At 63.6% G+C, this 230686-nt stretch carries 192 protein-coding genes, 1 tRNA gene, 5 pseudogenes and 2 riboswitches (2 of these 200 only partly in view); of the genes and pseudogenes, 108 read left to right on the top strand and 90 right to left on the bottom strand.

Features of this window, described 5'->3' with window-relative positions:
- A protein-coding gene (locus WF331_RS07350) for a hypothetical protein (protein ID WP_041167779.1) crosses the window boundary here: on the top strand, positions 1–196 show its 3' portion. 179 nt of this gene lie to the left of the window's left edge; the window shows 196 of its 375 coding nt (coding positions 180–375); the start codon falls outside the window, past its left edge; it ends in the stop codon at positions 194–196.
- A 135-nt stretch (positions 197–331) separates the two neighbouring features.
- Here WF331_RS07350 and WF331_RS07345 read toward each other — a convergent pair whose 3' ends face one another.
- Positions 332–487, bottom strand: a complete 156-nt coding sequence (locus WF331_RS07345; protein WP_016500341.1) for a DUF2986 domain-containing protein — start codon at positions 485–487, stop codon at positions 332–334.
- A 203-nt stretch (positions 488–690) separates the two neighbouring features.
- Here WF331_RS07345 and WF331_RS07340 point away from each other — a divergent pair, with 203 nt between their 5' ends.
- From WF331_RS07340 to WF331_RS07330, 3 genes are all read left to right on the top strand, one after another.
- On the top strand, positions 691–2445 hold the full coding sequence (locus tag WF331_RS07340) for a phosphoethanolamine transferase CptA (protein WP_016500342.1): 1755 nt from the start codon (positions 691–693) through the stop codon (positions 2443–2445).
- Between the two features lie 208 nt (positions 2446–2653).
- Positions 2654–3322, top strand: coding sequence for a TetR/AcrR family transcriptional regulator (locus tag WF331_RS07335; protein WP_284362598.1), 669 nt, complete (start codon positions 2654–2656; stop codon positions 3320–3322).
- 10 nt (positions 3323–3332) lie between these two features.
- On the top strand, positions 3333–4847 hold the full coding sequence (locus tag WF331_RS07330; RefSeq protein WP_284398011.1) for an MDR family MFS transporter: 1515 nt from the start codon (positions 3333–3335) through the stop codon (positions 4845–4847).
- Positions 4848–4865: 18 nt separating this feature from the next.
- Here the strand turns inward: WF331_RS07330 and WF331_RS07325 are convergent, their stop codons facing one another.
- From WF331_RS07325 to WF331_RS07310, 4 genes are read right to left on the bottom strand one after another with little or no spacing between them, the layout of a single operon-like run.
- A complete protein-coding gene (locus WF331_RS07325) occupies positions 4866–5402 on the bottom strand; it encodes a PqiC family protein (protein ID WP_049275411.1) in 537 nt (178 codons plus the stop codon).
- A gap of 11 nt (positions 5403–5413) precedes the next feature.
- Positions 5414–7054 (bottom strand): PqiB family protein, encoded by a 1641-nt coding sequence (locus WF331_RS07320; RefSeq protein ID WP_284398016.1) that lies wholly within the window; start codon positions 7052–7054, stop codon positions 5414–5416.
- Positions 7054–7683 (bottom strand): paraquat-inducible protein A, encoded by a 630-nt coding sequence (locus tag WF331_RS07315; protein WP_059395050.1) that lies wholly within the window; start codon positions 7681–7683, stop codon positions 7054–7056. Before WF331_RS07315 ends, WF331_RS07320 begins: the two co-directional genes overlap by 1 nt.
- On the bottom strand, positions 7680–8276 hold the full coding sequence (locus WF331_RS07310; protein WP_049275408.1) for a paraquat-inducible protein A: 597 nt from the start codon (positions 8274–8276) through the stop codon (positions 7680–7682). The genes WF331_RS07315 and WF331_RS07310 overlap by 4 nt, the downstream gene beginning before the upstream one ends.
- A 145-nt stretch (positions 8277–8421) precedes the next feature.
- Here WF331_RS07310 and WF331_RS07305 point away from each other — a divergent pair, with 145 nt between their 5' ends.
- Complete coding sequence (locus WF331_RS07305; protein ID WP_016500345.1) at positions 8422–8895, top strand: YMGG-like glycine zipper-containing protein; 474 nt, start codon at positions 8422–8424, stop codon at positions 8893–8895.
- A gap of 48 nt (positions 8896–8943) precedes the next feature.
- On the opposite strand, the gene WF331_RS07300 is transcribed toward WF331_RS07305, so the two are convergent.
- Positions 8944–9849 (bottom strand): LysR family transcriptional regulator, encoded by a 906-nt coding sequence (locus WF331_RS07300; RefSeq protein ID WP_016500346.1) that lies wholly within the window; start codon positions 9847–9849, stop codon positions 8944–8946.
- A gap of 215 nt (positions 9850–10064) precedes the next feature.
- Here WF331_RS07300 and WF331_RS07295 point away from each other — a divergent pair, with 215 nt between their 5' ends.
- The gene (locus WF331_RS07295; RefSeq protein WP_284362606.1) at positions 10065–10472 is read left to right on the top strand and encodes a VOC family protein; all 408 of its coding nucleotides are present in this window, start codon (positions 10065–10067) and stop codon (positions 10470–10472) included.
- A 9-nt stretch (positions 10473–10481) separates the two neighbouring features.
- The gene (locus tag WF331_RS07290; RefSeq protein WP_016500348.1) at positions 10482–11051 is read left to right on the top strand and encodes a hypothetical protein; all 570 of its coding nucleotides are present in this window, start codon (positions 10482–10484) and stop codon (positions 11049–11051) included.
- Positions 11052–11181: 130 nt separating this feature from the next.
- Here WF331_RS07290 and WF331_RS07285 read toward each other — a convergent pair whose 3' ends face one another.
- The 4 genes and pseudogenes from WF331_RS07285 to WF331_RS07270 form a co-directional block, all read right to left on the bottom strand.
- The gene (locus WF331_RS07285; RefSeq protein WP_016500349.1) at positions 11182–12861 is read right to left on the bottom strand and encodes an MFS transporter; all 1680 of its coding nucleotides are present in this window, start codon (positions 12859–12861) and stop codon (positions 11182–11184) included.
- A gap of 365 nt (positions 12862–13226) precedes the next feature.
- Positions 13227–13463: pseudogene (locus tag WF331_RS07280) on the bottom strand (alpha/beta fold hydrolase); the annotation flags it as partial.
- Entirely contained in the window at positions 13460–13879 is a 420-nt protein-coding gene (locus WF331_RS07275) for a VOC family protein (RefSeq protein ID WP_059395052.1), read from the bottom strand. The gene WF331_RS07275 and the pseudogene WF331_RS07280, both read right to left, overlap by 4 nt.
- 75 nt (positions 13880–13954) lie before the next feature.
- Complete coding sequence (locus tag WF331_RS07270; RefSeq protein ID WP_016500352.1) at positions 13955–14881, bottom strand: alpha/beta fold hydrolase; 927 nt, start codon at positions 14879–14881, stop codon at positions 13955–13957.
- Positions 14882–15061: 180 nt separating this feature from the next.
- Between WF331_RS07270 and WF331_RS07265 the strand changes: the two genes are divergently transcribed.
- A complete protein-coding gene (locus tag WF331_RS07265) occupies positions 15062–19951 on the top strand; it encodes an NEL-type E3 ubiquitin ligase domain-containing protein (RefSeq protein WP_340622780.1) in 4890 nt (1629 codons plus the stop codon).
- Positions 19952–19958: 7 nt separating this feature from the next.
- Here the strand turns inward: WF331_RS07265 and WF331_RS07260 are convergent, their stop codons facing one another.
- Complete coding sequence (locus tag WF331_RS07260) at positions 19959–22475, bottom strand: UvrD-helicase domain-containing protein (RefSeq protein ID WP_340622779.1); 2517 nt, start codon at positions 22473–22475, stop codon at positions 19959–19961.
- A gap of 175 nt (positions 22476–22650) precedes the next feature.
- On the opposite strand from WF331_RS07260, the gene WF331_RS07255 reads away from it, so the two are divergent.
- From WF331_RS07255 to WF331_RS07235, 5 genes are all read left to right on the top strand, one after another.
- The gene (locus tag WF331_RS07255; protein ID WP_340622778.1) at positions 22651–23349 is read left to right on the top strand and encodes a pirin family protein; all 699 of its coding nucleotides are present in this window, start codon (positions 22651–22653) and stop codon (positions 23347–23349) included.
- A gap of 258 nt (positions 23350–23607) precedes the next feature.
- The gene (locus tag WF331_RS07250) at positions 23608–26379 is read left to right on the top strand and encodes an amino acid adenylation domain-containing protein (RefSeq protein WP_340622777.1); all 2772 of its coding nucleotides are present in this window, start codon (positions 23608–23610) and stop codon (positions 26377–26379) included.
- A gap of 97 nt (positions 26380–26476) precedes the next feature.
- Positions 26477–27007 (top strand): sigma-70 family RNA polymerase sigma factor, encoded by a 531-nt coding sequence (locus tag WF331_RS07245; RefSeq protein ID WP_016500357.1) that lies wholly within the window; start codon positions 26477–26479, stop codon positions 27005–27007.
- 2 nt (positions 27008–27009) lie between these two features.
- A complete protein-coding gene (locus WF331_RS07240) occupies positions 27010–27957 on the top strand; it encodes a FecR domain-containing protein (RefSeq protein ID WP_340622776.1) in 948 nt (315 codons plus the stop codon).
- An 85-nt stretch (positions 27958–28042) separates the two neighbouring features.
- Positions 28043–30493 (top strand): TonB-dependent siderophore receptor, encoded by a 2451-nt coding sequence (locus tag WF331_RS07235; protein WP_340622775.1) that lies wholly within the window; start codon positions 28043–28045, stop codon positions 30491–30493.
- A gap of 158 nt (positions 30494–30651) precedes the next feature.
- Here the strand turns inward: WF331_RS07235 and WF331_RS07230 are convergent, their stop codons facing one another.
- From WF331_RS07230 to WF331_RS07205, 6 genes are all read right to left on the bottom strand, one after another.
- A complete protein-coding gene (locus WF331_RS07230) occupies positions 30652–32502 on the bottom strand; it encodes a DUF3857 domain-containing transglutaminase family protein (RefSeq protein ID WP_284398028.1) in 1851 nt (616 codons plus the stop codon).
- 79 nt (positions 32503–32581) lie between these two features.
- The gene (locus tag WF331_RS07225) at positions 32582–33067 is read right to left on the bottom strand and encodes an isochorismatase family cysteine hydrolase (RefSeq protein WP_016500361.1); all 486 of its coding nucleotides are present in this window, start codon (positions 33065–33067) and stop codon (positions 32582–32584) included.
- A gap of 59 nt (positions 33068–33126) precedes the next feature.
- Positions 33127–35613 carry a TonB-dependent siderophore receptor gene (locus tag WF331_RS07220; protein ID WP_340622774.1) on the bottom strand — a complete coding sequence of 829 codons (2487 nt, stop codon included), beginning with the start codon at positions 35611–35613 and terminating at the stop codon, positions 33127–33129.
- A 288-nt stretch (positions 35614–35901) separates the two neighbouring features.
- A complete protein-coding gene (locus tag WF331_RS07215; protein ID WP_016500363.1) occupies positions 35902–36849 on the bottom strand; it encodes a FecR domain-containing protein in 948 nt (315 codons plus the stop codon).
- Between the two features lie 3 nt (positions 36850–36852).
- Positions 36853–37362, bottom strand: a complete 510-nt coding sequence (locus WF331_RS07210; protein ID WP_041167783.1) for a sigma-70 family RNA polymerase sigma factor — start codon at positions 37360–37362, stop codon at positions 36853–36855.
- 152 nt (positions 37363–37514) lie between these two features.
- Positions 37515–38426, bottom strand: coding sequence for a LysR substrate-binding domain-containing protein (locus WF331_RS07205; RefSeq protein ID WP_016500365.1), 912 nt, complete (start codon positions 38424–38426; stop codon positions 37515–37517).
- A 194-nt stretch (positions 38427–38620) separates the two neighbouring features.
- Between WF331_RS07205 and WF331_RS07200 the strand changes: the two genes are divergently transcribed.
- The 3 genes from WF331_RS07200 to ttdB are packed head-to-tail and all read left to right on the top strand — an operon-like array spanning position 38621 to position 41510.
- The gene (locus WF331_RS07200; RefSeq protein WP_016500366.1) at positions 38621–39952 is read left to right on the top strand and encodes a dicarboxylate/amino acid:cation symporter; all 1332 of its coding nucleotides are present in this window, start codon (positions 38621–38623) and stop codon (positions 39950–39952) included.
- A gap of 53 nt (positions 39953–40005) precedes the next feature.
- Positions 40006–40905, top strand: coding sequence for a L(+)-tartrate dehydratase subunit alpha (gene ttdA / locus WF331_RS07195; protein ID WP_016500367.1), 900 nt, complete (start codon positions 40006–40008; stop codon positions 40903–40905).
- Positions 40902–41510, top strand: a complete 609-nt coding sequence (gene ttdB, locus WF331_RS07190) for a L(+)-tartrate dehydratase subunit beta (RefSeq protein WP_003259286.1) — start codon at positions 40902–40904, stop codon at positions 41508–41510. Before ttdA ends, ttdB begins: the two co-directional genes overlap by 4 nt.
- A gap of 143 nt (positions 41511–41653) precedes the next feature.
- On the opposite strand, the gene WF331_RS07185 is transcribed toward ttdB, so the two are convergent.
- Positions 41654–42712 carry a sigma-54 interaction domain-containing protein gene (locus WF331_RS07185; RefSeq protein WP_016500368.1) on the bottom strand — a complete coding sequence of 353 codons (1059 nt, stop codon included), beginning with the start codon at positions 42710–42712 and terminating at the stop codon, positions 41654–41656.
- A gap of 293 nt (positions 42713–43005) precedes the next feature.
- On the opposite strand from WF331_RS07185, the gene WF331_RS07180 reads away from it, so the two are divergent.
- The 6 genes from WF331_RS07180 to WF331_RS07155 all read left to right on the top strand — a co-directional run bounded on the left by WF331_RS07180 (position 43006) and on the right by WF331_RS07155 (position 51987).
- Entirely contained in the window at positions 43006–44079 is a 1074-nt protein-coding gene (locus WF331_RS07180) for an ABC transporter substrate-binding protein (RefSeq protein ID WP_016500369.1), read from the top strand.
- Between the two features lie 12 nt (positions 44080–44091).
- On the top strand, positions 44092–45315 hold the full coding sequence (locus WF331_RS07175; RefSeq protein WP_284362624.1) for a lipase family protein: 1224 nt from the start codon (positions 44092–44094) through the stop codon (positions 45313–45315).
- 12 nt (positions 45316–45327) lie between these two features.
- On the top strand, positions 45328–46527 hold the full coding sequence (locus WF331_RS07170) for an LLM class flavin-dependent oxidoreductase (RefSeq protein ID WP_284362626.1): 1200 nt from the start codon (positions 45328–45330) through the stop codon (positions 46525–46527).
- Between the two features lie 4 nt (positions 46528–46531).
- Complete coding sequence (locus tag WF331_RS07165) at positions 46532–48085, top strand: ABC transporter substrate-binding protein (RefSeq protein ID WP_284362628.1); 1554 nt, start codon at positions 46532–46534, stop codon at positions 48083–48085.
- 209 nt (positions 48086–48294) lie between these two features.
- A complete protein-coding gene (locus WF331_RS07160; protein ID WP_340622773.1) occupies positions 48295–50871 on the top strand; it encodes a TonB-dependent receptor in 2577 nt (858 codons plus the stop codon).
- A 27-nt stretch (positions 50872–50898) separates the two neighbouring features.
- Complete coding sequence (locus tag WF331_RS07155) at positions 50899–51987, top strand: LLM class flavin-dependent oxidoreductase (protein ID WP_016500375.1); 1089 nt, start codon at positions 50899–50901, stop codon at positions 51985–51987.
- Between the two features lie 64 nt (positions 51988–52051).
- On the opposite strand, the gene WF331_RS07150 is transcribed toward WF331_RS07155, so the two are convergent.
- From WF331_RS07150 to WF331_RS07120, 7 genes are all read right to left on the bottom strand, one after another.
- A complete protein-coding gene (locus WF331_RS07150; RefSeq protein WP_340622772.1) occupies positions 52052–53836 on the bottom strand; it encodes an ABC transporter ATP-binding protein in 1785 nt (594 codons plus the stop codon).
- The gene (locus WF331_RS07145) at positions 53833–54660 is read right to left on the bottom strand and encodes an ABC transporter permease (protein WP_340622771.1); all 828 of its coding nucleotides are present in this window, start codon (positions 54658–54660) and stop codon (positions 53833–53835) included. The genes WF331_RS07150 and WF331_RS07145 overlap by 4 nt, the downstream gene beginning before the upstream one ends.
- Positions 54653–55729, bottom strand: coding sequence for an ABC transporter permease (locus tag WF331_RS07140; protein ID WP_340622770.1), 1077 nt, complete (start codon positions 55727–55729; stop codon positions 54653–54655). Before WF331_RS07140 ends, WF331_RS07145 begins: the two co-directional genes overlap by 8 nt.
- On the bottom strand, positions 55722–57296 hold the full coding sequence (locus WF331_RS07135) for an ABC transporter substrate-binding protein (RefSeq protein ID WP_340622769.1): 1575 nt from the start codon (positions 57294–57296) through the stop codon (positions 55722–55724). The genes WF331_RS07140 and WF331_RS07135 overlap by 8 nt, the downstream gene beginning before the upstream one ends.
- Before the next feature lie 10 nt (positions 57297–57306).
- Positions 57307–58494: an LLM class flavin-dependent oxidoreductase gene (locus WF331_RS07130; protein ID WP_059395071.1), complete on the bottom strand. Its 1188-nt coding sequence runs from the start codon at positions 58492–58494 to the stop codon at positions 57307–57309.
- Between the two features lie 163 nt (positions 58495–58657).
- A complete protein-coding gene (locus tag WF331_RS07125) occupies positions 58658–59389 on the bottom strand; it encodes a class II aldolase/adducin family protein (protein ID WP_016500381.1) in 732 nt (243 codons plus the stop codon).
- An 18-nt stretch (positions 59390–59407) separates the two neighbouring features.
- Complete coding sequence (locus WF331_RS07120) at positions 59408–60469, bottom strand: ABC transporter substrate-binding protein (protein WP_340622768.1); 1062 nt, start codon at positions 60467–60469, stop codon at positions 59408–59410.
- Between the two features lie 377 nt (positions 60470–60846).
- Here WF331_RS07120 and WF331_RS07115 point away from each other — a divergent pair, with 377 nt between their 5' ends.
- The 12 genes from WF331_RS07115 to WF331_RS07060 all read left to right on the top strand — a co-directional run bounded on the left by WF331_RS07115 (position 60847) and on the right by WF331_RS07060 (position 77438).
- Positions 60847–62079, top strand: coding sequence for an acyl-CoA dehydrogenase family protein (locus WF331_RS07115; protein ID WP_340622767.1), 1233 nt, complete (start codon positions 60847–60849; stop codon positions 62077–62079).
- Between the two features lie 91 nt (positions 62080–62170).
- Entirely contained in the window at positions 62171–63946 is a 1776-nt protein-coding gene (locus tag WF331_RS07110; RefSeq protein ID WP_340622766.1) for an ABC transporter ATP-binding protein, read from the top strand.
- Positions 63939–65789 carry an ABC transporter ATP-binding protein gene (locus tag WF331_RS07105; RefSeq protein ID WP_340622765.1) on the top strand — a complete coding sequence of 617 codons (1851 nt, stop codon included), beginning with the start codon at positions 63939–63941 and terminating at the stop codon, positions 65787–65789. The genes WF331_RS07110 and WF331_RS07105 overlap by 8 nt, the downstream gene beginning before the upstream one ends.
- A 272-nt stretch (positions 65790–66061) precedes the next feature.
- Positions 66062–67213: an LLM class flavin-dependent oxidoreductase gene (locus tag WF331_RS07100; RefSeq protein WP_016500386.1), complete on the top strand. Its 1152-nt coding sequence runs from the start codon at positions 66062–66064 to the stop codon at positions 67211–67213.
- Between the two features lie 18 nt (positions 67214–67231).
- A complete protein-coding gene (locus WF331_RS07095; RefSeq protein WP_340622764.1) occupies positions 67232–68296 on the top strand; it encodes an ABC transporter substrate-binding protein in 1065 nt (354 codons plus the stop codon).
- Complete coding sequence (locus WF331_RS07090; RefSeq protein WP_016486035.1) at positions 68293–69351, top strand: ABC transporter substrate-binding protein; 1059 nt, start codon at positions 68293–68295, stop codon at positions 69349–69351. The genes WF331_RS07095 and WF331_RS07090 overlap by 4 nt, the downstream gene beginning before the upstream one ends.
- 205 nt (positions 69352–69556) lie before the next feature.
- Positions 69557–71800 carry a TonB-dependent receptor gene (locus WF331_RS07085; RefSeq protein ID WP_340622763.1) on the top strand — a complete coding sequence of 748 codons (2244 nt, stop codon included), beginning with the start codon at positions 69557–69559 and terminating at the stop codon, positions 71798–71800.
- Between the two features lie 140 nt (positions 71801–71940).
- On the top strand, positions 71941–74388 hold the full coding sequence (locus tag WF331_RS07080) for a TonB-dependent receptor plug domain-containing protein (RefSeq protein ID WP_016500390.1): 2448 nt from the start codon (positions 71941–71943) through the stop codon (positions 74386–74388).
- Positions 74389–74646: 258 nt separating this feature from the next.
- On the top strand, positions 74647–75399 hold the full coding sequence (locus tag WF331_RS07075; RefSeq protein WP_340622762.1) for an ABC transporter permease: 753 nt from the start codon (positions 74647–74649) through the stop codon (positions 75397–75399).
- A 10-nt stretch (positions 75400–75409) separates the two neighbouring features.
- On the top strand, positions 75410–76165 hold the full coding sequence (locus WF331_RS07070) for an ABC transporter permease (RefSeq protein ID WP_049275491.1): 756 nt from the start codon (positions 75410–75412) through the stop codon (positions 76163–76165).
- 11 nt (positions 76166–76176) lie between these two features.
- A complete protein-coding gene (locus WF331_RS07065) occupies positions 76177–76962 on the top strand; it encodes an ABC transporter ATP-binding protein (RefSeq protein WP_340622761.1) in 786 nt (261 codons plus the stop codon).
- A gap of 179 nt (positions 76963–77141) precedes the next feature.
- The gene (locus WF331_RS07060) at positions 77142–77438 is read left to right on the top strand and encodes a chorismate mutase (RefSeq protein ID WP_016500394.1); all 297 of its coding nucleotides are present in this window, start codon (positions 77142–77144) and stop codon (positions 77436–77438) included.
- 57 nt (positions 77439–77495) lie between these two features.
- On the opposite strand, the pseudogene WF331_RS29270 reads toward WF331_RS07060, so the two are convergent.
- A pseudogene (locus tag WF331_RS29270) lies at positions 77496–78085 on the bottom strand (hypothetical protein); the annotation flags it as partial.
- Between the two features lie 147 nt (positions 78086–78232).
- On the opposite strand from WF331_RS29270, the gene WF331_RS07050 reads away from it, so the two are divergent.
- Both WF331_RS07050 and WF331_RS07045 read left to right on the top strand, forming a co-directional pair.
- Entirely contained in the window at positions 78233–79096 is an 864-nt protein-coding gene (locus tag WF331_RS07050; RefSeq protein ID WP_041168084.1) for a sensor domain-containing diguanylate cyclase, read from the top strand.
- A 35-nt stretch (positions 79097–79131) separates the two neighbouring features.
- Positions 79132–79794: pseudogene (locus WF331_RS07045) on the top strand (class I SAM-dependent methyltransferase); the annotation flags it as partial.
- A gap of 65 nt (positions 79795–79859) precedes the next feature.
- On the opposite strand, the gene quiC reads toward WF331_RS07045, so the two are convergent.
- Positions 79860–81767, bottom strand: a complete 1908-nt coding sequence (gene quiC / locus WF331_RS07040) for a 3-dehydroshikimate dehydratase QuiC (protein ID WP_340622760.1) — start codon at positions 81765–81767, stop codon at positions 79860–79862.
- 288 nt (positions 81768–82055) lie between these two features.
- Between quiC and WF331_RS07035 the strand changes: the two genes are divergently transcribed.
- Positions 82056–83429: an MFS transporter gene (locus tag WF331_RS07035; RefSeq protein WP_016500399.1), complete on the top strand. Its 1374-nt coding sequence runs from the start codon at positions 82056–82058 to the stop codon at positions 83427–83429.
- A gap of 140 nt (positions 83430–83569) precedes the next feature.
- On the opposite strand, the gene WF331_RS07030 is transcribed toward WF331_RS07035, so the two are convergent.
- The 5 genes from WF331_RS07030 to WF331_RS07010 all read right to left on the bottom strand — a co-directional run bounded on the left by WF331_RS07030 (position 83570) and on the right by WF331_RS07010 (position 89795).
- Positions 83570–84982, bottom strand: coding sequence for a DOPA decarboxylase (locus tag WF331_RS07030; RefSeq protein WP_340622759.1), 1413 nt, complete (start codon positions 84980–84982; stop codon positions 83570–83572).
- A 200-nt stretch (positions 84983–85182) separates the two neighbouring features.
- Positions 85183–86127: a LysR family transcriptional regulator gene (locus WF331_RS07025; RefSeq protein ID WP_049275499.1), complete on the bottom strand. Its 945-nt coding sequence runs from the start codon at positions 86125–86127 to the stop codon at positions 85183–85185.
- Positions 86128–86263: 136 nt separating this feature from the next.
- Positions 86264–86974, bottom strand: coding sequence for a YebC/PmpR family DNA-binding transcriptional regulator (locus WF331_RS07020; RefSeq protein ID WP_340622758.1), 711 nt, complete (start codon positions 86972–86974; stop codon positions 86264–86266).
- A 97-nt stretch (positions 86975–87071) separates the two neighbouring features.
- The gene (locus tag WF331_RS07015; protein ID WP_016500403.1) at positions 87072–88463 is read right to left on the bottom strand and encodes an FAD-dependent oxidoreductase; all 1392 of its coding nucleotides are present in this window, start codon (positions 88461–88463) and stop codon (positions 87072–87074) included.
- A gap of 15 nt (positions 88464–88478) precedes the next feature.
- Positions 88479–89795, bottom strand: a complete 1317-nt coding sequence (locus WF331_RS07010) for an MFS transporter (protein ID WP_284362665.1) — start codon at positions 89793–89795, stop codon at positions 88479–88481.
- 244 nt (positions 89796–90039) lie between these two features.
- Here WF331_RS07010 and WF331_RS07005 point away from each other — a divergent pair, with 244 nt between their 5' ends.
- Positions 90040–90909, top strand: a complete 870-nt coding sequence (locus tag WF331_RS07005; protein ID WP_016500405.1) for a LysR substrate-binding domain-containing protein — start codon at positions 90040–90042, stop codon at positions 90907–90909.
- An 86-nt stretch (positions 90910–90995) separates the two neighbouring features.
- Complete coding sequence (locus tag WF331_RS07000) at positions 90996–91367, top strand: DUF2784 domain-containing protein (RefSeq protein WP_016500406.1); 372 nt, start codon at positions 90996–90998, stop codon at positions 91365–91367.
- On the opposite strand, the gene tam is transcribed toward WF331_RS07000, so the two are convergent.
- On the bottom strand, positions 91357–92133 hold the full coding sequence (gene tam / locus WF331_RS06995; protein WP_016500407.1) for a trans-aconitate 2-methyltransferase: 777 nt from the start codon (positions 92131–92133) through the stop codon (positions 91357–91359). The two genes, WF331_RS07000 and tam, sit on opposite strands and share 11 nt — an antisense overlap.
- Before the next feature lie 186 nt (positions 92134–92319).
- Between tam and WF331_RS06990 the strand changes: the two genes are divergently transcribed.
- Positions 92320–92499, top strand: coding sequence for a hypothetical protein (locus WF331_RS06990; protein WP_340622757.1), 180 nt, complete (start codon positions 92320–92322; stop codon positions 92497–92499).
- A 3-nt stretch (positions 92500–92502) separates the two neighbouring features.
- Here WF331_RS06990 and WF331_RS06985 read toward each other — a convergent pair whose 3' ends face one another.
- Positions 92503–93918 carry an amino acid permease gene (locus WF331_RS06985; RefSeq protein ID WP_016486018.1) on the bottom strand — a complete coding sequence of 472 codons (1416 nt, stop codon included), beginning with the start codon at positions 93916–93918 and terminating at the stop codon, positions 92503–92505.
- Positions 93919–94243: 325 nt separating this feature from the next.
- Here WF331_RS06985 and WF331_RS06980 point away from each other — a divergent pair, with 325 nt between their 5' ends.
- Positions 94244–95668, top strand: a complete 1425-nt coding sequence (locus WF331_RS06980; protein WP_340622756.1) for an aminotransferase-like domain-containing protein — start codon at positions 94244–94246, stop codon at positions 95666–95668.
- 36 nt (positions 95669–95704) lie between these two features.
- On the opposite strand, the gene WF331_RS06975 is transcribed toward WF331_RS06980, so the two are convergent.
- Positions 95705–96127, bottom strand: a complete 423-nt coding sequence (locus WF331_RS06975; protein ID WP_340622755.1) for an IS5 family transposase — start codon at positions 96125–96127, stop codon at positions 95705–95707.
- On the opposite strand from WF331_RS06975, the gene WF331_RS29265 reads away from it, so the two are divergent.
- The gene (locus WF331_RS29265) at positions 96087–96662 is read left to right on the top strand and encodes an S-type pyocin domain-containing protein (protein WP_445324410.1); all 576 of its coding nucleotides are present in this window, start codon (positions 96087–96089) and stop codon (positions 96660–96662) included. The two genes, WF331_RS06975 and WF331_RS29265, sit on opposite strands and share 41 nt — an antisense overlap.
- A gap of 116 nt (positions 96663–96778) precedes the next feature.
- Complete coding sequence (locus WF331_RS29260; RefSeq protein WP_445324383.1) at positions 96779–96916, top strand: hypothetical protein; 138 nt, start codon at positions 96779–96781, stop codon at positions 96914–96916.
- 132 nt (positions 96917–97048) lie between these two features.
- Here the strand turns inward: WF331_RS29260 and WF331_RS06965 are convergent, their stop codons facing one another.
- Together WF331_RS06965 and WF331_RS06960 are read right to left on the bottom strand one after the other, a co-directional pair.
- Positions 97049–98290 (bottom strand): Zn-dependent hydrolase, encoded by a 1242-nt coding sequence (locus tag WF331_RS06965; protein WP_174370818.1) that lies wholly within the window; start codon positions 98288–98290, stop codon positions 97049–97051.
- Positions 98291–98321: 31 nt separating this feature from the next.
- Positions 98322–99626: an MFS transporter gene (locus WF331_RS06960; protein ID WP_049275511.1), complete on the bottom strand. Its 1305-nt coding sequence runs from the start codon at positions 99624–99626 to the stop codon at positions 98322–98324.
- 291 nt (positions 99627–99917) lie between these two features.
- Here WF331_RS06960 and WF331_RS06955 point away from each other — a divergent pair, with 291 nt between their 5' ends.
- The 3 genes from WF331_RS06955 (at position 99918) to WF331_RS06945 (ending at position 101991) form a co-directional block, all read left to right on the top strand.
- On the top strand, positions 99918–100826 hold the full coding sequence (locus WF331_RS06955) for a LysR family transcriptional regulator (RefSeq protein ID WP_016500416.1): 909 nt from the start codon (positions 99918–99920) through the stop codon (positions 100824–100826).
- Positions 100827–100946: 120 nt separating this feature from the next.
- Positions 100947–101342, top strand: a complete 396-nt coding sequence (locus WF331_RS06950) for a hypothetical protein (RefSeq protein ID WP_115283715.1) — start codon at positions 100947–100949, stop codon at positions 101340–101342.
- A 16-nt stretch (positions 101343–101358) separates the two neighbouring features.
- Positions 101359–101991, top strand: a complete 633-nt coding sequence (locus WF331_RS06945; protein WP_016500418.1) for a BRCT domain-containing protein — start codon at positions 101359–101361, stop codon at positions 101989–101991.
- Positions 101992–102010: 19 nt separating this feature from the next.
- Here the strand turns inward: WF331_RS06945 and WF331_RS06940 are convergent, their stop codons facing one another.
- Positions 102011–102292, bottom strand: coding sequence for a type II toxin-antitoxin system RelE family toxin (locus WF331_RS06940; protein ID WP_016500419.1), 282 nt, complete (start codon positions 102290–102292; stop codon positions 102011–102013).
- Positions 102282–102527 carry a type II toxin-antitoxin system Phd/YefM family antitoxin gene (locus WF331_RS06935; RefSeq protein WP_016500420.1) on the bottom strand — a complete coding sequence of 82 codons (246 nt, stop codon included), beginning with the start codon at positions 102525–102527 and terminating at the stop codon, positions 102282–102284. The genes WF331_RS06940 and WF331_RS06935 overlap by 11 nt, the downstream gene beginning before the upstream one ends.
- Positions 102528–102794: 267 nt before the next feature.
- Between WF331_RS06935 and WF331_RS06930 the strand changes: the two genes are divergently transcribed.
- The 3 genes from WF331_RS06930 (at position 102795) to WF331_RS06920 (ending at position 105284) form a co-directional block, all read left to right on the top strand.
- Positions 102795–103592 (top strand): SDR family NAD(P)-dependent oxidoreductase, encoded by a 798-nt coding sequence (locus tag WF331_RS06930; RefSeq protein ID WP_059395093.1) that lies wholly within the window; start codon positions 102795–102797, stop codon positions 103590–103592.
- Between the two features lie 117 nt (positions 103593–103709).
- On the top strand, positions 103710–104252 hold the full coding sequence (locus WF331_RS06925; RefSeq protein ID WP_284362685.1) for a WYL domain-containing protein: 543 nt from the start codon (positions 103710–103712) through the stop codon (positions 104250–104252).
- Positions 104253–104348: 96 nt separating this feature from the next.
- Entirely contained in the window at positions 104349–105284 is a 936-nt protein-coding gene (locus WF331_RS06920) for a cyclase family protein (protein ID WP_284362687.1), read from the top strand.
- A gap of 52 nt (positions 105285–105336) precedes the next feature.
- On the opposite strand, the gene WF331_RS06915 is transcribed toward WF331_RS06920, so the two are convergent.
- On the bottom strand, positions 105337–105990 hold the full coding sequence (locus WF331_RS06915; protein WP_016500424.1) for an oxygen-insensitive NAD(P)H-dependent nitroreductase NfsB: 654 nt from the start codon (positions 105988–105990) through the stop codon (positions 105337–105339).
- Positions 105991–106094: 104 nt separating this feature from the next.
- Here WF331_RS06915 and WF331_RS06910 point away from each other — a divergent pair.
- The 3 genes and pseudogenes from WF331_RS06910 to WF331_RS06900 all read left to right on the top strand — a co-directional run bounded on the left by WF331_RS06910 (position 106095) and on the right by WF331_RS06900 (position 108501).
- Positions 106095–106987, top strand: a pseudogene (locus tag WF331_RS06910) (LysR family transcriptional regulator).
- 48 nt (positions 106988–107035) lie between these two features.
- Positions 107036–107866 carry an AraC family transcriptional regulator gene (locus WF331_RS06905; RefSeq protein WP_016500425.1) on the top strand — a complete coding sequence of 277 codons (831 nt, stop codon included), beginning with the start codon at positions 107036–107038 and terminating at the stop codon, positions 107864–107866.
- A 50-nt stretch (positions 107867–107916) separates the two neighbouring features.
- Positions 107917–108501: a LysE family translocator gene (locus tag WF331_RS06900; RefSeq protein WP_258656400.1), complete on the top strand. Its 585-nt coding sequence runs from the start codon at positions 107917–107919 to the stop codon at positions 108499–108501.
- Between the two features lie 46 nt (positions 108502–108547).
- Here WF331_RS06900 and WF331_RS06895 read toward each other — a convergent pair whose 3' ends face one another.
- Positions 108548–109747 carry a sugar transporter gene (locus WF331_RS06895; protein WP_041167785.1) on the bottom strand — a complete coding sequence of 400 codons (1200 nt, stop codon included), beginning with the start codon at positions 109745–109747 and terminating at the stop codon, positions 108548–108550.
- A gap of 205 nt (positions 109748–109952) precedes the next feature.
- Here WF331_RS06895 and WF331_RS06890 point away from each other — a divergent pair, with 205 nt between their 5' ends.
- Positions 109953–111269, top strand: coding sequence for a hypothetical protein (locus WF331_RS06890; RefSeq protein WP_340622754.1), 1317 nt, complete (start codon positions 109953–109955; stop codon positions 111267–111269).
- Between the two features lie 137 nt (positions 111270–111406).
- Here the strand turns inward: WF331_RS06890 and calA are convergent, their stop codons facing one another.
- Entirely contained in the window at positions 111407–112462 is a 1056-nt protein-coding gene (gene calA, locus WF331_RS06885) for a vanillin reductase (protein ID WP_174370825.1), read from the bottom strand.
- 181 nt (positions 112463–112643) lie between these two features.
- Between calA and WF331_RS06880 the strand changes: the two genes are divergently transcribed.
- Positions 112644–113549 carry an AraC family transcriptional regulator gene (locus tag WF331_RS06880; RefSeq protein ID WP_284398107.1) on the top strand — a complete coding sequence of 302 codons (906 nt, stop codon included), beginning with the start codon at positions 112644–112646 and terminating at the stop codon, positions 113547–113549.
- Between the two features lie 119 nt (positions 113550–113668).
- Here the strand turns inward: WF331_RS06880 and WF331_RS06875 are convergent, their stop codons facing one another.
- Positions 113669–114268 (bottom strand): TetR/AcrR family transcriptional regulator, encoded by a 600-nt coding sequence (locus WF331_RS06875; protein WP_284398110.1) that lies wholly within the window; start codon positions 114266–114268, stop codon positions 113669–113671.
- Positions 114269–114359: 91 nt separating this feature from the next.
- Here WF331_RS06875 and WF331_RS06870 point away from each other — a divergent pair, with 91 nt between their 5' ends.
- From WF331_RS06870 to WF331_RS06855, 4 genes are all read left to right on the top strand, one after another.
- On the top strand, positions 114360–114956 hold the full coding sequence (locus tag WF331_RS06870) for an NAD(P)H-dependent oxidoreductase (protein WP_340622753.1): 597 nt from the start codon (positions 114360–114362) through the stop codon (positions 114954–114956).
- A gap of 122 nt (positions 114957–115078) precedes the next feature.
- Complete coding sequence (locus WF331_RS06865; RefSeq protein ID WP_016500433.1) at positions 115079–115585, top strand: sigma-70 family RNA polymerase sigma factor; 507 nt, start codon at positions 115079–115081, stop codon at positions 115583–115585.
- Positions 115582–116556: a FecR family protein gene (locus tag WF331_RS06860; RefSeq protein WP_016500434.1), complete on the top strand. Its 975-nt coding sequence runs from the start codon at positions 115582–115584 to the stop codon at positions 116554–116556. Before WF331_RS06865 ends, WF331_RS06860 begins: the two co-directional genes overlap by 4 nt.
- 93 nt (positions 116557–116649) lie before the next feature.
- Positions 116650–119082, top strand: coding sequence for a TonB-dependent siderophore receptor (locus WF331_RS06855; RefSeq protein ID WP_284398114.1), 2433 nt, complete (start codon positions 116650–116652; stop codon positions 119080–119082).
- Between the two features lie 7 nt (positions 119083–119089).
- Here WF331_RS06855 and thpR read toward each other — a convergent pair whose 3' ends face one another.
- Positions 119090–119635 (bottom strand): RNA 2',3'-cyclic phosphodiesterase, encoded by a 546-nt coding sequence (gene thpR / locus WF331_RS06850; RefSeq protein ID WP_049275534.1) that lies wholly within the window; start codon positions 119633–119635, stop codon positions 119090–119092.
- A 158-nt stretch (positions 119636–119793) separates the two neighbouring features.
- Here thpR and lpxO point away from each other — a divergent pair, with 158 nt between their 5' ends.
- The 3 genes from lpxO to WF331_RS06835 all read left to right on the top strand — a co-directional run bounded on the left by lpxO (position 119794) and on the right by WF331_RS06835 (position 121848).
- On the top strand, positions 119794–120693 hold the full coding sequence (lpxO, locus tag WF331_RS06845) for a lipid A hydroxylase LpxO (RefSeq protein WP_049275535.1): 900 nt from the start codon (positions 119794–119796) through the stop codon (positions 120691–120693).
- Between the two features lie 162 nt (positions 120694–120855).
- Positions 120856–121200 (top strand): carboxymuconolactone decarboxylase family protein, encoded by a 345-nt coding sequence (locus WF331_RS06840; protein ID WP_013973174.1) that lies wholly within the window; start codon positions 120856–120858, stop codon positions 121198–121200.
- A 78-nt stretch (positions 121201–121278) separates the two neighbouring features.
- A complete protein-coding gene (locus WF331_RS06835) occupies positions 121279–121848 on the top strand; it encodes a GNAT family N-acetyltransferase (protein ID WP_059395103.1) in 570 nt (189 codons plus the stop codon).
- A 132-nt stretch (positions 121849–121980) separates the two neighbouring features.
- Here the strand turns inward: WF331_RS06835 and WF331_RS06830 are convergent, their stop codons facing one another.
- Entirely contained in the window at positions 121981–122727 is a 747-nt protein-coding gene (locus tag WF331_RS06830; RefSeq protein ID WP_059395104.1) for an outer membrane beta-barrel protein, read from the bottom strand.
- Positions 122728–122888: 161 nt separating this feature from the next.
- A riboswitch (cobalamin riboswitch) is annotated at positions 122889–123095 on the top strand.
- 110 nt (positions 123096–123205) lie between these two features.
- Here WF331_RS06830 and WF331_RS06825 point away from each other — a divergent pair.
- The 7 genes from WF331_RS06825 to WF331_RS06795 all read left to right on the top strand — a co-directional run bounded on the left by WF331_RS06825 (position 123206) and on the right by WF331_RS06795 (position 131637).
- A complete protein-coding gene (locus tag WF331_RS06825; protein ID WP_340622752.1) occupies positions 123206–125332 on the top strand; it encodes a TonB-dependent receptor in 2127 nt (708 codons plus the stop codon).
- A gap of 204 nt (positions 125333–125536) precedes the next feature.
- On the top strand, positions 125537–126703 hold the full coding sequence (locus tag WF331_RS06820) for a DUF1624 domain-containing protein (RefSeq protein WP_016500441.1): 1167 nt from the start codon (positions 125537–125539) through the stop codon (positions 126701–126703).
- Between the two features lie 28 nt (positions 126704–126731).
- Positions 126732–126929: riboswitch (cobalamin riboswitch) on the top strand.
- Between the two features lie 110 nt (positions 126930–127039).
- Positions 127040–128050, top strand: coding sequence for an ABC transporter substrate-binding protein (locus WF331_RS06815; protein WP_284398119.1), 1011 nt, complete (start codon positions 127040–127042; stop codon positions 128048–128050).
- Positions 128050–129066, top strand: coding sequence for a FecCD family ABC transporter permease (locus WF331_RS06810; protein WP_016500443.1), 1017 nt, complete (start codon positions 128050–128052; stop codon positions 129064–129066). The genes WF331_RS06815 and WF331_RS06810 overlap by 1 nt, the downstream gene beginning before the upstream one ends.
- Entirely contained in the window at positions 129063–129851 is a 789-nt protein-coding gene (locus WF331_RS06805) for an ABC transporter ATP-binding protein (RefSeq protein WP_016500444.1), read from the top strand. Before WF331_RS06810 ends, WF331_RS06805 begins: the two co-directional genes overlap by 4 nt.
- 17 nt (positions 129852–129868) lie before the next feature.
- Positions 129869–130303 carry a pseudoazurin gene (locus WF331_RS06800; RefSeq protein WP_016485989.1) on the top strand — a complete coding sequence of 145 codons (435 nt, stop codon included), beginning with the start codon at positions 129869–129871 and terminating at the stop codon, positions 130301–130303.
- Positions 130300–131637, top strand: a complete 1338-nt coding sequence (locus tag WF331_RS06795; RefSeq protein WP_284398123.1) for an OprD family porin — start codon at positions 130300–130302, stop codon at positions 131635–131637. The genes WF331_RS06800 and WF331_RS06795 overlap by 4 nt, the downstream gene beginning before the upstream one ends.
- Before the next feature lie 122 nt (positions 131638–131759).
- Here the strand turns inward: WF331_RS06795 and WF331_RS06790 are convergent, their stop codons facing one another.
- Both WF331_RS06790 and WF331_RS06785 read right to left on the bottom strand, forming a co-directional pair.
- Positions 131760–132074: a hypothetical protein gene (locus WF331_RS06790; RefSeq protein WP_229609169.1), complete on the bottom strand. Its 315-nt coding sequence runs from the start codon at positions 132072–132074 to the stop codon at positions 131760–131762.
- 131 nt (positions 132075–132205) lie between these two features.
- Positions 132206–132703 (bottom strand): GNAT family N-acetyltransferase, encoded by a 498-nt coding sequence (locus tag WF331_RS06785; protein ID WP_016500448.1) that lies wholly within the window; start codon positions 132701–132703, stop codon positions 132206–132208.
- 130 nt (positions 132704–132833) lie between these two features.
- On the opposite strand from WF331_RS06785, the gene WF331_RS06780 reads away from it, so the two are divergent.
- The 7 genes from WF331_RS06780 (at position 132834) to WF331_RS06750 (ending at position 141022) form a co-directional block, all read left to right on the top strand.
- Positions 132834–133313: a hypothetical protein gene (locus WF331_RS06780; protein WP_016500449.1), complete on the top strand. Its 480-nt coding sequence runs from the start codon at positions 132834–132836 to the stop codon at positions 133311–133313.
- 64 nt (positions 133314–133377) lie between these two features.
- Positions 133378–134949 (top strand): sensor domain-containing diguanylate cyclase, encoded by a 1572-nt coding sequence (locus WF331_RS06775; RefSeq protein ID WP_016500450.1) that lies wholly within the window; start codon positions 133378–133380, stop codon positions 134947–134949.
- Positions 134950–135077: 128 nt separating this feature from the next.
- Positions 135078–135854, top strand: a complete 777-nt coding sequence (locus tag WF331_RS06770; protein WP_016500451.1) for a ParA family protein — start codon at positions 135078–135080, stop codon at positions 135852–135854.
- 137 nt (positions 135855–135991) lie between these two features.
- Positions 135992–136402: a DUF2946 family protein gene (locus tag WF331_RS06765; protein WP_049275285.1), complete on the top strand. Its 411-nt coding sequence runs from the start codon at positions 135992–135994 to the stop codon at positions 136400–136402.
- A 68-nt stretch (positions 136403–136470) separates the two neighbouring features.
- Complete coding sequence (locus WF331_RS06760; RefSeq protein WP_016500453.1) at positions 136471–138621, top strand: TonB-dependent receptor; 2151 nt, start codon at positions 136471–136473, stop codon at positions 138619–138621.
- 153 nt (positions 138622–138774) lie between these two features.
- The gene (locus WF331_RS06755; protein WP_016500454.1) at positions 138775–139533 is read left to right on the top strand and encodes a hypothetical protein; all 759 of its coding nucleotides are present in this window, start codon (positions 138775–138777) and stop codon (positions 139531–139533) included.
- Positions 139534–139684: 151 nt separating this feature from the next.
- Positions 139685–141022 (top strand): MFS transporter, encoded by a 1338-nt coding sequence (locus WF331_RS06750; RefSeq protein WP_284398128.1) that lies wholly within the window; start codon positions 139685–139687, stop codon positions 141020–141022.
- Between the two features lie 114 nt (positions 141023–141136).
- Here WF331_RS06750 and WF331_RS06745 read toward each other — a convergent pair whose 3' ends face one another.
- From WF331_RS06745 to WF331_RS06735, 3 genes are read right to left on the bottom strand one after another with little or no spacing between them, the layout of a single operon-like run.
- Positions 141137–144283 (bottom strand): efflux RND transporter permease subunit, encoded by a 3147-nt coding sequence (locus tag WF331_RS06745; protein ID WP_284398131.1) that lies wholly within the window; start codon positions 144281–144283, stop codon positions 141137–141139.
- Positions 144284–144299: 16 nt separating this feature from the next.
- Entirely contained in the window at positions 144300–145514 is a 1215-nt protein-coding gene (locus WF331_RS06740; RefSeq protein ID WP_284398134.1) for an efflux RND transporter periplasmic adaptor subunit, read from the bottom strand.
- Positions 145507–146760, bottom strand: a complete 1254-nt coding sequence (locus tag WF331_RS06735; RefSeq protein WP_284398137.1) for a TolC family protein — start codon at positions 146758–146760, stop codon at positions 145507–145509. Before WF331_RS06735 ends, WF331_RS06740 begins: the two co-directional genes overlap by 8 nt.
- 327 nt (positions 146761–147087) lie before the next feature.
- Here WF331_RS06735 and aroQ point away from each other — a divergent pair, with 327 nt between their 5' ends.
- Both aroQ and WF331_RS06725 read left to right on the top strand, forming a co-directional pair.
- Positions 147088–147537: a type II 3-dehydroquinate dehydratase gene (aroQ, locus tag WF331_RS06730; RefSeq protein WP_049275278.1), complete on the top strand. Its 450-nt coding sequence runs from the start codon at positions 147088–147090 to the stop codon at positions 147535–147537.
- Complete coding sequence (locus WF331_RS06725) at positions 147534–148382, top strand: shikimate dehydrogenase (protein ID WP_284398139.1); 849 nt, start codon at positions 147534–147536, stop codon at positions 148380–148382. The genes aroQ and WF331_RS06725 overlap by 4 nt, the downstream gene beginning before the upstream one ends.
- 60 nt (positions 148383–148442) lie before the next feature.
- Here the strand turns inward: WF331_RS06725 and WF331_RS06720 are convergent, their stop codons facing one another.
- The 3 genes from WF331_RS06720 to WF331_RS06710 all read right to left on the bottom strand — a co-directional run bounded on the left by WF331_RS06720 (position 148443) and on the right by WF331_RS06710 (position 149679).
- Complete coding sequence (locus WF331_RS06720; RefSeq protein WP_284398162.1) at positions 148443–148958, bottom strand: thioredoxin family protein; 516 nt, start codon at positions 148956–148958, stop codon at positions 148443–148445.
- 10 nt (positions 148959–148968) lie between these two features.
- A complete protein-coding gene (locus tag WF331_RS06715; protein ID WP_340622751.1) occupies positions 148969–149244 on the bottom strand; it encodes a DUF2790 domain-containing protein in 276 nt (91 codons plus the stop codon).
- Between the two features lie 261 nt (positions 149245–149505).
- Positions 149506–149679, bottom strand: a complete 174-nt coding sequence (locus WF331_RS06710) for a hypothetical protein (protein ID WP_162838442.1) — start codon at positions 149677–149679, stop codon at positions 149506–149508.
- A gap of 270 nt (positions 149680–149949) precedes the next feature.
- On the opposite strand from WF331_RS06710, the gene WF331_RS06705 reads away from it, so the two are divergent.
- From WF331_RS06705 to WF331_RS06695, 3 genes are all read left to right on the top strand, one after another.
- On the top strand, positions 149950–150690 hold the full coding sequence (locus tag WF331_RS06705) for a response regulator (RefSeq protein WP_016500464.1): 741 nt from the start codon (positions 149950–149952) through the stop codon (positions 150688–150690).
- Positions 150687–151973 (top strand): sensor histidine kinase, encoded by a 1287-nt coding sequence (locus WF331_RS06700; protein ID WP_016500465.1) that lies wholly within the window; start codon positions 150687–150689, stop codon positions 151971–151973. Before WF331_RS06705 ends, WF331_RS06700 begins: the two co-directional genes overlap by 4 nt.
- 169 nt (positions 151974–152142) lie before the next feature.
- Positions 152143–152664, top strand: a complete 522-nt coding sequence (locus WF331_RS06695; RefSeq protein ID WP_016500466.1) for an HvfX family Cu-binding RiPP maturation protein — start codon at positions 152143–152145, stop codon at positions 152662–152664.
- A gap of 33 nt (positions 152665–152697) precedes the next feature.
- Here WF331_RS06695 and WF331_RS06690 read toward each other — a convergent pair whose 3' ends face one another.
- From WF331_RS06690 to WF331_RS06655, 8 genes are all read right to left on the bottom strand, one after another.
- The gene (locus tag WF331_RS06690; RefSeq protein ID WP_041168093.1) at positions 152698–153393 is read right to left on the bottom strand and encodes an HvfC family RiPP maturation protein; all 696 of its coding nucleotides are present in this window, start codon (positions 153391–153393) and stop codon (positions 152698–152700) included.
- A complete protein-coding gene (locus tag WF331_RS06685; RefSeq protein WP_156858901.1) occupies positions 153386–154219 on the bottom strand; it encodes an HvfB family MNIO-type RiPP peptide maturase in 834 nt (277 codons plus the stop codon). The genes WF331_RS06690 and WF331_RS06685 overlap by 8 nt, the downstream gene beginning before the upstream one ends.
- 74 nt (positions 154220–154293) lie before the next feature.
- Positions 154294–154785 (bottom strand): HvfA family oxazolone/thioamide-modified RiPP metallophore, encoded by a 492-nt coding sequence (locus WF331_RS06680; RefSeq protein ID WP_041167788.1) that lies wholly within the window; start codon positions 154783–154785, stop codon positions 154294–154296.
- A gap of 174 nt (positions 154786–154959) precedes the next feature.
- Positions 154960–155520, bottom strand: coding sequence for a DUF4174 domain-containing protein (locus WF331_RS06675; RefSeq protein WP_016500470.1), 561 nt, complete (start codon positions 155518–155520; stop codon positions 154960–154962).
- A 227-nt stretch (positions 155521–155747) separates the two neighbouring features.
- The gene (locus WF331_RS06670) at positions 155748–160241 is read right to left on the bottom strand and encodes an NEL-type E3 ubiquitin ligase domain-containing protein (protein WP_284398146.1); all 4494 of its coding nucleotides are present in this window, start codon (positions 160239–160241) and stop codon (positions 155748–155750) included.
- Between the two features lie 98 nt (positions 160242–160339).
- Positions 160340–164761 carry an NEL-type E3 ubiquitin ligase domain-containing protein gene (locus WF331_RS06665; RefSeq protein ID WP_340622750.1) on the bottom strand — a complete coding sequence of 1474 codons (4422 nt, stop codon included), beginning with the start codon at positions 164759–164761 and terminating at the stop codon, positions 160340–160342.
- 78 nt (positions 164762–164839) lie between these two features.
- Positions 164840–167200 carry a DNA polymerase II gene (locus tag WF331_RS06660; protein ID WP_340622749.1) on the bottom strand — a complete coding sequence of 787 codons (2361 nt, stop codon included), beginning with the start codon at positions 167198–167200 and terminating at the stop codon, positions 164840–164842.
- A gap of 34 nt (positions 167201–167234) precedes the next feature.
- Positions 167235–168425, bottom strand: coding sequence for an MFS transporter (locus tag WF331_RS06655; RefSeq protein WP_340622748.1), 1191 nt, complete (start codon positions 168423–168425; stop codon positions 167235–167237).
- A 117-nt stretch (positions 168426–168542) separates the two neighbouring features.
- On the opposite strand from WF331_RS06655, the gene WF331_RS06650 reads away from it, so the two are divergent.
- On the top strand, positions 168543–169439 hold the full coding sequence (locus WF331_RS06650) for a LysR family transcriptional regulator (RefSeq protein WP_041168094.1): 897 nt from the start codon (positions 168543–168545) through the stop codon (positions 169437–169439).
- Here the strand turns inward: WF331_RS06650 and WF331_RS06645 are convergent.
- Positions 169420–170340, bottom strand: a complete 921-nt coding sequence (locus tag WF331_RS06645) for a LysR substrate-binding domain-containing protein (RefSeq protein WP_016500477.1) — start codon at positions 170338–170340, stop codon at positions 169420–169422. The genes WF331_RS06650 and WF331_RS06645 overlap by 20 nt on opposite strands.
- 159 nt (positions 170341–170499) lie before the next feature.
- Between WF331_RS06645 and WF331_RS06640 the strand changes: the two genes are divergently transcribed.
- The 7 genes from WF331_RS06640 (at position 170500) to WF331_RS06610 (ending at position 175981) form a co-directional block, all read left to right on the top strand.
- On the top strand, positions 170500–171288 hold the full coding sequence (locus tag WF331_RS06640; protein ID WP_016500478.1) for a YqcI/YcgG family protein: 789 nt from the start codon (positions 170500–170502) through the stop codon (positions 171286–171288).
- Positions 171289–171290: 2 nt separating this feature from the next.
- A complete protein-coding gene (locus WF331_RS06635) occupies positions 171291–171917 on the top strand; it encodes a LysE family translocator (RefSeq protein WP_016500479.1) in 627 nt (208 codons plus the stop codon).
- A gap of 39 nt (positions 171918–171956) precedes the next feature.
- A complete protein-coding gene (locus WF331_RS06630) occupies positions 171957–173039 on the top strand; it encodes a hypothetical protein (RefSeq protein WP_241801317.1) in 1083 nt (360 codons plus the stop codon).
- Between the two features lie 147 nt (positions 173040–173186).
- Positions 173187–173873 (top strand): sel1 repeat family protein, encoded by a 687-nt coding sequence (locus WF331_RS06625; RefSeq protein WP_065426116.1) that lies wholly within the window; start codon positions 173187–173189, stop codon positions 173871–173873.
- 262 nt (positions 173874–174135) lie between these two features.
- The gene (locus WF331_RS06620) at positions 174136–174828 is read left to right on the top strand and encodes an AzlC family ABC transporter permease (RefSeq protein ID WP_049275400.1); all 693 of its coding nucleotides are present in this window, start codon (positions 174136–174138) and stop codon (positions 174826–174828) included.
- The gene (locus WF331_RS06615; protein WP_010953340.1) at positions 174825–175139 is read left to right on the top strand and encodes an AzlD domain-containing protein; all 315 of its coding nucleotides are present in this window, start codon (positions 174825–174827) and stop codon (positions 175137–175139) included. Before WF331_RS06620 ends, WF331_RS06615 begins: the two co-directional genes overlap by 4 nt.
- Complete coding sequence (locus tag WF331_RS06610; RefSeq protein WP_241800942.1) at positions 175136–175981, top strand: AraC family transcriptional regulator; 846 nt, start codon at positions 175136–175138, stop codon at positions 175979–175981. The genes WF331_RS06615 and WF331_RS06610 overlap by 4 nt, the downstream gene beginning before the upstream one ends.
- 42 nt (positions 175982–176023) lie before the next feature.
- On the opposite strand, the gene WF331_RS06605 is transcribed toward WF331_RS06610, so the two are convergent.
- The gene (locus WF331_RS06605) at positions 176024–177241 is read right to left on the bottom strand and encodes an MFS transporter (protein WP_284364275.1); all 1218 of its coding nucleotides are present in this window, start codon (positions 177239–177241) and stop codon (positions 176024–176026) included.
- Between the two features lie 400 nt (positions 177242–177641).
- Between WF331_RS06605 and WF331_RS06600 the strand changes: the two genes are divergently transcribed.
- The gene (locus WF331_RS06600) at positions 177642–177869 is read left to right on the top strand and encodes a hypothetical protein (RefSeq protein ID WP_016500485.1); all 228 of its coding nucleotides are present in this window, start codon (positions 177642–177644) and stop codon (positions 177867–177869) included.
- A gap of 50 nt (positions 177870–177919) precedes the next feature.
- Here WF331_RS06600 and WF331_RS06595 read toward each other — a convergent pair whose 3' ends face one another.
- The 5 genes from WF331_RS06595 to WF331_RS06575 all read right to left on the bottom strand — a co-directional run bounded on the left by WF331_RS06595 (position 177920) and on the right by WF331_RS06575 (position 183381).
- Positions 177920–178402, bottom strand: a complete 483-nt coding sequence (locus WF331_RS06595) for a copper chaperone PCu(A)C (protein ID WP_340622747.1) — start codon at positions 178400–178402, stop codon at positions 177920–177922.
- Entirely contained in the window at positions 178403–179011 is a 609-nt protein-coding gene (locus WF331_RS06590; RefSeq protein WP_016500487.1) for an SCO family protein, read from the bottom strand. It abuts the gene before it with no gap.
- Positions 179012–179230: 219 nt separating this feature from the next.
- Positions 179231–179815, bottom strand: a complete 585-nt coding sequence (gene nfuA, locus WF331_RS06585) for a Fe-S biogenesis protein NfuA (RefSeq protein ID WP_016500488.1) — start codon at positions 179813–179815, stop codon at positions 179231–179233.
- A gap of 58 nt (positions 179816–179873) precedes the next feature.
- A complete protein-coding gene (locus tag WF331_RS06580; RefSeq protein ID WP_340622746.1) occupies positions 179874–180908 on the bottom strand; it encodes an acyltransferase family protein in 1035 nt (344 codons plus the stop codon).
- 172 nt (positions 180909–181080) lie between these two features.
- Positions 181081–183381 carry a fatty acid cis/trans isomerase gene (locus WF331_RS06575; RefSeq protein ID WP_016500490.1) on the bottom strand — a complete coding sequence of 767 codons (2301 nt, stop codon included), beginning with the start codon at positions 183379–183381 and terminating at the stop codon, positions 181081–181083.
- A 175-nt stretch (positions 183382–183556) separates the two neighbouring features.
- Between WF331_RS06575 and metH the strand changes: the two genes are divergently transcribed.
- A complete protein-coding gene (gene metH / locus WF331_RS06570; protein WP_016500491.1) occupies positions 183557–187264 on the top strand; it encodes a methionine synthase in 3708 nt (1235 codons plus the stop codon).
- A 110-nt stretch (positions 187265–187374) separates the two neighbouring features.
- A complete protein-coding gene (locus tag WF331_RS06565; RefSeq protein ID WP_016500492.1) occupies positions 187375–187590 on the top strand; it encodes a DUF2970 domain-containing protein in 216 nt (71 codons plus the stop codon).
- A 377-nt stretch (positions 187591–187967) separates the two neighbouring features.
- Here WF331_RS06565 and WF331_RS06560 read toward each other — a convergent pair whose 3' ends face one another.
- Positions 187968–189044 (bottom strand): ABC transporter substrate-binding protein, encoded by a 1077-nt coding sequence (locus WF331_RS06560; RefSeq protein ID WP_016500493.1) that lies wholly within the window; start codon positions 189042–189044, stop codon positions 187968–187970.
- Positions 189045–189257: 213 nt separating this feature from the next.
- On the opposite strand from WF331_RS06560, the gene WF331_RS06555 reads away from it, so the two are divergent.
- Together WF331_RS06555 and WF331_RS06550 are read left to right on the top strand one after the other, a co-directional pair.
- On the top strand, positions 189258–190910 hold the full coding sequence (locus tag WF331_RS06555; protein WP_016500494.1) for a nitrite/sulfite reductase: 1653 nt from the start codon (positions 189258–189260) through the stop codon (positions 190908–190910).
- Entirely contained in the window at positions 190894–191388 is a 495-nt protein-coding gene (locus tag WF331_RS06550) for a DUF934 domain-containing protein (RefSeq protein WP_016485947.1), read from the top strand. Before WF331_RS06555 ends, WF331_RS06550 begins: the two co-directional genes overlap by 17 nt.
- A gap of 46 nt (positions 191389–191434) precedes the next feature.
- Here WF331_RS06550 and WF331_RS06545 read toward each other — a convergent pair whose 3' ends face one another.
- Positions 191435–195469, bottom strand: coding sequence for an NEL-type E3 ubiquitin ligase domain-containing protein (locus WF331_RS06545; protein WP_340622745.1), 4035 nt, complete (start codon positions 195467–195469; stop codon positions 191435–191437).
- Between the two features lie 203 nt (positions 195470–195672).
- Here WF331_RS06545 and dkgB point away from each other — a divergent pair, with 203 nt between their 5' ends.
- Both dkgB and WF331_RS06535 read left to right on the top strand, forming a co-directional pair.
- Positions 195673–196476: a 2,5-didehydrogluconate reductase DkgB gene (gene dkgB, locus WF331_RS06540; RefSeq protein ID WP_340622744.1), complete on the top strand. Its 804-nt coding sequence runs from the start codon at positions 195673–195675 to the stop codon at positions 196474–196476.
- A 184-nt stretch (positions 196477–196660) separates the two neighbouring features.
- Entirely contained in the window at positions 196661–197125 is a 465-nt protein-coding gene (locus WF331_RS06535; RefSeq protein ID WP_049274937.1) for a nuclear transport factor 2 family protein, read from the top strand.
- Here WF331_RS06535 and WF331_RS06530 read toward each other — a convergent pair whose 3' ends face one another.
- Positions 197126–198481, bottom strand: coding sequence for an ATP-binding protein (locus WF331_RS06530; protein ID WP_061202490.1), 1356 nt, complete (start codon positions 198479–198481; stop codon positions 197126–197128).
- Entirely contained in the window at positions 198478–199188 is a 711-nt protein-coding gene (locus WF331_RS06525) for a response regulator (protein WP_041167791.1), read from the bottom strand. Before WF331_RS06525 ends, WF331_RS06530 begins: the two co-directional genes overlap by 4 nt.
- 167 nt (positions 199189–199355) lie before the next feature.
- Here WF331_RS06525 and WF331_RS06520 point away from each other — a divergent pair, with 167 nt between their 5' ends.
- Together WF331_RS06520 and WF331_RS06515 are read left to right on the top strand one after the other, a co-directional pair.
- Positions 199356–200138: an MlaA family lipoprotein gene (locus WF331_RS06520; RefSeq protein WP_284364291.1), complete on the top strand. Its 783-nt coding sequence runs from the start codon at positions 199356–199358 to the stop codon at positions 200136–200138.
- Positions 200131–200361, top strand: a complete 231-nt coding sequence (locus tag WF331_RS06515) for a hypothetical protein (RefSeq protein ID WP_016500501.1) — start codon at positions 200131–200133, stop codon at positions 200359–200361. Before WF331_RS06520 ends, WF331_RS06515 begins: the two co-directional genes overlap by 8 nt.
- 84 nt (positions 200362–200445) lie before the next feature.
- On the opposite strand, the pseudogene WF331_RS06510 reads toward WF331_RS06515, so the two are convergent.
- Both WF331_RS06510 and WF331_RS06505 read right to left on the bottom strand, forming a co-directional pair.
- Positions 200446–201412: pseudogene (locus WF331_RS06510) on the bottom strand (aliphatic sulfonate ABC transporter substrate-binding protein).
- Positions 201413–201426: 14 nt separating this feature from the next.
- Positions 201427–202389, bottom strand: coding sequence for an ABC transporter substrate-binding protein (locus tag WF331_RS06505; RefSeq protein WP_340622743.1), 963 nt, complete (start codon positions 202387–202389; stop codon positions 201427–201429).
- A 287-nt stretch (positions 202390–202676) separates the two neighbouring features.
- On the opposite strand from WF331_RS06505, the gene WF331_RS06500 reads away from it, so the two are divergent.
- Positions 202677–204590, top strand: a complete 1914-nt coding sequence (locus WF331_RS06500) for a tyrosine-protein phosphatase (RefSeq protein ID WP_340622742.1) — start codon at positions 202677–202679, stop codon at positions 204588–204590.
- A gap of 185 nt (positions 204591–204775) precedes the next feature.
- On the opposite strand, the gene WF331_RS06495 is transcribed toward WF331_RS06500, so the two are convergent.
- On the bottom strand, positions 204776–205735 hold the full coding sequence (locus WF331_RS06495; RefSeq protein ID WP_041167792.1) for an AraC family transcriptional regulator: 960 nt from the start codon (positions 205733–205735) through the stop codon (positions 204776–204778).
- A 142-nt stretch (positions 205736–205877) separates the two neighbouring features.
- Here WF331_RS06495 and WF331_RS06490 point away from each other — a divergent pair, with 142 nt between their 5' ends.
- On the top strand, positions 205878–207026 hold the full coding sequence (locus tag WF331_RS06490) for a M14 family metallopeptidase (RefSeq protein WP_340622741.1): 1149 nt from the start codon (positions 205878–205880) through the stop codon (positions 207024–207026).
- Between the two features lie 162 nt (positions 207027–207188).
- Here WF331_RS06490 and WF331_RS06485 read toward each other — a convergent pair whose 3' ends face one another.
- The 7 genes from WF331_RS06485 to WF331_RS06455 all read right to left on the bottom strand — a co-directional run bounded on the left by WF331_RS06485 (position 207189) and on the right by WF331_RS06455 (position 213529).
- On the bottom strand, positions 207189–208157 hold the full coding sequence (locus WF331_RS06485) for a Csu type fimbrial protein (protein WP_049274945.1): 969 nt from the start codon (positions 208155–208157) through the stop codon (positions 207189–207191).
- Positions 208154–210451 (bottom strand): fimbria/pilus outer membrane usher protein, encoded by a 2298-nt coding sequence (locus WF331_RS06480; RefSeq protein WP_284363521.1) that lies wholly within the window; start codon positions 210449–210451, stop codon positions 208154–208156. Before WF331_RS06480 ends, WF331_RS06485 begins: the two co-directional genes overlap by 4 nt.
- Before the next feature lie 108 nt (positions 210452–210559).
- On the bottom strand, positions 210560–211336 hold the full coding sequence (locus WF331_RS06475; protein WP_016500510.1) for a fimbrial biogenesis chaperone: 777 nt from the start codon (positions 211334–211336) through the stop codon (positions 210560–210562).
- Positions 211337–211375: 39 nt separating this feature from the next.
- The gene (locus WF331_RS06470) at positions 211376–211879 is read right to left on the bottom strand and encodes a Csu type fimbrial protein (RefSeq protein WP_016500511.1); all 504 of its coding nucleotides are present in this window, start codon (positions 211877–211879) and stop codon (positions 211376–211378) included.
- Between the two features lie 3 nt (positions 211880–211882).
- Positions 211883–212416 carry a Csu type fimbrial protein gene (locus WF331_RS06465; protein WP_016500512.1) on the bottom strand — a complete coding sequence of 178 codons (534 nt, stop codon included), beginning with the start codon at positions 212414–212416 and terminating at the stop codon, positions 211883–211885.
- A gap of 18 nt (positions 212417–212434) precedes the next feature.
- Positions 212435–212971, bottom strand: coding sequence for a Csu type fimbrial protein (locus tag WF331_RS06460; RefSeq protein WP_016500513.1), 537 nt, complete (start codon positions 212969–212971; stop codon positions 212435–212437).
- A gap of 30 nt (positions 212972–213001) precedes the next feature.
- Entirely contained in the window at positions 213002–213529 is a 528-nt protein-coding gene (locus tag WF331_RS06455; protein ID WP_041167793.1) for a Csu type fimbrial protein, read from the bottom strand.
- Positions 213530–213797: 268 nt separating this feature from the next.
- Here WF331_RS06455 and WF331_RS06450 point away from each other — a divergent pair, with 268 nt between their 5' ends.
- From WF331_RS06450 to WF331_RS06440, 3 genes are read left to right on the top strand one after another with little or no spacing between them, the layout of a single operon-like run.
- Positions 213798–216044 (top strand): ATP-binding protein, encoded by a 2247-nt coding sequence (locus WF331_RS06450; protein ID WP_284363517.1) that lies wholly within the window; start codon positions 213798–213800, stop codon positions 216042–216044.
- A 15-nt stretch (positions 216045–216059) separates the two neighbouring features.
- A complete protein-coding gene (locus tag WF331_RS06445) occupies positions 216060–216521 on the top strand; it encodes a response regulator (protein ID WP_016500516.1) in 462 nt (153 codons plus the stop codon).
- A gap of 13 nt (positions 216522–216534) precedes the next feature.
- A complete protein-coding gene (locus WF331_RS06440) occupies positions 216535–218922 on the top strand; it encodes a response regulator (RefSeq protein ID WP_016500517.1) in 2388 nt (795 codons plus the stop codon).
- 144 nt (positions 218923–219066) lie between these two features.
- On the opposite strand, the gene WF331_RS06435 is transcribed toward WF331_RS06440, so the two are convergent.
- A tRNA-Gln gene (locus WF331_RS06435) sits at positions 219067–219141 on the bottom strand.
- A gap of 260 nt (positions 219142–219401) precedes the next feature.
- Between WF331_RS06435 and WF331_RS06430 the strand changes: the two genes are divergently transcribed.
- Both WF331_RS06430 and zapE read left to right on the top strand, forming a co-directional pair.
- Entirely contained in the window at positions 219402–219644 is a 243-nt protein-coding gene (locus WF331_RS06430; protein WP_012271609.1) for a hypothetical protein, read from the top strand.
- Between the two features lie 126 nt (positions 219645–219770).
- A complete protein-coding gene (gene zapE, locus WF331_RS06425) occupies positions 219771–220841 on the top strand; it encodes a cell division protein ZapE (RefSeq protein WP_340622740.1) in 1071 nt (356 codons plus the stop codon).
- A gap of 127 nt (positions 220842–220968) precedes the next feature.
- On the opposite strand, the gene WF331_RS06420 is transcribed toward zapE, so the two are convergent.
- Positions 220969–222858, bottom strand: coding sequence for a propionyl-CoA synthetase (locus tag WF331_RS06420; protein WP_340622739.1), 1890 nt, complete (start codon positions 222856–222858; stop codon positions 220969–220971).
- A gap of 179 nt (positions 222859–223037) precedes the next feature.
- On the opposite strand from WF331_RS06420, the gene WF331_RS06415 reads away from it, so the two are divergent.
- Positions 223038–223904, top strand: coding sequence for a LysR family transcriptional regulator (locus WF331_RS06415; protein ID WP_016500520.1), 867 nt, complete (start codon positions 223038–223040; stop codon positions 223902–223904).
- On the opposite strand, the gene WF331_RS06410 is transcribed toward WF331_RS06415, so the two are convergent.
- The 5 genes from WF331_RS06410 to WF331_RS06390 all read right to left on the bottom strand — a co-directional run bounded on the left by WF331_RS06410 (position 223878) and on the right by WF331_RS06390 (position 227923).
- Positions 223878–225032: an HPP family protein gene (locus tag WF331_RS06410; RefSeq protein WP_340622738.1), complete on the bottom strand. Its 1155-nt coding sequence runs from the start codon at positions 225030–225032 to the stop codon at positions 223878–223880. The two genes, WF331_RS06415 and WF331_RS06410, sit on opposite strands and share 27 nt — an antisense overlap.
- Before the next feature lie 283 nt (positions 225033–225315).
- On the bottom strand, positions 225316–226635 hold the full coding sequence (locus WF331_RS06405; RefSeq protein ID WP_016500522.1) for an ATP-binding protein: 1320 nt from the start codon (positions 226633–226635) through the stop codon (positions 225316–225318).
- Positions 226632–227300 carry a response regulator transcription factor gene (locus WF331_RS06400; protein ID WP_016500523.1) on the bottom strand — a complete coding sequence of 223 codons (669 nt, stop codon included), beginning with the start codon at positions 227298–227300 and terminating at the stop codon, positions 226632–226634. Before WF331_RS06400 ends, WF331_RS06405 begins: the two co-directional genes overlap by 4 nt.
- Positions 227301–227615, bottom strand: a complete 315-nt coding sequence (locus tag WF331_RS06395) for a PepSY domain-containing protein (RefSeq protein WP_016500524.1) — start codon at positions 227613–227615, stop codon at positions 227301–227303.
- On the bottom strand, positions 227615–227923 hold the full coding sequence (locus WF331_RS06390; RefSeq protein WP_016500525.1) for a PepSY domain-containing protein: 309 nt from the start codon (positions 227921–227923) through the stop codon (positions 227615–227617). The genes WF331_RS06395 and WF331_RS06390 overlap by 1 nt, the downstream gene beginning before the upstream one ends.
- A 237-nt stretch (positions 227924–228160) precedes the next feature.
- On the opposite strand from WF331_RS06390, the gene WF331_RS06385 reads away from it, so the two are divergent.
- Together WF331_RS06385 and queD are read left to right on the top strand one after the other, a co-directional pair.
- On the top strand, positions 228161–229240 hold the full coding sequence (locus WF331_RS06385; protein ID WP_016500526.1) for a patatin-like phospholipase family protein: 1080 nt from the start codon (positions 228161–228163) through the stop codon (positions 229238–229240).
- A gap of 54 nt (positions 229241–229294) precedes the next feature.
- Positions 229295–229651 (top strand): 6-carboxytetrahydropterin synthase QueD, encoded by a 357-nt coding sequence (gene queD, locus WF331_RS06380; protein ID WP_012271598.1) that lies wholly within the window; start codon positions 229295–229297, stop codon positions 229649–229651.
- Between the two features lie 10 nt (positions 229652–229661).
- Here the strand turns inward: queD and WF331_RS06375 are convergent, their stop codons facing one another.
- Positions 229662–230144: a DUF1289 domain-containing protein gene (locus WF331_RS06375; protein WP_151326450.1), complete on the bottom strand. Its 483-nt coding sequence runs from the start codon at positions 230142–230144 to the stop codon at positions 229662–229664.
- A gap of 406 nt (positions 230145–230550) precedes the next feature.
- Between WF331_RS06375 and acnB the strand changes: the two genes are divergently transcribed.
- Positions 230551–230686: the start of a bifunctional aconitate hydratase 2/2-methylisocitrate dehydratase gene (gene acnB, locus WF331_RS06370; RefSeq protein ID WP_041167795.1), read on the top strand. The gene runs 2474 nt beyond the window's last position; the window shows 136 of its 2610 coding nt (coding positions 1–136); its start codon is at positions 230551–230553; the stop codon falls past the right edge of the window.

Here is a 230686-nt window from a genome sequence, read left to right as displayed (position 1 = left end):
CACGCTGCTGGCGCACGACGACGACCGCTGGCATGACCACAGAAGCGACTGGCGCCGTGAGCAGTGGCGGCGCGAGCAAGCCCGGCGGGACTGGGAGCGGCGGCGTGACTGGGAACGGCGCCGTGATTGGGAGCGCCGCCATGAGCGGGCCATGCACCAGCGCCACCATGACGAGCATCGTTACTACCGCCGTTGAAGCCTACACGATCCCTGTAGGAGCGGCCTTGTGTCGCGATCGGGCCGCAAAGCGGCCCCACAATTTCAATATTGATGCACAGATCGCAGGGGCCGCTCTGCGGCCCGATCGTGACACAAGGCCGCTCGGTCCGTTTCAATCGGCCAGCTGAGGAGTATCCCCCGACGCCTCTGCCTCCATCTTCAAGCGGTCAGCCTTGCAGATGTACTTGGGCTTGCGCGGCGCCAGTTTGGCATTGGCCTTTTTGGCATGCGCCTCCAATAGCTGCTTGATCTTCTTACGACGGTTCATAGTCCACAGGGCCTGTCAGTGCGGTTTTGCTGACCACATCATACCTGTGCGGCCTGCGCATTGCGCCAGTCACATGGCGCTGGGTTACCCGCCGGCCCCTGTTCCTCGCCACCTTGACGTTATTTTCACACGCCGCAGATTAGCGTCACGCCCTTTCCGGTCACGGGCACATCCGCTGGCCGCCAAGGTACGACGAGGCATACGTGTCACACACTACATCCCCCGCCGCGCATACGCGCGTGGACTGGGCCGGCTTGGGCTGGCTGCTGCTGTTCTTCTGGTACTTCTCCGGCGTTACCCAGGCGCTGCTGCTGTTCAGCGGGACTACCGGCTTTGCCGGTTTTCGCGATGCGTTCTTCCTCAGTAGCCTGTGGCTGGCCCCGGTGCTGCTGCTGCCCCGCTTCACCCGCGCCACGGCGGCCGTCATCGGCCTGGTGCTGTGGGCGGCATCGCTGGTGGGCTTGAGCTACTTCGGCATTTATCGCCAGGAGTTCTCGCAAAGCGTCATCTTCGTGATGTTCGAGTCCAACACCGCCGAAGCCGGTGAGTACTTCAGCCAGTACTTCAGCGTGTGGCTGGGCCTGGCGCTGCTGCTGTACACGCTGGTGGCGGTGCTGCTGTGGAAGCGCGTGCGTCCGGTCAGCCTGCCCCTGCGCAGCCGCCTGCCAGTGGTGGCCCTGTTGCTGGTCGCCAACCTGGTGTACCCGTTCTACAAGCAGATGGTGACGCAGGAGCGCAACTTCGCCGATGCCGCCGAAAAAGTGCAGCAGCGCATGGAGCCCGCAGTGCCCTGGCAACTGCTGGTCGGCTACCGTCAATACCTTCAGCAACTGGACAACATGCAGAAGTTACTGGCGCAAAACGCCGCGTTGCCGCCCCTGCAAAACCTGAGTGACAGCAGCGGTACGGCGCCACGCACGCTGGTGCTGGTGCTGGGCGAGTCCACCACCCGCGAGCACATGCACCTGTATGGCTACAACCGCGACACCACGCCCAACCTCGACGCGCTGGCCGCCAGCGACAAGGGCCTGACGGTGTTCCGCGACGTGGTATCGCCGCGCCCGTACACCATCGAAGTGATGCAGCAGATCCTCACCTTTGGCAACGAGCAGAACCCGGACCGCTTCCTCACCGACCCGTCACTGATCAACCTGATGAAACAGGCAGGCTACAAGACCTTCTGGATCACCAACCAGCAGACCATGACCAAGCGCAACACCATGTTGACCACGTTCTCGCAGCAGACCGACGCGCCGGTATACCTGAACAACCAGCGCAACCAGAACGCCAGCCAGTACGATGACGTGGTGCTGGCACCGTTCGAGAAGGCCCTGCAAGACCCTGCGCCGAACAAGTTCATCATCGTCCACCTGCTGGGCACGCACATGGACTATCGCTTCCGCTACCCGAACGACTACGCGCACTTCACCGACAGCCAGGGCGTACCGAAAGAGCTGACGCCAGACCAGGTAGAAACCTACAACTTCTACGACAACGCGGTGCGCTACAACGACTACGTGGTATCGAGCCTGATCAAGCGTTACTCGGCCGGCAGCCCCAATGGCTTCCTGCTGTACCTGTCCGACCATGGCGAAGACGTGTACAGCTCCGGCAACCACGACCGCCTGGGGCGCAACGAAGGCGCGCCGACCCGGCCGATGTACACCATCCCGTTCCTGCTGTGGACCTCGCCCAGCTGGCAGGCCGAGCACCCACGTGATTTGCAGGCCATGGCCAACCGCCCTTACAGCAGCTCGCACCTGATCCATACCCTGTCCGACCTGGCCGGGCTGAGCTATGACCGCTTCGAGCCGGTCAAGAGCCTGGTGAGCCCGCAATTTGTGGTGGCACCGCGCTGGATCGGCGACCCGTACCGCAAGGATGGCTTGCGCGAGTTCGACCACCTGCCGCTGGACAAGCCCGAACGGGTGCAGGAAACCGCCAGTAATCACCCGTAGATCGTCACGTGTAGGAGCAGCCTTGTGCTGCGAACAGGCCGGTATTGGAGGCATACGGATGTGTGGCCTGTACCGGCCGTTTCGCAGCACAAGGCTGCTCCTGCAAGAATCGCGATAGGCCGTTTGCCGTATAAATTAAATTTAAATTGATTTTAAATTAAGACTCGACCACGCTCTGCCCATATTCCTGGTTTGCAGAGTACCCAACATGTCCGCAGCCCCCCGCGAACCCCGCAAGGACGGCGCCGTCACCCGCACCCGCATCCTCGAAGCCGCCGGCGAACTGTTCGCCGCGCTCGGCTATGCCGAAACCAGCAACAAGGCCGTTGCGGCCAAGGCCGAAGTCGACCTGGCCTCGATCAACTACCACTTCGGCAGCCGCAACGGCCTGTACCTGGCCGTGCTTGACGAGGCCCGCAAACGCTTCCTCGACCTCAGCGACCTGCAGCGCATCACTCAAGGCAACCACGCGCCAGCCGAAAAGCTGCGCGTGCTGGTGGAACTGGTGGTGCACAAGGCCACCCAGGATCGGGACAACTGGCATTTGCGGGTTCTGGCCGCAGAAATCCTCGCGCCCAGCCCTCACGGCCAGGCGCATCTGCAGGCCGCCGCACCACTGCGCCTGTCATTGCTCAAGGGGCTGTTCAGCGAGGTCAGCACCATCCCCGTCGACGAACCGGCCCTGACCCGCTGCATCCTGTGCGTCACAGCGCCGTGGGCAATGCTGCTGATCGGCCCGCGCGGCGGCTCCGGGGCGCTGCACGAGATTCTGCAGATGCCCGGCGAGGCCGTTGCAGCGCAGCTTTACCGCTTTGCCCTTGCTGGCCTGCAAGACGCTGGCCAGCAGCATGCCCAGGCCAACCCCCCCCCCAGCTGAGGTAAGCACTGTGCAACCTGTATCCACTGATACCTCCCCCGCCGCAACGGATGCGCAAACCTCCATTCCACTGCTGCTGTCAGCGCTGATGTTGGTGATGTTCCTGGCCGCCCTCGACCAGACCATCGTCTCGACCGCACTGCCAACCATCGTCAGCGACCTCGGTGGGCTGCGCTGGCTGTCGTGGGTGGTCACCGCTTACCTGCTGGCCTCCACGGTAGTGGTACCGCTGTATGGCAAGTTCGGTGACCAGTTCGGCCGCAAGCGTGTGCTGCAGGTGGCCATCGTGCTGTTCCTGCTGGGCTCGGCCCTGTGTGGCGCAGCACAGGACATGGCCCAGCTGATTGCCTTCCGTACCCTGCAAGGGCTGGGTGGTGGCGGCTTGATGGTGGTGGCGATGGCCGCCATCGGTGATGTCATCCCGCCTGCCGAACGTGGCCGATACCAGGGCCTGTTCGGTGGCGTGTTCGGCCTGGCCACCGTTGTAGGGCCGCTGATCGGCGGTTTTCTGGTCGAGCAGCTGTCGTGGCACTGGATCTTCTACATCAACCTGCCCCTGGGCCTGCTGGCGCTGCTGGTGATCGGCAGCGTGTTCCGCCCGCACGTGGCGTTGGTACGGCATACGGTGGACTACATCGGCGCGTTCTTCCTTACCGTGGCATTGGCTGCCCTGGTGCTCATCACCAGCCTCGGCGGCAGCCTGCTGGCGTGGCAGTCGCTGGACGTGTTGTGCCTTGCGCTGTTCGCCTTGATCGGCCTGGTCGGCTTCGTCCTGGAACAACGCCGCGCCGTCGAGCCAATCATGCCGCTGCACCTGTTCCGTCACCGGACCTTCGTGCTTGCCGGGCTGATCGGTTTCATCGTCGGGGTGTCGCTGTTCGGCGCCGTCACCTTCCTGCCGTTGTACATGCAGGTGGTGAAGAACGCCACGCCCACCAGTGCCGGGCTGCAGATGCTGCCACTGATGGGTGGCCTGCTGGTGGTGTCGGCGGTTACCGGGCGGCTGATCAGCCGCTGGGGGCGTTACCGGGTGTTCCCGATCATCGGCACCCTGCTGCAAGTGATTGCCCTGGGCCTGCTCAGCCGGCTACAGCTCGACACGCCCATGGCGCTGATGAACCTGTACATGGGCTTGCTGGGGGCCGGCCTGGGTATGGTCATGCAGGTGCTGATCCTGGCCGTGCAGAACAGCGTCGAATTGCGCCACATGGGCGTGGCCACCTCCGGGGCCACCTTGTTCCGCTCGATTGGCGGCGCCATCGGTGTGTCGCTGTTCGGCGCCTTGTTCTCGCACAGCTTGCTGGGCGGCCTGGGCAGTGACTTCGCCGCCAGTGCCGGGGGTGCCGCGAGCCTATCGCCGGCCGCCGTGCATGCCCTGCCCACGGCCCTGCAGCACAGTTACCTGCAGGCGTTTTCCGGGGCAATGCATGGTGTATTCCTGCTGGCCGGGGTGATCACCAGCGTGGCTTTCGCACTGTCCTGGCTGCTGCGCGAGGTGCCGCTGCGCAAGGCCACGCAGGCGTGAACACAGGTCGACAGGCCTTCAGGCAGATGGCAAGCAGCTACCCCGAGCGGCACTGCCCCGCACTGCCTCGGCCAGTTTGCGCAGGTTGGCCTGGTGCGCATTTACCAGGCTGGTGATGCTGTTGTCAGCGGCAGTCTGCACCGAGGTGCGGCAGGTCAGCTCAGCCTGCCCCACCAGTTTCAGGCGCCACACGGTTTCCAGCGAGGCATAGCGCCCCGGCACCGTATCGAAGCGTTGTACGTCCACCCGCACTGCCGCCTTGGCGTCACCCGCCGGCCCACCCAGCTGGTCCTGCAAGGCGCTGCGAAACTCATCCACCAGGTTGGCACCCCACCATTCCGTCTCCAGAATGGCCAGGCCACTCTGCCCTTGCCGCACCACCAGTTGCGGGCGATCCACCTGGGGCGGCACGACCACCCGGGTCACCCGGATGTGCTGCCCGCTGTCACGCATCGGCTCGTTCGGCACCAGCGTGTGGTAGTTGTTCGGCGTACTGCTGCAGCCCCCGAGCCACACCAGCAGGCTGGCCACACACACATTGCGCAGTCGTTGCATCGGCTGTCTCCTCAGGGTTCAAGCTCTGCGGCCCCGGCCGCTTTCGGCCGCCCGCGTATCAGCGACTCGGGGTGCCGGCCCAGGTAGTCGGCAAGGTCGCGCAGCGACCGCGACATGCGCTCCAGTTCATCCAGTGTTTCGCCCATGCGCTCGCGCTGCGGGGAGTCCTCGGAAATGGCCGCATTGGCCGTGCGCAGGGTCTTGTGCACTTCGTCCAGCGCCACCTTCACATCCGGCAACGTCTGGCCATTGAACTGCTTGAGGCTGGCGCGCAGCTCACGCAGGCTACCATCGAGGTTGCTGGCAATGCTTTCCAGCGGCAGCTTGGCTATGCGCTCGACCACCCGCTGCAGCTGCTCCTGCAACTGTTCCAGGCTGCCCGGCAAGGTGGGGATGGTGATGGGGTTGGCGGCCATGTCGAAGGCCACCTTGGGAGCACCCGGGTAAAAGTCCAGGGATATGAACATCTGCCCGGTTATGAGGTTGCCGCTACGCGCCTGCGCCCGCAGCCCGTGCTCGACGAAGGTGCCGATCAGCTGCCGCGCCCCATCCATGTCGCCCTCGGTGTGCTTGAACACTGCCAGCATCTTGCGGTGCACCGGCCCGAGGCGCTGCGGGTAGATCACCGCATCGACCACCACCGGGAAGGACTGCCGCTCGGCGTCGTAGTCCAGCTTGATCGAGGTGACCCGGCCAAACTCCACGCCCTTGAACTCCACCGGCGCCCCCACCGACAGGCCACGCATGGCCTGGTCGAAGCGTAGCTGCAGGTATTGCGCCTGGCCATTGGGCGGGGCCAAGGCGGACTCTCGGTCGGCAAACAGCTGAAAGCGGGCCTGATCGGCAGCAGGCTCGGCCTGCGGGGCAAAATCGGGCGAACCAAAGGCCAACCCGCCCACCAGGATCGATGACAGTGATTCGGTATCAACCTTCAGGCCGTTGGCGCCAATCTGCATGTCGACGCCACTGGCATTCCAGAAGCGGCTATCAGCGGTGACGAAACTGTCGTAGGGGGCCTGCACGAACACGCCAATCTCCACCCCCTTGCCATCGTCTTGCAGGGCAAACGACACCACCTCACCGACCGGGATCTTGCGGTAGTAGATCGACGAGCCGACATCCAGCGAGCCAAGGTCGCTGGCGGTGAGGAAAAAGCGCTTGCCCTTTTCGTCGAAGGTAACAGGTGGCGGCAGTTCCAGGCCGACAAAGGACTTTTCCGGGGTTTTCGATTCGCCGGAATCGGCCCCGATGAAACTGCCTGACAGCAGCGTATCCACCCCGGAAACCCCACCCACACCGATGCGCGGGCGCACAACCCAGAAGCGCGCGCCCTGGGTGGCGAACGCGCGGGCATCGTCGGACAACTGCACCTTGGCGACCACGCTTTTATTGTCATCGGCCAGGTCCACCGTCGTGACTTCGCCAATCACCACGCTGCGGTACTTTACCTGGGTCTTGCCGGCCACCAGCCCCTCTCCCGAGTGGAAGGAAATGGCAATGACCGGGCCCTGCTGCATCCAGTTGCGCACCACCAGTGACGCGCCGATCAGCATTGCCAGTATCGGCACGATCCACACCAGCGACACACTCCAGCGTCGGGTACGTACCTCAACCTGGCCTGCGCCCTCGCGCTCGTCAGTCTGTTGCCCCATCAGTGCGGCCTCCCCTCGTTGGCATGGCTATCCCAGATCAGGCGTGGATCGAAGCTCATCGCAGACAACATGGTCAGCACCACCACCATGCCAAAAAACAGGATGCCTACCCGCGGCTCGATGGTGCCCAGCCCGCGCAGTTGCACCAGCGCCGCCACCAGCGCCACCACCATGACATCGAGCATCGACCAGTACCCGATCAGCTCGACAAAGCGGTACAGTTGCGAACGCTGACGACAGGCCCAGGTGGAACGGTGCTGGGCGGTGAACAGCAGCAGGCCGAGCGAGAAGAACTTGATGGCAGGCACCCCCACGCTGGCAATGAAGATGATCAGCGCGATGTCCCAGGCGCCGGCCTCCCAGAACTCCAGCACACCACCACCAATGGTGCTTTCGCTGCCACTGCCAAGCATTTCGGTGTGCATCACCGGCAGCAGGTTGGCCGGGATGTAGAACACCAGCGCCGCCAGCAGAAACGCCCAGCCACGAGCGATGGCATTGGCCTTGCGCCGGTGAATGGCGGCGCCGCAGCGGTTGCAGGCGTGTGCGCCGCTGCTCAGGTCGCAGGCCTGGCCGCAGCCATGGCACAGACAAAGGCCCAGCTCGTCGGCGTTGGCCGGGTAATTCATACCTGCACCCATAGGTCGCGAATGTCCTTGCCGGCGATGTGGATGATGAGCATGCTCAGCGCGGCCAGGGCCAGCAGGCCGATGCCGGGGATCACATCAAGCAGCCCGGCCAGCTTGATCACTGCCACCATGGCCCCGAGCAGGCACACTTCCAGCATGCTCCACGGCCGCAGGCTCTCCAGGCCGCGCATGCACAGGGCAAAACCTGGGGCTCGCTGGCCGGCCAGGGCAAAACTCAAAACCCAGCACAACAGGGCAATCTGCAGCAGCGGCGCAAAGATGATCGACAGCGCCATGACCAGGGCGATGAAGGTGATGCTGCCTTGGCTGAGGATCTGCACCGCATCCCACAACGTCGCCGAATGGGTAAGCCCCTGCATGCCGATGGTCATCACCGGGTAGGCGTTGGCGAACACCAGCAGGATGCCGCCGGTCACACTCAAGGCCAGCCGCTGCTCGATGGTCAGTGACGTGTGCCGGTACAGCACGCCGCCACAGCGCAGGCACAGGGCGCGTTGGTGCTTGAGCAAAGGTGCACGCTGGTACACCGTGTTGCAGTACTCACAGATGATCAGATCCTGGGGCTGGGTCATGGCGTGTCCACGGTTAGCCCGACGTGAGGGTCACATGCAATGGCAAACTCTGTTATCCGGTGTAGACCATGCAGACAAATCCGCCATCCCCAACCGATGACGGACTATCCTGTGAAACGGGCTTTCTGCCCGGTTGAGGTGTGCCATGCGTACGTTCACGTGGAGTTACCTGCTTGTGCTGTTGTGTGCCGCATCCGCAGCCCAGGCGCAGTCGGTAGTGCCGCTCAAGGGCCAGAGCAGCCAGCAGATGCAACTGGACATCAACGATTGCAATACCGTCGCTACCAACGCCGCGAACAGCACCGCGACGTCCAGCGAAGCCCATGTCGGTGGCCGGGTGCGTGGGGCAGCAGCAGGCGCCGCCGCAGGTGCCGTGGGCGCGCAAGTGCGCGGCAACCAGCACGAGGAGCTGTATGACCGGGCCAGTGACGATGCCAAACAGCAATACCGGCAGAACCGTGCCGGCGAAACGGCCGCCGCCGGTGCGGCGGTAGGCGGCATGCGCCAGCGTCAGGACCGGCGACAGGATCGGCGCAGCCAGGACCAGGCCAAAACCCAGGCCCATGCCAGTGCCTACAGCGGTTGCCTGCAAGGGCGCGGTTATCAGGTCAACCCTTGATCAGCGGGCACGCCATGCTCCTGGATCGCGCAGCATGGCGTGCCAGCCTCAGAACTTCGCCAGTTCTTCCCGGCAAAACTCCACAAACAACTGTGCAGGCTTGGTCAGTTGCACCCGCTTCAACCACGCCGCCGCCAGCCCCGACAGCGCCACCGGCTCGGCGATATCCAGCAGGGCCAGGCGCTGGCCGTCGTAGGTGTATTCCGAATGCGGTCGGGTCACCAGCAGCGAAAAACCGAAACCCTGCCCGACCATGCCCCGCACCATCTCGATCGACGGTGAGCTGAAGACGATGTTCGGCGTCAAACCCATCTCGTTGAACAGGCTGACGAAGTAGGTGCGGCTGGGAGCCACGTCCAGCAGGATCATCGGCTCCGGGCACAGGTCACGCAGCGATACCTGGGCCTGGCCGGCAAAGCGGTGGTTTTCTGGCAGCAGCACGTAAGGTTTTTGCGGCGGCATCAGCGGCTCGGCTTCGATGGTGCCGTCCAGGTCATGATCGTAGAGAAACGCCAGGTCGAACGTTCCGGCCGTCAGGCCCTGGATCAGCTCCTGCTGCTCGCCGTCGCGCAGGCGGATATCCACGCCTGGGTAACGCTGGCGGAAGGCGGCGATCAGGCGCGGCAGATACAACGGTGCCACGGTTTCGAAACAGCCGATGTCGATCTGCCCGGCGACGGTGTCGTTGTCAGCCAGGGCGTTCTGCTCGAACTCGTGGGCCATCTGCAGCAGGGATCGGGTCTTGGCGTAGAAACGCTTGCCGCTGGGCGTCAACGACACACCCTGGGCATGGTGGCGAATGAACAGCTGCACGCCGAAACTTTCTTCCAGGCTCTTGATGGCCGTGGAAATGGACGGCTGGGCGATGTACAGCTGGCGAGAGGCTTCGGCAACGCTACCGGCCTCCACGGTGGTGACGAAGTACTTGAGTTGTCGCAGGGTATAGGCAGCCACGGGCACCTCTTTGACGCCGGTTTGGGCGCGCAGGGATCATGCCTGACACTTTAACCCCGCTGGCTGGCGGACGGGGGCCGGGTGATGAAGGATTTACCTATGGCTTGAGCAGTTTTTTTGTAGAGCGATCGCCCGAGCCGGGGAACAGCTGCTGGCCAAATACTCCCGAACGTCTTTACTGATACCCAACGGCCTCAGCATTACGGTGTACGCCTATGAAGATCGTGGTCACCAGCATTCTTGTCGACGACCAGGCCAAGGCCCTGGCCTTCTACCACTACGTACTCGGTTTCGAGCCCAGGCACGACATCCCCATGGGCCGGCACCGCTGGCTGACGCTGACCTCCCCCAACGATCCCAACGGCGTCGAGCTGTTGCTGGAGCCCGACGCGCACCCGGCGTCCAAGGTGTACAAGGCGGCGCTCAAGCAGGATGGCATCCCCGCCACCTCGTTTGGCGTGCGCGATATACAGGCCGAATACACCCGCCTCTGCGCGGCGGGTGTGCAGTTCACCCAGCCGCCCACCGACCTAGGCCCCGTCACCGTGGCCGTGTTCGATGACACCTGTGGCAACCTGATCCAGATCGCCCAGAAACACAGACAGCCCCTCGCGCACCAATAAGGAAAACAGATGCGCCACGAATTCAGCGAAGTACTGAACGACCTGGTCGATTACTTTCTGCTTGGCGATATCCAGTTGCTCGAACGTTTCAAGCAGGAGCATGAGCTACCGGACGACCTCGCCTACGCGTTTACCCATGGTGACATCGGCGACAAGGCGGTACGCGAAGGCGTCGTGCTGCCGCTGGCGGGGGTCGACAACCTGCCCTACCGCATTCTGTTCACCCTCGATGGCCATACCCCGGCCCTGCGCGAAGCTGGCAGCCGCCTGAAGCACCGGCGTAATGGCTATGTTTTGCGGGTCGAGCACGGTGCGCTGATGCTGTACACCTGGCGCATCCTGCAGCACTTCACGCCCAAGACCCTGGGTGACCTGATTGCCCGCTACCAGGTGCCGGGGCGGCCGATCATCGAGCTGGACAATGGCTGGTATGACGTGGAGGTACTGGCGGGGGCGCTGGTGCGCGACGGGTTGTACGAGCCGGCGTTCGAGTTCGTGCTGAAGAAGCGCTGGAGCCGGGGTGAGGCCGCGCAGGTGGATACCGGGTATGCCTTTGGCCTGCGCGGCTACTTCGATTGATTAGTGGGCTGTACCGGCCTCTTCGCGGGCTCGCCCGCTCCCACAGGTACAACACAAGCCGTGAAATCTGTGTTGTATCTGTGGGAGCGGGCGAGCCCGCGAAGAGGCCAGCACAACTGCCCCATCAGTCTCAGGTGTGGTTGATATCCCGGTCCTTGGTCTCCGGCAGGAAGAAGATCCCCAGCACCGCCGTCATTACCGCGATCACAATCGGGTACCACAAGCCGTAATAGATATCCCCGGTCGCCGCCACCATGGCAAACGCCACCGTCGGCAGGAAGCCGCCGAACCAGCCATTACCGATGTGGTAAGGCAGCGACATCGAGGTGTAGCGGATACGCGCCGGGAATAGCTCGACCAGCCAGGCAGCAATCGGGCCGTAGACCATGGTCACGTAGATCACCAAAATGGTCAGCAGCAACAGCACCATCGGGTAGTGGATCTTCGCCGGGTCGGCCTTTTCCGGGTAGCCGGCTTCTTTCAACGCACCACTCAAGGTGGCAGTAAACGCTTCACTCTGCACCTTGAAGTCCGCTGCGGCCATGCTGCTGCCTTCAAAGCTCGGCAGCACCCGCTCACCAATGCGAATCTGCGCCACGCTGCCAGGTTCGGCCGCCTGGTTGGTGTAGGGAATGGCGCGCTTGGCCAGCAGGCTCTTGGCGATGTCGCAGGAGCTGGTGAATTTGGCCTTGCCCACCGGGTCGAACTGGAACGCGCACTGACCAGGGTCAGCCACTACCACGACCGGGTTCTGCTCCTGGGCGACGAACACGTCCGGGTTGCCGTACTCGGTCAGCGCCTTGAAGATCGGGAAATAGGTCAGCGCAGCGATGATGCAGCCGGCCATGATGATCTTCTTGCGGCCAATGCGGTCGGACAGGCTACCGAAGATGATGAAGAACGGCGTGCCGATCAGCAACGAGCCGGCAATCAGCAGGTTGGCCGTCTGCGGCTCGATCTTGAGCATCTGCAACAGGAAGAACAGCGCATAGAACTGCCCGGTGTACCACACCACGGCCTGGCCGGCGGTGCCGCCCAGCAGCGACATGATCACCACCTTGAGGTTGTCCCAACGGGCGAACGACTCGGTCAGCGGTGCCTTGGATGCCTTGCCCTCGGCCTTCATCTTCATGAACACCGGCGACTCGTTGAGCTGCATGCGGATGTACACCGAAATCGCCAGCAGCAGGATCGACAGCAGGAACGGCACCCGCCAGCCCCAGGCCTCGAACACCTCAGTACCCATGACCGTGCGGCAGCTCATGATCACCAGCAGCGACAGGAACAGCCCCAACGTGGCTGTGGTCTGGATCCAGGCGGTGAAAAAGCCGCGACGGCCCTTGGGCGCATGTTCGGCCACATAGGTGGCCGCGCCGCCGTACTCCCCCCCCAGGGCCAGGCCCTGCAGCAACCGCAAGGTAATCAGGATGACCGGCGCGGCCACGCCGATCGCGCTGTAGCTCGGGAGCAGGCCCACCAGCGCGGTAGACAGGCCCATGATCACAATCGTGATAAGGAACGTATGCTTGCGCCCGATCATGTCACCCAGGCGGCCGAACACGATTGCCCCGAACGGCCGTACGGCAAAACCGGCGGCAAAGGCAAGCAAGGCGAAGATGAACGAGGTGGTTTCATTGACACCGGCAAAGAAGTGCTTGGCGATGATCGCGGCGAGGGAGCCGTACAGGTAGAAGTCGTACCATTCGAACACCGTGCCCAGGGATGAGGCGAAGATGACCTTGCGCTCCTCCTTGGTGATACCGCGTTGGGGCGCGCTACTGCCCGTGGATGCGCTGTCGAGAACCGCCATGGGTTGCCTCCGTCATGTCGTCATACAGGCCGGAGCACCTCACAACCACTTCACCGTCGCACCCAGGCCCTGGGGCTTGCTTTGGTTGCGCGAAGCACGACGAGGCGGGCCGCCTCGGATCGCAGCAAGGTAAATGAAGCATAATCGGGATTGCCGGGATATCCACCCGCCTGGCCATACACAAGAGGGCGGCATGAACGAGACGGCATCACCGGGTGGGCTGCCAATGACAGTGCTGCGGCGATGAAACCAATGAAGAACAGTGGGGCGTAGAGGGTGGGCATGCAGAAGCTGTAGCGGCACATCACGGACTTTTGTGGGAGCGCCAGCCGTCAAGACCGACTATGTACGCAACGGCATCACCGCAAACTGCCCGGATGCGCGTCCGAACGGCCAAAGCCCAAGCGGTCGTAGGCGATTACCCGGTGCCCGGTGGCTTGCGCCAACTGCGCTGGGAAGTCGCGCCACAACGCCACACACCCCAGCGAATCATGCAGCAGGACAATGGGCGCCCCCTGTGCCTGCAACGGCGTCCAATCCTGGGCGAACAACTTGCCTTGCGCGGTGTCGACCCAGTGCTCGCGCATGTGCAGGTCGCTCATACCGCCTCCGCTACCGGCCCCTTCAACTCGACCTGGTTGCCATCCGGGTCGTAGCAGTAAAGCGACGGACCCTCGCCTTCAGCGCCATAACGCTTTTCTGCCGGCTCCACTTTTACCCCGGCGGCTTCCAGGTAGGCGATCAAGGCGGCCTCGTCGAACGGCTCGATACGCAGACAGAAATGGTGCAGGTTGCGCCCTTCCAGCCCCGGCGCCGCCCCGCCTGGCCGCCCCAGCGGGCCGTCCAGGGTCACCAGGTCGATCATCGCCGTGCCCGTGGCGAGGTGCACCATGCCCAGGTCTTCGCGCACACGGCTGACGTGGCAACCGAGCAGCTCGGTGTAGAAGGCAACACTGCGCGGCAGGTCGCTGACCCGCAGAACAAGATGATCTATGTGCTTGATAGCGAACGGTCGCATACCGGGCTCCTTGTGCCATGAGTGCGAATAGTTTCGCCACCATAGCCCAGCTTCGCCCGGAGTGAACAGAACCAGCTACTCGTTTACCAAGCGTTGCAGCACGCCCCCTTCATGGTGCGCCAGGATACGCAGCAGTTGGTCGACCAGCGCCCGGTCCGGGGCATCCAGGTGGAAGTGGTGCCCGCCGGGATGCCAGGAAACCTTGGCATGGCTGGGCAAGGCTGCCTGACGCCGGGTAAAAGCCTCGCCGGTGAATGCCCCTTGACGGCCGAACAGCAGGTACAGCGGGCAGCGGATCTGGTTGAGCAGGTCGCATGCGTCGCGCTCGGTCAGCGGCATGGGTTCGGGCAACACCAGCCGCGGGTCGTGGCGCCAGCAATAGCCATCGCCCAGTTGCAGCAGGTCGCGCAACGCCAGCAGCCGTGCGGCACCTTCCGACAGTTCGGTGTCAAGGCGCTCGCGCCGTTGCGCCAGGGCGGTGTCCAGGTCATCGAAGCGGCCGACGTCCGGCTCGGCAAAGCCCGGCAGCTGGCTGCGCTGGACCATACGTTTGAGCCGGTAGGCCCGCGCCAGGTGCTGCACGCGGTCATCCTCGGCCACCGTGAACGGGGCACCCATGCCGTCGAGGAAGGTCATGCTGGCAATGCCACTGGTCATGGCCGCCAGTAGCGACGCCACACCGGTGCCCATGCCATGGGCCAGCACATGGAATTGCGCCAGGCCCAGGCTGTCGGTCACCGCCAGCATGTCTTCGGCATGCTCCCACAGGTAATAGCCACTGTCGCGGCGGCGATGGTCCGAACGGCCATGGCCGACCAGGTCGGGGGCCACCACAAAGCAACCGTCCAGCATCGGTGCCAGGCGTTCGAACGAGGCAGCGTTATCCAGCCAGCCATGCAAGGCCAGGACGGGAATACCGTCTTCGGCGCCCCAGGTGCGGACCGCTATTTCAATACCATCGAGGTCGAGCAGGTGATCTTTCGGACTGCACAGCGAACGCATTGCAATTCTCCTTGGCTGCCTGCGTCTTGGCCTGCCTCACCCTCTCGCACATCCCCCCTCGCCGCTAGCCCCTCACCGACCCGCGCATGCGCAGCACCGACCCTTGACGACAACTATCTACCGCACCATGGCGCCTTGATGAGCGTGGACTATTGGCCCCCAACGCAAGAGACCGTTGCCATGACCAACCCCACGCCGTTACATGAAAGCCAGATAACCCGAACATTACCGAAATGGAGCAAGGTTCTTCAGCCCGCACATACGCACAAAGTGCTGCAAAGCCTGCGCAAGGAGTATCTGGATGAAGATGGCTCCCCTTACTCTTGGTACGCCACTGCCGATGAGCCAGCGCGTGAGCAGTTGCTCAGAGCTATCAAAACGCGGGACAAACGCCTGGTACAAGTCAGGCAGGCACTGGCGGGTTTCCAGGACATCGTCGGCTTCTGCACCCCACTGCTGACCAAGCGCTTGAAGGTGAGCGTGCCCGTAGACAGGGCGCAATATGTGTTCCAGCCCTTTGAATCAGACGCCAACATCTGGGTCGGCGTACCCGACGTAGAAACGCCCTTGGTCCCCGACCTTGAGGTGGATGTGCTGACCACCCGCCCTGTGGGCGAACCGCAAACACGCAGCTTGCTGGAGGCTGCCCTGCACAATTTCGAGGGCCTGGCCGAAGTAGGTGCTTACAGCAGGCTCACCAGCGCTGCTGGCAGCGATTCGCCTCTACCGGGCCTGGCGATGGCGGACTTCGTCAACCATTGTCGGGGGCTGGACCTGGGCGCACGCTATCAGGAACATCTGCTGGCAACCCATGAGGGTGCCAATCGCGCTGAAGTCCAGCGCCTGTCAATAGCAGCGAGTCGCGAGGCCCTGAGGGTTCAGGCACTGATTGCAAAGCTCAAAGGCCTGCTGAGCGAACATGGGCTCGATGCGCTTGTGCAACTGTGCGACGGCAAGCCTCAACCTACCTATGAAAAACAGGCACTGCATTGCTGGAACTTCAGCCTGTTCGGTATCCCCGTCCACGAAATGCTGTTCATCGGGCCAGACAATCCTGACCGGACAAACCCCTGCGTCCTGTATATGCCTGGCGACAGCGAGCACCCTATAAGGGAGTTTGCTTCTCGCCAGGAAGCCGGCAAACACCTGCGTAGCCGCCTGTTGCAAAGCGAGTTTCGCCAAAGCGTGGTGCATTTCGCCTACAAAGACAGGCAAAAGGAACTGGCCGACAAACTGGAAAATGCGCTGTTCGAACAGGATGAAGCAGGCAGACGCAAACCCAGAAAAATGCCCGCAATCCCCTTCACCCTCTCGCCAATCAGAACCGACCCTTGGGCGACCTTGTACAACGCCCACCTTGCGCGGATGAAGGCCGACGCAAGAACCATTGCGGTCCCCACCGCCGAGGTCGACGCCAAGGCCCGCGACAAGCGACTGAAGCACTGGCTCGAGGTGGGCATGAATGTGCTGAACGTCGCTGCGTTTTTCGTACCAGGGTTGAACACAGTCATGCTCGGCGTTTTCGCTTACGACCTGATGAGCTCGGTTTTCACCGGGTTCGAGGCGTGGGAAGAAGGCGATACCCGGCAAGCACTGGCGCAACTGGAATCGTTGGCAATCAATGCGGCAGTGATTGCCGGCTTTGCTACCGGCGCCAAGCTCGTCCAGGCGTCAGGCTTTGTCGATGCGCTGACGAGTGTGTGGCATGAAGACAAAGAAGTGCTCTGGCACCCCGACATGACGCCCTATGCGAGCAAAACGGCTATCCCTGATGGGGCCCAACCCGACCTGCTCGGCCATGTGCACATCGATGGGAAGACCTTTCTCCAGCTGGATGGGACGCTGTACGAAGTGTTTCAGGACGCAGACCAGCAATGGTACGTGCGCCACCCCGAGGATGCACAGGCCTATGCCCCACGCTTGCTCCACCACGGTAATGCCCGCTGGCAACTGGCTCATGAGCAGCCTCTGGAATGGGACCGCGAACAGCTCATGCGCCGCCTTGGCGACCATAGCGCAGGCCTGGACGACAGCGAACTGGACCATGCCATGCGCGGTACCGGTACCGATCCAGACGTGCTGCGCCGCGCTCAGGCAGGGGGCCTGCGCCCACCCGCTTTGTTGATCGACGCGCTGCAGCGGTTGCAACTGGACAATCAAACTCAACAGATCATCAACTGCGTACGCCATGGGTTGCCGCTGGCTGCGTACAAGAACTTCGCCTTGCCTGAGTTGCTGCGCCTGCCGGGGTGGCCCGAGGGGAACGTGCTCAAGGTTTACCAAGGGCCGGAACCCTGGGGCGAATCTGTGCGCTACGGCCCCCCGTACACGCTGGGCCAAGTGGAAATCGAAATTACCCGTACCGACCTGGACAATGGCCAGCTGAGCCAGACCGTGCTGGATCAGATGGATGAAGAAGCCATTGAGCAGTTGCTCGGTGACACACCCGCCGAGCACCGATCGCACGCGCTGAACAACAAGCTCGCGCAACACCTGGAACAGCATCGCGAGGCGCTGTTCGAGAGCCTGCAACAAAGACACCGTCCCACACGCCCAGCAACCGCACAAACCCTCGCCCGGCAGTTTCCCGGGCTACCGGACAGCGCGCTTGAAGAATTGCTTGCCAACATCAGCAACGCCGAACGGCAACGCCTGACAAACGGGCGGGTGCCGCTTCGCATTGCCGAGGAAGCGCGCCTTCTGCAAGCTCGAGTGCGGCTTGACCGCGCCCTCCTCGGCCTGTTCAGGCCCAGCCTGGCCAACGACGACAGCCTGCGCCTGCAACAGGCGCTGCAAGCCGAACACCCGCAGGCTGACCCTGCCCTGTTGCTGGAACTCGCCCTCGGCGATCGCCAGCACTGCGCCTCACTGCTCGGCCAGCAACCCATCAATCCCAGGTTCCGCTCCCCCTTGCGATTGGCCAACGGCCAGCTTGGCTATCCCCTGAGCGGCCGTGGCTTGCAAACGCGAGCCTTGCCAGCCGCGCGTCGACTTCGGGCACTCTACCCCGAACTCAGCAGCCAGGAGATCAGCGCGCTGCAAACCGAACTTGCCCAAGGAGGCGACCTGGGTAGTGCAATCAGCCAACTGGAAGCCGAGCAGCGCACGCTTAACCGTGATCTCAACCGCTGGGTCAGCACCTCACGCACCCTTGAAGAACGCTTTGATCGCCAGCAATTCACCGAGCGACTGATGAGTGCTTCGCGGCGTGAAGGCGGCGCGCAACGCGCAGTGCTGGTGCTGAGCCAGATGCAACTGGAAGCGCTGCCAGCGTTCACTGCCCGTATGCCGCATATCCGGCAACTCGTCCTTGAAGGGTTGCAGATGCGACGCCTGGAGGGTGGCTTCCTGGCAAACTTCCCTGACCTGGACACCCTGGAAATCATCGGTAACCCGGAGATGGACGCTGAAGCATTGTTCGAGGCGCTCAAGTCTGCACCACGGCTACGCGAACTGGGCCTGGCAGGCAATGGCCTTACTACCCTTTCAGCCACTGCCCAGCAGGCCATTGGGGCGATGCCTGGCCTGCGGGTGCTCGGCCTCAGCCGTAACCGGCTGCGGCTCGATAATGCCAGCTTGGCCTTCCTGACGCGTTTGCCCCTGGATGGACTTGGCCTGGGCAGCAACCAGATCACACTTGATGAGAGCCTGGCCGCCCAGTTTCAGGACATGATCCATCCCAAGGTACTACACCTGTCGGGCAACCCACTGCGGCTGGCGCCAGACCTGCGCTTCATGGCCCGCCTCAGCCACCTGGACCTTGACCGCTGCGAACTGCAGCAATGGCCCGACAGCCTGACAATCCTCATGAGCCAGCCCCAGTACGAGCTGCGCTATCTGAACCTCTCCTCCAACCGCATTCGTACCCTGCCAGACTTGCCAGGTGTACTGCGCACCCCGTTCGCCCGCGATGTCGCCGCTCGCTTGCCTGAGCGCCGCTGGCTGTTCAACTACAACACGCTGGAAGCCGAGGCACGTGCGCGCCTGGGCAGCAGTGGCGTCAATGTATTCGAGCACGCAGAAGACGTGCCGCCGTGGCAAGGTTTTTTCCGTGGCGGCGCGAGCAGTGCCGAAGAGCAGCTGTGGAGCGGCCTCTTTGACCAAGGTGAAAACGCAGCGTTGCTGGGGGTGCTTGAACGTGTTGCCCAGTCGGCAGAGGCGCGGCGTGATGCCGAGGCCCTGAGGGAGCGTGTATGGGAGCTGCTGGATGACGCTGCCCACGACACCGTGTTGCGCGAACGCCTCGCGACAGTGGCCGGGGACTTCCCCCCAACCTGCGGCGACGCAGGTGCCGACGCATTCAGTGCCTTGGAGATAGAAGTGCTGGCCCACGACGCTGCCGGCCATGCCGGTAGTCGGCCGGCCGATCTGCTGAACCTGTATCGAAAGTTGTATCGTCGCGATCAGGTCAATCAACTGGCGGACCGCATCAGCTGGAAACGGTCCTTGCGCAAGCAGGCGCTACTGAATGATGGTTTCGATGAAGATCTACCCTCATACGATGTGCTCGACGAACCCTCTGCCTTTCCGGACTCCGCCCTGGCAACCGGCCTGGTGGACGATATCGAGCTGCGCCTGGCCTTGCGCCAGTCCTTGGCTACCGTGCTGGACTACCCTGAGCCGAGCAGCGGCATGCTGTACCGCAGCACGGCCAGGATCAACCAGACAATCATCGACAAGGTGAAAGCTGCGGTCCTTGAGCTGGATACGGATGCCACCGCTCGAGAGCAATGGTTGACCCAGCAGCCGGGCTGGGTCGAGTACTTGAAACGAGAGCATGCGGCACAGTTCAGCCTGATAACCGACTTCTGGCGGCCAGGCCTTGACTACCTCTATTACTGCCTGGATGAAACCGCCGACCCAGTGACATCCCTGGACAGCTCTGTGCGACGAGCCTTGGCCAGGGTCATGCCTGAAAGCCCGGTGGATGCCGAGGGCAGGCTGCGTCGCGTCGCGCTCAACGAGCAGCAGTATCGCCAAGGCGTGGACGCGCTGACTGCCGAGCAGCAGCAGGTTGAAACCGGTCTGCTGATCAGCCTCACCCGCCAGACGCAAACAATCGGCCGCTGAACCCCACTCACTGCCCGCGCAGGTCTTCGAAGAAGGCCTGCTTGCCATCCACCCGGCCGGACGCCCGTGGGGCCGCTGCGGCGTCACCACTGGCGGCCTCCACGTGCCAGTAGCAGTGCTGCACCGCGCGGGTCACCGCCACGTAGGCCAGGCGCTGCACTTCTTCCTTCTGCGCCGTATCGAACGGTTGGGCATCCCCGGCCTTGCCCAGACCCGCCTGGCGGTACACCTGGTTCTTGTAGGGCGAGCTGGTCAGGTACTGGCAGTCGCCCAGCATGAACACCGCATCGGCCTGCAAGCCCTTGGCACTGTGGTAGGTCAACTGACGCAGCCGGCGCTGCTCGGCCGGCAACGCCGCCTCGGCGTGCAGCACGCTCTGCAGGTGGTCGCTCATCAAGGCCCTGTCGCTGCCCTTGCGGTACAGCATCATGACCGTCTCACCCCGTTGGTAGTGCTCGATCAGCGTTTCACCCAAGGCGGCCTCGTCACGGTCGAACACCTTGACCGCAGAGCCCGGCAATTCGGCTGCCGGGCCACTGGCGCGGGCTTTCTTGCCGGCAATCGCCGGGGTGCCTTTGACCAGGTGTTCGGCCGCGTCGATCACCTGCTGCTGGCAACGATAGTTGTCGACCAGCATCACCCGCGTGTTGGCCGGCGACGGGAAGGCTTTGGCGAATTCCATGAAGTACTTGGGCGAACTGCCCCGCCAGCCGTAGATGGACTGCCAGTCGTCACCCACGCACAGCAGCGACGAATGCTGGGCATGGCGCCCGGTGTGCATGGTCGGGCCACGCCGGCGGATTTCAGCCAGGCTGGCGCGCAGCCAGCTGACGATCTGCGGCGACACGTCCTGGAACTCGTCGATCATCAGGTGCGCCAGAGGCCGCAACAACGGGTCGGGCAGCAGTTGCAGGTTTTCCGGGTTGTTCTCGCTGAACAGGGCGAACATGCGGTTGTAGCTCATCACCGGCGGCGACTGGTCCAGCAGGTGTGCTTCCAGGGCCTTCCAGTACAGGGCCAGGGCCTCGAAAAACAAGGCATCGCTGTCGCCGGGCGGGAAGCTCATCGCCGCCACCGCGTTGTTCACGTCCAGGCCAAGGTTCTCGATGAAGTTGGCCGCGCCGACAAAGGCGTCCAGCAACGGCGCCGGTGCCAGTTCGCCCTTGACCTTGTACTCGAACCCCGGGCCGGCCACGGCATCGCCAGCCAACGAGGCCGCCAGGCGCCGGGCCATGGCATAGTTGTCGAGCCAGATCAGCGGCCGGTCGCAGAAGGCCTGCAACAGGGTTCGCTTGACCGCCCACTCGGCACGCACTGCCAACTTGGCGCCGGGGCGCTGGTACTGTGGGCTTTCAGCCGGGTCGAAGCCCAGCACCACCAATGGCCCCTGGCCAGCCAGGCGGCCATGCACATGGAAGCGGCTGCCACGGATGTCGACAGTTTCGCGGCAAGGCTCGATGCCCTTGATCGGCCAGGCGCCGGCGGCGAACCACAGGTCCTCGATTACGTCGCACAGTTCTTCGTCGCGCTGGGCGGCCAACTGGGTCACCTGTGCGCGCTTCTGCACGTCAGGGTTGTTCGGGTCCAGTGGTTTGAGTTGCAAGGCTTCGCTGCGCAACAGGCCGACCAGCTCGGCAAAACGCGGGCTCTCACCCAGCACGCTGCTATAGCACTGGTTCAGTTGCTGGCGCTGGGCATCGTTCAGGCGCAGGTCGAACGGGTTGCTGTCGGCCTCGGCCTCACGCCCGGCAGGCATCTCGTTGCCCAGTGTCTCGAAGGCGCGCACCTGGCCGAAGCCCGGCAGGCTGCGTACCAGCGGCAGGATGCGCGAATGGAAGGTACGCACCAGTTCGCGAGCCTGCACCGGTTGCAGGCTGATCTGCCACAGGGCGAATACCTGCACCAGGCGCTTGATGAAGTCCTTGCGCGACTCGCGGGTGAACGTGACCACGGTCATCGCGTCCAGCTCGTAACCCAGATAATGGCGCAGCAGCAGGATGCGCAACACCAGCGACGTGGACTTGCCTGCCCCGGCGCCGGCCACCACACAGGTGGACGGGGTGTCACTGAAGATCAGTTTCCACTGCGCGGCGCTGGGTTGCGCCTCGGCGGGCAGGCGTTGGGCGACGTCGGCTTTGAAGCGCTTTTTCAGCTCGGCTGTCAACGGCAGGCGCCAGTCGTCGAACAGGTTGTCGTCCTGACCGGGCACGGCAGCGATGTCAGGCCGGGTATCGCGGATCACCAGCACCTGGCGCCCGGCTTCGTAACCCTCCACCCGCCCGCGGTCGAACCCTTCACGAACGCCATCGGCGTGGCCACTTCGCTGGCCGGTGGCGTGGCCGAGGAACCAGGAGTCACGGTGCTGGGCTTGCAGACGGGTCAGGCCACGCCCCAGCAGGCGGGCGGCCAGGCGGCGAAACCAGGGCAATTGCGCGGGTGGGGTAAGGTCGGCGGGGGCCTGGGGTTGCTCGTGGGCCACGGTCACTCCGTTGAAAAACAAAAACAGCTGGCATGTTCGCCGCATCGACGGAAAATCGCCAGCGAATGCTTGCAGATCAGTGGATTAGGCGATGAAGCGAATAAAGCATGGCAGCAATTTACATCGAACAATATGATTGTTTTAAGCCGATATTTACGCTTATTTTCGATGTTTCATTAGCGCATCATGGCGTCATTCCACTGATTCAAGGAGCACGACCATGCTGCAACTGCGACCCTTTGAAGGCCTCGGCCACGCCAACCACGGCTGGCTCGATGCCCACCACCATTTCTCATTCGCCGAATACTACGACCCGGCGCGCATGCACTGGGGCAACCTGCGGGTATGGAACGACGACCTGATCGCGGCTGGCAACGGCTTCCCGCCGCACCCGCACCGCGACATGGAAATCATCACCTATGTGCGTGAAGGCGCGATCAGCCACCAGGACAGCCTGGGTAACAAAGGCCGTACCGAAGCCGGTGACGTGCAGGTGATGAGCGCCGGTACCGGTATCGTGCACAGCGAGTACAACCAGGAAGACGTAGATACACGTATTTTCCAGATCTGGATCGTGCCGGAGCGCACGGGTGAAGCACCGCAGTGGGGCAGCCGGCCGTTTCCCAAAGGCGAACGTGGCGAAGGCTTCGTGACCCTGGCCAGCGGCCGTGCCGGTGATGAAGACAGCCTGCAGATTCGCACCGATGCCCGCCTGGTGGCCGCCACCTTGCGTGCAGGTGAAACCGCCGAGTACCGCTTCGATGCCGCCCGCAGGGGTTACCTGGTGCCGGCCAAGGGGCTGGTGGACGTCAACGGGCTGCGGGCCAAGGCGCGGGACGGTGTAGCGATCGAGCAGGAAGACGTGCTGCGGGTGACCGCCATCGAGGACAGCGAGATCGTGCTGGTGGATGTGGCCTGATGGATCGGGCCGGTGCAGGCTGCCTTGCAATACCTGTACTGGCCTCATCGCCGGCAAGCCAGCTCCCACAGGGACTGCACAGGTTCCGGGCCCACGCCATATTTGTGGGAGCCGCCTTGTGTCACGAGAGCGGCGCGCTGCGCACCCGACTGTCGACAAGCACCTCCCAAACCCGCTGAACATTGGCGCCATCGGCCACCCTGCACTAGCGTTGTGCTACCAGCCAGCCCCAACGTTCATGCGGAGCCCTCACCCATCATGCCGGACCTGCGCCCGAACCCAACGCTGCGCCTGGAGTACCGTGCCGACCAGCCGATTCACCACGCCTTCCTCGAACAGGCCGGCCGCTGCCCGGATGCCACCGCCATCCTTGCCCGGCACAGCAGCTGCAGCTATGCCCAACTGGCGCAGATAAGCCAGGGCATTGCCGCGTATCTGGTAGAAAACGCTGCCAGTGGTACCGATCGTGTGGTCATCGTCGCCAGCCGCAGCGCCGCCCTGGTGTACGCCATGCTCGGCTGCCTGCGTGCCGGCCTGGCCTTTACCGTGGCCGACGCTGCATACCCTCCCGTGCGCATCAGGCAGATCATCCGTACACTGGCGCCTGCGGTCGTCCTGCGCTGTGGTGATGCATCCCTCGACGCCTCCGGCCCCATTGTGGTTACGGTGCCGGAATCCCCCGCCGAGGCACTGCAAGCTTTTCCCTGGCAACAGGTCGCGCTGCCCAGCGTCAACCCCGAGCAACCGGCGTACATCACCTTCACCTCGGGCAGCACAGGTGAACCCAAGGGTATCGTTACTCACCACGCGCCCCTGGTGCACTTCATCGACTGGCATGTGCGCCAGCATGGCTTTACCCAGGCTGATACTTTCTCCCTGCTTTCCGGTCTGGGCCACGACCCGGTGTACCGCGACGTGTTCACGCCCCTGTCGATTGGCGCGACCATCGCCTGCCCCGCCCAGCCGACCCTGACCGACCCGTCACAGCTGGCAGGCTGGATTCAACAGCACGGCGTGAGCGTAATCCACCTCACCCCCCCGCTGGGCAAGCTGATCGAGACCGGCGCACACATGAATGGCCAGGTACTCGATCAACTGCGCTACCTGTTCTGGGGCGGCGATGCGCTCAGCCCGGCGCTGTACCAGCAGATCCGCGCCATTGCGCCCTGCGCTGTCAGTGTCAACTTCTATGGCACCACGGAAACGCCACAAGCCATGGCCTTCCATACCCTCTCCCCTGACGGGGACAGTTCACGGGTGCCCTTGGGCAAAGGTATCGCCAATGCGCAGTTGCTGGTGGTCAACGCGGCCAACCAGCTGGTCAGCGTGGGCGAAACCGGTGAAATCCTCATCCGCAGCCCCTATCTGTCGCAGGGTTACTGGGGCGACCCGGCGCTGACCGAGGCCAAGTTCATCGTCAACCCGTTCACCGGGGACGCAGGCGACCGCTGTTACCGCACCGGTGACCTGGGCACCTACCTGGCCGATGGCAGCGCCAGTTTCCTGGGGCGCGGTGACAGCCAGGTGAAAATCCGTGGCCACCGCATCGAGCTGGCGGAAATCGAGAACGCCATCACCCGTCACCCCCACATCGGCCAATGCGTGGTCGTGGCCAACCACGACAGCGCGTCGATCCGGCTGGTGGCCTATTGCGTTGGTCAAAAGCCCACCAGCGCCGATGAACTGCGCCAGGCGCTCGCCGGCCAGCTGCCGGACTACATGGTGCCGGCGCTGTTCATGTTCCTCGAGGCCCTGCCGCTCACCCCTAACGGCAAAGTGGACAAACGCGCCTTGCCTGCGCCATTTGACGACAGCGCCAGCCTTCCCTTGTCCCCCTTGGCGGAAAAACTGAGCACGGCCTGGGCGCGCATCCTCCAGGTACCGCGCCTGGACGCCAGGTTGAGCTTTGTCGAACTGGGCGGCGACTCGCTGTCGTTCGTGCAAGCCTCGCGGGTGCTGGAGGAGCTGATCGGCCACCTGCCACAGCGCTGGGAAACGCTGCCGGTGTGCCAGCTGGCCGAGCTGAATGCGCCCCCGAAAAGCGCGTGGCGGGTGATGGAGATGCCGGTGTTCGTGCGGATGCTGGCCATCATCCTGATCGTGGTCGGCCACCTGAGCGAGTTCGACCATTGGTTGATCGTCGGCGAAACATCGGTGCTGTTCCTGGTCTCCGGCATCAGCCTGGCGCGGTTCCAGCTCAAAGCCATCGAAGAGCGTGGCGATGCGCGCACGCTGCTCAGGTCGCTGACGGCCATCGTGGTGCCCACACTGTTGTACACCGCGCTGATCCAGCTGGTGTTCGACCGGTTGCACTGGCAATCGCTGCTGCTGGTGTCCAACTGGTTCCCGGCCAGCGAGGTCAGCCTGTTCAATTACTGGTACATCGAAGTGCTGGTACAGATGATCCTGATCATTGGTGTGGTGCTGTCCATCAGGCGCGTGCGCCAAGCCGTCCTCGCCGACCCGTTCCGCTGCCTGATCATTGCGGCTTGTGCGCTGGTGGCGCTGGATGTGCTGCTCAGCCGCTTCGTGTTCGACGCCAGTGCGCTGCTCAACCGGGTACCGCAGCACTTTCTGGCGGTCATGGTGCTGGGCATGGCCGTGCACCATGCCGATACCACCGCGCGCAAGTGGGTGGCCAGCGCGGTGGCCGTGCTGGTGGTCGGCGAGCTGGACCTGATGGCGGTTGCCGGCGTTGGCAGGGAGGCTTTCTTGCGTTATATCGATATCGCCCTGCCGGCGATGCTGGCCCTTATCTGGTTCCGCTCGGTGCCAGTGCCCGCCCTGGTAGCACGGGGAGGTGCGGTCATTGCATCGTCAACCTTGTTCATCTACCTGACGCATTTCCAGTTCCAGTCGCTGGCGGACCATGTTTTCAGGCATCCGCTGTTCGAGGTCGCCCTGGCACTCGCCGGAGGGGTACTGGTGGGTTACTGCTGGAACACCCTGTTGCGTCTGCTGTTAACGCGATGGAACAAGCAAAACCAGGCGCGTGGAGCCGATGCGGCAGAGCGTGCTACCTCTGCTTGAGCTGACTTGCCGGCAATGGCGCTGTGATTGCAAACCCTGAAATACTCTGCCTAAAATGCGAACCATTAACATTTGTAAAAATTTTCAGGCGGCATGGATGAGCATCCCGGATATAGCTTTTACTTCTCAAGTCAGCCAGCTATACCGCGCCCAGAGCAAATGGTTGCATAACTGGCTGAAACCGCGGGTGAACTGCAGCCACCTGGCAGCAGACCTTGTCCAGGATGTGTTCGTGCGTGTCATGTCTGCAGCCGACGCCGCTGCAAAGCTTGACGCCGTGCGCGAACCCAAAGGCTACCTGGCAACCATCGCTCGCCGCCTGATGATCGATCACCTGCGCCGGCTGCACCTGGAAAGGGCCTGGCTACAGGTGCTCGCCGAGCAACCCGAAGCACTGGACATCTCACCTGAGCAACGCGTGGCGTTGCTGCAAACCTTGTTCGAGCTCGACGCCATGCTAGCCGCGCTCGGGCCCAAGGTACGTGAAGCGTTTTTGCTTTCGCAGATCGATGGCATGCCCTACAAACACATCGCCACCCAGCTGGGTATTTCCGAAGTCAGTGTGCGCCGCTACATTGCCAAGGCGGCCGAGCACTGCATGATCTACAGCCTTGGGCATGGTCACTGAGCATGAACCTGAATGCCGAGCAACTGGCTTCATTGCGCCAGGCCGCGCACTGGTTCAGCCAGCTCAACAGCGGTGAGGTGCAGGCCAGTGATTACTCGGCCTGGCAGCTGTGGCTGAATGCGACGCCGGTCAATGCCTGGGCTTGGCAGCAGGCAGAGCGCCTGCAAACGCGCATGGCAGCCAGCGAAAACCCGGCGTCTGCACGCGTACTGGCGCTGGCAGCCCACGGCCGCAACGCTAGCCGTCGGCGGGTGGTCAAGGCTGGCTTGATACTGCTGGGCGGCGGCGCGCTGGGCCTGGGGGGATACCGGGAGGTCAAGCAGTCTCCACTGCTGGCAGACGTGCGCACCGGCGTGGGCGAACAGCGTTCGCTGATGCTGAGCAATGGCACTGCGTTGATGCTCAATACCGCCTCTGCAGTCGATGTGGGTGACGGCCTCGGCCCTGCACGCTTGCTGCTGCGCCAAGGTGAAGTCATGGTCACAGTGCCAGCTCGCCAGCATTGCACGGTCAGCACCCGAAACGGCACGGTCGAGGCAGGCGAAAGCCGCTTCGCCCTGCGTTTGTTCGATGACGGCAGCAGCCTGGAGGTATTTGCCCGGCAGGCGCGTGTAACCCTGAGCTCGGGCCAGACCCTGCTGGTAAACAGCGGCGAGCGCTGTCGGTTCAACGACCAGGGCTTCGCCGCGCTGGAAACCGTCCCCTTGGCCGCAGATGCGTGGGGCCGGGGGTTGCTGATCGCCAATGACCAGCGCCTCGACGCGTTCATCAGCAACCTTTCACGCTACCGCCCGGGCTGGCTGCGCTGCACGCCAGCCGTGGCAGGCCTGCGCATTAGCGGCACCTACCGGCTCGACGATACCGACCAGATCCTGCGCGCGCTGACCACGTCACTGCCGGTGCAGGTCCAGGTGCGTACGCGTTTCTGGGTCACCATCACGGCGGCGTAAAAAAAATGCTGGGCGCCTGATCACTTTGCCAGGGGTTATCCGACTCATAGGTATCCCGACTTTTACCTATCAGAGAAACGCGACGATGACCTGCCGCTTCAACCCCAGGCCTTTCACTGCGCCAGGCCTGCGCACCTGCCTGTTACTGACTGCACTGCTAGCGGGGCCTGGCGCTGCCAGCGCCGCGCAAGCCCATGACTACCAACTGCCGCAGGGCGATCTTGGCGAAACGCTGACCCAGTTCGCTGCCGAGTCTGGCATCGTGCTGTCGTTCGACACCCACTGGACGCGCGGTAAACGTTCGCCTGCGCTTGAGGGGCGCTATGACGTCGACCAAGCCTTGCAGATTCTGCTCAGTGGCACCGGGTTGCAGGCTACCCGGGAAAGCGACGGGCGCTATTCGCTGCTGTCAAGCACCCAACAGGGCGATGCCTTGGAGTTAGCCCCCAGCCGCGTCGATGCCCTGGGGCTGGGTAACGTCACCGAGGGTACCGGCGCCTACACCACCGGCGGTTCTACCAGCGCAACCAAGCTGCCGCTGACCCTGCGCGAAACGCCGCAGTCGGTCAGCGTGATCACCCGCCAGGTGATCGACGACCATGGCTCGCAAGACATCGGCGACGTGCTGCGCAACACGCCCGGGGTTTCGGTTCAGGCTTACGACAGCGAACGCATGGAGTACTCCGCCCGCGGGTTTGCCATTACCAACTACCAGTACGATGGCATCAACACCATCTACGACGGCGTCTACGATGAGGGCGTGACCCACGTCGACATGGCCGCCTATGACCGCATCGAAGTCATCAAGGGTGCGACCGGCCTGATGACCGGCTCTGGCGACCCCTCGGCGACGGTCAACCTGGTGCGCAAGAAGCCCACTCAAGACTTCAAGGCGTCGATCACCGCCAGTGCAGGGTCCTGGGACAACTACCGTACCGAAGGTGATATTTCGGGTTCGCTCAACGACAGCGGTAGCGTGCGTGGCCGCCTGGTGGGTGCCTACCAGGACCGCAAGTCGTACCTGGACCACTACAAGCAGAAAAAGGATGTCTACTACGGCATTCTTGAAGCCGACCTGACGCCAGACACCCTGCTCACCTTCGGCATCGACAACCAGGCCACCACCCCGCGCGGGTCGTCCTGGACAGGTAACCCGACTTACTTTTCCGACGGCAGCCGCACCGATTTCTCGCGTTCGCACAACCCGGCGGCAGACTGGAGCCGCCGCGACTTCCAGTCCACCACCTACTTCACCTCACTGGAGCAGGCCCTGGCCAACGACTGGAAAGTCAAGCTCAGCCTCAGCCACATGATCAGCGATCATGACACGCGCCTGGCGTCCGCCAGCGGCGGCAACCCGGACCCGGCGACCGGCGAGGGCATGTTCCTGTACTGGGGGCGCTGGGAGGGTCACCGCGTGCAGAACACCGCAGACGTGAATGTCTCCGGCCCGTTCACCCTGTTCGGCCGCGAGAACGACCTGGTGGCAGGCTTCATGACCTCTCATTCGAAGCAGACCGGCGATACCTACGACGGCAGCGCGTTCGCCATGGTGCCCGGCTCCATCTTCGACTGGAATGGCAAACTGCCGGAACAGAACTTACCGAAAAACGGCGACTACACCACCACGCAAAGCCAGAACGGCGCCTACGTGGCCACCCGCCTGAGGCCGACCGACAAGCTTTCGCTCATCCTCGGCACCCGGGTCAGCACCTTCAAGTACAACGATGATCAGGACTATTACCCAACGTCTTCGTTGAGCGACACCCACGCAAGCTACAAGGAACACGGTGTGGTCACCCCTTATGCGGGCGTGGTCTATGACCTGGACGACACCTACTCGGTGTATGCCAGCTACACGTCGATCTATCAGCCGCAGGTTTACAAGGACATCAACGGCGCCACCCTCGCCCCCGTCGAAGGTGACGGCTATGAAGCCGGGCTGAAGGCTGCCTGGTTCGACGGCAGGCTGAACGGCACCCTGGCGTTCTTCCGCATCGAGCAAGACAACGTCGCCTCCAACATCGGCACCAACCCGGTGACCAACGAAGGTATCTACAAGGCCATCGACGGTGCCACCACCAAGGGCGTCGAACTGGAGCTGGCCGGCGAACTGGCCCCCGGCTGGAACGTCACCGCCGGCTACACCTACGCCCGTACCCGCGACGCCGACGACCAACGGATTTTCGGCTTCCCTCTGGCAACCACCAAGCCTGAGCACGTAGTGCGGCTGTTCAACACCTACCGCCTGCCTGGCGCATTCGACCAGGTGACCGTGGGCGGTGGGCTGCGCTGGCAGAGCGGCTTCTACGGCAACATCTACAGCCCGATCGCCAACGACTACACCCGCATCAAACAAGGCGGCTACACCCTGGTGGACCTGATGGCCCGCTATCAGTACAGCGAGCACCTGAGCTTCACGGTCAATGCCAACAACGTGTTCGACAAGGTCTACCTGACCGGGCTTGGCAACTTCGATACCACGTACCACGGCGAGCCACGCAACATGATGGTGACGACGCGCTGGGACTTCTAGAGCTACTGCCTTGTGCTGCCCGTCCTGGCCTCATCGCCGGCAAGCCAGCTCCCACAAGAACCGCGCAGGACTTGAGACCTGCGCTGGGCCTGTGGGAGCTGGCTTGCCGGCGATGGGCCGCAAAGCGGCCCTGATTGCTTGACCGGCCGGTGTCAGAGCTACCCTGCCTGCACGATGATCTGGCTTTGCAGGTCGCGGATCATTGCCTCCAGCGCCGGTTTCATGGCCGTAAAGTCCTCCGGCGAGCAGACTACATCCGGGTGGCTGAACTTGAAACGCCGCTCCACCAACACTGCGTTGCCCTCTTGGGAATAACGCGCACTGTAGTCGACATTGCCGTCATGCAGCTTCACAGGTTTCGGGATTGCCAGCACGTTGACCTGGGCGGGGAACTCGAAGCGCGAGGTCTCCACCGTGTCGTTGCCAATGCACACGAAGCTCTGGCTGCGTTCCTTCTCCAGGGTGAAGCTGTAGACGTTCTGCGAGATACCGCCCGCCAGGCTGGTAAGGGTCGCCACACCCACCGGCCCCGGCAGGTTGACCAGGTTTTCCGTGTGCCCATCCACATTGCTGACAAAGTCGCCGTTGGCGGTGGGCGGCTCGATCTTGATCGAACCACTGCCACGCTGCCCATAGGCGGCCAGCACCCTTTCGACCAGCATTTCCCGGTCTTCCGGTTTCATCAACTTCAAGCCGAAGCGGCTCATCTCGCTGGCCCAGCCCTTCACCGTCGAAACATTGGTGAAGTCGGCACCACCATCGGTCTTGACCTTGAACAGCAAGTCACTGGAAACCTGGTTCAGTTGCATGGCCGGGGTTTTGCCAAACTCACCAGTGGCAGTCAGCAGCACTCGCTTGTTCAGCACGGTCAACGGCAGGTAACCGGCAGCAACCGATGGGTCAGTCGAGTCCAGGTACAAGTCCAGGCCCGGCACATAGGTGATGACATGGTTCAGCACACCCAAGGTCGGCACTTTGGGGAACACATAGGCAGTGCCCTGGTTCACCAGCGCCGGGGTGCTCTTGATGCCTGCCGCGCCCAGCAGCGCCTCCAGCAGCGCAACATGGTCCTTGCAGTCCCCGTAGCGGTTGTCCAGTACGGTTTGCGCGGCATGCGGTACCACCCCGCCAGCGCTAACGTACACCGCCACATAGCGGATGTTCTCGCGTACCCAGTCACTGAGGGTCAGCGCCTTTTCCCGCGCGGTGGGCAAGCCGGCCGTCAGGCGCTTCGCCAGTTCACTGATCTGCGGAGTGACCTCGACCGTGGCCCTGGCCTGGTAGGCCTGGGCGAAGTCCTTGAAGCCGGAGAACGTCGAAACCGCCAGGTAGTGGCCGTAGTCCAGGTACGACACTGCACCTGTCTCGATCCGCGCCCGCGCCGCCGGTACATAGTCCCAGCGATACACCGTGCGCCCTTCCCCGCTGGCGGGTGACGACGCCTTGAAACCACGGGCATCGGCCTGCAGCGGCATGCCCTGGGGCAGGTCGTAGGTCAGCGAAAACTGCCCGACCGGGTAGAACTGCGGCACGGTGATGTCTTCGAACTGCCCAGGGAAAAGCGGCGTAGCGCGGTTACGTTGATAACGCAGCACCAGCCGGTCCCCCACCGCAACCTCGGGGAAGATGACCACCTTGTTGACCGAGTCCTGGAACATCGGCGCCTGCGCAGAAGCCTGCTCCTGCTGCTCCTTGATGTGCGCGGCATCCACCTGCACTTTGCGGCCGTCGGGCTTTTGCGTGTAGGCCTCGACCACCTCCAGCGTCTCCAGCGAACGGTTGTAGCTTACCGGGTGCTGGGCATTGGTCTTGATGGCGCGTTCTTCGTTGATCAGCATGACGCTGTCGACATCAAGACGGAAGCTGCCGTCCTTCTGCACGACGAACGTCTGCGCGACCTTTTCCAGGGTGATTGAACGGTCGATACCATCGGTAAAGGCGTGGGCAAGGCCCGCCCAGAGCATTGTGACAGGCAGCAGAACAGCTGCCAGGTATGGCTTTTTAAGCATGGAGATCCTTCTCGATCAGCGGAATGCAATCGACAATGATACGCATTGGCGCCGCATGATGGCAAAGTGACAATAGTCTTTAGCGTTGTCCCGCCAGTTCGGCCAGCACTTCAGCCGAGGTCGTGACCTGGCGGAAGTGATGCTGCCACAGTTCGATACCCAGCTTGGCGGACCGGTCCAGCGAAGACCCTACCGTCATGTCCGTCACCAGGGTGGGCGTCAGCCCCGCATCGAACAGGGCAAAGCCAGCGGCCAGCACACAGGTTTCGGTCTGCAGCCCACACACCAGCACCCGCTCCACACCCAGTTGCCTGATGTACTCGATGGCTTCGGCGCTCTGCCCGTAGCCATGCTTGATGAACACCTGGTCGGCCTCGACCAGGCTTTCGTCCTCGGCCGCCGGGTGCCAGCCGAGCTGCCGCTCGAACGGCGTGACCTGTTCGTCGTGCAACTCGACCGAGGCAATGGTAGGAATGTTCGCTGACAACCGCCGCAAGCCATCGACCAGCCACTCGGGCGGGCTGAAGGTGGACTGGACATCGACGATGAGCAAAACCTGGCGCATAGCGTTCTCCCGCCATTGGCAAAATGGCGCGGAGTATACCGCGTGGCGCGGGGGCTTGATCACCAGTCGTAGGTCATCTCTACCGACGCAACCCGCTCCTGTCCGTAATAGCAGCCGAACGCATAGTTGCAGTCGGATACGTACTCGCGATCGAAGATGTTTTGCACATTCACGCTGGCCTGCAGGCCGCGCAGGCTTGGGTCGAGCTTGGCAAGATCGTAGCTGACGGTGGCGTCATACACGGCATAAGCCGGTACTTCGAAGGTATTGGCCGAGTTACCCTGCTTGCGGCCGGTGTAACGTGCGCCGGCGCCAAACGTCAGGCCATTGAGAGTGGCCTGGGTGAAGTGGTAATCCACCCACAATGTGGCAGACACCGGGGCCTGCGCCTCATTGCGGTTGCCCTGGTCGCCATAGGTGCTTTTGGTATAGAACGAGTCGATGTAGGTGGCCGCGGCCAGTACATCGACATTCTCGATGCTGGATTTGAGCTCCAGCTCCACACCACGCGAGCGCACCTCGCCATTTTGCGTCTGGTACTGCGGGTACTCGGTATCGCCGGTCAGCATGTTCTTCTGTTTCACCTGGAACACCGAAGCCGTGAACAAGGTACCGTCGACAGGCTGGTACTTCAGCCCCACCTCGTATTGCTCGCCTTCGCTTGGCTCGAACGCCTTGCCACCGCGCTCGGGCGCTGCCGTGCCCACGGTTGGCAAGAACGACTGGGAATAGCTGACATACGGCGCCAGGCCAAACTCGGTGACATAGGTAAGGCCGATGCGCCCGGTGAACTTGGTGTCGCGTTGGGAGGCAATGCTGTGCGCCAGCAGATCCTTGTTGTCGACTTCCGCCCAGTCCTGGCGCCCGCCTACCGTCAGGATCCAGTTGTCCAGCTTGATCTGGTCCTGCACGTACAGCCCCGTCTGGCGCAGGGTGTTGTCCCAACGGGTATCCAGCACCGGCGTTACGTTGCTGGTGGGGTAGTTGTTCTTGCCATACAGGTCGACCGGCAACACGTTGTAGGCGTTGTAACCATCGTACTTGCGCGAGAAGTGACGGTAGTCCGCGCCGGCCAGCAAGGTGTGCCGCAGTGCGCCCGTGTCAAAGGTGTACTCCAGGTTGTTATCGATGGTGTAGGCGATGTTGTGCTGGCGCCAGTCAAGCTTGACCCGGTTGGCGCGGGTGTAGTCGACCACATCGCCATCCGTCACAAAGCTGCGCAGGTAGAAGCCTCTGTAGCGGTCGCGCACATCGGTGTATCGCGCCGTTGAGCGCCAGGCCAGGTCTTCGTTGAAACGGTGGCTGAAGTCATAGCCAAAAATATACTGGTTGCGCTTGTAATCGTTGTACCGCGAGTCCCCCGAAAAGAAGTCTCGGTCGATATGCTGGCCTGTCGGGCCACGCTTGAGCGAGCCGATCATCGGCAACGTCTGATAATCGGGCAGGCCATCATCACGCTGGATTTGGGCGAGCAGCGTCAGGGACGTGTCTTCATTTGGCGCCCAGGTCAGGCTCGGCGCCAGCAACAAGCGCTCGCTGTGCGAGTGAGCGACCATCTCGTTGCCTTTGTCGGCGACGCCGACCAGGCGATAGGTAAACGCCTTCTGCTCGTCCAGCGGGCCGCTGGTATCGAAGGCACCGTTGACCCGGTTGTAGCTGCCAGCGCCAAGCTTCACCTGGTTACGCTGCTCGCGGGTGGGTCGCTTGGAGACCATGTTGATCAGCCCGCCCGGCTGGTTTTGCCCGTACAGCACCGAAGAAGGGCCTTTGAGCACTTCGATACGCTCCAGCGTGTAGGGGTCGATCTGAGGTGCGCCCCCAAGGCTACCGGCATACGGCAGGTACGCGCCGTCCAGGTAGAGCGGGGTCGGGGCAAACCCGCGGCTGGTGATTTCGTCGGCAATGCTGTTGCGATCGGTAAAGCCACCGGTGGCCAGGCCCGGGGTGTAGCGCAGCGCCTGGGTCAGGTTGCGCGCGCCTTGGGCCTGCACCTGGTCGGCGGTGACCACGTTGATGGCCTGGGGGATCTCCAGGATGGGCGTGTCAGTCTTGGTGCCGGTGGCACTGCGGCTGGCAACGTAGCCATTCACCGGCCCATAGGCGGACTCCAAGGCCGCGCCGGTCACGCTGGTGGTATCAAGCTGCAGGGTCGAATCGTCACCGACCATGGGCAGCAGCGAGTAGCTGCCATTGGCCTGCTTCAACACCTGCAACCGGTTACCCGCCAGCAACTGACGCAGCCCGGCATCGGGGCTGTAGCGGCCATGCAGGCCGGGCGACTTCAGCGCCTGCACCGAAGACGGTTCAAAGGACACCGTTACCCCCGCTGCCGAAGCAAATTGGGTAAGCGCCGTGGCCAGCGGGCCGGCGGCGATGTCAAACGAAGCTTCAGCCTGGCTTTGCGCAACCGCAGGGCTGACGACCATCAACGTTGCCAATGGCGCGGCCAGCACCACACTGAACAATGCGCGATGCACTGCACGCGCCAGTCTGGTTTTGGTCGAGTTGATCAAGAAGATGCGGTTGCAATCGTTGACAGCGAGCATGCGGTTTCCTTTCGCCCTGCGGCAGTTTTTTCATTGCGCTTGGTGCGCGTCTACCTACAAGTCGAACGAGAACGACAATCGATAACCCCCCAGGCAAAAAAATCGCCGGCCTTCAGGCCATGACACTCAATCAAGCATTTTGGGGCCGCGTTGCGGCCCATCGCCGGCAAGCCGGGCTCCCACAGGTACGGAGCAGCCCTCAAGCATTGCACTGTACCTGTGGGAGCCCGGCTGGCCGGCGATGGGCTGCGCAGCAGCCCTAAAATGCTCAACTACCGGCATCAGGCTTCAGGCAGCCTCGACGCGCGTCCAGTAGCGGCTGAAGCGACGAATGCGCACAGGCAGCGTGGTGGTCAGGTTTTCCAGGACGATATCGATGTCGCCCAAGTGAAACGCCCCGGACAGTCGCAACCCGCCCACGGCCTCATCGCAGCCCAGGTACCCGGGCCGATACCGCTGCAGCTCGCTCACGACATCAGCGAGGCGCCAGTCATCCACGATCAACATCTCGCGGGACCAGGCGTCTGCCATCACCGCTAGCGGTGTCACGTTGCCCATCTTTTCGGTACTGAATTGCAACTGTTGCCCGGCCTCTACCCGCACAGCCGCCAAGCTCTGTGCACTGCGCACTTGCACCGCATGCTGCAGCACGCACACCCGAGTAACGTCGGCGTCGCAGCGCACGATAAAACGCGTACCCAGTGCGCGGACACTCCCCTGGCCGGTATGCACGATGAACGGGCGGGATAATGCATCCGATGCGGTCTGCACCAGGATCTCCCCTTTAAGCAACTCAAGTGCGCGCCACTGGCCGTCGTAGCGAATATCAACAGCAGTGTCGGTGTTCAATTGCAACTGGCTGCCATCGTCCAGCCGCAACGAACGCTGCTCGCCAACGCCTGTGCGCACGTCGGCCATCAACCGCGCAACTCCGCCATCACGCAGCACCACACCCCCTGTCGCGCCCGCGACCAGCAGCACCGACAGCACCTTGAGTACCTCACGCCGCTTGGCCCTGGCGCTGCTTAACGTTGGCCGTGCAATACCGGGTGTGACCTGCGCCAGCTTGCCCTGCAAACGTGCCAGGCGCTCCCAGGCCTGCAGGTGTCGCGGGTCACTCAACAACCAGCGCTGATGCGCCGCTCGCGTGCTGTCATCCGCTTGGCAGCGCAGCTCGACATACCAGCGTGCGGCAGCCTCCAGGGTATTGCGGTCCAACGGTTCAGCCCCCGCCATCGTTCACGCCTCGGCCAGCATCAGGCAATGGGTCAGCGCCCGCACTGCATGCTTTTTGACGGTAGTGAGCGAAACATCCAGGCGCCGCGCGATTTCCACATAGCTCAGGCCATCGAGCTGGGCCATGAGGAAGATCTCGCGGGTACGCGTGCCCAAGCCGTCGAGGAGCCGATCAATTTCCAGCAGGGTCTCGATGATCAGCAGGCGCGCCTCGGGCGAAACCTCTACCTGCTCGGGCCGTGCCGCGAGGGTTTCCAGGTAGGCCTGCTCCACGGCACGGCGCCGGAACATGTCGATCATCAGGCTGCGGGCCACGCTGCTCAGATAAGCCCGTGGCTGTTGCAGCTCCGCGGCCTTGCGCAGGGTCAGCACCCGTATGAACGTGTCCTGGGCCAGGTCGGCCGCATGCTCCATGCACCCGAGCTTGCTGCGCAGCCAGCCGCACAGCCAGGAATGATGGTCCTCGTAGAGCGTGTGCACGGCTTTTTGCAGGGAAGGGTCAGCATAGGACATGGTAGAACCGATCAGAGCGTCTTTAATAATGACTCTCATTTAACCCGAGTCTGACCGGATTTCGCAATTGCTTTGCGCAGCGGTCATGGGAAACCAAGGTTTTCGGCAAGCCTTAGTATGCTGAGCCGACCACACGCCATCGGCAAATCGGCTCACTGCCACGCAGCCAGAGTTTCTCCCTGTCGGAAGAACGTTCTCAAGTGCTCAACGAAGCACGACACCTTGGCCGACAGGTTCAGGCGCTCCAGGTACACCGCATAAATGTCCGCGGGCGGGGTGTGGTAGTCACCCAGCACTTCCACCAGCCGCCCACTGCGCAGGTGGTCAGCCAGGTTCCACTCGGCCCGCATCAGGATGCCTTGCCCATCGAGGGCCCAGTTCAGGGCGACCTCGCCATCGTTTGTGCTCAGGCTGCCGCGCACTTTCACCGACTCGCTCTGCTTGCCACGGCTGAGCCGCCAGATGCCGAACGCGGCATCGTTCTGGCGCAACACGATGCAGTTGTGGCTGGCCAGGTCTTTTGGCGCTTCTGGGGTGCCGTGGGCCTCCAGGTAACCGGGCGCCGCGCACAACCGGCGGCGGTTGGCAGCGATCTTGCGCGCGATCAGACGCGAATCAGGCAGCTCACCAAAGCGGATGGCCACATCGATAGCGTCGTTCGGCAGGGCGATTGGGCGGTCGGTGAGGTGCAACTGCACCTCCACCTCGGGGTAGCGCCTGGCAAACGACGACACTGCCGGCCCCACATGCGTACGACCAAAACCCAGCGGCGCATTGACCCGTAGCAGGCCCTTGGGCTCGGCACGGCTGCTGGACACCTGGCGCTCCATTTCCTCGATCTCACCCAGTATCCGCCGGGCATTCACCAGGTAGGTCTCGCCCTCGGCGGTAAGGCTGATGCTGCGTGTTGTGCGGTTAAGCAGGCGCACACCCAGGCGCTGTTCCAGCTGCGCCAGGCGCTTGGAGACTGCGGGCGGTGTCAGGTTCAGTTCGCGCGCAGTACCCGCCAGGCTGCCCACCCTGATCAGTTGGGTGAAGAACGCCAGCTCCGATACCGGATTCATAATTAACCTGAGGGAAACAATGAGTTGAATTTCATTGTATTACAGCATTTTTGAAAAACCATTACCTTTTGCCCTGCGTGATTAACCACAAAGAAGCTGGGCTTTTCGGCCGCCAAGGCCAGGTGTGACCTGCACCCCACGATCAGCCCGGCCGCCAGATAAATCCGACTCACAACAATAATTCGGAGACGGCAATGGCCAAGCGATTGTTCGGCAAGCTTTACGTACAGGTATTGATCGGCGTAACCCTCGGGGTGCTGATCGGGGTGTTCTGGCCCCAGGTGGGCGCAGACTTGAAGCCCATCGGCGACGCCTTCATCAAACTGATCAAGATGGTCTTCGCCCCCATCATCTTCGCCACAGTGGTGCTGGGCATCGCCAAGATGGAAAACATGAAGGAACTCGGCCGCGTGGGTGTGCGCGCGCTGATCTACTTCGAAGTGCTGTCCACCTTTGCCCTGGTACTGGGGTTGGTGGTGGTCAACATCGTACAGCCCGGCCAAGGCATGAACGTCGACCCTGCCACCCTCGACGCCAAGAGCATCTCGACCTACACCGCTGCCGCAGCCGGGAACAGCGGCGGCTTCATCGACTTCATGCTGCATGTGATACCCGGTAGCGTGACCGACGCCTTCGCCAAGAACGAAATCCTGCCGATCCTGCTGTTCAGCACCCTGTTCGGCATCGCCCTCTCGCACCTCGGTCCTCGTGGCAAGCCCATGGTGGATGTGCTGGAGGCGTTCTCGCACGGCATGTTCTTCATCGTCGGCATGATCATGCGTGTAGCCCCGCTGGCCGCCTGCGGCGCCATGGCCTTCACCGTCGGCAAATACGGCCTGGGCTCCATCGTGTCGTTGGGCAAGCTGATGGCAACCATGTACCTGACCTGCTTCCTGTTCGTGGTGATCGTGCTGGGCACCATTGCCAGGTTGTCCGGCTTCAACTTGTGGAAGTTCCTCAAGTACCTGAAGGAAGAGCTGTTCACGGTGCTGGGCACCAGCTCGTCCGAATCGGTGGTGCCACAACTGATGAACAAGCTGGAAAAGGTCGGCGTGTCCAAACCGGTGGTGGGCCTGGTGATCCCCTCGGGCCTTACCTTCAACCCGGATGGCCAGTGCATCTACTACACCATGGCCGCCATCTTCATCGCCCAGGCCACCAACACCCCGTTGACCCTGATGGACCAACTGCTCGTGCTCGGTGTGCTGCTGCTCACTTCCAAGGGCTCCGCAGGGGTGACCGGTTCGGGCTTCATCACCTTGGCCGCAACCCTGGCGACCATGGACAACATCCCGGTGGCCGGCATGGTGCTGCTGCTGGGCGTGGACCGCTTCATGTCCGAAGCCCGCGCCATCACCAACACCATCGGCAATGCCGTCGGCACCGTGGCTATCGCCAACTGGGTCGGTGCACTGGACAAGCAACGCATGGCCCAGGCCCTGGACGGCCAGCTACCGGCAGAACCACAACCCACCGATACCCGCCCTGCCCTTGCACAACTGGAGGCCGGCACGCCCACACCCTGACCTTTCGATAACAGCAAAAAGAACCCGCCTTGTGATGCAGTGAGGAAATAATCATGGACAAAGAAACCGCCGTGTCATCGCTTACCGACGTGATGGCCAAGTTCACCGCCTATATCGGCAAACGCCTGCCCAAAGACGTGAAGGAAAAGACCGCCAAGTTGCGCGCCGCCGAAACCAACCCGCTGGCCATCGCCGTGTACGACTCGATGGCCGACAACCAGGAGTACGCCGACAAGCTCAACCGGCCCAGTTGCCAGGATACCGGCGTGATCCAGTACTTCGTCTCGGCCGGGGCGCGCTTCCCGCTGCTGGGTGAGATGGAAAGCATCCTCGAAAACGCCACCAAGGAAGCCACCATCCAGGGACCGTTGCGCCACAACGCGGTGGAAACCTTCATCGAGAAGAACACCGGCACCAACACGGGCTCGAAAATCCCGTGGCTGGACTGGGAAATCATCCCCGATGCCGACTACGCCATCGTCGATGTGTACATGGCCGGTGGCGGCTGCACCTTGCCAGGTTCGGCCAAGGTGCTGATGCCGGGGCAAGGCTATGAAGGGGTGACCGAGTTCGTTTTCGATGTGATTACCTCTCGCGGGGTCAACGCCTGCCCGCCGTTGCTGGTGGGGGTAGGGGTTTCGACCTCGGTAGAGACAGCAGCACGCCTGTCGAAGAAGGCCATCCTGCGCGAGGTGGACTCCAGCCACCCCAACGAAAGCGCAGCAATGATGGAAAAGCTGCTGGAGGACGGGCTGAACGAAATCGGCATCGGCCCGCAGGGGCTCACCGGCAACAGCAGCGTAATGGGCGTGAACATCGAGTCCTCGGCCCGCCACCCCTCCACCATCGGCGTGGCAGTGTCCACCGGTTGCTGGGCGCACCGCCGCGGCAAGATCCGCATCAACGCCGACCTGACCTACGACATCCTCTCGCACGAAGGGGTAGTACTGTGAAAAAGATCCTGAGCACACCGATCAGCGACGAAGACCTGGCCAACCTCAACGTCGGTGACGTCGTCTACCTCACCGGCCAACTGGTGACCTGCCGTGACGTGGCACACCGGCGCCTCATCGAATTGGGCCGCGAACTGCCGGTTGACCTGCGTGGCGGTGCGATTTTCCATGCAGGCCCCATCGTCAGGAAGAAGGATGATGGCAGCTTCGAGATGGTTTCCATTGGCCCGACCACCAGCATGCGCATGGAAAAGTTCGAGAAGCAGTTCATCGAGCAGACCGGTGTGAAGCTGATTGTCGGCAAAGGTGGCATGGGGCCGGAAACCACCACCGGCTGCCTGGAAAACAAGGCGGTGCATGCGGTGTTCCCGGGCGGTTGCGCAGTGCTGGCTGCAACCCAGGTGGAAGAGATAGAGCGTGCGGAGTGGCAGGACCTGGGCATGCCGGAGACCCTTTGGGTGAACCGTGTTCGCGAGTTCGGGCCGCTGATCATCTCCATCGATACCAAGGGCAACAACCTGTTCGAGCAGAACAAGGCCCGCTTCAACGAACGTAAAGGGGCAGTGATCGAGAAGATCAACAGCCAGGTGCGCTTCATCAAATAACCAAGCCACTTTCGGGCCGCTGTGCGGCCCATCGCCGGCAAGCCAGCTCCCACCCCGATCGTATGAGCCTCAGGGCATATGCAGTCCCTGTGGGAGCCTGGCTTGCCGGCGATGGGCCGCGAAGCAGCCCCAAGACAAGCAAATCAAGCCTTCGACAGTTCGCCAATCTTCTCCAGCCGCGCCCGCACGATGTTGCGGCTGATGTTAAGCAACCGCCCTGTCTGCAACTGGTTGCCGTGGCAATACCGATACGCCGCCCTGAACACCGTCTCCTCGATGTGCTCATACAAATTCGGCACATTCTGCTCGAACAGCGCCAGCAACGCGCTTTCCAGGTCAGGCGGTGCTGCGCCCGCTGCAGGCAGATACGCATGCGCAACCGGCGCCGACACCTGTGGCCGCATATCGACCAGGTGCAGGTCCGCTGGCGCCACCACCTGATACCGGCACACCAGCAACGCATGGTGAATGGCATTCTCCAGCTCGCGGATGTTGCCCGGCCAACTATGCGCCAGCAATTTACGTTCGGCATCCGGGCTCAACGAAGCACGCTCGTAACCCAGGCGTCGGCAATGTTCCTCGATGAAGAATTCCGCCAGCGGCAGGATGTCCCCCGGCCGCTCGCGCAGCGGCGGCAAGCGAATCGTCGCCACATGCAAGCGGTAGAACAGGTCTTCACGAAAGTGCCCCGCCACCACCGCATCGGCCAGGTTGACGTTGGTCGCCGCCACCAGCCGCACGTTGATCGGGATCGGCGTGCGTGAGCCGAGGCGCACCACTTCACGCTCCTGCAGCACCCGCAGCAACTTCACCTGCATGTTCAGCGGCAGGTCGCCGATCTCATCAAGGAACAGTGTGCCGCCATTGGCCGCTTCGAACCAGCCGGCCTTGTTGCTGGTGGCGCCTGTAAACGCGCCTTTCTCGTGGCCGAACAGCTCGCTCTCCACCAGGGTTTCGGCAAAGGCACCGCAGTTCACGGCCACGAAGGGTTCACGCCCACGGCGGCTGAGGTGGTGAATATGCCGCGCAACCAGCTCCTTGCCGGTGCCGGTTTCGCCGATGATCAGGGTATTGGCCTCGCTGGGCGCCAGGCGCTCGATGCGGCTGAGCAGTTCCTGGGAGCGCGGGTCCTTGAACACGAGCACGGTGGCACGTACCGACTTGGTCAGCTCGCGGGCATTGGGGTGGGTGATCAGCGACATAGGGGCATTCCTGGCAGTTGACGCGCAGGCCAATAGTGCATGAAACAAATTAGATCAAAAAATTATTAATTAATATTTAGATATTCGAATTAAGAATATTGAAATTTTCAGCAACCCATTGCTGCCACAGCAGCAACCCGGCAGCACTCCCCTGCTCGCCGATCAGCAGACCTTTCCTCGCACGCCAACGTGTTCATGGCTGGAGGCCTTGTAAATAGGGGGCTTCAGCCAATTTAAGGCATGCTGGCATGCATTTCGCTCCTGGCCTGTAGAACCTTTGCCTGGAGCTTCACATGAACAATCCCTGGCGTCATGCCCTCGCCCTGCTGGGCGGCCTGTTCCTCAGCCTGGCTGCGCTGGCAGCCGAGCCACCGGCGGCGGTGCGCATCGCCATTGTCGCGTTCACCCAGGGTGGAGCGCCGGTGTTCGGCGGCATCCCCGGGCGGGTGATCGAAGAAGGCTGGCTGGAACAGCAACTGGCCGCCCGCGGCGTGAAACTGCAATGGACCGCCCTGCCCCATGCCGGCGCCGGGCCGCAAATCAACGAAGGCTTCAGCAACGACAGCCTGGACTTTGCCGTACGCGGCGACCTGCCTTCGGTCATCGCTGGTGCCGGCCAGGTGCCGGGCAAGCTGGTGGTACCGGGTGGCAGCGGCAACAACATCTACCTGGTAGTACCGAGCAACTCGACGGTGCGCAGCATCCAGGACCTCAAAGGCAAGCGCCTGGCCTTGCACCGCGGCCGCCCGTGGGAGTTCGCCTTCAGCAATTTCCTGCAAAGCCAGGGCCTGGCACTCGGTGATTTCAAGATCGCCAACCTCAACCCGCAAGTAGGCGCCGCTGCGGTGTCCGCCGGCAAGGTCGACGCCGCCGTGCTGCTCAACGAAGCCTATGCCCTGGAAGACAAAGGCGTGGCGCGCATCCTCTGGTCGACCAAGCAAGGCGCCAACGACTGGCGGCTGGTGTCGGACCTGTGGGGCACTGACCGCTTCGTGCAGCAGCACGCCGACCTGACGCAACTGGTGGCCACCGCCTGGGTGCGCGCGGCCTGGTGGATCTCCCAGGAGCAGAACCGCGACGCCTACTACGGGTTGTCTTCGCGTGCCGGTGTGAGCGAAAGCGTGCTGCGCCGGGACGACCAGGACGACCCGGTCGCGTGGAAGGCACGCTGGGCGCCGAAAAGCGATGCCCAGCTCAAGGCCCACTACGACGCCCTGGGCCAGTACGCCCTGGCCAACCGGCTGATCCGAACGCCCTACGACATCACCAGCGACCTGGCCACGGGCTTTACCCGCCAGGCGCTGATCGACCTGCAACTGACCCACTACTGGCCGTCCCTCGACGCCCAGATCAGCCAACAACCTTGAGAGCCTTAACCCATGAAACTGCCTGCTTCGCTCGTCTTCGGCCTCAGCGCCCTAGCCCTGTCCGTCGGTGCCATGGCCGCCGAAACCTACGCGCCCAAACCCGACCCGCAGCAGGGCGATGGCCGTGTGTCGGCCTTCTACACCTGGAGCAAGGCCATCCCCGCCACTCCCGGGAAACTGCTGCGCAGCGAGCCGTTGGACCAGGCGCTTAGCCTGCCCAATGCGGCCAGCGCGCAACGCATTCTGTACACCTCGCTGGATGGCATCGACGGCAAGACCCCGATCGTGGTTTCCGGCGCATTGTTCATACCCAAGGGCAAGGCACCTGCTGGCGGCTGGCCGGTCGCCAGCTGGGGCCACGGCACCGTCGGCGTGGCAGATATCTGCGCGCCGTCCTGGGCTGGCCGCAGCTACCGCGACGTGCAATACCTCAACCGCTGGCTCGATGAAGGCTACGCCATCGTCGCCACCGACTACCAAGGCCTCGGTGTACCGGGCGGCCACCCGCTGCTGAACAACCGCATGGCGGCCTACGGCATTCTCGATGCTGCCAAGGCTGTGGTAGCCGGTGTGCCAGGGCTGGCAGACAAAGTGCTGATCATAGGCCAGTCGCAAGGTGGCGCGGGGGCCTTTGCCGCGGGTGCCTATGCGGCGACCTATGCGCCCAAGCTGGGCGTCAAGGGCAGTATCGGCACGGGGGTGATCTACACCGTGGGCTCGAAGAATGTCGGTGAACAGGACCCGGACAAGGTCGACCCGGCCCTGGCCTATGGCTTCTACACCCTGCTGGCAGCGCAGCAGTACGACCCGAGCATCGACCCGCGCGACTTCTACACCGACAAAGCCTTGCCGCTGTTCGAACAGGCGCGCACCAGCTGCCTGTCAGCCTTGGTCAGCGACGTGGTCGGCACAGGCCTGACCCCGGCCAACGCCAAGAAAGACTACAAGGGCGACCAGCTCAAGCCATGGCTGGCGCAGGTGTCGTACCCGACCCTGAAACTGGCCCAGCCGATCTTCATCGGCACCGGCGCCGAGGACAAGACCCCCGCCGCCGCCACCCAGGTGGCGCTGATGCAGGACGCCTGCAAGGCCGGCTCGGTGGTGCAGGGCCACCTGTACAAGGGCCTGGGCCACAGCGAAACGGTGAATGCCTCGCTGAAGGACTCGATCCCCTTCGCCCGCCAGGTCATCAGTGGCCAGCCAGTTACCCCCAATTGCAGCCCAAGCGTCCAGTAAGGAGGCCAGCCCATGAGCATCGAATTCTTCACCCGCCTGCCCTTGCATGGCGAAACCCAGTTCCTCCCCGGCGACCCGCGCAACCGCGGTGACTGGCATGCGGGTGGGCCCAGTACCGGTGCGGTGTCGGGTTTCGCCGTGGGTGATCACTTCACCTATATCGACTACCTCGGCCAAATCGCCCGCGCCGCTGAAATAAACGGCTTTGGCGGCGCGCTGATGGTCAACGCCCCCACCGGCGAAGAGCCATGGACGGTGTGCTCGCTGCTGGCCCGGGAAACCCGCACGCTGAAATTCGTCACCGCGTTCCAGCCCTATCACTACACCCCGTGGGTGGCTGTGCAACAGGCCGCGACCTACCAGCGCGCCACCGGCAACCGCCTGGTGTGGAACATCATCAACGGCGGCTCCGATGCCATCCAGCGCCAGGTTGGCGACTTCGAAGACCATGACCAGCGCTACGCCCGTGCCACCGAATTCATGGACGTGGTGCGCGGCTATTGGCACAACGAGCAGTTTCACTACGAAGGTACCTACTACCGCGCCGAAGGCGGTGGCCTGCGCGGCCCGCTGAAAAAAGCCGAGCTGCCGCTGATCTGCACCGCTGGCTCGTCGGTGGCAGCGCGGGAGTTCGCCGCCAAGCACGCCGACTTCTACCTGATGCGCGCCGAGCACCCGGACGAAATTGCCGCGCTAATCGCCGACATCCGCGCCCGCGCGCTGAAGTGGGGCCGTACCGACATCCGCTTTGGCCTGTCCATCGACGTGATCGCACGTGACTCCGAAGCAGCCGCACTGGCGGAGGCCAAGCGTTTCTTCGACGAAGGCGTGGCCAAGGGCACGGTCAAGGCCCGCGCCGCCCACGCCGGCCTGCGCACCGCGCGCAAGCTGAGCTACGAGCACGGCTACAGCGACCAGGACGAGCAGCAGGCGTTCGACGACTTCTTCATCCACCCCAATGTGTGGACCGGCTTCGGCTACATCGGCGTCCCGCCGGGCTGTGCGCTGGTGGGCAGCTATGCCAACGTGGTGGCGCGTATCCGCGAGTACCACAGCATCGGTGTCGACCTGTTCTTCCTCGCCGGCTACCCGCATCTGGAGGAGGCCTATCGCATCGGCGAGCATATCCTGCCGCACTTCCGTGCGCAGCGTGCAGCCATTGCCCGCCCCGCAGGCCAACCCGTGCAACTGCACGCCAGCAACGGGGCCTGACGCCATGGCCTGGGACGGTTACCCACTGAGCCGGCGCGGCTTCCTCGGCCACGCCGGCGTGCTGGCGGGCGGGCTACTGGCCGGCTGCGGCCCCGCCGACAGCCCGACCCATGCCGCCACCGACCAGCCGCGCCATGGCGGGCGCCTGCGCCTCGGCATCATCGACGGCAACCAGAGCGGCAACCTCGACGCCCACAAGCCCATCGGCAGCGGCATCGTGCGTGGCTTTGCCCTGTACAGCAAGCTGTGGGAATGGGACGAGCAGATGCAGCCGCGCCTGGCCCTGGCCGAGTTCGCCGAGCCCAACGCCGATGCCAGCGGCTGGACCTTGCGGCTGAAACCCGGGCTGGAATTCCACCACGGCAAGACCATCGACGCCGATGACCTGATCTTCTCCATCCGCCGCCTCACCGACCCGCAGCTGGCCTCGCCCTATGCGGCGCTGCTGCACTGGGTGGACCGCGACAACCTGGTCAAGCTGGACGACCGCACCGTGCGCCTGGGCTTTCGCGAAGGGCGCAGCTACCTGCCGCTGCCGGAAACCTGGGTCAACTTCGGCGGCATCGTACCGGTGGACTACCACCCGGTCACCAACCCGGTCGGTGCCGGGCCGTACAAACTGAAAAGCTTCACCCCGGGCCAGCGCTCGTTGTTCACCCGCTTCGACAACTACTACAAGCCCGGCAAGCCCTACGCCGATGAACTGGAGATCATCGACTTCAAGGACCAGACCGGCCGCCTGGCGGCGTTGCGTGCCGGGCAGATCGACATGGCCAACGTCATGTCCACGGAGCACCTGCAGGTGCTGCAGGCCGACCCACGGCTGCGGCTGCTGAAGTCAGTGAGTGGCAACTGGCTGTCGTTCGACATGAACACCGCCAAGGCGCCGTTCGACGACCCGCGCGTGCGCGAGGCATTCCGCCTGCTGGCCGACCGCGAGGAACTGGTGCGCCGTGCGCTGAATGGCCAGGGCCGGGTGGCCAACGACCTGTATGCACCGTTCGATCCCACCTTCGATCACAGCATCGGCCCGCGCCCCTACGACCCGCAGCGGGCAGCGCAGTTGCTGCGCGAAGCCGGCCATGAACAGTTGCAGGTGGACCTGGTGACCACACCAGGGCCGGGGCTGGCTTCGGCCCTGGTCTTGGCCGAGCAGGCCCGACGTATCGGCGTCACCCTCAACGTGCGCCAGGTCGACCTGGCCACCTTCCAGGGCCCACAGCGCGACGACTGGACCTTGAGCACCGGCGGCAGCATCGGTGCGCCGTACCTGGCCAGTGCCATCCACACCGACGCGCCGTTCGCAGTAGCCAACAAGACCCACTTCCACGACCGCGAATTCAGCGAGGCCTTCCTCGCCGCCATGGCCCAGCCGGACCTAGAAAAACGCAAGGCGCTGGTGCACCGCGCGCAACGCATTCAGTACGAGCGCGGCGGCATGCTGATCTGGGGCTTTGCCGACCTGCTCGACAGTGTCAGCACACGCGTGGGTGGCGCGCAGGCCGAGCAGTCGCTGTTCAGTACCTGGCGGTTCGAGAGCCTGTGGCTCAGAAGTTGACCTGCAGGCCCTCTACCGCCTGTCCCGGCCCTATCGCCGGCAAGCCAGCTCCCACAGGGATGGCGCCAGCCTTCAAGCCCATGCAGTCCCTGTGGGAGCTGGCTTGCCGGCGATAGGGCCGGGACAGGCAACACAAAAAACAAACCAACCGCAGGCGCGGCTGCGCCCTCGTTTCTCCCACATTCCTGCTATTGAACGAGGCCCAGCCAATGCCCCGCGTTACCTTGCTGCACCCCAATTTCCAGCCCAGCGCACTGGCGCTGGCCATTCTGGCAGCCAGCGCGCCGCTGGCCCACGCCGAAGACACCCAGCTGCAAACCGTCACCGTGCAGGCCGAACAGCCCGATAACGACGCCCTGCCCAGCCGCACGCCAGCCTCGATCTACGGCGGCCTGGAAGCCAAGGTGCTGGACACCCCGCGCTCGGTCACCCAGATCAACGCCGGGCAACTGGCCAACGACCCGATCCGCAGCTCCGACGACCTGGTCAAGTACGCCCCCGGCATCACCCGCGGCGGTGGCCAGAACGCCGGCATCGCCCCGCAGATGCGCGGGCAGAACACCGAGGTGTTCCAGGATGGCCAGCGCGCCTACGGGGTTCGCCACCCGGCCAACTTCAACGCCTACGAAGGCGCCGACATCGTCGCCGGGCCGTCGTCAGTGACCTACGGTTCGGTCAGCGGCAGTGGCGGCTACGTCAACTACCTGAGCAAGAAGCCCGATTTCAACCGTTTCCGCACCAGGCTCAGCGGCGAAATCGGCAGCTGGATCCCCGATGGTGAATCACGCGATGCCACCAGGTTCAGCATCGACAACACCGGCCCGCTGACGGACAACCTGGCTTATCGGCTGAGCATCACCCGCCAGCGCCAGGAAGACTTCTACGACAACGTCGAGAACAACTTCGACGCCTTCTACGGTGCCCTCGCCTGGCGCAACGACAACCTTCGGGTCGACTGGAACGCCGCCTACGATGACTACTACGACTACAACATCACCCACGGCTGGAACCGCGCCACCCAGGACCTGGTCGACCACGGCAAGTACTACGCCGGCCGCGCCACCCCAATCATCCAGAACGGCAATACCCTGTGGTCGCCAGTGCTGTCCTCCGGCGCTGCCGATGCCCAGGTGCTCGGCTGGGTGCAGCGCCAGCGCAACGCCCAGGGCCAGTACCATGTGGTCAACGGCAGCTTCCAGGGCGCGTCGCCCAACACCCAGGCCAACCCCGGCAGCCTGCGTGGCTGGGTCTATGACCCGTCGCTGGCGGGCAACGGCCTGACCTCGCTATCGTCACAAACCGGCCAGCGCGCGCAGGACGAAAACCGTTCGCGGCGCTTTACCACGCAGCTGCGCGTCGAAGGCGACCTGACCCCGTCGATCACCTTGGCCAACAGCACCTTCTACCAGCACTCCACCGACACCACAGATGCCGTCGGGGCGTTCCAGGTGCAGGGCAAGGACGACATCTTCGACAACCGCTTCGAGTTCCGCGCCCGTGGCCAACTTCAGCTGGGCGACCTGACCCTGATCGACGACAGCAACACCGGGCTGGTCTATCGCCGCGAGCGCAACGAGTCGATCGCCGCCAACAACAGCTTCGGCAGCACCATCAACGCCTATGACCTGACCCTCGACCCTACCTTGAAGAACCCCGGCGACCTGCTCGGCCTGAGCGGCCGCAACCCCGCCGGTGGCAACGCTGCCTGGATCGGCCAACCCGGTGTGCCGCAGTTTTCCAGCTACTACGGCTGGCTCAACCTGCCCGCCATGTACCCGGCCGGGCATGGCCTGTATGCCGAGTCGGTAGCGCCCTACACCGCCGACAGCACCTGGACCACCAAGACCCTGTTCAGTCAGCACAACCTGCGCCTGGGCGAACGCGTGGGCTTGAACGTGGGCGCCAGCCGCAGCTGGATCGACGCAGGTATCGAAAACCCCTTTGTGCTGCCCGGCGGCAGCCCGCGCAAGGACTCGGACAACTACCGGCTGTTCTCGGTGCAGGTCAGTCCCTATTTCAAACCCACGGAAAACAGCACGCTGTACTACACGTTCGACCGTTCCCTCGCGGTTAATACCGGCTTCTTCACCAATGGCCTGGGCTGGGGCAGCGGCACGGGGGCCAACCAGCTCAACCCACTGGCCTTCGAGAGCCTGAGCGTGTTGCATGAGGTGGGTTTGAAAGTGGAGGCTCTGCCCGACCAGCTGTTCTTCACCCTGGCTGCCTACAAGCAGGCCCGCGACCAGTCACCGGACAGCAACAACAATATCGCCCGGCTGATCGTCAAAGGCTGGGAAGCGACCCTGCGCTACCAGGACCTGCACCTGCGCGGCGGCCTCAACCTCAGCCGCATCAGCGCCTACAACGAGTTCACCAGCCAGGCCGGGTTCGCCTCGGCCGGCTTCATCCCCGACAACGGCACCGTATTCGGCGACAACAACAGCCTCAACCAGCGCCCGTCCGGCAAGTTCGATGCGGTGCAGATCCCTGAATACAACGCCGGCGGGTATGTCGACTACCGCTTCGACTCAGGGTTTGGCGTCGAGCTTTCCGGCTGGTGGACCAGCAGCTGGTACTTGAACCTGAGCAAGACGGTGAAAGTGCCGGACGAATACAACCTCGACCTTGCCGTGTACTACCGCCAGCCGCAGTGGGGCGTGACGGTGCGCATGCTCAACGTCACCGACGAGCTGAATTTCGTCAGTGGCCTGGCTGGCTCCACCAACACCTTCCTGCAACCGATGCCGGGCCGTACGCTGCTGGCCCAGGTCGATTACCAGTTCTGATCATCCTCAACCTGAAAGGCCTCAGCCATGTCCATTGAATTTGTCGGCATGATCTTCCCCCGCCAGTGGTCCGAGACCCGTGGCGTTCGCACACCCGACTTCGACCTGCCATTCATCCGTCACCACGCCCGCGCCCATGAGCATGCCGGGTTCGACCGGGTGCTGATCGCCAGCGGCCCGGGCAGCGCCGACAGCCTGCAGATAGCCGCCTATGCTGCCGCGCACACCGAACGCCTGGGTTTCATGATTGCCCACCGCCCGGCCCTGACCGCGCCGACGGTGGCCGCACGGGCATTCGCCACCCTCGACCACACCACCGGCGGCGGGCGCATCCGCCTGCATGCGATCACCGGTATCACCGCCGAGCCGCAAGAGGGGGATACGCTGCTGGACAAGACCGAGCGCTACCGGCGTGCCGACGAATACCTGGAGATAGTCCGTCGCACCTGGACGGCCGAGGAGCCGTTCGACTTCGAGGGCCGCTACTTCAATATCAAGGGTGCCTTTTCACCGGTGAAGCCGCTGCAGCAGCCGCATATCCCGATTTCCTTCGGAGGCTCGTCCGACATCGCCTACCAGATCGCCGTCAAGCATGCGGATCTGTATGCCCTGTGGGGTGAGCCGCTGAGCGGCGTCGCCGAACAGATCGGCAAACTCAAGGCTGCCGCCAACGCCGCAGGCGTAGCGGCGCCGAGGGTCAGCTTGTCGGTACGGCTGATCCTGGGTGCCACCGAGGAGCAAGCCTGGCAGCGTGCCGAGCAGATCCTCGCGCAGATCAAGGCCAACCCACAGTTTGCGGCAGACAGCCCTTGGCAGAAGCGCATCAAGGGCACCGGCTCCGAACGCCTGCTCGCCGCTGCCGCCCGCGCCGACCGGCATGACCGGGCGTTGTGGATGCCGACGGCGACTGCGGTGGGCGCCTATGGCGATACTACCGCGCTGGTGGGCACGCCGGAGACCGTGGCCCAGGCGCTGCTCGATTATGTCGACCTTGGGGTGACCACCTTTCTCAACCGGGGCTACGACCCGCTGTATGACACGGTGGATTACGGGCGCTGGGTGATTCCAGCGGTGCGCGAGGAAGTTCGGCGCCGCCAGGCCCGGTTTGTGGGGTGAAGGTGGGGGGGTATGGCTTTGGGGTGCATCTGGGTTGCCGGGTGCATCCCCCCAAGGCAAGCACCTAGAGGCCAACCCGCAACCTCGGCGAATGCTCCACCAGCGTGCGGGTATAAGCATCAACCGGTCGCCCCAGAACCTGATCGGCAATACCCTGCTCCACCACCCGCCCCCGGCGCAACACCAGCACGCGGTCGGCAATCGCCCGCACCACCCCAAGGTCATGGGTGACGAACAACAAGGTCAGCCCCTCCCCCTGCAATCGCTGCAGCAAGGCCAGTATCGATGCCTGCACCGACACATCCAGCGCGGAAGTGATCTCGTCACACACCAGCAGCTTCGGCTCGCAGATCAACGCCCGGGCAATCGCCACGCGCTGGCGCTCGCCACCGGACAAGCTATGCGGATACAAGTCGGCCACACGCGCCGGTAGCGACACCCGCGCCAGCACGGCCTCGACCCGCTCGCGCGCTTCACCACCGCGTATCCCGAAAAAGTGCGCCAACGGCGCGCTGAGCGTTTGCCCGATGGTCTGCCTTGGGTTCAACGCACGATAGGGGTTCTGGAACACATACTGGATCTGGTGACGCAGCCGGGCATCGCGTTCGCGCGCGGCAAACGCCAAAGGCTCGCCGGCGTAGCTCATTTGCCCCTGAACGTTTTCGCCCAGCCCGGCAATGGCCCTGGCCAGGCTGGTCTTGCCCGAACCCGACTCGCCCACCAGCGCCAGGCACTCTCCTTGGCCCACCCGCAGGGAAACATCGAACAGCACCTGCCGATCGTAAGCGACATCCAGCCCGCAGACCTCCAGCAACACCGCTTTGCCCGGCGCAGCAGCGGCCTGGGCAGCCACCTCACCCATGGGCAGCGGCTCTCGGTGCGGCACCAGGCAGGCCACCCGATGCCCGCCGTCATGCGCCAGCAAAGACGGCTCGATCACTGAACACTCTGCACGACGCCTGCCGCAGCGCGGCGCAAACGCACAGCCGTCCGGGCGCTGCCCTGGTGCCGGCGCATGCCCGGCAATCGCCTGCAACGGCTGGCGCCGGGCAATGTCGGGAATGGCCGCGAGCAACGCGCGGGTGTAGGGATGCAGCGGTGCGCGGAACAACCCTTCGCGCCCGGCCATTTCCACCAGGCGCCCGGCGTACATCACCATCACCCGGTCGACCAGGTCGCGCACCACCGCCAGATCATGGGTGACGTACAGCGCCGCCACACCTTGGTCACGGCACAGGCGCTTGAGGGTCTGCAGCACATGGGCCTGGGTAGTCACGTCCAGCGCCGTGGTGGGCTCGTCGAGTACGATCAGCTTTGGCCGCAAGACGAACGCCAGCGCCAGCATCACCCGCTGCTGCTGCCCGCCAGACAGTTGATGCGGGAACCGCCGCAGGAAGGCGTCGTCATCGGGCAGCCCCACATCCAGCAGGGTTTGGCCGATGCGCTGGCGCACCGCTTCACGCGACAACGCAGGCTGGTGCGCCAACAAGGTTTCACGCAGCAAAGCCCGCAGGCGCAGCGCAGGGTTCAGCGCCGTGGCCGGGTCCTGGGCCACGTAGCCGACCAGCCCGCCACGGGCCAGGCGCAAGGCCTCGCCTTCGAGTTCGAGCAGCGATTGCCCGGCCACCACCACTTGCCCGCCCACAATGCGCGCACCCTGCCGGGCATGGCGCAGCAACGCCGTGGCCAAGGTGGTCTTGCCCGAGCCGGACTCGCCCACCAGGCCAACAATTTCGCCTGCCGCAACGCTGAACGACACCTCGGCCAGCACATCGACCTGCCCGGCCAGCTCTACCCGCAGGTCGCTGACTTGCAACACTTCACTTGCCACATTCAACAGCGCGCTCATGGCTGCTTCTCCCCAATCCTTGCACTGGCCCGGCCAATCCCTTCGGCCAGGATGTTGGTGCCATAGGCAAACATCCCGATCAGCAATGCAGGTGCCAGTACGGCCCAGGGCTGCACCAGCAGGCCGGCCTGGTTTTCGTTGATCATCAGGCCCCAGTCCGCCGCCGGCGGTGCCACCCCGTAGCCCAGAAAACTCAAGCCGGACAGCATGCCCACCGCCCAGGTCAGCATGTTGCCGAAGTGCACCAGCAGGGGCGTGAGGATGTTCGGCAGGATTTCATGAAAGAGGATGCGCCACCGCGGGTAACCCATCATCTGCGCCGCCTCGACGTACTCCTGCCCAGCCACCGCCACGGCACTGCCGCGGGCCAGACGGACCACCCCTGGGGTAAAGGCGATGGCCACGGTCAGCACGATCAGCCAAGGTGCACGGCCAAGCATGGACACGATCAGCAGCACCAGGATCAGGTCCGGAAACGCCAGCGATACGTCCGCCGCCCAGCTGATCGCCTGGTCCAGGCGCCTGCGCGAGAACCCGGCCAACAGGCCCAGGCTGCCGCCAGCCAGCAATGCGAGGGTGGCTGCTGCCACCGACATCCACAGCACCGACAGGCCGCCGCTGAGCAACCGAGAGAGCAGGTCGTGGCCCAGAAAGTCGTGCCCCAGCGGTGCCCCGGCAGCCGGGGGGCCGTACACCGGCCCGACCATCGCCATGGGCGCATGGGGTGCCAGCCAGGGGCCGAAAGCGGCCAGCAGCGCCACCAGCAAGGTGATCACGGCGCCACGGCGCACCTGTGGGTCGGCCAGCCAACGGGATTCAATCATGGGTCGCCTCCTGGGCAGGGGTGCTGCGCCCGCGTCGCCACCAGGGCCGAATGCCGCCCCGGATACGGCGGATCATCCGCACCCGGCGCGCCGTGCGCAGCTTGGGGGTGAGCAATACCGTCAACAGGTCGGCCAGCAGGTTGATCAACACCACCGCCAAGGTAATGACCAGCACCACGCCCTGGATCATCGGCAGGTCGCGCATCTGTATCGCCGCGTTCAATGCAGTGCCGATACCCGGGTAGCTGAAGATCACCTCGGCCAGCAGCGCACCGCCAACCAACGTTCGCAGGGTCAGCGCCACGCCCTGGATCGCCGGGGTCAGGGCATTGGGCAAGGTGTGCCGCCAGACGATGCGCCGCTCGGGCACACCCCGCAGGCGCGCGGCGATCACATACTCGGACTCCAGCGCCTCGATCATCGAGGCCCGCACCATGCGCGTGAGGTACGGCAGCGCCGTCAGGCTCAGGGCCAGCACCGGCAGCACCAGCGACGGCCACTGCCGCCACAACGGCAACTGCGGGTCGAGGATCGACACCGCCGGCAGCCAGCCCATGCCCGGCATGGAAAACAGCAGCACCAGGCCAATGGCCAGCAAAAAGCCCGGCGTGGCCTTGAGCAGAATCAGCGCCGACAGCCCCCAGCGGTCCAGCCGGCTGTCACGCCGCAGGGCCAGGCTCACCCCCAGCAGCAGGGCCACCGGCACCACCAGCGCCAACACCCCGATCAGCAGGGCCAAGGTATGGCCCAAGCGGCCGAACAGCAGCTGCGCCACCGGTACCTGTGAGTCCAGCGAAATGCCCAGGTCCCCGCGCAACGCTGCGCCCAGCCAGCGCAGGTACTGCACCAGGATCGGCTGGTCGAGGCCCAGTTGCCGTTGCAGGGTGAGGATGCTTTCCAGTGGCGCATCCGGGCCGAGGATCACCCGTGCCGGGTCCGAAGGCAGCGCCTGGGTGGCGATGAACACCACCAGGCTGATCACCCAGGCGGTCAGCAGCCCGTAACCGAGGCGGCCGATGAACCAGGCCAGCCAGGCCGGCGTGCGGGATGTGTGTCGAGGATCAGGCATTGGGGTTCAACCAGAGTTCGTCAAAGCGCCAAGAGGCGAAGGTGGTCTGTTCCGGGGCCAGCCCGCCAACCTTGGCCGACGCCGCATCGAGCACGTCGGAAAAGCCCCAGATCAGCAACCCGCCACGCTCATGCTGGATGGCCTGGGCTTCGTGGACCAAGGCCGTGCGCCGCACCAGGTCGGGTTGGGCCAGAGCCTGCTGGAACAGTTCGGTGAAGCGCGGGTCGTGGAAGTTGCTGCGGTTGTAGATGGCCTGCGGTGCATCGTTGTGCAGCGCCGAGGCAAGAAAGCCGCGCGCCGGGGTCGAGCCCGGCGACAGCTGCCATTGCTCGCGTTGCGGGCCGTTGAAGACGGCCCCGTCCACCTGGTTGACCTTCACCTGCACCCCGGCCTTGAGGGCCTGCTGGGCAAACACCAGCGCGGCGTTGACGCCAGGCCCTGGCGTGGTGGTCAGTTCCACACGCAAATCGTCCTGCCCCGCCTGGCGCAGCAGCGAGCGGGCCTGGTCCAGGTCGTACGGGCGCTGGGCAATGGCGTGGTTGTAGGTGGGGTCGTGGGGCGAATACAGGTCGTTGGCCACCCGGCCAAAGCCATTGAGCCCACGTGCCACCAGTTCCTGACGGTCGGCCAGCAGGCGAAATGCCTGGCGTACCCGTACGTCCTGGAACGGCGCCTTGGCCAGGTTCAGGTTGAAGCCGGTGAACGAGGTGCTGGGTGAGGCATACAGGCGCAGCCGTGGGTCGGCCTTGAGCAACGCGCTGTGCTCGGCCTGCACGCCACTGGCCACGTCGATCTGACCGGCGCGCAGCGCTGCGGCCCGTGACACCTGGTCCTTGAATTCGATGATTTCCAGCTCGTCCGCATAGGGGCGGTCAGGCTTGTAGTAGTTTTCAAAACGGGTATAGAGCGAGCGCTGGCCAGGTATGAAGCTTTTCAGCCGATACGGCCCGGCACCGACCGGGTTGGTCACCGGATGGTAGTCGGTGGGCACGATGCCGCCGAAGCTGATCAGCGTTTCATCCAGCGGGTAGAAGCTTTGCCCCTGCTTGAAACGTATTTCGACAGTGCGCTCGTCCAGCTTGCGCAGGGCCTGCCGATCGATAGCGCCGACCAGCCCGGCGAAGGGCGAGGCCAGTTGCGGGTCGGTCAGGCGCAGGATGGAAAACAGCATGTCGTCAGCGGTGATGCTTTTGCCGTGGTGAAACTCCAGCCCAGGCTTCAGGCGGATGGTCCAGGCGCTGGCGTCGGCATTCGGCTCGGCGAACTCGGCCAGTGCCAGGCGCGTGCTGACGTCGGCGTTCCATTCCCAGAACTTGGCGTAAAGCGCCCAGCCACGGATGATGCCGCCGCCCACCGGCTTGTGCGCATCAAGGTTGCCGGCCTGGTCGCCATCGATAATGCCCACCCGCAAGCGCCCACCGCGCACCGGCGTACCTGGCAGCGCCGCACTGGCGGCTGCCGGTGCGCCGCTGTCGCAGCCACTGAGCAGCCCGCCGCCGAGCAGCAGGCTGCCGCCAACGGCCAGGCTGTTGCCGAGAAACACCCGGCGCGAAAACAACTCGCTCATCACCCTCTCCTTACGCCGGTTGCGCCACGCCGGGCTTGCTGACTGCCCCCAGGCGCGGCACCTCGAAGCCATGGTCCAGGTCCAGCAGCGGGAACAGCAGGTCTGCCACCCGGTGCGCCTCATCGATCAGCGGGAAGCCCGACAGGATGAATGCCGACGTGCCCTGGGCCTCGTACTCACGGATCCGCTCGGCGACCTGTTCGGCGCTGCCGACCAGGTAAGTGCCGGCGGCAGGGCCGAGGATGTTGAAGCCGAACAGGCTGGGGCCCAGCCAGACGTTGGGGTAGATCTCCAGCTCACGGGCCGTGGGCAGGCGCCCGGCGCGGATGCTGTCGAGGTTGCGCTGGATGCGCGGGTCGTCGCTGACGTAGCTGTCGAAGGTTTGCCCGGCAGGCAACTGGCGTTCGATGGCCGCGCGCGCGGTGGCCAGCGAGGTGCGCTGCAACAGGCGCTCTGCATGGGCCCAGGCCTCTTCCTCGGTTTCGCGCACGATCACTTGCAGGCGGGTGCCGTAGGTCAGTTCGCGGCCGATCCTGGCCGCCTCGGCTGCCACCCGGCGGAACTTGTCGCCGAGCTTTTGCGGGGTGTCGGCGAAGCTCAGGTAGACATCGAGCAGTTGCACCGAATGGGCCACGCCCGGTGCCGACGTGCCGGCGCCCCACAGCGGGATGCCGGGCTTTTGCCTGGGTGGGTGCCAACCGCCCAGCGGGTGATGGGCTGCGGCGGGCGAACGGGGTGACAGCTTGACGTAGCGGCCGTCGTAACCCGCCGTTTCGCCCGCGTAGAAGCTTTGGAAGGCGCGCCAGTATTCCAGGCTGAAGTCGTAGCGTTCGTCGTGCGGGTAATGCACGCCCAATGTGGCCAGGCCGGCGTCGTTGCCGTTGACCACGTTGAACAGCAGGCGGCCGTTGGAGAACTGGTCGAAGGTGAGCGCCCATTTGGCCAACACCGCTGGCGACAACTCGCCCGGGTGCTGGGCGACCAGAAAGCGCAGGCGCTTGGTGGCGTCGATCAGCGCTGCCGACACGGCCAGGCTTTCGTTGGGGCTGGAGCCGAGCAGCGAGCCGTAGTAGCCCAGGCGGTCCGCGGCGATGGCCAGTTGCTTGAGGTGTTCGAAGTCGGTGTGCCAACGGCCTTCGGGTTCCCAGGGGTACGGGCCGTCGGGGGTGGTGAGGTACCAGAGGATTTTTACTGCCATGGGGCGGGTCCTTTTCAGATGAGGTGTTTGAGGGCAGGCCTCTGGGGCTGCGGCGCAGCCCTATCGCGACGCAAGGCCGCTCCCACATTGGTCGGCGTACGCATGTCCTTGTGGGAGCGGCCTTGTGTCGCGATAGGGGCGCAAAGCGCCCCCAGCGATCGCATCAGTTACGCCGATCGATGCCAGGCACCAGGCCCAGTTCGGTTGCACGGTCGTACAACCCGCTCATCTTCCACTGCTGGGTCAGCACCCCCGGCCCGTAAGGCCGCGACCCGCCCAGGGCATCGGCCAGCAACTGGATCTGCGCCCCCTCCTCCAGCAACAGGATGAACTCCGCCGTGGCCCGCAGCCCCTGCTTGCCCCACACCGTGGCGCCGCCGTTGGCTTCCAGGATTGCCAGGTTGAACGGGTTCTCGGCGATCTTGTCGAGGATGAAGTCCACCTCGGCCTGGCGCCGGTCGATGTACACCGGCAGCTCGCGGGCCAGCTGGTAGCGCTGCACCGGCACGTAGTGGAACGGCAAGGTGCGGTGGGTTTGCGCCCAGGCACCCAGGTAAGGGCTGTGCACGTGCGACACGGTGGTGACGTCGGGATGGGTCTGGAACAGCTTGGTATAACGCCCAAGGCCGCCTTTGCCCTTGCCGACGATGACGTTGCCGGCAAAGTCGGTAACGGTGGCCTGCAACGGCTTGCGATGGTTCCACGGCCCGCCGTAGTTCACCGACACCAGCAGCTCTTCACCCGGCACACGCTCGATGAAACCGACCGTGCCATTGGCGGTGATGGTGTTGGTTTCGCGAAAGACGCTGAAGGCCGCTTCGGCTTCGGCCACTACCTGGTCGATGAAGGCTTGCAGTTCGGCAGTGATGGGGCGTTCGTTGATCAGTACGGTCATGTTCAATCTCCAGTCAGGTCAGGCGCGGCGTTGGGCCAGCAGTTCATGGGCAGCTTGCAGAGGCCGCGGGTCGACCCAGTCGGCAATGTCGAAATCGGCTTCGAGGAAACCGTGCAGGTACAGGAAGTCTTTTTGTGTGCCGAGGAAGACCAGCCGCTGTGCGGACAGGTCCGGCGCCAGGGTGGTGTGGAAGTCACCGCGGTAGGCCTCGGCCACGCCCTGGCTGCCCGCACGGGTTTCTTCTTCGAGAATGCGGTTGAGCGCGTCGCGGTTGCCGGCTGCCCACTCGGCGGCACGCAAGGTCTGGGCAAGGAAGCGCACCACCAGGTCGAAATGGTTGTCGAGCAGCCGCTGATGCACGGTGATCGGCCGCGGGGTGCCGTTGTTGATGCGGTGGCGTGGGTCGGGCAGCAGGTCGAGGTCGACGCCGACCACCAGGCCCAGCCGGCGTGCGGCATCGGCGGCCGCCGCGCCTTTCACGTACACGGCATCGACTTCACCGCGCGCCAGGTATTCCAGCCCCGACCATAGCCGCTGCAAGCCCAGCGCCGGGGTGGCGGCACTGGCCTGGTCGAGCAGGGCCACTTCCACCAGTTGCACGTCATCGAGGTGCAGGCCTGCCGATGCCAGGGCGCCTTTGTAACCGTGAAGGCTCATGGCCCGGGCAATGCTGCCCGGCCGACTGTCGCCCCAGGCCGGCAGCGCCAGGCGTTTGCCGTGCAGGTCGGCGGCGCTGCGGATGCCGGAATCCGGGCGGACCAGGATGGTTTGCCATTCCTCGATCCAGGTCAGGCCGATCAGCCGGCTGGGCGAGCCGGCCGCACGCGCCGCCAGCGCCGGCACGTTGCCGCCTTCGCGAAACAGCCCAGGCAGTTGGTGATCGTAGTGGTGATGGCCAAGCTGACGGGCCTCCTGCAGGGTCGAGACGGGCAAGCCATCGGCAGCAAACTCTTGCTCAAGCCAGCCGAGCTTGTAGGCCAGGCCTGAGGCGGTGGGCACCGGGCAACGCGTGAACCAGATGCGTTCCAGGGCGGATGGGTCGTCTGCCAGGCGTTTTGCTGTGGGGGTTGCGAAGGTCATGGGGGGCTCCTTGGGCGTCGTGCAAGCACCATTGCAGTGTGCGTGCCAACCGCTGGAGGCCTTGATTTACCTGGGTTTTAGTATTTTTTCAGGGAGCTGGGTGCTTGGCTGGGAGCAGGATTGCGGGTGGGGTGCTGCCAGATCAGCAGGGTGGCTGCTGCTGGCGCAGCAAGAGCTTGTACAAGCCACGCAGGCTGGGGCCTGAAGAGGGGTGGCAAAGATATTGCTCTAGGGCTTGGTACCGCGGTGTGGCCATTCGCGGGCATGCCCGCTCCCACAACGGCCAGCACAACCCTCAAGGGCAGTGCCGCCTCTGTGGGAGCGGGCAAGCCCGCGAAACAGGCGCACTAGCCCTTCAGACAATTCGAGACCCCACCATGAGTGCCATAGAACCCTCCCCCGCCCGCCACCTGACCAGCGAAGCCGACGCCATCGAAACCGCCCGCCAGGTGGCCGCGCAAATCGCCGAACTGGCCGCCGACCCGCGCAACAATGGCCAGCTGCCCCACCGCCAGGCCGAGCTGTTGTCCAGCAGCGGCCTGACCGCCATCGCTGTGCCCGCCCAGTTCGGCGGCCTAGGTGCCTCGGTGCAGACCGTGGTCGAAACCGTGCGCCTGGTCTCCACTGCCGACGGCGGTGTCGGCCAGTTGCTGCAAATTCACAACGTGATGCTGCGCGGCATCTTTACCGGCTACCCCGATGAAGTACGCGACCGGCTGATTGCCGACGTGCTCGCCGGCAAGCGCTTCGGCAACGCCCTGGCCGAAGTCGGCGGCAAGAACAAGTTCGCGCTCAAGACCCGCGTCGAGCGCAGCGCCGATGGCCAGTGGGTACTCAACGGCAGCAAGTTCTACTCCACCGGTTCCTACCTGGCCGAGTGGATCTCGCTGACCGCCGCCAGCGAAGACGGCGGCGTCGGCGTGCTGCTGCATCGCGACACCCCCGGGCTGACCCTGATCGATGACTGGCAAGCCTTCGGCCAGCAGAACTCGGTAAGCGGTACGGTAAATTTCGACAACATCGTGCTCGACGAGCGCTACCTGACCCGCCGTGCCGGGCCGATGAAGCGCACCGGCCTGACCTTCCCGCAGATCCTCCACGCCGCCATCGACACCGGCATCGCCGCTGGCGCCTTGCAGGCGGCTGTCGAGTACCTGCGCGAGCATGCCCGGGCCTGGGTGGAGAGCGGCGTAGAGCGCGCCAGTGACGAGCCGCATGTCATTCGCCAGATCGGTGAGTATGCCGTGGCGCTGCGCGGTGCCGAGTCGGTGCTGCGCGAGGCGGCGCGGGTGTTCGACGAACACGAGCGCGACCCGGAAAACAAGGCGTTGCAGGATGAGCTGATCTTGTCGGTAGCTACCGCCCGTGCGCATTCCGATGCTGCATCGCTGAAGATTTCCAGTGACCTGTTCTCGTTGCTGGGGGCCAGCGCTTCGCTGAGCAAGTGGAACCTCGACCGCTTCTGGCGCAATGCCCGGGTGCACACCACCCACGACCCGATCCGCTGGCGGCTGCACAACGTGGGCAACTACTACCTGAACGGGGCCGACCCGGGGGAGTACACGGCGGTGCTCAATGCCAAGGAGAGCCAGGGCGCTACCCGCCGTTGAATCCATTTGGGGCCGGGGGGCGCGTCGCGCCCCATTCGCGGCACAAGGCCGCTCCTACAAGGGCGGCGTCGCATTCTGATCGAGCATCTACATGAACCACCCGCTTCTTCGGGCATTGGCCATCTACCGCGAAATGCCTTGGCGCTTTGCTCTGGTCGCTGCCTTGTACATTGCCGGCAACCTCGGCCTGGCCTGGCAGCAGTGGCTGATCGGCCATGCGGTCGATGATGTCAGCGCCGGCCGCGCCGTGCTGCGCCTGGCCGACGGCAGCCTGGACGCCCGCGTGGCCTGGCACTGGTTGTGGCTGCTGCTGGCCATCGCCCTGGGCCGCGGCCTGCTGCAATACGCCGCCGCCGTGCTGTCGCTGGTGCTCAGCCAGGCCCTGCTCACGCGCCTGCGTGAACGCATCCTCAGCCAGGTGCAGCGCTTGCATCTGGGCTATCACTGGCACCACGGCATGGGCGAACTGGTCACACGCACCACCCGCGATGCCGACAAAGTGCGCGACGCGCTGATCACCTTCTGGCGGCAGATCATCGAAACCCCGCTGGTGGTAATCGTTGCGGTGGGCCTGTTGGGTTGGTACGACCCGCTGCTGGGGCTGGTGCCACTGCTGCTGACCGGCGCCGGGCTATGGCTGTTCGTTGTGCAGACCGATCGCCTGGTCACCCTCGACCGTGCCGTGGGCGCCGCCTATGACCAGGTCAGCCAGGACCTCGCCGAAGGCATCGGTGGCGTGCGGGTGATCAAGGCATTTGGCCTGGAACAGCAACGCATTGCCCGCTTCGCCCGGCAGGTGGAGGTGTTCACCGGTCATGCCCGCGCCGCCCTTGCCTACGCCAGTTCGCGCATTCCGCTGCCGCAGGCGGTGGTGGCGCTGGGGCATGTGTGGATTCTGGTGTACGGCGCCCATCGCGTGGCGGCCGGCGCGCTGGGCATCGGTGAGCTGGTCACTTCGCTGCTGGTGGCCACCACGCTGGTGTTCCGCATCGAAGGCATCGGCCGGGTGATGCAGACTTTCGCCGATGCCCGCGCCAGTGCCGAACGCATCTGGCAACTGCTGGACGAACGCCCGGCCATCGTCGGCGGCCATGCCACCCTGCCCGAAGGGCCGTTGGGGCTGAAGGTGAACCAGGTGCAAGTCAGTGCAGCAGAAGCTGGCCGGCCTATCCTGCAGGATTGCTCGCTGACCCTGCTGCCCGGTGAGGTGGTGGCGCTGGTCGGCGCCACCGGCACAGGTAAAAGCCTGCTGGCCAGCCTGCTGCCACGTTTGGCCGATGTACAGCACGGCAGCGTCCAGGTCGGCAGCGATACTGCAGGTTGGCACGACGTGCGTGACCTCGACCTGGCCGACCTGCGCCGCCGTGTGCAGGTGCTGCCCCAGGAGAGCTTTCTGTTCTCCGACAGCCTGGCCGCCAACCTGCGCCTGGCCGCACCGCAGGCCAGTGACGCCCAGTTGCGTGAAGGTATGCGCCTGGCCGCTGCAGAGGACGTGCTGGAACGCCTGCCCCACGGCCTCGACACGCCGCTGGGCGACCGCGGCGTGACCCTGTCCGGCGGCCAGCGCCAGCGCCTGTGCCTGGCCCGGGCGCTGCTCGGCGCGCCGGACATCCTGTGCCTCGACGACGCCACCAGCGCCCTGGATGCCCTGGGCGAACGCCAGGTGCTGCACAACATCCGCCGCCTGCACAGCGCCAGCGGCCAAGGCCCGACCTTGCTGCTGATCACCAGTCGCCTCTCCACCCTGCTGCTGGCCGACCGCGTGCTGATGCTGGAAAACGGCCGCATCACTGCCAACGGCAGCCATGCCGAGCTGTGCACGAACAACGCCCATTACCGCGACTTGCTGGGGATCGACCATGACTGATGCGCAGCACACCCCCGCCAGCGATATCGACATCGAACAACGCCTGGCCCGCCAGGCGCTGGACCGGGGCATGTTCCACCGCTTGCTGCCGCTGTTGCAGCCCATTCGCGGGCAGATCCTTGCCGTGATCGGCATCGAGCTGCTGCTGGTATTTACCGTGTTCCTGCGCCCGTGGTTCGTGCGGGAACTGCTGGACAAGGGCCTGGTGCCCAGCGCCGACCACTGGCTGCTCGACGAGCGCCTGGTACTGTGGCTGGGCCTGGGGCTGGCCGCGAGCTGGCTGGGGCGCTTTCTGCTGGCCGGGGTGTCGCAGTTCATCGCCGGGCGCGCAGCGATCGGCGTGCTCAACGCCTTACGGGTGAAAGTGTTCGCCCATGTGCAGGCGCTGTCGGTGAGCTACTTCGACCAGACCCGTGCCGGGCGCATCATTTCCCGTGCCGACCGGGACGTGGATGCGCTGGAGCCCTTGCTGGTGCAGGGCCCGCCCGAGCTGCTCGGCGCCTTGCTGCGCTGCGGCCTGGCAGCGGTAATGCTGTGGCGCATCGACCCCAGCTTCTTCTACAGCCTGGCTGCCACCGTACCGTTGCTGGTCGTGGCCACCTGGCGCTTCAAACGGGTTTCGCAGCGCAATTGGGCCAAGGTGGCCGAGCAGCGCAGCCGCTTCACCGCACACCTGGTGGAAAGTGTGAGTGGAGTGCGGCTGATCCAACAGTGCGGGCAAGAGCAGACCAACCAGGCACGTTACCGACGCCTGCTGGAAGACTTCAACCAGGCGCTGATCCGCGGCAGCCTGCGGGCCGGCTGGTTCGCCCCGTTTACCGCATTGCTCAGCACCGCCGGCATGGCCGTACTGTTGCTGGTGGGTGCTCATGGCCTGGCCGAGGGCAAGGTCAGCGTGGGCCAGGTTGCCGAGAGCCTGTTCTACGTGTTCCTGTTCCTTGGGCCGCTGCAAGAGCTGTCGGACCTGTTCGAGCGCTACGCCACCGGCAGCGCTTCAGCGCAGCGCATTTTCCTGCTGCTCGACACCCGCCCACAAGTGCTCGACCCGCCAGCGCCACACGCCCTGTCCAGGGCGCGCGGCCAGGTGGACTTCGACGCGGTCGGCTTTGCCTATACCCCGAACAGCTCGCGCCCGGTGATCGACGGGCTCCACCTACATATTCGCGCTGGTGAAGTGCTGGCCATCGTCGGCCCTTCCGGGCACGGCAAGAGTACCCTGGTGCAGTTGCTGACGCGCTTCTACGAAGTGCAGCACGGCGCCGTGAAGCTGGACGGCATCGACCTGCGTGCGCTGGCCCAGCATGACTTGCGGCGCAACGTGGGCGTGGTGCTGCAGGACAACGTGCTGTTCAGCGGCAGCATCCTCGACAACCTGCGCCTGGCCGCGCCATCTGCCGACGATGCACAACTGGTGGCCGCAGCCCGTGAGCTGGGTGCCGACGAGGTGCTGGAGCGCCTGCCGCAGCGCTACGAAACCGAAGTCGGCCCACTGGGCGCGCACCTGAGCCATGGCCAGCGCCAGCTGGTGTGCCTGGTGCGGGCCTACCTGGCCGACCCGGCGGTGCTGGTGCTGGACGAAGCCACCTCGGCAGTGGACGTGCACACCGAGCGACGTATCCAGCGCGCGCTGCGCAGGCTGTGCCAGGGGCGGACTGCGATCATCATCGCCCACCGCCTGGCGACCATTCGCGATGCCGACCGGATTGCCGTGGTGAAGAATGGGCGGGTGGTGGAGCAAGGGGCGCATGCCGATCTGATCGGGCGTAATGGCGCCTATGCGGCGCTGTACGACGCGTACCTGCGCAGTGCGGGAGCGGTTGTAACCGAGGGGATCGAAGTCTGACTTGCCGGCCTCTTCGCGGGTAAACCCGCTCCCACAGGATCACCACAGCATTCAATTACCTGTGAGGTACCTGTGGGAGCGGGTTGACCCGCGAAGAGGCCGGGCCTGTTCATGCTGCTACCCCAGCATCCATTGCTGCCGCACTGCTGCCACAGCAGCAGCCCTCTCCCCGTCTACTCCTCAAACCCCCGCCCTACAGGCCACGCGCCACGCATGGCACAGCCGTTGCACCACCGTCCCTATACGCACACCCCCCCCCTTCAGGAGCCCCCATGACCACCGAATTCTTCTGGCGCCTGCCCTTGGGCACCGATGGCCCACAGCTGTCCACCGACCGCCACAACCGCGGCAACCCCGCGCACCGCCCAGGCAACATCGCCCCCGGCCGCCTGCCCGATGGCCAGGCCGATGGCTTCACCTACATCGACTACATCGCCCAGGTCGCCAAGGCCGCCGAGCTGGCCGGGTTCGAAGGTGCGTTGCTGCCCACCGGCCCGGAGCCGTGGATAGCCGCCGCCGCGCTGGCCCGCGAAACCCGGCGCATCCGCTTCCTGATCGCCTTCCAGGCCACCTGGACCCTGCCCGCCTACGCCGCCCAGCAGGCGGCAATCCTGCAGAACCTCAGCGGTGGCCGGCTGGACTGGAACATCATCACCGGCGGCAACCCGACCAGCCAACGGGCCAATGGCGACTTCCTGGAGCATGACTTGCGCTACAAGCGCACCGGCGAATTCCTCGACGTGATCCAGGGCCTGTGGACACAGGAAAAGTTCTCCTACGAAGGCGATATCTACCGCCTGGAGAACGGCAGCCTGCCGCCGGGCCTGCAACACGAACGCAAACCGGGCGTGTACTTCTCCGGGTTTTCCGATGCCGCACTGGACGTGGCCGCGCGCCACGCCGATGTGTACCTGAACTGGGCCGAGCCCATCGATAAACTCAAGCCGCATATCGAACGCGTGCGCGAGTTGGCCGACAAGCAGGGGCGCACCGTGCGTTTCGGCCTGCGTGTCGACCTGTTCGCCCGCGAGACCGAAGAACAAGCCTGGCGCGAGCTGCGCCAGCAGTTCGAGCGCCTGGAAGGCAAGGCCAGCGCCAGCGCCAAGGGCTTCGTGACCGGCTCGGACTCTGTCGGCGGTGCACGCCAGGCGGCCTATCACCAAGGCTTGCAGGGCTTCGACGAACTGATCCTGGCGCGCAACCTGTGGGCCGGCTTCGCCAAGGCCAAGCCCGGCCCCACCGTGGGCCTGGTGGGCAGCCATCACAATATCGCCGAACGCCTGGCTGAATACCGCGATGCCGGTTTCAGCACCTTCATCCTCGCCGCCAACCCGCACCTGGAAGAGGCCCTGCGCATCGGCCAGGAAGTGTTGCCGCTGGTGCAGCAGGCGGCCACCACCACCCCTTTGCAGGCCAGTGCCTGAAGCCGAACGGAGCTGAACATGAGCCAACCCCTCGATACCCTGTGGTACACCCGCTGTCCGGTGCCCACCGGCCTGGGCATCGCCGTGCAGCAAGGCTGGCTGCAGGAAGACCTGGCCGGCCTCGGCACCCAGGTGCAGTCCCTGCGTGAAGCCGACCAGCAGGCCGTGCGCGAATCGCACTTCGACCACAGCCTGCTCAATTCGGTACGCCACGGCGGCAGCATCCCGGCCATCTGGGCCCGCGCCCAGGGCCGGGACACCCGCGTGATCGGCCTGTCGTGGGCCGATGAGGCGCAGTTGATCCTGACCCGGCCAGACAGCGGCATTCACACCGTGAAAGACCTCAAGGGCCGCCGCTTCGGCCTGCCCGACTGGGCCGCCGCACAGATCGACTTCACCCGCGCGCAAGCCCTGCGCGGGCTGGAAAACGCCCTCAAGCTGGCAGGCTTGCAAGTGGGCGACGTGGACTTGGTCAACTACCGCTACGACGGCACCTTCAGCGACCGCCCGGTGCGCAACGTGGCCGGCATACCGGTGTCCAGCACCCAGAGCGAAGGCCGCAACCTGGAGCTGGCCGGCCTGCTGCGCGGCGAGGTCGATGCAATCTTCCTCAAGGGCGCCAGCGCCGTGCAACTGGCCCACGCCTTTGCCCTGCACACGGTGATCGACACCGGCAGCCACCCCGACCCGCTGATCCGCAGCAACAACGGCACGCCACGCACCCTGGCGGTAGACAGCCACCTGCTGGCGCAGCACCCGCAGGTGGTGCGCACCCTGCTCGGCTCGGTGCTGCGCGCCGAACGCTGGGCCCACCAGCACCCCGACGAAACCCGCCGCTACCTGGCGCGGGAAACCAACAGCAGCGAGTACTGGGTGCAAGTGGCTTACGGCACCGACGCCCACCTGCGCCTGAGCACGCGCCTGGACGAACAGGCCATCGATGCCTTGCAGGACTTTGTCGAGTTCCTCAAGCGCTGGCGCTTCATCCCGGCGCGCTTCGAGGTGCGCGACTGGATCACTCGCCAACCACTGGACCAACTGCTGGCCCCCCTCCAAATGGACAGGAAACCCGTTACCCCATGACCAAGCCCCTGGAAACGCTCTGGTACACCCACAGCCCCGTGCCCACCGGCCTCGGCATCGCCGTGCAGTCGGGACGGCTGGCCGAGGCCTTTACGCCGTTTGGCACCAATATCCAGTCTCTGCGCGAGTCCAGCGAACGCGAGGTGCGCGAAGCCCACTACGACCATCACCTGCAGAACTCGGTGCGCCACGGCGGTAACATCCCGGCCATCTGGGCCTACGCCAGCGGCGTCGAGACCCGCGTGCTGGGGCTGTCGTGGAGTGATGAGGTGCAGTTGATCCTCACCACCGAAGAAAGCGGCGTACGCAGCATTCGCGACCTGAAGAACCGCCGTTTCGGCATACCCAAGTGGGCCAACGTACAGATCGACTTCACCCGTGCCCAGGCCCTGCGCGGGCTGGAAAACGCCCTGAAGCTCGAAGGCCTGGCGGTGGCCGATGTGGAGCTGGTCGACTACCCCTACGGCGGCACCTACAGCGACGACGCCAAGCAGCACCTGTACGGCGCTGAAGTGAGCCTGGACACCAGCCGCTTCAGCCGCCGCAACAATGAGCTGATCGGCCTGCTGCGGGGCGATATCGACGCCATCTTCCTGAAGGGTGCGCACGCGGTGCACCTGGCCCATGAGTTCGGCCTGCGCGTGGTGGTCGATACCGGCAGCCACCCCGACCCGCTGATCCGCAGCAACAATGGCACCCCACGCACGCTGACCGTGGACCGGCATTTGCTGGAAAACCACTTCGATGCCAGCCGTACGCTGGTCGACACGGTGCTGCGCACCGAGCAATGGGCCTGGGCCAACCCGGAGGAGACGCGGCGCTTTTTGGCGCGCGAACTGAACACCAGCGAGTACTGGGTGGCAGCGGCCTATGGCGATGATGCGCACCGGCGCTTGCGTACTACCCTGGACAGCCGCTCGATCGAGGCGCTGCAGGACTTTACCGAGTTCCTGTTCAGGTGGGGGTTCATTCCACGGCGTTTCGATGTGCGGGAGTGGATTGATTTTCGCGTGCTGGAGAGTGTGATCGGTTCGACTTCGCGGTTGGCGGTTTGAGATTTTTGGGGCTGCTGCGCAGCCCCAACAATCTCAGCCCCACCACTGCTGCCCCAGCAGCACCCGCCCAGCACCCCACTGCTGCCCAATCTGCAACACCCTCTCAAAACTCTAATAAACACGATACATTTCAATAGCTTAACAACATGGCACAGTCCCTGCTCTAGCTCTCCCCAATAACGCTTTACATACGGGGAGATCCACCATGCACCAACTCAATCCACTGGCCCGCCAGATCAGCCTGGCGCTTCTGCTGGCCGGCACCGGCAGCCAGTCCATCGCCGCCAACGAAGACAATAAAACCGAACCGGCCCTGGAAACCGTCACGGTCACCGCCCAGCACCGCGAGCAGACGTTGCAGGAAGTCCCGGTGGCCGTGTCGGCCATCAAAGGCACCAGCATCACCGCCGATGGCGTGCGCTCGATGGGCGACATCACCACCTTCGTGCCCAACGCCTCGGCCAAGAACCCCGACGGCGACGGCCGCCCGCGTTGGTACATCCGCGGCCTGGGCACCGGCGACACCGGCGCGGCAACGGTCTTCCCGGTGGGCATCTACGCCGATGACGTCTACCTCAACGCCCCCATCGCAGGCGGTGGGCCGCTGTTTGACCTGGAGCGCATCGAAATACTGCGTGGGCCCCAAGGCACCCTTTATGGCAAGAACACCACTGCCGGTGCAGTGAACGTGATCTCGAAGAAGCCCACCTTCGACACCGACGGTTATGGCACCGTCGGCTTTGGCAGCAAGAACGAACGCATCGTCACCGGCGCCATCGGCGGCGCGCTGGTGGACGAAAAGCTGGCCGGGCGAGTGGCGCTGTATTCCGAGGAGCGTGACGGCTTCCAGAACAACGACTTCGACGGCAACACCTATGGCGATGTGAACAAGAAAGCCATCCGCCTGCAGTTCCTGGCCCAGCTCAACCCCGACCTGGACGCCCTGCTCAAGGTCCACAGCCGCCAGTTCAAGGGCGACGGCAGCAATGGTTCGCTGCCCGTGGGCCGCTACTACAACGTCGGCTACGAACGCCCGCATGGCCGCGACATCTCGCTGAACGTCAACGAAGACTACCGCCTGGACCACGACGGCGCCTCGCTGACGTTCAACTACTACCTGGGCGACTACACACTGACCTCGATCAGCGCCTACGACTACATCCGCAACCGCTCCACCAGCGACGCCGACTACACCCCCTACGAGGTCAACGGCGCGTCGATCACCGACAACAGCTACCGCCAATGGTCGCAGGAGCTGCGCCTGGCCTCGCCGGAAGACCGCCCGCTGCACTGGCTGCTGGGTGCGCACTACTTCCACGAAGACCTCGACAGCTCGGCACAGCGGGTGGTCACCCCCGGGCCGACGCCCAACGGCACCGGCTCGAACCAGGTGGGCACCACGGCGTTCCGCGACATGGGCTTCGACCACCGCACCGACAGCTACGCGCTGTTTGGCAACCTGACCTACGACTTCACCGACGACTTCAGCGTCACTGGCGGCCTGCGCTGGACGCAGGAGAAAAAGGACATCGACCTGGACCTGGTGCAACTGACCCGCGCCACCGCCAACGGTCCGCTGGTCCCGCTGGGTGGCGTGGGCACCAACGGCAATCGCCAGGAAGACAAGACCTGGGAAGCCTGGACCTACGACCTGACGCCCGAGTACCGCATCAACGACAACCTGCGGGTGTTCTTCCGCTACGCCCACGGTTTCCGCTCGGGCGGTTTCAACACCGGGCTGTCGACCAGCCTGGCGCAGCTGACCACGGTCGACCCGGAAGAGCTGGATGCCTATGAGCTGGGGCTGAAGTCGGAGTGGTTCGACCGCCGCCTGACCGTCAACGCCAACCTCTTCTATTACGACTACTCCGACATTCAGGTGAACCTGCTGACGGTGAACAATGGCGTGCTCACCACCGCACTGACCAACGGCGCCAAGGGCAAGGTCAAGGGTGCGGAGCTGGAGATCGAAGGCCAGCCGACCGAGCGCCTGCACCTGCGCGCGGCGGTGTCATTCCTTGACACCGAATACACCGACTTCAAGAACACCAACCCCACCACTGGCGCGGTAACCGGCGACTACAGCGGCAACAGCTTCGTGCGTTCGCCGCGCAACGTGGTGTCGCTGGGTGCCGACTACACCATTCCGCTGGAAGTGGGCGGCAAGCTGGTGGCAGGGGGCGACGTGAGCTTCCGTGACAAGGAGTACTTCCTGGCCGACCGCCAGAGCAGCGCCGACGAAACCCTCAGCCAGCCCCACTACACGTTGGCCAACGCCCGCCTGAGCTGGTTCAGCCACGACGACAAGCTGAGCGTGACCGGTTTCGTCAACAACCTCACCGACCGCCGCTACCAGGTGCACGGCCGGCCCAACGGTACCGCCGGGCAGTACGTGATCACCTACGGCGACCCGCGCACCGTCGGGCTCAGCGTTACCAGCCGGTTCTAGGTTGCCCTTTCGGGCCTTATCGCCGGCAAGCCAGCTCCCACAGCTACAGCACAGGGCCTGAAACCTGTAGGGACCTGTGGGAGCTGGCTTGCCGGCGATAGGGCCAGCACTGCCAAGACATCATTCAGCAGGAACACCCCATGCCCCACCACACTCCCTTGGCCAGCGCCATCGCTTTGGCCATCGCCGGCCTCGCCATGCCCGCATTCGCCGCCGAACCCGCCGACCGCCTCGACACCGTGGTCGTGGTCGGCACCCACCGCAGCGACGTCACCGCCCTGCAAAGCGCCGCGCCGGTCGATGTGCTGAGCGGTGAAAAACTCCAGGAAACCGGCGCCAGCGACCTGTCCGCGGCACTCACTGCGCTTTCGCCTTCGTTCAGCTTCCCGCAGTCGCCCCAGGGCGCCTTTGCCGGTTCGATTGCCCAGGGCGCCTCGCTGCGCGGCCTGGCCTCCGACCAGGTGCTGGTGCTGGTCAACGGCAAGCGCCGCCACACCAGCGCCAACGTCACCCGCCAGGGCCTGGTCAACGCCCGTGGCGCGGCGGCCGTGGACCTCAGCCTGATCCCGCTGTCGGCCATCGAACGGGTGGAAATCCTGCGCGATGGCGCAGCCGCCCAGTACGGCTCGGACGCCATTGCCGGGGTGATCAACATCGTGCTCAAGGAGCGCGACGAGGGTGGTAACGCCGGCTACCGCTTCGGCGGCTACAAGAAAGGCGACGGCCTGCAACGCAAGCTCAGCGGCTGGAAGGGCTTTGCCTTGCCCAACGACGGCTTCCTGACCCTGGCCTTCGACGCCGGCAGCCAGGACCCCGCCAGCGACACCCGCGACGACAACCGCCTGTTCTACCCCGGCTCCACCAGCATTGACACCGCGCGCGAGCAGAACAACCGTTACCGCAACTGGCGCTGGGGTTCGGGCAATGTCTCGGACCAGTACAACTTTACCGCCAATGCCGAAATGGGTTTGAGCGAGGGGCTGAGTGCCTACGGTTTTGCCACCTATGCGCACAAGAACACGGATGCCGAGAACTTCTTCGACCCGCCCACCACGTTGCGCAACAACTACGGCAGCGTAGCCCTGGCGCGCTACCCGGACGGCCGCCTACCGGTCACCCGCTACGGCCTGGAAGACTTTGCCGTCACCGGTGGCCTGCGCTTCGAGGACCAGGCCCTGGGCAAATTCGACCTGGCGCTGAACTACGGCAATAACCGCGTCGACTCCACCGACCGCGACGCCATCAACCCCAGCTGGGGCACCGCCAGCCCGTCGACCATCTACACCGGTCGCCGCGAAGCCGACCAGACCAACCTGTCCCTGGACTGGACCCGCGACTTCGCCAACGACTGGCTGTTCAAGCCGCTGACCGTTTCCGCCGGGCTGGCCTGGCGCCAGGAAAACTACGACCTCAGCGAAGGCGACGCCGCCGGCTGGTCGAACGGGCCGCTGTTCAACACCATCGACCCTCTCTCCGGCAGGCGCATACCCGGCTACTACTCGGGCATCACCCAGGTCGATGCCGTGTCGCTGGACCGCCGCGTGATCGGTGCCTACTTTGATGTCGAAGCCCAGCTGAGCGAAAAGTTGCAGGCCGGCGTGGCCGTGCGCAGCGAGCACTATTCGGACTTCGGCGACACCACCAATGGCAAGTTGTCGTTGCGCTACGACTTCACCCCGCAGATTGCCGCGCGCGCCAGCGCCAGTACCGGCTACCGTGCGCCTTCGCTGGTGCAGAGCGGGTTGTCGTCGTTTAGCGTACAGGTGGTGGAACAGCCCCCAGGCAGTGGCAACTGGGTCGAGGTGCAGCAGCGCACCCTGCGTGCCGACAGCCCGGAAGCGGCCCTGCTTGGCGGCAAGGCGCTGAAACCTGAAGAATCGACCAACTTCTCCGTGGGCCTGGTCTGGCGGCCATTGCCCAACGCCTCGGTCACACTCGACGCCTACCGTATCGACATCGACAACCGCATCACCCTGTCCGACCAATTGCCTGCATCGGTGGTGGGTCCGATCTTCGCCGGTACCCCTTACGCCAACATCCAGAGCGCGGCGTTCTACACCAACATTGCCGACACACGCACCGATGGCTTCGAATTGGCCGGCCATTACCAGCTGGATGCAGGCCGCTGGGGGCGCGTGGACTTCAACGGTGGCTACGCGCGCAACAACACCCGTATAACCGGGCTGGATGATGTGGGCGGCATCCCTGGCAGCCAGATCATCGGCCGCAACACCCAGGGGCTGATCGAAGACGGCACCCCCGAGGACAAGCTGACCCTCAGTGCCAACTGGCTGTATGACGGCTGGAGCGTCACCGTCGCCCAGCGCCGGTATGGGGAATGGAAGAACCGCAACGCCGCCAACCCGACGCTGGACCAGACCTTCAGCCCGCAATGGGTGACCGACCTGGACGTGTCGTACCGTTTCGACCTGGGCCTGACCTTGTCGGCGGGCGCGATCAACCTGTTCGACAGCCACCCGGACAAGCTGGAAGGTGCACAGCTGTATGGCGTGCCCAAGTACTCCATCACCAGCCCGGAAGGGGCGCAGGGGGCGTTCTACTACACCAGCGTGAGTTACGACTTCTAAGCTGAAACCGGGTTGCCTTCTTCGCGGGCTTGCCCGCTCCCACAGGTCCTGCACAGGTTCGCAGACGGGTGCCATCCTGTGGGAGCGGGCATGCCCGCGAAGAATCCAGCACCGATGCTGCTGACTGACTGCTGCTCTAGCAGCACCTCGCTGCTGCTCAAGCATCACCCTCACCCTCCAGCCCCGCAATCCGGGGCTTGCGCCCCCTGGCACAGCTCTTGCGATACAGCTCTACCCTCTGCTTTCCCAAGGCCAGCCATGCGCGTGCTTTCTCGTCTTTCCTGGTTCATCTCCCCCCTGGCCCTGCTTATCTGCTGGGCCGTGGTGGCCTATGCCGGGCTGTTCCCGGCCAACCTGCTTATCCCGCCGCTGGAGGTGTGGCACAGCCTCACCGACCTGCTGGCCACCGGCGAGTTGCAAGAGCACTTGGCCGGCAGCCTGTCGCGACTGGCCTTGGGCTTTACCGGCGGCGCACTGGCCGGCCTTGGTTTCGGCGCGGCGCTGGCCTTGTCGAAGACCGTGGAGGCCTACTGCGCCCCACTGTTCCACACCCTGCGCCAGGTGCCCAGCATCGCGTTGATCCCGATGTTCGTGCTGCTGTTTGGGGTGGATGAAACCTTCAAGGTGATCATCGTCGCCAAGACTGCGTTTTTCCCGGTGGCACTGGCCACCTGCGAAGGTATCCGCGCGATCCCTCGCAGCCATTTCGAAGTGGCGGCGGTTTACCGCCTGCGCTGGCCCACGCTGGTGGGGCGGATTGCCCTGCCCGCCGCGGTGCCGGCGATCGTCACCGGTATCCGCGTGGCCCTGACCCGCGCCTGGGTAGTGCTGGTGGCTTGCGAGCTGCTGGCGGCCGACAGCGGCCTGGGGCAGATGATCGAGATGGGCCGGCAAATGCTGCGCATCGATGTAGTGATGGTCGGCGTTGTATTGACCGGGCTTATCGGCTTCAGCCTGGACTTCACCCTGCGACGCGTGGAACGACGCCTGTCCGCCTGGCAAAGCCGCTGAGGAGGCTGTGATGAAACGACTTGATTTGCGTGGCCTGGTACTGCCGCTGTTGCTGCTCGGCGCCTGGGAGTATGCCTCGCGCCAAGGTGCAGCCGGGGCCTACGCCTTCGTCCCACTGGCGCAGGTGGGCACAGCATTGGCCGAACTGCTGGGCAGCGGCGAACTGCTGGTCAACCTGTGGGCGAGCCTGTTACGTACCTGCAGCGGCCTTGCCATCGGCATTGTCGGTGGTGTCGGGCTGGGTGCGTTGATGGCCCTGTCCTCCCCCGCCAACCGCCTGATCGCGCCGCTGTTCCATGCCTTGCGCCAGGTGCCGATGCTGGGCTGGATCCCGCTGATCGCCTTGTGGCTGGGTAACGGCGAAGGCGCCAAGCTGCTGATCGTCAGCCTGGCAGCGTTGTACCCGATGGTGCTCAACACCTTCGAGAGCCTGCGCCAGGTCGCCGGCCAGCACCGCGAAGCGGCACGGGTGCTGATGCTCGGCCGCTGGCAGCAGCTTTGGCTGATCCTGTTGCCCGCCGCACTGCCCGGCATTGCCGCCGGGGTACTGCAAGCCTTGGCCTTCGCCTGGGTAACCTCGGTGGGCAGCGAGCTGTTCCTGTCTGCCGGGGCCGGCCTTGGCAGCCTGATGATGAACGCCGAAGCTGCGGCGCGCATGGAGATCATCGTGGTCTGCGTGCTGTGCATCGGCCTGAGTGGCTACCTGATGTCCTGGCTGTGCACCCTGCTCACCCGCCGCCTGCTGCGCTGGCGCACCAACCATTGAAAGGCCCGACCATGAACGCCATCGCCCACGTTTTACCCACCACCGCCAGCACCGGCGCGCTGACCATTCGCGGCCTGAACAAGGCGTACCCGCTCAAGGGCAAGCATGTGCCAGTGCTCGAAGGCATCGATCTGGATATCCGCCCGGGCGAATTCGTCAGCATTCTCGGCGCCAGCGGCTGTGGCAAGTCTACCCTGCTGCGGCTGATCGTCGGCCTCGACCAGGAATACCAGGGCCAGATCCTGCTGGACCGGCAACCCGTGCGCGGGCCGGGCCTGGAGCGCGGTATCGTGTTCCAGGACCATCGTCTGTTCCCGTGGATGACCCTGCAGCAGAACATTGCCTTGGCCTTGAAAAACCATGCGTTACCCGCAGCCGAGAAAAACAGGTTGGTGGCCGAGCACATCGAACTGGTAGGCCTGAGTGGTTACGAGCAGGCCTACCCGCACCAGCTGTCCGGCGGCATGGCCCAGCGCGCGGCAATTGCCCGGGCGCTGGTGAACAAGCCCAAGGTGTTGTTGCTGGACGAACCGCTCGGCGCACTGGACGCCCTGACCCGGGTACGGTTGCAGCAGGAGTTGCAGCGCATCTGGGTGCAGGAGCGTTGCACGGTAATCATGGTGACCCATGACATCGAGGAAGCGCTGTACCTGGGCGACCGGGTGATCGTGATGGACGCGCACCCTGGGCGGATTCGCGAGGACTTGCGCATTGATCTGCCACACCCGCGACAGCGGGACAGCCAGGTGTTGCAGGGGTACAAGCAGCGGTTGCTGGGGGAGCTGGTGGGGCATTGAAAAAGCGGTGAACTGAACGATTGACGGGGGCTGCAACACTGAACATGAACAATCTGTTCGATGAAAAATACTATGCTGGCACGGCGGGCATCTACGGGCATTATGGTGTGCCACGCACTGCGATGCTGGATTTGCGCTACGACTTCTGAAAAACAAGGTAGACCATAGGAGCTTCACACATGGACGTACGCTGCACATCGATCGAAGATGTTCGCACACGCATTGATCACATTGACCAGCGCCTGGTTGCCCTGCTCGCTCAACGCGGGCATCTGGTGGCACAGGCGGCCGCCTTCAAGAAAACCAGCGACGACGTTCGCGCGCCCGCGCGAGTCGAGCAGGTGATTGCCAAAGTGCGGGGTATCGCCGTGGAGACGGGCGCCTCACCGGAGGTGGTGGAGCGGGTTTACAGGGCAATGATTGCGGCGTTTATCGATGAAGAGTTGCAGGTGCATGCGGGGTTGGCCGGCAAGTAAGCCAGGGGCTGCTGCGCAGCCCCTGTATTTCAAGGCAACGGCCTGTTCCTCAGGTGCTCAACCTGCCAGGATGAAGTCCGCTATAGTCACCGTGGTCGCATCCGCCACCCCCGCCAGGCGGATGGAGTCGGCAGCGCCGATGTGAACCAGCGTATCAGCGCCAACATCGGCGATGGTGACGCTGGCGGCGAAGGTCGCTGCGGTGATGTTCAGGGCGGTGATATCCAGCCGGTCCTGGCCACCCGCCGCAATGGCATCGAAGTTGATGATCCGGTCGTTGCCGAAACCGGCCGCGAACTGGAACACGTCATTGCCGTCAGTGGCCATCATCGTGTCGTTGCCCTCGCTGGTGCCGCCCAGCACGATGTGCTCGGCACCGGCATAGCGGATGTAGTTAGTGTCCGGGCCAGCCGTCAGCGGGCTGTCGCGGAACACCACCTGCTCGCCGTTTTCGCCCAGTGGGTCTGGATGCTACCCGTCAGGAGGTAATTTCCGGCACCTCCCGCGAGTACCGCGGCGTACAGAGCGGCGCCTTGCGCCAAGCGCTGGAAAAGGCCGTGGACTCCAACGAGCGTTCGCTGATTTCGACCCGCAAAGGCTTCAAGGAAGGCGGCACCAGCACCAAATCGGACGTGCTCAATGCCGAGGAACATAAGGGCCTCTTCGCAGCACAAGGCTGCTCCTGCAGAGTACCGAGGTGGGCGCGATCATCAGTGTCAGGACCACAAGTCTACGATAGATGCGACGCATTTCTTCGCGCTATGATCGGTCACCTTGCCGCGGACGTCCTGCCCATGCCCGTAGACCTTCAAGCCTTGTACCCCAGGTTGATCCACCTGATGCTGGACACCGTGTTCGTGGTAGACAGGGACAACCAGATCGCCTTCGTCAGCGATGCCTGCGAGGCCCTGCTGGGTTACAAGCCCTGCGAAATGATCGGCACGCCGATCACCGACTACATGCACCCCGACGACCTGGCGGCCACGCGCGCGTCGATTGTGCGGGTGATGAACGGTCAGCCCCATTACGATTTCCGTAACCGCTATGTGCGCAAGGATGGCGGTATCGTGCACATCCTGTGGGCAGCCAGCTGGTCCGAAGAGGCTCAAGCGCGCATCGGTGTGGCGCGGGATGTGACGGCCCTGCGCCAGGCTGAAGAGGAACTGCGCTTCCTTGCCCATCACGACCCGCTGACCCGGCTGGCCAACCGGGCCATGTTCAATGAACGGCTGGACAGTGCCCTTGCCACAGCGCGGCAGCACGATGGCACGCTGGGGTTGCTGTTTCTGGATATCAATGACTTCAAGGAAATCAACGATGTGCACGGGCATGCTGTGGGTGACCGGGTGCTGTGCACGCTTGCGCGGCGGCTGGAAGGCTGCGTACGCGCAACCGACACGGTGGCGCGCATGGGCGGTGACGAGTTCACCGTGCTGTTGAACGATTGCCCCTCGCCAGTGGCCATTGCCGAGCAGGTAGCCCGCATTTTGGCGGTCATGGCCGAGCCGCTCGGTATGGAGTTGTCCGGCATCGACACGCCGTCCTGCAGCATCGGCGTGGCGCGCTTCCCTGAGGATGGCAACGATGCCGACATGCTGCTGCGTCATGCCGATGGGGATATGTACCGGGTCAAGCGAAAACACACGGCGACCGGGTAACGATACAGCACACGTTCAACCACCGGGATACCACCATGCCTGACCCTGAAAACACTTTGCTCGACAGTTGGCAGCACAACGCCCACGCCTGGATCGACGCCGTGCGCAGCGGCGCCATCGAGAGCCGTCGCCAGGTCACTGACCAGGCCATCCTGCTCGCGATCCTAGGCCGCCAGCCCGGGCGAGTGCTGGACCTGGGCTGTGGTGAGGGCTGGTTGCTGCGTGCACTGGAGGACCGCGGTATCGAAGCCGTGGGCGTGGATGGTGACCGGACGCTGGTAGAGGCCGCGCGCGCGGCGGGCTCGGCCGAGGTGCACCTGGCCAGCTATGCGCAGTTGGCCGATGCGCAGGTTTATGTGGGCACAGGGTATGACCTGGTCTGTGCCAACTTTGCGCTGTTGCACCAGGACATCATCCCGTTGCTGGCGGCCATGAAAGATTTGCTGGTGCCGGGTGGCGCACTGGTGATCCAGACGTTGCACCCCTGGAGCGTTGCCGGCGGGGAGTATCAGGATGGCTGGCGGGAGGAATCGTTTGCCGGGTTTAACGGGGACTGGCAACCGATGCCGTGGTACTTCCGTACGTTGGCCAGCTGGCTGAATGCACTGGACATGGCCGGGTTGCGCCTGCTCAGTTTGCAGGAACCACAGCACCCGCAAAGTGCGGTGCCGCAGTCGCTGTTGATGGTGGCTGAGCGCCCCGGAGTCATACACCCTCTGTGTAGGAGCGGCCTTGCGCCGCTCCTACACCGACCGCGTCGGGGTCAGAGGACGGGCTTGCGCGCCCCGCCGCTGCGGGCCTTGGCCATGGCTGCCAGGCGCACCGCGACGTTGGCCGCGCCGTAACCGGTATAGCCGCCCTTGCGCTGGATGATTTCGAAGAAGAAGCGCTCTTCAAACGGTTCGGTGTACACGTGGAACAGCTCGCCGCCCTGGGCGTCGCGGTCGTACAGCACGTTGTAGTACGCCAGTTCGCTGAGGAACTCGTCGTCGAAATCGAAGCGCGCCGCCAGGTCGTCGTAATAGTTCAGCGGGATTTCCAGCAGCGGTACTCCAGCCAGCTTGGCACGCGCCACTTCACGGAAGATGTCATCACAATCGAAGGCAATGTGATGCACCCCCGAACCGCGGTAGCTGGAGAGTGCATGGGCAATGGCGGTGTTGCGGTTTTCCGAGATGTTCAGCGGCAGGCGCAAGGTGCCGCATTGGCTGCGCAGGGCGCGGCTCTTGACCAGGCCATACGGGTCGGGCAGCACCACTTCGTCGTCGGCAGCGAAATCGAACAGGCTCTTGTAGAACAGCACCCAGCTGTCCAGCGACTCGGCTGGCAGGGCCAGGGCCATGTGGTCGATGCGACGCAGGCCGCCAGTGGCGGTGGCGCTCTTGTCCAGGCTGAAATCGGTGTCGTACAGCGTGTGGCCAGCGGTGCCCTGCTCCACCAGGTACAGCAAGCTGCCGTCCGGTGCGCGTACCGCCGGTACTTCGCACTCGTTAGGGCCGACCAGGCCGCGGAACGGCTGGCCACGGAAGGCGGTGGCACGTTTCAGGGCGGCTTGCGGGTCCTTGACCCGCAGTGCGGTGGCGCACAGCGACGGGCCGTGGGCCTCGAAGAAGTTGTGGCCGAAGGAGTACGGTTCGGCGTTCAGGACAATGTTGATATCGCCCTGGCGCAGCAGTTGTACGTCCTTGCTGCGGTGTTTGCCAGCTTCGGCAAAGCCCAGGCGCTTCAGCCAGCTGCCCAGGCGCGCGCCGACGGCTTCGTCGACCGCAAATTCAAGGAACTCCACGCCGTCATAGGCGCTGGCCGCGGGCGGGGTGAACAGCACGCCAGGTTCGATCGGCGTGTTTTCCTGCTCGAGGCGCAAGCGGGTCTGTTCTTCGAGATACAGCAGCGAACGCAGGCCGTCGGCGGCATTCTGCCGGGTGGGCGCGGCGCGGAAGCCGTCGTTGAAGATTTCCAGCGACAGCGGGCCACGGTAGCCAGTGGCAAGAATCGGCGCCAGGAAACCCGCCATGTCCATTTCGCCCTGCCCCGGGAAGCAGCGGAAGTGGCGGCTCCACTCCAGCACATCCATGGCCAGGATCGGCGCGTCAGCCATCTGCACGAAGAAGATCTTGTCGCCGGGGATGTCGCGGATCGCGCTGGGGTCGCCCTTCAGCGACAAGGTGTGGAAGCTGTCGAGAATCACCCCTAGGGCCGGGTGGTCGGCTTGGCGCACCAGGTTCCAGACTTGCTGGTAGGTGTTGACGTGACGGCCCCAGGCCAGGGCTTCATAGCCAATGCGCAGGCCACGTTTGCCGGCATGCTCGCCCAACAGGCGCAGGTCGTCGACCAGCAGCTGTTCATCGCCCAGGGCATCGGCCTGAACGTTGCTGCATACCAGCACCAGGTCGGTGCCCAGCTCTTGCATCAGGTCGAACTTGCGCTCGGCGCGGTCGAGGTTTTTCTGCAGGCGGTCGCGGCGGCAGCCTTCGAAGTCGCGGAACGGCTGAAACAGGGTAATGGCTATCCCTAAGTCGGCGCACATCTGGCGCACCTGGCGCGGGCTGCCGGCGTAATACAGCAGATCGTTTTCAAAGATCTCGACGCCGTCAAAACCGGCGGCGGCGATGGCTTCGAGCTTTTCCGGCAGGGTGCCGCTCAAGGACACGGTAGCGATCGAACGCTGCATGACGGGAGTTCCTTGTTGTTAGAAAATGACGGTGCCAGTCAGGTAAAAAACCACTGTCACAGTTTATGGCACGATCGATTATTCGCAGGTAAAGTCGTCGCTTCAATCTCTTTGTACGGAATGGTTAGTTTTGCGTTCGATTATCGCACAAAACCCGTTTTAACGAATTGCTAGACCGCTGGCCCGTGGTCAACATGAACCACAGACGCAGGCACACCGACCACTGCCTCCTGCCTTGGCGAACCAACGGCGGAACCTGCGCAAACAACAATAACAACGGAGACAACGATGGCTCACTCCAGCTCGCAAGCCAAAAAAGCGACCGCCAGTGGATGGATAGGCTCGGCACTCGAGTACTACGACTTCTTCATCTACGCCCAGGCCGCTGCACTGATTTTCCCGCAGATCTTCTTCCCCAATACCGACCCGAAAATGGCCATCATCGCCTCGTTGGCCACCTACGGCGTGGGCTACCTGGCGCGTCCGGTCGGTGCTTTCGTGCTGGGCCACTGGGGTGACACCCGCGGTCGCAAGAACGTACTGCTGCTGTGCATGTTCCTGATGGGCCTGTCGACCATGGCGGTAGGCCTGCTGCCCACCTACCACGACATCGGCTACCTCGCGCCGGCCTTGCTGGTGGTACTGCGCCTGATCCAGGGCTTTGCCGTGGCGGGGGAAATCTCCGGGGCCAGCTCCATGATCATGGAGCACGCGCCGTTCGGTCGAAGAGGCTACTACGCCAGTTTCACCCTGCAAGGCGTGCAGGCCGGCCAGGTACTGGCGGCGGCAGTGTTCCTGCCACTGGCCTACTTCATGCCTAGCGAAGCCTTCACCGAATGGGGCTGGCGCATTCCGTTCCTGATGAGCGCCATCGTGCTGATCGCAGGCTTCATCATCCGCAAGGAAGTGCATGAAACCCCGGCATTCGTGAAGGAAGAGAAGCAGGACAAGGTTGCCAAGTCGCCCATCAGCGAAGCCTTCCGTCACAGCTGGAAGCACATGGTGCTGGTGATGTTCATGGCCCTGATGAACGTGATCCCGGTGGTAGCCACCATCTTCGGTGCGGCCTACGCGGTGCAGCCGGCCTATGGCATCGGCTTCGACAAGAGCGTGTACCTGTGGATTCCGGTGGTCGGCAACATCGTCGCAGTGCTGGTGATCCCGTTTGTCGGCAACCTGTCGGACAAGATTGGCCGTCGACCGACCATGATCGCCGGTTGCCTGGGCTCTGGCCTGCTGGCCTTCGTCTACCTGTATGCAATCAGCATCCAGAACGTGCCAATGGCGTTCGCCGCCTCAATCGTGATGTGGGGCATGGTCTACCAGGGTTACAACGCGGTGTTCCCAAGCTTCTACCCAGAGCTGTTCCACACCCGCTACCGCGTTTCGGCCATGGCCATCGCACAGAACATCGGCACCATGCTGACCGCCATGCTGCCGGCGCTGTTCGCCCTGATTGCACCACCTGGCTCGGACAACATCCCGCTGGTAGTCGGTAGCCTGGCGTTCTTCATCACCTGCGTGTGCGCCCTGGCCGCTTACATCGCCCCGGAAACCCATCGCCTGACGATGGAAGACCTGGGTAACCCGAACGCCAAGCCGATGGAAAAGGCAGCGTATGAAGCTAGCCGTAAAGGTAGCTTTCAGGCAGTGAGCCACTGATAGATTGCAGGGGGCTGCTTTGCAGCCCTTTCGCGGCACAAGGCCGCTCCTACAGGTGGATCGCATGAGCCCAGGCTTGCGCGTTGCCCTGTAGGAGCGGCCTTGTGCCGCGAACGGGCCGCAACGCGGCCCCGGCAGTCTCAGCCTGCAACCACTTCCTGCAACCTCTCCCAAAGCTTCTCGACATGCTCCCGCTCAGTCGGCAGCGCACCCACCGACACCCGCACCATCCATCGCCCGTCCAGCGTCGCTGGCGTCACATACGCATCCCCGGACGCATTCAGCCGCTCGGCCCACCCCTTGGTATGCGCATCCAGCGCCTCCCCTTCCAGCCCCGCCGGACGATGGCGAATGCACAAGGTCTGCAATTGCACCGGTGCAAGCACTTCCCACTGCGCAGCCGCCCCTACCTGCTCCGCCAGCCACCGGGCATTGTCCAGGTCACGCCGCAGCCGCGCCTGCAACGCTTCTACACCCTCGCTGCGCAACATGAACCACAGCTTCAACGCGCGGAACCGACGGCCCAGCGGTATGCCCCAGTCACGCAGGTTCTTTACCTCGCTATCCACCGCCGATTGCAGGTAGCTGGGGTTGGTGCTCATTACCCGGATCAGGTGCTGCGGATCCCGCACGTAGTAGATCGAGCAGTCGAAGGCCACACCCAGCCACTTGTGCGCATTGACCACTACCGAATCGGCCAGCTCGATGCCGTCCCACATCCAGCGGCACTCGGGCAGGATCATCGCCGAACCGGCCATGGCTGAGTCCACATGCAGCCACAGGCCATGGGCCTGGGCGATCTCGCCGATCGGGCGCAGCGGGTCCAGTGCAGTGGTGGTCGTGGTGCCGGTGGTGGCCACCACGGCGCATGGCTGGTTGCCCGCTGCCAGGTCCTGCTCGATGGCTGCCTGCAGCGCCTCCGGACGCAGCGCGTAGCGCTCGTCGGTCGGGATCAGGCGGATGTTGTCGCGGCCAAAGCCGGCAAGCAGCGCGGCCTTGTCCACCGAGCTGTGGGCGTGGGCGCTGACATAGACGATCAGGGGTTTGGCATGGGCTTGCAAGCCACCGCGCACCAGTGCGTAGTCGCTGGCACGCTCACGGGCGCTGATCAGCGCCACCAGGGTGCTGGTGGACGCCGTGTCCTGGATCACCCCGCTCCATTGGCCCGACAGACCGAGCAACTGGCGCAGCCAGTCGAGGGTGGTTTCTTCCAGCTCGCTCAGGGCCGGGCTGGACTGCCACGACAGGCCCAACACGCCCAGGCCGGTGCTGAGGAAGTCGCCAAGTACCGAGGACAGCGTACCGTTGGAGGGGAAGTAGCCGTAGAAGTCCGGGTGCTGCCAATGGGACAGGCCGGGCATGACCAGCTGGTTGACGTCGTCGAGGATGGCTTCGAAAGGCTCACCTTGCTGGGGAGCGGTGTCGGGCAAGGCAGCCTTGAGGTAGCCAGGCTCGACCTGGGCCATGACCGGGCGCTCGCCGACGGTCTGGCGGTAGTCGGCAATCAGGTCGATCAGTTGGTGGCCGTACTGGCGGAATTGTTCGGGGGTCACGTGGGCTCTCCTGTGGGTAATCCACTGCCTGTTCCGGCCCTATCGCCGGCAAGCCAGCTCCCACAGGTAGTCCATAGGCTTCAGACCCTGTGGCTTACCTGTGGGAGCTGGCTTGCCGGCGATAGGGCCGGAACAGGCAACACAATGCCCCAGTCTAGGCACCTATCCCCCGGCGAATAACCCCGCCTTGCGCATACCTGCTATGGCGAACCCGCATGCCCCCCCTGCACGCCGAACTGCGACTGACGCCACAGCTCGAACACCCGGTTGCGCAGCCAGCGGTGCTCCGCTGAAGCCTGCAGCCGCTGGTGCCACACCACCCAGTAGCGCTGGCTGTGGTCGATAAAGCCCAACGGCCGCCAGGCCAGGTCATGCAAGCGGCACAATTGCCGGGCGATGTGCTCGGGTACGGTGGCCACGGCCTGGCTGTTGGCAATGACCTTGACGGTGGCGGAAAAAAACGGCACTTCCAGGCTGACCCGCCGCTGCAGGCCCTGAGCGCGCAGGTGGCGGTCGATGAAACTGTCCTTGTCGCCACCACCGGAAATGCGCACGTGCTTGTGCGCCAGGTAATCGGCCTGGCTGAGCGCGGAGTGGGCGGCCAGCGGGTGGTCGTGGCGCATCAGGCACACCGCACGGTCCTCACCCAGCAAGCGCCCGTGCAGGTTGGGGGGCGACTCGTCGAACAAGGTGGTTGCCAGGTCGATTTCGCCGCTGGCCAGCAACGCATACTGGCCGGCCTGCCAGGTACGGTACTCCAGCGAGACGCCCGGGGCTTCATGTTCCAGCGCGGCCACCAGCAGCGGCAGCATGTGCTCGGCCACGTAGTCCGAAGCGGCCAGGCAGAAACGGCGCTCACAGCGGGCTGGGTCGAATACGGCGGGCTGGCGCAGGGCGTGCAGTTCTTCGAGAACCTGGCGTAGCGGTTCGACCAGCGCTTCAGCGTATTCGCTGAGTACGTAGCCGCGGCCTTGGCGAACCAGCAACGGGTCGTCGAAAGCTTCGCGCAGGTGGGCCAGCTGGCGGCTGAGGGCCGACTGGCTGACGCCCAGGCGCTCGGCGGCGTGGCTGAGGTTTTTCAGCTGCAGCAGGTGGTCGAGGGTGCGCAGGTGGGCGAGGCTGAGGGAGGCGAAGGTGGGGTTCATCAAGGGTTCGGCTCCAGACCGCAGGCGAGGGCTTTGCCCTCGTTTCGCGGCACAAGGCCGCTCCTACAGAGGAGTGCATAACCCCTGTGGGAGCGGCCTTGCGTCGCGAATGGGCCGCAACGCGGCCCCGGCTTTTTTAGGCGGTCAGACCGACGTAGACGTTCTGCACGTCATCGTTCTCGTCGATCGCTTCGAGGAACGCGTCAACCTCAGCCAGTGCTTCAGCACTCAGGCTGGCTGCGCTCACCGGGTTCTTCGGGGTGTAGCCGATCCTCGCCGAGGTCACGGTAAAGCCATGCTCCGGCAACGCCTTTTGCACGGCATCCAGGTCAGTGGTGTCGGTGATGAACAGGGTCGAACCCTCTTCTTCACCTTCTTCAAAGTCCTGGGCGCCGGCTTCGATGGCGGCCATTTCCGGGTCGGCTTCACCTTCCGGGGTAGCCTCGATCAGGCCGACGTGGTTGAAGTCCCAGGCCACCGAGCCGCTGGCGCCCAGCTGGCCCTTGCGGAACAGCACGCGGATTTGCGCGACGGTGCGGTTGACGTTGTCGGTCAGGCACTCGACGATCAACGGTACCTGATGCGGCGCGAAACCTTCGTAGCTGACTGCCGAGTACTGCACGGTATCACCGTCCAGACCAGCGCCCTTGCGAATCGCCCGTTCCAGCGTTTCACGGGTCATCGAAGCCTTCTTGGCCTGCACGATCGCCAGGCGCAGGCGCGGGTTCATGTCGGGATCGGCGCCCGATTTGGCAGCGATCTGGATTTCCTTGGACAGCTTGCCCATGACCTTGCCTTTGGCATTGGCCGCTGTTTCTCTATGTTTGGCTTTCCACTGTGCGCCCATGTCGACTCTCTTGTTTCAGCGGCCGGTTCAGGAAGCGACCGGCCAAAAGTGGGTGCATTTTATACGCCCTCAGGCATGGGATCGACAAGAAATCTCATCAGCCTTTATCGGCTTTGCCCGCCGCCGCCGCAAACCGTGCCAGGCGCACGTCCAGCCGACGCGGTCGCAAACCGTGGTCCTCTGCACGCTCCTTGCGGCGGATGGCATTGCGCACCATCAGCGAGCCCAGGTAGCGGATCGGTTCGGGCGGGAAAAGCCCCAGCGGCCCCTTGACCAGCGGCGAACGGGTCCACGGGTTATCCAGCCCCAGCGCCAGCGACGAAAGAATCTGCCCACCCATATGACACGGGCCAACGCCGCTGCCGGAGTACCCAAAGCCATAGAACACGTTGCCCTGCCCGTCCAGGCGACCAAAGAACGGCAAGCCGGTCACCGAGCGGTCCGACGGCCCGTTCCAGCTGGCCGCCAGGGGCACCTCGGCCAAGGCCGGGAAAAACTCGCCAACGGTTTCGCCCAGCAATGGCCGGTACGGCGACGGCTGGTCGAATACCGGCAGCATGCGCCCGCCATAGGCAAAGGTGTTGCCGCCCTTGCCGAGCATCAGCCGGCCATCAGAGGTGTTGTGGTAGTAATGCACGAAAATACGCGAGTCGAGCACGCTGATGCCGCTGTCCAGACCGATCTGGCTTAGCAGTTCGGGGCACGGTTCGGTAATGACCATGTCGCTGGAAACGATCGCCACGCTGCGCTCGAACTGCGGAAAAGCCCGCGCCATCCAGGCATTGAGGCCCAGCACCACGCGATCGGCACGTACGGTTCCATGAGCGGTGCGCACCTGCACCGGGGCGCCGTGCTCCAGGCCGGTCATGGCGGTACCTTCATGAATGCGCACACCGCGCTGCAAGGCCACCCGGCGCAGGCCGCGCACCAGCTTGCCCGGCTGCACCGTGGCCGCCGCCGGCGAGAACCAGCCCTCCAGATGCCGCGCCGAACCCGCCAGACGCTGCACCTGTTCCAAGGGCAGGCGGCGGAACGAATTGATACCCTTCTGCTCCAGCGCAGCGATCACCCCGTCCGTGGCGCCGATCTGTGCCGCGTTGGTGGCGGTGTACAGCGTGCCGTCCAGGCGGTAGTCACAGTCAATGCCGTTGGCCGCGCAAAACGCCCCGATGTCACCGATGCTGCGCTCCGACTCGCGCACCAGGCGCACCGCCTCGGCCATGCCGAACAGGCGCTCCAGGGTGAAGTACTTGGCCGACCAGGACAACGCGCAGCCACCATTGCGGCCACTGGCACCGGCGCCGCAGATGTCGGCTTCGATCAGCAACACATCCAGTGCCGGCACCGCCTCCTTGAGCATCAATGCGGTCCACAGACCGGTGTAGCCGCCGCCGACAATGCACACATCGCAGCGGGCATCGCCTTGCAGCGGCGGGCACACCGCCTCCTGCGTGGAATCCAGGGCCTGTTGCAGCCAGAAGGGTCTCATTTGCTCGCTTTCCTTTCAGGTACGCAGTGGCTTGATTGCCATGCTGGTATTCGGTGCCACGTCGTTGCTTTGCACACTGCTGGCCGGGCGGCTGTTCCAGTGCGGCAGCAGCACCAGCGCCGAGAACAGCGCGCAGCCAGCGAACACGATGAACACCGTGACGCCGTCGAAATACCCGGGTAGCAGCCCACCCAGCACCGCCCCCACCGAGCCGCAACCATTGACGAATCCGGCGGCAGTGGCACCGGCCTTGGCGGTACCGAAGTCGATGGCAGCTGCGCCGCTGATCATTGAGTCAGGCCCGTACAGGGTCAGGCCCATGACGAACAGCAAGGCCATCACCAGCATCACGCTACCGGTGTGCATGGCCGCCATGAACGCCGCCAGGGTCATGGTCAGCAGCACCAGGCTGATCACGCAGGCCGGCATGCGCCGGGCGCCAAACAGTTTGTCGGAGGCCAGGCCGATCATGATCGGACCAAGCAACCCCGCCAGCTCGAAGGCGGTCGGGATGATTGCTGCGCCGACCTTGCCTACTGAGGGCATCTGCTCGAACACGATCACCGGCCCCCACAGCAGGATGGCGTAGCGCGCCGGCTTCAACAGGAAGTACGCAAGCCCCAAAGTCAGCACCGTGCGGTTGCGCAGGATCTCCCTCAGCGGCGCCCACACGCTGCACAGGTTGTCGGCCGGGGCCATGCTCTGCGGCTCGGGTTCCACCGCCGGCAGGCCGACATCCTCAGGCTTGTTGCGCTGCAGGAAGAAAAACAGCACGGCCACCAAAGCCACCACGGCGGCACTGGAGAAGAACGCTGCGTGCCAGGTACCCACCAGGGTATAGGCCCACCACCCCGCGAACGGTGAGGCCACCAGGCCGCCGAAGGCATAGCAGGAACTCCACAGGCCCAGTACCCGCCCACGCTGCGAGGCCGGGAAGAAGCTGCCGATGTTCTTGCACAAACCGGCCCAGCCGGTGGACTGCGCCAGGCCCTGCACCAGCATGCAGGTGGCAAAGATCGGGAAGGTGGCGTAGCTGCCCATCACCACCGCTGCCACAGCGGAAATCAGCAACCCGCCAAGCACCACCACCCGCGGGCCGAAGCGGTCGGCGAGCATGCCCCAGGTAAACTGGCCCACGGCGTAGGCGGCCAGGTAGATGGCGTCGAGGTTGGCCATGGCGGCCTTGTCGAGCATGAAACTTGGGTCTTCAGCGATGCCCAGCTTGGCGACCGAGAAGGCTTTGCGGGTGAAGTAGAAGGCGGCGTAGGCCAGCCAGGTGATGGCGAAAATCTGGATGCGCCAGCGTTTGAACGCGGCTAGGGATTGATTCATGTGTGTCTGACCTCTTGCTCAAGTGTGCCGGCAGAATGTGAAGAAACGCCTGTCTTGTTCTTGTGTTACGCACAGCGATGACGAGGCTGTCATCGGGTCAGGTGGCGCCGTGTGGGCACCAGGGCCCTGGCGGCATTCGTGATGCCGGCACCGGGCTGACATCTATGGAAACAGTTGCGCTAAGATAAATAAAATCGATTTATCGTATTACACACATAAGCCAAGCTTGTTACTGAGGTCAGCCATGTCGGTTTCCCACGCTCAACTCAAAGCCTTCCATGCGGTGGCCGTGCACGGCAGCTTTACCCGCGCTGCACAAAAGCTGTTCCTGACCCAGCCAGCAGTGTCGGACCAGGTGCGCAAACTGGAGGAGCGCTTCGGCGTATTGCTGTTCCACCGCAACAAGCGTTCGGTGCAACTCACCGACCTTGGCGAGCGCCTGCTGGGCATCAGCCAGCGCCTGTTCGCCTGCGAGGCCGAGGCCCAGGAGCTGCTGCACGATTCGCGCGCGCTGCACACCGGCAGCCTGGTGCTGGCAGTGGATGCCCCGGTGCACGTGCTGCCGCAGGTCGCCCGCTTCTGCCAGCGCTACCCGGGCATTCAGGTGAAGATCGAAACGGGCAATACCGACGAATCGCTTGCGCGGCTGTTCAGCTATCAGGCCGACCTGGCCCTGCTCGGGCGGGATGTCGACGATGAACGCCTGCATTGCCTGCCGCTGCGCCGCGACCCGATGGTGGCGTTTGTGTCCCACCATCACCCCTGGGCCAGCCGTGGCTCGATCAGCCTGGCCGACCTTGATGACATGCCACTGGTGCTGCGCGAGCCCGGCTCGGTGACGCGACAGACCCTGGAAGAAGAGATGCAACGCGCGGGTTTGCGGATTCGCCCGGCGATCCAGGTGGAAGGCCGCGAAGCGGCGCGGGAAGCGGTGGTGGTGGGGATTGGCGTGGGCGTGGTGTCAGCGGCGGAGTTTGGCGCCGATGCGCGGGTGTGTGCGTTGCCGATCGTGGATTGTCAGCGGCATTTGACCGAGACGCTGGTGTGCCTGAGCGAGCAGCGTACGCGGCGTGTCGTGGCGACCTTTTTGCAGGTGGTCGAGGAAGGGTTGTAAGCCTGTACCGGCCCTTGTGCTGCGAAGAGGCCAGTGCAGGCCACCCGACTATGCTGGGTTAACTTCACCCCCCGGGCACACTAACCATGCTCTACCGCTTTGCCGCCGACACCCTGGTCCTGCTGCACCTGGCCTTCATCCTGCTAGTGCTGTTCGGCGGCCTGCTGGTGCTCAAGTGGCGCCCTGCCCTGTTAATCCACTTGCCGGCCCTGGCCTGGGGCCTGGCGGTGGAGTGCCTGCACCTGGGCTGCCCGCTCACCACCTGGGAAAACCGCATGCGCAGCGCAGCCGGGGGCGCAGGCTACCAGGGCGGCTTTGTCGAGCACTACATCTGGCCGCTGATCTACCCCGCCGGGCTGACACCGCATACTCAATTGCTGTTGGGCAGCATCGTGCTGCTGCTCAACCTGGGCATCTACAGCTACGTGGCCTGGCGCTGGCGCCGGCCTAGCGGGTAGCGATCACGAACAACCGCGGGAACGGCAGCAGCACCTTGCCATCGGTGGCCGGCGGGTAGTCGCGCTGCATGGCCTGCAAGTACATCTGCAGGAAGTCCGCCTGCTCCTGCTCATCAAGCCTGGCCAGGTAAGGCCGCAACGCCGAACCCTTGAACCACTCCACCACCGCTTCGGCGCCGCCCGCCAAGGGGTGGTGATAAGTGGTCCGCCACACATCCACCCGCGCACACAGCGGGCTGAGCAAGTCGTAGTAGAACGCCGCATTGTGCCGTGGCGGCAACTGGAAATCGGCGAATTTCGCCGCCCAGGGGCCTTGGCTGGCAATCTCGCGCAACTGCCGGTGAGCCGGTTCGTCGAGGTTGTCGGGGGTTTGCACGGCCAGACTGGCGCCTTCGCTCAACTGACGCACCAGGTGCGGGTATAGCGAGGCGTGGTCAGGTACCCATTGCAGAGAGGCATTGGCCAGGATCAGGTCCTGCGGCTCGGGGGCAGACCAGCCGGCAATGTCGGCGATGACCGTCCGTACCCGCGGGATGCGCAGCCGTTTGCGCTCGCGGGCCTTGTCGATCATGTCCGGGTCGCTGTCCAGCGCGGTCACCTGGGCATCGGGGTAGCGTTGCAGCAACACCTCGGTGGAATTGCCCGGGCCGCAGCCCAGGTCGGTGGCATGGCGCACCGGGCGTGGCGGGATGGCGGCGAGCAGGTCGCGCACCGCGCGGGTGCGTTCGTCTTCGAACAGGGAATACTGGTTGGCGGACCAGGCCATGTGGGGCTCCTTTTGGGCGGGCAATGTGCCTAGCATATGCCATCTGTCGACTGTGAGGGCCCTATCGCCGGCAAGCCAGCTCCCACAGGGACAGTGCAACACTTGAAGGCGATGATGCCCTTGTGGAAGCTGGCTTGCCGGCGATGAGGCCGGAACTGACTGCCTATGCGTGGAGTCAGTCCATGTATGCGCATGCCCATGAAGCCCTACATCGCCCTCGCCATCCTGGCCCTCATCGGCACGGCCGCCCTGCTCGGCTCGCCGTGGATGAGCCAGCGCTTCCACATGCCCGCAGACAAAGCCCAGGCCCAACAACGCGAAACGGCCGGGTCCCCAAGGGAGCCGGCCGTTTCCAGACACGAGTGACGCTTAGTGCTGCTTGCTGCTGCCAGAGCGGATCTGGTGCACCACGCCCATTGCCACCACGACTGCCGCCGCGATACCGGTGGAAATCACCAGGATCTGGTAGTCAGGCATGAAGGCCATGGTTACCAGGGCGGCCACGATGAACGCGATCACCAGGTAGGTCAGCCACGGGAACAGCCACATCTTCAGGCGCACTTCCTTGCCTTCGGCAATCAGCTTGCGGCGCATGCGCAGTTGCGAGAAGGCAATCACCAGGTACACCAGCAGGGCGATCATGCCGGTGGTGTTCATCAAGGTATCCAGCACGTCTTTCGGGCGCAGGGTCTCGCTGAAGTTGATCAGCGCACACACCACGGCCACGGCGCACGAGCCCATGATCGCGTATACCGGTACACCGGTGCCGGCACGGGTGATCTTGAAGAACGACGGCGCATCGCCACGCTGAGCCAGGGAGAACAGCATGCGCGAAGCGGTGTAGTGGCCCGAGATCAGGCAGCTGCTCACCGAAGTCAGCACCACGAAGTTCATCAGCAGCTCGGCATACGGCACGCCCAGCAGTTCCAGGGTACGGCGATATGCGCCATAGCCGGAAACGCCCAGGTGCGGGTCGTTCCACGGTACCAGGCAGACGATCAGGAAGATCGAACCGACGTAGAACAGGCACACACGCCATACCACCGAGTTGGTGGCCTTGACGATCTGCGCGGCCGGGTCTTTGGCTTCCGAAGCTGCGATGGTGACAATTTCGGCGCCCAGGAAGGCGAACATCACCCCAAGCAGCGCACCGATCACGGTGGTGATGCCATTGGGCATGAAGCCTTCGGCGGTGAGGTGGCTGATGCCACGCACTTCACCGAACTGCCACACGTTCATCACGGCAGCGGTACACACGATCAGGAAGCAGACGATCGCGATCACCTTGATCAAGGCGAACCAGAACTCGAACTCACCGTAGTGCTTGACGTTGAAGAAGTTGACGGTGATCAGCAGCAGGGTCGTGGCCAGCACGAACACATTGACGCTAACGTCGGGGAAGAAGCCATGCAGGATCTTGCCCGCCACATAGGCTTCCCAGGCCATGAGGATGACCCAGTACCACCAGTACAGCCAGCCAATGGTGAAACCGGCCCAGCGGCCAATGGCGCGGTCGGCGTAGGTGGAGAACGAGCCGGTGTCTGGCGAGGAAGTCGCCATTTCACCCAGCATGCGCATGATCAGTACCACCAGGATGCCGCCCGCCAGGTAGGCCAGGACAGCGGCTGGGCCGGCGCTGTGGATCACGCTGCCGGAACCGACGAACAAGGCGCCGCCAATTACCCCGGCGATCGACATCATCGTCAGGTGGCGCGACTTCAGCGAGGCACTGAGCTTGCTCTCGTGCCCGCCTTTCGCGGTGGTGGTTGTGGATGTTGCGTCCATCAGTTGTGTACCCCGTGCTTCTTTTTATCCAAGGAAAACCGTGAAACCCCGATGGCTGGCGGTTTCACCTGTACATCAGTGCTAATGCGGGCAGGATGGTGTGAACGAACACACGCAGGCCCTCCATGGCGGCCTGCTGACGCGCCCCAGGACGACTGCCTGAAGCGAACTGAACATGCTTTATGTGGCGATATCCGACACCTAATGTAAAAATGTCCGACGCAGAGAGCCATGCACAGTGGCATGAATCTCGCACTGCACTGTACAGGTCGCCCTTGCAGTACACCCTGCAGACGCCAGGCGATACGCACCCTGAAGGCCCCGAATGTTCGAATTACATCCAGACTCCTCCACCCCGCTGGTCAACCAGATCATCGACGGGTTGCGTGAGTTGATCGACAACCAGACCCTGAAGCCGGGCGCCAAGGTGCCGTCTATCCGCGCCTTTGCCGCGAGCTATTCGGTGAGTACTTTCACCGTGGTCGAGGCCTATGATCGCCTGGTCGCCCAGGGCCTGCTGGTGAGCCGTGGCAATGCGGGGTTCTTCGTCAACCGTGCGGCGGGCGAACTACTGGAACGGCACAATACCGAGGCCGACGCCAGCCGACCAACGTTCAACTCCGAGTGGTACCTGCAGCAGATCTTCGAGATCCGCCAGTTGCCCTTCAAACCGGGGTGCGGATGGCTGCCTAACGACTGGATGTACGAAGAAGGCCTGCGTCGGGGGCTGCGCCAGGTGGCGGGTAGCCCGCTGGAACTGTCGGGCTACGGCGACCCCATGGGTCTGATGGAGCTGCGTACGCTGACTGCGCAGAATTTGCAGCAAGAGCTTTCCATCGTCGCCAACCCGGCGCAGCTGATGCTCACCCACGGCGCCAGCCAGGCCCTGGACCTGGCCGCACGCACCCTGGTGCGCCCTGGCGATGTGGTGCTGGTGGACGACCCCGGCTACCCCAACCTGATGAGCATCCTGCGTACCCAGGGCGCGACGCTGGTCGGCGTGCCACGCACCCCGGCCGGCTACGACCTGAACCAGCTGGAACAATTGCTCACCCACCACCGCCCGACGGCGTTCTTCACCCAGCCGCACCTGCACAGCCCGACCTGCTCACGCACACCGCTGCCGCAGTTGCATCGCCTGCTGCAGCTGGCCAGCCAGCACGGCTTCCGCCTGGTGGAGAACAACCTGTACGCCGACATGGTCGCCGAGCCGCAGCCATGCCTGGCCAGCCTCGACCACCTGCAGCAGGTGGTGTACGTCGGCAGCTACTCCAAGAGCATTTCGCCCAACGTGCGGGTCGGCTACATGCTGGCCAACCCCGAGCTGATGCAGAAACTGCTGCACCTGAAAATGCGCTCAGGCCTGACCACCTCGCAGGTGATGGAGCGTGTGGTGTACGCCGCGATCATCGACGGCCGCTGGCGCAAGCACCTCAAGCGCCTGCGCCAGCGGCTGGCCGAGGCGCATCAGGAAGTTGGCCGACATCTGCATCGATTGGGCTTCGAACTGTTCACCGAATCGGATGAAGGCATGTACATCTGGACCCGCCACCCGGCGATTCCGGACAGTGCCGCATTGCTGGATGATGCGCTGGAGAAAGGCATCATGCTTGGGCCTGGGCAGTTGTTCATGGTCGATGCCAAAGCGACCGGGTGGATGCGCTTCAATGTGGCGTTCAGTACCGACCCGGCGATGTGGGAGTTGCTGGAGAAGGTGTTCGTCAAGCATGTGCGCCGGAGTGGGATGTAGTTCGCCACGACGTCTTCACGCTTGCTCCTCTCGCCCCTAGGCTCTGTACCGCAAACACCGCATGGAGCAAGCCAGTGAGACCATGGCGGCATAACTTTTCGCGAGCTTGTCGAAGCGGGTCACGATCCGGCGGTTCTCTTTCAGCCAGCCGAACATGCGCTCGATGATGTTGCGCTGTCGGTATTTTGGCCGGTCAAACAGTCTTGGTAAGCCAGGCTTGGGCTTGCGCTTCATCGAGCGCAGCGGGATGACGGGTTGCATTCGATATTGGTCGCAGTAGCGGCGTAGCGCTTCGGCGTCGTAGCCCTTGTCGGCGAGCAGCCATTTGCAGCGGTTGCGCGGGCGGCCACGTTGGCTCGATGGAATGCTGACCTTGTCCAATAGTGGTTGTGCGTAGCTGATGTCACTGGCTTGAGATATATGGCAACACACCTCTATACAGCCTGCTGAACTACTCATTCCTGAGCTACCTGACAACATTCATGACATCGCGCTTAAACATGTGTCTTTCGAATCCCCGTTCCGGATTCATGCCAATCTCGACACGTATACACTTACGGATAAAGCAAATGCTACTCATGCGGAAAAAGAGGTACCCGTACGCCCTCTGATAATGGACAAAGAAAGCAATAGCTACACATCGATCCCATCGAGTGACTTCCCAATCAGGCTTAGTTTTTCCATTCACACCGAAAGTGGACCATCAACTACAACCCCCAGTATCCCGATACCCTCTGATCCCTATGAAGGTGTTAACCTCAGACGAGCATGGACAGAAGCGACACCACTCCCTGCCCATGAGCCACCAAATTACAAAGACTGCATCTACTGCTTTCCGCCAGAGTCTGGCCTACCGCCACTGTACGTAGTTTTCAATTCTCCCTATCCCGGCGCGACAACCATAGGGATTTACAGCGGACGTCCCTATAACCCGGAAAAAGCCGGGGGGGCAATCGAACGACTGGATTGGAGAAAGGCCCTATCCACGACGTAGTTAAAAACGAATCCCCTACGGATGTGATTTTATTTCTCACCAGAGGTAATGGCATCTCCCACCCGCACATAGACAGGCTTTATACCCAGAACAATTGGATTCACCTAGGTGACTGCATGGCCCTCATCGAACTGACCAGAAAAATGACGAGCGACGGCTTGATTGAACAAAAAGCCGGCGGATATGTGAAAGGTCCAACATGGAGCGCACCAACATTCATGCTCGAGAATAAGTATACTTTTAATCAAAGTTGATGGCCCAAGTCGAATTCTAGCGTTGCGGACTTATTCACAAATACATTTGCTCATTGCCCCTACCAAAAACTCGAAAACCGCAGTTCAGGGGCGGCAGCTACACCACAGCTGCCGCCCCTAGAGCTGCACACATCAGTCATCTCCCTGTTTGAGACACCCCGCCCGTGCCAGCACAGCGTTCAGCAGTACATCAGCGCCTTGTCGGGCATCATCAGGCAGCACGTCCTCAGCCTCGTTGTGGCTCAGTCCACCGACGCAGGGGATGAACACCATCGCCGTCGGGCAGTACCGCGCCAACAGGATGGCATCGTGACCCGCCCCGCTGACAATCGATTGCTGCGCATAACCAAGGCCGTCCACCGCTTGCTGCACGGCAGCCACGCAGTCGGCATCGAACGGGGTCGCCGGGCTCACCCAGTGGCGCTCGATACGCACTTGCAGGCCACGCTGGCTGGCGATGGCTTGCAGCTTCAGGGTCAGCTCGCGCTCCATGGCTTCGATGGCCTCGTCGCGGTGGTGGCGCAGGTCGACCGTGAACTGCAGCAGGCCGGGAATGGTGTTGCGCGAGGACTTGGCAATGGAGAGCTCACCTACGGTGGTCAGGCCTTCGGGGGCAAAGTCCGCTGCCAGTTGCTCAACGGCCTGGATCATCCGCGCGGTGCCGTACAGCGCATCCTTGCGCAGCGGCATCGGCGTGGTGCCGGCGTGTGCCGCCATGCCCTCGACCGTCACGTCCAGCCAGCGGATGGCCTGGCCACCACTGACCACGCCAATGGCCTTGGCGTTGTCTTCAAGGATCGGGCCTTGTTCGATATGCGCCTCGAAATAGGCATCCACCTCGCCGCCCAGCGGGCGTTGGCCGTCGTAGCCGGTGCGGTGCAGCTCGTCGGCGACGCTGACGCCATCGGCATCGCGAATGGCCAGCGCCTCGGCCAGCGCGAGGCTGCCGGTGAACACCGCCGAGCCAAACATGGCCGGGGTGAAGCGCGCGCCCTCCTCGTTGGTCCATACGGCAATTTCCAGCGGCTTGCGGGTCTGGATGTCCAGATCGTTCAGGCGGCGCACCACCTCCAGGCCGGCCAGCACGCCATAGACGCCATCGAAACGGCCTCCTTCAGGCTGGGTGTCGAGGTGGCTGCCCATCATGACCGGGGCGGCATGCGGGTCACTGCCGGCACGGCGGGCGAACAGGTTGCCGATGGCATCTACCGACAGGCTAAGGCCCGCTTCGCGGCACCAGTGGCTGAACAGTTCTCGGCCGGCTTTGTCCTCGTCGCTGAGGGCCAGGCGGCAGTTGCCGCCGCGGGCGGTGGCGCCGACTTCGGCCATGGCCATCAGGCTCGCCCACAGGCGTTCGCCATTGCTTTTCAACATATGCGGGTACTCCAGAATAGTTGGGGTTCGATCAGGCCAGTTCCAGGCGCTGGCTACGGGCGTACTGGCGCGCCAAGGCGAGCACGCAAACCAGTGAAATGGTGGCGATCAGGGTGTAGAAGGCTGCCATCGGCCACCATTGGCCGCTGAAGGTATGAGCCAGCCAGGTGCCAATCAGCGGGGTCAGGCCGCCAGCGATCGCGCCGCAGATCTGATAGGCCAGAGAAATGGCGGTGTAGCGCACGCGGGTTGCGAACATGCCGCTGACATAGCCGGCAATGACCGCGTAGAAGGAAGCCATGCAGGCTGCGGCCAGGGCGATGCCAAGCACGATCAACGGGCCCTGGCCCGAGCTGACCAGCACGAACATCGGGTAGGGCGAGGCCATCGCCAGCAGCGCAACCAGCGCCAGGAAGCGCGTCGCGCCGACCTTTTCCGACAGCCACGCCGCCAGCGGCTGCACACAGAGCTGGATGATCGCCACAAAGAACAGGCATTCAAGGATCAACGAGCGCTCCAGGTGCAACTGCTGGGTGGTGTAGCTGATCATGAAGGTATTGGTGAAATAGACCCCGGCAATGCCCAGGGTGTTGGCGCCGATGCACAGCAACAGCGGGCGCCAGGCGGTGCGCAGCACTTCAAACACTGGCGCCTGCTCCTTGCGCCGGGCCTTTTGCGCCTGCTCGCGGCTGGCGATGAACTCGGGTGACTCATTCACCCCCAGGCGAATCGCCAGGCCCACCAGCAGCAGCAACGCGCTGGCCAGGAACGGCACGCGCCAGCCCCAGCTCATCAGCTCGTCTTCAGGCAGGCGGGTAACCGCGCCAAAGGCCAACAGCGACAGAATCAGGCCAGCCGGGCTGCCCAGCTGGGCGAACGAGGCGAAGAAGTTACGCCGGCCCTTGGGCGCATGCTCACCCGCCATCAATACCGCCCCGCCCCACTCGCCGCCCACGGCAATGCCCTGAACGATGCGCAGCAGGATCAACAGCACCGGCGCGGTGGCGCCGATCTGCGCGTAAGTCGGTAGCAGGCCGATGCACACGGTAACGATGCCCATCATCAGCAGGGTGATGACCAGCGACTTCTTGCGGCCGATTCGGTCGCCCACGTGACCGAAGACGATGCCGCCCAGCGGCCGGGCGAAGAAGCCCACGGCGAAGGTGCCGAACGCGGCCATGGTGCTGAACAGGCTGTCGTCAGAGGGGAAGAACAAGGCACCGAACACCAGGGCGGCGGCGGTGGCGTAAATGTAGAAGTCGTACCACTCGATCATGGTACCGATGAACGCGGCGGCGGCTGCACGGCGCGGCTGGGCGGAAGCGGTGGGGTTCATGGGGGCTCCTTTGCTTGTTGTTCTGGCAGGAGTTGCTGGGACACGGTGGCGCTCTAGTGGCGCTTGGCCTGCTGGTTCGGTGCTGGTTTCTTCGCGGGCGTGCCCGCTCCCACAGGGATCGCACGATGTCTGCTGACAGTGCAGAACCTGTGGCAGCGGGCACGCCCGCGAAGAAGCCGACGCCGACGCACCAGGCTTCAATGCATGCGATTTATCGGCCCGGGGCTATGATTAGTCAATTTTCTATTTATTATTCGAACTATTAACCACGCTTATCATCGAGCCCCCGCCATGTCTGACCGCCTGCTCAACGACCGCCTCGACTGGAACCTGCTGCGCACCTTCCGGGTCATCGGCCAGGAGCTGTCCATCAGCCGCGCCGCCGCCCGCCTGCACCTCACCCAACCGGCGGTAAGCCAGGCGCTCAAGCGCCTTGAAGAGCAGCTCGGCCGCCAGCTCATTGCCCGCCGCGGGCCGCGCTTCGTGCTGACAGAAATGGGCGAGCAGCTGTTCCAGCTCGCCGGCGAGGTGTATGGGCAAATGTCGCAGATCGGCGGCTTGCTGGAGCAACCGGCAGACGAAGTGGTGGGCAAAGTGCGCCTGCTGATGATCAGCCGCATCGTCAGCGAACGCTTCGACAACTTCCTCGCCGACTTCCACCGCCAGCGCCCGCGAGTGGAACTGGAAATCGACGTGATGCGCAGCTCCGACATCGTCGCCGCCCTGCAGGAAAAAACCGCCACTGCGGGCCTTAGCCTCACCCGGCGTGCACAGCCTCGGCTGGAACAGCAGCTGTTCCTGCGCCAGCGCTATGCGTTTTTCTGTGGCAAGCACCATGCCTTGTTCGGCCAGGCCGAAGGCGACCTGCAACGGGAGAACTTCGTCAGTTTCACCAGCGACCAGATTGGCGGCATGTTGTCGCCGCTGACCATTTTCCGTGACCTGCAAGGGTTTGCGGGGCGGATCGTGGCCTCATCGCCAAGCCTTGAGGAAGTACGCCGGCTGGTGATCGCCGGATTCGGCATCGGCTGCCTGCCCGAGCATGTGGTGGCACCGGATGTCGAAGCGGGGTTGCTGTGGAAGCTGCCGCCGCAGGAAGGGATTGCCGATGTGGATATTCACCTGTTGTGGAACAAGGAACAGCGGTTCAGCCGGGCGGAAGAGGTGTTTATCGAGGCGTTGCAACAAAGCCTAGGCTAACAAAAAACCATCCCGGCTTACCCCACAAATAGGTACCTGGCAGAACATCGGCAAGCACTAGACACAATAATGGCCAATTAGTAGCATCGATCCAACTGGACACTACGGACAATTTCAGACATGGATAGCACTGCAGGAGTCATTCAACGCCCACACCATCAACCTATCCGCCAATCACTCACTTGGGAAGAGGCATGGAAAGGTCCCGATGAGGGCTTGATTCGGTGCTGGGAGATTGGTCGTGAACGGGCCCTGGCTCAACCTGACCTTGCCCAACACTGTGCCAATGGCGCACTCCCTGTTCTTGGTTGGAAAGGCGGACATGATCGCGCATTGAAAAAAGCCATGAAGTTCGGGTCTTTCAAATACCTGGCCCAATGGCAGGGCCTTCGTGGCGAAGATCTGCTCATCGACGTACGATCAGAAATCACCTTGAGCTGTAATCACACGGGCATGATCACCACATTTACACCGGACCAGGCAAAATATGCCGACGCTGTGATTCTAACGGAATAGAAACGAGGAGCAGGGAATGGTCGATCTTTACCAGGAGTTTCAGAACAGCCGCTTTTTCCACGAAGCGCGAATCGCACAGCGATCAGTTGATGCACTGATTGGCATCGCTGCCGGCCTGACGGCTGACAATCAAGTCAATCAACAAGAGGCTGAGTTTCTCAGGGGATGGATGGAGCAGCAGCTCATTCATCTCGAAGATCCGGTTATCAATTTATTGTACCGTCGCCTGAGTGACATGCTTCAGGACAATGTGCTGGATGCCACCGAGTCAGCTGAACTGCTGGAGCTTTTGCAACAGTTCACCGGCGAGCCACGTTGCAGCGACAACCCCTTCTCTTCGCCCTCCACATTGCCACTTGATTGTCCCGAACCGACACTGGAATGGAGAGACCGCACTTTCCTGTTTACCGGGACAATGGCTTACGGGCCTCGCAAAGATTGCGAAGCACTGGTGATAGAGCGTGGGGGGGCAGTCGCCGCCGGGGTCAGCAAGAAGATCCACTACTTGGTCATTGGCAGTATTGGCAATGACCAATGGCTGCATAGCAGTTATGGCACGAAGATCAAGAAAGCAGTGGAAATCAGGGAAGCCGGCGCGAACATCGCGATCGTGAGCGAAGCGCATTGGCAGCGCGCAGCTTTTGGCTGACGCGAACACGTGATGGGGCTCAGCGCTTCTGAGCGGCGCGATAGACCTCGCTGCGCTCGCGCTTGCCAACCGACACCACCACCACAACGATACGCTCATCCTCGACCCGATAGACGAGGCGATACCCGCAGGCCTTGAGCTTGATTTTGTAGTGGTTCGGCAGGTCGCGCAGCGCGTCGGCCTGCACCTTGGGGGATTGCAAACGCTCGCCGAGTTTTTTCTTGATCTGTTCGCGAACGGTGTGGCCCAGCTTGCCCCACTCCTTTAGCGCTGAAGGCAGGAATTCGAGCTTATAGGTCATCCAGAGACACCGGTACGCCTTTTTCCCCCAGCCTGGACTTGGCCAATTCACTCAATTCGAGATCTTCCAGGCGCTCCATCATGGCCTCATACAGCTCGGCCGGTACCATGTATCCCATCACGCGATTATGGTTAAGCACTGCGACGGGCATGCCCGCAGCTCCGGTCATTACAGCAGATGGGTTCTTTTTCAGTTCCGACACGCTTACGGTCACGTCAGCAAAGATGTTCTGCATTTTTTCGCCCTCGAATCAGGACCATATTTTGGTCCATATATAGGACACAAACAACCCTGTATTGTTCAGAGACGGCAGTGCTCGATCAGCTCGTCACGGCTGCCGCCAACGCCCCAGGGCTTGATCACGCCAACTTCACGCAGGCGGGTCAGCGGGCAAAAGGCCCCCGGACCAGGTCTCGACCCAGTGGAAGTCCGTCTTTTACTGACTGAACGTGCTTCACTTGGATGGCTTGCATCACTGCAACTCACTTACAGGAGCCATCCCATGAACATCGACCTCGGCGGACGCACCGCCATCATCAGCGGCTCGACCGGCGGTATTGGTCTGGCCATCGCCCGTGGCCTGGCCCGCGCCAATGCCGACGTGGTCATTGCCGGCCGCAGCCAGAAGTCGCTGGACGCCGCCCTCGCCGAAGTGCGCAAGCAAGGTGGCCGTGGCCAGGTGCACGGCGTGGTCGCCGACCTGGGTACCGCCGCCGGTGCCGAAACCCTGTTCACAGCCCACCCACGGGCCGACATCCTGGTCAACAACCTGGGCATCTACGACGACGTCGACTTCTTCGAGGTGGACGACAGCGAATGGGCGCGCTTCTACGACACCAATGTGCTCAGCGGTGTGCGCCTGGCACGCCACTATGCCCCGGGCATGGTCGAGAACGGCTGGGGGCGGATCCTGTTCATTTCCTCGGAATCGGGTGTCGCCATCCCTGCCGACATGATCAACTACGGCGTGACCAAGGCCGCCAACCTGGCCGTCTCCCATGGCCTGGCCAAGCGTCTGGCCGGCACCGGGGTTACCGTGAACGCAGTGCTGCCGGGCCCGACCCTGACCGATGGCGTGACCGCGATGGTGGCCGATGCAGCCAAGGCTTCCGGGCGCAGCATTCGTGAAGAGGCGGACAACTTCGTACGCACCGCGCGGCCAAGCTCGATCATCCAGCGCGTCGCCGATGTCGATGAGGTTGCCCACCTGGTGGTATACCTCGCCTCCCCTTATTCCTCCGCCACCACCGGCGCGGCCCTGCGGGTCGACGGCGGCGTGGTCGACAGCCTCGCTATCTGAATTCAACTGGAGGCATTCGGGGAGAACTTGGATCCCATTCTATGAGAGGGTATGCTGAGCAATAGCTATACGCCACTATCCAGGCAGGTTTGACGCCTGCCTTCAAGGACGAAGCCTTTGCCCAGCCACCCTACCCGCCACACCATTGCCCGCCAGTGGCAGCTGCTCAAGTTGCTGCCCGGCCGCCACCCCGGGATGAGCTCTACCCAGTTGCAGGCCGCCCTGACAACCGTGGGCCATACCACCAGCAAACGCACCGTCGAACGCGACCTGGTCGAGCTCGCCGCGTTGTTCCCGTTGCAGTGCAACAGTAAAGGCATGCCTTATGGTTGGTACTGGCAACCCGGCCTGAGCCTGAGCGAAGCGCAGCAGCTGCAACCCGACGTGCTTACGCCCCCGGCCCAGGTTGAACTGCATGCCTGGGTCGATGACGCGCTGGCCTTGTGCCTGCAGCAATCACCCCTGTCAGCAGACATGCAACTGACGCCGCAAGCGAGCGGCGGCGCCACGCTGGTGGCCACTGTTGACGACAACCGGGCGCTGATGGGCTGGCTGCTGTCCCAAGCAGGTTCTATCCGCATCCAGGCCCCGCAGGCACTGCGCGTGGCCATGCTCGAACAGTTGCGCCAGAGCCTGGCGCTGCACGAGGGTAGTTATTGACCGGCAGGCAAAAGTCATTGTCCCACGGGCCGCTTTTTCCCCAAGCCTGCCCTGCGCAGAATTCGCTCCTGACAACGCATTTTTCAGGAGTACTCGATGACATGCTTCAAGCCCTTGCTACTGGCCGTCGCCCTGGCGACCACTGCCCAGGCCACTTTGGCAGCCGACTGGCAGACCTCGCCCTACGGCAAACAGGATGAAATCGGCGCCGCCAACCTGCTCACCCCAGAGGTGGTCAAGCAGGCTGTCGGCCTGGTCAAGACCGGCAAGACCTACCCCCTGGCCGTGCCCGTGAGCAAGGACTTGCCGGCATTCCGCCACCGCAGCTTCCACCTTTACAACATCCAGCCCGGCGAACAGGCGGGCCAGACCCTGGGCCGCAACAAGTTCAGCTTCAACGATGAACTGGTCAACGGCTGGACCGGCGTCGGCACCCAGCTCAACGGCATCGGCCATATCGGCATCGACAACGTCTACTACAACGGCAACAAGGCGGCCGACTTCGTCACCGTCGAAGGCGTGACAAGGCTGGGCGTGGAGAAAGTACCGCCAATGGTCACCCGTGGTGTGGTGCTGGACATGACGGCCTACTATGGCAAGGCCATCGTCCCGGGCGGCACTGCGTTTACCGTCGCTGACATCAAGGCCGTGCTGAAGAAACAAGGCATTACCCTGCGCAAGGGTGATGTGGTGCTGTTCAATACCGGTTGGCTGGAGCTGATCGGCAAGGAAAACCAGCAATTCCTTGCCACCGAGCCAGGGATCGACCTGCCGGCGGCCGAATGGCTGGCGGACCAGGGCATCGTCGCCTTTGGTGGCGATACCTGGGCCTCCGAGGTGTACCCGAACCCGAGCGGCGAAGAGTTCCCGGTCAACCAGTTCATGCTGGCCAAACGGGGTATCTACAACCTGGAACTGATCGACACGCGTGCGCTGGTGCAAGACAAGGCGTTCGAGTTCCTGTTCGTGCTGGGGCAGCCGCTGTACAAGGGCTCGACCCAGGTGAACATCAACCCGGTGGCCATTCACTGATCGCCGGACTGGCTGGCTTTCGAAATGGGGGCCGCTTGCGGCCCCGGCAATCTCAGAGGAAAGTGAACACTTGCGAAGCCGGCAACCGTGACTTGTTCAGCCCGGCGTTGAAGTCCGATTCACTGCGATAACCCAGGCTGAGGATCACCACGCTGGTAAAGCCACGCTCACGCAAGCCCAGCTCGGCATCGAGGATCTTGCTGTCAAAGCCCTCGATGGGTGTTGCATCCAGGCCATGTGCCGCAGCCCCCAGCAATGCCGTGCCCAAGGCCAGGTAGGTCTGCTTTTCCATCCAGTGCTGCACATCCTTATGGTCGTAGCGATGCAGGTTCACGTAGTGACGGCGGCTCTGGTTCTGCCCGGCACGCGCCTGTTCGTCACGGAAACGGCCATCGGCGGCCTCTTGATCGAGCACCGCATTCAGGTGCGCTTCGGTCATTTCGGTGCGGGTGCAGAACACGATCACGTGCGAGGCATCGAGCAGCTTCGGCGTGTTGTAGGCGTAACCCTCAGTCGTGCTTTTTGCCAGGCGGGCTTTGCCTTCGGCAGTATCGGCGACAATGAAGTGCCACGGCTGGGAGTTGACCGAGGACGGGCTGTGGCGCAGTTGTTCGAGCAGGGCATCGACAGTGGCCTGGGGAATGCGGCGCGAGGCATCGTAGGCTTTGGTGGTGTAGCGGCGCTTGGCCAGCGAGACGGTATCCATGCAACAACTCCGTGAATGAACAGTGGATTTGTCGCGTATCTTATCTTTCCCGCAGAAAAGAAAAACCGGCACAATGCAGCAACACTTTCATCATCGGAGTGAAAATGCTGCGCATCGCCGACCTCGAACTGTTTGCCCGCAGCAGCGTACTGGGCAGCTTCACTGCCGCCGCCCATGAAGCCGGCTTGCTGCCGGGCCAGGTGGCCGCAGCAATCAAACGCCTGGAGCGCGACCTGGATGTGCGCCTGTTCGCCCGCACCACTCGCAGCCTGCGCCTGACCGCCGAGGGCGAGCGCTATCTGCCCACCGCGCTGAATGTGCTGGAAAGCCTGCGCCAGGGCCATGAAGACCTGCATGGCAACCCTAATACCCTGCGCGGCACCCTGCAGGTGTCGGCACCTTCCGACATGGGCCGCAACATGCTGCTGCCCTGGCTCAGCGCCTTCCGCCGCGAGCACCCGGCATTGCAACTGCGCTTCTTCCTGTCCGACCAGATTGCCGACCTCAACCGCGACCCGGTGGATGTGGCCATCCGCTATGGCCTGAACCAGGATGCCAACTACATCGCTCTGCCATTGGCCGACTGGAACCGCAGAGTGCTGGTAGCATCGCCCGACTACCTGGCCCGCCACGGCCGCCCGCTCAGCCCCGACGCCCTGCAGCAACACGCCTGCCTGCTGTACATGCAGCACAACCGGGTATACGACAAGTGGCAGCTGGGCAACCGTACCGTGCAGGTGCGCGGGCCGCTGGTCAGTGACAAGGCGAAGGCATCGTCTACAAGTCGTGGCTGGATGTCAGCGCCAACATTGCGGCCGGTGAACTGGAAATCGTCCTGCCCGAACTGCTCGGCGAACCTACCCCGGTCACCTTGGTATGCCCGCATCGCAAGCAGCTCACACCGGCGGTTTCGCAATTGCACCTGTGGCTGCGGGAGCGCTTCGAGGCCCTGCGTGATCGGGCACTGACCAACGGCTGCACAATCGTTCCAGACTGAGCCGAAGGGTTGCGCTAAGGTAGCCATTTAAGCCAACGGCACACGTTCATGAGCAACTGGATCGACCTCAAGCAAGACGCCGATAGCGGCATCGAGTCGGTCCGTGCACATTTTGTCGGGCATGCCTACGACCCGCACTGGCACGACAGCTTCCTGGTCGGCGTGACCGAACAGGGCGTGCAGCAGTTCAATTGCCGCCGGGTGCGCCACCGCAGCACGCCGGGGCAGGTTTTCTTGCTCGAACCTGGCGACATCCACGATGGCCTGGCGCCCACCGAAGAAGGCTTTACCTATTCCACGCTGTACCTGGAGCCCGCGTGGCTCGACCAACAGTTGCGGGCGCTGTTCGAGCACGCCCCGGGCGACAGCCTGCCCAGCTTCGCCGATACCCTGTGCCACGACGAACACCTCGCCCGGGCCACCGCCCTCGCCTTCCAGTCCGTGCACGACCAGGACTTGCGCATCGTCCGGCAAACGGCCATGGACGACCTGCTTGCCTGCCTGACCCGCCACATGCACTGGCGCCGACGCATCAACCCCGACCCACGCCTGCCGCTGACCGCCCAGCGCGCACGGGATTTCCTGCACGCCAACCTGGAGCACGACATCGGCCTGGAAGACCTTGCCCAGGCCTGCGGCATCGACCGCTTTCGCCTTACACGTGCATTCAAGGCCGCATTCGGCATTGCACCGCATGCCTACCTGATCCAGCTGCGCCTGGCCCGGGCGCGGCGCCTGCTCGCCCTGGGCCAGACGCCTGCCGAAGTGGCCGTGGCCTTGGGCTTCGCCGACCAGAGCCACCTGGGGCGCTGGTTCCGTCGGGCCTACCGGCTGACCCCTGCCGACTACCGCAGGCGCTGCTCAAACCTTCCAGACTGATCGCCTGCGGGCGGCGAGCATGGTGCTTCGAATTTCCGGAGCCATGAACCATGTCGCAGTCGTTGTTGCCCTTCATTCTGTTCGCCCTGGTGTCCAGCATCAGCCCGGGGCCGACTAACCTGTTGATCCTGGCCCATGGCGCGCGCGCGGGTTTGCGCGCGAGCCTGGCGCCAATCGTTGCGGCCTGTGGCGCAGCGGCGGCGATCGTGTTGATGGTGGGTCTGGGGCTGGGTGAACTGCTGCTGCGTCACCCCTTGGCCCAACAGGTGATGAGTTGGGCGGGAGTGTTGTGGCTAAGCTGGCTGGCGTGGAAGATGCTGCGCAGTGCCGCCGCACCGCTGCAAGCGGCCACGGCGCAAGGGTTCAGTGCTTTGAGCGCCGCAGCGTTGCAGGTGGTGAACCCCAAGGTGTGGTTGATGGCCGTGGCGGTGGTCGGGGTGTTTGCCGCGCCTTCGTTGCCGGTGTGGCAGTTGGCACTGGTGTTTTTACTCATAGCCCTGCCGTGCATGGCAGCGTGGGCAGTGCTGGGGGTGGGCAGCGCCCGCTGGTTGCAGGCACCGCGCCGGTTGCAGCTGTTCAACCAGGTGTTGGCGGCGGTGCTGTTGATTTCTGCCTGGGCTGCCGTACTGGCTTGAACGCCAAGCAGGTGCCCCACAGGTCTACAGGGGGAGCGGCCTTGGGTCAGTGTGTCAGCGCCTCCCGGAAGCGCCGCGTGCTGGCAACAGCCAGTACCAGCCCGACCACCGCAACGCTACCGCCCACCAGGCCGATATCGGCCACGTCCATCTGGCTGCTGACGATACTGCCCAGCAGCGCACCGCCACCAATCCCGATGTTGTAGATACCCGAGAACAGCGCCATGGCCACATCGGTGGCATCGGATGCCAGCTTCAACGTCTTGGACTGCAGCGACAGGCTGAAGCTGAGGATCGCCACACCCCAGAACATGCTCAGCACCGCAAACGCATAGAAGTTGCCCGACAGCGGCAACATCAGCAACAGGCACGCGGCGAGCAAGCCAATCGAGCCCACCAGAAAGCCATGGGGGAAACGGTCGCTGTAGCGGCTGAACAGCAACGAACCGAATACCCCGGCACCGCCGAACAGCAGCAACAAGAGCGTGGTGCGCTCACCGCCAATCTGCGCCACGTGCAGGGCAAACGGTTCGATGTAGCTGTAGGCGGTGAACTGAGCGGTGATCACCAGCGTCACCAGCAGGTAGGTAATCACCAGCGCCGGGCGCTTGAACAGGATTGGCAGGCTGCGCAACGAGCCCGAGTTCTGGCTGGGCAGCAGCGGCAGCGACTTCATCAGGCACAGCATGGTGGCCAGCGCGACCCCGGCAATGCTGAGGAAGGTCACGCGCCAGCCCAGCGCCTCACCCACCACGCGCCCCAGCGGAATGCCCAGAACCATGGCCAGGGTGGTGCCGGTAGCCAGCAGGCCCAGCGCCTTGGCTTGCTGGCCAGGTGGCGCCACGCGCACTGCCAGCGAGGCGGTAATGGCCCAGAACACCGCATGCGACAGGGCAATGCCGATTCGGCTGACCAGCAACATGGCAAAGCTCTGCGACAGCCACGACAGCAAGTGGCTGACGATGAACACCAGGAACACGAACAACAGCAGGCGCCGCCGTTCGATGTTGCGGGTCAGCAGCATCATCGGCAGCGAGGCCAGCGCCACCACCCAGGCATAGATGGTCAACATCAGCCCCACTTGGGCGGTGCTCATGTCGAAGCTGCGGCCAATGTCGCTGAGCAACGCCACCGGGACGAACTCGGTGGTGTTGAAGATGAAGGCCGCCAGGGCCAGGGCGATGACGCTCAGCCAACTGCCGCTGCCCGCCGTGGGCGGCATGTGGGTGGGTATGGGTCCGTTCATGGGTGGAAAACGCTTCTCCGCAGACAAGGCAACAGTTCGCACGCCAGCCACCCGCTTGCAGGGGTGCCGACGTACGCGCTGTTATTGATAGGAATGCACGGCATGGTACGCGTCAACCCGGGGCCTCACAACCGCAAGGCAGGCAGAAGGAGTACCATGCGCGCTTTGTGTGAAACGCGCGTGCAACAAGGAGCCCGATCCGCTCATGGACAAGCAGCACCCCCAGCAGCAGTGGCAGCAGGCAGTCACAGCCTATGCCCAGGCCGTCAACGACTACGTCGCGCAGGGCCGTGCGCAAGGCTGGGACAATCTTGAAGAGCCTCAGGCGCCAGCCACCGGGCACCTGCTGGACGCCTGGCTGGCAGCCCTGCAGGCAGCCAATTACCCTGGCGCCGACGAACAACAGCGTCGAGCCTTCCGCGAGGCCTGGCCGCCTGCGCACCACCCCCTGGTACCGTTGCTCGAAGACCACGGCCAAGGCATCAGCAATGTCCTGCTGCTGGAGGATGGCAGCCTGCTGGCACGCATCGGCATGCCTTACGACAAGGGCCAAGTGGTGCGTATCGGACACCAAGGGGTAACCCCGGTCATCGGTATCGAACACTTTGGCCGCTGCCCGGCCCGTCGCTACTTCGCCCTGGCCAACGCCGAAGGCGTGCGTGTGACCGATGGCTGGGGCGGCCCACACGTGCAGCGCCTGGCCTGGCCCACGGGGCTGGAGGGGTTGCCGCCAGGTTACCCGTTCGAGCCGTTCGACCTGCCGCCCACCCCGACCGCGCTGATCCCCTTCCCGGATGGCCAGCGTGTGCTGCTGGTGAGTGCCGAAGGTATCTTCGTGCTGTCCACCCAGGGTGCGACTCGCCTGCTGCCGCAGCAGACACGCGTGCTCGATGAGCTGGCCGAAGGCACCGACCCGGACGACATCAGCCTGGGGCTGAGCATGGAGCATGGCGCGGTGTCGGCGGATGGCCGGCTGATCGTGGTGGGTGAGCAAGGCAGCCGCCACCTGGTGCTGGACGCGCAACTCAGGCCGCTGGCGGACATCGGCCCTGGCAGCGAGTACCCGCACTTTGCGTTGTTCAACCGCACCGGTAACCATCTGGCCCTCAATGCCTGTCATTTCTACAGCGGCGCCACGCTGGGCGTAAACGTCGCCGATTTGCCGGGGCTGGAGACCGACTACTACAGCCAGGACCCACGTACCCCACTGCTGCAGGATGGCGCGCGGGTATACGCCGGGGTGGCGCGCGAGGGCGAGTACATTGTGGGTGATGCCTATGGCTACCTGCGGGCGTTTGGCGAGGACGGTACGGAGCACTGGCAGCATTACCTGGGCTCGACCATCAGTGCGATGGATATCAGCGCCGACGGGCAAACGCTGGTGGCGGCCAGCCACGCGGGGGTGGTGTCGGTGATTGCGCTGGATAGCGGGCGACCTGAATGGCAGATCGGCACCGGGGCACATGGCGAGGTGCGGCGGTGGTTGTTCTGGCGGGGGTGGGACAAAGCGATGGTCTGGTAACAGAACCAGGATCTTTTGCAGCCTGTACTGGCCCCTTCGCGGGTGAACCCGCTCCCACGGGACCGCACATAGCCTGAATGCCGTGGTGCAACTGTGGGAGCGGGTTTACCCGCGAAGAGGCCAGTACAGGCAGCCGATCAATCAGCCTGCAAGGTGGCCATGTCGATCACGAACCGGTACTTGACATCACCGGCGATCATCCGCTCATACGCCTGGTTGATATTGCGGATATCCAGCATCTCGATATCGCAACGGATGTCGTGCTCGGCGCAGAAGTCCAGCACTTCCTGGGTCTCGGCGATGCCACCGATCAACGACCCCGCCACCACCCGGCGCTTCAGCACCAGGTTGGCCGCATGCACTGGCGGGTCGATCGGTTCGATCAGGCCGACCAGGATGTGCACACCATCGAACTTCAGTGTTTCCAGGTACGGGTTGAGGTCGTGCTGCACCGGAATGGTGTCGAGCAGGAAATCGAAACGGCCAGCAGCGGCGCGCATCTGCTCGGCATCGGTGGACACGATCACATGGTCGGCGCCCTGGCGGCGGGCTTCCTCGGCCTTGGCCTGGGAACGGGTGAACAGGGTCACTTCCGCGCCCAGGGCCTTGGCCAGCTTGATGCCCATGTGGCCGAGGCCGCCCATGCCGAGGATGCCGACCTTGTGGCCCGGGCCCACGCCGTGGTGCTTGAGCGGCGAATAGGTGGTGATGCCGGCGCACAGGATAGGGGCGGCGCTGGGCAGGTCCATGCCGGCCGGGATGCGCAGCACGAAGTGCTCGCTGACCACGATGCTGCTGGAGTAACCGCCCATGGTGTTGCTGCCATCGACCCGGTCCGGGGTGGCGTAGGTCATGGTGGGGCCTTCCAGGCAATATTGCTCCAGGTCCTTGGCGCAGGCTTCACAATGGCGGCACGCGTCGACCATGCAGCCGACGCCAACCAGATCACCGACCTTGTGCCCGGTGACCTTGGCGCCCACTGCGGTGACACGGCCGATGATCTCGTGGCCAGGCATCAGAGGGTACACGGCAATGCCCCATTCGTTGCGTGCCTGGTGGATGTCGGAGTGGCACACGCCGCAGTACAGGATCTCGATGGCGACGTCATCCGGGCGCGGGCTGCGGCGCTCGAAGGTCATGGGGGCCAGCGGGCTGGTCGGGGTTTGGGCGGCGTAACCGATGGCGGTATACATAAAGGGCCTCGCAGTAAAGTGAAACGATTCAGTCGGCACATTCTGCGCGCCCAACTTCGCCGCGCCCACGGCTGATTCTCCGGCATGCATGCCTGATTCTCCGAAGGTTTCATCCAACACCTGGCGCCACGCCTTCAATCTGCGATGATCAAGCTGTCTGATTCTCTGCCCTTGGTTCACCATGCAACTGACCCGTCACGTCGACGCCAATGCGCCGCTTTGCGCACTGATCCGCAGCCTCGCCACGCGCCCAGGCTTTGTGCCCACGCACCTGCCCCAGGTGCAGGTGCTGAGCTGGGACCACTATGTGGCCAGCAGCCCGCAGATCTACGAACCCAGCCTGATGATCCTGGCCCAGGGCAGCAAGCTGGCGCGCCTGGGGCCGCGCACCCTGGAGTACGGCGCCGGGCATTACCTGGTGCAGGCGTTGTCGGTGCCGTTCATGTGCGAAACCTTCGCCACCCGTGACGCGCCATTGCTGGGCGTGGCGGTGGACATCGACCGTGGCGTGCTGGGTGAACTGGTGCAGAGCATGGGCCTGGTGCCGGACGCTGCAGTACAGGCGCAAACACCGCAGTCGATGACCTCCGCAGCACTGGATGCGCCAATGCGCGAAAGTGTGGAACGGCTGCTGCACTGCCTGCAGGACCCGCTTGACGCCAAGGTACTGGGCCCGGCGCGCGTACGCGAGGTGCTGTATACCGCGCTGCGCGGCCCGCAGGCCGGTGTGTTGCGAGCACTGGTGGAGCAACAGGGGCACTTCGCCCGCATCGGCGCCGCCCTCGCCCACTTGCGCGAGCACTACGCCGAGCCGCTGAGTGTGGAGGCACTGGCCGCGCGGGCCAACATGAGCGTTTCGACCTTCCATGAACACTTCAAGCGCTGCACCGACATGGCACCGATGCAGTACCTCAAGCGCTTGCGGCTGCTCAAGGCGCAGCAGATGCTGATCGGCGAAGGCCTGGGGGTGGCGCAGGCAGCGCACCGGGTGGGTTACCAGAGCACCTCGCAGTTCAGCCGCGAGTACAAGCGCCAGTTCGAGCGCAGCCCGGGGGATGAACAGCCCTATCAGAGCTTGCCTGTGTAGCGAAGCCATGCTCGATCACTGTGGGAGCGGGCGCGCCCGCGAAGCAGACAACGCGGTGGATGGCACCGGCTATGCCGGTGTTCGCGGGCGCGCCCGCTCCCACAATGGTCGCATGCGCTTCATGTTTGCCGTTCGACCATGGCGATAATGGTGGCCTTGAGCTCAGCCTTGGCCTGCCCGGCTTCCAGCTCTCCCGCTGCAGCCGCCTGTGACAGCGCATCCGCTGCCCCCACCAGCAGGCGCATGCCGGCAGCCCCTACATTGCCGCTGGGCGAAAACCCGGTCAAGGCTTCGCGGCACTTGTCCAGGAACGGCTGTTCGTACGCCCGTTTCAGCGCCTCCATTTCCGGCGACCCGGCCAGCGCTGCCGACACCCCGGGTATCTCCCGGCCCTGGCTCATCACGCAGTCCACGTAGGCCTCGGCAATCACCCGGGCGCGGCTGGCCAGGCTGGCTTCACAGCTGGCCAAGGCTTGCGCCAGCATCTGCGACTGACGCGCATCGTATTCCTGGTACAGCGCCAGCAGCAGCCCGTTGCGGGTCTCGAAATGGTCGTAGACCACCGGCTTGGTCACCCCCGCCTGTTCAGCCAGGCGGCCCAGGCTCAAGGCATCGGTACCCTCCTCCCGCACCAATTGCCAGGCCATATCCAGCAACTGCCTGCGTCGGTCGTCGCGGCTCAGGCGCTTGCGCGAACGGGCTTGATCATCGCTTGACATCGATTACCTACCAAAAGTAACTTACTAAGCGTAACTTACCTGAAGTATATAACGCTTCAGGCTACCCTGCATCGTTGAATGGAGAGCCACCATGCACGCTCTGATCGTCGTCGGTCACCATGACCCGCATTCCCTCACCCACGCGCTGGCCCGGCAGGTTGCCGACGGCCTGGCCAGCGTCGGCCACAGCAGCGAAATCGCCGACCTGGCCAGCGAAGGCTTCGACCCCCGCTTCAGCCTGGCAGACCATGCCGTGCACCGCCGGCTGGCAGCACCGCCGGCCGATGTACTCAACGAGCAGGCTCGCATCGAGCGCGCCGATGCCCTGGTGCTGGTCTATCCGATCTACTGGTGGTCACTGCCAGCTTTGCTCAAGGGCTGGGTCGAGCGGGTATTCAGCAACGGCTGGGCGTTCGACTATGACGAAGGCACCACGATCAAGAAACTGCGCGGCATGAAGGTTCACCTGATCGGCGTCGCGGGTGCCGATACAGGCACCTTCGAACGGCACGGCTATGGCGAGGCGATGCGCGTGCAGATCGAGCACGGCATCTTCGACTATTGCGGCGCCGAGGTACTCAGCTCCACCTTGCTGGATGACAGCGAAGGGGCTGACCAGGCCGCCCATTTGCACCACGCACTCGCTTTGGGCAAAAAACTGTTTGCAGATTGCCAGGCCGCAGCCTGAACTGTGCGCAGTGCCGCTACTCAAGTAGCGGCACCTCGGTTCTGTACACCGGCCCATTGCAGGAAATCAGACGACCCGGCTACCATTGAGAACGATTCACACTCACAACCGGAAGCCAGGCGTTGGACAGCACATCGACCCGTAAACTGGGCTTTTTCTTCAGCGACCACCATCGCTGGTTGCTCCAGCACATCCAGAAACGCCTGCGCAACCACGCCGACGCAGAGGACACTGCCGCCGAAACGTTCTGCCAGATGCTCGGCGCACGTGTCGACCCAGACAGCATTCAGCAGCCTCGCGCCTACCTCACTGTCATCGCCCGTCGGCTGATCTTTGACCGCCATCGCCGTCGCCAGCTCGAGCAGGCCTACCTGGAACACCTGGCGCGGTTGCCTGAGGCCGTCGCACCATCGGCCGAGGAGCAACTGCTGCTGATCGAGGCCCTGGTGAGCATCGATGAGGCACTGGACGGCTTGCCGGCAGTCGTCAAAGCCACCTTCCTCTACAGCCAGCTCGACGGCATGCACTACGCCGACATCGCGGCAAAGCTGCAGATCAGCGAACGCTCTGTCAGCCGCTACATGAAACAGGCGCTGCGCCAATGTTACCTGTGCGAGGTGCAGGCATGAGCAGACCTGCCCTGGACCGGGTCAGCGAGCAAGCCATCGACTGGATGGTCGAGCTCAGGGCCGCTACGCCTGACCCGGCGCTGCTACAACGGGTCAGGCTGTGGCTGCAGCAAGACCCCGCTCACCAACAGGCCTGGAACCGCCTGGAGCAACGCCTTGGCCATCCGTTCGCCGCGTTGCTCGCCCTGGATCAGCGGGCCCCTGGCCAAGCAGCAGAGGCACGCCGATTGCTGATGCAGCCTACTCGCTCACGGCGTGACGTACTTGGCGCCATGGCCAGTCTGGGGCTGTTCGGCGCGGCGCTGTGGGGTGGATGGCGCAGCGACACCACCCAAGGCTGGCTGGCCGATTTGCACACGGGCCGTGGCGAGCGGCGCAGTTTTACCTTGGCAGACGGCAGCCGCCTGAGCCTGAACAGTGCCAGTGCGGTCGACGTGCAGTTCGATGCCGGGCAGCGGCTTCTGGTGCTGCGTCACGGCGAGTTGCTGATCCAGGTTGCGCGCGATCCGCTGCGCCCCTTGCGCGTGCGCACCGCGCAAGGGCAAGTGCAGGCGTTGGGAACGCGGTTTCTGGTCAGCCAGGAGCAGGACGCCACACGGGTCGTGGTGCTTCAGCACAGCGTCCGCGCCAGTCTCGCCGATGGGCAGTGGGCGGAGCTGCAGCAAGGGCAGGCTGCCCTGCTACGGAACAACACCATCGAGCGGCTGACAGGCGAGCAACAGCAACGCGCTGCATGGCTGGAGGGCCGCCTGGAGGTCCTCGACCAGCCTCTGCATGTGGTGGTCGACGCGCTGCGCCCCTATCAGCGCGGCTACATCCGGCTCGCCCCCGCGGCACGCGACCTGCGGGTGCAGGGCGTATTTCCTCTGGACCAGCCACAGCAGGCCTTCAAGGCGCTGGCCGAGGCCCTGCCAATCAGCGTGGAGCGCTATGGCCCGTGGCTGATGTTGATCGACCTGAAACCCGCTTGATAAAAATATTTATCAAAATCATTCGCAATCGTGGCAAGTTTTCTTTGCTCGTCCCACATACCTCCTGACAGCCACTTCATTCGGGAGTAATTCGTGTACAACCCCTTGCCCCGCGCCCTGCCCCTGGTCGCTGCCTTGGCCAGCTTCAACGTGCTTGCCCAGGCGCAAACCCAAGTGTTCGACCTGCCACCCGCCAGCCTGGCTCACACGCTCAACCGCATCGCCAGCCAGAGCGGCCACATCATCGCGCTGGAGCCAGCACTGGTGCGCGGCAAGCAGGCACCTGCCGTGGTCGGCCAGATGAGTGCCGAGCAGGCCATGCAAGCTGCGCTGGCCGGTAGCGGCTTGCAGTTGCGGGTTTCCGCCGAGGGCCATTTCAGTGTGGCGCCCGGCAACCTGGGCAGCGACGTCATGGAGCTGGGCAGCACCAGCATCACCGACAACTATGTGGACGCAACCAGCGAAGGCACCGGGTCGTATGCCGCCCGCGCGGTGACCCTGGGCAAAGGCACGCACACCCTCAAGGAGATTCCCCAATCGGTCACCGTCATCACGCGCAAGCAACTGGATGACCAGGGCATCACCGACTTGCAGGACGCGCTTAACCACACCACGGGCATTGTCGGCGCACAGGGCATTGGCCCTGGCGTGGTCGTGACCTCGCGTGGCTTTCAGATTGATGACTGGCAATACGACGGTGTGCCGATCCCGCGAAACAACTATTCGCTGGGCAACTGGGCCACCCAGGACCTGGTGTTCTTCGACCGGGTTGAAGTGCTGCGCGGTGCTTCAGGCTTATTGCAAGGCACCGGCAGCCCAGGTGGCGCAATCAACCTGGTGCGCAAGCGTGGCCAAACGGCGCCGACCGTTACGCTGACAGGCAAAGCTGGCTCCTGGGACCACTATGGCCTGCAGCTGGATGCCGGCGGCCCGCTGACGACCGACGGCCGTGTGCGCGGGCGGCTTGTCGCTGACGAAGACCAAAGCGACAGCTTCATCGACTATGTCTGGAGCAAAAACCATTCGCTGTACGGTGCACTGGACATCGACCTGACCGATGCGACGACAGTGGGCGGCGGCATAAGCTACAACCGTCAGCAGTCCCGGCCGATGCTGCGCGGCCTCCCACGCTACGCCAGTGGCAAACCGGTCGACCTGCCGCGTTCGACTTACACCGGCGCCCGCTGGAGCCGCGCAGAAACCGACGTCACCACGTACTACCTGGACCTTGAACACCGCTTCAACGATGACTGGACCTTCAAGGCCGCAGCCGTGCGCATGGATGAAACCAACACATCCACCCACCAGCGCGTGCAGAGCACCCGCCAGGGCGTTGCGCCTGACGGCAGCGGCATCACCTACGCCGACTGGCTCACCGATTTTCACTCGACCAAGCTGGGCCTGGACATGAACGTGGTGGGCCACTTCGATACCGGCCCACTGGCCCATGAAATCACCGTGGGCGGCAACTACTCGAAGCTGACCTCGGATGACGCCTACTGGCGCAATTTCGATGCCGGCGGCAACATCTTCGACATCGACCATGACCGCCCGGAACCCAGCCGCGACAGCGTCTTCGAGGGCGATCTGGCACGTGCCAACAGGGCCAGCTACGACATCCGCCAGAAAGGCCTGTACGGCGCCTGGCGCGTCAAACCCACCCAGGACCTGACGTTGGTCCTTGGCTCGCGCGTTAGCTGGTTCGACTACAGCTGGGACTCGATCGACTTCGACAGCCTGACCGACCCCGGTACCCGCTACCCGACCAGCCGCATGACCGAAACGGGCCAAGTCACCCCTTATGCAGGCTTTATCTACGACTTGACCCGCGAATGGGCATGGTACGCCAGCTACACCGACGTGTTCGTACCGCAAACCGAACGCGCCGTGGGCAATACGCCGCTCAAACCGGTGATCGGCAGCAACTACGAAACGGGCTTGAAGGGCGAACTGCTCGACGGCCGGGTCAACGCCTCGATCGCATTGTTCCGCTACGACCAGGAAAACCGCGCTGTCACCGACGTAGCCTCGGGCTTCGCCTGCGATGACTGGTACTGCTCCACCGCAGCGGGCAAGGTGCGCAGCCAAGGCGTCGAAGCCGAAATCAGCGGCGAAGTGCTGAGTGGCCTGCAACTGTTCGCAGGCTACACCTACAACACCACCAAGTTCCTCGATGACCCTGACGACAAAGGCCGCACCTTCAGCCAGTGGACACCCAAGCACATGCTGCGTGCATGGGCCGATTACACCCTGCCACTGGACGGCCAGCGCTGGAGCACCGGCCTGGGCTTCACCACCCAGAGCCACACCCTCGGCTACGAGCGTACCTACACCGTGCCTGGCTATACCGTGTGGAGCGCACGCCTGGCCTACCAGCTAACCCCCGAAGTGAACCTTGCCGTCAACGCCAACAACCTGTTCGACAAGAAGTACTGGGTTGCAGGCTTCAACCAGCTCAATGGCAGCAACAACTATGGCGAGCCACGCAACTTCATGTTGACGGTCAAGTACACCCCGCAACTCTGACCCCAGGTCAGTCTGCCAGCGGCCACTGCGCCAAGGGCCAGTAAGCGCCCTTGCGCGACTCGTAGAGCGTGAAATGGCGAGCCGCGAGGTAGAACTCCGGCGCGCTGCTGGCCTCGGGTGGTTGCCCGCGGTAATCCCTGGACAAGGTCAAGTGTGGCCGATACTCACGGTTGGCCGCCTCCACCCCCAACGGCAGCAGTGCCTGCTGCAAGCCGTACACCAGTTGCAACAGGGCTGGCGGTGTCTGCTGTGGCTCCAGCACCAGCGCGCCGGCCCGCTGCCACACCTGCAAGCGGTCAAGCAAAAGCCGCGGTGCCATGGCCGGCAGCGCCAGTTGATCGACTGCCGCACAGATCGCAGGCACCTGGGCAGTATCTACATCGCCGAGGAACAACAGCGTGACGTGGAAGTTGGCCGCCGGCACCGGTTTGCCGCTGCGCAGGCCCAGCCCACGCCGCCACTGGGCCAAGGCCCGGCGCTGGGCATCGCTGACCGGCAAGGCGAAAAACAGCCGTTTGAACGGGCTACCGCTGGGGCGTATATCCTGAACCATACCAACTCCATGACGTGAAACGTTTGCGCAAGACTGTAGGGCATTACACCAATGTCGCCCCGGCGTTTCGTAACAATAAGTACAAACTACCCCCATGATTGTTTATGCTGGCGGGCTTATGCCATGGCGCATGGCCATTTTTCGACAAGTAAACGTCCATGAAAATTGCACTCGTACTTATCTTCGCCCTCTCGATTGCCTACGTGCACCTGCGCGGTCGAGTTCGCCACAAGTTGACCCGCCAGCTGGGCGACCACTCCAGCTTCCTGGCCCCGGTCAACAGTTTCCTGTACCTGTTTTCCAAGCTCCCGGCCAAGCCTTACTTGCCGGTCGAAGCCTTCCCCGAACTGAAGCCGCTGCAGGACCACTGGCAGGAAATCCGCGAGGAAGGCCGCCAGTTGCTGCACGTGGGCGAAATCAAGAAGTCCGACAATTACGATGACGTCGGTTTCAACTCGTTCTTCAAGACCGGGTGGAAGCGCTTCTACCTGAAGTGGTATGGCGAAAGCCACCCATCGGCGATGGCCCTGTGCCCCCGCACCACCGAGCTGCTGCAAAGCATCGGCACGGTCAAGGCCGCCATGTTCGCCACCCTGCCACCGGGCGCCAAGCTGGTGCGCCACCGTGACCCGTATGCCGGCTCGTACCGCTATCACCTGGGCCTGGACACGCCCAACGACGACGGTTGCTACATCGACGTGGACGGCGAGAAGTATTCCTGGCGCGATGGCGAGGGTGTGATCTTCGACGAAACCTACATCCACTATGCGGCGAACACCACCGAGCACAACCGCATCATCCTGTTCTGTGACGTCGAGCGCCCGCTCAAGTACCGCTGGGCAACTGCGTTCAACCGCTGGTTCAGCCGCAACGTCATGGCCGCCGCCGCCGCGCCTAACGGTGACGGCGACAAGACCGGCGGTATCAACCGCTTGTTCACCCGCATCTACAAGATTCGTGAACGCGGCAAGGCGCTGAAAAAGCGCAACCGCATGCGCTACTACCTGGAAAAGTGGGCAGTGGTTGCGGCGCTGGTGCTGGTGTTCATCTACATCTGAATGCTCAGCGTGCTCCTGCAAGGTGCTGCGGCAGCCTGAGTGATGGTGCAAGACAGTTGCCCTCACAAGTACTGCTGCACACCCACCAAAGTACAAGCCTCGCTCTTGTCACTCTTCGACTAGCCTGAAAGCTCCACTCGCAACCACCACAAGGTGAAGACGATGAGCATGATGGACTGGGACGCCTACCGTAAGCAGTTGATGGCCGGCATCGGCGATCTCAAGCAACTCTCCCCCGACACCGTGGCCGGTTACATGACCGCCAGCGGTGCGGGAGCCAAGACCAACCACCTCGACGCCAAGACGCGTGAGTTGATCTCACTGGCCGTGGCCGTGACCACCCGTTGCGACGGCTGCATCGCCGTGCATTCGCAGCAGGCGGTCAAACACGGTGCCAGCCGCGAGGAAATTGCCGAAGCCCTCGGCGTGGCCGTGGCGATGAACGCCGGTGCGGCGCTGGTGTACTCGGCGCGGGCCATGGATGCGGTGGGCAAGGCCAACGGCTAGGCACAAACGGCGTCGTCGCCCTTGCGCGACGGCGCCGCGCCCCACAGACTTGGCGGCCCAGCCCTTGCAGGAACCCGCATGATCCACATTCGCCCCATGACAGCCGAAGACTTCGAGCGCTTCTGGCCCACCTTCCAGGCCATTGTCCAGGCCGCTGAAACTTACGCATACGACCCGGCCCTGAGCATCGATCAGGCCCGTCAGCTGTGGCTGGAGCTGCCATTGCACACGCTGCTGGCCGAAGAGGATGGCGAGCTGCTGGGTTCTTATTACCTGAAGGCCAATGCCGCCGGGCCTGGCGCGCACGTGGGCAACTGCGGCTACATGGTGTGCGAACAGGCACGAGGCCGGGGCGTGGCGCGCCTGATGTGCGAGCACTCGCAGAAGCTGGCACGCCAAGAGGGCTTTCTGGCCCTGCAGTTCAACTCGGTAGTGGCCAGCAATGAAGTCGCGGTGGCACTGTGGCACAAGCTGGGCTTCGAAACGGTCGGGCGCTTGCCCAAGGCTTATCGCCATGCCCGCCTGGGGCTGGTGGATTGCCTGGTGATGTACAAGTGGCTGGCGGATGAACCGGTGGTGGAGAAGCCGCCACTGCTGATCGGGCGCAAGAATATCGAGGCGCGGGTGTCGCGGCGTCGCGGGCGCTGATCTTCTCTCGCAGGCTAGTCCTCTTCGCGGGTGAACCCGCTACCACAAGTACTGCGCAGCATTCAAAGACTGTGCGGTCCCTGTGGGAGCGGGCAAGCCCGCGAAGAGGTCGGGCCTGCTAAACGCTCAGTTTCAGAAGGCCAGGCCCACCTTCACCCCAAACTCGTCACGCTTGAGCTTGGTGTTGTCTGCTGCTGGCGAATCTTCATCCAGCTTGTATTCGGTTCGGGTGTAGTAAACACCCGCCTGCACCGGCATACCGCCCTGCTGGTTCATCAGCAACGTCACTTCGGCATACGGGTTGGTGCGGTCTTTCAGGTCGACCGTGTCGCTACCAAAGTCGTCAACCTTCAGCCGCGCGCGGCCGTCCAGGGTGTGGCGTGCCCCAACTTCCACGCGCAAGGTCGAGGCGTCGAACTGGTGGTTGTAGCCCAATGCCGCCTTGGCAAAGGGCGATTTCACCGTGAGCTTGGTATCGAGGTCGTTGATTTCCGGTTCGAAGCGCGACCAGCTGTAACCGCCGCCCACGGTCACGTCGACAAAGTTGCGAGCGTCCAGCGCCGCACGCCAGCCAAGGTCAAGGTCGGCCTGGGCCTCCTTGAGCTTGTTGTCGTTCTTCTTGCCGAATTTGGCTTCGGCGCCGAGCTGGTAGATGAAACCGGATTCGGCTGTCAGCTTGTTGCCGAAGGTGGCGAACACGCCGCCTTGGCCCATGTGTTCCTTGTCGCTTTCACTGCCACCTTCGAACTTGAACTTGTCGTAGGCGCCCTGCAGACCAAGTGTGAACAGCGGGTCGGTGCTGGGCGCGGCGGTGGCGGCCAGCGGCGCAGCGATCAGAGCGAGCAGGCAGGTGTGGCGCAACAGTTGACGAGCAGACATGCGGGAAGTCTCCATGACTTGATAACGAAAGGCGAACGTGCGGTTCGAGACAAACGCCGCGAAAAAAGTTCGAAAAAAAAATCACTAACCGCGCGCAACCTTGTGTTTTATCGCGGTATTCATGGGGCGCCAACATTTGACGCCACAGCGTTTCAGTGGTCAGATGCGCGCCAGTTTCAGGTGCCCTTCGCCGCCGCGCGCAGGGTGAAACGGGAAGCCGGTGCGTCGTGGTACCCACGACAAGTCCGGCGCTGCCCCCGCAACGGTAAGCGAGCGACCCCTTCGAGATACCACTGTGCACATGCATGGGAAGGTGAAGGTGTCATGCCCCTCGCAAGCCCGGAGACCGGCCTGGAGCGTCACTTGGCAACCCGCGGTGGGCGGGCGCAGGCCGGAATCCGTGCGCGCGCCTGCCTGCATGGTTCGCCTTTGCGTGTTTTCCACCGGGATCCATTCATTCCTGCAGCAGTGGAACGACATGTCCCGTAAGTTCAAGCTTCACCCCCTGGCGGCCTGCCTGGCCGTCGCCCTGCCGGCCCTGGCCGATGACCGTGACCCACAACCCCTGGCCTTGCCCTCCACGGCCATCACCGACACCCTCGACAGCCGGGCCATCGACCTGGCCACGCCAACCCAGGCAGGCTCGCGCCTTGGCCTCAGCGCCCTGGAAACACCGGCCAGCACCAGCAGCATCAGCGCCGAGCAGATCCAGCAGCGCAACAACCTCACCGTGCAGGATGCGGTAACGCGGTCGCCGGGCATCACCTTCGTCGGCTCCCCGGGCGACGGCGGCACCGGCCTGTCCGCCCGCGGCTTTGCCGGCCACAGCTCGGTGATGACCCTGTTCGACGGCGCCCGCCTGTACACCGGTGCCGGCACCCAGACGTTCCCTGTCGACCCGTGGATGGTCGAACGCATCGATGTGATTCGCGGCCCGGCTTCGGTACTGCATGGCGAAGGCGCCACCGGCGCGGTGATCAACGTGATCCCGAAAAAACCGTTTGCCGGTGAGGTGCGCAACCACCTGCGCCTGGGCTACGGCTCGTGGGACCGCCAGCAGCTGGGCCTGGACAGCGGCGGCAGCCTCAGCGAGCGCCTGAGCTATCGCCTCACCCTCAACCAGCAGGCCGGCAACGGCTGGGTCGACCGCACCACTTCGCGCAGCCTGGCCCTGAGTGCCGCGCTGCGTTTCGATGCCAGTGACGACCTCAGCTTTACCCTTGCCCACGACCGTGGCGATGCAGAGCCTGCCAACTACTACGGCACCCCGCTGATCGACGGGCACTACCGCAGCAGCCTGCGCAAGAAAAACTACAACGTGCAGAACGACGTGCAGCACTACGTCGATGAGTGGACCCGGCTGACCACCGACTGGACGTTGAACGACCACGTCAGCGCCAGCAACCAGCTGTACTATATCAAGAGCCGCCGCCACTGGCGCAACGCCGAAGACTACAGCTGGGACGCCGAGCGCCAGCAATTGCAGCGCGGCAGCTACCTGGAAATCAAGCATAACCAGGAACAGTTCGGCGACCGCCAGACCTTCACCTTTGACCACAGCGTGTTCGGCCTGGCCAGCAAGACCGTGGTCGGCGCGGAATACAACAAGGTCCGCTTCAACGTCGACAGCAATGCGCCCTACAACGATGTGGGCGGCGACTACATCGACCCGTGGCAACCAGAACCGGGCTGGTTTCACAGCGCCTCGCCGCTGCGCCCGCAAACCTTGTCCAGCACCCACACCTTCGCCCTGTTCGCCGAAAACCGCCTGCAGCTGAGCGACCGGCTGTCGCTGGTCACCGGCGTGCGCCGCGACCAGAACCACATCGACCGCACCAACCTGACCAACGACAGCCGCAGCGACCGCAGCCTGCAAGGTGGCAACTGGCGCGCCGGGCTGGTGTTCGCCGTCACCGACGACCTGTCGCTCTACGGGCAGTACTCCACCAGCCAGGAGGGGGTCAACAACCTCATCAGCCTCAGCCCCACACAGATGCACTATGACCTGACCGAGGCGAAGCAGACCGAGGTAGGCCTCAAGCAGCGCTTCTGGGACGGCCGTGGCGAATGGACGCTTGCCGCCTACCACATCGTCAAGAAGAAACTGCTGGTGGACGACCCGATCACCCACGAGAAGCAGCAGGCTGGGCAGGAGACGTCCGATGGCCTTGAGGCAACCCTGGAACTGGCCCTGGCGCATCAGTGGCAGGTATCGGCCAACGCGTCGCTGGTGCGCGCCAGGTATGACGACTTCGACGAGATGGTCGGCGGCGTGGCTCAGGACCGTGCTGGCAACCGGCCGGCCAACGTGCCACGGCGTACTGCCAACCTGTGGTTGAGCAAAGGCTTCGGCCAGCAGGTAGAGGCCGGCATTGGTGCGCGCTACGTAGATGAGCGTTATGCCGATACCGCCAATACCCAGAGCGCCCCCGGGTATACCGTGGTCGATGCCAACATCGCCTGGCAGGTGCTGCCGGATGTGAAGTTGGGCTTGCAGTTGAACAACCTGTTTGATCGTGAATATGTCCAGTCGGCGTTCAGCGGGCAGCAGTGGTTGATGGGGATGCCGCGGTCGTACTTTGCGACGGTGGATTACACCTTCTGATCTGAGCCTGCCTGTGCCGGCCTCTTCGCGGGCTCGCCCGCTCCCACAGATACAACACAGTTTTCGATGACTGCGATATCTCTGTGGGAGCGGGCGAGCCCGCGAAGGGGCCGGCACAGGTAACACAAAAACCCCTACCCACCTCTAATCAAATAGTTATAAGATAACATTTCACATGACATTCATTCCTATCAGCGACCCTCCATGACAAGCGCCAGCGCCACGCCCTCCCTGATCACCCAGCGCCTGCAGAGCATCGATGCCCTGCGCGGCCTGGTGATTCTGTTCATGCTTCTGGACCACGTCCGCGAAACGTTCTTCCTGCACCGACAGGTCAGCGACCCGATGACCATCGACGCCACAGAGCCTTCGCTGTTCTTCAGCCGTACCTTGGCCCACCTGTGCGCGCCAGTGTTCGTCCTGCTGACCGGCCTGTCGGCCTGGCTGTATGGCGAAAAACACCAGGGCCGTGGCGATGTCTCGGCGTTTCTGTTCAAGCGCGGGCTGTTCCTGGTGGTGCTGGAGTTCACTCTGGTCAACTTCGCCTGGACCTTCCAGCTGCCCCCCAGCGTCATCTACCTGCAAGTCATCTGGGCCATCGGCGTCAGCATGATCGCCCTGTCGCTGCTCGTATGGCTGCCACGTGCGGCCCTGCTCGCCCTGGGCGCAGTCATCGTTGCCGGTCACAACCTGCTCGACGGCCTGCACTTTGGCGTGGAGTCCGCCCTGCACGTGCCATGGGCCATCCTGCACGACCGTGGCTGGCTTGAATTTTCCGAAAACCTGCGCCTGCGCACGTCTTACCCGGTGCTGCCATGGATCGGCGTCATCGCCCTGGGCTATGGCCTGGGCCCCTGGTTCGCCCGTGGCAGCACAGCCGGCCAACGCCAGCAGCGCCTGCTGCTGGCTGGGCTGACTGCGTTGCTGGGCTTTGTCGTGTTGCGCCTGTTCAACGGCTATGGCGAGGCGCCGTGGAGCGGTTACCCTACTCTCACCCAAACCGTGATGAGCTTCTTCAACATCACCAAATACCCGCCGTCACTGCTATTCCTGGCCCTGACCCTGGGCTGCGGCCTGCTTTTGCTGCGCGCCTTCGAACGCGCCGGCCAGGCCCGGTGGATCAGCGCGCTGGCAGTGTTTGGCGCAGCACCGATGTTCTTCTACCTGTTGCACCTGTACGTGCTGAAACTGCTGTACCTGGCCTGCGTGGCGCTGTTCGGCCTCAACCATGGCGACTATTTCGGTTTCGACGGCATCACGGCGGTGTGGCTGGGTGCAGCGGCGCTGGCGGTTTCGCTGTACCTGCCAGTGCGCGGGTTCGCCCGCCTGAAAGCGCGCCGCCGCGACATCACCTGGCTGAAGTACTTCTGAAAAGCGTTTTCACCCGGCGGCGCGATGGTCTACCATGCGGGCCGCCGGTTTCCACCATGGAATTAATAGGGAATCCCAGGCCCGTCAATACGGGCCAAACGGAACTGCCCCCGCAACTGTAGGTGCCGAGCCTGCTCCATCGATGCCACTGGGCCACGCGCCCGGGAAGGCCGGAGCCGGGCCATGACGCACCAGTCAGGAGACCTGCCGGCCTACATTTACCAACCGGCGGGGTGTCCGGGATTGGCCATCAGTGTTGCCCCTGCCATCGGCGGGGCTCGGCGATGCCTGTCCGTGCGTTCCTCACCCGAACTGTCCGATAGGAGATCGCCCAGCATGCTGCCCCGTTTCGCCACCCTGCTCGCCGGCCTTGGCCTCACTGGCCTGGCCCAGGCCGCTGCCACCCACTACCCGCTGACGGTCGAGAACTGCGGCAAACCGCAAACCTTCGCCCAGGCGCCGCAGCGCGCCGTCACCATCGGCCAGGCCGGCACCGAGATGCTCTACGCACTCGGGCTGGGCGACAAGCTGGCGGGCACCTCGCTGTGGTTCAACAACGTGCTGCCCGAGTACCAGGCGCAGAACGACAAGGTGCCGCGCCTGGCCGACAATGACCCCAGCTTCGAGGCCGTGGTCGGCAAGCGCCCACAACTGGTGACGGTGCAGTTCGAATGGATGGTCGGCGCCCAGGGTGTGGTGGGCACCCGCGAGCAGTTCGATGAACTGAAGATCCCCACTTACCTGCTGCCGTCGGACTGCGAGGGCAAGGACAACCTGGTCGGCGCCGACGGCACCCGCCTGCAGGCGTTCCAGGTCAGCAGCATCTACAAGAGCGTCAGCCAGCTGGCCGAGATCTTTGACGTGCAGGACCGCGGCACTGCGTTGAACGCCGAGCTGAAAGGCCGCCTGGACAGCGCCAAGGCACAACTGGCCGGCAAGGACCTGTCCACCACTTCGGCACTGTTCTGGTTCTCCAGCGCCGACCTCGACATCGACCCTTACGTGGCGGGCCGTCAAGGGGTCGCTGACTTCATGCTGCGCACGTTGGGCGTGCGCAATGTGGTCGAGTCCACCGAGGAGTGGCCGACCGTAGGCTGGGAAACCCTGGCCAAGGCCAACCCCACCTGGCTGATCATCGCCCGCATGGACCGCCGCCGCTTCCCCGCCGACGACTACCAGAAAAAGCTGGAATTCCTGCGCAACGACCCGGTAACCCGTAACATGGACGCGGTGAAGCACAACCGCATCATCGTCCTCGACGCCGACGCCATGCAGGCCGGCATCCGCCTGTTCCGTGGCCTGCAAACCTTGTCGACAGCCTTCGCCAGCGGTAAAGCGGCCCAGTGATGATTCGCCTGTTACCCTGCATCGCAATCGCCTTGGCGGCACTATTGGCCGCCTTGCTGGCCGGCACTGCCATCGGTGAGACCAACCTGTCACCCAGCGTGGTCGGCCAGGTGCTGGCCAACCACCTGTGGCAGGCCGGCTACCCGGTTGACCCGATCGACGCCGGCATCGTCTGGAACTACCGCCTGACCCGCACCCTGGTCGCTGCAGCCTGCGGTGCCGGCCTGGCCACCTGCGGTGTGGTGCTCCAGGCGCTGCTGCGCAACCCGCTGGCCGAGCCGTACCTGCTGGGCTTGTCCGCCGGCGCCTCGACCGGTGCAGTGCTGGTCGGCCTGCTGGGTCTGGGTAGCCTGGCGCTGAGCATGTCCGGTGGCGCCTTCATCGGTGCGCTGGCTGCGTTCGCCCTGGTGCTGCTACTGGCCCGCGCGGCCGGCCCAGGCAGCAACAACGCGCAGGTGATCCTCGCCGGCATCGCCGGCTCGCAACTGTTCACCGCCCTCACCGCTTTTCTCATCACCAAGTCGGCCACCGCCGAACAGGCACGCGGCATCCTGTTCTGGCTACTGGGCAATCTCAGCGGTGTGCGTTGGCCTTCCGTGTGGCTGGCTGTGCCGGTGGCGCTGTTCGGCCTGGTGGTGTGCCTGTTGCACCGCCGCGCGCTGGACGCCTTCACCTTCGGCGCCGATTCGGCTGCATCGCTGGGCATCCCGGTGCGACGCACCCAGTTACTGCTGATCAGTTGCACGGCACTGGTAACGGCGGTGATGGTGTCCATCGTCGGCGCCATCGGCTTTGTCGGGCTGGTAATCCCGCATGCCCTGCGCCTGCTGCTCGGCCCCGGGCACAGCCGCCTGTTGCCCGCCAGCGCACTGGGCGGCGCACTGTTCCTGATTGCCGCCGACGTCCTTTCGCGCACCTTGATTACAGGCCAGGTGATTCCCGTGGGCGTGGTAACCGCACTGATCGGTGCACCGGTGTTCGCACTGATTCTGGTCAGCCGCCGAGGGCACTCATGACGGTCATGATCGCTGCACAGCTTGCGCCACTGAGCTGCCAGGGCCTGGGGCTGCAACTGGCCGGCAATACCGTGCTGCGCGATATCGACCTGCACGTTGTGGCAGGTGAAACCCTGGGCATTGTCGGCCCCAACGGCTCCGGCAAATCCTCACTGCTTAAGCTGCTGGCCGGGCTGCGCAAGCCGGCCAGCGGCAGCGTGCAACTGCTGGGCGAACCGCTGGCACAGCTGCCCCGCCGCCGTGTTGCACAGGCCCTGGCGCTGGTTGAGCAACAGGCTGACACCCTCGATGCAATCAGTGTGTTCGATGCCGTTGCCCTGGGCCGTACGCCTTGGTTGTCGGCACTGGCACCGTTCTCTGGGGAGGACCGTGCCATCGTCGAGCAGGCCCTGGCTGACCTCGACGCCCTGCACCTGCGCACACGCCTGTGGGGTTCGCTGTCGGGTGGCGAGCGCCAGCGCGTGCACATCGCCCGCGCCTTGGCGCAACGGCCACAGGTACTGTTGCTGGACGAGCCTACCAACCACCTGGACATTCAGCACCAGCTAAGCCTGCTGCAGCAGGTTCAAGCCTTGCCGGTCACCACGCTGGTGGCCTTGCACGACCTCAACCAGGCACTCACCTGCGACCGCGTCGCGGTGCTCGACAAGGGCCACCTGGTCGCCCTTGGCAAACCGTTCGACGTCCTCACGCCCGAGCGCCTGCTGTGCACCTTCGGCGTACATGCCCGCTACCTCACCGACCCCTTCGATGGCGCGCGCATCCTGCGTTTTCGCGCCCCTTGAACCAGGAAGTTCTACTGATGCTGTTGCGCCCTGTTGCCCTGCTGCTTGCCAGCGCCCTGCTTGCCCCCGCCGCACTGGCCGAGGTGCATGAAGTGAAAATGCTCAACCGCGGCAGCGAAGGCGCCATGGTGTACGAGCCGGATCACCTGCGCATTGCCCCCGGCGACACAGTGCGCTTTCTGCCCACCCAGAGCGGGCACAATGCGGCCAGCGTGCCCGGCCTGCTGCCCACAGGCGCCGAACCCTTCAAGAGCAAACTGAACCAGCCTTTCGAGCAAACCTTCAGCGTGCCGGGCGTATATGGCATCCAGTGCATTCCGCACCTGGCGATGGGCATGGTTATGTTGATCCAGGTGGGTGATGCGCCGGCTGCCGAATTGCCAGCCAGCTTGCCTGCACGGGCGCAAGCCCGCTTCGCGGCCCAGTTGCAGAAGCTTGAGGCCGCGCGATGAACCGGCTGGTGTTAGCGTTGCCGCTGCTGGGGTTGTCGCCCTTGGCCCTGGCCGACTCCGCGCAGTCGCAAAGCAGCGGTTTTGTCGAAGACAGCAGCTGGAACATCCTCAACCGCAGCGTATTCGACCAACGCGACTACAAGCACGGTGGGCGCAACAGTGCCGCGCGCAATGCCTACAAACCGCGCAGCGAACGTAATGGCAAGGCCGAGGAATGGGCCTACGGTTTGATGGGGACCTTTCAGTCCGGCTTCACCCAGGGCCTGATCGGTGTTGGCGTCGATGCCCATGCCTACCTGGGCGTGCAACTCGACAGTGGCGGCGGGCGCGCGGGCAAAGCGCGCCTGCTGGGGGTGGATAACGATGGGCACCCGAAAAACGAATACAGCCGTGCAGGGGCAGCGCTGAAGTTGCGGGCGTCCAATACCGTGCTCTCCTATGGCGAGCAACGGGTCAAGACCCCGGTATTCAGCTCTTCCGACAGCCGCCTGCTGCCCGAAACCGCTACAGGGTTCTTCCTCACCAGCAACGAGTTCGACACGCTCAAGCTGCTGGCCGGGCACTTCAACGAAAGCACCGACCGCAATGCCTCCAGCCACGACAAGGGCTTCGTGGTGAACTACTCCAACGGCAAGCAAGGCAACAGTTTCGACCTGGCCGGTGTGGTGTGGAACCCCGGCGCAGCGTTCAGTGGCAGCCTGTATACCTCGCGCTACGAAGACAGCTGGAACCAGCACTACCTGGGCAGTACCTTCAGCCATGCGCTGGATGACCGACGCAGCATCAGCCTGGACCTCAACCTGTACCGCACCACGGACACTGGCAAGGCGCTGTCCGGCCGCATCGACAACACCACCTGGAGCCTGGTCTCGCGCTACAGCCAGGGGCCGCACGGTTTCAGCCTTGGCTGGCAGCAGGTCGACGGCAACACCCCGTTCGACTACGTGACGCGAGGGGCAATCTTCATTGCCAACGCCGTGCAGATGTCGGACTTCAACGCCCCGAACGAGAAATCCTGGCAGGCACGCTATGACCTGAACATGGGGGCCTATGGGGTGCCGGGGTTGAACCTCACGGCGCTGTACGTGAGGGGGTTCGATATCGACGGCACACATCTCGACCCCAATGGCGGGTATGCGTACCTGGGGTATGGCAAGGGTGGCAAGCATTGGGAGCGCGACCTGGAGGCGCGGTATGTGGTGCAGAGCGGCAAGGCCAAGGGGACGACGTTCTCGGTGAGGCATAACGTGCACCGGGGGAACACGGCGCAGGCTGAGCTGGACGGGGACCAGATACGGTTGGCGGTGGAGTGGCCGTTGTCCGGGGGGTTCTGATAGACCGAGTTGCCTGATGGAGCCGGGGGGTGCTTTGCAGCCCATCGCGACGCAAGGCCGCTCCTACAGGCATCGCGAAAAGCCCGCGCTGCGCGACGCCTGTAGGCGCCGCCCAGGCTCCATCATGCGAGCGAGCTACCCGCAGGCAACAACCCCCACTCCATCCGCTCCTGTTCATTCATCGCGACCAGCACCTCGGCAAACGCCCGTTCCAGCTCTGAACTGACGTTGCCAAACACCTGGTAATTGGTCAGCAGATACCGCTTCACCACCCTCGGCCAACGGCGTTCCTTGTGCGCCGCATTGATGATGCCTTTGGCGTCATGGTAGGTCGCCCCCCGCCACAGTTCTATCAGCCTTTTTTCAAAATCCGCAAAGGTCCACCGGTCAATACGCTCTTCAAATTCGTCCAGCAGCTTGAGTTTGTACAGGGCCATGTATGGCATCGTGAGTCTCCCTCGGGTGCAGTGAGCAAACCGTGCACTGGGGAAGGTAAGCAAGCCGGGCCGGTTTTGAAATGAACGCGTCGATCACGCCAAAAGCTCCGCTGTAGGCGCTTTCCCACAGGTCAGGGCAGTCGCAAGTGCATGTGCGTGGTCTGCCAGACCGGGTCTTGCTCCACATCCACCACCGCGAACCCTTGCCGCTCCCAGAACGCAATGGCACCCGGCAGAAACGGATGCGTATGCAGGTACAGGCAGCCGATGCCTGCCTGCTCCGCCCGCTCGCGCAACGCGCCGAACAACGCGGCAGCCAGCCCATGCCGGCGGTAGGCCGGCAGCACGAACAGGCGTACCACTTCGACTACCCGCTCAGCGTGGTAATCAAGCTGGGCAAAGCGGTGGTCATAGGGCACGTAGCCGATCACCGCGACCAGCCGCCCGTCATCACGGGCCTCAAGAAAGCATCCCGCGCCGTCCAGGTAGGTGTCGGCAAAATGCGCAAGGTCGTGCGGCAATGGCGCCTTCGCAAGCATCGGGAAGAGCTCGCGGCGAGCGTTATCGACAAACGCAACGACTTCGGCAATGGCGACGCGCGCCACAGGTTGCAGGGTCCAGTTCGGCATGGGGCTGCTGGCAGTGGTTGGAGGGCACGGTTCTACCGCAGCGCGCCGTTCAAGGCAAATCACAAAGCTCGTCGTGGCCAGGCGGACATCGGTATAATCGGCAGTCTTCACTGCCCGACCAGGCCACGCCATGCCTCGCTTCCAGAAGTTGCTGTTGCCCCTGCTGCTGACTGCCGCCCTCACCGCCTGCGACCAGAAGCCCTCCCGCGAAGATCAGATCCTCGCCCAGCTGCCGCTGCAGGATGCCTACACCCATAACATCGAGCGCATGGCCACGCTGCTGGGCCGCACTCACCCGCAGCTGTCGCAGGCCACCATCCAGGATGTACTGCGCAAGTACCTGACCGTCGAGGACCAGCGCCAAGACCTGTTCCGGCTGTACAGCGAAAAGAACTTCAGCGACGCCGAATTTGCCACCATCGTTGCCGCCACCCAGGACCCCGCCAAGGCCAGGGCGCTGGAAGACACCGAAGCCGGCAAGCGCCTGAGCGAAAAACTCACCGCGCTGATGCGCGAAACCGCCCGCGACGTCAAGGTGCAAGCGCTGGTGGAGCGGCGCATGCAGCAGGTGGAAGACGAGCTGAACGCACTGGACAGGCCTGGTTCCTGAACGCGGCGCCCCATCCCCCCTAGCGCGAAAGGTCGTCGCTACTTTCAATCACCCGAGGTCAGGATTGCCACACGCCAAGCACGGATTGCGCCTGGATCTACGCACACTCATTCTGGTGCTCTGCGCCCTCACCGCCCTGGTCATGCTGTGCGCCAGCTATTTCGCCAGCTACCGGGTGCAGCGCCAGCTGCTGATCGACCACGCCCTGGAAGCCAACCGGGTGTATGCGATGAAGCTGGCCAGCATCACCGAAACCTTCATCGGCAACGCCCAGCAGCAATTGGCCTTCAGCGCCGGCGTACAAGGCCGGCAGCTGGGCGATGCCGCTGCGCTGCAAGTGGAGACCGACCGTGTACTGGGCCAGAGCATGGCTTTCAACTCCACCTTCGTGATCGATGCCAACGGCGTGCTGCTGGCAGTATCCCCTGCCCCGCTACGGCACCTGGTCGGCAGTCACGTACAGTCGCCCGGCGCTCAGGAAGCATTGCAAGAACGCCGCCCGCTGGTTTCCACACCCTACCTTTCGGCGGCCGACAACCTGGTGGTGGCGCTGTCGCAACCCGTTTTCGACAGCAACGGTCGCTACATGGGGTATGTCGGTGGCAGCCTGTACCTGCGTGAACGCAACATCCTCAACAGCTTGCTGGGCGAACATTTCTACAAGGACGGTTCGTACCTGTATGTGGTCGACCGCAACCGCCGCCTGCTGTATCACCCCGATAGCGAACGGGTCGGCACAGTGGTGGAGGGCAATGCGCTGATCGACCAGCTGGCGACCCTAAACAACGGTACCCGCCAACTGACCAACAGCCAGGGTGTGGAAATGCTCGCCGGGTTTGCCACTGTACCCAGCGCCGGCTGGGGGGTAGTGGCGCAGCAACCGCTGACGCAGACGGTGATGCCACTGAACCACCTGATCCTCAACGTGGTAGGCACTTCTGCGCCACTGGCGCTGGTGGGCTGCCTGCTGCTGTGGTGGCTGGCCATGACCATCGCCCGGCCGCTGTGGCAACTGGCTGCCGGTGCCCGAGCGATGGACCGTGCTGGCACCGCCGAGCGCTTGCATCGCGTGCGGGCCTGGTACTTCGAGGCAGCCGAACTCAAGCGCGCCCTGTTGATCGGGCTGAACCTGCTGCAGGAGCGCATCGGCCGGCTCAACCGTGACGCCCAGACCGACCCGCTGACGGGCCTGGGCAACCGCCGCAGCCTGGAATTCAGCCTGTCATTGCTGGAAGCCGAAGGCCGCGCCTTTGCGGCCATCGTGCTGGACATCGACCATTTCAAACAGGTCAATGACAACCATGGGCACGAGGTCGGCGACCAGGTGCTGCGCCGCCTGGCAGAGCTGATGCGCCGCTGCTGCCGCGAGGGCGACCTGCTGTGCCGCACCGGCGGCGAGGAATTCTTGATGCTGCTGCCGGGGGCCAGCCTGGACGTGGCCGCCGTGGTGGCCGAGCGGCTGCGGGTCACGGTGCAGGATACGCCCGTGCAGCCGGTGGGCGCGGTGACGGTTTCGCTGGGGGTGGCACGCTGGGATGGCGAGGCTGGCAGCGGGCCCATGGACGCATTAAGCGAGGCGGACCGGGCGCTTTACCAGGCCAAGCAGGAGGGGCGTAACCGGGTAGCTATTGCCTGAACCGGCCTCTGCGCAGGTACAACCAACGATCAAAGTGATTGTTGTAACAATCTTTGTCATAAAACTGTCTTGTTCCGGTCATAGGATTGACCACAACCTGACATTTTCATTTCATGGATGAGCGTCTCATGCGTCGTGTGGTTTTCAATCAGAAAGGTGGCGTCGGCAAGTCCAGCATCGCCTGCAACCTCGCCGCTGCCAGTGCCGCCGAGGGGTATCGGACCTTGCTGGTCGACCTCGACCCGCAGGCCAATGCCACTTACTACCTGACCGGCCTGGTCAACGACGCCATTCCTGCCGGCATCGCCGATTTCTTCCGCCAGACCCTGTCACCGGTCACGGCGGCCGGCAAGAAGCACCGGGTGGCGATCACCGAAACCCGCTACAGCAACCTGCACCTGGTCACCGCCAGCCCCGACCTCAGCGACCTGCAAAGCAAGCTGGAGAGCAAGTTCAAGATCAACAAGCTGCGCAAGTTGCTGGTGGAACTGGGCGAGGATTACGAGCGGATCTACATCGACACCCCGCCGGCGCTCAATTTCTACACCTTCAGCGCGCTTGTTGCGGCAGAGCGCCTGCTGATCCCGTTCGACTGCGACAGCTTCTCGCGTCAGGCCCTGCACAGTGTCATGGCCGAGGTCGAGGAACTGCGCCAGGACCACAACCCGGCGTTGCAGGTAGAAGGTGTGGTGGTCAACCAGTTCGCCGGGCGCACCGCCCTGCACCAGACCCTGGTCGACCAGTTGCGCAGCGAAGGCCTGCCGGTGCTGCCGGTGTACCTGAGCAATTCGATCAAGATGCGTGAATCGCACCAGGCGTCAGTGCCGTTGGTGCACCTGGCGCCTCGGCACAAGCTGGCGCTGGAGTTTGTCGATTTGCTGGATGTGCTGGAGCGGGCGGCCTGATAGACCCTGGGGGCGCTCTGCGCCCCTATCGCGACACAAGGCCGCTCCCACAGGAGATCGCGGTTGCCTGGACTGCCCCCAAAAACTTGCAGTAAAAGCACTACCCGACCGTTCATCCGGATGGTAGATTCGCCGCCATGAAAACCACCCGGCACACTCGCACGCTGACTGCATGGACGCTCTACGCCAGCGTCCTGTTCAGCCTGTTGCTGTGCGGCCTGCACCACGGTCAGATGGGTGGCCTGCGCCTGGCCGGCCTGGAAGGCGGCTTCTGCTCGGTCAACAGCGAACACGGCGTGGCCATCGACCTGGACGGTGCCGGCGGTGACCAGCACATGGCCCAGCTCGACTGCCCGGTGTGCTCCTCGTTTGGCCTGGCCGTACCGCTCAGCAGCGGTGGCTGGTCGTTCACCCCGGCGCAAGTCGTGGCCACCTCGCCCATCGTCGTGCGCAGCTGGGCACAACCGCCGCCGCGCTACCAACGCCCCGCCCTCAACCCCCGCGCCTCCCCCACAGTCTCCCCCGCAGCCGTACTTCATTTCGCCTGACTTCAGCCGGGCGCGCCTTTGCGCGCGTTCGCCGTCAGTCATGACCTTTGCGTGGAAGACACACAAACATGCTTCGCAAGACCTCCCTGGTGCTCCTCATGGGCACCTGCAGCTTTGCCTGCGCTGAAACCGCCCCTGTCGAACTCGGCGCCACCACCATCGACGGCGAACGCGACGCCGCCAGCGGCGTGCAGCTGGACGAGCCGATCCGGACCGGTTCGCGCCTTGGCCTGACCGCGCGGGAAACGCCCGCCTCGGTCAGCGTCTCGGACCGCCGCCTGATCGAAGAACGCGGCGCCAAAGACAGCCAGGACGTGGTCAACGCCATGACCGGCGTCAACGCCTCCGCCAACCCGGGCTTTGGCGGCTTCGTCGCCTATCGCGGCTTTACCCAGAACCAGGTCACCCAGTTGTACAACGGCATCAACCTGGGCTACAGCAGCGCCACCCGGCCAGTGGACGCCTGGGTACTCGACCGCGTCGAGCTGATTGGAGGGCCGTCTTCGTTTCTGCATGGCGCAGGCGCAGTGGGCGGCTCGATCAACTACATCACCAAGCTCGCCAGCCGCGACCAGCAGATCATTGACGGGCGTATCCGCTATGGCAGTTTCGACGACAGCGAGGTGGCGTTCGGTATCAACCAGGCGCTGGCCAGCAACCCCGCCGATGCCCACCATTTCGCGCGTCTGGACTTCAGCCGCGGGCATGGTAACGGCTTCGTCGACCGCAACGAACGGCACAACGACAGCCTGGCCTTTTCGCTGCTAAGCGACCTGGCACCCAACCTCACCCACACCCTGGCGCTGGAGTATCAGGAAGACCGCGAAGACAGCCCCTACTGGGGCTCACCGATCCTGCCCGGGCGCAGCACGATGAAGATCGACAACAGCCGCCGCTTCGAAAACTACAACGTAGCCGACGGCCGCTATGAGCAACGGGTGCGCTGGCTACGCTCGATCCTCGACTACCAGATCAGCGACAGCACCAGCGTGCAGAACACCCTGTACCACTACAACGCCCAGCGCGATTACCGCAACCTTGAACGCTACGCCTATACCAGCGATGGCCAGGTGCAGCGCAGCAGCCCTTACCTGCAGCGCCACGACCAGAACCTGCTGGGCGACCGCATCGAGCTGCGCCACGATAACCAGTTGCTCGGCCTGGCCAGCCAATGGTCGCTGGGGCTGGAGTACTCGCGCATGCGCCAGACCCTCTACCCCACCTCCAGCAGCTGGAGCGACGTGGTCGACGCCGAGCAGTTCGCCCCCGGCAGCTTCGATGACATCCCCGGGGTGAATGCCGGCCTGACCAAGCAACGCCACCACGAGGTCATCAACCGCGCAGTGTTCGCCGAAAACCGCTTGCAGCTGACCGAGCGCCTGGCCCTGCTGACCGCCCTGCGCTACGACTACCTGGACATGGAAGTGACCAACTACGGCGCGGTAACGCCCACCTCGCCGGCCTATTTCGAACGACGCTGGGAACCGCTGTCCGGGCGCATCGGCCTGACCTATGCGTTGACACCTTCGGCCAGCGTGTACGTGCAGTACAGCTCTTCGGCCGATTTACCGGCCGGTTCGCTGGCAGCGGCGACCTACTCCAACGTCGGGCTGTTCGACCTGTCCAAGGGCGAGCAGTGGGAAGTGGGCAGCAAGTTCGACTTCCTCGACGGGCGCGGTGCGGCCACGCTGGCGCTGTACCAGATCGTGCGCAAGGACTTTGCCGTGCGCGACTCGAACGACGCCAACCTAACAGTCCAGGCCGGGCAGCAGACCTCACGCGGCGTCGAACTGTCCGGGCGCTTGCAGGTAACGCCGAAACTGCTGGCCGAGGCCAACTATGCCTATGTCGATGCGCAGTACGATGAGTTCAACGAGGCGGTCAACGGCATATCGGTTTCACGCAAGGGCAATGCACCGACCAACGTGCCGGCCAACGTCGCCAACCTGTGGCTGACCTACAGCCTGTCGCCGGCATGGTCGGTGGGCGCGGACGGGCGCTACGTGGGCTCGGTGTATGCCGACAACGCCAACAGCCTCAAGGCCCCGGCCTACACCCTGTTCGGCGCGTTCGCCCGCTACCGGCTGGATGAACACACCACGCTGACCGGGCGGGTGCGCAACCTGACCGATGAGGTATATGCCAAGCAGGCCTACAACAGCCAGTACTACATGGGGCCGCCGCGCACTTTCGAGCTGGCGCTGGACATGCGCTTCTGATGTGAAGGGCGGTATCGGCCATGGCGCCGATACCGCAAAACCATACCTTTCCTACACGAAAAGCACACAAAACCCTCAATCATTTTGAGTGATAATATTCGTTCTCATTACCACCGGCATGAAGGCCGGCTCAATCACATCAAGGAAGTTTCTGTGTTCAGATCGTTGTCTCCGGCACTCGTGGCTACCGCACTCATCGCCTTGGCAGGTTGCCAAAGCCGGCCTGCCTCCGAGGCGGACAAGCAGGCGCGCCAGACATTCGTCAGCGACATGCAACAAGCCCTGAAGCTGGGCATCGCGACAGCAGACACAGACAAGCAGATCGGCGTGGTCATGCTGGATGTCAAACTCGACCAGCATTCCGCGCCCGTCAGTTGCAAAGCCAGCAAGGCACCGATCAAGTATGAAACCGTGCTGCCTGCCGATCTGCCCCGCTCGGACTTCAAGGCGTTGGCCAGCGTAGTCGAGGCGCAATGCTGGAAGACCATCTACCCCGTGGTGCCCAAGTCGCTGCGCGACGAAGACGGCACGGTGGAAGTACGTGCGCCCCTGTTCGTGGTGCTGCCCGCTGCGGCCCAGGCGCCTGAAACGGCGCGGCGCAAGGCCAATGCACAACGTGAATTTTTCTGGCAGCGCCTGTTCCGCGACCTGCCGGTAGACAGCATCGGCAGGGCCTCGCTCTACTATGATGCGAATGCGCAGGGCAAGGTCCAAGGCTGCCTGGTGCAGATCTATCCCCACCCGAACCGGCCGGATGACTTTCGTCTCGATGGCAAGCTGCAGGCCGAAGTCAACAGCCGCTGCATGGGGCTGGACCTGAGCAAGCTACCAGGCTTCAGCGCCGACGAGCACGGCCGGGCCAAGGGTTACAGTGAAATGGAATACGCCCCCTGGAAGGTGGGCCGGCTGTAACCCGCAACAGCGGTTGAATCAGGTATCCCGAGGTCGCCCTCGACAAAGCACCGGCCTGCGCCCGGTTATCTACTGGCAAGCACAACAATGATGGCGCGGCCCGACCGTGCCACTTTCATCATGGCTGCCAATGGAACCGGAGAGCACCCGCATGTCCGCACCTCATGAGGTATCCCCCGCCACCCTGCGCAGGGTGATCGCCGCCTCGGCCATCGGCAATTTCGTCGAATGGTTCGACTTCGCCGTGTATGGTTTTCTCGCCACCCTGATCGCCAGCCAGTTCTTTGCCAGCGAAGACGCCAGCGTGGCTTTGCTCAAGACGTTTGCGGTGTTCGCCGTGGCCTTCGCCCTTCGCCCGCTGGGCGGCATCGTGTTCGGGGCGCTGGGAGACCGCCTGGGGCGCAAGCGCATCCTGTCGCTGACCATCCTCTTGATGGCCGGCTCCACCACCCTGATCGGCCTGCTGCCGACCTACGCCAGCATCGGCCTGGCAGCCCCCGTGCTGCTGACCCTGGCGCGCTGCCTGCAGGGGTTTTCTGCCGGTGGCGAGTACGCGGGGGCCTGCGCCTACCTGATGGAGCACGCGCCCAACCACAGGCGTGCCTTCTACGGCAGCTTCGTGCCGGTCTCGACCTTTTCCGCCTTCGCCTGCGCCGCGGTGATCGCCTATGGGCTGGAAGCCAGCCTGTCGGCCGAGGCGATGAATGCCTGGGGCTGGCGCGTTCCGTTCCTGATCGCCGCACCGCTGGGGTTGGTTGGCCTGTACCTGCGCTGGCGCATGGAGGAAACACCGGCATTTCGCGAAGCCCTCGCCCAAGGCAAGGAGCATGAGCATTCGCCGCTCAAACACACCCTGCGTCACCATGGCCGGGTCATTCGCAACCTGGGGGCTTTCATCTCGCTGACCGCGCTGTCGTTCTATATGTTCACCACCTACTTCGCCACCTACCTGCAACTGGTGGGCAACCTGACCCGCGCGCAGTCGCTGCTGGTAACCACCGTGGCGCTGCTGTTCGCCGCTGTCGGCTGCCCGCTGGCCGGGGCATTCTCGGACCGGGTGGGGCGGCGCAAGACCATTGGCTTTACCTGCCTGTGGGTGATGCTGTGCGTGTTCCCGGCGTACTGGCTGGCCAGCTCGGGCTCGATGTCCGGCGCACTGCTGGGGGTGATCCTGCTGGCGGTAGGGGCCTTGTGCAGTGGCGTGGTGACCGCAGCGTTGCTGTCGGAGAGCTTCCCCACCCGCACCCGCTATACCGCTTCGGCGATTACCTACAACGTGGCCTATACCCTTTTTGGCGGTACCGCGCCGCTGGTGGCGACCTGGCTGATCGGGCAGACCGGCAGCAGCCTGGCACCGGCGTTTTACCTGGTGGTGATTGCGCTGGTGGCGTTGGTGGGCGGGTTGGCGTTGCCGGAGACTTCGCGGATTTCGTTGCATGATGAGGTGGGAGTGGACCGCGTGCAGCCTGGAGCTCGTAGTACCGTTTGATATCTTGGGGCTGCTTTGCAGCCCATCGCGACACAAGGCCGCTCCCACAGGTAAATGTGCAATCCTGTGGGAGCGGCCTTGTGTCGCGATGGGCCGCACAGCGGCCCCAAACTCTCAGCCCTCCTGCTGCTCCTCGCGCCGATACGCCCACTGATACAACGCCGGCAACACCAGCAACGTCAACGCGGTAGAAGACAAGATCCCGCCGATCACCACCGTCGCCAACGGCCGCTGCACCTCAGCCCCGGTCCCGGTCGCCAAGGCCATGGGAATGAACCCCAGCGAAGCCACCAGCGCCGTCATCAGCACCGGCCGCAAGCGCGTCAGCGCGCCCTCCTCCACCGCCACCCGCAACGGGCGCCCTTCTTCGCGCAGGCTACGGATAAAGGCGATCATCACCAGCCCGTTCAGCACCGCCACTCCCGACAAGGCAATGAACCCCACGCCCGCTGAAATGGACAACGGAATATCCCGCAGCCACAGCGCCAGCACCCCGCCAGTCAGGGCAAACGGAATCCCGGTGAACACCAGCAGGCCGTCCCTGAGGTTGTTGAACATCATCAGCAACAGCGCCATGACCAGCAGCAGGGCCACCGGCACCACCACCTGCAGGCGCTCGGTTGCTGATTGCAGCTGTTCGAACTGGCCACCCCAGCGTGTCCAGTAACCCGGCGGAATCTGCACCTGCTGGATCAGAGTCTGCTCGGCATCCGCCACAAACGAGCCCAGGTCACGCCCACGTACGTTGGCACTGACCACCACCACCCGCTTGCCATCCTCGCGGCTGACCTGGTTAGGCCCCAGTTGCAGGTTCAACGTGGCCACCTGGGACAGCGGGATAAAGCCGATTTGCGCAGCGCCCACTGCAGCACTGGCCGGTACCGGAATCAGCAGGCTGGAAAGCCCGTCCACATCCGTGCGCAAGGTTTCCGGCAAGCGCACCACCATGTCGAAGCGCCGGTCACCTTCATACAGCGTGCCCGCGGTGCGGCCACCCACGGCAATGGCGATGGCGTCCTGCACGTCGCCCACGTTCAGGCCATGGCGAGCCGCCTTGTCGCGGTCGATGTCGATGGTCAGCACCGGCAGGCCGCTGGTCTGCTCGACCTTCACCTCGGACGCACCCGCTACCCCCTGCAGGCTGCTGGCGATCTGCGCGGCGGTGCGGTTGAGCACATCCATGTCATCACCGAACAACTTCACCGCCACATCGCTGCGCACCCCGGAAATCAGCTCGTTGAAGCGCAACTGGATCGGCTGCGACAGCTCGTGGTTGCTGCCCGGCACGCTGGCGGCAGCACGTTGTACCTCGGCGATCAGTTCGTCACGCGGCTTGCCGGGGTCTACCCACTGCTCGCGCGGGCGCAACATCACATAGGCGTCGGAGATGTTCGGTGGCATCGGGTCGGAGGCGATCTCGGCAGTACCGGTACGGGCGAACACCCGCTCCACTTCCGGCACCTGGGCGGTGATCGCCTGCTCCAGGCGCTGCTGCATGTCGACCGACTGCGACAGGCTGGTACCCGGTACGCGCAGGGCCTGCAAGGCAAAGTCGCCCTCGCTGAGGCTGGGGATGAACTCGCTGCCCATGCGGCTGGCCATGACCCCGGACAGCACCACCAAGCTAGCCGCGGCGGCGAACGCCAGCTTGCGCCGGCCCAGCACCCAGGCCAGCACCGGGGCATAGCGCTGACGCGCCGTGCGCATCACCAGGCCTTCCTCCTCCTTGACCTTGCCGGTGACGAACAGGGCGATGGCCGCCGGCACGAACGTGACCGAAAGGATCATGGCGCCGAGCAGGGCCATGACCACGGTAAAGGCCATGGGGTGGAACATCTTGCCCTCGACCCCGGTCAGGGCAAAGATCGGCAGGTACACCACCATGATGATCAACTGCCCGTAGATCAGTGGCCGACGCGCCTCGCGGGCGGCGGCGAACACTTCATGGAAGCGCTCGCTGCGGGTCAGCATGCGGCCGTGGCGTTGCTGTGCATGGGCCAGGCGGCGGATGGCGTTTTCCACGATAACCACGGCGCCGTCGACGATGATGCCAAAGTCCAGTGCCCCCAGGCTCATCAGGTTGGCGCTGACCTTGTTGCTGAACATGCCGGTGAAGGTGAACAGCATCGACAGCGGGATGACCATGGCGGTGATCAGTGCGGCGCGGATGTTGCCCAGGAACAGGAACAGCACGGCGATGACCAGAATCGCGCCTTCGATCAGGTTCTTCTTCACTGTGGCGATGGCTTTTTCCACCAGGTTGGTGCGGTCATACACGGTCACCGCTACCACACCCTTGGGCAGGTTGCGGTTGATCTCGACCAGTTTGGCGGCAACGGCCTGGGACACTGTGCGGCTGTTCTCGCCAACCAGCATGAATACCGTGCCCAGCACCACTTCCCGACCGTTTTCGGTGGCCGCGCCTGAGCGCAGTTCTTCGCCCAGGCCAACCTCGGCCACATGGCTGACGCGAATCGGCGTGCCATCAACACTGGAAATGACGATATTGGCGATGTCTTCGGCCGAGGTCACCTGGCCCGGTGCCCGGATCAGCAACTGCTCGCCATTGCGTTCGATGTAACCGGCGCCAACGTTACCGTTGTTACGCTCCAGGGCCGCGATCAGGTCGTTGAGGGTGAGCTTGTAGGCCGCCAGCCGCTTGGGCTCCGGTGCAATCAGGTACTGCTTGGCATGGCCACCGATGCTGTTCACTTCGGCCACCCCCGGCACATTGCGCAACTGCGGCTTGATGATCCAGTCCTGGATCACCCGCAGGTCGGTCAGGGTGTACGGGGTGCCATCCTCCTTGAGTGCGCCCTGTTCGGCCTCCACGGTCCACAGGAAGATTTCGCCCAGCCCGGTGGAGATCGGCCCCATGCCCGCTTCTATGCCTTCGGGCAATTGCTCACGGGCCACTTGCAGGCGCTCGTTGACCAACTGGCGGGCGAAGAACAGGTCGGTGCCGTCATCGAAAATCACCGTGACCTGCGACAGGCCCGAACGCGACAGCGAGCGGGTCTGCTTCAGCCCTGGCAGGCCGGCCATGGCGGTCTCGATGGCGAAGGTGATGCGCTGCTCGGTCTCCAGCGGCGAGTAGCCAGGCGCGGCGGTGTTGATCTGCACCTGGACGTTGGTGATGTCCGGTACAGCGTCGATCGGCAGTTTCTGGTAGCTGTGGATACCCACCGCGGCCATCAGGACCACGGCCAGCATCACCACCAGGCGCTGCTCGATGGCAAATTGGATCAGGCGTTCGAACATGCAGGTGTCCCCGTGATCAATGGCTATGCTCGGCCGAGCCCTTGCCCAGTTCCGACTTGAGGACAAAGCTGCCGGCGGCGGCCACCTGGGTACCGGCCGCCAGGCCGCTGGTAATTTCCACATGGCCGGCGTCGCGGCGGCCGGCCTTCACCGGGCGGGCTTCGAAGCCTTCCTCGGTGCGGGCAAACACAACAGTCTGTTCTTCCCAGGTTTGCAGGGCGCTCTCCGGCACCACAACGGCGGCATTGAAGCGCTCGACGCTGACCGCGATATTGACGAACAGCCCGGGGCGCCAGGCGCCGTTGGGGTTGGCCAGGGTGGCGCGGACCGTGGCGGCGCGGTTCTGCTCGCCGAGCAGGCTGCCGACGTAGTTGACCTTGCCTTCGACCTGAGCGCCCAGGTCCGGTGCGCTGACCGTGACATTGCGGCCGGTCACCACCTTGTCCAGGTCACGCGGGGCCACGGCGAAGGTGGCCCAGACCCGGCTCAGGTCAGACAAGGTAAACGCGTTGCTGGTCTCGTCGACCACCTCGCCCACAGTCAGGTGCTTTTCCACCACGACTGCATCGAACGGTGCGCGCAGCTCATAGCGGTTGCCAGCGCCGGCCGGGCCTACGGCGGCGACCTTCTGCCGGGCGTTGGCCAAGGCAATCTCGGCCTCCTGCAGTACCTGGCGGGCCTGGAGGTAATCCTGCTCGGCGCTGATGCGTTCCTGCCACAGCTGCTGTTCGCGCTGGAAGGTCAGGCGCGCCAGCTCAAGGCGGCGCTGGGCGGCCTGTTGCTCGCTGCGCAGGTCGGAAATCTGCTGGCTGGCGATCACCGCCAGTACCTGGCCGCGCTTCACCGCCTGGCCCAGTTCGGCTTGCACCACCTCGACCACGCCGGGTACACGCGGCACCACGTGAGCAGTGCGGTCTTCGTCGAAGCGGATTTCCCCCGGGAAGCTGAAGGCGGTGCCCAACTCACGAGGGCTGGCGGCAGCCAGCTGCACGCCGGCGGCCTCGATCTGGGCGATGGACAGGTGCAACTGGCCCTCTTCTTCGCCGTGCCCTTCCTCGGCATGGCCTTCGGCCGCCTTCTCGGAACCATGGCCGTGGCTGTCTTCGCCATGGTCGTCGTGCCGGGCCTGCGCATTCGACGCCTGGCCGAGGTTGCCGGTCCAGGCCAGCCCGCCCAGGCCGAGCGCGGCGATGGCGGCGACCAGAAGGGCTACTTTGCGTGGGTTAGTCATTGTTGCTCCTGCTGTTCAAGGGGGTGCTCAGGTCATCGAGGTCGCCATAGATCCGCTCGACCTGCGCCCGCGCGTCGGTCGCCGCAGCCAAAGCTTCCAGGTACAGCCCGCGGGCCTCGATCAGCGTGCGCTGGGCGTCGAGTACATCGAGGAACGCGAACTTGCCCATTTCAAAACCACGGGTGGCGGTGTCCACGGCCTGTTGCGCAGAGGGCAGGATGGTGCGGTCGTAGGCATCCACCTCCTGCATCGCCGTGTGCCACTGGCTGACGGCGCTGCGGGTTTCGCTACGCAGGCGCAGCTCCACGGCGTTACGCAAGTCACGCGCCTGGTCGGCACGGCGTGCAGCCGCCAGCACGTTGCCCTGGTTGCGGTCGAACAGTGGCAATGGCATGGACAGGCCAACTACATTCACGCGCTCGCGGTCCTCGCGGCTGTACTGGCTACCGAGGCTGACGGTGAGGTTGGGAATACGCTGAGCCTTTTCCGACCCCAGCGACGCGTCGCCGCGCTCGACCTGGGCAGCAGCCAGACGCCATTCGACCGTTTGCTCGACACGGTCGAGCAAGGCGTCGGCACTGGGCGCCACGCCAGGCGAAAGGTTAGCGGCCTGCAACAGGTCGAAGCTTGCCAGCGGGCTACCGGTCAGGCGTGCCAGAGCCTGGTAGGCCACACTGCGCTGGGTCTGCGCGCGGCGCACTTCAGCCTGGGCCTGGGCCAGTTGCACCTGGGCGCGGGTGGCCTCCACAGGCGAGGACTGGCCAGCGGTCACCCGTCCCTGTACCACGCGCAGCCCGCGCTCGGTCAATGCCTGTGATTGCTGCGCCAGCTCCAGCGCAGTCTGCGCGCGCAAGGCGGCGTGAAACGCCTGCACCACATCGGCACGCAGGCCATTGCGCTGGCGTTCCAGGCCAAGCTGGGCAATGGCCTGGCCGGTACCGGCCACGGCAATCCGTGCGCCGCGCTTGCCGCCCAGTTCCAGCGGCTGGCTGAGGGTGACGGTGGTGGTGCTGGTGTCGCGGCGAGTGTCCTCGACCTCCCAGGAGAGCTCTGGGTTGGGGGTCAACCCGGCCTGACGCCGCTCGCCGTCGGCAATGCCGATTTCCCGGCCGGCTGCGGCCAGCTCCGGGTTTTGCGCAAAGGCGGCGGCGAGCGCCTGGGGCAGGCTCAGGCTCTGACTGGCCTGGGCACTGCTGGCACTGGCCAGCACCAGGCAGAGCAAGGCGATCTTGCGGGGGATGGGCACGAACAGATTCCTCGTCGACGCGTGTAGGCGAAGCACTGTAGGAAGCCGTGGTTATCGAGGTGGTGGCGGGAAAATTACAATTCTGTAATCCAGCTGCATTTCTCTTTGCAGGAGCAGCCTTGTGCTGCGAAGAGGCCGGCAATGCCATTACATCTGCAGTGACAGTACCGGCCCCTTCGCAGCACAAGGCTGCGCCTACAGGGGTATGTACATGCTGAGGGTTCGATAATCGCCCACTTTCCCGATGCAGCGGTTTAGTCCAATTGACTAAACTAACCAGTCGGTACAAAACTAGAAGCATCCAACAACAACAAAGCGATGCTCGTCATGAAGCCCCTTATTCTCGTGCTCAACGGCCCCAACCTGAACATGCTGGGTACCCGCGAGCCTGCCCAATACGGCCGCGAAACCCTTGCTGACCTGGCCCAGAGTTGTGCCGATACTGCCCATGCAAACGGCCTGGAAATCGAATTCCGCCAAACCAACCACGAAGGCGAACTGATCGACTGGATCCACGCCGCCCGCGGCCGTTGCGCCGGTATCGTGATCAACCCCGGCGCCTGGACCCACACCTCGGTGGCCATCCGCGACGCCTTGGTGGCCAGCGAAGTGCCAGTCATCGAAGTGCACTTGTCCAACGTGCACAAGCGCGAGCCGTTCCGCCACCTGTCATTCGTATCGTCCATTGCCGTCGGCGTGATCTGCGGTCTGGGCAGCCATGGCTACCGCATGGCCCTCAGCCACTTTGCCGAAATGTTCCAGGAGCGCACGGCATGAGCCAGCACGCCATCCTCGCCGGCCTGATCGGCCGCGGCATCCAGCTGTCGCGCACCCCTGCACTGCACGAACACGAAGGCGACGCCCAGGCCCTGCGCTACCTGTACCGGCTGATTGATGCCGACCAGCTGCAACTGGAGGACAGCGCCCTGCCGGGCCTGCTCGACGCCGCGCAACACACAGGCTTCACCGGGCTGAACATCACTTACCCATTCAAACAGTCGATCCTGCCACTGCTCGACGAACTGTCGGACGAAGCCCGTGGCATCGGCGCAGTGAATACCGTGGTACTGAAGGACGGCAAGCGCGTCGGCCATAACACCGACTGCCTGGGCTTTGCCGAAGGCTTGCGCCGCGGCCTGCCCGACGTGGCTCGACGCCAGGTGGTACAGATGGGTGCCGGTGGCGCCGGTTCGGCCGTGGCCCACGCCCTGCTGGGTGAAGGGGTCGAGCAATTGGTGCTGTTCGAAGTGGATGCGGCCCGCGCGCAGGCGTTGGTAGACAACCTGAATGGCCATTTCGGCGCTGGCCGTGCCGTGCTCGGCACCAACCTGGCCGCAGCCGTGGCCGAGGCGGACGGGCTGGTCAACACCACGCCGGTCGGCATGGCCAAGCTGCCAGGCACACCGCTGCCGGTCGAGCTGCTGCATGCGGGATTATGGGTTGCGGAAATCATCTACTTCCCGCTGGAGACCGAACTGCTGCGTGCGGCTCGGGCTTTGGGTTGCCGCACGCTGGATGGCAGCAACATGGCGGTGTTCCAAGCGGTAAAGGCGTTCGAGCTGTTCAGCGGGCGCCAGGCGGATGCGGCGCGGATGCAGGCGCACTTTGCCAGTTTCACCTGATAGAAAAGTGTTGGCTTCTTCGCGGCGGTTCGCCACCTCGAAGAGGCCGATACAGGCGAATCACCCGCGCTCATCCAGCAACGCCTTTATCACTTGTTCCTGCCCGCCATAATCCCCCTCGCCAAAGTGCACATGGCGCACCTGCCCCTTGCGGTCGACAAAGTAATGCGCCGGCCAGACCTGGTTGCCCCAGGCATTCCACACCTTATGGTCGTTGTCCACCGCCACCGGGTAACCGATACCCAGCCCTGCCACCTTGTTTCGCAGGGTGCCCACATCGTGCTCGTAGGCGTACTCCGGCGTATGCACGCCCACCACCACCAGCCCTTGATCGGCATAACGCCGCGCCCAGTCGTTCACATGCGGCAGGCTGCGCTGGCAGTTGATGCAGTCCCAGGTCCAGAAGTCCACCAGCACCACCTTCCCCTTCAGCGCTGGCCCATCCAGCGGGGGCGAGTTGATCCACTGGCTGGCCCCCGACAGCGACGGCATGGCGCCATAACTGTCACGGGCCATCAGGTGCCCGGCCAAACCCAGCCCACTCAGCGCCAACGCAATGCCCCCCACCTTCAACATCAAGCGGCCATCAATTGTCATGGCAACCGCCAGTGGCGTAGCTGCGGTACTCCACGCTCTGCGGGCGGCCGTGGGAGTCGAGGTAGTCCATGCGGGTGTTCACCAGGCCGCAGGCGTTGCTCTGGTCATCCTGCACCGACAGCACTTTCTTTACATCCAGATGCTCACCGTAGTGGTACTGCATTGCACCTGTATTCTGCGTCGGCATGGCGGCAGCCTGGGCCGCAATGGCGCCGAAGCTGAGCATGGCAAACAGGCTGGCGCTGGCGAAAGTCTTCACGTTCATGGCATCTCTCCTGTGTAACGCTTGGCTGTGGGGCGTGTTTTCCCCGGTCGAGAGCCATTTGACGCCTGCCATGTATCCCGTCTGTGTCGCTCAACGCTGTGCTGTGCGTCCTCCTGTAGCTGCACGCCTGTCGGCCAAACCTCGTGAAATCCTACAAAAGCCTTTGCAAGCAGGTAGTTGAAACAAAGAAGGCGCCCACGAAGAGCGCCCAGCTTGTACAAAGGGATACAATCGGCTCAGGCGTTTGCGGATGCTTGGCCATCACGGCTTGGCGGTACGCGCTTTATGCCACTGAAGTTTGGATACGCCATCCGGGGAGCCGCTGACACCGCGTGCTACTTGCTGGATATGGCCGCCTTGCTGGAGGAACGCTTCGATCTGCTCGCAGAGGCGGTCGTGGGCTCTATGGGCTGGGCTGGGGTATGTCTGGGACATGCAGGCTACTCGGTAATGAGCCACTGAAATACAGTTACCCGAGGCGCCATTGTACGCGCTGTGCTGCATTCAGGCGCTAAACCGGAGTAAAACCCGGTTTATATCGGCCCGGCGGTCCATGCTCACCGTTTCGCTGGCTGCCCGAGCCACCCAAACCACCGCATGCGGGGTCATATGTCCCTGCCAGATACACTGCAATACAAACCCCGCAGGCAAGCGCAAACGCGCCGGGTACACTGCGCCAACCCCACTCGAACAGGAACGCTGCGCATGGAACACGTCGATCACATCCTGATCGTCGACGACGACCGCGAAATCCGCGAACTGGTCGGCAACTACCTCAAGAAGAACGGCCTGCGCACCAGCATCGTCGCCGACGGCCGGCAGATGCGCGCCTTTCTCGAAGCCAACAGCGTCGACCTGATCGTGCTCGACATCATGATGCCTGGCGACGACGGCCTGCTGCTGTGCCGCGAATTGCGCGCCGGCAAGCACCGTAACACCCCCGTGTTGATGCTGACGGCCCGCAACGATGAAACCGACCGCATCATCGGCCTGGAAATGGGCGCCGACGATTACCTGACCAAGCCGTTCTCTGCCCGCGAACTGCTGGCCCGTATCAATGCCGTGCTGCGCCGCACGCGCATGCTGCCACCCAACCTCACCATCAGCGAAAGCAGCCGCCTGCTGCGCTTCGGCCAATGGCGGCTGGACACCACCGCACGCCACCTGCTCGACAACGACGGCACCCTTGTAGCCCTGAGCGGCGCCGAGTACCGCCTGTTGCGGGTGTTTCTTGACCACCCGCAGCGGGTGCTCAGCCGCGAACAGTTGCTCAACCTGACACAAGGCCGCGAGGCCGACCTCTTTGACCGCTCCATCGACCTGCTGGTCAGCCGCCTGCGCCAGCGCCTGGGCGACGACGCCCGCGAGCCCAGCTGCATCAAGACCGTGCGCAGCGAGGGCTACGTGTTTTCGCTGCCGGTGCAATTGCTCGAGTCCCCCTCATGAAATGGCCGCGCACCCTGGCCTCGCGTCTGGCGATGATCTTTTTCACCGGCCTGGTGTTGGCTTATGGTCTGTCGTTCGGCCTGCAGGCCTACGAGCGCTATATCAGCAGCCGCTCGATGATGCTCAGCAACCTCGAACAGGACGTGGCGACTTCGGTTGCCATCCTTGATCGCCTGCCTGCAGCCGAGCGTGCCGCCTGGCTGCCACGCCTGGAACGGCGCACCTACCGCTACCGCCTTGACCAGGGCCTGGCAGGCGAAGCGATGGCCAGCAGTGACCCACCGATGGCCGCCGCGTCGATCGTCAAGGCCATTGGCAGCGACTACCGCCTGACCTTCCAGGAAATTCCGGGGCCCAATGCGCACTTCCAGGCGCACCTGAACCTGGCCGACGGCGCCCCCCTGACCATCGACGTGACACCCGCACCGGTGCCGGTAGCCCGTTGGTTGCCCGTGGTGCTGCTGATTCAGCTGGCTGTGCTGATGCTGTGTACCTGGCTGGCGGTACACCTGGCCATCGGCCCGCTCACCCGACTGGCCCAGGCAGTGGACAACCTCGACCCGGACCAACCCGGCGTGCAACTGGATGAAAGCGGGCCACGCGAGGTGCGTTACGCTGCCGTGGCCTTCAACGCCCTGCAGGCGCGCATTGCTGCCCACCTCAAGGAACGCATGCAGTTGCTGGCAGCCATTTCCCACGACCTGCAAACACCGATCACTCGCATGAAGTTGCGGGTCGAAGTGATGGATGAGGGGGTCGAAAAGGACAAGTTCGGAAGCGACCTGGATGAAATGGAACACCTGGTGCGCGAAGGCGTGGCTTACGCCCGCAGCATGGACAGCAGCACCGAAGCGACCTGCCGGGTCAACCTTGATGCCTTTCTCGACAGCCTGGTATTCGACTACCAGGACAGCGGCGCCCAGGTTGAACGCCACGGCAGCAGCGGTGCCCTGCTGGAGACCCGCCCGCATGCGCTGCGCCGGGTACTGGTGAACCTGGTCGACAACGCCCTGAAGTTTGCAGGTGCTGCCGAGCTGCAAGTATCACGCGAGGGCAGTACCACCATAATCCGCGTGCTCGACAACGGGCCGGGGATACCCGGTGACGAGCTGGATGAAGTGCTCAAGCCGTTTTACCGTGTTGAAGGTTCACGCAATCGCAGCACGGGTGGCACCGGCCTGGGACTGGCCATTGCCCACCAGTTGATCCAGGCCATGGGGGGGCGGCTGACCCTGAGCAACCGCGAACAGGGCGGATTGTGCGCGCAGATCGAACTCTCCTGAAGTGCATCTGCGATCGTTGCCAGGAACGGCCTTGGATCTGGATCGGGCCGTTCCTTTAAAACGCGAGGTCGCCTCTACAAACAGATACACAACTGCATCCCCCTGACACACTGCAGATACCCCGCCTCGACACACTCCCGGTCACACAACCACACCCCGGGAGTCCCTGATGAAAGCCTTCACCTTGCCCTCCGACTGGAAGCTGTCCACCGCCCTCGCCGGCCTGACCACCGTTGATCGCCTCGGTAGCTGGAGTGCCGACGTGCCATTACGGGTATTTCTGGCCTGGGAGTTTTTCGAATCCGGTCTGGAGAAATTCAACGGCAGCAACTGGTTCGCCGACCTGCAGTCCAGCTTCCCGTTCCCCTTCAACCTGCTGCCCGCGGAGTTGAACTGGCAGCTGTCGATGTGGGCCGAGTTGGTGCTGCCGTTGCTGCTGCTGTTGGGCCTGGGTACCCGGCTGGCATCGTTGGGTTTGATGGTGGTAACCGTTGTAGCGATAGCGGCAGTGCACTGGCCGGCGCACTGGTCGGGCCTGGCGGAGCTGGCCCAAGGCTATGCCATTACCGACCAGGGCTTCGGCAATTACAAGTTGCCATTGATCTACCTGGTGGCGTTGCTACCCCTGCTGCTCAAGGGCGCCGGGCGCCTTAGCCTCGATCATTGGCTTGGCATGCGGTTCGGCAGATGAGGGTCGGGGGCTGCTGAGCAGCCCCCAATGCCTTCAAACTGTTCCGACAATGACGCCCTGCTCGCGCAATGCCTCCAACAATACCAACCCTTGCTGCACATCCCCTCCCAATGCCTGCAGCCGCTCTCTTCCAGTCCCCTGCTCCATCAGCAACCGATACGCCATAGGTGCCAACCGGGCAAAACGCACCTGCAACCGGGCATCGCGATAAACCAGCAGCAAGCTCGGCGATGCAGGGGCAGCCGTTGGCTGGTAGTCCACGCCAATGCTTTCCACCGGCCAACGATAGGCCAGCACCCGCGCCACACAAGACAACAACGGCTCTCCCGCCAACAGGTCACCACCCGGGTCATGCGCCGGGTCCTCGGCATCGCTCAGGTACAGTTGCGCCTCGACCCACTCATAGTGCGCCAGCTCCAGCTGCCAAGGGGCGTCCAGCGCTACACGTTGCAAGTAGTCGACGAACGTCTCGGCAATTTCGGTAAACAACGGCGTCTGGCAACGGTAACTGGCGTAGAAATCACGTACTCGGGCGTGCCAGCGCTGCTCGCCCAACACCTGGCGCATGACCGGGAAGCTGCCAGCCAGCAACCCTTCGATGGCACCATAGAACAATTCACGGTAAACCTTCAGGCGCCGGGCTTCGACGCCGGGCGGCGGGGCATGGCGTTGTGGGTCGCGCAGGTGACGGGCCAAGGCATACTGCTGCGCACGCAGGGTCTCATTCATCTTCTTGCCCTCCGGCAGCGCATTGCACAGCACGCATACGCGCCGTCTCGGCCAACAGTTCGGCCAAGGGCGGGTAGTTGAAATCACGTTCAAGCACCGTCGGCTTTACACCAAAGCGCACGCAAGCGCTGGCGTACAGGGCCCAGACATCCTCCTTCACGGCTGCCCCGTGGGTATCCACTTTGAGGTCCGGCGCTTCATCGTAATGCCCGGCAACGTGCATCCCGGTCACTCGCGCCGGGGGCAAGCCTGCAAGGAATTGCTGGGCGTCGTAGCCATGGTTGCAGGCGTTGACATAAACATTGTTGACGTCCAGCAGCAGGTCACAATCCGCTTCTTCGAGCACCGCCCGGATGAAGTCGAGTTCGCTCATCGCCTGATACGGCGCGGCGTAGTAGCTGATGTTCTCCACGGCAATGCGCCGCTCCAGCTGCTCCTGAGCCTGACGTATGCGCGCGGCCACATGGTGTACGGCTTCATCGGTGAACGGGATGGGCATCAGGTCGTACAGGTGCCCGTCATCACTGCAGTAGCTCAGGTGCTCGCTGTACAGCCGCACCTGGTACCGATCAAGAAACTGCCGGGTCTGCTCAAGGAAATGGCGGTCCAGCGGCGCACTGCCACCCAGCGATAAAGACAACCCATGACAGGTGACAGCAAAGCGCTCCGCCAACTGGGCCAAGCCCTTGCCATAGGCACCGCCCACGGCAATCCAGTTTTCCGGCGCACACTCGAGAAAGTCCACTGCACCCGCCTCCATGGCCAGCAGTTCCGGCAACAGGCCACGACGCAAGCCTAACCCGATGTTCAACATCGCAGGAAACATAAAAGTTCTCCAACCAGCACAACGCCCCACCTGGCCAGCAGGAGGAGCGTTGTGGCGTCTCATGGGGTAGAAAGTCAGGGCTTGCCGGTCAGGTGGCTGAACAACCCATCAGGCATGGCTTTGCCATTGGCCTGATAAATTGCCTTGAGGTGATCCGCTGCTTCCTGCTCGGAGATGAAGCCGTCATGGTTGCGGTCGATCGTGTCGAACTCACGGGCACGGTCCTTGGCCACCGCCAGAAACTCATCGCGCGAGACCTTGCCATCGTGATTGCTGTCGGTTTTGGCGAACGAGGCGTCACCGCACTTGCCTTCACCACACTTGCCCTCAGCCCCGGCCTTGGCGCCGGCGCCGCATTTACCTTCACCGCACTTGCCTTCGCTTTGGGAAGCCTTGCCGCTCCCCCCGCACTTGCCTTCACCACACTTGCCCTCGCCGGCCACTTTGGCCGAGGCCAGTTGGTAACCTTGAGCCAGCGGCTCGACGGCGAACGCACTGTTGCTCAATGCCATGCTGCCGATCAGGGCGGCGCCGAGCAGGCCGAGGGTGTTTTTTGCTTGAGTCATGATGCAGCTCCACTGGGGTTGGAAAGTGGAGCCATTAGGCCGTTGCGGTTTGTCGTGGATGTATCGTGGCAGGCGCACTTTTGTATGGCAGTAGGTCTGCAGCACAGGCAGATACAGTGCGATACACACCACCCGGCGACGGGCCCCAAGGTGCCTTGGGGCCCTGAGGCGTGATCAGTCTTCCAGCGGTTTGGGCGGGGCCGCTGGCTTGGCGGGCTTGGCAGGCTTGGCCGGCTTGCTGTCCTTGTCCTTGGCTTGCGGGGCCGCGGCTACGGGCTCGGGCGCCGCCACCGCCTTTTCGCTGGCAGGCAGTTCATCGACCGCTTTGAGGATCACCTGTGGGTCGATGGCCTCGCCGGTGTCGTCGTCCTTGAGCATGTGCCGCTCACCGTCCTTGCCCACCAGAATCACCTTGGTCCCCTTGCTCGCACCCAGCTTCAGTTCCCGAATGAGGGCCATTGTGGTCTGCTGCTCGAGGTTCTTGTCCTCTCGCTTGCCCATCATGTTGGCGACGCTGTACAGGACAAGGTTGCGCTCCTTGAACGCAGCCTGGGTGGCCGGGTCCTCGAGCGCCTTGTTCAGCCCTCGCAACGTTGGGTCGGCACTGCTGGGAGCGATAACCACCAATGGTCTGGCCTTGCCCAGTTCCTTGGCTAGAGGCGCATCACTGTCTGCGGCAAACAGGGGGCCGGCAACAGCAAGCAAGGTTGCGAGGGTCAGTGACCGGACAAGCATGCGTATCTCCTTATTGTCTCGATATACCAATGACTACAGATCACGGAGAAAAATCCGACAGGGAGCCTAAACCACTTCATTCCAGAACGGGGTGTGCAAAAGTAACTGTCGATTTCCGAGCCACCTGAAGCCAAGACTACGGCGCTGCTACAAACCACTGTCAGCACGATTGAGCATAGCCCAAAGCCGCTTTGGCAGGGCCAGGCAGCCCTTGATCTGAGCGCAGGTCAACGCACATCGATCGCTGGCCCCTTGGGGCCGACTTCCATCGCGTGAATCGTCATATCCAGCATCAGCCCTCTGCGGGCAGCGCGCTGAGCATCACGAATGGCATCCGCCTGGTCGATCATGGCCCCTTCGGTCAGCGCTTCGTCGTCAAGCACGGTTTCAAGCTGCCTTCTGAACGGCAGGTCGACCGCAGCGAATCGCTCAGGATGGGCACGCTCCAGGTGCGCCTGCCAGAATTCACGGTCGACCATGGAGCGGGCAATCTCTTCCGGCGTTTCTGCATCCCGCACCGCAGCCTCTGCTTCTGCAAGGTCCGCATCCAGGACGCCCGAGATCGCAAGAAAGCTCATTTCGCCCACCTGCAATGGCAGGTCGAGACGCTCCCTCAGCCCGACCCTGAAAGCCAACCCCACCTCGCTTCCTTCCAGCGTCCTGCCATGCTGTAACGCCCATCGGGTAGCGAACATGTCGACTGCATCCTGGCGCCATAAACGTCTGCCCAGGTCTAGCAAAGCGCGTTCGCTTCCTCCCTTGGCCGCGTGCTCAACCTGCCAAACCAGCAAATTCAGTTCAAGGTTGCTCAAGCACCAGGTTGCACCATCCTGGCACCCCCACTCATCATTGGCCACGGACAGCAAGTTCTGCCGAAGCTCCGGCGTAATGGCCATCGCTTGTAATACCCCCATTACCCGATTGCCCAGTGCACGCGGATTGACACGAAAGTCTTCTGACAGCAACAACTGGCGAAGCACACGGAAAAAACGCTCGGCGTCCTGCCCTGAATCCAGCGAGTCCCAGGCAGCAAGCATCAAGCCGCGATGCTCCGGGGCCACACTATCCCCCCAGACTTCACGCGCGTGCTGCAGCCGCAGAAGCACTTGCTCCTCGTCGAGGGCAGGATCGTCGCTACTTAACGAAGCTTGCAAGCGTAACGTCTGGGCCTCGCCCAAAGGGTTCGCATTCAAGCGAAACCGCCGCCTATGCCACAGGGGCAACTGGTAGAAACCCTCTGGAATGTGCCTGATCCGGTTATCCCGCAAGTCAACGGATACCAACTGAGCGTTGTCGAACACGCCCAGTGGAAACTGCGAGATCTGCGTGTCGCGCAAGCTCAGCCAACGCAATTCAGCCAAACCCGCCAACGTGAACCGCCTCCCCAGGGGGTTATGGGAAAGGTCGAGAGACTGCAGGCTCGTGCAACTGGCCAATGTGGCGGTCTGTGCAGTGTTCAGGACGATGCGGTTGTTGGTCAGGCTCAGATGCCGCAGCTGCGCTATCTGGAGCAACGGCTGCGGAAGGCGCGTCAACAGGTTCCCTCCCAGATCGAGGGTTTGCAGGTTAGGGAAAGCCAGCAATAAGCTGCTGGGCACCTCCAGAAGGTCAAGGTGCAGCAGCGACAGGCTGGTCACACCTCTGAAACTGACCTGTGCGGGTATGTTAGGCAAGCCACTCGATCTGAAATTGCAGAACATGACGTGGAGGTTTTCCTGTGCACTGATTTGCAGTTCCCCCACGCCCACCGACCGCCGCCAGCAATTGAACAACGTCTGGCGTAAAGCCTCTCGATCTTCCCTGACATCGCCCTGCCCTCGTGCCACCCAGGTATTCAGTGTGATGCGGAGCACCGCGAACTCATTGCGAAGGTCAGCCAGTACTTGTTCAATCTGATGCCCGGAACGCCTGGCGTCATCGGCGAAGGTCTCGACCTGCTCATCACTCAACCACGGAAAGAGATCGCGCAGCGTCGCCCTCAGGGCACGCCCCCTTGATGCAAAACCACCTACTCCGCCGCCCCCCAGTGGGTAGCCAATACGTCCATCGGCCAAGCGCATGGGCCCTCGGACAGCACCGGGGCGTACCGCGCCAAGCAAACGACTGATCTCATCACGATGGCGTGCCGCTTCGCGCGCCACTATCACCCTGAGGTTGTGCGCAAAGGGATCGCCGATCCCCATCGCCTCCCTCTGCGCTTCGGTATAGGCTGGCGCGATGACTTCGAACAACTCACCTGCCTCACCCAGCGCCGTGCCCTGGCTGCCATGCAGTTGAAACGTACCGTTCAGGTGGACCAGATCGAACGCCCGCTGCCCTTGCTCGGTCTTCGCCAGTATCGGCCCGCCCAGGCCACCTTCATACAGACGCCAGCACACACCTTGTTCGCCACCGGGTACATACCGCAGCAAGCCCAACGTCACCCGTGCCAGGTCTGCATGCTGCGGCGTATCAAGGTACAACGCCTCAAATACCCGAGCCTGGCGGGTAGCCAGCACACTGCCCCTTGCCGCCTCGGCCAACCCCAGGGCAACCCTTGCGCTGGACTGCAGCCGCATGCGATCCACGCTGCTGGCGGCCTGTACCAATGCTTGCGCAGTGCGCGCGCTCAGCCCCGGGAAGACCCGGCGCAGCGCCGCGCTGCCAGGGGTGTCGCTGGGCTGCAAGGCTTCGAAAAGGTGCTGCAGCAGTGTTCGGCGCTGCGTCCATGCCAGCGCGGCCAGTGCCTGATCTGTCAGGCCACTCGCGCCTGGCAAGTGCCGAGCGTGATCGAGCACTGTTGCATCTTCTACCGGCTCGCCGTTGCGCAGGCGGCCAATCATGCTGCGGATGCGTTGATCAAGCCTGACCCGCTCCACACTGTCGATCATCCCGGGGCTCGGTGCCTGGGCGTGTACATGCAGGCCACGCACGTCATCGCCATCAAGGCCATGGAACAGCAGAACCTGATCGATCTGTTCGTCATTCAGCCCATTGAAGGGTTCACCCAAACGCCGGAACATGCGGTATTTGTCGGTCCACCGGGCCGGTTGCTCGCTCCACAACCGCCAGGCACCTGCGCCATTGTGGCGCAGCAACGGCCCGTGGCCGTCGACCGGATACAACTGCCATTGATCATCACCCGCCTCTGCCACGCGATAGTGATGCCCGTCCATTTCGACCCAGGCCTGCCCGTCCTGGCGCCGAATACCCAAGGCATCCCGGCTCGAGGCCGCAACGGGGGCCTGGCTTTGAAACGGGGTCAAGTCGTGTTGCCAGAGTTTCTCGGTGCCGTCCTCCAGCCGAGCCGGCACCATGGCATCGACCTGCGCAGAGCGTGCCCAAACCCGTCGAGCGACACCAACCCCGGCTACCGTGGTCGCCAGCACGGCAAGGTCTGTCGCCACGTGGGTCAAATGTTCGAGCGCCTCCTGACGATCGCCTTCCTGCCAGGCCTCGGCGCCATGGTAGACCTCACCCAGTAGTTCGCAGGCCGTCACGGCCAGCAGCGCCAGGCCAAGCCCAGGCAGGAAGAAACTGGCCAGGTTGAGCAGCGCCCACCCTTCGGCTTCAAGGCGCAGGTCATGCTGGCGCTGAACCTCACGATCCAGTCTGGCCACAGGGACCGCGATCATCGCCGCATCTTCCTTGATCTGGTGGATACGTGCCTGTGCCAGGCTGATGAACAATGGCTGCGGGTAAGCCTGCAAGTGCGGTTCGAGATCGCGAAAAGCCCAGCCCGGCAGGTCATCGAAGCGCTCCGCGACCTGGGCGAAAAAAGCCTGGCTATCGCGCCGCAGCACGAAGCGGCTGAAAAAACGCTGGTAAGCCTTGTCTCGCAAGCGACGGCCCAGTTCGCGGTTCAGTTTGTCGATGCTCTCGAACGCGCGCCAGGGCGAAAAAGGGTCTCCAGGCACGTAAAGCAACACCCGACGCGTCGTGTTGAACAGGACGCCCTGCTCGACCACTACGAACACTGTCACCTGCTCAATCCGGCAACCCAGCAATTTCAGTCGCCTGGCCTGCACAAGGTCGCCCGCCAGGCGCGGCAGCTCGCCCTTCTCGCACACAGCCACCATCACATTGAGTTCGCTGGCATCCAGCGTTCCCTCCTGCCTGGCTTTGTAGGCGTCCACAAGCATGGTGTAGCGCGTGGCATCTACAAGCTGTGATACCAGGCGCTCGGCACTGCCAGTGGGCGAGAGGACGGCATCCAGATGACGTTGATAGCGCTCACCCAGGTCCAGCTCACGACACAGTCCGGCAAATTCGATGCTCGTAGGGGGTTTGACCGTGCCATGGCGTGGAAGCAGCAGGCGGTTACCGCGCGGCTGACCACCTTCCTGCGCCTGCGCGGCCGTGAAGTTGCGCAATGCCACTTCGAGCAGCGGCTTTTCTTCATACACCACGTCAGTCAGGTGCGTGCCTACCGGCTGACTGTTGATCACAGGCTCCCGGCGGCCCTCCAGAAACCTGAGCAAGTACGGGTTACGGCCAAGCCCGTAACGCTCGTCGAGGGCCTTCCCCAAGGCTGATGCGACGAAACTGTCGAGGCCCTCGATACCTCGCAGCACCGCCTTCACGTGCTCACAGCAGCGAAGGCTGTTTGCCAATGCCTTGCCGATCTCAGGCAGTTGCTCAGCCGGTGCATGACGCAACCAGGGCGGCAGGCGCCTGCCGATGATGCCGTCCTGGAAAGCATCGATGGCGGCCTGCGCATCTGACGGCACAGTGGTGTCCATGGCTGGGGGCCTCTTCATGAAAAGAAGCCAGACTAAGTCGCCTGCCCCGCGCCAGGCGCTATATAACTAATGCCTGCGGCCAGACAACCGGCCACCCGCTAGCTGAGCACACGCTGCACCGTATTCCGGTCCAGCGCCTCCAGCGTCAACTGCAGCAACACCGCATGCTCGCGTTGCTGATTGCGGATCTGCAGCCGTGCGATTTCCTCGTCCCGGTTCCCCAGTGCCATCAGCCGCTCCAGCTCAGCGTGCATGGATGGGGGCACTTGCAAGCGAACCGCAAAGGTCTTGCGCAGGTAATCCTGCCAGAACCACTGGCGTGACAGGTAATCAGCAATGCCCTCCCGGGTCTGTCGCGCCAGAACCCTTTCACGGGCCAGGAGAAGGTCCTGTTTACCCAAGGCAGGGATACCTGCATAGAGCATTTCATCGGGTTGGCCAGGCAAATCCAGCGACGTGCGCAAGCCAATTCGATAGGCCAAGGCGAATTCGATCGATTCAGCCCCAGCCCCCACCCGCTGCGCATGTTCAGCGGCAACTTGCTCAAGCACCGCCAACCGCCACATCCGCGCACCGAGCTTCAGCAAGGCCCGTTCAGGCCGGGCAGATCCGCTGTGCCTGGTGCGCCATATCATCACTCGCAGTTCCAGGTCGGCGAAACGCGCGGTGGCGTTATCCTGGCAACCGGTCGCCGCAGCGTGCTCGAACAGCTCCTGCCTGAGGGCATCATGCTCCGACATCGCCTGGAGCATGTCGAACACCCGCGCCGCCAGCGCGGATGCGGTCGATGAGAAACTGAAGGCGCCCGACTCTGTCAGCATCGACAGGGTATTGAAGAACTCTTCCGATTGTTCCTCGGCCTCCAGATGGGCCCACAGTGCAGCCATTTCATCCCGACGTTCGCCAGGCAACCCATCCAGAATGCGCAACCGGTAAGGCACGCGGCTGGCCTCAAGCAAATGCCAGGTTGATAACCCATCCTGAGCGTCCTGCAGCAGGTTGCCGGAAAGCTCGACCCTGCCCGAGCGCCACAGCGGCGATCGATGAAAACCCTCTGGCAGTTCCGCAATACGGTTGTCGCTGAGATTCAGGGTATGCAGTTCTGGCGCGTCCATCAGCCCGTAGGGAAACTCGGGTATCTGTGTGTTGGCCAGGTGAAGAGCATTCAGCTCGGTCATGGCGAGGACAGAAAATGCCCTGCGCAACGGGTTGTCCGACAGGTTCAGGTACACCAGGGACCGGCAATCTGCCAGGACCAATGCCTGGCCTTGGTCGAGCGCGATCTGGTTACCAGACAAGTCGAGCACCTCCAGCTTCTGGACAAGCCCCAGCGGCAATGGCAAACGCCTGAGTCGGCAATTGGTGATTTCGAGGTTGCGCAAGTTGGGAAATGCCTGCAGAAACTCATCCGGAACATGCTCCACACGCATGGAGCGCAGGGCCAGGATGGAGACGTGGGGAAAGCCCACCGGCGCGGGCAGGGCTGGCAGATGGCCCAAGCGGCTGATCGTCTGGGTCAGCATGAAGCGCCCGTCGTCCAGTGCCGCTTGCGCTTGCAGTTCGGGCACAAGACAGCGCCAGCAGTTGATCAGGCCCTTTCTGAATTCACGCCGTGCGACCAGTTCCGAGGATAGCAAGGCGCTGCGTGCCCACTTGGTCAAGTATCTCTTCAGCACGCCATATTGCTGCTCCAGCCTATTTAACCTGGCCTGCGCGTCGCCTGAGGCCAACCAGCGCTCGATCTGTTCGTCGGTAAAGGCCGGGTACAGATCTCGCAACCGGGCCTGAAATGCCCTAGGCCTGTTTCGCCCTAGCGCCCCCCATAGCCTGCCGCCAGCCATGGGGTAACCAATCCGGCCATCCGCAAGCCGCTGCGGCGCAAGAAACGAGCCGCTGGGCTGTTCCAGCCTGAGCAGATTCACCACGGCCTGGCGTCGGTCGAAAGCAACGTTGGTCAACGCCTGGCGCAGCGCAGGCACAAAAGGCTGACCCTGGCCGATGGCCGCTTGTGCTGCGTCGTCATAGCCGCCGGCCAAAGCTTCGAACAACTCGCCCGTCTCACCGACAACGCTGGGCGTTCGGGCGCGCAGGCGGAACAGTCCATGGCGATGAAGCAGGTCAAACGTCTGCCCCGATCCCTGGACCGTCAGTAACGGCTCGCTGGCATCTGCATCGAACAACCGCCAGCCCGGGCCGCCAGCGCCCGGCACATGCACCAGCAGGTTCAATACCACCCGCGCCAGGTCGAGGTTTTGCGGCGTGTCGATGCATAGCGACTCATACACCCGCGCCATTCGAATTCGCGCTACCTGCAACCTTGCAGCCTCGCCCATCAGCAACGGCACACGCCCCGTTTCACGCAACAGCTGCACGTCATCCTCGCTGGCATCGCGCAGCACCTCATCCGCCGCCAAGCGGTGCAGGCTGGTGAAATCCTGCCGTAACAGGCGGCCGGTTTCCGTGTCGGGGTTCTGCTCGTCGTACACCGTCTGCAGCAGTTCCCGTCGGCCAGCCCAAGCCACATCGGCCAACGCTGGCCCATGCTTTCCGGCCGCCTGTGGAAGGCGCATGACCCGCGCCATCAGCAACGGGTCTGCGGTAACCCCTCCCTCGCGCAACTGGTTGATCAATGTACCAATCCTGCCGGCGAGCCGCACGCGTGCGACGGTGTCGACCAGTGCTGCCTCCGCTGGTCGTCCATACACATGCCATGCCCGCACGTGCTGATCATCGAGGCCATGGATCGCCAGCGACCGGTCGACCTGCGCATCGTCAAGGTCGCTGAATGGCCCGCCCAGGCGACGGAACAACTGGCGTGTGTCGTCCCACTCGGCAGGCTGCTCGCACCACAGCCGCCACGCACCGGCGCCATTGTGGCGCAGCGGCGGCGCATAGCCCTGATAGGGGAGCAGTTGCCACTGCTCATCGGCGTCGTGCCAGGTCACCTCATACCAGTGCCCGTCCATGCTGATCCAGCGGCGCTCGCCCAGGCGGTGCGTACCCTGCATGTCCAGCACTGCCGTAGCTGGCGGGCTTTCGCCGCGATAGGGGCTGAGGTCTGCGTTCCACAGTTTTTCTTCCCCGCTTTCCAGCTGCGCCGGTACCAGGCTGTCGACCACGCTCCAGGCGCGTCGGGCGGTGGCGACGACGGCAACGGTTGCCCCCACAGCCAGCAGCCCTTTGCCAACATTCAGCAGGTGCGCAAGTGCCGCATTGCGTTCGTTGTCCTGCCAGTCCCCTATCGCCTGGAAGGTCTGCTGTAGCAGTTCCCAGGCCATCACCCCCAACAACACCGCGCCGATGGCCGGAACGAAAAGCCCTGCAACACCCAACAGCGTCCAGCCTTCAGCACGCAAACGGCGGGCGTGTTCGGCCTGGACCTCGCGATCAAGCAAGGCTACGGGCGGGGCGATGACGGCAGCATCGTCCTTGATCCACGCGACCCAGTCGTTCGCAAGGTGTTCGAACAGGGGCAGGCGATAAGCGAAGGTCTGCTCATCGAGGTCTCTGGTCGCCCAGCCGGCCACGTCATCCAGCCGCTCACTGACGGCCGAAAAAAATCGCTGGCTGTCGCGTCGGCGCACGAAGCGGTTGAAGAAACGCCGGTAGTCATCTTCGCGCAGGCGTTTGCCAAGCACCCGGCGGACGTACTCATCCAGGTCGCTGCGCACGCTCCAGGGGCCATGCGGGTCACCCGGCACATAGACCAGCACGCGCTTGCTGGTGTCGAACAACACGCCATCGTCGATCACGTCCAGCACGACGATCTGCTGCAGGCGGCAACCGAACAACGCCAACTGCCGCACGCGAACGGGTGCACCTTCAAGTTTGTTGAGGGTGTCCTCAAGGCAGAGCGCGACCACCCACTGCAGTTCGGCTGCGCTCAATACGCCTTGCGCCCTGGCTTGCAAGGCATCCACCAGCATGCTGTAGCGTTGCCGTCGTGTCAGTAATCCCTTGACCTCGGTCTGCAGTACGTCATCCAGGTGCGCCTGGTATTTCTGCCCGAGGTCCAGCGTGCGACACAGCCTGGCGAAGGCCGTTGCAGACAGTTCAGCACGCTTTTCGCCATGCGCATCGACCAGGCAATTACCAGGCGGCTGGTCGCGCTGCTGTTGCGCGGTGAAATTGCCCAAGGCGGCCTCGAGCAGAGGTATGTCGTAGTAGTCGTTGGCGACAACCGGAAGCCGACTGGTTACATAATTGATCGTCGGCGAAGTGAAGGTGTACCACTGGCGAAAGTACAAGCGATCTACATCAAGGCTGCCGTGGGTACCCAGCGCTTGCTGCAGCAAGGGCTGGGTGAATGCACTCAGGTTGCGTAGCCGCGCCAGCGCTGAGGACAAGCCTGCGCGACAGGCCAGCAGTTCAGGCAACGCCTCGCTCAACAGGGTGAATTCGGCCATGCTCAGCCGCTTCATCCAGGCCGGCAGCCGCCGTGCAATGTAGTGGTCCTGGCATGCTTGTGCCATGGCAAGGGTATCGACCGCAGCCGATGGTTGACTGCTCGTGTTCTGCATCTCTGCCTCCGCGGTAGCATGGAGGCCCGAGTCTGAAGACTGCAGCGTGATGCTGACGCCTAGCTATCTACCACCCATTCAGAACAGCAGTAACTGATGGTCGGTAAGGCGAACGAAATCATCGCCGACAAAAGGCAGGATGGCGTCGGCCACCGGCAGTAGCTGACGGCTGATGTAGTGATCGTAGTCGATCGGTGCCTGCAGGTTTTCCAGCGGCTCAGGGCCGGCGGTGGTGATCACGTAACTGATCCAGCCCCCACGCTGGTACTGCAGAGGGCGTCCCAGACGTTTGTTGTACTCGTCGGCAAGGCGTGCGGCACGCACATGCGGCGGCACGTTGCGCTGGTAGTCGGCCAGCGGGCGACGCAGGCGCTTGCGATAAACCAGCAGTTCGTCCTGCTCGCCGGCCAACGTTCGCCGCACGTACTCGCGGACATAATCTCGGTAGGGCTCGCTGCGGAACACACGGCCGTAGAGTTCCTGCTGGAACTGCCGGGCCAGCGGTGACCAGTCGGTGCGCACCGATTCCAGGCCCTTGTAAACCATTTCTTGCGAACCGTCGGCCCGCTGCACCAGGCCGGCATAGCGCTTTTTACTGCCTTCATCGGTACCGCGGATGGTGGGCATGAGGAAGCGTCGGTAATGCACCTCGAACTGCAGTTCGAGGGCGCTCTGCAGGTTCATGGTCTCGTGCAGATGGGCTTGCCACCATTGGTTGACCTTTGCCACCAGCTCGCGGCCGATGCGCGCCGCGTCCTCCTCGGCGTGGGCCCCCTTGAGCCAGACAAAGGTGGAGTCGGTATCACCGTAGATCACATCGTAGCCACACGCCTCGATCAGGGACCTGGTCTGGCGCATGATCTGGTGACCGCGCATGGTGATCGACGACGCCAGGCGCGGGTCGAAGAAACGGCAACCGCTGGAACCCAGCACGCCATAGAAGGCATTCATGATGATTTTCAAGGCCTGCGACAGCGGCGCATTGCCCTCGCGCTTGGCCGCTTCCCTACCCTGCCACACCCGTTCGACGATGGCTGGCAGGCAGTGCTGTGTGCGTGAAAAACGCCCACCGCGAAAACCCTCGACCGAATGTGCGTCGTCAGGCAGACGCAGGCCTTCAATCAGCCCGACCGGGTCGATGAGAAAGGTACGGATGATCGACGGGTACAGGCTCTTGTAGTCCAGCACCAGCACCGAATCGTAAAGCCCCGGCCGCGAATCCATGACAAAACCGCCGGGGCTGGCTTCGTCAGGGCGGCTGCCAAGGCTGGGCGCGACAAACCCAAGACGGTGCATCTGTGGAATGTACAAGTGACAGAACGCAGCTACCGACCCACCGCTGCGGTCCACGGCCAGCCCCGTCACCGACGCACGCTCGAGCAGGAAGTCGAGCAGCCGGGTATGGGCGAAAATGCGCGTGACCAGTTCGCAGTCCTTCAGGTTGTAGTGCGCCAGGGCCGGTTTGTCTTCGGCGAAGCGGCGGTTGATCTCGTCCATGCGTTGGTACGGCGTGTCGATGGCCTTGCCTTCGCCCAGCAGGGTCTGGGCAACGTTCTCCAGGCTGAACGAGGGAAAACTCCAGGTAGCCGAACGCAACGCCTCGATGCCATCGATCAGCAAACGCCCCGGCGCATCGGCAAAAACGTGGCCACCACCGGCATGGCTGCGCAGGGTCATGGCCGCACCGTTGCGCCCCAGCGTCAGTGGCACCTGCAACGACTTGGCATGCTCATGCAGCAGGCGCAGGTCGAACTGCACCAGGTTCCAGCCAATGATCGCGTCCGGGTCATGCCTGGCCATCCACTGGTTGAGCCGGGTAATCAAAGCGGCGCGATCGGCGCAATACTCCAGGTCGAAGTCAAGCTCGGCGGCATCGCCGTTGGCCGGGCCGAGCATGTACACCCGGCGCTGGCCACAGCCCTCCAGCGCGATACTGTACAGCTCTCCACGCTCGCTGGTCTCGATGTCCAGCGACACCAGGCGCAGCGGCGGGCGATAACCGGGCGAGGGTTTGAGCTGGGCATCGCAGAGGACGCCCTGGGCATCGGGTTGGCCGGTGAACTGCACCGGAGCAGTGATGAACCGCTCCATCAGGTAGCGTTCGGGTGGGCGGATATCCGCTTCGAACACCTCGACACCCGCCGTACGCAGGCGTTGCTCCAACTGCATCAGTTGCCGGTGCTGCCGGCAGTACAACCCCAGCACAGGGCGCTGGTCGAAGTCTTTCAGGGCCAGTGGCCGCAGCTCGACGCCGGGCTCGTTGGCCAGCAACACCCGCGCATGCGCCTCATGCGTCTGCGCAATGAACGCCACCGAGACCTGTGGCGCCAGGCGTAGCTGCCGTGGCCCCTGATCGGTTGCCAGCCAGAACTCCACGCAGGTGCCTTCGGGCGTGTCATGCCAATGACGGGTCAGCACAAAACCCTGCTGCAACTCCACTGCGTCGACCTCTGCTGAAAAACGCAATTCTACGCTAGCGGGCCCCCGCCACGAAGCCACTTCTGCGCGCCGCCCTGGTCAGCAACAAGGCCACCGCGATCAATGCCAACACCACCCCGCCAAAGGCCTCGGTCCCGCTCCCGACGAGCAACGCGCCACCCACGATCCCGCCCAAGGCGATAGCGCTGTTCCACACTGTCACCAGCATCGATTGCGCCACATCCCCGCCCTCGCCCGCCGCATCGGCACAGGCGGTCTGCAGCAGGGTCGGTGCGCCACCGTAGGTCAAGCCCCACAGGGCGATGCTCAGGTACATCAACCAAGACGACGCCTGCCCCAATGCCAGCGTGGCCAAGGCAAAACCGGCCAAACTCAGCAACACCAGCTTGCGCAGGTGTCGGTCGACCAGCATCCCCACCAGGCCGATCCCGGCCAGCGCCGAAAGGCCGAACACCATCAGCACCGCGCCAATTTCCCCAGCCATGCCCGCCGCCGCCAGCAGCGGCACAAGGTAGGTGTAGAGGATGTTGTGGCCAAGGATCCAGGTCAGGATCACCAGCAGCACGATCAACACCCCCGGCGTGCGCAACACCTGCATGGCCGCCGGGCGCTTGCCAGCGGCATGCCCCGGGTACTCCGGCACCGAGCGCAGCACCCACACCACCAGTAGCAACGCCACCAGGGTGACCAGCACAAACGTTGCACGCCAGCCCAGCCCAGCGCCCAGCCAGGTGGCAATGGGCAGCCCGAGCGACAGCGCAATCGGCTGCCCGAGCATCGCCAACGCCATGGCCCGGCCCTGCAACGGTGCCGGCACCATGCGCCGGGCATGGCCCGCGATCAGGCCCCATGCCAGGCCGGCGGCAGCCCCCGTGAAAAAGCGCAGCACCAGGGTCAGGCTGTTGGAGCCCGACAAGGCGGTCAGCCCGTTGAACAGCACGAAGCCGAGGATCGCCAGCAACAGCGCCCGGCGCCGATACCAGCCTTGGGTCAACGTCACCAACGGGATGGCGGTCAGTAACGAGCCCAAGGCATACGCCGTGACCCATTGCCCGGCCATGGCCTGGCTGATGTGCATGCCGTCGGCGATCTGGTCGAGCAAGCCCGCCGGCAGGGTTTCGCTGAGGATGGCGATAAAGCCGGTCATGGCCAGTGCCAGCAGCCCGCTGAGGGGCAGGCGTTCGCTACTGGCGTCCAGCAACGGTGGGGAGGATGTCCGGGACATTGCAATTGCCTTGAGTGGGAAAACAAGGCGGACAGTCTGCAAGCAAGGCCACTGCGGAAAAAGACGGTTACAATGCCGCTCACCCAGGACATTTATGTCCGCAATCAGGAATGCAACATGGACAGCCTCAGCGGGTTCGTGGTTTTCAATCGGGTGGCCGAAACCCGCAGCTTCGTCGCCGCCGGCCAGTCGCTGGGCATCACTGCCTCGGCCGTGGGCAAACGCGTGGCGCGCCTGGAAAGCCGCCTGGGCGTGCGCCTGTTCCACCGCAGCACACGCAGCATTACCCTCACCGCCGAAGGCACGATGTTCCTCGAGCGCAGCCGGCGCATCCTTGCCGAAATAGAGGCCACCGAGCAGGAACTGTCGCAGGCCAGCGAAACGCCGCGCGGGCGCCTGCGGGTGAGCATGCCGCAGGTGACCAGACTGGTAATGCCGGCACTGGCCGAGTTCATGGCACTGTACCCACAGGTTGAACTGGACCTGGACTTCTCCGACCGCATGGTGGATATCGTCGGCGAAGGCTTCGATGTGGTGATGCGCGGCGGGCAGCCGGTGGACTCCCGGCTCAGCGCCAAATTCCTGGGGCACTTTCAGCACCGCCTGGTGGCCTCGCCCGAGTACCTGCGCGAACGCGGCACACCCTTGCACCCACGCGACCTGGCGGCGCATACCTGCCTGCATTATCGATTCCCCAGCAACGGCAAGCTGGAAACCTGGCCGCTGCGCCAGGAGCATCCCGAGCAAGCCTATGACATCCCCATCTCGATGGTCTGCAACCACGTCGAAACACGCGTCTGCTTTGCCTTGAACCACCGCGGCATTACCTGTCTGCCGGACTTCAACGTGGGTCGTGAATTGGCCAATGGCTCGCTGGTCAGTGTGCTCGACGACTTCATGGAACGGCGCGGCAGCTTCTATCTGCTGTGGCCGTCCGGGCGGCAGATGCCGCCGAAGTTGCGGGTGTTCATCGATTTCATGCTCGAGCGGGTGTTCAACCGTACAGGTAATTGATGTCCTTGTAGGCCAGTGGTGGAACCTGGCCCAGCAGGAAGTCGCGCAGCTTGTGCATCTGCCGCGCTTTAGGGCTGGCCTTTAGCCAGGTCATGTAGTACCCGTCACCGGTGGCCACTGCGTGCTTGAACGGCGTGACCAGGCGCCCGGCCTGCAGGTCGGCACTGGCCAGCACCAGGTCGACCACCGAAATACCCAGGCCTTGCTGGGCAGCCGAAATGCCCTGGTCGAGCGTATCGAACACTTGCCCCTGGTCGATGCTGATCTCCAGTGCGCCCATCCGCGCCAGCCAGCGTCGCCAGTCGCGCCGGTCGGGTGACGGGTGCAGGAACTCGCATTGGGCGAGGTCTGCGAGGGCCGGTTGAGGCTGTGGCATGTAGTCGGGCTGGCACACCGGGATCAGCCATTCATCGAACAGCTTGAAACTCTCGATATCAGCGGGAAAACGCCCGCTGGCCAACAGGATGGCGCAGTCGTAGGGCTCGGAATAGAAGTCCACGGTGTCGATATCCATCCAAACGCTGGACAGTTGCACGCTGCAGTTGTCATCGGCCTTCTTGAACGCATCCAGCGCCCGCAACAGCCAGCGCATGGTGAGCGTTGACGGCGCCTTCAGGCGCAGGCCGTAGCGGTCCTGGCGCAGCAACGCGCAGGCATTTTCGATGATCTTGAAGCCAACCTTCAGCTCCTGCGACAGCAGGCGCCCGTGCTCGGTCAGGCTCAGTTTCGGGCCACGCCGCTCGAACAGGTCGCAGCCAAACAGGGCTTCCAGGGTCTTGATGTGATGGCTGACCGCCCCCTGGGTCAGGGCCAGTTCTTCCGCCGCACGGGTAAAAGAGCCATAGCGAGAGGCCACCTCGAAGGCACGCAGGGCGTGCAAGGCCTGAATCCGTTCCGACATGGCGACGTCCCGAGCATGAACAAGACTAATAGTAGGTCATAGTTCCACGCGTTTTACAACGTCGAGAGCGTCTCGGAAAATGCAGGTAAATAATAAACATAACCAAGATCCTGCCTGCATATGACTGGAACGTTCACTTAATCAACGCCTGGGGAAATCATGTTTACGGGATATGGAAATTGCTATCGCCTGGATGCGCTAGAGCAGGCCGTTGAACATGGATGCAATACGCAACACTGGACCTTCAAAACCATAGAACACTTTCGCAGTATCCTTGCCAACCCCGACTTCCCTTGCCTGTTCGGCCGCAAGGCGGTAAATGGCGAAACCTGCCACATCCTCTTCGCCCGCGCCGAGCAACTGGCCGATGACATCGCCCAGGGCCTGGCCGACTACGTGGGTACCGTCGCCCCGATCACACCCAAGCAGCGCATCGGCAGCCCACTGGTGGTGTTTCTCGAAACCGCCGCCGATTACACCCTGGCCGAACAGCAGGCGCTGGCCTGGAAGGTGTTGCGTGGCGTGCATGCGCGCGACCCGCACCCCTGGCCGCAAGGCATGCCCACCGACCCCGACGACAACGGCTGGTCGTTCTGCTATGCCGGCATGCCCTTGTTCATCAACATGAACTTCCCCGGCCACCAGCAGATGAAAAGCCGCAACCTGGGGCATCACATCACCTTCGTCATCAATCCACGGGCGAACTTCGACGAAGTGGCCAACGCCAACACCGAGAGTGGCAAACGCATCCGCGAGCGCATACGCGAGCGCGTGCACCACTACAACGACGGCGTCATGCCCGACACCCTTGGCTTTTTCGGCGACACCGACAACTACGAATGGAAGCAATACCAACTGCAAGAGACAGGCTCGCTCAACCCGTCACGCTGCCCGTTCCACGCACATGCCGCACACCCTGCGACACCCGACTTACTGATCGAGAACTGACCGTGAATACCGCACTCACCTTCACCTATGCCCTCACCGTCCTGCTGCTCATCGCCACCCCCGGCCCGGTGGTGGCGCTGATCGTCAACACTGCGGCTGCCTCCGGCTCGCGCAAGGCCATGTTCACCGCCGTTGGCACCAACTGGGCCTCACTGGTGCTGATCGGCGCCGCAGCCTGGATCATCCTCACCAGCGCCGCCATCGACAAGGCATGGCTCAGTACCATGAGCCTGTTGGGTTGCCTGTTCATCGGCTACATCGCCGTGGGCACGCTGAGGGACGCCCTGCAGGCGCCGGCCCCGGAGGCGGCGAGCGAGGCGCCCAAGGCCGCGCGTGGCGGGCTGCTGCAAGGCTTCATGGTGGGTATTTCCAACCCCAAGGACATCATCTTCTTCATCGCCTTCTTCCCACAGTTCATCCAGATCACCGAGTCGTTCGGCAAAAGCATGGTGGTGTTGTCGCTGCTGTGGGTGGCCATCGACTTCGCCGTGCTCAGCCTGTACATCTTCGCCATCGGCAAAATCGCCTCGCAGCGCAGCAACCGCGTGATCAGCCTGGCTTCGGGCGTTGCCCTGCTGCTGATCGCCGCCGGCGGCCTGCTGTACAACCTTAACGAACTGGCGGCCTGACCCTGATGCGAAGTGCCCGTTGCAACAGAAGGAAAGACCATGACAGCGACTGATATGAGCCCGCCTCCTTCGCCGCTGCAACAGGACTACCAGCGCTTTCTGCTGCTGGGCAGCCGCCGTGCGCCGCACACTGTGCACGTGCATGAAACCGGCTACCGCTCCGGCACCATCAACACCGATGCCCTTGGCCTGCGCTACAGCCATTGCGCCGGGAAGCGTTTTTCGGCGGCCGAACGCGGCGGCGCTTCACGTATCAACCTGCTGGTCGGCGGCTCCACGGCCTTGGGCATCGGCGCCAGCTCCGACGAACACACGGTGGCCTCGCACCTGTCGGCGCTCACCGGCGAGGTCTGGCTGAGCCTGGCCGGTTGCGGGCTCAATGCCAGCCAGGAGCTGCTTATGTTCCTGACTCACCAGCACCGCCTTGGCCAGCTCGGCCACGTGGTGGTGCTCAGCGGCCTCAACAGCCTGGCCCACGAAGCGCTGAGTGAAGTGCTCGGCAGCCCCAACAACCCACTGCACGCCAAGGCCTACCAGGCTTTTCTCAACAGTTTCAGCGAAGGCCTGCAGCCTGCCGCACCACCCCGCAGGCCGTCACTGTGGCGGCGCATCGGCCAGGCCCTGACCACGCCTGCGGCCCAAGCTCCGGTCATCTGGCCGCTTTCGCCCCCGGAAAAGCGCCTGGCCCGCGCGGCCGACAGCATTGGCCGCACCTTGCGTCAGTGGGACCGGCTGCTGGCAGACAGCCACGCTACCCTCACCTTCATCCTGCAGCCGTTGCTGCCCTGGTGCCGGGACACCCTGCCTGCTGGCGAGCAGGCCATGCTGGCGGCGCTGGAACAACAACCGGCAAACTTCGACCGGCTGCTGGACGGCGCATTCGACAGCCAGTTGCACTCGGCCTTCTTCCGCCGCATCAAAAGCCAGGCCGACCCGGTGCCCTGCTATGACATGAACGGCATGCTCAGCAGCTCGCCAGTGTTCGGCGCCGACCTGTTCATCGACCGCCTGCACCTGAACGACCTGGGCAACAACGCCCTGGCCAAGGTCATTACCGCCAAGCTTGGCCTGGCCCAGGAAAAACACGCTCAACGCAAGGTCACGCCGATCAAGCTCGTCTGACAGTTGTCGACTGGTCTTCCGGCCACCCCCATTGGGTGGCTAGAATAGGCCGTCGTTCCGATTTTCCAGAGGCGTACGCTTGACCGCCATTAACATCGAAGCCGCCCATCCTTGCCTGGCCGCCCACGGGGCTTGCCTGTGAGCCGCATGCGACGCCTGCCCCCGCTGTTGGCCGCCCTGATGCCGCTGGCTGCGCACGCGCTGGAGGTGCGCATCGACCCTCACGCCGACCTGCTCTATCGCCAAGCCTTGCCGCTGCTTGAGCAGGCCGATAACCAGGGCGACGATACCAGTACCCTGCGCACCGCCTTGGGCGGCGATCCCGAGCTTAGCCGCCAGGGCCAGGCCATGGCCCATACGCTGCCGACAGCGGTTGCCCTGTTGAAAAAGTCGGTAGAGCTGGGCCATCCGGTCGCCCAGTACCGCCTGGCGCTGTACTACATGACTTACCTGCCCGCCGCGCAAATTCCGGATGCCGCTTGTCCGTTGCTCGAAGCCAGTCTCAAGCAGGGGTTTGCCGCACCCGCGCCAGCGATCGCCACCTGGTGCCGGCCCTACAATGCCAGCAGCGAATACCGTGCGGCGCTGGAGGCCATCCCCAGCATGGCCACCGTGTACGCCCCCTACTACCCGCAACCGACCACCCGCCTGGCCTGCAGCCGCAGCCGGCCAGAAGGCTTGCAAATGTTGTGGGGGCGCCAGCGCGACTACCAGGCCGAGGTGTACCGCCTGCTCGGCGACCTGGACCCACCGCACCGCCTGAGCCTGCTGCAGAAAGCCGTGGACATCAACGGCTGCGTGACGGCGCAACAACACCTGACCCGCCATCCGTGACCTACCCACAGCTGCCGCATCAGGCTGAAGCCTGCGTTGTACCTGTGGGAGCGGGCATGCCCGCGAAGCAGGCGGCGCGGCGTATGGCACGGACTTCGCCCGTGTTCGCGGGCGCGCCCGCTCCCACAGTGATCGCGCAAGCTTTCAATTACTGCGAAGACAGTCCCTCACGCAAGGAACCGCGTCGAGCAGCAAGATCGTTCAAGCCATCCCCCGCCCCGTCTGGCATGCTGATCTGCCTCGTACACGCATTGCAGCCATCATGCCCCACATCGCTCGCCAAGCCTTCCTCCACGGCGCCATCGCCATCATGCCGTTGTCCCTGGCCGTCGCCCCCTGGGGCCTGCTGGCCGGCTCCATGGCCATCGAGGCCAACCTCAGTGCCTGGCAGGGGCAAGGGCTATCGGCCATCGTCTTCGCCGGTGCCGCGCAACTGGTTGCCATTGGCATGCTCAAGGGCGGCGCCAACCTGGCGTCGATCCTGCTCACCACCCTGCTGCTGACCTCGCAGCACCTGCTTTATGGCCTGTCGATGCGCCCGGTGCTGTCCAGCCAGCCATTGCGCTGGCGGTTGGGCCTGGGCTTCCTGCTGACCGACGAGTTCTTCGCGTTGACCAGCAAGTACGACCAGCAGCAATTCAACCGCTGGTATGCCCTGGGGGTAGGCCTGACGTTCTACGTTGCCTGGAACCTGTTCACCCTGGCCGGCATCCTGCTGGGCCAGAACATTCCCCACCTCGACCAACTCGGCCTGGACTTTTCCATCGTCGCCACCTTCGTCGCCCTGATAGCGCCGCTGGTGCGCAACCTGGCTACCGTGGTGTGTGTAGCCGTGTCGCTGTTCTGCTCGGTGCTGTTCAGCTACTGGCATTGGGAGGCCGCCTTGGTGGCTGCAGGCCTGCTGGGCATGAGCGCCGGGTTCATCTGCCAGAAATTTGCCGGAGCCCGCGCATGACCTGGATCCTGATTTTCGCCATGGGCGCCATTGTGTTCCTGAACCGCTACGCGTTCCTTGAGCCACGCCTGCCCTTGCGCCTGAGCTCCAATGCCCGGCAGTTCCTCGGCTTTGCCGTACCCGGCATGCTCACCGCCATCTGCGGCCCGATCATCTTCATGCCCGACCACCAGCTCAACCTGAGCCTGCTAAACCCCTACCTGCTCGGTTCACTGGTGGCCATCGCCCTGGTACTGTTGACCCGCAGCGTGTTGCTGAGCATGCTGGTGAGCATGTTGATCTTCTTCCTTCTGCGCAGCTGGCTGGCATGACCACGCCCTTGCGCGAGCAGACACACCTCTGGCAGGCGCCGGCCCTGGGCGACGTCGAGATGCTGCACGCGCGCTACTTCCAGCAGCGCTTCGCCCCGCATGTGCATGAAGGCTATGTGTTCACGGTGATCGAATCCGGCGCCCAGCGCTTCTGGCACCGCGGCAGCGAGCACCTGGCGCCGGTCGGCAGCATGGTGCTGATCAACCCCGACGAGCTGCATACCGGCGCCACCGCCCATGAGGCGGGCTGGCGCTATCGCGGCTTCTACCCCGAGCACGAGCGCGTCACCGGTGTACTGGACGAACTGGAACTGGGCCGCCACGGCATGCCCAGCTTCAAGGACAGCGTGATCCACGACCCGGCCCTGGCCATCGCCTTCAGCCAGCTGCATCAGTTGTCCGAAAACGGCGCCAGCGCCCTGCAGCAACAGACCGCGTGGCGCCAGGCGGTGCTGGCCCTGGTGCAACGCCACGGGCAATGCGCCGAACCCTCGGCCCCAGGCCACGAACCACTGGCCGTGGCCCGCGCCCGCGAACTGCTGGAAAGCCAATTGGCCGACCCACCCTCGCTCGAAGCGCTGGCGGCGGCCGTCAACCTGTCACCCTTCCACTTCGCCCGGGTGTTCCGCCAGGCCACCGGCTCGCCACCGCACGCCTGGCTGAAGCAGCGGCGCCTGGCCCGCGCCCGGGAAATGCTGAAGAGCGGCCTGGCCGCTTCGGAGGTGGCGTTCGACCTTGGTTTTGCTGACCAGAGCCATTTGAGCCGGCAGTTCAAGCAGGCGTATGGGGTTACGCCGGGGGCGTATCGGCAGGCATGCGCTCAATCTGTATTACCCGCCTGAAGCCAACTCAAGCTTGCCCCATGCGCCACACCGCGCGTCGGGCTATCCACGATTGTCGCCATCCAGGGAATGTGCTTTCAGGTTCCAGCGTACTGGCGCGATGAACAGCATGAACGTCATCCAGACCAAGGTGGCCGGCCCCGCAAGCACAAAGACCAGGCTGGCAACCAGCCCTGACACGGCGTCACCAATGACGGCAGTAAAGTAGTAGAGGGAAAAATTCCGGCCAACTTCATGCTCGCTCGACAAACACTGGATGTTGGTCACGATAGCGATATCGACAAATGCACCCATGAAGCCGACCAGGAACAACATAAGCAGGAACAGCCAGTTGTTGAATTGCAGTGCCACGGCTGCAGCAAAAAACAGTGCACCGTACAGCCCCCAGTAACGCACCACCAATCGTGCGGTGGTGCGCGGGTTGAAGCGCGTGTAGAGCACGCCACCCAACACAGTGCCTGCCGCAAGCAGTGAGAATACGTAGCCCACCGCCGCTTCAGAGGCGAAGTGTTCCAGCACTGACGCAGGAAGGATGAAGCGAATCACCGAGGTGGCGAACATCGCACAGAGCGTGGTGCAGCCAATAACAGCAAACAAAGGCGCATTGCTAACCCTGAGCTGACTGACACTGCGCGCCGCATCCCGGACTATGGCGCGCCCATCGAATGCCTGCCGGGCGCCCTGCCTGGCAGGCCCCAGGGTAGCGATGGAAATGGCCGACAACACCAGGCACCCCGCAAAGAACAAAAAGGTTGCTTCGCGAGTCAGCAGTAACACACATGCCGAAAACACCAACGGCCCGATAATCGAGGCAGCATCCTCGATCACCTGGATACCGCTGTTCACCGAGGCCAGCTGGGCCTTTTCGACAAGGTCCGGAAAGTACGCGCGAAACGCAGGCACATAAAGGCATTCGAGCGCTGTCATCAGCATCGCAAGGCCAACCAGGACGGGCAACACGGGTGAGGACAAGCTGAACAAGGTAAAGAAGGCAAGTGCCAGCAGGCCTTTGGCCGCCTCGACCGCAAATAGTGTTCGTTTCTTGTCTGCGTTATCCGCCAGCCAGCCCCCCAAGGGTGAAAACACCATGCTCGGCAAGTAGCGGAAGAAATAGGCGATGCCAATCAAAAGCAGATCCGCCTCGGTCATGGACACGATTGCCACGGCAAACGCAGCTTCGAAGGCAAATTCACCACATTTGGAAAAGCAATAGCCCAACGCCAGAGAACGTGTTCCGGGGTTACGACTCAACGCCTGCATAATGGCTGTATTCCTGAGCCAGCGGTTTAGGTCGACTGACTTTAGAGTTCATCCACCACCGGGCTCAATGCTGAAGTTGTAACCATAGCGGGCACGGCCAGCGCAGGAAGAATCAGGCTGAGAATATTCCTACACGCGTCAACCGATGCCGAAAGCGGGCCTAGGTCTGCAAAACTGCATGACAGAACTATGCAGCACACCAGATCAAGCAGTTAAGGTTGATACCCCATGCCGCGTAGCGGCATCGGTTTAAACACTGTGTTTATTCGTCCAAAACAGTAACTCGGTGTTACTTGGGCAATGGAGCGTTCATTTTCGCCTCTTCGGCAACTCCTGCAGAGGCAACGGGAGCCCCGCCAACCCTCTGCTACACTGACAAGGCTGAATGGAGGATCCTGCCATGTCCGAAAGAGAGCTCACCACCCTCCTGTCGCTGATGAACCAGCGCCAGGCCTGCCTGAACAGTGCCTGCAAGGAGATTGCCGACTGGATCGACCGGCAGGGCGATGTGCCCGCCGCCGGCAAGATCCGCGCCAGCCTGAAGGCACTGGAGGCCGATGAGGCCCAGGTTCGAAAGACCCTGACCTCGCTGACGCTCGACAGGCCGCTGCCGCGCTTTCGTAGCTGAAAGGCGCCGCTGAAAAAGAAAAGGGCCGCTAAGCGCGGCCCTTTGGTCGGTCAGTGCTTCATGTGCATGTGGTCATGCCCACCGCCCGCCTCAGCGTTGAGCGGCCGCACTTCTGCCTGCACGTCCAGTGTTTCCTTGGCACCTTTTGCATCTTCGATGGTAAGGGTCAGCGGCACTTTATCGCCTTCCTTTACCTGATTGTTCAGGCCCATCAGCATCACATGCAGGCCATTCGGGTCCAGGGTCACGGCCTTGCCGGCCGGCAACTCGACAGCCTTCACCTCACGCATGCCCATCACGTCGCCGTTCATGGTCATCTCGTGCACCTGCACGGTCTTGGCCACGGGCGAAGCCACGCTCACCAGCTTGCTATCGCTGCTGGCGGTCAGGGTCATGAAGGCACCGGTGGACTGCTGGTGCGGCACGCTGGCACGGACCCAGGCATCACTCACGGTAGCCTGGGCCAGGGCCGGCAGGGCCAGACCCATCAGTGCCAGGGCAGCCAGGCCGCGTTTGATCGGTTGCATCGACATTCAGCAGATCTCCATCAGGGTGACCAGGTCTTCGGCGCATTCCTTGGCATTCAGGGAATGGCCCAGGCTCAGGCGCAGGGTGCCACGCGTATCGTAGACGTAGCTGGTGGACGAGTGAGAAATGGTATAGGTGTCACCGGCCGGGACCTTCTCGTAGAACACCTTGAACTCCTTGGCCACTTCCGCGATTTCTTCGGGGGTGCCAGTGAGTGCGGTGAACGACGGGTCGAAGGCCTTGACGTAGGCATCGAGCACTTCGGGGGTGTCGCGCTCCGGGTCCAAGGTGATGAACACCACCTGGAACAGGTCGCGGTCACGACCGCGCAGCAGTTTGCGGATTTGTGCCGCGCGCGCCAGGGTGGTCGGGCAAACCGCCGGGCACTGGGTGAACCCGAAGAAGATCATCGGCATGCTGCCGTAGAAGCTCGACAGGGTGCGCACATTGCCTTGCGGGTCCTTGAGGCGGAACTTGCGCCCAAGGATCTCGTTGCTCATGTTCTTGCCGTACTTGAACTCGAGCCCGCGGGCCGGGCTGCAGCCTGCCAGCAGGCCAAGCCCGAGAACGCCCATCCCGGCGACAACCGCGCGCCGGGTAAATAGATCATTCATGAAACCATCCTTTACAGGGAAGGTGCCGACCCTCGGGACGGGCCGGCTGAAAAACCGGGGCATTCTTGCATGACACCCAAAGCGGTTCTACCCGACGAACGCGGGTATGGCCTGCAGCCCTTTGAATACGGGCTGCGGCCTGTTGTCGCAGGGGTTGAAACCGTAACAGTTTGTTGCTAAGAGAGCCGCCCTTACACAAGCCATGCAGGTGCATCGGCCTTAGTAGTAGGCGTTCTCTTTCTGGGTGTGGTCAGTCACGTCACGCACGCCCTTCAGCTCCGGAATACGCTCGAGCAAGGTGCGCTCGATGCCTTCCTTCAGGGTAACATCGGCCTGGCCGCAGCCTTGGCAACCACCACCGAACTGCAGCACCGCGATGCCGTCGTCGACCACGTCCACCAGGCTGACCTGGCCACCGTGGCTGGCCAGCCCGGGGTTGATCTCGGTCTGCAGGTAGTAGTTGATACGCTCGTTGATCGGGCTGTCTTCATTGACCATCGGCACCTTGGCGTTCGGTGCCTTGATGGTCAGCTGGCCACCCATGCGGTCGGTGGCGTAGTCGACCAGTGCGTCTTCCAGGAACGGCACGCTGACTGCGTCCAGGTAAGCGGTGAAGCTCTTCAGACCCACGGCGGTGTCGTCAGGCTTCTCTTCGCCCGGCTTGCAATAGGCAATGCACGTCTCTGCGTACTGAGTGCCCGGCTGGGTGATGAAAATTCGAATGCCGATGCCAGGCGTGTTCTGCTTGGAAAGCAGATCGGCCAGGTAGTCATGGGCGGCGTCGGTAATGGTTATATCGCTCATGTAGGTTCCTCACAGACTTGCCGCCAAGTGTACGCCAACCGGCTCCTCGAACAAAGTCCTAGCATTTGACTCGGGAAAGCGCATATTCCGCGGCCTGCCCCCGTGGCGCCGCCAGCCAGGCCTGCATGCGCCGGTACAGGCCGCGCTCCAGCCACTGGTAGCTGAACCACGACATTAGTCCAATGGACGGTACGCACAGGGCGAACACCAGGTATGGGTTCAAATGCAGCCGCTCGCTGGCGAACCAGCCGGCGTACAGCACCAGCACATGAACCAGGTACACCGAATACGAACAGTCGCCCAAGGCCTTGAGCAGCCGGTTTCCCTGGAAGGCCGGTTCCAGGGAGATGAAGGCCAGCACGATCATCGCGCTCGGCACGCCCCAGTGCAGCAAGCGCTGGGACGCATCCAGGTGATAGATGGCCAGGCCCGCCACCCCCAGCACCACCAGCGGCAGCCAACGCCCCTCGCGGATCAGGCCACGGCGGTACAACACACCCAGGCCAATGCCGAGCAGGAACTCGTAGATAATGTCGTTGTTGTAGAAGCGGCTGAGCACACCCAGCCGGCCCAGCACCTCACTGACCAGTAACAACGCGACGGTAACCAGCAGCAGGTGATGCCGTTGGCGTACCAGGAAGGCCAAACCGAACAGCAGGTAGAAGAACATCTCGAAGTTCAGCGTCCAGCCCACGTTCAGGGTCGGGTACAGGCCATAGCCACCGGGGTTTTCCGCCGGGATGAACAGCATCGACAGGAGCATGTGATGCCAGGCGAATTCCTGATGTGGCATCCATTGGCTGAAGGCCAGCAGCAAAGCGGCCATCAACGCGGTGTAAAACCAGTAGGCAGGGACGATACGCAGCACCCGATTGAGCAGGAACTGGCGCGGTTCGATGGTTTTGTCGCGGGTCGACAGGTAGATGACCAGCCCGCTGATGACGAAGAAGATGTCGACACCCACGGCACCACGGTCGGTGAGCAGTTGGCCCACAGGACCGGTGGCGTGGAAGTCGAAGAAGATCTGCATGAAATGGTGGCACACCACCACCCAGGCGGCGAACGCCCGCAGTGCCTGAAGCGAATACAGCATGAAATACCCTGCGCTTGCCGGTGTATTGAGGCCTTCGGGCGCGCTTTGCGCTCCATCGCCGGCAAGCCAGCTCCCACAGGGACCGCGCTCACCGGCAACCGGGCTGCATAGCAGCCCCCGGACCACCCACCATTTCCGACCGCAGGGTACTCGGAAAGGTCAGCCTACCCGATCAGAGGTTCTCATAGCGGTTCATGTCCAGCACACCCGCCTCGACCGGCGTGGTCTCCTTGATGAAGCTGTTCAGGTCATGGAAGTAGCGCCAGAAGTCAGGGTGACTGCGGCGCACACCCCAACGCATGACAATGCGCTCGAACCTGGCTGCATCGTCTTTCGCATACTCCATGTCCTCGACGAATTCCGCCACATCGTTGGTTGGCACATTGAAGATGAAGTTGGGATAGCTGCTGAGCACGCCCGGGTACAGCGTCAGGGTATCCAGCCCCGGCTGGTAGCGGTACGCCTCGCCCAGCAGGAACGCCACGTTGCTGTGCGCGCGGTTGCGCAGCAGGCTGTACACCTGGCGCTGGCCGCCCTGCCCTTCGATGCGCAGCATGGTCGCCTCGGGCAACTGGTTGATCACCTTCAGCCCGGCAGCCGGGCGCGACACCAGGCGGCTCAGTGACTGCTCGGCATTGCGGAACTCTTCGCTCATCTGCGGCCGTGAGCAGAACGCGCCCTGGCAGCGGTTGATCGGGTCGGGCGCAGCATTCAGGCTGCCGGTGCGCTGCAGCAGCTTCAGGCCAAAGTCGCGCTTGGGGTCGCGTGGGTCGAGCTTGATGCCGCTCGGGGTGTCGCTGTCGATGTCTTCATAATCCATCCACATCTTCACCTTGCCGCTGTTCTGGTACCAGTCGCTGAGAATCGCCTGGCGATGGTCGGCCGGCATCAGGCGCAGGAAGTTCACCTCGGCGCCATTGCGGATCAGGTCGAAGTACAGGCGCGTCTGCAACTGGTGCGAAACGTTGCCGAACACGTCGAAGTTTACCGCCAGCTGGTAATAGGTGCGTTCCAGCAGCGGGTAGTCGAACAGCCACACGGTCTGCGGCACATCACCGATCAGGCCCTTGCTGACCGAAGCGCTGTCGAAATGGCGGAAGATGCTCAGCAGCGCGTTGTCGTTACCGGCCCACAAGGTCGACCAGCCCGGCGCCGGCATGTCGGCATAGGCGTCGCGGCGCAGCTTTTCATACGCGTTGCGCTTGTCGCGGTAGGCGTGCCACAGGCTCAGCACACTGCCCACGTCATCGATCTGCCCGGGCATGGCCAGCAGCGGCGTGGCCTCGCCACGGTACTTGGCATCGGTGATATAGCGGTCGAAGGCCGGCTCCTGGAACAATGCCCAGAAGTTGTCGCGGATCACGTCGGTAGCGATCTGCCCGCGGCACACCGGGCCACGGATGAACGTGCGCACGAAGTACTCGGCGTTATCCAGCATGAACTGGTAGCGCGCCACTGCCGGGATGGCCTCGAAGGTTTCGAACGGGTTGGCCCGGTGACGCGGGCCGTAGCCTGGCAGCGCGGCGGCATGCCAGTCGCCGGCGTAGAACAGCTGCTTCACCCGCTTGAGCTTCTGCGGCCCCATCGGGTAGGTGATGTGCGTCTTGTGCACGATCACGCCCTGCACCGGGATCAGGCGGTAATAGAAGTCGGTGCCAGGTGGGTCGTTGGGGCGACGCGTGGCAATGATGTCGGCCGGCTGGCCGCTGGGCGTGCGTGACCGCACCCATTGGAAGAAGTGGCCCTGCTCGCCGCCGACGAAGTAGATGTGCGCCAGGAACAGATGCTCGTAAAGCCAGCGGCCAACCAGCGCCTCGGTGGAACCTGGGCGGTTGAGCAGCTCTTCCCAGTCGGCGATCTGCCTGGCTTCGGTATCACTGGGCTTGATCGGCTGGTACTCCACCGGCGCACCGGCCGCCAGCCAGCGACGCATGGTGTCGTATTCCTTGTCTGTCAGCCCGGTCACCGCCAGCGGCATGCCCTCCTTGGGGTGCGCACCCGCATAGGCGTCGAACTCATGAGGCAACGGGCACATGTTGTTGCGGCTCAGGCCCAGGACGATTTCCTCGGGCAGCTTGGCGTTGGGCGTGAGCGGGGTCTTGTGCCCCAGCTCCAGCATACGCGCCATCAGCGCGGCCTGGCTGCCCTGGTTGTCGAGCACCGAGTAGAAGCCTTTCTTGCGCCATTGCTCTTCGCTGTGGGCGTCGTAGAACAGCCGCGTGGTGGGCACCGCCTTGCTGCGGTCGCCCTCGTAGACCGGGACTTTGCTGGCCCCTCGTACCGCACCTTCGGGGCTTTCCAGCTTCAGCTGGCAGGCGGCGTCGTTGCAGGCATGGCAGGCCACGCATTTCTCGGTGAAGATCGGCTGAATGTCCCGGGTGTAGGAAATAGCCGGGCTCGACTGGGGGGCTTGCCCGAACACCGCGCCGCTGATGAGCAGGGCGAAGGCGCCGGCAAGGATACGATGCACCATGTGCGAAAAGTCCTGATTCTAAAAAGCTATCACGATTGTTGCCTGGTCGTGCCGGGTGCTGTTAACCGTGTCATCAACATGAGCGGTTTTCATGCAAATGGGCGATGCGCCTAAGAACCGCGCAACTTTGATATGATTCCGCACCTTCTGATATTTGCCCGACCAGGTAGTTCCTATGTCCGACCGCAGCGCTCGTCTCCAAGCACTCCAGAACGCACTCAAAGAGCGCATCCTGATCCTCGACGGCGGCATGGGTACTATGATCCAAAGCTACCGTCTCGAGGAACACGACTATCGTGGCACGCGCTTCGCCGATTGGCCAAGCGATGTGAAAGGCAACAACGACCTGTTGCTGCTCAGCCGCCCGGACGTGATTGCTGCCATCGAGAAAGCCTACCTCGATGCCGGGGCGGATATCCTTGAAACCAACACCTTCAATGCCACGCAGATTTCCCAGGCCGACTACGGCATGGAATCGCTGGTCTATGAGCTGAACGTGGAAGGCGCGCGCATTGCCCGCCAGGTAGCCGATGCCAAGACCCTGGAAACGCCCGACAAGCCGCGCTTCGTTGCAGGCGTGCTCGGCCCTACCAGCCGCACCTGCTCGATTTCCCCGGACGTCAACGACCCCGGCTACCGCAACGTCACATTCGATGAGCTGGTAGAGAACTACATCGAGGCCACCCGTGGCCTGATCGAGGGCGGCGCCGACCTGATCCTGATCGAAACCATCTTTGACACCCTCAACGCCAAGGCGGCCATTTTTGCCGTGCAGCAGGTGTTCGAGGAGGACGCTGTCGAACTGCCGATCATGATCTCCGGCACCATCACCGACGCCTCCGGCCGTACCCTGTCGGGCCAGACCACCGAAGCGTTCTGGAACTCGGTGCGCCACGCCAAGCCGATTTCCGTGGGCCTGAACTGCGCCCTTGGCGCCAAGGACCTGCGCCCGTACCTGGAAGAGCTGTCGACCAAGGCCGATACCCACGTTTCCGCCCACCCCAACGCCGGCCTGCCGAACGCCTTCGGTGAGTACGACGAGACCCCGGCCGAAATGGCGGCAGTAGTCGAAGAATTCGCTGCCAGTGGTTTCCTCAACATCATCGGTGGTTGCTGCGGTACCACCCCGGGCCACATCCAGGCCATTGCCGAAGCCGTGGCCAAATACAAGCCACGCGAGATCCCGGAGATCGCCAAGGCCTGTCGCCTGTCGGGCCTGGAACCGTTCACCATCGATCGCCAGTCGCTGTTCGTCAACGTGGGTGAGCGCACCAACATCACCGGTTCCGCCAAGTTCGCCCGGCTGATCCGTGAAGAGAACTACACCGAAGCCCTGGAAGTCGCCCTGCAGCAGGTCGAGGCCGGCGCCCAGGTGATCGACATCAACATGGACGAAGGGATGCTCGATTCCCAGGCGGCCATGGTCCGTTTCCTCAACATGATCGCTGGCGAGCCGGACATTTCCCGCGTGCCGATCATGATCGACTCCTCCAAATGGGAAGTGATCGAAGCCGGCCTGAAGTGCATTCAGGGCAAAGGCATCGTCAACTCCATTTCCATGAAGGAAGGCGTCGAGCAGTTCAAGCACCACGCCCGCCTGTGCAAGCGCTACGGCGCCGCCGTGGTGGTGATGGCCTTCGACGAGGTCGGCCAGGCCGACACCGCCGCGCGCAAGAAGGAAATCTGCAAACGCAGCTACGACATTCTGGTCAACGAAGTGGGCTTCCCGCCGGAAGACATCATCTTCGACCCGAACATCTTCGCCGTTGCCACCGGCATCGAAGAGCACAACAACTACGCCGTCGACTTCATCGAGGCCTGTGCCTATATCCGTGACCACCTGCCCCATGCGCTGACCTCGGGCGGTGTGTCCAACGTGTCGTTCTCGTTCCGTGGCAACAACCCGGTGCGCGAGGCGATCCACTCGGTGTTCCTGTTCCACGCCATCCGCAACGGCCTGACCATGGGTATCGTCAACGCCGGCCAGCTGGAGATCTACGACGAGATCCCGGCCCAGCTGCGTGAGAAGGTCGAGGACGTGGTGCTCAACCGCACCCCGGAAGGGACCGATGCCCTGCTGGCCATTGCCGACGACTACAAAGGCGGCGGCGCCACCAAGGAAGTCGAAAACGAAGCCTGGCGTTCGCTGCCGGTCGGCAAGCGCCTGGAGCACGCACTGGTCAAAGGCATCACCGCGTATATCGTCGAGGATACCGAGGAGTGCCGCCAGCAATGCGCACGCCCCATCGAGGTCATCGAAGGCCCGCTGATGAGCGGCATGAACGTGGTGGGCGACCTGTTCGGTGCAGGCAAGATGTTCCTGCCCCAGGTGGTCAAGTCGGCCCGTGTGATGAAGCAGGCAGTGGCGCACCTTATTCCGTTCATCGAAGCCGAAAAAGGCGACAAGCCAGAAGCCAAGGGCAAGATCCTGATGGCCACGGTAAAAGGTGACGTGCACGACATCGGCAAGAACATCGTCGGCGTGGTACTGGGCTGCAACGGTTACGACATCGTCGACCTCGGGGTGATGGTGCCTGCCGAGAAAATCCTGCAAACCGCCCGCGACGAGAAGTGCGACATCATCGGGTTGTCTGGCCTGATCACCCCGTCGCTGGACGAGATGGTCCACGTTGCCCGCGAAATGCAGCGCCAGGGCTTCGAACTGCCCCTGATGATCGGCGGCGCCACCACCTCCAAGGCGCACACCGCAGTCAAGATCGAACCGAAGTACAGCAACGACGCCGTCATCTACGTTACCGACGCCTCGCGTGCGGTTGGCGTGGCCACCCAGTTGCTGTCCAAGGAGCTCAAGCCGGGCTTCGTCGAGAAGACCCGCCTGGAGTACGTGGATGTGCGCGAGCGCACCGCCAACCGCAGTGCCCGCACCGAGCGCCTGAGCTACGCCCAGGCCATCGCCGCCAAGCCGCAGTACGACTGGGCCGGCTACCAGCCAGCGGTGCCCTCCTTCACCGGCGTCAAGGTGCTGGAAGACATCGACCTGCGCACCCTGGCCGAATACATCGACTGGACCCCGTTCTTCATCTCCTGGGACCTGGCCGGCAAGTTCCCGCGCATCCTCACCGACGAAGTGGTTGGCGAAGCTGCCACCTCGCTGTACAAGGACGCCCGCGAGATGCTCGACAAGCTGATCGACGAGAAGCTGATCAGCGCCCGCGCGGTGTTCGGCTTCTGGCCGGCCAACCAGGTGGCCGATGACGACATCGAGGTGTACGGCGAGGACGGCAAGGCGCTGGCCACCCTGCACCACCTGCGCCAGCAGACCATCAAGCCGGACGGCAAGCCCAACTGGTCGCTGGCTGATTTTGTCGCGCCAAAAGCCAGCGGCGTCACCGATTATGTGGGCGGGTTCATCACCACCGCCGGCATCGGTGCCGAAGAAGTGGCCAAGGCCTACCAGGACAAAGGCGACGACTACAGCTCGATCATGGTCAAGGCCCTGGCCGACCGCCTGGCCGAAGCCTGCGCCGAGTGGCTGCACGAGCAGGTGCGTAAAGAGCACTGGGGCTATGCCCGCGACGAGCACCTGGACAACGAAGCGCTGATCAAGGAGCAGTACAGCGGCATCCGCCCGGCCCCGGGCTACCCGGCCTGCCCCGACCACACCGAGAAAGAAACCCTGTTCCGCCTGCTCGACGGCACCGCCATCGGCGAAACCGGGCCAAGCGGGGTGTTCCTGACCGAACACTTTGCAATGTTCCCGGCGGCGGCGGTCAGCGGCTGGTACTTTGCCCACCCGCAGGCGCAGTACTTTGCCGTGGGCAAGGTCGACAAGGACCAGATCGAGCGTTACAGCGCACGTAAAGGCCAGGATGTCAGCGTCAGCGAGCGCTGGTTGGCGCCGAACCTCGGGTACGACAACTAAGGGTGTGCCAGCCTCTTCGCGGGCTTGCCCCGCGAATAGGCCGGCACATGCAACCTTGGCGTCGTTGCCTACACTGTCCCTGATTGCCTCTGATTTCTTCAGGAGCCACCATGGACGATTCCAGCCAAGGCAAACCCCCAACCTTCTGGCAGATGCTGCACAGCATCCTCGCCGCCGCCTTTGGCGTGCAAAGCGGCAAGAACCGCGCTCGCGATTTCACCCACGGCAAAGCCAGCCATTTCATTGCGCTGGGGACGCTCTTCACCCTGATATTCATCATGGTGCTGATCGGCCTGGTGCAGCTGGCCCTGCACCTTACCCGCTAGCCTGTAGCGGCCTCATCGCCGGCAAGCCAGCTCCCACAGGCTTTCTGCAGCCTCAGGGCCTGCGCTGTACCTGCGGCAGCTGGCTTGCCGGCGATGAGGCCGGGACAGGCAACACAAAAACGCCCGCAGGACATCCCCCCGCAGGCGCTGTTGCTACATCACGGTCTGATAGAAAAGTCTACTGGTGGCTGACCCAATAAACGGCAGTGACCACCACCAGGACGATCAGGCAGAGGATCGCCCAGGCATCGACGCTGCTGTCAGCTTTGCGGACCTTGGTTGAGTTTCCCATTGCATTGCCTCTTGTAGTGGTTATGGGAATGCACTTCACAACCAGCAGTTAAGACGAGCAATGCCCTTCCCTCAAGCAAGGTCTTTCAATAGTCGACCGGTGACGTCAGAAACGGGTACTGGTAGCTGGCCGGCCGCCCTTCGGCGCTGTAATGCAGAAAGTCGACGCCATAGTCGGGCCGTTCCAGCAGTTTCAGCCAACGCCTGGCCTTGGCCTCGTCGATTGCCTGCAGTACCGGGGCACTGTGCACGCGCTGGCCGTCGCGGTTCAGCGCGACACCCTGGGCATCGTCGTGCAACATCACCATGGCCCAACCGCCAAGGGTGAAGTGTCCACCCATCAGCGCGCTCAAACGCCCGTCGATGCGCGCACGCAAGGCCTCGGGCGAACTGTTGACGGCGCCGAACAGCACGTCACGCCCCGGTGTGCGCCCGGCCTCCTCGAACGCCTGCATGGCGCCAAAGGCCATCTCGTCATTGGCCGACCACACCAGGCGAGTGGCCGGGTATCGCTCCAGCAATTGCTGCGCCTGCTCGTAGGCGCGCTCGCGGCTCCAGCCGCCGTACACCACCTGGCGCAGGCGGACCTGAGGGAAGTCGGCCAGGGCGCGGCGCATGCCCTCCTCGCGCAGCTGCGAAGCCGGTGTGGTCTTGAGCCCGGCAAAGGCCACCAGGTCCACCGGGCCTGCGTCACGAGGCAGTTGGGCAACCATCAGGTGCAGCATCTGGAAGCCCGCTTGCTCGTCGTTGCTCATCAAGGTACCCAAGGGCTCGGCATACTTGTCGGGCTGGGTCTCGATGCTGCGGGCCTGGCCGGGGGTCAGGCCATTGTTGACCAGCAACAGCTTGACCCCGGTGCCACGCGATAACCGCAGAATTTCGGGTGCCACGTACTGCTCGTTGACCAGCACAAGGTAATCCGGCCGATGCGCCCCACCCAGGATCGCCCTGGCCTGGGTCAGCGCCAGGTCGGCGCGGCGCTCGCTGTACTCCACGCGCAGGGACATGCCCAGTTCGTCCGCAGCGGCCTGCATGAAGCGGGTGTAGCTGGTCCAGAACGTCTCGGTGGACAGCCCCGGATTGAGAAACACCACCGAGGCCGGCTGCGCATTTGCCGCCAGTGGCAGGGCAAGACACAAGCTTTGGCACAGGGCCTTGAGCATGGGGTCACATCTCTGCGAAGCAAACCCCGGATTATAAACGCCTGGCTACCGCCAGCGCACAAATGGCAGTCAGTCTCACATAGTTCATTTGGTTCTTTTCATATGCAAAAACATCACTTTAGCGCATAACCGCAACCTGATATCGTTCCCCGGCTCCGTACCGGAGTGCGCGGCCGTGCGCGCGAATAGCTGCATGCCTGAGACAGGACTTTTATGTACGTATACGACGAGTACGATCAGCGGATCATCGAGGACCGCGTCAAGCAGTTCCGTGATCAGACCCGCCGCTACCTGGCCGGTGAGCTGAGCGAAGAAGAATTCCGCCCTCTGCGCCTGCAGAACGGCCTATACATCCAACGTTTCGCGCCAATGCTGCGTGTCGCCGTGCCGTACGGCCAGCTGAGCGCCCGCCAGGTCCGCACCCTGGCGAAGATCGCTCGCGACTACGACAAGGGCTACGCGCACATTTCCACCCGCCAGAACGTGCAGTACAACTGGCCGGCACTGGAAGACATTCCGGACATTCTCGCCGAACTGGCCACCGTGCAGATGCATGCGATCCAGACCAGCGGCAACTGCCTGCGCAACACCACCACCGACCAGTTCGCCGGTGTGGCCGCAGACGAAATCATCGACCCGCGCCCGTGGTGCGAAATCGTCCGCCAGTGGACCACCTTCCACCCGGAATTCGCCTACCTGCCGCGCAAGTTCAAGATTGCCATCAACGGCTCGCAGGAAGACCGCGCTGCCATTGAAGTGCACGACATCGGCCTGGAGCCGGTGCGCAACGCTGCTGGCGAGCTGGGCTTCCGTGTACTGGTCGGCGGCGGCCTGGGCCGTACCCCGGTGGTCGGCTCGTTCATCAACGAGTTCCTGCCGTGGCAGGACCTGATCAGCTACCTGGACGCCATCCTGCGCGTGTACAACCGTTACGGTCGCCGTGACAACAAGTACAAGGCGCGGATCAAGATCCTGGTCAAGGCACTGACGCCTGAAGTGTTCGCCGAGAAGGTCGAGGCCGAAATGGTCCACCTGCGCGGCGGCAACACCACGCTGACCGAAGACGAAGTACTGCGCGTATCGCGCCATTTCGTCGACCCGGAGTACCTGGCCCTCGAAAACGTCGACTACGCCGCCCAGGACGCCGAAAACCCAGGCTTTGCCCGTTGGCGCTCGCGTAACACCCGGGCCCACAAGCGCCCTGGCTACGTCGCTGTAACCCTGTCGCTGAAGCCTACCGGCGTTGCCCCGGGCGACCTGACCGACAAGCAGCTGGACGCCGTGGCCGACCTGGCCGAGCGCTACAGTTTCGGCTTCCTGCGTACTTCGCACGAGCAGAACATCATCCTCGCCGACGTCGAGCAGCGTCAGCTGCACGCGCTGTGGCTGGAACTGCGCGAAGGCGGCTTCGCCACCCCGAACATCGGCCTGCTGACCGACATCATCTGCTGCCCGGGCGGTGACTATTGCTCGCTGGCAAACGCCAAGTCGATCCCGATCGCCGAGTCCATCCAGCGCCGTTTCGACGACCTGGACTACCTGTTCGACATCGGCGAGATCGACCTGAACATCTCTGGCTGCATGAACGCCTGCGGCCACCACCACGTGGGCCACATCGGCATCCTCGGCGTGGACAAGAAGGGTGAGGAGTTCTACCAGGTATCGCTGGGCGGCAATGCCGCGCGCGGCGCGAGCCTGGGCAAGATCCTCGGCCCGTCGTTCGCCCAGGATGCCATGGCCGATGTGATCGAGAAGCTGATCGCCGTGTACGTCGAGCAACGTACCGAGGAAGAGCGTTTCATCGACACCTACCAGCGTATCGGCATCGACCCCTTCAAGGAACGCGTCTATGCAGCGAATCATTAAGAACAACCAGATCGTCGACGAAACCTGGCACCTGCTGCCCAAGGAAACCTCGTTCGACGAGCTGACCAACTGCGACGACTACATCGTGCCGCTGCAGCTGTGGCGTGACCATGCCCACGTGCTCAAGGCCCGCGACGGCGGCCTGGGCGTGTGGCTGGACAGCGACGAAGAAGCGGAAGAAATCGGCGAAGACGTGCAGTACTTCCAGGTCATCGCACTGAACTTCCCGGCCTTCACCGACGGGCGCAGCTACTCCAATGCGCGCCTGCTGCGTGACCGCTACAAGTTCAAGGGCGAGCTGCGCGCCATCGGCGACGTACTGCGCGACCAGCTGTTCTTCATGGCCCGTTGCGGTTTCGATGCATTCGCCATCCGTGCCGACAAGGACCCGGAAGACGCGCTGCAAAGCCTGAAGGACTTCTCGGTGACCTACCAGGCCGCGACTGACGAACCGCTGCCGCTGTTCCGCCGCCGCTGATCGTCCCGCTCCAGCGAACAGCCCGCCCCTCGGCGGGCTGTTTCGTTTAAAGGCCGTGGCGCTGCATTGCCTCGCGGCTCAACGCCAGCAGAAGCTGGTGTCGCACGGCCTCCCGCTCAGTGCAGATTTGCTCGATTTGCGCGAGATAGTCGCCGTCACTCAGCGTTTTCCATTGCATGAACAACGTATCCAAGCGCTGCTGGAAAGGCACCTCCATCTGGCTGAAGCGTGCCGCCTGGTGTTCGTGCAGGTAGGCCTGCCAGAAGGTTCGATCTGCCAGGGCCTGCGCCAAGACTTGTGGTGTTTCCTCTCGCAGAACCTCGTTGCGTGCAGCGTCCAGCTCGTCAGGGCCCACCCCGCTGACACTCTGGTACATCAGCTTGTCAGGCTGCGCAGGGAGGTCGAGGCTATCCGCAAGCTTTACGCGATAGGTCAAATACACCTCGACGGGATCGATAGAATGCTGCTCAGCAATATGCCGGGCCGCAATTGCGTTGACTTTGTCCAGGCGGGCCAAGGAACGCCCCAGCCTCACCAGCGCCCGCTCCTTGTGCAACCCATCGCCCGCTGTTCCAGCCCTGGCGACCATCGCGCCAATCTCCAGTTCGCTGAGCGTAAGCAGCAACTCGTCACTGCAACTGCGCGGCCGGCTAACTTGCTCGAACAGGCTCGCACGCACTTCAGCGTGCTGCTCGCAGGCATCAAGGATGTGCCACACCCGCAACTGAAAATCGCGGGGCTGTGCGTGGTATTCACGCAGGCCCTGCAAGTCTGAAATGAACCGGAACAGATCACTCGCACCGTCCTCCCGGTACAAGCGGGCCCAGAGCGCCAGTCGCGCCTCGCGCTGCGCCGTGGAAAACCCCGACAGCCAAGGTAATGCAGCGCTCGGGCCCGACGATGAGTGAGGTGCAAGCCGACGTGCAGGTGACCCGGCGGACGCTCTGGCCAATTGCAGGCGCTGCACGGTCTGATCCGAGAGTGGATTGTCGTGCAGCTCCAGGCCCTGCAACAAGCGAAGCGGCAGCGCAGACAGTGCCTCAGGCAGCGTGTGGATCTGGTTGTCACGCATGTCCAGCAATTCCAGGTTGCCGTGCCTGGCCAGATCAACGGGCAATTCGCCCAGCCCGGTGTTGCGCAAGGACAACCGGCGCATCAGCGGGAACGATGCCAATGGCGGGAGCAAACCTACCGGGTTACCGTTCAGTTCGAGGCGGCGTAGCCCCTCGAGCTGGCTGAGGCGCAGGTTGTCGTCGCGGGTAAGTACGATCTGGTTGTCAGCAAGGCGCAGGTTTCTCAACTCGCCCAGTTGCTCGATGCCTGCCGGAAGCCGGGTCAGCTGGTTGCCCCGCAAATCCAGGTTACGCACGTTGCTGAAGCGAACCAGAAAACCCGCCTCGACGCTCGTCACCCGCATATCGCGCAATGTGAGGTGTGTGATGTGGTCGAAAGACACATGCTCAGGCAAGGCCGGCAGATTGCCCACCCGCTCACCCACGATGCTCAGGTGGTAATCACCCGCTACATCACCCGGCGTCGCGCGCTGCCAGCTCATCATGATGCGCCTGGCAACCTTGATCCGGCGCCAGCGGCGAACCAGGTTCAGCCCTGGCTCACTCCGCCAGGCGTGCAGTGCCTGCTTGAGGCTGGCCTTGGCGTGTAACAGTTGGCTGACATGGCTCCACGGCTCTAAACCCCGCCGAGCCAGGTCTTGCAGGTACGACTGCAACTCTTCACCGGTCATCAGCGGGAACACATGATTCAAAGTGCGCCGCAGCGCCTGGCGGGTCCCCGACAGGTGGCCACTGAGCGGGTAGCCCAAGCGCCCATCGAACAACCGCAAAGGCGGGCGAACGCCTTGCCCCACCGGGGCCAGCCCAATCATTCGGGCCGCCACCTCCCGGTCGGCAAGGGCATCGCCCAGCCCGCCCTGCGCGAGCTTTTCAGTATCAGCATTTACCGCAGCAGGCTGACGCAACCCTGCCAAGGCACGATCAATCCGGCTGTCACGTACGGCCCAACGTGCTCGCTCCGCCAGGGTAAGCGGCACCCGCCCCGCATCATCCAGGCGCTCGAGCTCGACACTGTTGGCGTGCTCGACAATTTCTCGTGCGCAGCGATGGGAAAGGCCAGGGAAGTCACGCATCAGCACCTGGTCCGCAGCGTTCGGGTTGACCTGCCGCTCGTTGAATATTGCCTCGAATGCCTCACCCCGCAGAGTCGGAAACTCATTGTGCAGGTGCCAGCGCTCGATGGCATCGAGCAAACGCGCCGGTGGTGCTGCGCTCTCCAGAACCAACCGGCGCAGCTGGTCCGCGCCGTAACCTGTAACCTGCACGCCAAAGGCAGCCGCCTCGTCGGAAACAGCCGCTGTGCGGCTGGCAAGCCGGTGAACCAGGTAGGCGGCGTCCTGCCAGCGCTGCGGTTGCTCGAACTCATGCACCCATCCCCCGGCACCATTGTGCTCGAGTGCTGGTAAATAGGCCCCCGGCCTGGACGGGTGATGAATGCGCCATACCCCATCGTCGCCTTCACTTACCTCATACACGGCATCGTGCAGGCGCCTCAGCGAACGACCATTTTCATTGATGGCCTGCCCTGGCGGCAGGTCGATGCCCGGTAGCTGATAGCCTGGCAAAGCCGGATCACACAGACGCAACTGGCCATCCGCCAGGCTTACCGGCACCAGCGCATCCACGCGTGCGACGCGCTGCGCGAGCTTGCCGAGACCCACCGCCCCTGCAGCCGTCAACGCCCCTGTAGCCACCGTCTCCGCCACGTTGAACAGGTGGCCCAAGGCAGCGTTGCGATCACCTAGCTGCCAGTCTTGGTACCCTTCGTAGACTTCGCCCGCCAACTGCGCGACCGTGAGCCCGAGCATGGCCTGGCCCAACCCGGGCACAAACAGCGCTGCCAGGCCTGCCACGCTCAGCCCCAAGTCAAGATAGCCTTGCAGACGGGCCTGGCGGTCGGCGATATCCTCATCCTCCGTTGATACCGCCAGTACCCGTGCATCATCCAGCATCTTGTCGAGCAGCGCTTTGCGCAGCGCGGTGAACACGTCGCCTTCGACCGCAAAGCAGCGGCCATCCAGCTCGAGCGGTAACACAGTATTGCCCTGCCTCAGCAGCGCGTTCAGGGCCGTGTAGAAAGCGACGCGATCCCGCTCTGCGACAAAACGCTGAAAGAACTGGCGATACGCTTCATCACGCATGCGTACACCCAGCGTCAGGTACAGCAGTTCCCAGTTGGCATGCCAGCTCACTGCGGCGTACCGGTCCTCAGGCAACCATGCGATAACGCCAACCAGGCGGGCGTTCTGACGCACTTCGATCGCCAGTGCGCCAATGATCTTCTTGCCCAGCAGCCTCAGGGTGTGGCACCTCACAACGGTGTCCTCGGCAGGCCCTGATGCGGCTTCGACAACGTGGCGGATACGCTGATACGTCAACTCGTCAATTTCACCCTTGACCCTGGCGACAACCGCGTCAAGCCCCAGCCTGGCGCTCAATGCCTCGTCCATGATGGCCTCGACCTGCACCCCGGCCATGCTTTCGGTTTGCAGCTGCGATTGCAGATGGCGTTGATAATGTCGACCGATATCGAGGCTGCGACAGAGCTGGGCGAATACCTCAACGCTCATTGGCAGCCTCTTTCCACTGGCATTGACCAGCTGTGACCCTGTGGCGAACCAGCCCGGTCGAGTTTCATTTTCGTGGAAGTTGTGCAGTGCCGCCGAAAGCAGCGACTGGGTACTTTCGACCCGCGTCGAGGAAGCTGGCAAAGCAGGCGATATCGGCGGATTTGCCCGCAGGGTCACCCATCTGACCCGGGCCAGGCGTAGGTCTACCTGTGTGATGGAGCGCGCCGCGAGCGCACTTTTGAGCAGCGGCTCGGCGAACTCGTCCAGAGGCTTGAGGGCCTGCAACCTGGCGTGGAGTTGCTCCTGCGCCCGCTGCTGACGCAATGAAGCTGCGCGCAACAGTGTCAAGTGTTCGACGCGAGCGCGCTTTACCCAACCAGGCAGATTATTGGCAATCAGCGCATCGATGGAATCGGCAGGTATCACAGAAGGGGTCATGGGCAGTGTGTCCGCTTGATAAAAGCGTTAGCTGACCAAGGTCTCACCCCGTTCTGGCGTTACTTATGTAATGAAGGCCAGGGTGAAACGCGATTCTTGCCCGCTGGTCAAAGGACTTTGACGCAGCAGCCGGTTATTCGTTGCCCTGCGAACCTGCACACTGGCTGCCACAGGATCCAACCCTATTTCCCAGGAGTAAGCCCATGAGCGTTCCTTCCTTCGGCCTCGGCACCTTCCGACTCACTGGCCAGACCGTCATCGACTCGGTCAAATCGGCCCTTGAGCTGGGCTATCGGGCCGTCGACACCGCACAGATCTACAAGAATGAAGCGGAAGTCGGCCAAGCCATCGCTGAAAGCGGCGTACCGCGCAGCGAGCTTTTCATTACCACCAAGATCTGGGTCGACAACTACGCGGCGGACAAGCTGGTCCCAAGCCTGCGCGAAAGCCTCAAGAAACTGCGTACCGACTACGTCGACCTGCTGCTGATCCACTGGCCAGCCCCAGGCAACGGCGTAGCGTTGCCGGAATACATGACCGCACTGGCCGAAGCGAAGAAGCTGGGCCTGACCCGACAGATTGGTGTGTCCAATTTCAACATCGCACTGACTCGCCAGGCCATCGAAATCGTTGGCAAGGGCGAAATTGCCACCAACCAGATCGAACTCAGCCCGTACCTGCAGAACAGCAAGCTGGTCGCGTTTCTCAAGGAGCAAGGCGTCACCGTCACCTCGTACATGACCCTGGCCTATGGCAAGGTCCTGAAAGACCCGGTGCTGGCCGACATCGCGGCCAAGCACAAGGCCACCGTCGCCCAGGTTGCCCTGGCCTGGGCCCTGCAGCTGGGCTACGCGGTAATACCGTCTTCGACCAAGCGCGAAAACCTGGCCAGCAACCTGCTTGCCCGCGACCTGAAGCTGGACACCGACGACATGGCACGCATCGCCACGCTGGAACGCAATGGCCGCGAGGTCAGCCCTGACGGCCTGGCGCCTGCCTGGGACTGATGGACGGTTGGGTGGCCGCAGCCAGTACTGCCTGACTGCGACCACCTGTAGCCGCGGCTGCACTACGCGTGAAATCATGCATTGTTCCACGCACTGCAATTATGAAGTGCCTGGCGCATCCGTTCTCTTGATCGGGCATCGGCGGTTAATCTGCTACACGTAAACCGACCTGAGGAGTACCGCGATGTCCCGCCCACCCCTGCCGCCCTTTACGCGCGAAAGCGCCATCGAAAAGGTCCGCCTGGCCGAAGATGGCTGGAACGGCCGCAACCCGGCCAAAGTTGCACTCGCCTATACCCCTGATACGGTTTGGCGTAACCGCGCCGAGTTCCCCCGTGGGCGTGCCGAGGTCGAGGCATTCCTGACCCGTAAATGGAACCATGAACTGGAATACCGCCTGATCAAGGAGCTATGGGCTTTCACCGGCAATCGCATTGCCGTGCGCTATGCCTACGAGTACCACGACGACAGCGGCCAGTGGTTTCGTGCCTATGGCAACGAAAACTGGGAGTTTGCCGAAGATGGGCTGATGCAGAACCGGCATTCGAGCATCAACGAACACCCCATCAGCGAAGCCGAACGCAAGTTCCACTGGCCGCTGGGTCGCCGCCCGGATGACCACCCCGGGCTCAGCGAACTGGGCCTCTGATCAACCCAGCGGCAGCTCTACCCTGGCTTGCAAACCGCCACCGGGGCGGTTGCTCAGGGTCAGGCTGCCGCCTTGCTCCAGCACGATGGCCCGTGCTGCGGGCAGGCCCAGCCCCACACCACCCGTGTCCCGATTGCGCGAACCTTCGATACGGTAAAACGGCACAAATACCTGCTCCTGCAGGGCCGGCGCGATGCCCGGGCCGCGGTCTTGCACGGTTATCTCGATCTGCCTGGCACTTACCGCCAACACCACCGATGGCTCGCGGCCGTATTTGGCAGCATTGTCGATCAAGTTGACCAACACCCGCTTGATACCCACCGGCCGCCCTGTATACACACAACGGCGCGGCCCGCTGAGGCCGACCTCGACACCCGCATCCTTGAAATCGTCCACCACCGTGAGCAGCAACTCGCCCAGGTCGAACACGGTCGTCTGCTCCAGCCGCGCATCATCACGGAAAAACGCCAACGCGGCGTCGACCATCGCCTGCATCTCATCCACGTCCTTGAACAACTTGGCCTGTAGCTGGGCATCGTCGATGAACTCGGCACGCAAGCGCATGCGCGTCAGCGGTGCACGCAAGTCGTGGGAGATTGCCGCCAGCATCTGGGTACGGTCGTTCAGGTAATGCTTGAGCTGGGCCTGGGTGGCATTGAACGCAAGAATGGCCTGGCGCAGGTCGTGCGGGCCAACCACCGGAATCGGCGGGGCGTTGAAGTCCTTGCCAAAACGCCGCACCCCCTGGGCAAAGCGCTCCAACGGCTTGGCCAGATAGCGTGTGGCCGACAGTGCGACAGCCAGGCTGGAAACCAGCATCAACACCAGGACGATCAGGTTGCGCGGCAGCTCGTCCAGGCCCCAGCTGCGGTCTGTGGCTCGAAACAGCACCCACGACTTGTCGGCCAGCTCGATCATCAAGGCATAGCCACGTTCAGAGGTGTATTCCGGCATGTCGGACGGCTCGAACGCCTCGACCCTGGCATCCGGGCGCTTGAGCAGTGCACGCAGGATAGGCGTGCCCTCGCGGAACTCGGCATCGACCAACGCCGGCACACCCGCCTCGTCATGGCGTCGCAACCATCGCACGGAATAGGAGCCGTCACCTGCCGCAATGGCGATATTGGCACGCTGCGCCATCGGCGCGGCATCGAGGATGCGGGTCACCGCTGCAACCTTCTCGATCACCCCGCTCTCCAGCAGCGGTGGTTGCGCCCACACACTCAGCAGCAGGCTGAACAGCCCCTTGAGCAGCAGCAGGAACAGCATCGCTGTCAGCGTGGTCAGCGCAATCCATCGGGCAATGGTGATTCTGGGCTGCGGCAGGGCCTGGCGAACCCGGGCAACCAGGCTCATCGCTTCGCGACCGTGGGGGTGAACAGGTAACCGGCGTTGCGCAGTGTACGGATCAGGGGCTCACGCCCATTGTCGGTTTCAAGCTTGCGGCGCAGCCGGCTTACTTGCACGTCAATGCTGCGGTCATAAGCGTCGTAGGCATCACCACGGGCCATGTCCAGCAATTGCTGGCGGCTGAGCACCCGACGCGGGTGTTCGGCAAACACCAGCAGCAGTTCGAATTCGCCATTGGACAAGGGGATCATGACGTTGTCCGGCGAGCGCAATTCGCGCCGCACCACGTCCAGCTGCCAGCCGGCAAACTCAAGGCTGCTACTGGCGTGGCCCGCCGTGCCCCCTGCCTTTTCGCCGGCCCGACGCAAGACTGCCCTCACCCGCGCCAGCAGTTCACGGGCAGCAAACGGCTTGGTCACGTAGTCGTCAGCCCCCAGTTCCAGGCCCACAACCCGGTCGCTCAGCTCGCCCATGGCGGTGAGCATGATCACCGCCACCTTGTGTTCGGCCAGCAGCCGCTGGCACAACACCAGGCCGCTGTCGCCGGGTAACATCACATCGAGGATGACCAGGTCCGGCACCCGCCGATCAAGCGCCTGCCACAGCCCCTGGCCATCCTGGGCCACGTCCACTTCGTAACCATGCTGGCGAAGAAACTTCTGCAGCAGGTCAAGCACCTCGACATCATCGTCGACTATCAGCAAATGGCTCACGAAAACGCACCACAGACAAGGTAAACAAGCCGTACTTTAAGGCCATGCCCCTGTGGTCGTCATATATTTCAACCCGGAAACAAAGTGTCAGTGCCGAGACGATCCGGACATTACCGGGCAACGAACATTGCGCAGCATCGCCGCCAGTTCTTGCCAGGAATGTGCCTATGTCCCGTTCATCATCCAATTCCCGTACGGCGCGCTCTGCTGCGCTGGTGTTATCGCTGCTCGCGGCCGGAGCCTGCAGCCAACGCGCTCACGCCACCAGCGCCTGCGGCAACCTCGCCTATCAGGTCAGTGACCCGCTGGAGCCGGCCAACCGCGCCGTATTCGCCTTCAACCGCACGGTCGACGACTACCTGCTAGCGCCTGTCGCCCGGGGCTATGGCATGCTCCCCGGCTTTGCCCGGCAAGGCGTGCATAACTTTGCCAACAACTTTGGCGAGCCCAAGGTGTTCGTCAATGACCTGCTGCAGGGTAATGGCGAACGGGCGATGACCAGCCTCACACGCTTCATCTTCAACACCACCCTGGGTGTAGCGGGCGTGGTCGATGTGGCGGGCAAAATGGGCTTGAGCCAGCACAGGTCAGACTTCGGCCAGACCTTCGGGGTTTGGGGCATCGCCAATGGCCCCACCGTCGAACTGCCGCTGTTGGGTACGCACAACCTGCGCGACGCAACGGGCAGCGTGTTGAGCCTGGCGGTGGACCCGTTCGGCGACAATAGCGATACGGTCGACACCCTCAGTACCGTGGCGACTGCCGGGCATGTGGTGGACAGCCGCGCCGCCGCGCTACCGTTGACGGCCTGGCTGCAAACCTGGCCCGATTATTACCTGGCGCTGCGCGACTACACCGCGCAGCAACGCAACAACCTCGTAGCAGAAGGCAAGGCAGGCAAGCCCGGAACGTGGCAAGCCAATTGCTCGCAGGTAACCGGCCATGAATGATGCGCAAGCGGCCATGCTGCTGTTCCGGCGCCTGGAAGGCGCCGCCCGGCAACCGTTGTTGCTGCACGAACTGGAGGCTCGGGTGTCCGCCGACGGTCGCAACCTGGTCCTCAGCCGCTACCGCGAACGCTACACCGCCGAAGGCAAACCGTACCGGCACGAGGCTCACCGCAGCGTACCGATCGCTGCATTGCTGCGCTGGATGGCCAGGCACGAGCGATGAATCTGAAGCGAGCCGGGTATTGATCTTTCATCGCGATCAACTGTAGGAGCGGGTCTACCCGCGAAGAGGCCGGCTCAGGCAGCCTTAGTCAGCAGCCCTGGGCTCGAATACAGTCACCGCTCGCGCATCCACCGGTTTGGGCAGTAACCCTTCGCGGTAGAAGGCATCGGCAATGCGTTGTTGTTCACCAAGGTTGTCCAACTGCACCGGCTGCACGTCATAGCTGCGTCGGCCATTGGCCTGCTGCACCGTGGCGCTGTCCAGGTTGCCCCAGAGCGGCCCCAGCACCCGGGCAGCCGCTGCGGGGTTGGCTTTGGTCCAGGCACCGATTTCGCGCAGCGCCTGGTACACCTGCTGCAGCACTTCAGGGTGCGCCTTGGCGTAATCGCTGCCGGCCAGGTAGTAACGCTGGTAGCTCGCCAGCTCGCTGCCATCAGCCAGAACGCGCGCGTTCTGCTGGCGCTGGGCGCTCGCCACGTAGGGGTCCCAGGTGACCCAGGCATCGACCTTGCCATTCTCGAACGCCGCCCGGCCGTCGGCCGGGATCAGGTACGCCGGAGTGATGTCCTTGAAGCTGAGGCCGGCCTTGGCCAAGGCCTGGATCAACAGGTAATGGCTACCCGCCGCCTTGGTCACCGCCACCCGCTTGCCCTTGAGGTCGGCCAGGGTCTTGAGCGGCGAGCTGGCTGGCTGGCACCAGGATGGCCTGGGCCGTGGGCGATGGCGCCTCACGAGCAAAATAGGTGAGTTTGGCACCGGCCGCCTGGGTGAACACCGGTACGGTATCGGCCACGTCCGCCGACAGGTCGACATTGCCCAGGTTCAGCGCCTCCAGCAGTGGCAGGCCGCTGGGGAACTCGTGCCAGCTGACGCGAATGCCTTCGGCCTGCAGGCGCTGCTCCAGCGTGCCACGGGCTTTGAGCAGGGTCAGCAGGGTGGAGGATTTCTGGTAACCGATGCGCAGGATCTGCTCGGCGTTGGCAAGCGACGGCAGCAGGCCACCGAGCAGCAGGCCCAGGGCCAGGTGACGCAGGCGTTTACGGTGCAGCATGGGGTGTCTCCAGGTCAATGTTGGGCCAGCGAGCCAGTGGCGGGCACGGTAAAGCCCGTGGCGAAGGTGGGGGCAACGTCCAGGCGTTGGTTCATCAGGCCGTGGGCGTGGTAGAAGTCGGCGGTTTCCTGCTGTTCGCCGATGGTCTTCGCGTCGATGCCCTGCCAACGCAACTGGCGGCGCTCGAACTGCAGGCGGGCAGCGTCCTGCGGGAAGCCGATGATCGCGGCCAGGGTTTGCGAATAGCTGTCCAGGTGCTGGTACGCCCAGACCTGGGCGGCGGCCAGGCGGGCCAGGTAATCTTGCAATGCGGCCTTGCGCGCCGGGTCATCCAGCGCCTTGTCGGTGGCCGCCAGGAAACTGTTGCCACTGGACAGCCCGCGGCCATTGACCAGCACCTTGCCCTGGCCGCTCAGCTCTGCCAGCGCGGTGTAGGGTTCCCAGGTCGACCAGGCGTCCACCGAGCCATTGGCCAGTGCGATCTTGGCGTCGACCGGGCCGAGAAAGCGGAACTCCACGTCTTTTTCGCTGAGCCCGACCTGATCCAGCGCCTTCAGCGCCAGGTGATGGCCGATGGAGCCACGGCCAGTGGCGATACGCTTGCCCTTGAGCTCGGCCGCGCTGTGCAGCGCAGCATCAGGGCGCACCAGTAGCGCCGTGCCATACGGGTCTGATTTGTCCACGGCAATGGCCTTGACCGGCGCACCGGAGGCCAGCACGAAGAGCAACGGCGCATCACCGATGATGCCGGCATCGATCGCGCCGGCATTCAGTGCTTCGGCCAACGGCGCGGCAGCGGGGAATTCTGCCCAGCGGATGTCGTAAGGCAGGTCGCGCAGGGCATCGGCGGCCTCCAGCTGGGCGCGCATATTGCCTTTCTGGTCACCGATGCGCAGGGTCAGGCGGTCACTGGCAAATGCCTGTGTGGCCAGCAGTGTGGCAGCGGCGAGCAGCAGCAGGCGAGATCGAATGGACATCCGCAGTTCCTTGCAGGTTGAAAGAACTGCGAATGTAGCGGGCCGCATTAAATAAATAAACGTGATTAAAGTAATAAGCTAATATGCAAAAAATATCGATCGCGAATAACCCTTGTCATAGCCAGTGGGTGATTGATGGGAGCGCTTTTCGCCCCAGTCGCCGGGACAGAAGACGCAAAACCAGGACAGATCGCGCAAGCTTTTGCACATCACCGCAACCTGTAACATTCAGTTTCATATTGCTCCAGGACAGTAGACAGCCCAAACCACTGCCTGAGGCCTGATCCGTGCTGCAACGTGTGCTCTGCTCCCTGTCCCTGCTCACCCTTGCCATTTCCACCGCCCACGCCGCCGAAGCGCTCGACACCCCGCGCCTGGCCGGCATGGACAATTTCCGCGACATCGCAGGCACCACCAGTGCCTACACCACCAGCCATGACGGCACAATGCGGGCGGGCGTGTTCTACCGCTCCAATGCCCTTACCCCGACCGCCGCCGACCTGGCTACCTTCAATGGCCTGGGTATCAGCGATGTGTACGACCTGCGCACCCCAAGCGAAATAGCCAGCACCCCCGATACCCTGCCGGACGGCGCCAGCTACACCAACATCGACATCATTGGCAGCACCACATCGGGCTCCAACATCACCAATATTTCCTTCAGCAGCGCAGAACAGGCGCGGGCGATGATGCAGGAGACCAACCGCGCCTTCGTCAATGACGCCGGCATGCGTGGCCAGTTTGCCGTGCTGTTCAACGAACTGGCCGCTGCCGATGGCGCGGCGCTGTTCCATTGCACTGCGGGCAAGGACCGCACCGGCTGGACGGCAGCGGTGCTGCTGAGCATCGCCGGGGTGGACGAGGCCACCATCATGAGCAACTACCTGGCCACCAACGACTACACCGCCGCCCGAGTGGCTGCCACCCTGGCGGCGATGCCGGCGAGCATGGCCGAAATCTATGCACCGTTACTGGGGGTCGAAGCCAGCTACCTGCAGGCTGGCCTCGATGAAATCAGCGCCGACTACGGCAACTTGGAAAACTACCTCAAGCAGGGCCTTGGCCTGAGCCAGGAAACGATCTACGTGCTGCGCGGCAAGATGGTGCGCTATGGCTCCCTGCCCGGCGAGGCTGGCCTGCTGGGCAACGCTGCCGCCGGCGCGCAATTGTTGCGCGAGCTGCAGGACACCCCGCTGTCGGGCAGCTACAGCGCCTACAACTACTACCTGCAATCGGCCATCGATGCCGGCACCTTGGGCGGCGTGACCTCGACGGTTGGCGGCCAGGTGCACGCGGATGCCGCCAGCTACCTGTTGCGCCAAGGCGCCATGGTCACGCGTGCGGCTTCGCCCTTTGCCGACGCCAGCAACCTCAAGGTCGGCCAGGCGCGCCTGTGGAGCACGGCGCTGGCGGGCTACCTGGGCACTGACGGCTCAGCCCATGCGGCCAGCAGCAACGAACACAGCCAAGGGTTGATGGTGGGCATGACCCAGCGCTTCTCCGAACAGCTCAGCGGCCATGCCGGTTTTGGCTACAACCGCGGCAATGTGGGCGGTGCCGGTGGCGAGGCCGATACTGACCTGACCTTCCTCAGCCTGGGGGCACGCTTTGCCCCGGGGAGCCTGGAGCACGGGCTGTTCATCGATGCCGACATCAGCGGCGGCTGGCTTGACTACTCCAGCAAGCGCGAACTGGGCGGCGGCCTGGGCACGGCCAAAGGTGACAGCCACGGCACCCTGGCGGGTGCCAGCCTGGCATTGGGTTATCGCCTGCCCACCCAGGGCGTGGTGCTGGAGCCAAGCCTTGGCGTTCGGGTCAGCCACGTCGACCTGAACGGCTTCACCGAGAAAGGCAGCGAACTGGCCCTGCAAGTGGACGACCTGAAAGAAACCCGGCGCAGTGCGGTGGCCAACCTCAAGGCGTCGTTCGCGCCGATTCCGGTAGGCAGCTGGCGGTTGGTGCCGGGAGTGGAAGTGGGTTACGAGCATGCCCTGGGTGATCAGCAGGTGGATAGCCAAGGGCATCTGCTGGGGCTGGATATCGAGCAACGTGCGGCATTCGACAACCGCGATCAGTTCACTGGCGGGGTGAGCCTGATGGCCCACCTGGGTGCATTGAGTGTCGGCGGCGAAGTGGCGGCGATGGGCGGGGGCGACAGCCACGGGCTGAGCGGCAGCCTCAAGGCCAGCTACGCGTTCTGATCCTGTAACCGCTGGCACCGGCTGCGCCGGTGTTCGCGGGTAAACCCGCTCCCACAATGACGGCGCTGGCCTTGCAGACCGTGATCAAGCCTGCCCCCACAGGCACTCCAGCATTTTGAAGGCTGCGGTGAACCTGTGGGAGCGGGTTCACCCGCGAACACCGGCAAAGCCGGTGCCCGGCAGCGCTAACCACTGCGCCGTACTTCAGCCGGGCTTACTCCGAACGCCTGCTGGAAGTACTGGGCAAAACGCCCCGCGTTGCTGAACCCATGGCGCAAGGCCACTTCGGCCACCGACCCGCCCTCCCCGCGCGCAAGCACCTGGCGCGCACTTTCCAGCCGCACCTGCCGTTGATACCCGACAATCGATGTACCAGCAAAACGGCGGAAACCATCCTGCAAGGCGCGCAGGCTGACATTGGCCAACCCCGCCAGCTCGGTGCCACTGACCAAACGCGCCGGGTGCTCGTGCAGGTACGCCATCGCCAGCTTCACATGGCGCGGCGCCAACCCGGGCGCAGGGCTGCGCAGGGCATCGCTATAGTTGTGCGGCCAGGCCTCCAGCACCGCATCCACCATCATTTCCTGCAGGCGGGTCGGCATCAGCACGCCGGTATTGATCAGCTGGTCGAACTGCGTACCGGTGGCCATTTCCAGCAACGCGCGTATGCCCTGGAACACCGGCAACGCCAGGTCCACCACCGGGGCAAAACACACCGGTGCCGCCAAGGGTTGGCCTAACAACAGGGACAGGCGCTCGGCAAACAACCCGCGGTGTATCGACATGCCGCACTGGGCATGGTTTTCGGCAAAGCGCACCGTGCGAATATCGCGTTTGTCGACCGCCAGCCCCACCTGGGCACCACCAACCGACTCGCCTCGGTGATCGAAGATGATCTTGCCAGCAGTGGACAGCACGAAGGTGATCTCATCCTGTGGCGTGGGCAGGGTGATGCTGAAATCCCCGCCATACTGCATGCGCCGCACGCTCATGCCTTCAAAGCGCCCATACACGCCGCCAATGCTGATGCCCTCGGCCAGCGGCGGCATGTCGGCATACAGGTTGCCGAACATCTGTGTGAACAAAGCACCAAAGTCATCGCTGCGCATGTCGCGAGAGCGGAGGATGAAGGGCTTGCGGTTCATGCCGGAATGCACTGTAGGTTCACCTGTGCGAAGGGGGACCCGGATGCTGCCATGCCCGCATGACAACCGCGTTAAAGAGGCAGCGAACCCGCCAAGCCGTGTACAGTACCCCTACAACAATGCCCGCAAAGGAGCCCGGCACATGACCGTGACGCTATCCCCCCTGCAGATCGACTGCGCTTTCGATTCCGGCAACATCCAGGTACTGGACGCCATCAACCCGGCCCAGGTGCACCTGGCCATCCGCCCGGACACCCACAGCGGCCACTATCAGTGGTTTCATTTCAAGGTCAGCGGGCTGACGCCGGGCCAGGTCCATCGCTTCAGCCTCGACAACGCCTCTGGCTCTTCGTACAAGAACGCCTGGAGCGGTTACAACGCGGTGGCCTCCTACGATCAGCAAAGCTGGTTCCGTGTGCCCAGCCAGTTCGACGGCACCGCGCTGTCGTTCGAAGTGAACGCAGAGCAGGACCAGATCTGGTTCGCCTACTTCGAACCCTACCCACGCGCGCGCCACAACCAGTTGATCGAACGCGCGCAGCAACTGCCGGGAGTCGAGTTGCTGGCCAACGGCCGCAGCGTGCAGGGCCGCGCCATCCCCCTGCTGCGTGCCGGCGATGGCGCCGCAGGCAAGCGCAAGCTGTGGCTGATTGCCCAGCAACACCCGGGCGAACACATGGCCGAATGGTTCATGGAGGGCGTGATCGACCGCCTGCAAGCCAACGACGCGGTGATCCAGGGCTTGCTGGCCAAGGCCGACCTGTACCTGATCCCCAACATGAACCCCGACGGCGCCTTCCTCGGCCACCTGCGCACCAACTACAAGGGCAAGGACCTCAACCGCGCCTGGCAGGACGCCAGCGTCGAGCTGACCCCGGAGGTGTTCTTCGCCCAGGCGCAGATGAAGCAGTACGGCGTGGATGCGTTCATCGACGTGCATGGTGACGAAGAGATTCCGCACGTGTTCACCGCCGCCTGCGAGGGTAACCCGGGTTACACGCCGCGGCTGGCAAAACTCGAAGAGCAATTCCGCAGCACTTTGTGCAGCGTGACCCGCGACTTCCAGACCGTGCATGGCTATACCCGTGACCAGCCGGGACAGGCGAATACCACGCTGGCCTGCAATGCCGTGGGCATGGCCCATGACTGCCTGTCGCTGACGCTGGAGATGCCGTTCAAGGACCATGACGACGCGCCCGATCCGGTTACCGGATGGTCGGGTGCACGTTCGAAGGCGCTGGCGGGGTCGGTGCTGGAGACCCTGTCAAAAATGGCGGACGATTTGCGCTGAGCCCTGCCTTACCCGGCCCCTGTAGGAGCGGCCTTGTGCCGCGAATGGGCCGCATAGCGGCCCCGGCAATCTGTGCTGGGTCTGCCATCTTGGGGCTGCTGCGCAGCCCTCTCGCGACACAAGGCCGCTCCTACAGGGGACCATGGAAGGGATGGGGTTCAGTCAAAACTGCACATCCAGTATCACGCTGTCAGAGTAGGTTGCTGCCGGCGGCGTAGCCTGGTCGGTATAGACCTTGGCGTTGTAGTTGAACACCTGGCTACCCGTGCCGGTACCCGCACCGGGGTTTACGTCGGCATCCGTGCTGGAACGCCTGGCCGCCCCCGATGAGCCCCAACGCACCACTCCTGCACTCTTGAAAATGTCATAGGCCAGGTAGTTGTTGGCCGACGACTTCATCCGTCGCCGCCCGCCCGACACGTTCTGCCCGTCATCCAGCCCCACCGTGTAGTTGCTGCCCTTGGTGCACGACACGTTTATGCCCTGGCTCACCGTGCCAAACCCTGCCACCACAGGCGCACTGGCGAAGCTGATGTTGGGTGTGGTGATCTGGCAATCGTTGGTCACCGTCAGGGTCACCGTCAGCGGCTTGGTGCCCGTGCCTTGGTCAGTCCCGATACAGATGCCGCCTAACCCAATCCCATCGCAGTACTTCCAGGTCCACTCGACATTGAGGGTTTCCTGATACAGCCCCGCCGCAACGTTGGCGTTGATTTGAGTGCGCATGTAGATCGGCACGGCTTTGGGCGTACCGTTGAGCAGCCCCAGCAAGTCGAGGATGCCGGTGGTCCTGAATTCGAAGCCCGTACCGCGCGTGATCGGATAGGTAGTGGTGGCGTCGGCATACAGCGTGTAAGGGATGACATCTCCGGTGGGCCCTACCAGGCCGTTGGTGGCCGAGGTGATCTTCACCACGAATGAATCGGTACTACTCAGCACACTAAGCACCGAGCCGTTGCACTGCAAACCCGAGTTGGCACTGGAAGCCGTCTGCACCGTGGTTCGTACCTGGGTCGAGTTGAGCGAGCCAAATGCCGCTGCCGAAGTCGCCACTGACGTGCACTTGGCCCAGGCCGGGCCCGCACAAAGCAGCACGGCGCACGCCCATACCCCGCCCCACCCGGCCTTCATTTGCACACCAAGGGGCCGACCAAGGGGATCGAGCCTTGGGCCTCAGGCAGATCGAACGCCACCTCGCAATGCCCACCACCCTCCAGCTCCACCAGCAGGCGGTTGTGGGCCGCCAGGTTTTCCAGATACACCAGGCCATCCCAGCCCACCACGGCCTGGCTGCCACTTTCTTCATGAGTGACACGGCTGCCCAGCTTGAGCACTTGCTGGTTGCCATCCACCAGTTCGATGCTGGCCGCCATTACGCGTTTGAGCGGGAACTCCAGCAAGTAGCCGCTACCCCGGCGCACGGCCACACGCTGCTCCACGTCCCCTGCAAGGATGTCCGGCGGCAGGTCCATGGGGTCGATCTCGTACTTGCCGCGGTAATAGCCACTGCTGTACGGCACCAGCAAGTGCCCCTTGGCATCCGTGCGGCCGACATCCTGGTTTTCGTAGCGCACCGGCACATCGGCGTAACCACCGGTACTGACCACCACGAAGGCATCGTCGATGCGGTTGGCGGCGAATACGCCGGCATCCATCCACACCAGCGAGCCACTGGCGTCGGCCCAGCGGGTCATCGCGCCGCTGCTGCCATACACACCGGCCTGCAACTGCACCGACTGCAAGCGCCAGGTGACGTCGGCCTGGCGGTAGGCATCGCGGTCGCTGCCTGCGGCATAGCCCAGGTTGTAACCAACACCGCCACCTACCGGCACGGCGTGGCTGTAGTTGACCCTTTGCAGGCTCTCGCCTTCCTTGCTGCGCTCCATGCCCAGGGCCAGGGTGCCGTGCAGGTCGAACGGGATCACCAGTTGCGCCTGCACGGCCCACTGGCTGTCACCCACCTCACGGTTGGCAGACAGGTACACACTGCTGCTGCCCCACAGCGGCCTGCTGTAGCTCAGGTTGATCAGCCGGGTACGCGTGCCATCACCGGCGCGCACATCGAAGTAACCGGCACCGATGCTGCCGTATTCGTTCAGGTTGAGGCTAAGCGTGACCTGTTCGCTGCTTTTGCTCAGTTGCATGTCCGGGGAGTCCACCCGGGTCAGGTCGGCGTAGTCGCCGTGGCGTTGCAGGCGCTGGTAACTGAAGCCGATGCGCTGGCTGTTGTACTGGTAACCCAGGGCGACCTGGTGGCCCTTGTCGCCGTCGAACCGGCTTTGCGCCAGGGCGGCGTTGAGCACGCCGAAGTTGCCCAGGCGCATGTTGCCGCCCAAGCCGCCCAGCATCAGCGATTCGGCAGTTTCGGCGTGGGTTTCCAGGGTGAACATGTCGCTGAGGCCATAGCGCAGGCTGCCCGAGGCAACGCCGGGGCCATAACTGAAATCGCGCACCGCGTAATCACGGCGCAGGCTACCGGCGGCCACCGAGTAATCGGACAGGCCCTGCTGCAGCAGGCTGCTGGTGACATAGAACGGCAAGGTGGTCGACACCTGCCGGCCAAGGGCATCAGTGGTGACCACCACCGCCTCCCCGGCGCCGTTGATGAACGGCACGTTGGTCAGGGTGTACGGCCCAGGCTGCAGCTCGGTGGTGCTGGACTTGAAACCGTTGATGAACAGGTCGAGCGAGGTCGGCACCGCGGCTTCGCCGGCGAACGCCGGTAACGGGTAAGTGACCAAATCGGGGCGTGCAGCGAAGTCGCGTGACACTTGCAGGCCGCCCACCCGCACCGAACTGCTCCAGGGCAAGGCACCGGTCACGAAGTCACCGGCTTCGTAGGTGAGCAGGCGCTGCTCGTCGGTGAAGCGCCAGGTGGTGTCGTAACGCATGAAGCCCTGGCGGGTATCGTCCGCCTGTGCGCCATTGAATGACTGGCGCCATTGCCCGGTACTGGAGAACGTCCCCCAACTGTCGAACAGGCGCAGCTCGTTCCAGGCGGCCAGGTAGGTGCCGCCCTCATCGGTGTCGTTCAGATACAGGTCATAGTTGAACAAGGCGCCGAAACTGCTGCGCGCATCGCTGGCCGGGTACAGGTTGCGATCACCCACTTGCTGGTCTGGCAACCAGGCCGGCGGCACCTGCAGCAGCAGGCGCTGGTTCTGGCTGTCGTAGTCGGTGTGCAGCCCCGTGAAGCTTTCCAGGGCCACCTCGCCTTGGGGATTGCCCGGCAACGAGATACCGGCTGCCCGCAACACGTCGCTGCCCAGGTACAACTGCCCGGCCCGCTGCTGCACCGGCACCAGTTCAGCCCTGGGCATCTGGTTCACCACCAGGTCCAGGTACAGGGTAGCGTCGGCGATGGCGGACATCTCCGTGGGCGGCGGGGGCAGGTCGTCGGCCAGCGCCAGCACAGGGCTGGTCATGACCAGCCCCAGGCACCAGCGGCGCGTCGTCGCCGAGAGCCATTTCACACACGGTTTCCAACCATTGCCGGGTCCTCCCTGGCCCCTGCACTGCATACAGTCGTTGACTCATTGGCCCTGGCGGATGGCGTCCGCCGCGCTCTGGCCGTTGACCCTGCCCTTCAGCACGCTGCCGCTGGTGGAGGCGACGGGAGCAGGCCAGCGCATGCTGGCGCCCGGCAACACATAACCCAGCAGGCCTTCAGCCAGTGGCTTGCTCTGGCTGCCTTGCTGCACCACCACATCGGTCAGCCGCGCATGCACGGGGCCTGTGTTGCGCATTTCCACGTAAGGTTTGCCCTGCACCGTCACCGGCCGCCAGCTGAGCTGCGGCATGCCCACACCTTCGGCATTGCGTTTGCCTTCAGGGTCGGCCTTGCCCAACAGCCCCTCGCCATAGACGAACAGCGGCACCGAATAACGCATCTGCAAACGGATGGCCGCAGTAGCGCCGGGCTCGGCCTTGTCGACCGGGATGGCGGGCGGGATCTCGTCGATGATGATGCGGTAGGCCTGCTCCTGGCCGGCAGGTGAAGGGCCGGTACGGGTCAAGCGGATCAGCTGCTTCTGCCCGGGGGCAATGTTGGCCACCGGCGGGCTGCCGATGATCTCGCGCTGCGCCTGGAACTGTTCCTGGTAATCACCCTGGCGCCAGGCGAATACCCGTACCTGCAAATTGGCCGGCTCAGTGCCGCGGTTTTCCAGCCACAGTGCACCGGCCTTCTGGTCGGCCTCCAGCACCGGGTCGATCGGCCAGATCAGCACCGAGGTGGCCGCCCCGGCCGGCAGGCTTGCCAGCCACAACAATCCGATCAATCCACGCGCCCACTTCGCGCCTGCCCGCATGCAGCTCTCCTTAGACACTTGTCTTTGGTGCGCTGGCCTTCACCAGGTCACCGTCACTTGCACCACATCGGTGTAGGTCCCTGCCGGCAGCACGCCGGTCAGCTGGACTCGCCCGTACACCGGCAGCTTGATCGCCGTCGGGTCGGAATAGCTCACGGCCACGCTCTGGCCGATCCCCAAGACCTGGCTGTACGCCGCGTCCCGGTATAACTGGTAAGCCAGCACTTGCGTGCCGCTGGTACGTTTCAGGTTGCGTGTGCCACTGGCACTGTTCTGCCCGCCGTCCACGCTCATGCTCATGGCCACGCCCGGCGTGCACTGGAAGGTCACTGTCGAGCCACCCAGCGAGGTGCTGAGCAACGCTTTGGACAGTGCCGACTGCGAGCCATAATCGAGCGTGCCGTAACTGGTGACACCGCCCACCACCAGGCACCCGGCGACAATCTGCGCCGTTACCGTGAAGGTACTGGTGGTCACCGCCCCCAACGGGGCAGCCAACAGCATGCCGATTCCGGTCAGCCCACCAGCCAGCCAGCCGCGCATGGCTCAGAACGACAGTTCGACCGAAATCGTGTCGCTGTAGACCCCTGCAGGCAGGCCCGCCTTGCCCACGGCCTTGCCGTAAAGGTTGACGGTCTGGGCCACGCCAGTGCTGGTCGGCAGGGTGATGGTGCCATCGATGGCCAGCAGCGTCGTGCGCCCGGTGTCGGTGTACAGGTCATACGGCACAAAGTTGCCGGAACCATCGGCGAGCGCACGCGTGCCACCGCTCGACTGGCCGTCATGCAGGCCTGCGCGCACTTTGATCGCAGGCACCGTACCCGCCGAACACAAGATACTCATGGCACCGCCCCCGCCTCCCAGCACCTGGGCATTGGCAGTGACGAACAAGGCATCCTGGGTACCGAAGTTCAAGGCACCGAAGTTGAGCCCCGACGTGCCAGAACTCCCATTTACCTGGCACGCCGAGATCAGCGTCAGGGTCGAATTGATGCTGCCGGTCACCGTGGCAGCCTGGGCCTGGGAAGCCAAGGCCAGGCCCAGGCCTGCGAGCATGCAGCATGAAAGGTTCGTTCGCATCGGGGTCTCCTTGCGTAGTTACCAGTCCAGGGTCACTCTGAGGGTGTCGCGGTAAAGCCCGGCCGGCAGTGCGCGCGGTTGCGCCACCACCACACCGTAAATGGGGATCGGTACTTGCTGGGTGCTGTTGATGGTGAAGGCACGCGCCTGGCCGATGGCGTAGCGGCTGTTGCCGCCCGGGTCGACCGCCAGCTGATAAGGGATCAGTTCCCGGCCGTTGCTCAGCCGGCGCACGCCGTCGTCGCCATTCAGGCCGCCATTGATCCGCACATTGAAGGCCCTTACTTCGGGCGTGCAGCTGATCTGCAGGGAGCCCGCGCCGCCCGCTTCGTCAACCCGGCTGCGCAGCGGCTGGTCCCAGTTCGGGCCACGCTCGCCAAAGTCCAGCAGCCCCGGGTTGCCCAGCACAGCCGGTTGCGTGTCGTCGCTGCTGATCTGGCAGGCTGCGCTGATCACCAACCGCGCCTGGATGAAGCCGGTGGTGCTGCCATGCGCCGCACCACCAGGAACCAGCAACGGGCCCAGGGTAAGCAGCAGGATCGAAGTGCGGTTCATGGCGTGGCGTCCTTGTGCATGGTGGCGTCCCTACCAGGTGACCGTGACTTTGAGCAGGTCGGCGTAAACCCCTGCATTCGGCACCCAGGCCAGTTTGTCGATGCGAGCGTACAACGGCAGCTCGACCGAGCCGCTGCTCGGTACCCTTGCCGACTGGGCGACCCCTACCGCCAGAGGCTCACGCCAGGCTGCGTCGCGGTACAAGCGATAAGGGATGGGCCTAGCCGTGTGGTCGTCGCTGGCCAGGTAGCGCAGCTCGCCGACGCCACCATGCTGGCCGCCATCGACGCGCACCTGATAAGGGGTGTCCGGGTTGCACTCAAGGCGCGGTGGGCGCTGGCTTAGCAGAACGCCGCTCAACGGTGCGCCGGGGCCGTCCAGGCGTGCCGCCGTGCCCAGATCGATGCGTCCGAGGGCCTGGGCTCCCGCGTCGCGGGTCTGGTTGACCAGCATGCAACCGCGCTGCACCAGCACACGCACTTCCACGAGAAAATCCGCTGCCACGGTACTGCCGCTGAACAACAGGCCCAACAACGCGGCCATTAAGCGCTCCGTCACCTTTTTATCCTTGTCGAAACGTCCTGAACAAAGCGTAGCAGCGAGGCAGTGCAACCGTGGTGGCCCCAAGCCGTTTTTTGGTATTAGCGATAAAGCGATAGCGCCCCGTTAAAAAAAGCCGGAGCAGCGCAGAACCCCAGGCCACCTCCGTGTCTCCAATGGCCGAGGGCCGGTAAATGTGCCCGGTTTCTGGTAGGGTAAAGCACGTTCCTCCAGCGCCGGGCGCCAATGCCATACATGGACGGACATGACAGGAGCGTTTTCATTGATGACTGCAGACACCACGCTGGCAGAAGCCATGGAGCGCTGTGCCCGGGAACCGATCCACGTGCCGAGCAGCATCCAGCCCCACGGTTTCCTGCTGGTGCTGGACGCCACCGACCTGTGCGTGCTGCAGGCCAGTGAAAACGTCGAGCACTGGCTGGGCTTGCCAGCCCGTGAACTGATCGGTTGCCCCTTCGCCAGCCTGGTCAGCGACGGTTTTGACCTGCACGCGCAGCTCGCAAGGCTGCCCGAAGATGAGGTCTTCCCCTTCCACATCGGTGACGTGCGCTTGCGCCAAAGTGCGCCGTACAGCACCCCGCTGCATTTGCTGGTGCACGGCCACGACGAAGTACTGATTGCCGAATTCGAACCCCCTCGGCTGTCGCCGGAACTGACCGGGCAAGGTGACTATTACCCGCTCGTGCGCAGCTTTGTCGGCAGCCTGCAACTGGCCAGCAGCCTCGAAGACCTGCTGCAGCAAACGGTGCTGCAGCTCAAGCGCATCACCGGTTTTGGCCGGGTCAAGGCGTACCGTTTCGATGCCGAGGGCAACGGCCAGGTGCTGGCCGAGTCCGCCGACCCAGGCTACCCCGCTTACCTGGGCCTGTGCTTCCCGGCTGCAGACATCCCGCGCCAGGCGCGCGAACTGTACCGGGTCAACCGCATCCGCGTGATCGAGGATGCCAACTACCAGCCCTCGCCCCTGCTACCGGTCATCAACCCGCGCACCGGCAAGGCACTGGACATGAGTTTTGCCGCACTGCGCAGTGTGTCGCCGGTGCACCTGCAGTACATGCGCAATATGGGCACACTCGCTTCGATGTCGCTGTCGATCGTGGTCGACGGTGAGCTGTGGGGGCTGATTTCCTGCCACCACCAACAGCCACGTGCGGTGGACCTGCGTACCCGCACGGCCTGCGAGTTGCTGGCCAGTGTGCTGTCGCTGCAGATCGAGTCCCGCGAGTCCCACGCCAGCACGCGCAAGCTGCTGGCGTTGCGCCAACACATCGTGCGCATGATCTCGTCAATGGCCGACCACGACAGCGTCAGTGACGGCCTGCGCGACCTGCCCCAGGTGTTGCTGGCCTTTGCCGGCGCCCAAGGCGCCGCAGTTATCTCGGCCGAACGCTGTGACCTGATCGGCCAGACCCCGCCTGAAGCCCAGGTGACCGCGCTGGTGCACTGGCTTGGCCAGCGCGGCGAAGACACGGTGTTCCACAGTGACAACGTGCGCCGCGACATCACTGACCTGCCCGAGCTGGCCACCCACGCCGGTGGTGTGCTGGCGGTGGCCATCTCGCAGATCCATTCGCACTACCTGCTGTGGTTCCGGCCCGAACAGGTGCGCACGGTGAACTGGGCGGGCCAGCCGACCAAGCAGGTCGGGCCGCAGGGCAACCTCGACCCACGGCACAGTTTCGAACGCTGGCAGGAAGAGCTGCGCGGCTATAGCGAGCCTTGGGACCCGTTAGTGATCGACGGCGTGCTGGAACTGCGCACCGCCGTGCTTGGCATAGTCCTGCGCAAAGCCGAAGAACTGGCACAGCTGGCGGGTGACTTGCGCCGTTCGAACAAGGAGCTCGAAGCGTTTTCCTACAGTGTTTCCCACGACCTGCGTGCGCCTCTGCGGCACATCGCCGGCTATACCGAACTGCTGGGTGAAATGGAAGGCCAGGGCTTGACCGAGCGCGGCAAGCGGTTCTTGCAGCACATTGGTGAAGCCGCGCACTTTGCCGGCAGCCTGGTCGACAACCTGCTCAACTTCTCGCAGATGGGCCGCTCTGCCTTGCGCCTGTCCGACGTAGACCTTAACGCGCTGGTCGAGGCCATTCGCAGCGAACTGGCCCCCGATTACGAAGGCCGCGCAATCGTTTGGGACATCGCTCCGCTGCCCAAGGTGATCGGCGACCCGGCGTTCATCAACATGGCCTTGCACAACCTGATCGCCAATGCCATCAAGTACACACGCGGCCGTACGCCTGCCCACATCGGCATCAGTGCCGTGGAGCATCCTGGCGAAACCGAGATCTGCATCCGCGACAATGGCGTGGGCTTCGACATGGCCTATGCCAACAAGCTGTTCGGCGTATTCCAGCGCCTGCACCGCATGGAAGATTTCGAGGGCACAGGGATTGGCCTGGCAAGCGTGCGCCGCATCATCGAGCGCCATGACGGCCGGGTCTGGGCCGAAGGCCAGATCGACCAGGGCGCCAGCTTCCACTTCACCCTCCCCCGAAACACTGCTACATGAGGCACCGCTACCATCATGCTCAAACCCATCCTGCTGGTCGAAGACAACCCCCGGGACCTGGAACTTACCCTGCTGGCCCTGGAGCGCAGCCAGTTGGCCAACGAGGTCATCGTGCTGCGCGACGGCGCCGAGGCACTTGACTACTTGCTGCGCCGCAACACCTATGCCGACCGCGACGACGGCAACCCCGCCGTCTTGCTGCTGGACCTGAAGCTGCCCAAGGTCGACGGCCTTGAAGTGCTCAGGGCAGTACGCGCCACCGCCGAACTGCGCAGCATCCCGACGGTGATGCTGACCTCCTCGCGGGAGGAGCCCGACCTGTTGCGCGCCTATGAACTCGGGGTCAACGCCTACGTGGTCAAGCCGGTGGAATTCAAGGAATTCGTCGCCGCCATCTCTGACCTCGGGGTATTCTGGGCAGTGCTTAACGAACCGCCACCCGGCTCACTGCGGCTGAATCGTCGCGGTAGCAACTGAGGCCGCCGCAACGATGCAGCAAACGCCGTTGAAACTACTGATGGTCGAAGACAGCTCGATGGACGCCGAGCTTACCCTGATGCGTCTGGAGCGCAGCGGGCTGCATGTGCAGTCCCAGCTGGTATTCGACCATGTGGGTGTCGACCATGCCCTGCGCGAGGCCCGCTACGACCTGATCCTGTGCGACTGCGTGCTGCCGGGGTCGTCTGGCACCGAGGTGCTGGCCATTGCCCAACGCCTGGCACCGGACGTTCCGTTCATCTTCCTCTCCGGCATCTACGGCGAAGAGCACGCGGTGGAAATGATCCGCCTGGGCGCCACCGACTATGTGCTGAAGAAGAACCTGCCACTGCTGCCCAAGGCGGTACGCCGGGCGCTGACCGAAGTGCAGGAACGCCAGCGCCGGCGCCGCGCCGAAGAGGCTCTGATCGACGTCGAGGCGCGGGCACGTATCGCCATCGACGCCGCCGGCATGGGCACCTGGGACCTGCGCCCGCAGGAAGGCCTGCTGCTGTGGGACGACCGCTGCAAGACCTTGTTCGGCCTGCCTACCAGCACCGAAATGAGCCTTGAGGTATTCCTCGGTGGCATCTACCCCGATGACCTGCCAATGGTGCGTGAGGCGGTGGAATACGCCATGCGCCCGGAAAGCGGCGGCCGCTACCGCGTCGAATTTCGCATCGCGCAACCCAACGGCCTGGAGCCGCGCTGGTTGCTCAGCAGCGGCCAGAGCCAGTTCGTCGATGGCCAGTGCGTGCGCTTTTCCGGCGTGCTGCAGGACATCCACACCCAGCGCCTGGCCACACAGGCGCTGCGTCAGCTCAACGAGATGCTGGGGGAGAGGGTCGAACGCCGCACCCGCGAACGCGACCGTGCCTGGGAGCTGTCGCAGGACCTGCTGGCGGTGCTGAACAAGGACCTGACCCCAGTTGCACTCAACCCCGCCTGGGAAGCCAGCCTGGGCTTCTCCCGCGAGCGCCTGAGCCAGTCGTCGTTGCTGCATCTGCTGCCCGAAGCCGACCAGGAACTACTGCTGACCGAACTGGCTGCCCTCGCCCATGGCCGTACCAGCGTACGTTTCGTCGGCCGCATCCTGCATGCCGGCGGCCAGCAGCGCTGGCTATCGTGGGTGGTGGTGCCGGAAGACACGCTGCTGTATGTGGTGGCACGCGACATCACCAGCGAGCGCGAAGCCGCCCTGGGCCTGGCAGAAGCCAACGCCCGCCTGCGCGAACAGATCAACGAACGCGAGCGCATCGAGGCGGCGCTGCAGCAGATGCAGCGGCTCGAAGCCGTCGGTCAGCTGACCGCTGGCGTGGCCCACGACTTCAACAACCTGTTGACGGTGATCCTTACCGGCGCCAGCTTTCTTGAGCGCGACCTGGCCAAGGCCAACCTGGACAAGGCCCGTACGCGCCTCACCCACATCCGTGAGGCGGGCGAGCGTGGCGCCAAGCTGACCTCGCAGCTGCTGGCATTTTCCCGCCGCCAGCGCCTGGAGCCGGTAGCGCTCAACCTCAACCAGACCCTGGCCGGCCTGGAAGAGCTGTTGCGCCGCACACTGGGTGGCAACGTCTCGGTGCGCCTGGACCTGGACCAGGCCCTGTGGCACGCACTGACCGACCCCACCCAGACCGAGATGATCATCCTCAACCTGGCGATCAATGCCCGCGATGCCATGCCTGACGGCGGCCAGCTGACCCTGACCACCCGCAACACCCGCATTGACAACCGCCCGCAACGCCCGGAAGACCCGGACCCGGGCGAGTACGTGATGCTGAGCATCCGCGATACCGGCTGCGGCATGAGCGAAGACGTGCTGGCCAAGGTGTTCGAGCCGTTCTTTACCACCAAGGACATCGGCAAGGGCTCGGGCCTGGGCCTGGCCCAGGTGTTCGGCTTCGCCAAGCAGTCCGGGGGTGGTGTACGCATCGATACCTCCCCGGGCCGCGGCACGCAGGTGGCGGTGTACTTGCCCGCCGTAAAGGACCAGATCGTGAGCGAGCCGGTGATCCCGCCGCTCGGCCAGCCGGTCAGCGACAGCGGCCGCAACCGCACGGTGTTGCTGGTGGATGATGACCATCTGGTGCGGGACTTGCTTGGCGATGTGTTGCGCCAATATGGCTACCAGGTGCGACAGGCGCACAGCGGCGAACAGGCGTTGGCCTTGCTGGACGACGAGATCGACCTGCTGCTTACCGATTTCGCCATGCCCGAGTTCAACGGCGCGCAACTGGCGCTGGCGGCACGCGAACGGTACCCGCGCCTGCCGGTGGTGTTCCTGACTGGCTATGCGGAGTTGCAGGGGCTGGAGTTGCCGGGCAGCGTGGTGGTTCAGAAACCGGCGCAAGCGGATGAACTCGCCAGGGTGCTGAACGAGATGCTGGGCATTGCCGGGTAATTCGGGAAAGCACAAACCTTGGCAGGAGCGGCCCGGCAAGGCCGCTCCTGCAAGAATCGTGTGACGGAATTAAAAATACGGAAACGACAAAACCCAGCGCTTATCTTTCTAAGCACCGGGCGATATACGTTTGAAACTGGAAAATGGCAGGGGCGGCTGGATTCGAACCAACGCATGGCAGGATCAAAACCTGCTGCCTTACCGCTTGGCGACGCCCCTGTATCGGATGCAGCATTCGCTGCTCTGACAATTCCAACTGGGTGACAACTGGGTTGTTGTCTTGGAATGCGCGGCACTTTAACAACAAAGTTTTCATCTGTGAACCCCCTGATGAAAAAAAATTGTCAAAAAACAGCGGGTTAGTCATTTCGGCGGTTTGTGCAGTGACCATCCGTCGCTTTCCCCCCGCTTCGCTTCAACACAATCGCATTCCTCCCTTCCAATCTATTGAGCCAATTGCATTGACCAAGGAGGACCCCATGCCTGTCTCTCACGACCTGTACCAGGACCTGCACTACCCTCGCGAAATCGTCCAGCAGCGCCGCCAGCAGGACAAAGCGCTGGATCGGCTGCTGGACGAGTACATGGACATCGACAACCAGGTGCTAGCCGCCGAATCGATCTCGGCGGGCAACTTCGTTGACGAAGACCTGCGCCACCTCAAGGAGCGCCGCCTGGCGGTGAAATACATGATCGAGCGCCAACTGGAACGTAAAGCCTAGGCAATGCAGGTGTGCAGCCAGACCTATCGCATCAGGTGATCATTGCCGATCACTTTCTGTATTAGTCAAAATGGCTGCCCTCGGGCAAGCTGCGCGCTGCCCCGTCATCGCCAAGGAGCTTTGCTTTTGTCTGCCTGGATCCCTGCCCCACTGCGCCAGCTTGGCCAGCGCCTGCGCGGCGCCACCGCCAACCAGAGCGAACTGCTCGACTGGTTCGAGGACAAAGCCCGAAACCGCGGTTACCAGCTGAGTGACGGCCAGCGACGGGTGATCCACTGCATGGCCGAACAACTGGCACTGCTCGAACAAGGGCAGCCACGCAGCCTGTACCTGTACGGTTCGGTGGGGCGCGGCAAGAGCTGGCTGCTGGACGGGTTCTTCCAGGCGGTGCCGGTTGAAGCAAAGCGCCGCCTGCACTTTCATGATTTTTTTGCCCGCCTGCACCAGGGCATGCACCGCCACCGGGCGCTGGACGATGCGCTGGGCGCAACCCTCGACGAACTGGTGGGTGGCTGCCAGGTGTTGTGCTTCGACGAATTCCACGTGCATGACATCGGCGATGCCATGCTGCTTACTCGCCTGTTCAACGCCCTGTTCGCCCGCGGCGTGTTCCTGCTGGTGACCTCCAACTACGCGCCCGAAGGGCTGCTGCCCAACCCGCTGTACCACGAGCGTTTCCTGCCGGTGATCCGCCTGATCAACGGGCGCATGCAGGTTCTGGAAGTGGGTGGCGACACCGATTTTCGCAGCTTGCCGGCCAACCGCGAGCACCAGCGGTTTACCCAAGGCCACTATGTATGGCCGGGGACGGCAGCGCAGCGCCAGGTACTTGGCGTGCCGGACGAGCAGCCGGTAATGCTTGAAGTGAACAAACGCCCGCTGCGCGCACTGGCCATCGATGGCCGGCGGGTGGTGCTTGGCTTTGACGACTTGTGCGAAAAGGCCACGGCGGTGATCGACTACCTGGTGCTGGCGCAGGAGTACGATGAATGGATCATCGATGGGCTGGATGACCTGGCGCAGTGTTCGCTGGCGGCGCAGCAGCGCTTCGTCAACCTGGTGGATGTGCTGTATGACCAGGACCGACAGGTGACAGTGGTTGGTAAACGGCCGCTGGAAGAGAGCCTGGGCGGGCCGCTTGCCGACCTGATGCGGACCCGCAGCCGGTTGGGGCAACTGCACCAGATCGCCCCGTAGCACTGCATCGCCTGAACGGGCCTCTTCGCGGGTAAACCCGCTCCCACAGGTGCAACACAGTTATCAAGACCTGTGACATACCTGTGGGAGCGGGTTTACCCGCGAAGAGGCCAGTAATGTCAAAGCATCAACCCGCCCTGGGCAAATCCGCCAGCACCGCCTCGATTTCCCCCAGCACCGCCGGGTCATCCAGGGTCGAAGGCGGTACATAGTCCTGCCCGTCGGCAATCTTGCGCAGCACCGCGCGCAAGATTTTCCCCGAGCGGGTCTTGGGCAGCCGCTTCACCAGCCGAACCCGGTTGAAACAGGCCAGCGGGCCAATCGCTTCGCGCACGCTGCCCACCAGGTCTACCAGCAACTGCGCCTCGGCAATGCCCTCGCCGTCCTTGAGCACAACGAGCGCCAACGGCACTTGCCCCTTGATTTCATCGTGCACGCCAATCACCGCACACTCGGCCACCGCCGGGTGGCAGGCCACCAGGTCCTCCATTTCGCCCGTGGACAGCCGGTGGCCAGAGACATTGATCACGTCATCCGTGCGCCCCATGATGTAGACGAAACCGTCATCATCCAGAAAGCCGCCGTCACCCGTATGGTAATACCCGGGGTAAGTGCGCAGGTAAGCCTGCAAATAACGCTCGTGATCGCCCCACAGGGTCTGGCTGCACCCAGGCGGCAATGGCAAGGCAATGACGATCGAGCCCTGGTGGTTGGGGCCCAGCAAATGGCCCTCGTCATCCACCACACGTACGTGATAGCCCGGAACCGCCCGGTTGCTTGAACCCGGTTTCGCCGCACTGCCGTCCAGCCCCACGCAGGGCGCGGTGACCGGCCAGCCGGTTTCAGTCTGCCACCAGTGGTCGTGCACCGGCTTGCCACTGACCCGCTCCAGCCATTCATGGGTGCTGGAATCGAGCTTCTCACCCGCCAGGAACAGTTGGCGCAGCGAGCTGAGGTCGTGCTTGCGGATCAGCTCGCCCTCCGGGTCTTCCTTGCGGATGGCACGCATGGCGGTGGGCGCACAGAACAGCGCGTTGACCTTGTATTGTTCCACCACCCGCCAGTAGGCCGAGGCGTCCGGCGTGCGGATCGGTTTGCCTTCGTAGAACACTGTGGTGCAGCCGCTCATCAGCGGCCCATAGACGATCAGCGAATGGCCGACCACCCACCCCACATCGGAAATGCCCCACCACACGTCCCCGGCCTGCATGCCGTAGATATGGCGCATGGCATAGCACAGCGCCACGGCATTGCCGCCATTTTCGCGGACGATGCCCTTGGGTTTGCCGGTGGTGCCAGAGGTGTACATGATGTACAGCGGGTCGCCCGCATCCAGCTCGACCGGTGCCACCGGCTGGGCGCCGACCAAGGCTACCTGCCAGTCCAGGTCGCGGCCTGGCTGCAGCTGCGCCTGCGCCTGCGGCCGTTGCAGCACCAGCACATTGCGCGGCTGGTGGCGGGCCAGTTGCAGGGCGCGGTCGACCAGCGGCTTGTAGGCAATCACCTTGTCGAATTCCAGCCCGCAGGATGCCGTCAGCAGCAGCGTGGGCCGGGCGTCATCGATGCGCAGGGCCAGCTCGTTGGCGGCAAAGCCGCCGAACACCACCGAATGCACCGCGCCAATCCGCGCGCAGGCCAGCATGGCCATGGCCGCTTGCGGCACCATGGGCATGTAGATGATCACCCCATCGCCCTTTTCCACCCCCAGCTGGCGCAGCAAACCGGCCAGGCGCGCCACTTCGTCGCGCAAGTGGTTGTAGGTGTAGGCCTGCTGCACGCCGGCGACCGGCGAATCGTAGATCAGCGCCACCTGCTCGCCACGGCCCAGCTCGATCTGGTGGTCGAGGGCCAGGTAGCAACTGTTCAGACGGCCATCGGCGAACCAGCGGTGGGTACCGTCGGCATTGTCTTGCAGGGTCAGGGCAGGCTTGCGGTGCCAGGCCAGGTGCGCGGCCTGTTCCGCCCAGAAAGCGGCAGGGTCGGAAATGGAATGGGCGTAGCTGTGCTGGTAGCTCATATCGAAGGGAACCCGGTACTTGTTGTTATTGAAGGGCGAAACCTGAGTATGGACCGCTACACCCGCGCCGCCATGGGACTAAAGTCACAACCGACCTGCAAATTTGCAGACAACGCAAAAGCGCCCCATAACGGTGCAAAGCCTCTAGAATAGGCCACCCTTCAGCCACCGAGCAGCCCATGGATATCGATCAGGCCCGAACCTTCCTGGAAATCGTGCGTTGCGGCAGCCTGGTCGCCGCCGCCGAACGCCTGTTCGTGTCACAGACGGCAATTACCGCCCGGGTGCAGCGCCTGGAGCAGCAACTGGGCTGCCAGCTATTTGTGCGCAGCCGCAACGGCGCCAGCCTGACCAGCGACGGTGAAGCATTCGTCAGTTACGCCAACCAGCTGGTACAAACCTGGGAAGCGGCGCGGCGCGACCTGCCGCTGCCCGAGGGCTGCCAGCAAGTGCTGCATGTGGGGGGAGAAGTGAGCCTGGGCAACCCGATGATGCTTGACTGGATCAGTGCCCTGCACCGTGAGCTGCCCAGCCATGCCATCCGCAGCGAGGTAAGCGACGGCGAGTCGCTGCTGCGCAAGGTCGAGATGGGTTTGCTGGACGCTGCGCTGGTGTATCAGCCGACCTACGGTCCAGGCCTGCAGGTGGAACAGTTGATGGAAGAAAAGCTGATCCGCGTGCGCCGGGTGGACCAGCCAGAGCCTTACATCTACATCGACTGGGGCGAGGCCTTCCGCCGCCAGCACGATGCCGCCCTGCCCGACTGCGCCCGCCCGGCGCTCAGTTTCAACCTGGGCCCCCTGGCCTTGCAGTTCATTCTCGATCAGGGCGGCAGCGGTTACTTCCGCACGCGCGTGGTGCAGGCGTACCTGGACAGCGGCGTGTTCGAGCGGGTACCGCAGGCGCCGGAATTCACCTACCCGACCTTCCTGGTGTACCCACGCAAACGCGACAGCGAAGCCCTGCAACAGGCCTTCGTCATCCTGCGCCAGCTGGTAGCCGCCGGCGCCAGCGACTGGTCACAACGCTGGGACCCGGTTATCTGAAGCCTCGGCGTTGCTGAGCAGCTGGCGCTTGAGGCCAGCGATCAGGTCGGTCTGGGTGATTACCCCCACCAGCTTGCCGGTATCGAGCACCGGCAGGCAATGCAGGCCCTGCTCGCACAACAACGGCAACAGGCGCTCCAGCGGATGCTGGCTACTGACACTGACCACCCGGCGGCTCATCACCTGCTCCATGCGTACCGCTTTGCGGCCGAACAGCCCGCGCCAGCTGAAGCGGCCACGCTGCATGGCCGGGCCAACCAGGTCGCTGAGGCTGACGATGCCCACCAGCTTGCCCTGCTGCAATACCGGCAGGGTTTTCAGGTGGTGGCTGGCCAGCATTTTCCAGGCCTGCTCAAGGGTGGTTTCGGGCGTGGCGAACTGCACATCGCGCGACATCACCGAACCCGCGGTAATACCGCCAAGGCTGCGCTGCAGGGCGTGCTGCTCGGTGGCGAGGATGATGCGTTCCAGCTCGTCACGGGTGACGTCGACGAACTCACCCAGCTCTTCTAGGGCCTGATCCAGGTCCTCGCCACGGATGCCGACCCGCTCACTGGGCAGGGGGTCGTGGGTATGGTGCACATCGTTGCGCGGCACTACGCCTTTCGGGTAGCGCACACCGGTCAGGCGATTGTAGAGCACCGCCACGCTCACCAGGATCAGCGCGTTGAGCAGAATGGGCTCAAGCAGGTGATCACCCATGACGGTCAGCCCCGAATCAGCCAGCACTGCGCTCACTGCCACCCCGCCACCCGGCGGGTGCAGGCAGCGCAGCAGGCACATCACCAGGATCGAGACGCCCAGGGCCGCTGCGGCCACCCACAGCTCCGGGCCGAAGCCCTGGCGCATGGCCAGGCCGACCGCGCCGGCCAGCGCGTAGCTGCCCAGCACTGGCCAAGGTTGGGCCAACGGGCCGGAATGCACGGCGAACACCAGCACTGCCGTGGCCGCCAGCGGGCCCAGCAGGTGCAAGGCGATGCCGGGGCCATAGGCCATGCTGGTCAGCCAGCCAGCGAGGAACAGACCGAGCAACGCACCGATACCGGCACGCAACCATTCTTTTGGAGAGGTATTCAGGGGCGCCGGCAACAGGCGCTGCAGGCGGTTTTCGGAACGCGAGGCAGGCATTGGGTAATCGGGGTCTTTGGTTTTTTCTGATTAAAAAGAAAGCCCAGCCGAGCTGGCCTGGGCCTCGTATTGCGCGTGCAATACCACAAGGGGCTCCTTCCATGGAGAGATGGAAACCGCAGGGTTTCTTGGGGGGATTTTGCCGGGCGGGGGGGCATTTGGGCCAATTCAAAAAACTGCGGCTGTACTGCAATTTTTTTGCAGTACTGATACGGCCTCGGCGGATTGGGCACACCTGTGGGAGCGGCCTCGTGTCGCGATGGGCCGCCTAGCGGCCCCGGCATTACCGAGCCTTGCGCGGCAGGTCGATGCTCACACGCAATCCTCCCAGCGGGCTCTGCTCCAAGGCCAGACGCCCGCCCCAGGCGTCGACGATATCACGCACGATACCCAACCCCAGCCCATGCCCGTCCACCTGCTCGTCCAGCCGCGAGCCCCGCTCCAGCACCTGCAGCCGTTGGTTCTCAGGGATGCCTGGGCCATCGTCATCGACCCACAGCTGGTAACCCCCGGCATTCGGCGCAATGCTCAGCCGCACCTCGCTGTCCGCCCACTTGCAGGCGTTGTCCAGCAGATTACCCAGCAGCTCCAGGAAGTCCTCGCGGTCCCACGGCAGCAGCAACCCGGGCGGCACGTCCCTGGCCAGTAGCAAGCCCTCTCCGTGAATCATGCCCAACGTGCTCAGCAACCCCGGTAGCTCGGCGTCGCAATCGAACTGCGCGCCAGGCAGCGCATCCCCTGCCAGGCGCGCACGGTTCAGCTCCCGCGCCAGCCGTTGCTGAATTTGCTCCAACTGCTCACGCATCTGCGCGCTTACCTCCGGCAGATCCTTCAGGCGCGCGCTGGAAGCCAGGTTCAATAGCACCGCCAGCGGGGTCTTGAGTGCATGCCCAAGGTTGCCCAAGGCATTGCGCGACCGCCGCAAGCTGTCTTCGGTATGGCTGAGCAAGTGGTTGATCTGCCCCACCAGCGGCGCCAACTCGCTGGGCACCTGCTCATCCAGCTGCGAGCGCTGGCCCTGCTGCAGCTGGGCGATCTGCTGGCGTGCCCGCTCAAGCGGGCGTAACGAGCGGGTAACCGTGATGCGCTGCAGCACGAGAACCAGAATCAGCGCAACAAGGCCCATGCCCAGGCCGATCTGCTGCATGCGCCGGAAACCTTCGCGCACCGGCGAATAGTCCTGTGCCACGCTGATCGAAATGTCCTGGCCCAGGCGCCGGTAGTCGGCGCGCAGGGCCAGCAGTTGCTGCCCTTCCGGGCCGAGTTCATGGCTATCGGAAAGCCCGGGCGCCGATGGTTTGGGCATGTCAAGGTCCCACAGCGAACGAGACCTCCAGGTGCCTTTGTCAAAATCGATGCGGAAGTAGTAACCGGAAAAAGGCCGTTGGTAGGCCGCCGAAATACGCCGCTCATCCAGCTGCAGGCCGGACGGCCCACGTACCAACGCCACCAGCAGGTTCTCGCTTTCCTTGCGCAGGCCGTTTTCCAGGTAGCGTTGCAGGCCAGCTTCGAACAGCCACAAGGTCAGTTGCGCCAGCACCACGCCGACCACCACCAGCACCGCCACCAGGCCCAGGCTCAGGCGCGCCTGGATCGACTTCACCCGGCGCTCCCGGCATAGATGTAGCCTTGCCCGCGACGGGTCTCGATCACGCTGCGGCCCAGCTTGCGCCGCAAGTGATTGACGTGCACTTCCAGCACGTTGGAGTCCCGCTCGGTTTCGCCGTCGTAAAGGTGTTCGGCCAGGTGGCTTTTGGACAGGATCTGCTGCGGGTGCAGCATGAAGTAACGCAGCAGCCGAAACTCGGCAGCGGTCAGTTGCACATCCATGCCGTCACGGCTCACACACTGACGGCTTTCATCCAGGTGCAGCCCCGCTGCCTCCAGTTTCGGCTGGTTGGCCAGGCCCCGGGCGCGGCGGAGCAATGCCTGGATACGCAATTGCAGCTCTTCCGGGTGGAACGGTTTGCTCAGGTAGTCATCAGCCCCGGCCTTCAGCCCCTCGATGCGCTCGGCCCACGAGCCGCGGGCGGTGAGGATCAGCACCGGCGTGACCAGGCCGGCAGCACGCCACTGGGCCAGCACATCCAGGCCCGGCAAGCCCGGCAGGCCAAGGTCGAGAATGATCAGGTCGTAGGGTTCGCTCTGGCCCTGGTAAACCGCGTCGCGGCCGTCGGCCAGCCAGTCCACGGCATAGCCCTGGCGCTGCAGGCCGGCGGTCAGCTCATCGGCCAGCGGTACATTGTCCTCGACAAGCAACAGGCGCATTCAGTCGTCTTCCTCGTCTTTGAGCAGGGCACCGGTGCTGGCATCGAGCTTGATCTCGCGTACCACACCTTCAACCGTCAGCAGTTCGACCTCATATTCGTAGCGATCGTCGTCTTCTTCCAGCTCGGCTTCCAGCAGGCGCGCCCCGGGGTGACGCCCCAGGGCGGTTTCCAGCAATTGCTCGAGCGGCAGGATGACGCCCTTCTGCCGCAGCTTCAGGGCTTCGTCCTGGTCAAGGTCGCGGGCTGCGGCCAGGGAGCACACGGCCAGCAGCGCCAGCGCGAGGTAGCGCGCCGGCCGCGGTAAGTGAATCATCAGTTGTCCCGCTCGTCCTTCAGCACTTCACCGGTCTTGGCGTCCAGCGCCACGTCCCACTCGACGTTCTGGGTGTCGCGCAACTCGACCTTGTAGATGTAGCGGCCGTACTCGTCCTCAAGCTCCGAGTCGGTGACGGTGGCGCCGGGGTGCTTGGCCACGGCGGTGGCTTTGAGATCATCCAGCGACTTGATGGTCTTGGCGTTGACCAGCTTGACCACTTCGTCAGGCTGTACATCCTTGGCGAAAGCGGCATTCGCGCCCAGGGCGAGGGCAGCGGCGGTGAACAGGGCAGTCAAGGTTTTCATCGTTCTTCTCTCCTGAGAACTGTGTAAGTTGTCTACGGGGTTAAGACTAACCACCGGTCCTTAATTCAACCTGAAAACAGCTGGCGCCATGATAGCGCAGTTACAACTCCAGGCAGGTTTGGTCTCCTGCAGGAGCAGCCCTGTGCTGCGAAAGGGCCCGTGCAGGCACAACAGTTGTGTAGTCTGTACGGGCCCTTTGCAGCACAAGGCTGCTCCTACAAGCCCAAGAGATCCGCCATGAGCGCCATCCACATCAAGTACCCTGCCCTCACCTTCAAGGCCGGTGACCGTGCCCTGCGGCTCATCCGCGAGCGCGGCCTGCAGGCGGCCGATGTCGGGGTGCTGCCAGGTGCGGCCGGTGGCCCGAAGCCGCTGGGTATCCAGGGCCTGGACCTGGCACTGTTCGGCGAGTGGCTGCCTTCGGCACCGCGCCCGCGCGCCCTGATTGGCGCTTCGATCGGTGCCTGGCGCTTCGCCAGCGCCTGCCTCGAAGACCCCATCGCGGGTCTGCGTCGCCTGGGCGAGTTGTACACCGAACTGGATTTCGCCAAGGGCGCCACCCCGGCCGAAATCAGCCACAGTTGCCAACGCATGCTCGACGACCTGCTGCAGGGCCGCGACGGCCAGCTGCTGGCCAACCCGCACTATCACCTGAATATCCTGGTAGTGAAAAGCCATGGCCAGCTAGCCCACGACCATCGCGGCCGCCTGGGCCTGGGCCTGGGCTCGGTGGTGGCCAGCAACCTGCTCGGCCGTTCGCGCCTGGCGCGCCACTTCGAGCGCATCATCCTGCACGACGTGCGCGCCACGCCGCCGCTCGACGCACTGACCGACTTCCCCTCACGCTACCTGCCGCTGGACCTGGCCAACCTGCGCCACGCCCTGCTGGCCTCGGGTTCGATCCCCATGGTCATGCAGGGTGTGAAAGACATCCCCGGCGTGGGCGCTGGCACCTACCGCGACGGCGGCCTGCTCGACTACCACCTCGACCTGCCCTACCGCGGCGACGACCTGGTGCTGTACCCGCACTTCACCGACAAGGTGGTACCGGGCTGGTTCGACAAAGCCTTGCCCTGGCGCAAAGGCGATGCCACCCGCCTGCAGAACGTGCTGCTGATGACCCCTTCGCCGCAGTACCTGGCCGCCCTGCCCTATGGCAAGCTGCCGGACCGCAACGACTTCAAGCGCTTCATGGGTGATGCGCCAGGCCGCAAGCGCTATTGGTACAAGGCTATCGCTGAAAGCCAGCGCCTGGGCGACGAGTTGCTGGAGCTGGTCGCCACCGGGCGGCTGCATGAACGCCTGCAAGCCTTGTAACGGCCATGCTGGTAGAATGCGCGCATTCATTGATTCACACAGAGTTATGACAGCGTGGAAATTTTCAAAGAGTTCACATTCGAATCGGCCCACCGCCTGCCCCACGTCCCTGAAGGGCACAAATGCGGCCGCCTGCATGGCCACTCGTTCAAGGTCGGCCTGCACCTGACCGGCCCGCTCGACCCGCACACTGGCTGGATCCGCGACTTCGCCGAGGTCAAGGCGATCTTCAAGCCGATCTACGAGCAACTGGACCACAACTACCTGAACGACATCCCGGGCCTTGAAAACCCCACCAGCGAAGTGATCGCCAAGTGGATCTGGGACCAGGTCAAGCCGCTGATGCCGGAACTGTCGAAAGTGCGCATCCACGAAACCTGCACCAGCGGTTGCGAATACACCGGCGACTGATCCGCCCGCGCTACTGGCCCTGCGTGCTGCCCATGGCATCGCGCAGGAAGCTGGGGGCGATGTAGCGCTGGTAATGCGCTTCTGAAAGCAGGAAGAACTCGCGATCGATGGCATCGCGCAATTGCGGCAGTTCCCAGTCGCGAAACTCCGGCAGCAGCACCATGCCGTAGGCCTCCAGGTCACGGATCATTCGCGCCCCGCGGGCAATCAGCTGGTAAGCCCAGCAATATTCCGACTGCTGCTCGACAAAACGGATGGAGCGCTGCTCCAGTTGCTGACGCAGCAGGCTTTTGTCGAACACCTCCAGCTTGGCCATCATCACCTGCACCAGCAACTGCTCAAGGCGCAGCCACACCGCGCGTTTTTGCGCGTCGTCGTAGCCGTTCCAGTTGATCACTTCGTGGTGGAAACGCTTGCAGCCACGGCACACCGTGTCTCCGTACACCGTGGAGCACAGGCCGACGCAAGGGGTCTTGATGGACTTGTTGGACATGAAAAACAACAGTTTGGCGGTGGAACACGGGCCCATGTTAGCCCTTTGTCTAACCAGGGTCACTCGTTAAAGTCATCTTCTGCGCCTTACTTTCGGGCTTTTTTTGCCGTAGAATCATCCGGCCTTTTCAAAGGCAACAATGTCCGTTGGAAGCTGTTTTCAAAGCGTCACGAGCACAGTTAATCCGGTAGAACGGCGTTGGCCCGGGCCATGCTTCCCTCGCATGCCCGCGCCAGCCCTCATCAGCTCCCCGTTCTGCAGGCGTAAAACTTTGAAAGCAGCTTCTGTAAGGATTCTTTGCGACTCTGGCTGGGCGGCCCACAAAGCCGTGGCAGCGCATGGGTGCATCGAATGCTGGATAAGCGTCCCGGACCCCCTTTAGGGACCACTGATGAGGGAAATAACTGTGCTTGAAGCCTACCGCAAACACATCGAAGAGCGTGCCGCCCTGGGTATCGTGCCCCAGCCGCTGAACGCCGAACAAACCGCAGGCCTGGTCGAGCTGCTGAAAAACCCGCCGGCCGGCGAAGAAGCCTTCCTCG

Origin of the sequence: Pseudomonas sp. YNh, from assembly GCF_037993085.1 — a bacterium.
GTDB lineage: Bacteria > Pseudomonadota > Gammaproteobacteria > Pseudomonadales > Pseudomonadaceae > Aquipseudomonas > Aquipseudomonas putida.
The sequence above is the reverse complement of the archived record's forward strand: the minus strand, read 5'-3'. Positions and strand labels throughout refer to the sequence as shown.

Coding starts and splice junctions, on each gene's coding strand:
- WF331_RS07010 (WP_284362665.1), bottom strand. CDS start 89,795: ATGAATCAATCCCTAGCCGCGTTCAAACGCTGGCGCATCCAGATTTTC.
- lpxO (WP_049275535.1), top strand. CDS start 119,794: ATGAAAATTGCACTCGTACTTATCTTCGCCCTCTCGATTGCCTACGTG.
- WF331_RS06795 (WP_284398123.1), top strand. CDS start 130,300: ATGAACCGGCTGGTGTTAGCGTTGCCGCTGCTGGGGTTGTCGCCCTTG.
- WF331_RS06390 (WP_016500525.1), bottom strand. CDS start 227,923: ATGAAAACCTTGACTGCCCTGTTCACCGCCGCTGCCCTCGCCCTGGGC.
- WF331_RS06695 (WP_016500466.1), top strand. CDS start 152,143: ATGAAAGCCTTCACCTTGCCCTCCGACTGGAAGCTGTCCACCGCCCTC.
- WF331_RS07015 (WP_016500403.1), bottom strand. CDS start 88,463: ATGAGACCCTTCTGGCTGCAACAGGCCCTGGATTCCACGCAGGAGGCG.
- WF331_RS06720 (WP_284398162.1), bottom strand. CDS start 148,958: ATGTTGAAGGTGGGGGGCATTGCGTTGGCGCTGAGTGGGCTGGGTTTG.
- WF331_RS07285 (WP_016500349.1), bottom strand. CDS start 12,861: ATGGCGGTTCTCGACAGCGCATCCACGGGCAGTAGCGCGCCCCAACGC.
- WF331_RS07260 (WP_340622779.1), bottom strand. CDS start 22,475: ATGCGGCGAACATGCCAGCTGTTTTTGTTTTTCAACGGAGTGACCGTG.
- WF331_RS07110 (WP_340622766.1), top strand. CDS start 62,171: ATGAACCACCCGCTTCTTCGGGCATTGGCCATCTACCGCGAAATGCCT.
- WF331_RS06705 (WP_016500464.1), top strand. CDS start 149,950: ATGGAACACGTCGATCACATCCTGATCGTCGACGACGACCGCGAAATC.
- quiC (WP_340622760.1), bottom strand. CDS start 81,767: ATGCAGCGTTCGATCGCTACCGTGTCCTTGAGCGGCACCCTGCCGGAA.
- WF331_RS06990 (WP_340622757.1), top strand. CDS start 92,320: ATGCGCATGCCCATGAAGCCCTACATCGCCCTCGCCATCCTGGCCCTC.
- aroQ (WP_049275278.1), top strand. CDS start 147,088: ATGAAGCCCCTTATTCTCGTGCTCAACGGCCCCAACCTGAACATGCTG.
- WF331_RS07080 (WP_016500390.1), top strand. CDS start 71,941: ATGCCCCACCACACTCCCTTGGCCAGCGCCATCGCTTTGGCCATCGCC.
- WF331_RS06650 (WP_041168094.1), top strand. CDS start 168,543: ATGGACAGCCTCAGCGGGTTCGTGGTTTTCAATCGGGTGGCCGAAACC.
- WF331_RS07295 (WP_284362606.1), top strand. CDS start 10,065: ATGAAGATCGTGGTCACCAGCATTCTTGTCGACGACCAGGCCAAGGCC.
- WF331_RS07315 (WP_059395050.1), bottom strand. CDS start 7,683: ATGAATTACCCGGCCAACGCCGACGAGCTGGGCCTTTGTCTGTGCCAT.
- WF331_RS06590 (WP_016500487.1), bottom strand. CDS start 179,011: ATGAATGATCTATTTACCCGGCGCGCGGTTGTCGCCGGGATGGGCGTT.
- WF331_RS06930 (WP_059395093.1), top strand. CDS start 102,795: ATGAACATCGACCTCGGCGGACGCACCGCCATCATCAGCGGCTCGACC.
- WF331_RS06420 (WP_340622739.1), bottom strand. CDS start 222,858: ATGAGCTACCAGCACAGCTACGCCCATTCCATTTCCGACCCTGCCGCT.
- WF331_RS06700 (WP_016500465.1), top strand. CDS start 150,687: ATGAAATGGCCGCGCACCCTGGCCTCGCGTCTGGCGATGATCTTTTTC.
- WF331_RS06785 (WP_016500448.1), bottom strand. CDS start 132,703: ATGCCGAACTGGACCCTGCAACCTGTGGCGCGCGTCGCCATTGCCGAA.
- WF331_RS07035 (WP_016500399.1), top strand. CDS start 82,056: ATGGCTCACTCCAGCTCGCAAGCCAAAAAAGCGACCGCCAGTGGATGG.
- WF331_RS06490 (WP_340622741.1), top strand. CDS start 205,878: ATGACCGTGACGCTATCCCCCCTGCAGATCGACTGCGCTTTCGATTCC.
- WF331_RS07245 (WP_016500357.1), top strand. CDS start 26,477: ATGAGCATCCCGGATATAGCTTTTACTTCTCAAGTCAGCCAGCTATAC.
- WF331_RS07335 (WP_284362598.1), top strand. CDS start 2,654: ATGTCCGCAGCCCCCCGCGAACCCCGCAAGGACGGCGCCGTCACCCGC.
- WF331_RS06870 (WP_340622753.1), top strand. CDS start 114,360: ATGCACGCTCTGATCGTCGTCGGTCACCATGACCCGCATTCCCTCACC.
- WF331_RS06765 (WP_049275285.1), top strand. CDS start 135,992: ATGAAAACCACCCGGCACACTCGCACGCTGACTGCATGGACGCTCTAC.
- WF331_RS06430 (WP_012271609.1), top strand. CDS start 219,402: ATGCCTGTCTCTCACGACCTGTACCAGGACCTGCACTACCCTCGCGAA.
- WF331_RS07230 (WP_284398028.1), bottom strand. CDS start 32,502: ATGCTTAAAAAGCCATACCTGGCAGCTGTTCTGCTGCCTGTCACAATG.
- WF331_RS07105 (WP_340622765.1), top strand. CDS start 63,939: ATGACTGATGCGCAGCACACCCCCGCCAGCGATATCGACATCGAACAA.
- WF331_RS06600 (WP_016500485.1), top strand. CDS start 177,642: ATGTCCGAAAGAGAGCTCACCACCCTCCTGTCGCTGATGAACCAGCGC.
- WF331_RS06450 (WP_284363517.1), top strand. CDS start 213,798: ATGACTGCAGACACCACGCTGGCAGAAGCCATGGAGCGCTGTGCCCGG.
- WF331_RS06815 (WP_284398119.1), top strand. CDS start 127,040: ATGCTGCCCCGTTTCGCCACCCTGCTCGCCGGCCTTGGCCTCACTGGC.
- WF331_RS06655 (WP_340622748.1), bottom strand. CDS start 168,425: ATGTCCCGGACATCCTCCCCACCGTTGCTGGACGCCAGTAGCGAACGC.
- WF331_RS06445 (WP_016500516.1), top strand. CDS start 216,060: ATGCTCAAACCCATCCTGCTGGTCGAAGACAACCCCCGGGACCTGGAA.
- WF331_RS07135 (WP_340622769.1), bottom strand. CDS start 57,296: ATGAGCGAGTTGTTTTCGCGCCGGGTGTTTCTCGGCAACAGCCTGGCC.
- WF331_RS06520 (WP_284364291.1), top strand. CDS start 199,356: ATGTCCCGTTCATCATCCAATTCCCGTACGGCGCGCTCTGCTGCGCTG.
- WF331_RS06840 (WP_013973174.1), top strand. CDS start 120,856: ATGAGCATGATGGACTGGGACGCCTACCGTAAGCAGTTGATGGCCGGC.
- WF331_RS06640 (WP_016500478.1), top strand. CDS start 170,500: ATGTTTACGGGATATGGAAATTGCTATCGCCTGGATGCGCTAGAGCAG.
- WF331_RS06940 (WP_016500419.1), bottom strand. CDS start 102,292: ATGACCTATAAGCTCGAATTCCTGCCTTCAGCGCTAAAGGAGTGGGGC.
- WF331_RS06615 (WP_010953340.1), top strand. CDS start 174,825: ATGACCTGGATCCTGATTTTCGCCATGGGCGCCATTGTGTTCCTGAAC.
- WF331_RS06780 (WP_016500449.1), top strand. CDS start 132,834: ATGCCTCGCTTCCAGAAGTTGCTGTTGCCCCTGCTGCTGACTGCCGCC.
- WF331_RS07145 (WP_340622771.1), bottom strand. CDS start 54,660: ATGATTGAATCCCGTTGGCTGGCCGACCCACAGGTGCGCCGTGGCGCC.
- WF331_RS06565 (WP_016500492.1), top strand. CDS start 187,375: ATGGACGATTCCAGCCAAGGCAAACCCCCAACCTTCTGGCAGATGCTG.
- WF331_RS06810 (WP_016500443.1), top strand. CDS start 128,050: ATGATTCGCCTGTTACCCTGCATCGCAATCGCCTTGGCGGCACTATTG.
- WF331_RS06890 (WP_340622754.1), top strand. CDS start 109,953: ATGGACAAGCAGCACCCCCAGCAGCAGTGGCAGCAGGCAGTCACAGCC.
- WF331_RS06715 (WP_340622751.1), bottom strand. CDS start 149,244: ATGAACGTGAAGACTTTCGCCAGCGCCAGCCTGTTTGCCATGCTCAGC.
- WF331_RS06555 (WP_016500494.1), top strand. CDS start 189,258: ATGTACGTATACGACGAGTACGATCAGCGGATCATCGAGGACCGCGTC.
- WF331_RS07345 (WP_016500341.1), bottom strand. CDS start 487: ATGAACCGTCGTAAGAAGATCAAGCAGCTATTGGAGGCGCATGCCAAA.
- WF331_RS06410 (WP_340622738.1), bottom strand. CDS start 225,032: ATGCCTGCCTCGCGTTCCGAAAACCGCCTGCAGCGCCTGTTGCCGGCG.
- WF331_RS06895 (WP_041167785.1), bottom strand. CDS start 109,747: ATGAACGGACCCATACCCACCCACATGCCGCCCACGGCGGGCAGCGGC.
- WF331_RS06465 (WP_016500512.1), bottom strand. CDS start 212,416: ATGCGAACGAACCTTTCATGCTGCATGCTCGCAGGCCTGGGCCTGGCC.
- WF331_RS06880 (WP_284398107.1), top strand. CDS start 112,644: ATGCAACTGACCCGTCACGTCGACGCCAATGCGCCGCTTTGCGCACTG.
- WF331_RS06945 (WP_016500418.1), top strand. CDS start 101,359: ATGGTCGATCTTTACCAGGAGTTTCAGAACAGCCGCTTTTTCCACGAA.
- WF331_RS06980 (WP_340622756.1), top strand. CDS start 94,244: ATGTTCGAATTACATCCAGACTCCTCCACCCCGCTGGTCAACCAGATC.
- WF331_RS06415 (WP_016500520.1), top strand. CDS start 223,038: ATGGATATCGATCAGGCCCGAACCTTCCTGGAAATCGTGCGTTGCGGC.
- nfuA (WP_016500488.1), bottom strand. CDS start 179,815: ATGAGCGATATAACCATTACCGACGCCGCCCATGACTACCTGGCCGAT.
- WF331_RS06790 (WP_229609169.1), bottom strand. CDS start 132,074: ATGGCCCTGTACAAACTCAAGCTGCTGGACGAATTTGAAGAGCGTATT.
- WF331_RS06690 (WP_041168093.1), bottom strand. CDS start 153,393: ATGAATGAGACCCTGCGTGCGCAGCAGTATGCCTTGGCCCGTCACCTG.
- WF331_RS06710 (WP_162838442.1), bottom strand. CDS start 149,679: ATGTCCCAGACATACCCCAGCCCAGCCCATAGAGCCCACGACCGCCTC.
- calA (WP_174370825.1), bottom strand. CDS start 112,462: ATGTATACCGCCATCGGTTACGCCGCCCAAACCCCGACCAGCCCGCTG.
- WF331_RS06900 (WP_258656400.1), top strand. CDS start 107,917: ATGTCGCAGTCGTTGTTGCCCTTCATTCTGTTCGCCCTGGTGTCCAGC.
- WF331_RS07270 (WP_016500352.1), bottom strand. CDS start 14,881: ATGCGTTCGCTGTGCAGTCCGAAAGATCACCTGCTCGACCTCGATGGT.
- WF331_RS07200 (WP_016500366.1), top strand. CDS start 38,621: ATGGCCAAGCGATTGTTCGGCAAGCTTTACGTACAGGTATTGATCGGC.
- WF331_RS06375 (WP_151326450.1), bottom strand. CDS start 230,144: ATGTCCAACAAGTCCATCAAGACCCCTTGCGTCGGCCTGTGCTCCACG.
- WF331_RS07310 (WP_049275408.1), bottom strand. CDS start 8,276: ATGACCCAGCCCCAGGATCTGATCATCTGTGAGTACTGCAACACGGTG.
- WF331_RS07290 (WP_016500348.1), top strand. CDS start 10,482: ATGCGCCACGAATTCAGCGAAGTACTGAACGACCTGGTCGATTACTTT.
- WF331_RS06535 (WP_049274937.1), top strand. CDS start 196,661: ATGTCCCGCCCACCCCTGCCGCCCTTTACGCGCGAAAGCGCCATCGAA.
- WF331_RS07175 (WP_284362624.1), top strand. CDS start 44,092: ATGAAACTGCCTGCTTCGCTCGTCTTCGGCCTCAGCGCCCTAGCCCTG.
- WF331_RS07240 (WP_340622776.1), top strand. CDS start 27,010: ATGAACCTGAATGCCGAGCAACTGGCTTCATTGCGCCAGGCCGCGCAC.
- WF331_RS06685 (WP_156858901.1), bottom strand. CDS start 154,219: ATGTTTCCTGCGATGTTGAACATCGGGTTAGGCTTGCGTCGTGGCCTG.
- WF331_RS06595 (WP_340622747.1), bottom strand. CDS start 178,402: ATGTCGATGCAACCGATCAAACGCGGCCTGGCTGCCCTGGCACTGATG.
- WF331_RS06830 (WP_059395104.1), bottom strand. CDS start 122,727: ATGTCTGCTCGTCAACTGTTGCGCCACACCTGCCTGCTCGCTCTGATC.
- WF331_RS07150 (WP_340622772.1), bottom strand. CDS start 53,836: ATGAGCGCGCTGTTGAATGTGGCAAGTGAAGTGTTGCAAGTCAGCGAC.
- WF331_RS06495 (WP_041167792.1), bottom strand. CDS start 205,735: ATGAACCGCAAGCCCTTCATCCTCCGCTCTCGCGACATGCGCAGCGAT.
- WF331_RS06725 (WP_284398139.1), top strand. CDS start 147,534: ATGAGCCAGCACGCCATCCTCGCCGGCCTGATCGGCCGCGGCATCCAG.
- WF331_RS06665 (WP_340622750.1), bottom strand. CDS start 164,761: ATGCAGAACACGAGCAGTCAACCATCGGCTGCGGTCGATACCCTTGCC.
- WF331_RS06920 (WP_284362687.1), top strand. CDS start 104,349: ATGACATGCTTCAAGCCCTTGCTACTGGCCGTCGCCCTGGCGACCACT.
- WF331_RS06675 (WP_016500470.1), bottom strand. CDS start 155,520: ATGCTTGTCCGGTCACTGACCCTCGCAACCTTGCTTGCTGTTGCCGGC.
- metH (WP_016500491.1), top strand. CDS start 183,557: ATGTCCGACCGCAGCGCTCGTCTCCAAGCACTCCAGAACGCACTCAAA.
- WF331_RS06475 (WP_016500510.1), bottom strand. CDS start 211,336: ATGCGGGCAGGCGCGAAGTGGGCGCGTGGATTGATCGGATTGTTGTGG.
- WF331_RS07115 (WP_340622767.1), top strand. CDS start 60,847: ATGAGTGCCATAGAACCCTCCCCCGCCCGCCACCTGACCAGCGAAGCC.
- WF331_RS07065 (WP_340622761.1), top strand. CDS start 76,177: ATGAACGCCATCGCCCACGTTTTACCCACCACCGCCAGCACCGGCGCG.
- WF331_RS07025 (WP_049275499.1), bottom strand. CDS start 86,127: ATGAACCCCACCTTCGCCTCCCTCAGCCTCGCCCACCTGCGCACCCTC.
- WF331_RS07325 (WP_049275411.1), bottom strand. CDS start 5,402: ATGCAACGACTGCGCAATGTGTGTGTGGCCAGCCTGCTGGTGTGGCTC.
- WF331_RS06740 (WP_284398134.1), bottom strand. CDS start 145,514: ATGACTAACCCACGCAAAGTAGCCCTTCTGGTCGCCGCCATCGCCGCG.
- WF331_RS06975 (WP_340622755.1), bottom strand. CDS start 96,127: ATGAGTAGTTCAGCAGGCTGTATAGAGGTGTGTTGCCATATATCTCAA.
- WF331_RS07265 (WP_340622780.1), top strand. CDS start 15,062: ATGACCAACCCCACGCCGTTACATGAAAGCCAGATAACCCGAACATTA.
- WF331_RS06545 (WP_340622745.1), bottom strand. CDS start 195,469: ATGACCCCTTCTGTGATACCTGCCGATTCCATCGATGCGCTGATTGCC.
- WF331_RS06770 (WP_016500451.1), top strand. CDS start 135,078: ATGCGTCGTGTGGTTTTCAATCAGAAAGGTGGCGTCGGCAAGTCCAGC.
- WF331_RS06670 (WP_284398146.1), bottom strand. CDS start 160,241: ATGGACACCACTGTGCCGTCAGATGCGCAGGCCGCCATCGATGCTTTC.
- WF331_RS06820 (WP_016500441.1), top strand. CDS start 125,537: ATGACAAGCGCCAGCGCCACGCCCTCCCTGATCACCCAGCGCCTGCAG.
- WF331_RS06485 (WP_049274945.1), bottom strand. CDS start 208,157: ATGAAGGCCGGGTGGGGCGGGGTATGGGCGTGCGCCGTGCTGCTTTGT.
- WF331_RS07180 (WP_016500369.1), top strand. CDS start 43,006: ATGAACAATCCCTGGCGTCATGCCCTCGCCCTGCTGGGCGGCCTGTTC.
- WF331_RS07070 (WP_049275491.1), top strand. CDS start 75,410: ATGAAACGACTTGATTTGCGTGGCCTGGTACTGCCGCTGTTGCTGCTC.
- WF331_RS06985 (WP_016486018.1), bottom strand. CDS start 93,918: ATGGACGCAACATCCACAACCACCACCGCGAAAGGCGGGCACGAGAGC.
- WF331_RS07100 (WP_016500386.1), top strand. CDS start 66,062: ATGACCACCGAATTCTTCTGGCGCCTGCCCTTGGGCACCGATGGCCCA.
- WF331_RS07130 (WP_059395071.1), bottom strand. CDS start 58,494: ATGGCAGTAAAAATCCTCTGGTACCTCACCACCCCCGACGGCCCGTAC.
- WF331_RS06560 (WP_016500493.1), bottom strand. CDS start 189,044: ATGCTCAAGGCCCTGTGCCAAAGCTTGTGTCTTGCCCTGCCACTGGCG.
- WF331_RS07090 (WP_016486035.1), top strand. CDS start 68,293: ATGACCAAGCCCCTGGAAACGCTCTGGTACACCCACAGCCCCGTGCCC.
- WF331_RS06760 (WP_016500453.1), top strand. CDS start 136,471: ATGCTTCGCAAGACCTCCCTGGTGCTCCTCATGGGCACCTGCAGCTTT.
- WF331_RS07225 (WP_016500361.1), bottom strand. CDS start 33,067: ATGCGCCAGGTTTTGCTCATCGTCGATGTCCAGTCCACCTTCAGCCCG.
- WF331_RS06835 (WP_059395103.1), top strand. CDS start 121,279: ATGATCCACATTCGCCCCATGACAGCCGAAGACTTCGAGCGCTTCTGG.
- WF331_RS06550 (WP_016485947.1), top strand. CDS start 190,894: ATGCAGCGAATCATTAAGAACAACCAGATCGTCGACGAAACCTGGCAC.
- WF331_RS06470 (WP_016500511.1), bottom strand. CDS start 211,879: ATGCGCGGCTGGCTGGCTGGTGGGCTGACCGGAATCGGCATGCTGTTG.
- WF331_RS06915 (WP_016500424.1), bottom strand. CDS start 105,990: ATGGATACCGTCTCGCTGGCCAAGCGCCGCTACACCACCAAAGCCTAC.
- WF331_RS07125 (WP_016500381.1), bottom strand. CDS start 59,389: ATGACCGTACTGATCAACGAACGCCCCATCACTGCCGAACTGCAAGCC.
- WF331_RS07255 (WP_340622778.1), top strand. CDS start 22,651: ATGCTGCAACTGCGACCCTTTGAAGGCCTCGGCCACGCCAACCACGGC.
- dkgB (WP_340622744.1), top strand. CDS start 195,673: ATGAGCGTTCCTTCCTTCGGCCTCGGCACCTTCCGACTCACTGGCCAG.
- WF331_RS07320 (WP_284398016.1), bottom strand. CDS start 7,054: ATGGGGCAACAGACTGACGAGCGCGAGGGCGCAGGCCAGGTTGAGGTA.
- WF331_RS06950 (WP_115283715.1), top strand. CDS start 100,947: ATGGATAGCACTGCAGGAGTCATTCAACGCCCACACCATCAACCTATC.
- WF331_RS06965 (WP_174370818.1), bottom strand. CDS start 98,290: ATGTTGAAAAGCAATGGCGAACGCCTGTGGGCGAGCCTGATGGCCATG.
- WF331_RS06935 (WP_016500420.1), bottom strand. CDS start 102,527: ATGCAGAACATCTTTGCTGACGTGACCGTAAGCGTGTCGGAACTGAAA.
- WF331_RS06955 (WP_016500416.1), top strand. CDS start 99,918: ATGTCTGACCGCCTGCTCAACGACCGCCTCGACTGGAACCTGCTGCGC.
- WF331_RS06960 (WP_049275511.1), bottom strand. CDS start 99,626: ATGAACCCCACCGCTTCCGCCCAGCCGCGCCGTGCAGCCGCCGCCGCG.
- WF331_RS07050 (WP_041168084.1), top strand. CDS start 78,233: ATGCCCGTAGACCTTCAAGCCTTGTACCCCAGGTTGATCCACCTGATG.
- WF331_RS07275 (WP_059395052.1), bottom strand. CDS start 13,879: ATGCGACCGTTCGCTATCAAGCACATAGATCATCTTGTTCTGCGGGTC.
- WF331_RS06400 (WP_016500523.1), bottom strand. CDS start 227,300: ATGCGCCTGTTGCTTGTCGAGGACAATGTACCGCTGGCCGATGAGCTG.
- WF331_RS06875 (WP_284398110.1), bottom strand. CDS start 114,268: ATGTCAAGCGATGATCAAGCCCGTTCGCGCAAGCGCCTGAGCCGCGAC.
- WF331_RS06395 (WP_016500524.1), bottom strand. CDS start 227,615: ATGATTCACTTACCGCGGCCGGCGCGCTACCTCGCGCTGGCGCTGCTG.
- thpR (WP_049275534.1), bottom strand. CDS start 119,635: ATGGTTCAGGATATACGCCCCAGCGGTAGCCCGTTCAAACGGCTGTTT.
- WF331_RS06530 (WP_061202490.1), bottom strand. CDS start 198,481: ATGAGCCTGGTTGCCCGGGTTCGCCAGGCCCTGCCGCAGCCCAGAATC.
- WF331_RS06805 (WP_016500444.1), top strand. CDS start 129,063: ATGACGGTCATGATCGCTGCACAGCTTGCGCCACTGAGCTGCCAGGGC.
- WF331_RS06505 (WP_340622743.1), bottom strand. CDS start 202,389: ATGTCCATTCGATCTCGCCTGCTGCTGCTCGCCGCTGCCACACTGCTG.
- WF331_RS07210 (WP_041167783.1), bottom strand. CDS start 37,362: ATGTCCTATGCTGACCCTTCCCTGCAAAAAGCCGTGCACACGCTCTAC.
- WF331_RS07005 (WP_016500405.1), top strand. CDS start 90,040: ATGTCGGTTTCCCACGCTCAACTCAAAGCCTTCCATGCGGTGGCCGTG.
- WF331_RS06625 (WP_065426116.1), top strand. CDS start 173,187: ATGCGACGCCTGCCCCCGCTGTTGGCCGCCCTGATGCCGCTGGCTGCG.
- WF331_RS06575 (WP_016500490.1), bottom strand. CDS start 183,381: ATGGTGCATCGTATCCTTGCCGGCGCCTTCGCCCTGCTCATCAGCGGC.
- WF331_RS07235 (WP_340622775.1), top strand. CDS start 28,043: ATGACCTGCCGCTTCAACCCCAGGCCTTTCACTGCGCCAGGCCTGCGC.
- WF331_RS07020 (WP_340622758.1), bottom strand. CDS start 86,974: ATGGGCGCACAGTGGAAAGCCAAACATAGAGAAACAGCGGCCAATGCC.
- WF331_RS06620 (WP_049275400.1), top strand. CDS start 174,136: ATGCCCCACATCGCTCGCCAAGCCTTCCTCCACGGCGCCATCGCCATC.
- WF331_RS07085 (WP_340622763.1), top strand. CDS start 69,557: ATGCACCAACTCAATCCACTGGCCCGCCAGATCAGCCTGGCGCTTCTG.
- WF331_RS07155 (WP_016500375.1), top strand. CDS start 50,899: ATGTCCATTGAATTTGTCGGCATGATCTTCCCCCGCCAGTGGTCCGAG.
- WF331_RS06440 (WP_016500517.1), top strand. CDS start 216,535: ATGCAGCAAACGCCGTTGAAACTACTGATGGTCGAAGACAGCTCGATG.
- WF331_RS07205 (WP_016500365.1), bottom strand. CDS start 38,426: ATGAATCCGGTATCGGAGCTGGCGTTCTTCACCCAACTGATCAGGGTG.
- WF331_RS06385 (WP_016500526.1), top strand. CDS start 228,161: ATGAGCGCCATCCACATCAAGTACCCTGCCCTCACCTTCAAGGCCGGT.
- WF331_RS07165 (WP_284362628.1), top strand. CDS start 46,532: ATGGCCTGGGACGGTTACCCACTGAGCCGGCGCGGCTTCCTCGGCCAC.
- WF331_RS07220 (WP_340622774.1), bottom strand. CDS start 35,613: ATGCTCGCTGTCAACGATTGCAACCGCATCTTCTTGATCAACTCGACC.
- WF331_RS06645 (WP_016500477.1), bottom strand. CDS start 170,340: ATGTCGGAACGGATTCAGGCCTTGCACGCCCTGCGTGCCTTCGAGGTG.
- WF331_RS06750 (WP_284398128.1), top strand. CDS start 139,685: ATGTCCGCACCTCATGAGGTATCCCCCGCCACCCTGCGCAGGGTGATC.
- WF331_RS07000 (WP_016500406.1), top strand. CDS start 90,996: ATGCTCTACCGCTTTGCCGCCGACACCCTGGTCCTGCTGCACCTGGCC.
- WF331_RS06580 (WP_340622746.1), bottom strand. CDS start 180,908: ATGCTGTATTCGCTTCAGGCACTGCGGGCGTTCGCCGCCTGGGTGGTG.
- WF331_RS07215 (WP_016500363.1), bottom strand. CDS start 36,849: ATGGCGGGGGCTGAACCGTTGGACCGCAATACCCTGGAGGCTGCCGCA.
- WF331_RS07095 (WP_340622764.1), top strand. CDS start 67,232: ATGAGCCAACCCCTCGATACCCTGTGGTACACCCGCTGTCCGGTGCCC.
- WF331_RS07060 (WP_016500394.1), top strand. CDS start 77,142: ATGGACGTACGCTGCACATCGATCGAAGATGTTCGCACACGCATTGAT.
- WF331_RS06515 (WP_016500501.1), top strand. CDS start 200,131: ATGAATGATGCGCAAGCGGCCATGCTGCTGTTCCGGCGCCTGGAAGGC.
- WF331_RS06800 (WP_016485989.1), top strand. CDS start 129,869: ATGCTGTTGCGCCCTGTTGCCCTGCTGCTTGCCAGCGCCCTGCTTGCC.
- WF331_RS06860 (WP_016500434.1), top strand. CDS start 115,582: ATGAGCAGACCTGCCCTGGACCGGGTCAGCGAGCAAGCCATCGACTGG.
- WF331_RS06905 (WP_016500425.1), top strand. CDS start 107,036: ATGAGCAACTGGATCGACCTCAAGCAAGACGCCGATAGCGGCATCGAG.
- WF331_RS06630 (WP_241801317.1), top strand. CDS start 171,957: ATGACAGCGACTGATATGAGCCCGCCTCCTTCGCCGCTGCAACAGGAC.
- WF331_RS07185 (WP_016500368.1), bottom strand. CDS start 42,712: ATGTCGCTGATCACCCACCCCAATGCCCGCGAGCTGACCAAGTCGGTA.
- tam (WP_016500407.1), bottom strand. CDS start 92,133: ATGGCCTGGTCCGCCAACCAGTATTCCCTGTTCGAAGACGAACGCACC.
- WF331_RS07305 (WP_016500345.1), top strand. CDS start 8,422: ATGCGTACGTTCACGTGGAGTTACCTGCTTGTGCTGTTGTGTGCCGCA.
- WF331_RS07160 (WP_340622773.1), top strand. CDS start 48,295: ATGCCCCGCGTTACCTTGCTGCACCCCAATTTCCAGCCCAGCGCACTG.
- WF331_RS06745 (WP_284398131.1), bottom strand. CDS start 144,283: ATGTTCGAACGCCTGATCCAATTTGCCATCGAGCAGCGCCTGGTGGTG.
- WF331_RS07140 (WP_340622770.1), bottom strand. CDS start 55,729: ATGCCTGATCCTCGACACACATCCCGCACGCCGGCCTGGCTGGCCTGG.
- WF331_RS07250 (WP_340622777.1), top strand. CDS start 23,608: ATGCCGGACCTGCGCCCGAACCCAACGCTGCGCCTGGAGTACCGTGCC.
- WF331_RS07170 (WP_284362626.1), top strand. CDS start 45,328: ATGAGCATCGAATTCTTCACCCGCCTGCCCTTGCATGGCGAAACCCAG.
- WF331_RS06480 (WP_284363521.1), bottom strand. CDS start 210,451: ATGACCAGCCCTGTGCTGGCGCTGGCCGACGACCTGCCCCCGCCGCCC.
- WF331_RS06680 (WP_041167788.1), bottom strand. CDS start 154,785: ATGACTCAAGCAAAAAACACCCTCGGCCTGCTCGGCGCCGCCCTGATC.
- ttdA (WP_016500367.1), top strand. CDS start 40,006: ATGGACAAAGAAACCGCCGTGTCATCGCTTACCGACGTGATGGCCAAG.
- WF331_RS06825 (WP_340622752.1), top strand. CDS start 123,206: ATGTCCCGTAAGTTCAAGCTTCACCCCCTGGCGGCCTGCCTGGCCGTC.
- WF331_RS07120 (WP_340622768.1), bottom strand. CDS start 60,469: ATGACCTTCGCAACCCCCACAGCAAAACGCCTGGCAGACGACCCATCC.
- WF331_RS06610 (WP_241800942.1), top strand. CDS start 175,136: ATGACCACGCCCTTGCGCGAGCAGACACACCTCTGGCAGGCGCCGGCC.
- WF331_RS06460 (WP_016500513.1), bottom strand. CDS start 212,971: ATGAACCGCACTTCGATCCTGCTGCTTACCCTGGGCCCGTTGCTGGTT.
- WF331_RS07075 (WP_340622762.1), top strand. CDS start 74,647: ATGCGCGTGCTTTCTCGTCTTTCCTGGTTCATCTCCCCCCTGGCCCTG.
- WF331_RS29260 (WP_445324383.1), top strand. CDS start 96,779: ATGGCCCTCATCGAACTGACCAGAAAAATGACGAGCGACGGCTTGATT.
- WF331_RS06605 (WP_284364275.1), bottom strand. CDS start 177,241: ATGCAGGCGTTGAGTCGTAACCCCGGAACACGTTCTCTGGCGTTGGGC.